At 65.3% G+C, this 226,587-nt stretch carries 211 protein-coding genes, 2 tRNA genes, 1 pseudogene and 1 riboswitch (2 of these 215 running past the window's edge); of the genes and pseudogenes, 92 read left to right on the top strand and 122 right to left on the bottom strand.

The genetic code is table 11. The features are described from left to right. The 9 genes from ACT17R_RS05010 to ACT17R_RS05050 all read right to left on the bottom strand — a co-directional run. On the bottom strand, positions 1-113 hold the start of the coding sequence (locus tag ACT17R_RS05010; protein ID WP_341681523.1) for an AMP-binding protein. Its footprint begins 1,447 nt before the window's first position; only the first 113 of its 1,560 coding nucleotides appear in the window; its start codon is at positions 111-113; the stop codon falls past the left edge of the window. Next, positions 110-1,750, bottom strand: coding sequence for a carboxylesterase/lipase family protein (locus ACT17R_RS05015; protein WP_444809077.1), 1,641 nt, complete (start codon positions 1,748-1,750; stop codon positions 110-112). The genes ACT17R_RS05010 and ACT17R_RS05015 overlap by 4 nt, the downstream gene beginning before the upstream one ends. A gap of 23 nt (positions 1,751-1,773) precedes the next feature. Continuing rightward, a complete protein-coding gene (locus ACT17R_RS05020; RefSeq protein ID WP_444809078.1) occupies positions 1,774-4,074 on the bottom strand; it encodes a TonB-dependent receptor in 2,301 nt (766 codons plus the stop codon). A gap of 829 nt (positions 4,075-4,903) precedes the next feature. Then, positions 4,904-6,175, bottom strand: coding sequence for a hypothetical protein (locus ACT17R_RS05025; RefSeq protein ID WP_444809079.1), 1,272 nt, complete (start codon positions 6,173-6,175; stop codon positions 4,904-4,906). Between the two features lie 395 nt (positions 6,176-6,570). Beyond that, positions 6,571-7,200: a hypothetical protein gene (locus tag ACT17R_RS05030; protein WP_444809080.1), complete on the bottom strand. Its 630-nt coding sequence runs from the start codon at positions 7,198-7,200 to the stop codon at positions 6,571-6,573. A gap of 40 nt (positions 7,201-7,240) precedes the next feature. Beyond that, a complete protein-coding gene (locus tag ACT17R_RS05035) occupies positions 7,241-9,142 on the bottom strand; it encodes a UvrD-helicase domain-containing protein (RefSeq protein ID WP_444809081.1) in 1,902 nt (633 codons plus the stop codon). Continuing rightward, positions 9,139-11,478, bottom strand: coding sequence for an AAA family ATPase (locus tag ACT17R_RS05040; RefSeq protein ID WP_444809082.1), 2,340 nt, complete (start codon positions 11,476-11,478; stop codon positions 9,139-9,141). Before ACT17R_RS05040 ends, ACT17R_RS05035 begins: the two co-directional genes overlap by 4 nt. 584 nt (positions 11,479-12,062) lie before the next feature. Then, positions 12,063-12,473, bottom strand: a complete 411-nt coding sequence (locus ACT17R_RS05045; RefSeq protein WP_444809083.1) for a hypothetical protein — start codon at positions 12,471-12,473, stop codon at positions 12,063-12,065. A 376-nt stretch (positions 12,474-12,849) separates the two neighbouring features. After that, on the bottom strand, positions 12,850-13,080 hold the full coding sequence (locus tag ACT17R_RS05050) for a hypothetical protein (protein WP_444809084.1): 231 nt from the start codon (positions 13,078-13,080) through the stop codon (positions 12,850-12,852). A gap of 98 nt (positions 13,081-13,178) precedes the next feature. On the opposite strand from ACT17R_RS05050, the gene ACT17R_RS05055 reads away from it, so the two are divergent. The 4 genes and pseudogenes from ACT17R_RS05055 to ACT17R_RS05070 all read left to right on the top strand — a co-directional run. Beyond that, positions 13,179-13,733 carry a hypothetical protein gene (locus ACT17R_RS05055; RefSeq protein WP_444809085.1) on the top strand — a complete coding sequence of 185 codons (555 nt, stop codon included), beginning with the start codon at positions 13,179-13,181 and terminating at the stop codon, positions 13,731-13,733. Beyond that, on the top strand, positions 13,726-14,031 hold the full coding sequence (locus ACT17R_RS05060; RefSeq protein WP_444809086.1) for a sigma factor-like helix-turn-helix DNA-binding protein: 306 nt from the start codon (positions 13,726-13,728) through the stop codon (positions 14,029-14,031). Before ACT17R_RS05055 ends, ACT17R_RS05060 begins: the two co-directional genes overlap by 8 nt. A gap of 180 nt (positions 14,032-14,211) precedes the next feature. After that, complete coding sequence (locus tag ACT17R_RS05065) at positions 14,212-14,436, top strand: hypothetical protein (RefSeq protein ID WP_444809087.1); 225 nt, start codon at positions 14,212-14,214, stop codon at positions 14,434-14,436. 21 nt (positions 14,437-14,457) lie between these two features. Beyond that, positions 14,458-15,498 (top strand): annotated as a pseudogene (locus tag ACT17R_RS05070) (recombinase family protein); the annotation flags it as partial. A 195-nt stretch (positions 15,499-15,693) separates the two neighbouring features. Here ACT17R_RS05070 and ACT17R_RS05075 read toward each other — a convergent pair. Together ACT17R_RS05075 and ACT17R_RS05080 are read right to left on the bottom strand one after the other, a co-directional pair. Further along, entirely contained in the window at positions 15,694-16,011 is a 318-nt protein-coding gene (locus tag ACT17R_RS05075) for a hypothetical protein (RefSeq protein ID WP_444809088.1), read from the bottom strand. 60 nt (positions 16,012-16,071) lie between these two features. After that, positions 16,072-16,148: transfer RNA gene (locus ACT17R_RS05080), tRNA-Arg, on the bottom strand. A gap of 72 nt (positions 16,149-16,220) precedes the next feature. Here ACT17R_RS05080 and ACT17R_RS05085 point away from each other — a divergent pair. Together ACT17R_RS05085 and ACT17R_RS05090 are read left to right on the top strand one after the other, a co-directional pair. Continuing rightward, complete coding sequence (locus ACT17R_RS05085) at positions 16,221-16,967, top strand: queuosine precursor transporter (RefSeq protein WP_444809089.1); 747 nt, start codon at positions 16,221-16,223, stop codon at positions 16,965-16,967. 5 nt (positions 16,968-16,972) lie between these two features. Beyond that, entirely contained in the window at positions 16,973-17,362 is a 390-nt protein-coding gene (locus tag ACT17R_RS05090) for a hypothetical protein (protein ID WP_444809090.1), read from the top strand. Here ACT17R_RS05090 and purQ read toward each other — a convergent pair. Both purQ and purS read right to left on the bottom strand, forming a co-directional pair. Further along, the gene (purQ, locus tag ACT17R_RS05095; RefSeq protein WP_062768115.1) at positions 17,324-17,989 is read right to left on the bottom strand and encodes a phosphoribosylformylglycinamidine synthase subunit PurQ; all 666 of its coding nucleotides are present in this window, start codon (positions 17,987-17,989) and stop codon (positions 17,324-17,326) included. The genes ACT17R_RS05090 and purQ overlap by 39 nt on opposite strands. A 22-nt stretch (positions 17,990-18,011) precedes the next feature. Further along, the gene (gene purS / locus ACT17R_RS05100; RefSeq protein ID WP_058812514.1) at positions 18,012-18,242 is read right to left on the bottom strand and encodes a phosphoribosylformylglycinamidine synthase subunit PurS; all 231 of its coding nucleotides are present in this window, start codon (positions 18,240-18,242) and stop codon (positions 18,012-18,014) included. A 197-nt stretch (positions 18,243-18,439) separates the two neighbouring features. Here purS and ACT17R_RS05105 point away from each other — a divergent pair, with 197 nt between their 5' ends. From ACT17R_RS05105 to ACT17R_RS05115, 3 genes are all read left to right on the top strand, one after another. Then, entirely contained in the window at positions 18,440-18,613 is a 174-nt protein-coding gene (locus ACT17R_RS05105; protein ID WP_003049527.1) for a (2Fe-2S)-binding protein, read from the top strand. Between the two features lie 99 nt (positions 18,614-18,712). Further along, positions 18,713-19,195, top strand: a complete 483-nt coding sequence (gene bfr / locus ACT17R_RS05110; RefSeq protein WP_003049525.1) for a bacterioferritin — start codon at positions 18,713-18,715, stop codon at positions 19,193-19,195. A 204-nt stretch (positions 19,196-19,399) separates the two neighbouring features. Then, positions 19,400-19,831, top strand: a complete 432-nt coding sequence (locus tag ACT17R_RS05115) for an addiction module antidote protein (protein WP_444809091.1) — start codon at positions 19,400-19,402, stop codon at positions 19,829-19,831. A 63-nt stretch (positions 19,832-19,894) separates the two neighbouring features. Here ACT17R_RS05115 and ACT17R_RS05120 read toward each other — a convergent pair whose 3' ends face one another. Genes ACT17R_RS05120 through ACT17R_RS05150 form a run of 7 tightly spaced genes read right to left on the bottom strand, consistent with a single transcriptional unit; the run spans position 19,895 to position 25,330 of the window. Next, entirely contained in the window at positions 19,895-20,488 is a 594-nt protein-coding gene (locus ACT17R_RS05120; RefSeq protein ID WP_058812516.1) for a VOC family protein, read from the bottom strand. 19 nt (positions 20,489-20,507) lie between these two features. Then, positions 20,508-21,131, bottom strand: a complete 624-nt coding sequence (locus ACT17R_RS05125; protein WP_444809092.1) for a glutathione S-transferase family protein — start codon at positions 21,129-21,131, stop codon at positions 20,508-20,510. Between the two features lie 42 nt (positions 21,132-21,173). After that, a complete protein-coding gene (locus ACT17R_RS05130) occupies positions 21,174-22,088 on the bottom strand; it encodes an SMP-30/gluconolactonase/LRE family protein (protein ID WP_444809093.1) in 915 nt (304 codons plus the stop codon). Beyond that, the gene (locus ACT17R_RS05135) at positions 22,085-22,732 is read right to left on the bottom strand and encodes a carboxymuconolactone decarboxylase family protein (RefSeq protein ID WP_058812518.1); all 648 of its coding nucleotides are present in this window, start codon (positions 22,730-22,732) and stop codon (positions 22,085-22,087) included. The genes ACT17R_RS05130 and ACT17R_RS05135 overlap by 4 nt, the downstream gene beginning before the upstream one ends. Before the next feature lie 12 nt (positions 22,733-22,744). Then, positions 22,745-23,140 carry a nuclear transport factor 2 family protein gene (locus ACT17R_RS05140; RefSeq protein ID WP_341681547.1) on the bottom strand — a complete coding sequence of 132 codons (396 nt, stop codon included), beginning with the start codon at positions 23,138-23,140 and terminating at the stop codon, positions 22,745-22,747. A gap of 10 nt (positions 23,141-23,150) precedes the next feature. Beyond that, the gene (locus ACT17R_RS05145) at positions 23,151-24,038 is read right to left on the bottom strand and encodes an SDR family NAD(P)-dependent oxidoreductase (RefSeq protein WP_444809094.1); all 888 of its coding nucleotides are present in this window, start codon (positions 24,036-24,038) and stop codon (positions 23,151-23,153) included. Further along, positions 24,035-25,330, bottom strand: coding sequence for a spinster family MFS transporter (locus ACT17R_RS05150; protein WP_444809095.1), 1,296 nt, complete (start codon positions 25,328-25,330; stop codon positions 24,035-24,037). The genes ACT17R_RS05145 and ACT17R_RS05150 overlap by 4 nt, the downstream gene beginning before the upstream one ends. A 104-nt stretch (positions 25,331-25,434) precedes the next feature. Between ACT17R_RS05150 and ACT17R_RS05155 the strand changes: the two genes are divergently transcribed. Next, a complete protein-coding gene (locus ACT17R_RS05155; protein ID WP_062901858.1) occupies positions 25,435-26,202 on the top strand; it encodes an SDR family NAD(P)-dependent oxidoreductase in 768 nt (255 codons plus the stop codon). Between the two features lie 60 nt (positions 26,203-26,262). On the opposite strand, the gene ACT17R_RS05160 is transcribed toward ACT17R_RS05155, so the two are convergent. Genes ACT17R_RS05160 through ACT17R_RS05170 form a run of 3 tightly spaced genes read right to left on the bottom strand, consistent with a single transcriptional unit; the run spans position 26,263 to position 29,740 of the window. Then, entirely contained in the window at positions 26,263-26,973 is a 711-nt protein-coding gene (locus ACT17R_RS05160; protein ID WP_444809096.1) for a glutathione S-transferase N-terminal domain-containing protein, read from the bottom strand. Next, positions 26,970-27,467: a nuclear transport factor 2 family protein gene (locus tag ACT17R_RS05165; RefSeq protein WP_444809097.1), complete on the bottom strand. Its 498-nt coding sequence runs from the start codon at positions 27,465-27,467 to the stop codon at positions 26,970-26,972. Before ACT17R_RS05165 ends, ACT17R_RS05160 begins: the two co-directional genes overlap by 4 nt. 29 nt (positions 27,468-27,496) lie before the next feature. After that, a complete protein-coding gene (locus ACT17R_RS05170) occupies positions 27,497-29,740 on the bottom strand; it encodes a TonB-dependent receptor (protein WP_444809098.1) in 2,244 nt (747 codons plus the stop codon). Between the two features lie 125 nt (positions 29,741-29,865). Between ACT17R_RS05170 and ACT17R_RS05175 the strand changes: the two genes are divergently transcribed. Next, the gene (locus ACT17R_RS05175; RefSeq protein WP_444809099.1) at positions 29,866-30,363 is read left to right on the top strand and encodes a DUF3237 domain-containing protein; all 498 of its coding nucleotides are present in this window, start codon (positions 29,866-29,868) and stop codon (positions 30,361-30,363) included. 21 nt (positions 30,364-30,384) lie between these two features. Here ACT17R_RS05175 and ACT17R_RS05180 read toward each other — a convergent pair whose 3' ends face one another. Then, entirely contained in the window at positions 30,385-31,950 is a 1,566-nt protein-coding gene (locus tag ACT17R_RS05180; protein ID WP_444809100.1) for a long-chain-fatty-acid--CoA ligase, read from the bottom strand. On the opposite strand from ACT17R_RS05180, the gene ACT17R_RS05185 reads away from it, so the two are divergent. Further along, positions 31,931-33,088 (top strand): 5-methyltetrahydropteroyltriglutamate--homocysteine methyltransferase, encoded by a 1,158-nt coding sequence (locus tag ACT17R_RS05185; protein ID WP_444809101.1) that lies wholly within the window; start codon positions 31,931-31,933, stop codon positions 33,086-33,088. The two genes, ACT17R_RS05180 and ACT17R_RS05185, sit on opposite strands and share 20 nt — an antisense overlap. 125 nt (positions 33,089-33,213) lie before the next feature. On the opposite strand, the gene ACT17R_RS05190 is transcribed toward ACT17R_RS05185, so the two are convergent. The 6 genes from ACT17R_RS05190 to ACT17R_RS05215 all read right to left on the bottom strand — a co-directional run bounded on the left by ACT17R_RS05190 (position 33,214) and on the right by ACT17R_RS05215 (position 40,123). Then, positions 33,214-33,906, bottom strand: coding sequence for an alpha/beta fold hydrolase (locus ACT17R_RS05190; RefSeq protein WP_062901852.1), 693 nt, complete (start codon positions 33,904-33,906; stop codon positions 33,214-33,216). A 111-nt stretch (positions 33,907-34,017) separates the two neighbouring features. After that, positions 34,018-34,938: an NAD(P)-dependent oxidoreductase gene (locus tag ACT17R_RS05195; RefSeq protein ID WP_444809102.1), complete on the bottom strand. Its 921-nt coding sequence runs from the start codon at positions 34,936-34,938 to the stop codon at positions 34,018-34,020. Further along, positions 34,935-36,233, bottom strand: a complete 1,299-nt coding sequence (gene eno, locus ACT17R_RS05200; RefSeq protein ID WP_444809103.1) for a phosphopyruvate hydratase — start codon at positions 36,231-36,233, stop codon at positions 34,935-34,937. The genes ACT17R_RS05195 and eno overlap by 4 nt, the downstream gene beginning before the upstream one ends. Then, the gene (locus ACT17R_RS05205) at positions 36,230-37,210 is read right to left on the bottom strand and encodes a phosphotransferase family protein (protein ID WP_444809104.1); all 981 of its coding nucleotides are present in this window, start codon (positions 37,208-37,210) and stop codon (positions 36,230-36,232) included. The genes eno and ACT17R_RS05205 overlap by 4 nt, the downstream gene beginning before the upstream one ends. After that, on the bottom strand, positions 37,211-38,344 hold the full coding sequence (locus ACT17R_RS05210) for an alpha/beta hydrolase (protein ID WP_444809105.1): 1,134 nt from the start codon (positions 38,342-38,344) through the stop codon (positions 37,211-37,213). A gap of 120 nt (positions 38,345-38,464) precedes the next feature. After that, positions 38,465-40,123 carry a long-chain-fatty-acid--CoA ligase gene (locus ACT17R_RS05215; protein ID WP_444809106.1) on the bottom strand — a complete coding sequence of 553 codons (1,659 nt, stop codon included), beginning with the start codon at positions 40,121-40,123 and terminating at the stop codon, positions 38,465-38,467. 127 nt (positions 40,124-40,250) lie between these two features. Between ACT17R_RS05215 and ACT17R_RS05220 the strand changes: the two genes are divergently transcribed. Continuing rightward, positions 40,251-40,688, top strand: coding sequence for a MarR family winged helix-turn-helix transcriptional regulator (locus ACT17R_RS05220; protein ID WP_003049467.1), 438 nt, complete (start codon positions 40,251-40,253; stop codon positions 40,686-40,688). 2 nt (positions 40,689-40,690) lie between these two features. On the opposite strand, the gene ACT17R_RS05225 is transcribed toward ACT17R_RS05220, so the two are convergent. Together ACT17R_RS05225 and ACT17R_RS05230 are read right to left on the bottom strand one after the other, a co-directional pair. After that, the gene (locus ACT17R_RS05225; RefSeq protein ID WP_444809107.1) at positions 40,691-41,266 is read right to left on the bottom strand and encodes an NADPH-dependent FMN reductase; all 576 of its coding nucleotides are present in this window, start codon (positions 41,264-41,266) and stop codon (positions 40,691-40,693) included. Between the two features lie 74 nt (positions 41,267-41,340). Then, positions 41,341-41,847 carry a MarR family winged helix-turn-helix transcriptional regulator gene (locus ACT17R_RS05230; protein ID WP_003049460.1) on the bottom strand — a complete coding sequence of 169 codons (507 nt, stop codon included), beginning with the start codon at positions 41,845-41,847 and terminating at the stop codon, positions 41,341-41,343. Between the two features lie 131 nt (positions 41,848-41,978). Between ACT17R_RS05230 and leuD the strand changes: the two genes are divergently transcribed. Beyond that, complete coding sequence (gene leuD, locus ACT17R_RS05235; RefSeq protein WP_444809108.1) at positions 41,979-42,557, top strand: 3-isopropylmalate dehydratase small subunit; 579 nt, start codon at positions 41,979-41,981, stop codon at positions 42,555-42,557. On the opposite strand, the gene leuC is transcribed toward leuD, so the two are convergent. Then, positions 42,554-43,981, bottom strand: coding sequence for a 3-isopropylmalate dehydratase large subunit (gene leuC, locus ACT17R_RS05240; protein ID WP_444809109.1), 1,428 nt, complete (start codon positions 43,979-43,981; stop codon positions 42,554-42,556). The two genes, leuD and leuC, sit on opposite strands and share 4 nt — an antisense overlap. Positions 43,982-44,388: 407 nt before the next feature. Between leuC and ACT17R_RS05245 the strand changes: the two genes are divergently transcribed. From ACT17R_RS05245 to ACT17R_RS05255, 3 genes are all read left to right on the top strand, one after another. Further along, positions 44,389-46,665, top strand: a complete 2,277-nt coding sequence (locus ACT17R_RS05245; RefSeq protein ID WP_444809110.1) for a TonB-dependent receptor — start codon at positions 44,389-44,391, stop codon at positions 46,663-46,665. 88 nt (positions 46,666-46,753) lie between these two features. Beyond that, complete coding sequence (locus ACT17R_RS05250; RefSeq protein WP_444809111.1) at positions 46,754-48,442, top strand: sulfatase-like hydrolase/transferase; 1,689 nt, start codon at positions 46,754-46,756, stop codon at positions 48,440-48,442. A gap of 12 nt (positions 48,443-48,454) precedes the next feature. After that, complete coding sequence (locus tag ACT17R_RS05255; protein ID WP_341681568.1) at positions 48,455-49,363, top strand: DMT family transporter; 909 nt, start codon at positions 48,455-48,457, stop codon at positions 49,361-49,363. 1 nt (position 49,364) lies between these two features. Here the strand turns inward: ACT17R_RS05255 and ACT17R_RS05260 are convergent, their stop codons facing one another. From ACT17R_RS05260 to ACT17R_RS05270, 3 genes are read right to left on the bottom strand one after another with little or no spacing between them, the layout of a single operon-like run. Further along, the gene (locus tag ACT17R_RS05260; protein ID WP_444809112.1) at positions 49,365-50,453 is read right to left on the bottom strand and encodes an alpha/beta fold hydrolase; all 1,089 of its coding nucleotides are present in this window, start codon (positions 50,451-50,453) and stop codon (positions 49,365-49,367) included. A gap of 12 nt (positions 50,454-50,465) precedes the next feature. Next, entirely contained in the window at positions 50,466-51,170 is a 705-nt protein-coding gene (gene hutC, locus ACT17R_RS05265) for a histidine utilization repressor (protein WP_444809113.1), read from the bottom strand. Next, the gene (locus tag ACT17R_RS05270) at positions 51,167-52,522 is read right to left on the bottom strand and encodes a formimidoylglutamate deiminase (protein ID WP_444809114.1); all 1,356 of its coding nucleotides are present in this window, start codon (positions 52,520-52,522) and stop codon (positions 51,167-51,169) included. The genes hutC and ACT17R_RS05270 overlap by 4 nt, the downstream gene beginning before the upstream one ends. An 85-nt stretch (positions 52,523-52,607) precedes the next feature. Between ACT17R_RS05270 and hutI the strand changes: the two genes are divergently transcribed. From hutI to hutU, 4 genes are read left to right on the top strand one after another with little or no spacing between them, the layout of a single operon-like run. Next, positions 52,608-53,813 (top strand): imidazolonepropionase, encoded by a 1,206-nt coding sequence (gene hutI / locus ACT17R_RS05275; RefSeq protein WP_444809115.1) that lies wholly within the window; start codon positions 52,608-52,610, stop codon positions 53,811-53,813. After that, complete coding sequence (gene hutH / locus ACT17R_RS05280) at positions 53,792-55,339, top strand: histidine ammonia-lyase (RefSeq protein ID WP_444809116.1); 1,548 nt, start codon at positions 53,792-53,794, stop codon at positions 55,337-55,339. The genes hutI and hutH overlap by 22 nt, the downstream gene beginning before the upstream one ends. After that, positions 55,339-56,142 carry an N-formylglutamate deformylase gene (gene hutG / locus ACT17R_RS05285; protein ID WP_444809117.1) on the top strand — a complete coding sequence of 268 codons (804 nt, stop codon included), beginning with the start codon at positions 55,339-55,341 and terminating at the stop codon, positions 56,140-56,142. Before hutH ends, hutG begins: the two co-directional genes overlap by 1 nt. After that, a complete protein-coding gene (gene hutU / locus ACT17R_RS05290) occupies positions 56,139-57,803 on the top strand; it encodes a urocanate hydratase (protein WP_444809118.1) in 1,665 nt (554 codons plus the stop codon). Before hutG ends, hutU begins: the two co-directional genes overlap by 4 nt. Here hutU and ACT17R_RS05295 read toward each other — a convergent pair. The 5 genes from ACT17R_RS05295 to ACT17R_RS05315 form a co-directional block, all read right to left on the bottom strand. Further along, positions 57,800-59,047: an MFS transporter gene (locus ACT17R_RS05295; RefSeq protein WP_444809119.1), complete on the bottom strand. Its 1,248-nt coding sequence runs from the start codon at positions 59,045-59,047 to the stop codon at positions 57,800-57,802. The genes hutU and ACT17R_RS05295 overlap by 4 nt on opposite strands. A 65-nt stretch (positions 59,048-59,112) precedes the next feature. Further along, positions 59,113-61,482, bottom strand: coding sequence for a TonB-dependent siderophore receptor (locus ACT17R_RS05300; protein ID WP_444809120.1), 2,370 nt, complete (start codon positions 61,480-61,482; stop codon positions 59,113-59,115). 14 nt (positions 61,483-61,496) lie between these two features. After that, a complete protein-coding gene (gene pgmB / locus ACT17R_RS05305; protein WP_444809121.1) occupies positions 61,497-64,409 on the bottom strand; it encodes a beta-phosphoglucomutase in 2,913 nt (970 codons plus the stop codon). Between the two features lie 171 nt (positions 64,410-64,580). Further along, positions 64,581-65,585, bottom strand: coding sequence for a LacI family DNA-binding transcriptional regulator (locus ACT17R_RS05310; protein WP_062901832.1), 1,005 nt, complete (start codon positions 65,583-65,585; stop codon positions 64,581-64,583). An 86-nt stretch (positions 65,586-65,671) separates the two neighbouring features. Beyond that, positions 65,672-68,458 (bottom strand): TonB-dependent receptor plug domain-containing protein, encoded by a 2,787-nt coding sequence (locus ACT17R_RS05315; RefSeq protein ID WP_062901831.1) that lies wholly within the window; start codon positions 68,456-68,458, stop codon positions 65,672-65,674. A 184-nt stretch (positions 68,459-68,642) separates the two neighbouring features. Between ACT17R_RS05315 and ACT17R_RS05320 the strand changes: the two genes are divergently transcribed. Together ACT17R_RS05320 and ACT17R_RS05325 are read left to right on the top strand one after the other, a co-directional pair. Further along, positions 68,643-70,574, top strand: a complete 1,932-nt coding sequence (locus ACT17R_RS05320) for an isoaspartyl peptidase/L-asparaginase (protein WP_062903122.1) — start codon at positions 68,643-68,645, stop codon at positions 70,572-70,574. Further along, positions 70,574-71,020 carry an Lrp/AsnC family transcriptional regulator gene (locus tag ACT17R_RS05325; protein WP_040590524.1) on the top strand — a complete coding sequence of 149 codons (447 nt, stop codon included), beginning with the start codon at positions 70,574-70,576 and terminating at the stop codon, positions 71,018-71,020. Before ACT17R_RS05320 ends, ACT17R_RS05325 begins: the two co-directional genes overlap by 1 nt. A 29-nt stretch (positions 71,021-71,049) precedes the next feature. Here the strand turns inward: ACT17R_RS05325 and ACT17R_RS05330 are convergent, their stop codons facing one another. Both ACT17R_RS05330 and ACT17R_RS05335 read right to left on the bottom strand, forming a co-directional pair. Next, complete coding sequence (locus tag ACT17R_RS05330; protein ID WP_062901830.1) at positions 71,050-72,696, bottom strand: sulfatase-like hydrolase/transferase; 1,647 nt, start codon at positions 72,694-72,696, stop codon at positions 71,050-71,052. Between the two features lie 19 nt (positions 72,697-72,715). Next, positions 72,716-73,363, bottom strand: coding sequence for a hypothetical protein (locus tag ACT17R_RS05335; protein ID WP_062901829.1), 648 nt, complete (start codon positions 73,361-73,363; stop codon positions 72,716-72,718). Between the two features lie 122 nt (positions 73,364-73,485). On the opposite strand from ACT17R_RS05335, the gene ACT17R_RS05340 reads away from it, so the two are divergent. Together ACT17R_RS05340 and ACT17R_RS05345 are read left to right on the top strand one after the other, a co-directional pair. Continuing rightward, entirely contained in the window at positions 73,486-74,130 is a 645-nt protein-coding gene (locus ACT17R_RS05340; protein ID WP_062901828.1) for a TetR/AcrR family transcriptional regulator, read from the top strand. Then, positions 74,127-75,065: a formylglycine-generating enzyme family protein gene (locus ACT17R_RS05345; protein ID WP_062901827.1), complete on the top strand. Its 939-nt coding sequence runs from the start codon at positions 74,127-74,129 to the stop codon at positions 75,063-75,065. Before ACT17R_RS05340 ends, ACT17R_RS05345 begins: the two co-directional genes overlap by 4 nt. Here the strand turns inward: ACT17R_RS05345 and ACT17R_RS05350 are convergent. The 3 genes from ACT17R_RS05350 to ACT17R_RS05360 form a co-directional block, all read right to left on the bottom strand. Continuing rightward, entirely contained in the window at positions 74,985-76,817 is a 1,833-nt protein-coding gene (locus ACT17R_RS05350) for an arylsulfatase (protein ID WP_062901826.1), read from the bottom strand. The genes ACT17R_RS05345 and ACT17R_RS05350 overlap by 81 nt on opposite strands. Beyond that, positions 76,814-77,827, bottom strand: a complete 1,014-nt coding sequence (locus ACT17R_RS05355; protein WP_186402934.1) for a glutathione S-transferase N-terminal domain-containing protein — start codon at positions 77,825-77,827, stop codon at positions 76,814-76,816. The genes ACT17R_RS05350 and ACT17R_RS05355 overlap by 4 nt, the downstream gene beginning before the upstream one ends. A gap of 268 nt (positions 77,828-78,095) precedes the next feature. Then, a complete protein-coding gene (locus ACT17R_RS05360; protein WP_062901824.1) occupies positions 78,096-79,028 on the bottom strand; it encodes a LysR family transcriptional regulator in 933 nt (310 codons plus the stop codon). A gap of 112 nt (positions 79,029-79,140) precedes the next feature. Here ACT17R_RS05360 and ACT17R_RS05365 point away from each other — a divergent pair, with 112 nt between their 5' ends. Both ACT17R_RS05365 and ACT17R_RS05370 read left to right on the top strand, forming a co-directional pair. Continuing rightward, positions 79,141-79,692, top strand: a complete 552-nt coding sequence (locus tag ACT17R_RS05365) for a carboxymuconolactone decarboxylase family protein (protein WP_062901823.1) — start codon at positions 79,141-79,143, stop codon at positions 79,690-79,692. A gap of 72 nt (positions 79,693-79,764) precedes the next feature. Beyond that, entirely contained in the window at positions 79,765-80,733 is a 969-nt protein-coding gene (locus tag ACT17R_RS05370; RefSeq protein WP_062901822.1) for an alpha/beta fold hydrolase, read from the top strand. A 72-nt stretch (positions 80,734-80,805) separates the two neighbouring features. On the opposite strand, the gene ACT17R_RS05375 is transcribed toward ACT17R_RS05370, so the two are convergent. After that, a complete protein-coding gene (locus ACT17R_RS05375) occupies positions 80,806-81,363 on the bottom strand; it encodes a pseudouridine synthase (RefSeq protein ID WP_062901821.1) in 558 nt (185 codons plus the stop codon). A 184-nt stretch (positions 81,364-81,547) separates the two neighbouring features. Further along, positions 81,548-83,380 (bottom strand): translational GTPase TypA, encoded by a 1,833-nt coding sequence (gene typA, locus ACT17R_RS05380; RefSeq protein WP_003050854.1) that lies wholly within the window; start codon positions 83,378-83,380, stop codon positions 81,548-81,550. Between the two features lie 136 nt (positions 83,381-83,516). Here typA and ACT17R_RS05385 point away from each other — a divergent pair, with 136 nt between their 5' ends. Next, entirely contained in the window at positions 83,517-85,274 is a 1,758-nt protein-coding gene (locus ACT17R_RS05385) for a M61 family metallopeptidase (protein ID WP_444809122.1), read from the top strand. Here the strand turns inward: ACT17R_RS05385 and ACT17R_RS05390 are convergent. Beyond that, positions 85,264-85,923, bottom strand: coding sequence for a 5'-methylthioadenosine/S-adenosylhomocysteine nucleosidase family protein (locus ACT17R_RS05390; protein ID WP_217372688.1), 660 nt, complete (start codon positions 85,921-85,923; stop codon positions 85,264-85,266). The genes ACT17R_RS05385 and ACT17R_RS05390 overlap by 11 nt on opposite strands. A gap of 27 nt (positions 85,924-85,950) precedes the next feature. Here ACT17R_RS05390 and ACT17R_RS05395 point away from each other — a divergent pair, with 27 nt between their 5' ends. The 3 genes from ACT17R_RS05395 (at position 85,951) to ACT17R_RS05405 (ending at position 89,003) form a co-directional block, all read left to right on the top strand. Further along, complete coding sequence (locus tag ACT17R_RS05395) at positions 85,951-86,985, top strand: bile acid:sodium symporter family protein (RefSeq protein ID WP_444809123.1); 1,035 nt, start codon at positions 85,951-85,953, stop codon at positions 86,983-86,985. 73 nt (positions 86,986-87,058) lie between these two features. Further along, positions 87,059-88,270, top strand: a complete 1,212-nt coding sequence (locus ACT17R_RS05400; RefSeq protein WP_062901818.1) for a toxic anion resistance protein — start codon at positions 87,059-87,061, stop codon at positions 88,268-88,270. A gap of 7 nt (positions 88,271-88,277) precedes the next feature. Next, a complete protein-coding gene (locus ACT17R_RS05405) occupies positions 88,278-89,003 on the top strand; it encodes a hypothetical protein (protein ID WP_234178506.1) in 726 nt (241 codons plus the stop codon). A 6-nt stretch (positions 89,004-89,009) separates the two neighbouring features. On the opposite strand, the gene ACT17R_RS05410 is transcribed toward ACT17R_RS05405, so the two are convergent. The 5 genes from ACT17R_RS05410 to ACT17R_RS05430 form a co-directional block, all read right to left on the bottom strand. Next, positions 89,010-90,692, bottom strand: coding sequence for a diguanylate cyclase domain-containing protein (locus ACT17R_RS05410; RefSeq protein ID WP_444809124.1), 1,683 nt, complete (start codon positions 90,690-90,692; stop codon positions 89,010-89,012). A 352-nt stretch (positions 90,693-91,044) separates the two neighbouring features. Continuing rightward, positions 91,045-92,370: a mannitol dehydrogenase family protein gene (locus tag ACT17R_RS05415; protein WP_263587761.1), complete on the bottom strand. Its 1,326-nt coding sequence runs from the start codon at positions 92,368-92,370 to the stop codon at positions 91,045-91,047. Further along, entirely contained in the window at positions 92,367-93,779 is a 1,413-nt protein-coding gene (gene uxaC, locus ACT17R_RS05420) for a glucuronate isomerase (protein ID WP_062901815.1), read from the bottom strand. The genes ACT17R_RS05415 and uxaC overlap by 4 nt, the downstream gene beginning before the upstream one ends. A gap of 6 nt (positions 93,780-93,785) precedes the next feature. Next, positions 93,786-95,072: an MFS transporter gene (locus tag ACT17R_RS05425; protein ID WP_062901814.1), complete on the bottom strand. Its 1,287-nt coding sequence runs from the start codon at positions 95,070-95,072 to the stop codon at positions 93,786-93,788. A gap of 23 nt (positions 95,073-95,095) precedes the next feature. After that, positions 95,096-95,893, bottom strand: a complete 798-nt coding sequence (locus tag ACT17R_RS05430; RefSeq protein ID WP_313906815.1) for a 2-keto-4-pentenoate hydratase — start codon at positions 95,891-95,893, stop codon at positions 95,096-95,098. Positions 95,894-96,049: 156 nt separating this feature from the next. On the opposite strand from ACT17R_RS05430, the gene ACT17R_RS05435 reads away from it, so the two are divergent. Beyond that, a complete protein-coding gene (locus tag ACT17R_RS05435) occupies positions 96,050-97,108 on the top strand; it encodes a LacI family DNA-binding transcriptional regulator (RefSeq protein ID WP_062903118.1) in 1,059 nt (352 codons plus the stop codon). A gap of 33 nt (positions 97,109-97,141) precedes the next feature. Next, a complete protein-coding gene (locus tag ACT17R_RS05440; RefSeq protein ID WP_062901813.1) occupies positions 97,142-98,632 on the top strand; it encodes a UxaA family hydrolase in 1,491 nt (496 codons plus the stop codon). Positions 98,633-98,634: 2 nt separating this feature from the next. Here ACT17R_RS05440 and ACT17R_RS05445 read toward each other — a convergent pair whose 3' ends face one another. Both ACT17R_RS05445 and ACT17R_RS05450 read right to left on the bottom strand, forming a co-directional pair. Continuing rightward, a complete protein-coding gene (locus tag ACT17R_RS05445; protein ID WP_062903117.1) occupies positions 98,635-100,215 on the bottom strand; it encodes a family 43 glycosylhydrolase in 1,581 nt (526 codons plus the stop codon). A gap of 111 nt (positions 100,216-100,326) precedes the next feature. Beyond that, positions 100,327-103,170 (bottom strand): TonB-dependent receptor, encoded by a 2,844-nt coding sequence (locus ACT17R_RS05450; RefSeq protein ID WP_062901812.1) that lies wholly within the window; start codon positions 103,168-103,170, stop codon positions 100,327-100,329. A gap of 308 nt (positions 103,171-103,478) precedes the next feature. On the opposite strand from ACT17R_RS05450, the gene ACT17R_RS05455 reads away from it, so the two are divergent. From ACT17R_RS05455 to ACT17R_RS05465, 3 genes are read left to right on the top strand one after another with little or no spacing between them, the layout of a single operon-like run. Then, complete coding sequence (locus ACT17R_RS05455; protein WP_238929777.1) at positions 103,479-104,795, top strand: pectate lyase family protein; 1,317 nt, start codon at positions 103,479-103,481, stop codon at positions 104,793-104,795. Further along, positions 104,792-105,202, top strand: coding sequence for a cupin domain-containing protein (locus tag ACT17R_RS05460; protein ID WP_062901810.1), 411 nt, complete (start codon positions 104,792-104,794; stop codon positions 105,200-105,202). The genes ACT17R_RS05455 and ACT17R_RS05460 overlap by 4 nt, the downstream gene beginning before the upstream one ends. After that, on the top strand, positions 105,203-106,174 hold the full coding sequence (locus ACT17R_RS05465) for an alpha/beta hydrolase (protein ID WP_062901809.1): 972 nt from the start codon (positions 105,203-105,205) through the stop codon (positions 106,172-106,174). Positions 106,175-106,196: 22 nt separating this feature from the next. Here the strand turns inward: ACT17R_RS05465 and ACT17R_RS05470 are convergent, their stop codons facing one another. The 5 genes from ACT17R_RS05470 to ACT17R_RS05490 form a co-directional block, all read right to left on the bottom strand. After that, positions 106,197-107,693, bottom strand: a complete 1,497-nt coding sequence (locus ACT17R_RS05470) for a carboxylesterase/lipase family protein (RefSeq protein WP_238929630.1) — start codon at positions 107,691-107,693, stop codon at positions 106,197-106,199. A 4-nt stretch (positions 107,694-107,697) separates the two neighbouring features. Beyond that, on the bottom strand, positions 107,698-108,708 hold the full coding sequence (locus tag ACT17R_RS05475; RefSeq protein ID WP_062901807.1) for a sugar kinase: 1,011 nt from the start codon (positions 108,706-108,708) through the stop codon (positions 107,698-107,700). A gap of 9 nt (positions 108,709-108,717) precedes the next feature. After that, positions 108,718-109,473 (bottom strand): 2-dehydro-3-deoxy-D-gluconate 5-dehydrogenase KduD, encoded by a 756-nt coding sequence (kduD, locus tag ACT17R_RS05480; protein ID WP_062901806.1) that lies wholly within the window; start codon positions 109,471-109,473, stop codon positions 108,718-108,720. Further along, positions 109,473-110,315 (bottom strand): 5-dehydro-4-deoxy-D-glucuronate isomerase, encoded by an 843-nt coding sequence (kduI, locus tag ACT17R_RS05485; protein ID WP_186402928.1) that lies wholly within the window; start codon positions 110,313-110,315, stop codon positions 109,473-109,475. Before kduI ends, kduD begins: the two co-directional genes overlap by 1 nt. A gap of 341 nt (positions 110,316-110,656) precedes the next feature. After that, a tRNA-Gln gene (locus tag ACT17R_RS05490) sits at positions 110,657-110,730 on the bottom strand. A 175-nt stretch (positions 110,731-110,905) separates the two neighbouring features. Here ACT17R_RS05490 and ACT17R_RS05495 point away from each other — a divergent pair. After that, the gene (locus tag ACT17R_RS05495; RefSeq protein ID WP_444809125.1) at positions 110,906-112,198 is read left to right on the top strand and encodes an FAD-dependent oxidoreductase; all 1,293 of its coding nucleotides are present in this window, start codon (positions 110,906-110,908) and stop codon (positions 112,196-112,198) included. After that, positions 112,195-112,587, top strand: a complete 393-nt coding sequence (locus ACT17R_RS05500) for a DoxX family protein (RefSeq protein WP_444809126.1) — start codon at positions 112,195-112,197, stop codon at positions 112,585-112,587. The genes ACT17R_RS05495 and ACT17R_RS05500 overlap by 4 nt, the downstream gene beginning before the upstream one ends. 34 nt (positions 112,588-112,621) lie before the next feature. Here ACT17R_RS05500 and ACT17R_RS05505 read toward each other — a convergent pair whose 3' ends face one another. Beyond that, positions 112,622-113,881 carry a dipeptidase gene (locus ACT17R_RS05505; protein ID WP_186402927.1) on the bottom strand — a complete coding sequence of 420 codons (1,260 nt, stop codon included), beginning with the start codon at positions 113,879-113,881 and terminating at the stop codon, positions 112,622-112,624. Positions 113,882-113,996: 115 nt separating this feature from the next. On the opposite strand from ACT17R_RS05505, the gene ACT17R_RS05510 reads away from it, so the two are divergent. From ACT17R_RS05510 to ACT17R_RS05520, 3 genes are read left to right on the top strand one after another with little or no spacing between them, the layout of a single operon-like run. Further along, on the top strand, positions 113,997-115,169 hold the full coding sequence (locus ACT17R_RS05510) for an acyl-CoA dehydrogenase family protein (protein WP_062901779.1): 1,173 nt from the start codon (positions 113,997-113,999) through the stop codon (positions 115,167-115,169). Further along, complete coding sequence (locus ACT17R_RS05515; RefSeq protein ID WP_444809127.1) at positions 115,166-116,392, top strand: hypothetical protein; 1,227 nt, start codon at positions 115,166-115,168, stop codon at positions 116,390-116,392. Before ACT17R_RS05510 ends, ACT17R_RS05515 begins: the two co-directional genes overlap by 4 nt. 55 nt (positions 116,393-116,447) lie before the next feature. Continuing rightward, positions 116,448-117,668, top strand: a complete 1,221-nt coding sequence (locus ACT17R_RS05520) for a M20 metallopeptidase family protein (protein ID WP_062901777.1) — start codon at positions 116,448-116,450, stop codon at positions 117,666-117,668. 227 nt (positions 117,669-117,895) lie between these two features. On the opposite strand, the gene nadB is transcribed toward ACT17R_RS05520, so the two are convergent. Both nadB and ACT17R_RS05530 read right to left on the bottom strand, forming a co-directional pair. Next, entirely contained in the window at positions 117,896-119,482 is a 1,587-nt protein-coding gene (gene nadB, locus ACT17R_RS05525; protein ID WP_062901776.1) for an L-aspartate oxidase, read from the bottom strand. Then, positions 119,475-120,398, bottom strand: a complete 924-nt coding sequence (locus ACT17R_RS05530; RefSeq protein ID WP_062903114.1) for an ABC transporter ATP-binding protein — start codon at positions 120,396-120,398, stop codon at positions 119,475-119,477. The genes nadB and ACT17R_RS05530 overlap by 8 nt, the downstream gene beginning before the upstream one ends. Before the next feature lie 110 nt (positions 120,399-120,508). Between ACT17R_RS05530 and ACT17R_RS05535 the strand changes: the two genes are divergently transcribed. From ACT17R_RS05535 to ACT17R_RS05545, 3 genes are all read left to right on the top strand, one after another. Continuing rightward, the gene (locus tag ACT17R_RS05535; protein ID WP_234178503.1) at positions 120,509-121,084 is read left to right on the top strand and encodes a DUF4402 domain-containing protein; all 576 of its coding nucleotides are present in this window, start codon (positions 120,509-120,511) and stop codon (positions 121,082-121,084) included. 71 nt (positions 121,085-121,155) lie between these two features. After that, positions 121,156-121,359: a zinc-finger domain-containing protein gene (locus ACT17R_RS05540; protein WP_062901775.1), complete on the top strand. Its 204-nt coding sequence runs from the start codon at positions 121,156-121,158 to the stop codon at positions 121,357-121,359. A gap of 112 nt (positions 121,360-121,471) precedes the next feature. Next, positions 121,472-122,026: a DUF4402 domain-containing protein gene (locus ACT17R_RS05545; RefSeq protein ID WP_202988225.1), complete on the top strand. Its 555-nt coding sequence runs from the start codon at positions 121,472-121,474 to the stop codon at positions 122,024-122,026. A gap of 47 nt (positions 122,027-122,073) precedes the next feature. Here the strand turns inward: ACT17R_RS05545 and ACT17R_RS05550 are convergent, their stop codons facing one another. Next, complete coding sequence (locus ACT17R_RS05550; protein ID WP_062903112.1) at positions 122,074-122,715, bottom strand: S24 family peptidase; 642 nt, start codon at positions 122,713-122,715, stop codon at positions 122,074-122,076. A gap of 143 nt (positions 122,716-122,858) precedes the next feature. Here ACT17R_RS05550 and ACT17R_RS05555 point away from each other — a divergent pair, with 143 nt between their 5' ends. Together ACT17R_RS05555 and ACT17R_RS05560 are read left to right on the top strand one after the other, a co-directional pair. Continuing rightward, positions 122,859-123,116: a hypothetical protein gene (locus tag ACT17R_RS05555; protein WP_186402985.1), complete on the top strand. Its 258-nt coding sequence runs from the start codon at positions 122,859-122,861 to the stop codon at positions 123,114-123,116. Further along, entirely contained in the window at positions 123,113-123,424 is a 312-nt protein-coding gene (locus ACT17R_RS05560) for a hypothetical protein (protein WP_062901772.1), read from the top strand. The genes ACT17R_RS05555 and ACT17R_RS05560 overlap by 4 nt, the downstream gene beginning before the upstream one ends. A 31-nt stretch (positions 123,425-123,455) precedes the next feature. Here ACT17R_RS05560 and ACT17R_RS05565 read toward each other — a convergent pair whose 3' ends face one another. Continuing rightward, positions 123,456-123,788 (bottom strand): hypothetical protein, encoded by a 333-nt coding sequence (locus tag ACT17R_RS05565; protein WP_062901771.1) that lies wholly within the window; start codon positions 123,786-123,788, stop codon positions 123,456-123,458. Positions 123,789-123,837: 49 nt separating this feature from the next. Continuing rightward, positions 123,838-124,479 (bottom strand): GGDEF domain-containing protein, encoded by a 642-nt coding sequence (locus tag ACT17R_RS05570; protein WP_003040940.1) that lies wholly within the window; start codon positions 124,477-124,479, stop codon positions 123,838-123,840. A 186-nt stretch (positions 124,480-124,665) separates the two neighbouring features. On the opposite strand from ACT17R_RS05570, the gene purE reads away from it, so the two are divergent. The 9 genes from purE to ACT17R_RS05615 all read left to right on the top strand — a co-directional run bounded on the left by purE (position 124,666) and on the right by ACT17R_RS05615 (position 134,229). Beyond that, the gene (purE, locus tag ACT17R_RS05575) at positions 124,666-125,175 is read left to right on the top strand and encodes a 5-(carboxyamino)imidazole ribonucleotide mutase (RefSeq protein ID WP_003040942.1); all 510 of its coding nucleotides are present in this window, start codon (positions 124,666-124,668) and stop codon (positions 125,173-125,175) included. A 6-nt stretch (positions 125,176-125,181) separates the two neighbouring features. Further along, positions 125,182-126,255 carry a 5-(carboxyamino)imidazole ribonucleotide synthase gene (locus tag ACT17R_RS05580; RefSeq protein ID WP_444809128.1) on the top strand — a complete coding sequence of 358 codons (1,074 nt, stop codon included), beginning with the start codon at positions 125,182-125,184 and terminating at the stop codon, positions 126,253-126,255. Continuing rightward, positions 126,252-126,749: a dihydrofolate reductase gene (locus tag ACT17R_RS05585; RefSeq protein WP_186402921.1), complete on the top strand. Its 498-nt coding sequence runs from the start codon at positions 126,252-126,254 to the stop codon at positions 126,747-126,749. The genes ACT17R_RS05580 and ACT17R_RS05585 overlap by 4 nt, the downstream gene beginning before the upstream one ends. A gap of 37 nt (positions 126,750-126,786) precedes the next feature. After that, positions 126,787-127,971 carry a dipeptidase gene (locus ACT17R_RS05590; RefSeq protein WP_062901769.1) on the top strand — a complete coding sequence of 395 codons (1,185 nt, stop codon included), beginning with the start codon at positions 126,787-126,789 and terminating at the stop codon, positions 127,969-127,971. Positions 127,972-128,088: 117 nt separating this feature from the next. Further along, complete coding sequence (locus tag ACT17R_RS05595; RefSeq protein WP_444809129.1) at positions 128,089-129,030, top strand: bifunctional riboflavin kinase/FAD synthetase; 942 nt, start codon at positions 128,089-128,091, stop codon at positions 129,028-129,030. Between the two features lie 50 nt (positions 129,031-129,080). Continuing rightward, on the top strand, positions 129,081-130,121 hold the full coding sequence (locus ACT17R_RS05600) for a glycerophosphodiester phosphodiesterase family protein (RefSeq protein ID WP_444809130.1): 1,041 nt from the start codon (positions 129,081-129,083) through the stop codon (positions 130,119-130,121). 125 nt (positions 130,122-130,246) lie between these two features. Beyond that, entirely contained in the window at positions 130,247-133,261 is a 3,015-nt protein-coding gene (ileS, locus tag ACT17R_RS05605; RefSeq protein WP_062901766.1) for an isoleucine--tRNA ligase, read from the top strand. Then, positions 133,258-133,782, top strand: a complete 525-nt coding sequence (gene lspA / locus ACT17R_RS05610; RefSeq protein ID WP_444809131.1) for a signal peptidase II — start codon at positions 133,258-133,260, stop codon at positions 133,780-133,782. Before ileS ends, lspA begins: the two co-directional genes overlap by 4 nt. A 27-nt stretch (positions 133,783-133,809) precedes the next feature. Beyond that, positions 133,810-134,229: a DUF3035 domain-containing protein gene (locus ACT17R_RS05615; protein ID WP_003040968.1), complete on the top strand. Its 420-nt coding sequence runs from the start codon at positions 133,810-133,812 to the stop codon at positions 134,227-134,229. Between the two features lie 50 nt (positions 134,230-134,279). Here the strand turns inward: ACT17R_RS05615 and ACT17R_RS05620 are convergent, their stop codons facing one another. The 5 genes from ACT17R_RS05620 to ACT17R_RS05640 all read right to left on the bottom strand — a co-directional run bounded on the left by ACT17R_RS05620 (position 134,280) and on the right by ACT17R_RS05640 (position 138,689). Further along, entirely contained in the window at positions 134,280-134,954 is a 675-nt protein-coding gene (locus ACT17R_RS05620; RefSeq protein WP_062901764.1) for a hypothetical protein, read from the bottom strand. 21 nt (positions 134,955-134,975) lie between these two features. Beyond that, complete coding sequence (locus tag ACT17R_RS05625) at positions 134,976-135,536, bottom strand: STM3941 family protein (RefSeq protein ID WP_062901763.1); 561 nt, start codon at positions 135,534-135,536, stop codon at positions 134,976-134,978. Continuing rightward, positions 135,533-137,461, bottom strand: a complete 1,929-nt coding sequence (gene dxs, locus ACT17R_RS05630; protein WP_062901762.1) for a 1-deoxy-D-xylulose-5-phosphate synthase — start codon at positions 137,459-137,461, stop codon at positions 135,533-135,535. Before dxs ends, ACT17R_RS05625 begins: the two co-directional genes overlap by 4 nt. A 46-nt stretch (positions 137,462-137,507) precedes the next feature. Beyond that, the gene (locus ACT17R_RS05635; RefSeq protein ID WP_003040979.1) at positions 137,508-137,735 is read right to left on the bottom strand and encodes a hypothetical protein; all 228 of its coding nucleotides are present in this window, start codon (positions 137,733-137,735) and stop codon (positions 137,508-137,510) included. Positions 137,736-137,798: 63 nt separating this feature from the next. Then, entirely contained in the window at positions 137,799-138,689 is an 891-nt protein-coding gene (locus ACT17R_RS05640) for a LysR substrate-binding domain-containing protein (RefSeq protein WP_062901761.1), read from the bottom strand. Between the two features lie 150 nt (positions 138,690-138,839). Between ACT17R_RS05640 and ACT17R_RS05645 the strand changes: the two genes are divergently transcribed. The 5 genes from ACT17R_RS05645 (at position 138,840) to ACT17R_RS05665 (ending at position 142,683) form a co-directional block, all read left to right on the top strand. Further along, entirely contained in the window at positions 138,840-139,463 is a 624-nt protein-coding gene (locus tag ACT17R_RS05645) for a pyridoxamine 5'-phosphate oxidase family protein (protein ID WP_062901760.1), read from the top strand. Continuing rightward, on the top strand, positions 139,460-140,092 hold the full coding sequence (locus ACT17R_RS05650; protein WP_444809132.1) for a glutathione S-transferase family protein: 633 nt from the start codon (positions 139,460-139,462) through the stop codon (positions 140,090-140,092). The genes ACT17R_RS05645 and ACT17R_RS05650 overlap by 4 nt, the downstream gene beginning before the upstream one ends. Next, positions 140,089-140,568, top strand: a complete 480-nt coding sequence (locus ACT17R_RS05655) for a nuclear transport factor 2 family protein (protein WP_444809133.1) — start codon at positions 140,089-140,091, stop codon at positions 140,566-140,568. The genes ACT17R_RS05650 and ACT17R_RS05655 overlap by 4 nt, the downstream gene beginning before the upstream one ends. 31 nt (positions 140,569-140,599) lie before the next feature. Then, positions 140,600-141,055, top strand: a complete 456-nt coding sequence (locus ACT17R_RS05660; protein WP_062768265.1) for a DMT family transporter — start codon at positions 140,600-140,602, stop codon at positions 141,053-141,055. 110 nt (positions 141,056-141,165) lie between these two features. Next, positions 141,166-142,683, top strand: coding sequence for a flavin-containing monooxygenase (locus ACT17R_RS05665; protein ID WP_062901757.1), 1,518 nt, complete (start codon positions 141,166-141,168; stop codon positions 142,681-142,683). A gap of 18 nt (positions 142,684-142,701) precedes the next feature. Here ACT17R_RS05665 and ACT17R_RS05670 read toward each other — a convergent pair whose 3' ends face one another. The 6 genes from ACT17R_RS05670 to ACT17R_RS05695 all read right to left on the bottom strand — a co-directional run bounded on the left by ACT17R_RS05670 (position 142,702) and on the right by ACT17R_RS05695 (position 147,032). Further along, a complete protein-coding gene (locus tag ACT17R_RS05670; protein WP_156000960.1) occupies positions 142,702-142,968 on the bottom strand; it encodes a hypothetical protein in 267 nt (88 codons plus the stop codon). Between the two features lie 10 nt (positions 142,969-142,978). Next, positions 142,979-144,436, bottom strand: a complete 1,458-nt coding sequence (locus ACT17R_RS05675; RefSeq protein ID WP_444809134.1) for a hypothetical protein — start codon at positions 144,434-144,436, stop codon at positions 142,979-142,981. An 87-nt stretch (positions 144,437-144,523) separates the two neighbouring features. Continuing rightward, positions 144,524-144,823, bottom strand: coding sequence for a transcriptional regulator (locus ACT17R_RS05680; RefSeq protein ID WP_062901755.1), 300 nt, complete (start codon positions 144,821-144,823; stop codon positions 144,524-144,526). Between the two features lie 3 nt (positions 144,824-144,826). Beyond that, positions 144,827-145,276, bottom strand: a complete 450-nt coding sequence (locus tag ACT17R_RS05685) for a hypothetical protein (protein WP_062901754.1) — start codon at positions 145,274-145,276, stop codon at positions 144,827-144,829. A gap of 119 nt (positions 145,277-145,395) precedes the next feature. After that, entirely contained in the window at positions 145,396-146,628 is a 1,233-nt protein-coding gene (locus ACT17R_RS05690) for a cytochrome P450 (RefSeq protein WP_062901753.1), read from the bottom strand. A 122-nt stretch (positions 146,629-146,750) separates the two neighbouring features. Beyond that, positions 146,751-147,032, bottom strand: coding sequence for a hypothetical protein (locus ACT17R_RS05695; RefSeq protein ID WP_062901752.1), 282 nt, complete (start codon positions 147,030-147,032; stop codon positions 146,751-146,753). 139 nt (positions 147,033-147,171) lie between these two features. Beyond that, a riboswitch (TPP riboswitch) is annotated at positions 147,172-147,283 on the top strand. 55 nt (positions 147,284-147,338) lie between these two features. Here ACT17R_RS05695 and ACT17R_RS05700 point away from each other — a divergent pair. From ACT17R_RS05700 to ACT17R_RS05710, 3 genes are read left to right on the top strand one after another with little or no spacing between them, the layout of a single operon-like run. After that, a complete protein-coding gene (locus tag ACT17R_RS05700; RefSeq protein WP_062901751.1) occupies positions 147,339-147,776 on the top strand; it encodes a hypothetical protein in 438 nt (145 codons plus the stop codon). Positions 147,777-147,803: 27 nt separating this feature from the next. Further along, entirely contained in the window at positions 147,804-149,690 is a 1,887-nt protein-coding gene (gene thiC / locus ACT17R_RS05705) for a phosphomethylpyrimidine synthase ThiC (RefSeq protein ID WP_062901750.1), read from the top strand. Beyond that, positions 149,687-150,133: a hypothetical protein gene (locus ACT17R_RS05710; RefSeq protein ID WP_062901749.1), complete on the top strand. Its 447-nt coding sequence runs from the start codon at positions 149,687-149,689 to the stop codon at positions 150,131-150,133. Before thiC ends, ACT17R_RS05710 begins: the two co-directional genes overlap by 4 nt. Here the strand turns inward: ACT17R_RS05710 and ACT17R_RS05715 are convergent. Together ACT17R_RS05715 and ACT17R_RS05720 are read right to left on the bottom strand one after the other, a co-directional pair. Further along, positions 150,130-150,855: a GGDEF domain-containing protein gene (locus ACT17R_RS05715; RefSeq protein ID WP_062901748.1), complete on the bottom strand. Its 726-nt coding sequence runs from the start codon at positions 150,853-150,855 to the stop codon at positions 150,130-150,132. The two genes, ACT17R_RS05710 and ACT17R_RS05715, sit on opposite strands and share 4 nt — an antisense overlap. A gap of 470 nt (positions 150,856-151,325) precedes the next feature. Beyond that, the gene (locus ACT17R_RS05720) at positions 151,326-151,502 is read right to left on the bottom strand and encodes a hypothetical protein (protein ID WP_202988224.1); all 177 of its coding nucleotides are present in this window, start codon (positions 151,500-151,502) and stop codon (positions 151,326-151,328) included. Positions 151,503-151,549: 47 nt separating this feature from the next. On the opposite strand from ACT17R_RS05720, the gene arr reads away from it, so the two are divergent. After that, positions 151,550-151,990 carry an NAD(+)--rifampin ADP-ribosyltransferase gene (gene arr, locus ACT17R_RS05725; protein WP_062901746.1) on the top strand — a complete coding sequence of 147 codons (441 nt, stop codon included), beginning with the start codon at positions 151,550-151,552 and terminating at the stop codon, positions 151,988-151,990. Positions 151,991-152,021: 31 nt separating this feature from the next. On the opposite strand, the gene ACT17R_RS05730 is transcribed toward arr, so the two are convergent. Beyond that, positions 152,022-152,888: a TauD/TfdA dioxygenase family protein gene (locus ACT17R_RS05730; RefSeq protein ID WP_062901745.1), complete on the bottom strand. Its 867-nt coding sequence runs from the start codon at positions 152,886-152,888 to the stop codon at positions 152,022-152,024. 185 nt (positions 152,889-153,073) lie between these two features. Between ACT17R_RS05730 and ACT17R_RS05735 the strand changes: the two genes are divergently transcribed. Further along, positions 153,074-153,532: a glycine zipper 2TM domain-containing protein gene (locus ACT17R_RS05735; protein WP_062901744.1), complete on the top strand. Its 459-nt coding sequence runs from the start codon at positions 153,074-153,076 to the stop codon at positions 153,530-153,532. 42 nt (positions 153,533-153,574) lie between these two features. On the opposite strand, the gene ACT17R_RS05740 is transcribed toward ACT17R_RS05735, so the two are convergent. The 5 genes from ACT17R_RS05740 to ung all read right to left on the bottom strand — a co-directional run bounded on the left by ACT17R_RS05740 (position 153,575) and on the right by ung (position 156,377). Further along, the gene (locus tag ACT17R_RS05740; RefSeq protein WP_062901743.1) at positions 153,575-154,003 is read right to left on the bottom strand and encodes an OsmC family protein; all 429 of its coding nucleotides are present in this window, start codon (positions 154,001-154,003) and stop codon (positions 153,575-153,577) included. Positions 154,004-154,066: 63 nt separating this feature from the next. Then, positions 154,067-154,399 (bottom strand): DUF962 domain-containing protein, encoded by a 333-nt coding sequence (locus tag ACT17R_RS05745; protein WP_062901742.1) that lies wholly within the window; start codon positions 154,397-154,399, stop codon positions 154,067-154,069. 48 nt (positions 154,400-154,447) lie between these two features. After that, entirely contained in the window at positions 154,448-154,912 is a 465-nt protein-coding gene (locus ACT17R_RS05750) for a YaiI/YqxD family protein (RefSeq protein WP_444809135.1), read from the bottom strand. Next, a complete protein-coding gene (locus ACT17R_RS05755) occupies positions 154,909-155,667 on the bottom strand; it encodes a sulfite exporter TauE/SafE family protein (RefSeq protein ID WP_062901740.1) in 759 nt (252 codons plus the stop codon). The genes ACT17R_RS05750 and ACT17R_RS05755 overlap by 4 nt, the downstream gene beginning before the upstream one ends. After that, entirely contained in the window at positions 155,664-156,377 is a 714-nt protein-coding gene (gene ung, locus ACT17R_RS05760) for a uracil-DNA glycosylase (RefSeq protein ID WP_062903110.1), read from the bottom strand. Before ung ends, ACT17R_RS05755 begins: the two co-directional genes overlap by 4 nt. A gap of 92 nt (positions 156,378-156,469) precedes the next feature. On the opposite strand from ung, the gene ACT17R_RS05765 reads away from it, so the two are divergent. The 5 genes from ACT17R_RS05765 (at position 156,470) to ACT17R_RS05785 (ending at position 167,165) form a co-directional block, all read left to right on the top strand. Beyond that, positions 156,470-156,814 (top strand): phosphoribosyl-ATP diphosphatase, encoded by a 345-nt coding sequence (locus ACT17R_RS05765; RefSeq protein WP_062901739.1) that lies wholly within the window; start codon positions 156,470-156,472, stop codon positions 156,812-156,814. Positions 156,815-156,850: 36 nt separating this feature from the next. Continuing rightward, positions 156,851-157,228: a histidine triad nucleotide-binding protein gene (locus ACT17R_RS05770; protein ID WP_058812989.1), complete on the top strand. Its 378-nt coding sequence runs from the start codon at positions 156,851-156,853 to the stop codon at positions 157,226-157,228. A 137-nt stretch (positions 157,229-157,365) separates the two neighbouring features. Then, on the top strand, positions 157,366-163,203 hold the full coding sequence (locus tag ACT17R_RS05775) for an alpha-2-macroglobulin family protein (RefSeq protein ID WP_082819895.1): 5,838 nt from the start codon (positions 157,366-157,368) through the stop codon (positions 163,201-163,203). 171 nt (positions 163,204-163,374) lie between these two features. After that, positions 163,375-165,504: a penicillin-binding protein 1C gene (pbpC, locus tag ACT17R_RS05780; protein ID WP_444809136.1), complete on the top strand. Its 2,130-nt coding sequence runs from the start codon at positions 163,375-163,377 to the stop codon at positions 165,502-165,504. A 104-nt stretch (positions 165,505-165,608) separates the two neighbouring features. Continuing rightward, the gene (locus ACT17R_RS05785; RefSeq protein ID WP_062901737.1) at positions 165,609-167,165 is read left to right on the top strand and encodes an amino acid permease; all 1,557 of its coding nucleotides are present in this window, start codon (positions 165,609-165,611) and stop codon (positions 167,163-167,165) included. Positions 167,166-167,222: 57 nt separating this feature from the next. Here the strand turns inward: ACT17R_RS05785 and ACT17R_RS05790 are convergent, their stop codons facing one another. The 4 genes from ACT17R_RS05790 to ACT17R_RS05805 all read right to left on the bottom strand — a co-directional run bounded on the left by ACT17R_RS05790 (position 167,223) and on the right by ACT17R_RS05805 (position 174,099). After that, positions 167,223-168,434 carry a multidrug effflux MFS transporter gene (locus ACT17R_RS05790; protein WP_288990541.1) on the bottom strand — a complete coding sequence of 404 codons (1,212 nt, stop codon included), beginning with the start codon at positions 168,432-168,434 and terminating at the stop codon, positions 167,223-167,225. Positions 168,435-168,637: 203 nt separating this feature from the next. Further along, positions 168,638-168,940: a hypothetical protein gene (locus tag ACT17R_RS05795; RefSeq protein WP_003041076.1), complete on the bottom strand. Its 303-nt coding sequence runs from the start codon at positions 168,938-168,940 to the stop codon at positions 168,638-168,640. A gap of 25 nt (positions 168,941-168,965) precedes the next feature. After that, positions 168,966-171,851: a M16 family metallopeptidase gene (locus ACT17R_RS05800; RefSeq protein WP_186402895.1), complete on the bottom strand. Its 2,886-nt coding sequence runs from the start codon at positions 171,849-171,851 to the stop codon at positions 168,966-168,968. 94 nt (positions 171,852-171,945) lie between these two features. Beyond that, positions 171,946-174,099 (bottom strand): acylase, encoded by a 2,154-nt coding sequence (locus tag ACT17R_RS05805; RefSeq protein WP_444809137.1) that lies wholly within the window; start codon positions 174,097-174,099, stop codon positions 171,946-171,948. A gap of 130 nt (positions 174,100-174,229) precedes the next feature. Between ACT17R_RS05805 and clpB the strand changes: the two genes are divergently transcribed. Then, a complete protein-coding gene (clpB, locus tag ACT17R_RS05810; RefSeq protein ID WP_444809138.1) occupies positions 174,230-176,809 on the top strand; it encodes an ATP-dependent chaperone ClpB in 2,580 nt (859 codons plus the stop codon). Between the two features lie 30 nt (positions 176,810-176,839). Here clpB and ACT17R_RS05815 read toward each other — a convergent pair whose 3' ends face one another. The 4 genes from ACT17R_RS05815 to ACT17R_RS05830 all read right to left on the bottom strand — a co-directional run bounded on the left by ACT17R_RS05815 (position 176,840) and on the right by ACT17R_RS05830 (position 179,190). Then, positions 176,840-177,133 carry a hypothetical protein gene (locus tag ACT17R_RS05815; RefSeq protein ID WP_234178498.1) on the bottom strand — a complete coding sequence of 98 codons (294 nt, stop codon included), beginning with the start codon at positions 177,131-177,133 and terminating at the stop codon, positions 176,840-176,842. Positions 177,134-177,194: 61 nt separating this feature from the next. Beyond that, positions 177,195-177,548: a hypothetical protein gene (locus ACT17R_RS05820; RefSeq protein WP_234178497.1), complete on the bottom strand. Its 354-nt coding sequence runs from the start codon at positions 177,546-177,548 to the stop codon at positions 177,195-177,197. Positions 177,549-177,583: 35 nt separating this feature from the next. Continuing rightward, positions 177,584-177,880, bottom strand: a complete 297-nt coding sequence (locus ACT17R_RS05825; protein ID WP_234178496.1) for a hypothetical protein — start codon at positions 177,878-177,880, stop codon at positions 177,584-177,586. Positions 177,881-178,005: 125 nt separating this feature from the next. After that, positions 178,006-179,190 carry an aspartyl/asparaginyl beta-hydroxylase domain-containing protein gene (locus ACT17R_RS05830; protein ID WP_062901728.1) on the bottom strand — a complete coding sequence of 395 codons (1,185 nt, stop codon included), beginning with the start codon at positions 179,188-179,190 and terminating at the stop codon, positions 178,006-178,008. Positions 179,191-179,234: 44 nt separating this feature from the next. Between ACT17R_RS05830 and ACT17R_RS05835 the strand changes: the two genes are divergently transcribed. Then, positions 179,235-180,251: a hypothetical protein gene (locus ACT17R_RS05835; RefSeq protein WP_260834166.1), complete on the top strand. Its 1,017-nt coding sequence runs from the start codon at positions 179,235-179,237 to the stop codon at positions 180,249-180,251. Positions 180,252-180,463: 212 nt separating this feature from the next. On the opposite strand, the gene ACT17R_RS05840 is transcribed toward ACT17R_RS05835, so the two are convergent. The 4 genes from ACT17R_RS05840 to xseA all read right to left on the bottom strand — a co-directional run bounded on the left by ACT17R_RS05840 (position 180,464) and on the right by xseA (position 186,561). After that, on the bottom strand, positions 180,464-183,652 hold the full coding sequence (locus ACT17R_RS05840) for a TonB-dependent receptor domain-containing protein (RefSeq protein WP_186402891.1): 3,189 nt from the start codon (positions 183,650-183,652) through the stop codon (positions 180,464-180,466). 254 nt (positions 183,653-183,906) lie between these two features. Further along, positions 183,907-184,845, bottom strand: coding sequence for a M23 family metallopeptidase (locus ACT17R_RS05845; protein ID WP_186402890.1), 939 nt, complete (start codon positions 184,843-184,845; stop codon positions 183,907-183,909). Further along, a complete protein-coding gene (locus tag ACT17R_RS05850; RefSeq protein WP_003041102.1) occupies positions 184,842-185,054 on the bottom strand; it encodes a DUF2093 domain-containing protein in 213 nt (70 codons plus the stop codon). Before ACT17R_RS05850 ends, ACT17R_RS05845 begins: the two co-directional genes overlap by 4 nt. Positions 185,055-185,130: 76 nt before the next feature. After that, complete coding sequence (xseA, locus tag ACT17R_RS05855; protein ID WP_186402889.1) at positions 185,131-186,561, bottom strand: exodeoxyribonuclease VII large subunit; 1,431 nt, start codon at positions 186,559-186,561, stop codon at positions 185,131-185,133. Here xseA and purD point away from each other — a divergent pair. Beyond that, on the top strand, positions 186,560-187,837 hold the full coding sequence (gene purD / locus ACT17R_RS05860) for a phosphoribosylamine--glycine ligase (RefSeq protein WP_062901722.1): 1,278 nt from the start codon (positions 186,560-186,562) through the stop codon (positions 187,835-187,837). The genes xseA and purD overlap by 2 nt on opposite strands. 59 nt (positions 187,838-187,896) lie before the next feature. Continuing rightward, complete coding sequence (locus tag ACT17R_RS05865; protein WP_062901721.1) at positions 187,897-188,526, top strand: hypothetical protein; 630 nt, start codon at positions 187,897-187,899, stop codon at positions 188,524-188,526. 21 nt (positions 188,527-188,547) lie between these two features. Here ACT17R_RS05865 and ACT17R_RS05870 read toward each other — a convergent pair whose 3' ends face one another. The 9 genes from ACT17R_RS05870 to mdh form a co-directional block, all read right to left on the bottom strand. Then, on the bottom strand, positions 188,548-189,447 hold the full coding sequence (locus ACT17R_RS05870; protein ID WP_062901720.1) for an alpha/beta fold hydrolase: 900 nt from the start codon (positions 189,445-189,447) through the stop codon (positions 188,548-188,550). Positions 189,448-189,502: 55 nt separating this feature from the next. Further along, a complete protein-coding gene (locus ACT17R_RS05875; RefSeq protein WP_444809139.1) occupies positions 189,503-189,742 on the bottom strand; it encodes a hypothetical protein in 240 nt (79 codons plus the stop codon). A gap of 105 nt (positions 189,743-189,847) precedes the next feature. After that, positions 189,848-190,471, bottom strand: coding sequence for a trimeric intracellular cation channel family protein (locus ACT17R_RS05880; RefSeq protein WP_186402888.1), 624 nt, complete (start codon positions 190,469-190,471; stop codon positions 189,848-189,850). A gap of 139 nt (positions 190,472-190,610) precedes the next feature. Continuing rightward, entirely contained in the window at positions 190,611-192,023 is a 1,413-nt protein-coding gene (gene lpdA, locus ACT17R_RS05885) for a dihydrolipoyl dehydrogenase (RefSeq protein ID WP_062901718.1), read from the bottom strand. Between the two features lie 40 nt (positions 192,024-192,063). Continuing rightward, entirely contained in the window at positions 192,064-193,290 is a 1,227-nt protein-coding gene (gene odhB / locus ACT17R_RS05890; RefSeq protein ID WP_186402887.1) for a 2-oxoglutarate dehydrogenase complex dihydrolipoyllysine-residue succinyltransferase, read from the bottom strand. A gap of 31 nt (positions 193,291-193,321) precedes the next feature. Further along, positions 193,322-196,144 (bottom strand): 2-oxoglutarate dehydrogenase E1 component, encoded by a 2,823-nt coding sequence (locus ACT17R_RS05895; protein WP_186402886.1) that lies wholly within the window; start codon positions 196,142-196,144, stop codon positions 193,322-193,324. Between the two features lie 80 nt (positions 196,145-196,224). Continuing rightward, entirely contained in the window at positions 196,225-197,115 is an 891-nt protein-coding gene (gene sucD / locus ACT17R_RS05900) for a succinate--CoA ligase subunit alpha (RefSeq protein ID WP_062901716.1), read from the bottom strand. Positions 197,116-197,142: 27 nt separating this feature from the next. After that, positions 197,143-197,451, bottom strand: a complete 309-nt coding sequence (locus tag ACT17R_RS05905; protein ID WP_186402885.1) for a hypothetical protein — start codon at positions 197,449-197,451, stop codon at positions 197,143-197,145. Beyond that, positions 197,451-198,413 carry a malate dehydrogenase gene (gene mdh / locus ACT17R_RS05910; protein WP_062901714.1) on the bottom strand — a complete coding sequence of 321 codons (963 nt, stop codon included), beginning with the start codon at positions 198,411-198,413 and terminating at the stop codon, positions 197,451-197,453. The genes ACT17R_RS05905 and mdh overlap by 1 nt, the downstream gene beginning before the upstream one ends. 355 nt (positions 198,414-198,768) lie before the next feature. On the opposite strand from mdh, the gene ACT17R_RS05915 reads away from it, so the two are divergent. Both ACT17R_RS05915 and ACT17R_RS05920 read left to right on the top strand, forming a co-directional pair. Then, the gene (locus ACT17R_RS05915; protein WP_062901713.1) at positions 198,769-199,320 is read left to right on the top strand and encodes a phosphatase PAP2 family protein; all 552 of its coding nucleotides are present in this window, start codon (positions 198,769-198,771) and stop codon (positions 199,318-199,320) included. A gap of 82 nt (positions 199,321-199,402) precedes the next feature. Then, positions 199,403-200,446, top strand: a complete 1,044-nt coding sequence (locus ACT17R_RS05920) for a polysaccharide deacetylase family protein (RefSeq protein ID WP_062901712.1) — start codon at positions 199,403-199,405, stop codon at positions 200,444-200,446. On the opposite strand, the gene zapE is transcribed toward ACT17R_RS05920, so the two are convergent. The 3 genes from zapE to ACT17R_RS05935 are packed head-to-tail and all read right to left on the bottom strand — an operon-like array spanning position 200,417 to position 202,805. Beyond that, positions 200,417-201,538: a cell division protein ZapE gene (gene zapE / locus ACT17R_RS05925; protein WP_062901711.1), complete on the bottom strand. Its 1,122-nt coding sequence runs from the start codon at positions 201,536-201,538 to the stop codon at positions 200,417-200,419. The genes ACT17R_RS05920 and zapE overlap by 30 nt on opposite strands. Then, on the bottom strand, positions 201,535-202,026 hold the full coding sequence (locus tag ACT17R_RS05930; protein WP_003041146.1) for a PaaI family thioesterase: 492 nt from the start codon (positions 202,024-202,026) through the stop codon (positions 201,535-201,537). Before ACT17R_RS05930 ends, zapE begins: the two co-directional genes overlap by 4 nt. Beyond that, the gene (locus ACT17R_RS05935) at positions 202,023-202,805 is read right to left on the bottom strand and encodes a succinate dehydrogenase iron-sulfur subunit (protein ID WP_003041149.1); all 783 of its coding nucleotides are present in this window, start codon (positions 202,803-202,805) and stop codon (positions 202,023-202,025) included. The genes ACT17R_RS05930 and ACT17R_RS05935 overlap by 4 nt, the downstream gene beginning before the upstream one ends. A gap of 126 nt (positions 202,806-202,931) precedes the next feature. On the opposite strand from ACT17R_RS05935, the gene ACT17R_RS05940 reads away from it, so the two are divergent. Further along, positions 202,932-203,624, top strand: a complete 693-nt coding sequence (locus ACT17R_RS05940; RefSeq protein ID WP_238929625.1) for an HAD-IB family hydrolase — start codon at positions 202,932-202,934, stop codon at positions 203,622-203,624. On the opposite strand, the gene ACT17R_RS05945 is transcribed toward ACT17R_RS05940, so the two are convergent. After that, complete coding sequence (locus ACT17R_RS05945) at positions 203,621-204,787, bottom strand: hypothetical protein (protein WP_062901709.1); 1,167 nt, start codon at positions 204,785-204,787, stop codon at positions 203,621-203,623. The genes ACT17R_RS05940 and ACT17R_RS05945 overlap by 4 nt on opposite strands. After that, the gene (locus tag ACT17R_RS05950; RefSeq protein WP_186402883.1) at positions 204,784-206,058 is read right to left on the bottom strand and encodes a lipopolysaccharide biosynthesis protein; all 1,275 of its coding nucleotides are present in this window, start codon (positions 206,056-206,058) and stop codon (positions 204,784-204,786) included. The genes ACT17R_RS05945 and ACT17R_RS05950 overlap by 4 nt, the downstream gene beginning before the upstream one ends. A 276-nt stretch (positions 206,059-206,334) precedes the next feature. Between ACT17R_RS05950 and ACT17R_RS05955 the strand changes: the two genes are divergently transcribed. After that, positions 206,335-207,402 carry a glycosyltransferase family 2 protein gene (locus tag ACT17R_RS05955; protein WP_186402882.1) on the top strand — a complete coding sequence of 356 codons (1,068 nt, stop codon included), beginning with the start codon at positions 206,335-206,337 and terminating at the stop codon, positions 207,400-207,402. After that, a complete protein-coding gene (locus ACT17R_RS05960) occupies positions 207,399-208,418 on the top strand; it encodes a glycosyltransferase family 2 protein (RefSeq protein ID WP_186402881.1) in 1,020 nt (339 codons plus the stop codon). Before ACT17R_RS05955 ends, ACT17R_RS05960 begins: the two co-directional genes overlap by 4 nt. 10 nt (positions 208,419-208,428) lie before the next feature. Here the strand turns inward: ACT17R_RS05960 and ACT17R_RS05965 are convergent, their stop codons facing one another. Then, on the bottom strand, positions 208,429-209,211 hold the full coding sequence (locus ACT17R_RS05965) for a nucleotidyltransferase family protein (protein ID WP_186402880.1): 783 nt from the start codon (positions 209,209-209,211) through the stop codon (positions 208,429-208,431). Beyond that, the gene (locus tag ACT17R_RS05970; RefSeq protein WP_062901704.1) at positions 209,208-210,131 is read right to left on the bottom strand and encodes an alpha/beta hydrolase; all 924 of its coding nucleotides are present in this window, start codon (positions 210,129-210,131) and stop codon (positions 209,208-209,210) included. Before ACT17R_RS05970 ends, ACT17R_RS05965 begins: the two co-directional genes overlap by 4 nt. 137 nt (positions 210,132-210,268) lie before the next feature. Here ACT17R_RS05970 and ACT17R_RS05975 point away from each other — a divergent pair, with 137 nt between their 5' ends. The 4 genes from ACT17R_RS05975 (at position 210,269) to ACT17R_RS05990 (ending at position 214,138) form a co-directional block, all read left to right on the top strand. Next, the gene (locus ACT17R_RS05975; protein ID WP_444809140.1) at positions 210,269-211,099 is read left to right on the top strand and encodes a diacylglycerol/lipid kinase family protein; all 831 of its coding nucleotides are present in this window, start codon (positions 210,269-210,271) and stop codon (positions 211,097-211,099) included. Continuing rightward, entirely contained in the window at positions 211,099-211,944 is an 846-nt protein-coding gene (locus tag ACT17R_RS05980; protein ID WP_444809141.1) for a metallophosphoesterase family protein, read from the top strand. The genes ACT17R_RS05975 and ACT17R_RS05980 overlap by 1 nt, the downstream gene beginning before the upstream one ends. A 62-nt stretch (positions 211,945-212,006) precedes the next feature. Beyond that, positions 212,007-213,098, top strand: coding sequence for a hypothetical protein (locus ACT17R_RS05985; RefSeq protein ID WP_260834164.1), 1,092 nt, complete (start codon positions 212,007-212,009; stop codon positions 213,096-213,098). Continuing rightward, entirely contained in the window at positions 213,095-214,138 is a 1,044-nt protein-coding gene (locus ACT17R_RS05990; protein WP_062901701.1) for a phosphotransferase family protein, read from the top strand. The genes ACT17R_RS05985 and ACT17R_RS05990 overlap by 4 nt, the downstream gene beginning before the upstream one ends. Here the strand turns inward: ACT17R_RS05990 and ACT17R_RS05995 are convergent. The 5 genes from ACT17R_RS05995 to ACT17R_RS06015 all read right to left on the bottom strand — a co-directional run bounded on the left by ACT17R_RS05995 (position 214,135) and on the right by ACT17R_RS06015 (position 217,810). Further along, complete coding sequence (locus ACT17R_RS05995; RefSeq protein WP_062901700.1) at positions 214,135-214,695, bottom strand: type 1 glutamine amidotransferase domain-containing protein; 561 nt, start codon at positions 214,693-214,695, stop codon at positions 214,135-214,137. The two genes, ACT17R_RS05990 and ACT17R_RS05995, sit on opposite strands and share 4 nt — an antisense overlap. Before the next feature lie 141 nt (positions 214,696-214,836). Beyond that, on the bottom strand, positions 214,837-215,334 hold the full coding sequence (gene rpsI / locus ACT17R_RS06000) for a 30S ribosomal protein S9 (protein WP_003041184.1): 498 nt from the start codon (positions 215,332-215,334) through the stop codon (positions 214,837-214,839). After that, a complete protein-coding gene (rplM, locus tag ACT17R_RS06005; protein ID WP_003041188.1) occupies positions 215,334-215,813 on the bottom strand; it encodes a 50S ribosomal protein L13 in 480 nt (159 codons plus the stop codon). The genes rpsI and rplM overlap by 1 nt, the downstream gene beginning before the upstream one ends. Before the next feature lie 177 nt (positions 215,814-215,990). Continuing rightward, positions 215,991-216,770, bottom strand: coding sequence for a hypothetical protein (locus ACT17R_RS06010; RefSeq protein ID WP_186402876.1), 780 nt, complete (start codon positions 216,768-216,770; stop codon positions 215,991-215,993). Then, a complete protein-coding gene (locus ACT17R_RS06015; protein ID WP_186402875.1) occupies positions 216,767-217,810 on the bottom strand; it encodes a COX15/CtaA family protein in 1,044 nt (347 codons plus the stop codon). Before ACT17R_RS06015 ends, ACT17R_RS06010 begins: the two co-directional genes overlap by 4 nt. Positions 217,811-217,909: 99 nt before the next feature. Here ACT17R_RS06015 and ACT17R_RS06020 point away from each other — a divergent pair, with 99 nt between their 5' ends. From ACT17R_RS06020 to galU, 6 genes are all read left to right on the top strand, one after another. Further along, positions 217,910-218,881, top strand: a complete 972-nt coding sequence (locus tag ACT17R_RS06020) for a M48 family metallopeptidase (protein ID WP_062901697.1) — start codon at positions 217,910-217,912, stop codon at positions 218,879-218,881. An 84-nt stretch (positions 218,882-218,965) separates the two neighbouring features. Beyond that, the gene (msrA, locus tag ACT17R_RS06025; RefSeq protein WP_058812172.1) at positions 218,966-219,499 is read left to right on the top strand and encodes a peptide-methionine (S)-S-oxide reductase MsrA; all 534 of its coding nucleotides are present in this window, start codon (positions 218,966-218,968) and stop codon (positions 219,497-219,499) included. Positions 219,500-219,639: 140 nt separating this feature from the next. Beyond that, positions 219,640-220,182: a YfiR family protein gene (locus ACT17R_RS06030; protein WP_238929624.1), complete on the top strand. Its 543-nt coding sequence runs from the start codon at positions 219,640-219,642 to the stop codon at positions 220,180-220,182. Then, a complete protein-coding gene (locus ACT17R_RS06035; RefSeq protein ID WP_062901695.1) occupies positions 220,179-221,387 on the top strand; it encodes a diguanylate cyclase domain-containing protein in 1,209 nt (402 codons plus the stop codon). Before ACT17R_RS06030 ends, ACT17R_RS06035 begins: the two co-directional genes overlap by 4 nt. Positions 221,388-221,407: 20 nt before the next feature. Then, positions 221,408-221,917, top strand: a complete 510-nt coding sequence (locus ACT17R_RS06040) for an OmpA family protein (protein WP_186402874.1) — start codon at positions 221,408-221,410, stop codon at positions 221,915-221,917. A 54-nt stretch (positions 221,918-221,971) separates the two neighbouring features. Further along, a complete protein-coding gene (galU, locus tag ACT17R_RS06045) occupies positions 221,972-222,835 on the top strand; it encodes a UTP--glucose-1-phosphate uridylyltransferase GalU (protein WP_062901693.1) in 864 nt (287 codons plus the stop codon). A gap of 48 nt (positions 222,836-222,883) precedes the next feature. Here the strand turns inward: galU and aqpZ are convergent, their stop codons facing one another. Both aqpZ and ACT17R_RS06055 read right to left on the bottom strand, forming a co-directional pair. Continuing rightward, complete coding sequence (gene aqpZ / locus ACT17R_RS06050) at positions 222,884-223,609, bottom strand: aquaporin Z (RefSeq protein WP_003041215.1); 726 nt, start codon at positions 223,607-223,609, stop codon at positions 222,884-222,886. A 109-nt stretch (positions 223,610-223,718) separates the two neighbouring features. Beyond that, on the bottom strand, positions 223,719-225,002 hold the full coding sequence (locus ACT17R_RS06055; RefSeq protein ID WP_186402873.1) for a methyl-accepting chemotaxis protein: 1,284 nt from the start codon (positions 225,000-225,002) through the stop codon (positions 223,719-223,721). A gap of 173 nt (positions 225,003-225,175) precedes the next feature. Between ACT17R_RS06055 and ACT17R_RS06060 the strand changes: the two genes are divergently transcribed. Further along, positions 225,176-225,481 carry a hypothetical protein gene (locus ACT17R_RS06060; protein ID WP_062901691.1) on the top strand — a complete coding sequence of 102 codons (306 nt, stop codon included), beginning with the start codon at positions 225,176-225,178 and terminating at the stop codon, positions 225,479-225,481. Between the two features lie 59 nt (positions 225,482-225,540). On the opposite strand, the gene soxR is transcribed toward ACT17R_RS06060, so the two are convergent. Beyond that, positions 225,541-226,011, bottom strand: coding sequence for a redox-sensitive transcriptional activator SoxR (soxR, locus tag ACT17R_RS06065; RefSeq protein WP_444809142.1), 471 nt, complete (start codon positions 226,009-226,011; stop codon positions 225,541-225,543). Positions 226,012-226,099: 88 nt separating this feature from the next. Between soxR and ACT17R_RS06070 the strand changes: the two genes are divergently transcribed. Together ACT17R_RS06070 and ACT17R_RS06075 are read left to right on the top strand one after the other, a co-directional pair. Continuing rightward, positions 226,100-226,495, top strand: coding sequence for a VOC family protein (locus ACT17R_RS06070; RefSeq protein WP_062901690.1), 396 nt, complete (start codon positions 226,100-226,102; stop codon positions 226,493-226,495). A gap of 62 nt (positions 226,496-226,557) precedes the next feature. After that, a protein-coding gene (locus ACT17R_RS06075) for a pyridoxamine 5'-phosphate oxidase family protein (RefSeq protein WP_062901689.1) crosses the window boundary here: on the top strand, positions 226,558-226,587 show its 5' end (the start). Its footprint extends 435 nt past the window's final position; only the first 30 of its 465 coding nucleotides appear in the window; it begins with the start codon at positions 226,558-226,560; the stop codon falls past the right edge of the window.

The raw sequence follows: 226,587 nt of genomic DNA on the forward strand, positions 1-226,587 counted from the left end.
ACGCCGCCGTCCAGTCCCGCCGACACCACTTCGGCGCCGGGATGCCATTTCGCGGCATGGGAGAGGAATTTGTCGAGCGTCAGGGCATAGGACTGCATCGAACCGTCGATCATTGGCACCCCTCGGCCTTCGGCGGCAGCGGCGGCGCGATGATGCCGACGTTCCAGTTCCACGCTATATCGCCCGCCGCGCGGCGGCGGCAGACCACCGCCTCGTGCAGCGCCGCGGTGCCGGGGAAGAGATTGTGGCCAGCGCGCGGTGTATCCGCAAAATGCAGAAAGCCGCGATCGTCGGTATAGTCGGGCCAGTCCGGCCAACCCTTGGCCTGGGGCTTGCCGGTCGCGGCGAAGCTCGCCCAATAATCGCCCATCGCTTCGCTGAGCTTGCGTTCGGCCAGCGTGTCGGGAATTTTCGGCCACAGCGGCGGGGTCCGCGACGCGGTGCCGAATACATAGGGCAGTTCGGAGGCGTGAAAGGCGTGGAGATTCCACTCCTGGGTCGCGGGATAGCCATGATCGAAGAGATAGAAATAGGCGCCCTTGCCCGCCGCCGCCTGGTCGGAAACCAGCCGCTCGGCGGTCCAGCCGTACATCGCATCGCGTGTCGCCGCGAGCATGCTTTCGTCGATGTTCTTGGCCGGATAGCGCGCGAGGAACATGTCGGCGAACTCGCCATAGCCAGCGCGAACCGCGGCCTCATAAGCAGCCGCATCGGCCGGCGGCTTCGGCAAGAGAAAGCGCAGCGACCGGATTTCGCCGCTGTTGAAACCCGCCAATATCGGCACCGGCGCCTGTTCGCCGCGATCGAAGCTGTCGACGAGCTGGCGCGGCACGGTCTTGCCGTCGATCGCCGGAAAGGGGAAATAGCCCGTCGTCGGCACCTTGTCGGCGATCGTCTCGGCGGGCAGCGCCCGCAGCGCTGCAAGGTCGGTCGCCCCAAGCTTGGCGGCCAGATCACTCCCCTGCTCTTCGGCCGGAACCATGCCGTTGACCCGGTCGCGCAGTGCGGGTGCCGACACCATATAGGCGCTCTGTGCCACCGCCTTGGCGAACAGGCCGCGCGCAGCGGGTGCGGTCATCAGATACATCACGCTCAACGCACCGGCCGATTCGCCCGCGACGGTGACATTTGCCGCATTGCCCCCGAAGGCGCCGATGTTGCGTTTCACCCATTGCAGCGCCGCAATCTGGTCGAGCAGGCCGTAATTGCCCGACACATGATCGGGCGCCTCTGCGCTGAGCGCCGGGTGCGCGAAATAGCCGAACATGCCGAGCCGATAGTTGATCGTCACCACGACAATCCCGCGCCGCGCCAGCGCGCTGCCGTCATAAAGCGGTTCGGCGCCCGATCCCGACATCAGCGATCCTCCGTGTATCCACACGAACACCGGCGCATTTTTCGCATTTTCGGGCGCCCAGACGTTGAGCGACAGGCAATCCTCGCTCATCGCGGGCAAGCTTCCCGCATAGATATTCCCGGCGCGCGGCTTGGGCTGCATGCACGCGGCACCAAACTGACTCGCGTCGCGTACCCCGTCCCAGTCCGCCGCCGCCGCCGGGGGGCGCCAGCGGCGCTCCCCGACGGGGGCCTGGGCATAGGGAATGCCGCGGAATATGCGGACGTCGCGTTCCACAACGCCGCGCACGCTGCCCGCGGGAGCCGCGACCACCGGATCGGCGTCCGCCGCCGCCGCGATCGGGGCCGGGAGAAGAAGCGAGAGCGCGAGCGCGCAGATCCGCAAGCGGGGCATGATGTCTCTCCTGCTCCGGCCGATCAGAAGCGATAGTCCGCGCGAACGCCGACGGTGCGCGGGCGCATCCGGGCGTAGCGACCGTCGAGGAAGGCTTCGGGATGGACGTAGGTGATCGAACTGTCGTTGAAGAGATTTTCGACATAGGCGGTCAGCCCGAGCGCGCCGAGCTTGACCCCCGCGTAAAGGTTCACGTTGGTCCAGGCCTCGGTATAATCGAAGGTCGGGCTGACCACATTGGGTTTGCCCGGCACGTTCGGGAACTGGTTGGGGAATGACCCCGCATGCGACACGTTCACCGCGCCGAAGCCGCTGTTGCTGCCGGCCATCTGGAAATCATAGCGCAGCGTCGCCGAGCCCTGGAAATGGGGCGAGGCCAGCCGGGTGCCGACTTCGGCGCCCGAAATGGCCGCCTCGACCGCCGTCAGCTTGGTAACCTTCGCCTCGTTGAACGATCCGTTGACCGCGAGGCTGAGGCCCTGGATGGGCCGCGCCATGATCTCGAACTCCAGACCATAGCTTTCGGCGCCGCCGATATTGGTCGCGAACTGGATCGAATCCGACACGCGGTTCGCCTGGACCTGGATATTCTTCCAGTCGATATAATAGGCGGCAAGATTGGCGGTCAGATCGCCGCCCAGCCACCGGCCCTTCAGCCCGGCCTCATAGTTGGTCACGCTGTCCGAACGGGCGCCGCTGGGGATGACGATATCATTGGGGTCGATCGTGCTCACCAGCCCGGCGCGCGCATTGACCACCGGGGTGCGGAAGCCGGTCGACACGGTGACATAGGTCGTCAGATCCTCGCTCGGCTTCCACGACGCGCTCGCCTTCCACGACAGGCGGTCGTCCGAAACCTTCAGCCCCTCGGCATAGGGGATCGAGGTGATCGCGAGCGGCGGCACAAAAAAGCCGCACGCCGCCGGGAAGGACAGGCAATAGGCAATGGTGAGGTAATTGCTGTTGTAGCCGCCGCCGCGGGTGAAGCTTTGCACCTGCGTATTGCCGTAGCGCAGCCCGCCGGTGATCCAGAATTTGTCGCTGAACTTATAGGTCAGCTCGCCGAAGCCCGCGACCTCGCTCTGGTCGGTATAGCTGTTGAAGCGCTGATAATATTCGTCGGGCAGCCCGACGATATTCTTCGCCGCCAGATATTCGGGGCTCGACCGGTAAGCGAAATCGACGCTCCGGCGCTTGTCATAATAGAAGAAGCCCGCAACCCACTGGAACGGCCCGTCGCCGCGCGAGACGAGCCGCGTTTCCTGAACGAACAGATCGTCATAACCATAGGCGTCGAGCGCGAAGGGGAAGGCCTGCGCATAGGTGCCGGCCAGGTCGACATAGAAGGACGCATCATAGGTCGACAGCGTCGTCGAACTGATCAGCTCGGCGAAATCAAACTCGTAATTGACCGTGAGATTATAGTTGGTGAGCTTGCCCTGAAACAGGTCGGGCCGGTCCGAATTGCGCACGAACTTGCCAAGCGTCGGGTTGATCAGGCCCGAATCGGCGGGCTTGCTGTTCTCATAGGAAATGAGCAGCTTCACCTTCATCCGGTCGCTCGGCCGCATCAGCAGGATCGCGCGGCCGCCATAGGCTTCCAGGCTGTTCGAATCCTTGATCCCGGTGCCGATATTGTCGACCCAGCCGTCCTCGTTGCGATAATAGCCGGTGATGCGAAGACCCATTTCGTCCTGCATGATCGGCACATTGACCATCGCATTATAGCGCTGGCGCAGCGCGCTCGATCCCGTCAGCCCCAGATCGACGCTCGCCGAGGCGGCAAACGCATTGAGGTCGGGGCTCTTGGTGATGATCCGCATCGCACCCGCCAGCGAGTTCGATCCGAACAGCGTCCCCTGCGGCCCGCGCAGAAACTCGACGCGCTCGACGTCGTAGAGGTTGGGATCGAGGATGGTCGAATTGCCGTTCGCCGAGATCGGCAGTTCATCGACATAAATGGCAACCGCACTCTGCAGCCCCGCCGAATAGCCGTTGGTGTTGATGCCGCGGGCGGTGAAATTGTTGAAATTCTGCGTCGGACGGTTGACGACGATGCCGGGCGTATTCTGCGCGATACCTTCATAACCGACGATGCCCAAATCGTCGAGCTCGCGCTGGCCGAACGCCGTGACGCTGAGCGGCACGTCTTGCAGACGTTCGCTACGGCGCGTCGCGGTGACGATGATATCTTCGCTGGGCCGCGCGCCGTCCCGTGCCGCCTCGTCGGCGGGCGGCGGCGCGTCGGACGACTGGGCCTGGGCAGCAACGGGTAGCGCGAACAGGGCGACCGCCGAAGCGGACACGAGCAACGGTGCCTTCATGAAACCTCTCCCTCCTGGACGGCCTTATCGAAGCCGTCTCTGCCGCGGATTTATGACCGCGGCCCGCTTCGATGTCAACACTCACTCACATGTGCGTGAACAAATGAAATGCCGCACGGGTGAAGCGGGCGAGCGCCGTTGCGATGCCTCGATATCTCGAACGGGGTAGGAAGCGAACGTTGCCACTTTCCCCAACCGCTCACCCTGAGCTTGTCGAAGGGTGGCCTGTGAACACCCTTCGACAAGCTCAGGGTGAGCGGAAAGGTGGCGCCGCATAGCCGTCGTTTCTCGTCATGCTGAACTTGGTTCAGCATCCATGGACGGAGCTTTCGTCCGGCGCAGCGCAAAAGGAAATGGCGGACCATGGATGCTGAAACAAGTTCAGGATGACGATGCTGTGAATGTCGCGCTTCGGTCGTTTCCGGTCGGAGCGAAAATGTCGTAGCCGACCGCCAGCGGCAATGTCGCACCATAAAGAGCAACGAAAATGGCGCGCCACGACCGGCGAAGATGAGCAATACAGCTTCGCTATAGCACTCCCTTGCGCGGCGCCGAGGAGCAATGCGTAGAGCGAACCTGATTCGTAGTTGACTGTCGGCTTCGCGGCACCACCTCCCAAAAATTGACGTTCGCTAGCACCGGATTCAGCCCCGTCTCACGAGACGGGACGAGACATTAATTTCTCCCAACAGATCGAGCGCAAGGAGATCGAGATGAAACTATAATTTCGGCGCAGGATTGGGCCTGCCTTCGAGGCAGGGTCTCAATGTCAGTGACAAGGCTGGTCGGCCCTTGCGGCGGATACAGCCTCTGACCTAGCGGTTAGAAATTAGCCCTCTTCGACCTCTTCATCCATTTCAATATCGGCAGGCTTAGTAGGTCTAGGAGTTATGGGAGCGCCCGCAGGAACACCCTCCGACTTTTCGGCCTTTTTCCCACCAAACTTCAAAGCTTCGTGCCATGGACTTCCATGAGTTTCATGCTCAACAAATCGCAACGGCGCCTCTTCGAGACGGTCCAGCGCAGACGAGAACAAGCGCTGCGCGAATGAAGGGTCTATGCTTGCTGCTTCCCGGCGATAACCTTCGTAGGCTTTCGCAACTGAAGCTTTGAAGGCGTAATCTTCGGCAAGGCGAAAACGTTGCCCTATTTGCTTCGTCGCAATCCACGCGAACCAGACAGGAGCGGCGATTGATAGGAAGCTGAGGAATGTGTTTAACCAAATAGCTGTCGCGCTCGCATTAGACTTGATCAGGTCCTCAACCAGCGAGATACGAAACCAGCCGATGACGCTGCCGGCGATCAGCGCAACCAGAAGTCCACCGACCCATACCCACATTGACCAAGCAAGCGACCTAGCCCGCGTTTCGAATGCTGCTCCCAGCCCCATTGTTGTTGCTGCGCTGTATGCATCCTCTGTGCGCTTGACGAGCTGAACAGCCTCCTCTTTCTTCTGCTGAAGGTCTGCCATAACCTGTTTAACGACATCGGCATTAGCGGCGACAGTGCTGGCGTCTCGCTCGGCGTCTTTCGACATAGCAGCTACTGCTTCCCGAGCCTCATTGAGGGTTTCTAGATCAGTAGGGAGCGAGAGAGCTGCGTCGTGGGCGGCGTTTATAGCCTTGACCTGATCATCCAAGGTCGAAACGCTGGCCGTGACCGTCTTTATGCGCGCGGCAAGCGCACGTGTCTTCTTCGCCAGATCGCCTGGCATTTTTTCGTCTTTCGCGAGGCTTTCCCAGTCGGTGCGAATGACGAACAAATTTGCGAACGTAGCCTCAAGCCAATCCAATAAAGCTGTGTACGCCCGAAACGCCTCGGCGCCATTGCCATTCCAAAAATACTGGGGAAGATTGGCCGTCTCTTCGTCGATCCGTGTAGCGTAGGCGTCCACATTGAACTTGGAATCGACCATCGCCGGATCAATTCGCGCTATTCTATCGCGCAACGAATAGGCCAATTTCGCAATGTTCGCTGCGGTGAGGTTTGGAAAATTCCAACCATTATTCTGACGCAGGGTCGTATTCGAAGTATTGGATGCTTTCACAGCATCGCCCAGACGAGTCAGCGCCTCAGTAATTGGTGTCAATTTTTTTGTCATAAGCCCCTCTTACAGACCGTATATCGCACGTGACAGGGTGTGACAAATATGTTGCCGTGGGGAAATTGCCTGAATGATCGATCCATCGAAGGCACACTAGGGTCAAGAATCGATCCAAAAGTTGGCACATCACCGCTTAAAGGGCCAAGCCGACTTATCGGTCTCACTATGGCCGAATGCGGTTCGGCAACTTCCAGACGCAAGTATAAGAAAGCGGACAATCGTCGAGCGCTAGCGTAGAAGACGTAAAGCGATCGATACCCATTGCATCGCGTTCGGTTATACGGACTCATGGCTTTGCGACCTTCACAGTATCGAGGAGCGCTTTCTCCGGCCCAAGCGGCAGTAGGTATCGCTTTGGCCGGGGCGAATGCCAGTCGGCTAAGCCAACGTCGTCAAAAAGGGAGCATCTTGGGATCGACCCAACCGTCAAACTTCTCTGCGCCGATTGCCCAGAGGTTTCCGCGCTTGGCTGCGATGGACACTGATGGCCGACCGGTCACGATCCAAGTCGGAAACCTCATTAGTTCGGTTTGCTCGGCCAGATGCGCCAAGCAGCGGTCGACGAAGACTCTACCGCGCATAGAAACGACTGACTGGCCATCCATTTCCTGACCTTCCGGTATGACAGCCAGCTTCTTGTAACGGAGATAGCGAGGCAGCTCGCTCGACTTGTCCCACGCAACGGCAGGCATTGGGGTGGTGGGCCAAGTCGCGTCTTCCGGCAGAAAGTGTGTGTTCACGTCTATTAGACGATCCGGGGTTTCGACCCAGAAGTGTGAGAAATGTTGGCCATCGCTGGCGAAGCCTTTGATGCTTGGCGTCTTAGCGTCCTTCGAAAGAATAAAGGCCACTGAATCCCCGGCAACGGCCCACGCGCGCTCTCCGGCTTCTCGAAGCAGCGCGAGAGTGCCGAAGGTTGCATAGGAACAGCGCTTATAGAAGTCGTCCGGGAACTCGTCGCGGAGCGCTTGCGCGACGATTGCGAGACGATGTTCTAACTGCCGCAAGTGCAGCTGAGTCACGACTTTGCCAGCGTTGCTGGGAGGAGTTTATTTCGCCAGCTCATGTCGGCAAACCCACAAGCACCTCGTCCTCAAGGAAAAGGCCTGACTGGATCACATGTGCTTTCATTGCGCCCGGATCGGTCGAGTAAGCTACCAGTGCCAAGCTGGATTTGGCTCGGCTACAAGTGACGTAAAAAAGTCGTCGCGTGCGATCGACCGAGGAATCCTTGCCATCTTCCTTATTCTTCAGATCGCTGGCACTCGGCGCCTTGGCTCCAAGCAGCTTGTCGTATCCGAAGAGGAAGCCGCGGGCGTCGCCGTCGTCCATGAGAACCATGACGCGATCAAACTCGAGCCCTTTAACCCCCTGATGGGTGTCAAAAGATGCCTCATGTGCGACGTACGAGGCATAGGGCGCGATCATCGAGAAAGGGCAGTCCAGAAGAGTTAGCAGGGCGGCGACGTTCTCTCCGACCGGATCGGCCTCTTCGTCATCTTCCGAAATAACCGGCTCTGCACGCGATGCAGCTAGGGCAGCTTTGAGGCTATCGGGCACCACGAAAAGGCTGGTGCTCTCGACGTTTTCCAGAACGGCGCCGCAAGTGGGTTCGCCATTCGCCCAGAGCGACATCAGGCTATCGATCGCTGCCTGCGCTGTGCGCAGTTGCTCCAAAGGCTTTTCCGAGCCTTTGAGCATGTCCTTGCTCAACAGCGGCGACGCTTCGCGGACGAGCTTGGTCGCTAAGAACTTGTCGCCTCGTTGGGTGGCCGTAACCAGCGGAAGAACGCTGTGCGTGAAAAATCGGGCCGGCGCGAAGCTGCCGTCGAGAAACGCTGTGCGGAAAGCTTCGACCGGCGCGATTGCCTCGAACAGTTGCTCAAACCCCATCCGCTTCGCAGCCATATGGTGCTCAAGCGTGAGAATCTTGCACTGATCGCGATCACTCCAACCCGCATCGCCGGTGAGGTCGGCCATGTAGGCGCGAACGCCATCTTCCTTTGCAGGCTTATCTGCCGTGTCGACGGGGAATAAGAATAGCCGCGCCCATCCTTCAATTGCGTCGTCGCGAGGTTCCTGCATCTGCTTGTCGGCGTCCGATCGAATGGCATTGATCAGGCGCACGATGCGCTTTGGGCAGCGATGGTTGAGCACCTTCTTGGGCGTTTTCCACCCCGGTGGCAGCGCATTTTCAATGTTCTCTTTGCCGTCCAGATAAATGCGCTGCATCGTGTCGCCGATGAGCCCCAAGCAGAAGCGGCTTGCGTGCGCCTGTTGAACCGTCAGGAGGGCATCCACCAGCGTCTTGTTCGTGTCCTGACTCTCGTCGATCAGCACGAACGGATATTTCTCAACGAACATCCGCTGCATCAACGACTTCTCAAGCAGGAAAGTCGAAAAAATCTTAATGACTTCACTGTGATTGAGGGCGTTGCGCTCGCGGTTATCGCTGTTAGGATTGTAGGTGAAAGCCTTGATCTCATCGAGCCGAGCAAGGCGGCGTTGCTTTGATTCAATCGATGCCAACCGCACGGCCGACGCTTTCGTACCGGCGCGCCCCTTGGCCTCTTCGGCCATCAAATCGTCGATCTCAGTTTGAAGATTGGCGCGTAGCCATTCCCTTATGTCGGAGTTGAATCCCTGAATTTGCGACCACGCAAAACTATGGATGGTTTTGACCACGAAGAGCGGGTCATATTCCAACCGACGCGTGATCTCGTCACAGGCAGCGTTGGTATAAGTGATGACCGCGACGTGCCTCGCCCGTAGGCGAAGTGTATCCCGATATTTTGATGCGATGTGCCGAAGCGCGTTGACGAGTGAACGCGTTTTCCCGGAGCCAGCTCCGGCGAACAAGAAGAAACTCGCAGGATTTTCCAAGTCGAGATACGATGCGATCTCGTCCTCGACCGGGTCGTCGAGCGTGACATTCGATTCGACTGGAGCGTACTCAACGGTCACGCGGCGACCTCATTGCCAGCGCCGGCATCGGCACCAGCCTCAGGTTCTATAGGCTCTATCGCGACCAGCCCCAGCTCGGTCTGCTTTTGCTCAAGCTGCGCTGCCAGCCACAGCAAACCTTCGCGGATGTATTTGGGCGGTTTCAAATCGCTGGGATTGTCGATTTCAAGAAGATCGAGTGCGAACTCGGCTTTACTACCGCCCTTTAATGCGTCCTTCATGGCCGCGCTGAGTGCCGCAAAATCCGCGCTCTCGGCGATGGCGGTTCGGAATTTGGCGATGAGGCCGTTGCCGGGAAGCGTGGCGAACAAATCGATGTTGCCGACCACGATCGCGTCTTCCAACGTGTAAGCCAACGCTTCGGTCACGGCACCCTTGAACTCGATCTCGATCGGACACTGATACGCGACGCGCAGCGTGAATTGTTCGGCGTCATAGTCTTTGGACTTTTCAGCCTCGGGCTTATCCAGCAGCGCGTCCAATTCCGCGATTGCAGGCCACCACGTTTTGAGCGTGTGGTTACGCGTCGTATAGTTCGCCCCGCGCACAGGCGCCGCACTGGAGCCCGCTGCGTCCTGCGAATCGATGTCGGTAACGACCAGCGTTGTTAGTCCGATCTTCTCGATGAGGCTGCGCAGCTTGTGGGCATGGCTGCCTCCGATTTCGAGCCAGGTGATGTAGCTCTCAGCGAGCTTATCAAACTCGCCATGCGAGTTCACGAAATGGGGAACGAGAATACGCTCAGCCGGTCCTTCGATCAGTACGGCTGCATCGGCGAAAAAGAGGTCGCAGTGGGTGACTTTCAGGTAGCGGGTCACGAAGCGCTTGGTTTCTTGCTCATCGCCAAAAGCCTCGCCGACGTTCACCACGCACGAAGTGGGGATCGCGTGTTCGCTGGCCGGGAGCCGTCGGAAGTAGCGCAGAGAATCGAAGTGACATTCGTGAGCAATGTGGCTGGAATGGGTGCTCACCACCATCTGCGTCACGAAGTTAGAACCAGTTCCTAACTGATCGTGATTGCGAAGGATTTTGTGAGCCTGCCGGATAAAAACCTGTTGCACCTGCGTGTGCAAATGCACTTCGGGCTCCTCAATCAGAACAAGATGTAGCGGTGGGATGATCGCGTCATCGGACGCTTTGCTTTGTGCCTTTCCAACTCTCATCCAGCTGTCGCGAAATGCCATCAGGCGGAACACCATGGAAATGAGGTTCTGATAGCCAAGACCGTTTGAATCTTCGGGCAGATGCAAATTGATTGAAGCGCCGCCGGCTTGCATCGGCACAACAAATTGCACCGCGGCATCGTGGTTGAGCCCCTCGACGGGCCGCAATCGAGTTGAGATATTGAGTTTGGGATCTGTTACGCCGGGATAGCCCAGCGTGTGCATTTCCTTGAGCGGGCTCTCAAAGCCATCGCTTAGACGAACGTTGAATGCCTCTTGGGCCTCCTCGATCGCCTTGAGCGCGAGAAGGTCTCTCGCGTCTGGGCTCTCATACGGATCAAGATGGCTTTTGTAGTATTGCCGAAGCTGTGATGAAAGTTTGCGAGACGTCGATCCCGATCCTGACGTTTCACCTTCGTCGATGTTGCTTTCGCCGGCTTGGCCAAAGCCGCGCTGTGCGCTGATCTCGTCAATCCGGATGAGGCCCTTGAACGGATCACCGTCGATAGGCTCGCTACCGTTCAGTGCCTGAGGCTGAGCCCGACCATGCAGCGGATCGACGCATGCGGTCGGATCGAGCACATAAGTTTGTATCGTGAAGTAGCGCGTGACGCGGCGTTGAAGAAATTCGACCAACGTTTGCGGCCAGATTGCGACTTGAAACTTTGCGGCATCTTGCCCTTGTTGCTGGGCAAGCGCGGCACCCGCCGTTTGCAGATCGCGGGCGTCGGCACGCGCCGTCAGGTAATCTTTCTGGAGCTGGTCGCGATCCTTCGGTTCATACCTGACGCGAACGCCTAGGCGGCCACCCGCCCAATCCAAGGTCGGCAAAATTCCCTGAACGTAGTGCACTTCGTTCTCTTCGACCTGCATCCAGACGTCCAGAAAGGGAAGGAACGGCTCCCATTCTGGTTCCGGTAACGGTTGCTGTGCGACGTGCGCTGCCTCCCAAGCAGCCCCCATTGCGTCGATGCTCGGCCAACGGGACAGCGTAAAATCATTGAAGCAAAAGCTATTGCGTTCCCGATCAACGAGAAAATAGCGCAACGCGGTGATAGCAGAAGTCTTCCCGCTGTTATTTGCCCCAACGAATACGGTCTTGTCGTTAGACAGGCCGATTCTCGTTGAGATCAGCTTCCTGAAATTAGCAATCTCGACAAATTCGATCCGCATAGCCCCTCCGGCGTCCGTGTATATCCCAATCAATGCGGTCCGCAACCGAAGGAAATTCAGTCATAATGGATGTTTTTAGATCGTTTAGGTGCGAAAACTGCCTCTGACCGCTCGCAATGTGAATGGCGGCATTCGGGGCGGTGGTTTTATCGCAGGAACGACTGACCTCGGGCGCTAAGCCGACGGTGCTAAGTTGCGCGAGGTACGTGAAATCCTAAGGACGCAGTTCCCCGGCCCATATGGCGTCGCTGACACAGATGATGTCGATGCCAGACCGTACATAACTCAAATATAAGGAGAAAATCTAGGAGCGTACGGCAAGCCAAAATTGGTGCCATACGCGCAAGCTACTGAAATACCGTTCGATACGCATCCCAAGCTGGCAGCGCTTTTATCTCGCCCTCCCAAAATTCGCCCTCCCCTGCGCTTTTTGGACACTAAGTGGAGCCCGATTAAACACTGCCGGGTGCAACGCGGATGCGTGAACGGACGGAAACAACGGATCGCGACGTGACGCTTTCCAAGGGGACTGGAGCGGCAACTGAGATTAGCATTCGGGAGTGGTCGCTCTCACGCGAAACAATCTACGGCGACTTTGGCTTAGAAAGTGCCTTCGCCATTTTGTCATAACCAACCGACGTCAAATCGCCCAGATGGTTGTATGTGACAAAAGGCTTTTGTGGCGTTGGCGCCGCCCGATGGGCCGTAGCGCCGATCGCCTGCATGGCGGCGGTTTGATCACTCGTTGTCCTGAAAATGAAGTGATAGATAGTCCCGGCGATAGTCTTGCCACCGAGTTTGGCTTTTGACGGCGAAGTCATAAACGACCAATCGTCCGACACGGCTGCCCCAACGGTTTTCAAAAGAACTGAGCGCACCGGGGCGGGCTTTTTTCCGTCCGCATCAAGAGGCTTCAACTTGAGCAGCGAGCGGATGCCGACACCATGACCCGCTTTGTGCGCATCAACGAAATCGTTCCAGTCCATTTTCGCCATAGCTTAACTCCTCTTCCCGGCTATCCGCCTTTGCAGGCAGCCGAGCTAAAATCTACAACCGTGTCCCATGCCATTCCGAAAGCTGGTCAGCACCAATCTGAAACGCTGCCTTTACCGCGATGTTGTCGGGTCGCGATGCTTCGCATCGGACCCACAATTTATAGTCACACACCCTACGCACGGGTGCATAACGCTTTTCTGCCACTTTTTGAGAGGCTAATCCGATTACACTGTTGCCTCTCCGACAGAAATCGGCGGTTTTCTTGTACATTTCGAGGCTGCGCATCGCAACCTCATCAACGCGAACATTGCTGACGGAGGTGGGTGAGCTACCTGCCCTTCCCTTTGCCCCTGACGACCGGCGCCACGGTCGGGCTTAGAGCTTTTGCTCTTCTTCTCGCCGCCGAAGCTCACGCTCGACCGCCTCACGGATGAACTTCGCCAACTGACGATTACCGACCTGGGCTTCGATCCGGCGGATCGTGTCTACCGATAGCCGGATAGTCGTGGCTTTCATTCCAAGCGGCGGGCGTCCCATGCCATCGTCGCTATCGGCCTCGCGCTCAATCTCAAAGAGAATCGCGTTAATGACATCGTTTATTTGCATATACGCTACCGTTTATGATATAAACGATAGCGTAAACAAGGTTTGTTTCACCCGCGGACGATGAGCTGACGCCGAATCACGCTAGCGATGGAGGAGGTATGATCCACGAAGCCACGAGAACCCGATCTAAGGGCGCCGGGATGATGCCTCCAGCGCCGCCCTTTGCTCCAACCCCATCGCGGGGCCAGCTCCCTCTTGCCCCCGTTCTCGAACGATCGTGCGCCCGACGCGCGCTAAGTAAAACTCGCTATAGCAACGCCGAGAGCTTCTTTGTAGCGATTGAGGAGCGGCTTTTCTCTGACACGAGCGATCTTCTCTACCAGACTGGAATCGTGGCGCAGCTGGCATTGACCTCGCATCTACTGGACGTCGGTTTTGATGACAGATGGTGCGCCCGACATATCGGCCTGCATATCGGCAAGGCACTGGCATATTCAAACGCCACCGGCCTCAACTATCAGTCCGCCGCGCTCGAACGGCTGGCTCCGGTGCTGTCGCCCTACAATGTCTGGCGCAATCCGGACTTCGACGGATCGCGGCCCCCGGTTCCTACGTCGCTGCCAGAGATTCCGCCCTTGCTCCGAGAACTGCTCGATCATGTGGGAGGAGTGACGGGGCATCCTCGCCCGCGGCGGAGGAAGGCTCATGGCTGACGAAAACATCGTCGCGCGCTTCGCGCGCACAATCCGAAACCTGCTCATCCCGCCGCCCTTCGTACCTGATTTCGACGAACATCCTGATCCGCTGATTGCGCGACTGGAGTGGGCCATTGCGTGTCTGCCTGAGCAGACCCGCGAGGTGTTCCTGATGCATCGGTTCGACGATCTGCCATACGACCGCATCGCGCATCGCCTCGGCATAAGTGAAAAGGCGGTTGAGGGGGAAATCGCTAGGACGTTGTGCGCTATCCGCAAGGCGAGGGACGATTATGACCGCGAGCAAGGCGAGTAGCCATCGGGTATCCGGGGCAGGGATTTCGATTCGCTTTGGGGGACGAGACCGGAGCGCGGAACGAAGAGCCGCGCCTGCGCTACGCCTCGAAAGTAAGTATTTCTTCGCCAGCGCCCTACTCTCGGCCCCGCACGGCGGATTTATGTTCCGTTGGGCAATGAACCGCGCAACCATCGCGGCATGGCCCTCCCCTCCCCCGAGCGAGCGTCCAGCGCATCGGAGCAGCTTGAAGCCCTGCTCTGCAAGCCGTGGCCCTTTCCGGGTCGCCCTCCCAAGCATGACCTCTCGACATGGCGCGTCACCGATGATTGGCCCGATCCCGTTCCGGTCACGCTGGCGGAAGTCGAAGTGTTCGAACGCTGGTTCGGCGACCTGTTCGACGAACTGTTTTCCTCCCCCATTTGAGCAGACCTATTGGAGAGTGCCATGACCGCGCCGCAGACCATCACGGGGGCGCGTGCGGCGCTCTATCTTCGCGTCTCGACGGCGCGGCAAGCCGAACATGACGTGTCGATCCCCGACCAGCAGCGGCAGGGCGAAGGCTGGTGCGCAGCGCGCGGTCTCAAGGTCGTCGATACCTATGTCGAGTCCGGCGCCTCCGCGACGAATGATCGCCGCCCGGAGTTCCAGAGACTGATCGAGGCCGGGACGTCGAAACCTGCGCCGTTTGACCTCGTGGTGGTCCACAGCTTCTCGCGCTTCTTCCGCGATCATTTCGAGCTGGAGTTTTATATCCGCAAGCTCGCCAAGAACGGCGTGAAGCTGGTCTCCATCACGCAAGAAATGGGCGACGATCCCATGCACGTCATGATGCGGCAGATTATGGCGCTGTTCGACGAGTATCAGTCGAAAGAAACCGCCAAGCACGTCCTGCGCGCCATGCGCGAGAATGCCCGCCAAGGCTTCTGGAACGGATCGCTGCCGCCGATTGGCTACCGCGTGGTTGCTGCCGAGCAACGCGGCGCCAAAGTCAAAAAGCGGTTGGAGATAGACCCCTTCCATGCCGAGACCGTGCGGACCATTTTCCGGCTCGCCTTAGAGGGCGATGGCGTGGCAGGTTCGATGGGAGTCAAGGCCATCGCGGCTTGGCTCAACGAGAGGTCCATTCGCACCCGCGACGGCGGGCGCTGGGGCCTCGGCGCTGTCCACCAGATTCTGACCCGCTCAACCTATGCCGGACGCCACGAGTTCAATCGGCGAGGCAAGGACAGGAAACTCAAGCCGAAGTCTGAGGCCGTCGTGGTCGATGTGCCGCCGATCATCGATCAGGAGACGTTTGACGGGGTGCAGGCGCACTTGCAGGCCCGCAACCCCAAGAAGGTGCCGCCTCGCGTTGGAAGCGGTCCTACGCTCCTTACAGGCCTCATTCATTGCGCGAAGTGCGGCGGCGCGATGACCATCCGCACCGGCAAGGGCGGGCAGTATCGCTATTACGCCTGCTCGACCAAGGCGCGGCAGGGACCGACCGCTTGCACCGGGATGAGTGTCCCAATGGAGCGGCTGGATGATCTGGTAGCCAAGCATTTGGAGGACAGGCTTCTCCAGCCCGACCGGCTGGAAGTCATTTTGTCCGCCGTGCTGGATCGGCGGCAGGAACAGGCGACGCGCAAGCGCGCCCATGTGGCCGATCTCAACAAGCGAGCCACCGAGACCGACCTACGGCTAAAGCGACTCTTTGACGCAATCGAGAACGGCATTGCCGATGTGGACGATCCTGACCTCAAGGAGCGCATCGCAACGCTCAAGGCGACGCGCGATCAGGCGAAGGCCGATGCGGAGCGCGTGACGGCCTCGCTCAGCGCTGCGGGCCAGAAGGCGGTCGCGCCTGAATTGCTGGCGAAGTTCGCCGCCGCCGCGCGCCAGAGAATGCGAATTGAGGGAGGCGGCTATCGCCGCGAGCATGTCCGCGCGCTGGCACAGCGGGTGGAGGTCGATGTCGGGGAGGTTCGGATTCTCGGCTCGAAAAGCAATCTGCTGCAAGCGCTGATCGCGGGAGCCGCCGAAACAAAGCCGGGCGCCGTGCCCAGCTTTGTTCCGAAGTGGTGCGCCCGGCAGGATTCGAACCTGCGACCACCCGCTTAGAAGGCGGGTGCTCTATCCAGCTGAGCTACGGGCGCGTGCACCAAGGCTGTGGATCGCGCGAATAGCGTGGTTTGCGAGGGCTGCAAAGCCGGTTAAGCAATGCGGCGATGACCGAGTCTCCGCCGCCCGCCCATCCCGTGCACGTCCGCGCCGCCAGCGTGCACCAGTTCCGCTATTATGATCTGGTGATGGCGGCCTTTGTCGCGATCCTGCTGCTCAGCAACATCATCGGGGCATCGAAGCCGAGCTATGTCACCCTGCCCGGGGGCACCGAATGGGCCTTTGGCGCGGGCGTGCTCTTCTTTCCGATCAGCTATATCATCGGCGACGTCCTGACCGAGGTTTATGGCTATGCGCGGGCGCGCCGGGTGATCTGGACCGGGTTCGCCGCGCTCGTCTTCATGGCGTTCATGGCGTGGGTCGTCGTCGCGCTGCCGCCGGCGCGCGACTGGCCGGGGCAAGCGGCCTATGAGTTCGTGTTCGGCAACAGCTGGCGCATCGTCATCGCCTCGATGACCGCCTTCTGGGTCGGCGAATTCGCCAACAGCTATGTCCTCGCGCGCATGAAGCTGTGGACCGAGGGCCGGCATCTGTGGATGCGCACCATCGGGTCGACGATCGTCGGCCAGGGGCTCGACAGCCTGATCTTCTACCCGCTCGCCTTTTACGGACTCGCCGGCTGGCCTCCCGAGCAGCTTTATCAGGTCGTGCTGTCGCAATGGTTCATCAAGACCGCCTGGGAGGCGGCGCTGACCCCCGTCACCTATCTGGTGGTCGGCACGCTCAAGCGCCGCGAGGGCGTCGACGTGTTTGACGAGGGAACCGATTTTACCCCCTTCCGCGCCAAGGTCTGATCCGCGTGACGCTGACCCTGCTCGCCGCGCTGTTCGAGGAGCACAAGCTGTCGATCGTCGCCTCGGTCGGGCTCGGCAAGGACGCGCTGCATATCTATTTCGGGCTGGCGCTGTTTCTGGCGGTGCGGCTGATCTGGCGGCGGCGCGGTGTCGGACTGATCGCCTGGGTTGCGGTACTTGTCATGGCGTGCGGCGGCGAATGGCTCGACCTTCAGGCCGAGATCAGCCGCTCGGCGATCCAGCCCGACGCCGCGCACTGGCACGATATCTGGAACACGATGTTCTGGCCGACGGTGCTGTTGATCGTCGGACGCTGGCTGGGGCCGCGCGCCGATGCGCCAGCGCCGGCGGCTATATCAGGCGAGAACGCCGAGCGCAGCTTCGAACAGGCGTAGCCCATCGGTGCCACCATGCGCGCGGTCGATCGCGCGTTCGGGATGCGGCATCATGCCGAGGACATTGCCCGCATCGTTGAGCACGCCTGCGATGGCGCGTGCCGAGCCGTTGACGCTGTCGGCATAGCGAAAGGCCACGCGCCCCTCGCCCTCGATACGGTCGAGCGTGTCGGCGTCGGCGAAATAATTGCCGTCATGATGGGCGACCGGAATATGGATTGTCTCGTCCGCGCGATAGGCGGCGGTGAACAGCGACTGGCTGTTGGCGACGGTCAGCGGCACCGTGCGGCAGACGAAATTGAGGCCCGCGTTGCGCATCAGCGCGCCGGGCAGCAACTGCGCCTCGGTCAGCACCTGAAAGCCGTTGCATACGCCCAGCACCGGCACGCCGCGCGCCGCGGCGTCGGCAACGGCGCGCAGGATCGGCGACCGCGCCGCCATCGCGCCCGAGCGCAGATAATCGCCATAGGAAAAGCCGCCGGGCAGCGCGATGAAATCGGTGCCGTCCGGAAGCGCCGTCTCGCGGTGCCAAACCATCGCGGGCTTGACGCCGGTCACGGTTTCGAGCGCGACGGCCATGTCGCGATCGCAGTTGGAGCCGGGAAAGACGATGACGGCGGTCTTCATGAGCAAGGCTCCTTCGCGGCGGTCAGGCGCGTTCGATGCGGTAGTTTTCGATCACCGTGTTGGCGAGCAGCTTTGCGCACATCGCGTCGAGATCGGCATCGCTGGTGCCGTCGGCCACGTCGAGTTCGATGAAGCGTCCGGCGCGCACATCGGCCACGCCGCCGAAGCCCAGCCCTTCGAGCGCATGATGGATCGCCTTGCCCTGCGGGTCGAGCACCCCGGGCTTGAGCGTCACATAGACATTCACTTTCATGGGCGCGTCCCTTCATGTTTCGGCCGGGCGGGTTCGGGCCGGGGAGGATGGGCGCGCCTATGCCCGCGAATCGCCGCGCGGGCAAGGGGCCAGCGCGGCAAATCGGCCGCACCCGGAAAATGCGAACCGCTCGCAACTTTCCTGTTGCGAATCCCTCGCACTATCCCTAGATCAGCCTTGTTGAGAAGGATTCGCACATGGTCGTCTGTGTCTGCAACGCAATAAGGGAACGCGATTTGCGCGACGTCGCAAAGGACGGCCAGTTGCGCTGCGCCAAGGCCGCCTATGCGCAACTGGGTCGCAAACCCAAATGCGGTCAATGCCTGCCTTTCGCTCGCAATATCATCAGCGACATCACAGCGACCGCCTGAATTTTTCCGAGATTTCCGCCACTTTTCAGCTTGGCCTGAACGGGTCGGGGCGCCTATAATCCTGTCTTCTCACCCCACCCGACAAGGACAGGACGGACAATGAAGGGCGACCCCAAGGTCATCGATTTTCTCAACGAAGCGCTCAAGAACGAGCTGACGGCGATCAACCAATATTGGCTGCACTATCGCATGCTCGACAATTGGGGCGTCGCGCGTCTTGCGCATTTCGAGCGCGAGGAATCGATCGACGAGATGAAGCACGCCGACAAGCTGGCCGACCGCATCCTCTTTCTGGGCGGCCTGCCCAATTTCCAGCTGCTCGGACGGCTGCGCGTCGGCGAAACAGTCGAAGAGATCCTCAAGGCCGACCTCGCGCTCGAGGAAGAGGCGATCCCGCTGCTCAAGGACGCGATCGCGCATAGCGAAAGCGTGCGCGACTATGTCAGCCGCGATCTGTTCGCCGACATTCTGGAAAGCGAAGAGCATCATGTCGACGAGCTGGAGAAGCAGTTCGAGATGATCGAGCGCATGGGAATGGAAAATTACGTCCAGCTCCAGTCGAAGCCCGCCGGCGACGACTGACGCCGGAACGACAAAAATCCATGGATTTTTTGGGGGCGCCTGCGGGCGCCTCATTTTTTGCTTGTTTTTGCTAATGACTATCAATAGCTCTGTTTACGCAGTCCCCTCCTGCCGGCTGCTGCGGCCCTGCGGCAGCCGGCATCTTTTTCGGAGGGACCGGGCTGCATGCCGATGCGCCGCGGATTTGGGCCATCGATGGGAGGAATGATGGAAACCAGCACGCTTGTCCGCCGCCTGACCGAACAGCCGTTCGTACGCGACCTGCCGGTCGGCGCGGCGCAGGCGGTTCTCGCGCTGCGCTATTGCGTGCTGTGCCATCGCAGCGAGCGCGACCCGATGCCCGAACTCGAACGGCGCTGGGGCAACATCCTCGCGGCGCGCCGCTACCGTCTCGTCGTGGAGGCGATCGGTCATTGCTGGCCCGACCCCTTCGCGGTCGCCCCGCCCTGCTGCCCGCGCGCCAGCTTCGACGAAGCGTTGCTCGCGGCGCTGGTCGGTGCCGCCGGTCGCGACGACCGCGCGGCGTTCGACTGGCTCAGCGCCGAAATGCTGGGCGGCGACGCGCGCGAAATGCTGTTCGTCGCGCTCGGCAATTTCCTCCGCGCCAAGGCGCCGCGCCGCGGGCCGAATGCCTAAGATTCGCCAACAAAAAGAGCCCGGCACAGCGGCCGGGCCCGAGGAGTGTTTCGCTGTTTCGGCCTATTCGGCGGGAACCGGCTTGCGCGCGGTGATCATGCCTTCGACCTTCGTTCCGTCCGCACGGACCGGGTCATGCGCGACGTCGCTGTCGTCGAATACCTTGGTCCAGGCCGCAAATTCGAGGCACACGCCGTCGGGGTCGAAGAAATAGACCGAACGGACGAACACATCATCGTTCATCTCGTCCGACGATTGCGTCGGCGAATTGTCGTGGTTCAGGATCTTGGTGACCTTGACGCCCTTTTCGACGAGGCGGTCGTAATATTCATCGAAGCGCTCGGCGGGCACATTGATCGCGATATGGTTCATCGATCCGTGCGCCGACATGAAATTGCCCTGCGTCGGCAGCGCTTCGGGCGCCGAGATTCCCGGCACCGCTTCGGGCGCACCGTCGAACCAGAAAAAGGCCAGGCTGTCGCCATTGCCGATATCGAAGAAGAAATGCTGGCCGCGATTGCCGGGAAGGTCGATCGTCTTGGTCAGCGGCATGCCCAGAATGTCGCGGTAGAATTCCACCGTCCTGGCCATGTCCTTGCACACGAGCGCGAGGTGGTTGACCCCGCAAAATTCGAATTCCTTGTTCGCTTCTGCCATCGTCCGTCTCCTTTGCGTCTCAGTTCGGATTGGCGCCGGGGCGGGCCTTCATGCCCTGGTACCAGCGCAGGATATTCCTGTTGTCGGGGTCGAGCGGTTGACCGACGCTCGCGCCGAAATCGAGGAAAGCGAAGAGCATGATGTCGGCGAGCGTCAGGCGGTCGCCGGCGATGAACGCGCGACCGGCGATCAGCGGATCGAGCCATTTGAGACCATCCTGTGCCATCGCCTTCAGCCCCGCCGCGGCTTCGGGCAGACAGCGCATGCGCGGTTCGAACAGCGGCAGTCCCTCCGCAAAGCGAAAGCCGTTGGTCAGTGGTTCGCAAATCTTGAGGTCGACGCGCCGCGTCCACATCCGCGTCGCCGCGCGCTCCTCGGCCGTCGTGCCGATCAGCGCTGGATCGGGGAAGCGCTCCTCCAGATATTCGCAGATCGCGGTAATCTCGGTCAGTACCGTCCCGTCGTCGAGCTCGAGCGCCGGGGTCTGCCCCGCCGGGTTCACGCTGCTGTTATAGGGAGGGCGCCGGTTTTCACCGCCGCGCAGGTCAATCTCGACCTCGGGCAGGCTGATCCCCTTTTCCGCCATGAACAGTTTCACGACACGGGGATTGGGGCCGACGCTATTATAGAATTTCATGGCCATCCTCTCAGTATCCTTCTAGCAGCTTCCGGCATAACCGTCAACTTAATTGACGGTTATGCCGGAGCGCGGCCAGCGGACGCGGTAGAGCGTCCCGGTGGTCGACGCGGTGATATAGGCGTCGCGCCGATCGGCGCCGCCAAACGCAATGTTGGTCACGCCGATATCGGGGAGCGGCAGAAACTCCGACCCGCCGCCATCAGGATCGAAGATGGTGATGCCGCCTTCGACCATCGTGCCGACACAGATACGGCCGCCTTCCTCGATCGCAAGGCTGTCGAGCAGGCGGAAGGCGGGCGGCGTACCGACGAACCGCCCCGGCGCCCACGGCGGCGGCGGCGCGAGCTGGCCCGGTGCCACCACCTCCATCGCCCAGACGCGCGCGGTCATGGTCTCGCTGACGTAGAGCGTCCCGCCGTCGGGGGAGAGGCCGATGCCGTTCGGACCGATCATCTCGGCGCGCTGGCGCGTGATCGAGGAGCCGTCGGTGCTGGCATAGTAGATGGCGCCATGATCGCGGCCGCTGCCGCGCACCTGACCATGGTCGGTGAACCAGAAGCCACCATCGCGGTCGAAGACGATGTCGTTCGGCCCCTTCAGCCGCTCGCCCTCGAAACTGTCGTAGAGCGTCGTCACCGCCCCGCTGGCGAGGTCGACCCGCTGGATCGAGCCGCAGGCGGCGTCGTGCGCGGCATGACCCGGAAAGAGCAGCGGCCCCGCCCGGGTCCACTGGAACCCGCCATTGTTGCAGACATAGGCAGCACCATCGGGGCCGATCGCCACGCCATTGGGCCCGCCGCCCAGCTCGGCCACGATCGACAGGCTTCCGTCCGGGGCGACGCGGGTCAGCGTGCCGCGGGCAATCTCGACGAGCAGCACCGCCCCGTCGGGCATCGGCACCGGCCCTTCGGGAAAGCGCAGGCCGGTGGCGACGACCTCGGGCGCGCCGAAGTCGCTCATTCGGGTTTCGACCGCGGCGCGCTCAGGAAGTCGGCGGCATCGAAGCCTTCGGGGGCCGCGACCTCGACGATCGGATCTTCGCGCGCGTCGAACTCCATGCGCAGCGCGCGGGTGATGACCGCGTGCATGTCATAGAGGCAGGTGATGTATGTGAACTCGAAAATCTGCTCGTCGTTCCAGAAGGTCTTGAGCTTGTCGAACACCGCCGTCGGGACGCGGCCGTTCGCCTGGCTGAGGCAATCGGCATAGGCGAGGACGGCGCGTTCCTGATCGTTATAGCAGTCGGCGACCTGCCAATGGGCGATCGATGCGATCTTCTCTTCGCTGACCCCCAGACCGCGCAGTGACTTGCAATGCTGCGAAAAGACGAACTGGCTGCCCTTCACCCAGCCTGCGCGCGTCTGCCCAAGCTCGCGCAGCACCGGGTCGATCGAACGCGCCGGATTGCGATAGACCGCGAAACCGTCGACCGCATGTTTGAAGATGTCGGGCGACAGCGCATAGACGGTCCACCAATCGCCCGGCGTGCCGGTCGCGGTACCGGGTTCGGCCACCGGGTCGCGGTCGCCGAACAGGCGCTGATAATAAGCGAGAACGATCTCGTCGGTCACTTCGGACCGCGGAACCTGGCGCAAGACGGGCATGAAAGGGACTCCTCAGGCGTTGGCAAATTTGCGGAATTCGGCGACGTGCGCGCTGTCGAAATATTCGTCGAGGCGCGTGATCCGGCCGTTTTCTACCTCGCAGATGATGGCGCACGGCAGGCGCACCGGGCCGTCGTCGTGAACGCGGCGCCCCTTCAGCACATGCTGCTGGACAAAGCCCCCCGGAAAGGTGGTCAGGCGGCGGTCGGCATATTCGCGGTCCTTGATGCGCGCGACCATCCCGGTCAGCGTCTGCGCCGTCTGCGCCGGGGTCACGATCAGTTCGTCGGTATTGTGCCATATCTCGGCATCGGGCGTGAAACTGTTCTGCATCGTTTCGATGTCGCCTTGCTCGATCGCGTCGAAAAAGCGCGTCGCCATGGCGCGAATGTCGTCCTGTTCGCTCACCAGTCTCTCCTCAAATCCGCGCGCCGAACATGCGGCCGCCATTGGCCGCGATCAGCCCGTCGATATCGTCGCCCTTGTAATCCGGATCGGCGGATTCGCCGAAGGCTGTCAGCATGTCGCGCGTCACCAGTTCGGCCATCGCCTTCCATTCGGGGTGGGTGAAAATCCAATAGTCGCCATTCTCGATCGCCTGGACGACGCGCGCGCCGATCTTTGCCGGGTCCATCCCGCCCGCAAGCACGCCCTGCATGGCCTGGCTGGTCGCCGCCGCGCGGCCCACCTCGACCTGCGCCGGGCGCAGATCGCGCGTCGTTTCGACAATGCGCGTCGCCGACATCCCCGGCATCAGGACCGAAATATCGACGCAGGTGCCCGCAAGCTCGTTGCGCAGCGCCATCGCGATGCCGAGCGTTGCATATTTCGAACTGATATAGGCGACCGAGATCGGCGGCGGCACGATCGCAACCATCGACGATGTGATAACGAGGTGGCTCGCCTCGCCCGATGCCTTCATCGCACCGAGGAAGGTGCGGCAGGCATAAAGATGCGCATGGGCGTTGACGGCATAGTTCCAGCGCCAGACGTCGGTGTCATAATCCTCGAACGGCCCCGAACCGCCGCCCACACCGGCATTGCTGAACAGGATGCGTACCGGGCCGAAAGCCTGCGCGGCGGCACCGGCATCGGCCCAGCTTGCCTCGTCGGTCACGTCGAGCTGCAACCCGATCGCCTCGGCCCCCGCGGCGCGCAGGCTTTCCGCCGCCGCTTCCGCCCCCGCTCCGTCGATATCGGAGAGGACCAGCCGCGCGCCCCTGTCCGCCAGCGCCCGCGCCGTCGCGAGGCCAAGCCCGCTGGCGCCGCCGGTGACGAACGCCGTCTTGCCTGCAACATCGGTCATTCGGCGAAATCCTGGTCGAGGTGGCGCGTCATCGCGAACTGGGCCAGCCCTGCGGCGACGGCAAAGGGAAGGATGGCAAGCAAGGCCCAGCGCAAGCTTTCATCACCATAGGCCGGTTTGAGGTAATCGCTCACCACGCCGATGAACAGCGGACCGAGGCCGAGGCCGACGATGTTGAACATCAGCATCAGCACCGCCGCGGCCGTCGCGCGGCTGCGCGGCGGGGTGAGATTCTGCACCAGCGCCAGCGCCGGGGCGACATAGGCGGTGCAGGCCGCCATCGGGATCAGCAACAGCGCAAGCGACACTTGCCAGCTATCGACGAAGAGCGCCGCGGCGAAGCTCGGGATCAGGACGGCGGTGGCCAAAGCGGGAATCGATCCATAGGCGCGCGGCGATCGCTTCGCGACGTGGCTGACCAGCCAGCCGCCGCCGAGGATGCCGATCCCGAAGGTAATGCCGGCGGCGGGCGCGAACCAGGTCGCCATCGCATCGAGCGGCATGCCCTGGGTGCGCATCAGGAAGGCCGGGATCCAGTTGAGCATGCCATAGCTGACGAAGGCGGCAAGGCCGCTGCCGACCATCACCATGCGCAGCGACCGGCGGCGCACGAACATCGCAAGGCTCTGCCGAAAGGGCAGCGCTTCGTCGGCCGTCTGCTGCTTGTCCATGGCGCCGCGCGCGGGTTCGCGGACCAGCCAGATCAAGAGCGGCGCAACAAGGATACCGACGACGCCGATGACCAGGAAGGCATTGCGCCAGCCTATGTTGGCCGCCGCCCAGGCGCCGAAGGCGGCGCCGACGAACACGCCGAACGGACCGTTCAGCGTGAACAGGCCGATCGCCAGCGGCCGGCGATCGGGCGGGTAATAATCGGCGATCACCGACAGCGACGGGGCGGTGCCCCCCGCCTCGCCCGCGCCGACGCCGAAGCGCATCAGCGCCAGTTGCCAGAAGTTCGACACCATGCCGCACGCGGCGGTGAAGCCGCTCCACACCACGCAGGCGATACCGATCAGCTTCACCCGGTTCCACCGGTCGGCGATCATCGCGACCGGGACGCCCATCGCCGCATAGAAGAGCGCGAAGGCAAGGCCGGTGAGCAAGCCGAACTGCGTATCGCTGAACTGCATATCGGCGCGGATCGGTTCGACGAGCACCGACAGCAGTTGACGGTCGACGAAGTTGATCGTGCCAACCAGGAACAGCATCGCGAGCGCAAAATTGCGGCGGACGGCGATCGAACGGTCGGCCGGCGCGGCGCCCGCATCAAGGGCGGTGGCTTGCGTCATAGCTCTCCCCAAACATGTGATTCTTGTCGGGTCAAAATACTTAGGTATTTAAGTTTATCTGTCAATGTGCTTTACGGTAAGGCGACATCGAACGGGAGAGAGCAATGGATATCAAGGGTAAAACCGCCATCGTTACCGGGGCCGCGAGCGGCATCGGCCGCGCCACCGCCGTTGCGCTTGCCGAGCGCGGCGCCGCCGCGATCGCACTTGTCGACGTCAACGAAATCGACCTGCGCGAAACGGCGGGTCGCGTCGAGGCGGCGGGCGCGCGAGCGACGGTCCACCGCCTCGACCTGTCCGACATCGCCGCGACCGAAGCCTGGTTCGCGGCGCATGGCGACGTCGACATTCTCCACAACAATGCCGGGGTCGTATCGGGACTGCCGCAATTTCCCGACGTCGACGCGGCGCGCATCCGCTGGATCATCGACGTCAATGTGACCTCGCTGATCGCCGCGACGCAGATCGCCGTGCAGGCGATGCGCCGCCGCGGCGGCGGGGTGATCGTCAACACCGTGTCGACCGTCGCGCTCGGCACCGGATTTTACGATACGATGTATGCGACGACCAAAGCGGCGGTGATGATGTTCACCCGCTGCTGCGCGCCGCTGAAGGCCGAATGCAACGTCCGCGTCGCGGGGATGCTGCCGGGCCTTGTCGATACACCGATCCTCGACACCACGGGCGCGGGCGGCAAATCGGAGTGGATGGAGCAAGTGCTTGCCAATAATGAAGCCTGCGAACCCAGGGATATCGCCGGCGGCGTCATCGCGCTGATCGAGGATGACGGTTTGGCCGGGGGCGACTGGCTCGCGGTGCGGCGGCTCGCCGGAAAGATCGAATATCAGTGGGGTCATGCCGATACGGTCTGATCCACGCTCGTCATTGCGGGCGAAGCCGCGTCGCTTCGCTCTTCGCAATGGCGCAGGAGGTCAGCGCGTCGGCGCGGCGAGCATATTCTTGCCGAACAGGTTCGACCATTGCTCCTCGGTCAGCACGGGCCGCGCGCTCGCAAGGTTGGCGGCATTCTTGACGTCGGTTCCGGCAATCACCGCCGGCCGCTCGCCCACGCGCGCGAACCAGTCGGCAACGGCAGGATAATCGTCGAGCGTCAGCCCGATCAGCTGCACCGCGCGCGCCCAGGGCCAGGCCGCCATGTCGGCGATGCTATATTCCTCGGCCAGATAGTCTGCCTCGGACAGGCGTCCGTTCAGAACGTGCAGCAGGCGAACCGTCTCGTTCCGGTAGCGCTCGGTCGGGTAGGTCTGGCCTTCGGGTGCGTAGCGGATGAAATGATGCGCCTGCCCCTGCATCGGCCCGAAGCTGGCCATCTGCCACATCAGCCATTGCTGCGCCTGGCTGCGACGGCGCGGATTTTCGGGCAGGAACTTGCCGCTCTTTTCGGCAAGATAAAGCAGGATCGCGCCGCTTTCGAAGACAGGCAGCGGCGCCCCACCGCCGATCGGTTCATGGTCGACGATCGCGGGCAGGCGTCCGTTGGGGTTGATGCGCCGAAAGTCGGGGGTGAGATGATCGCCCGCGAGCACATCCATCTTGAGCAGGCTGTGCGGCAAGCCCGTCTCTTCAAGCATGATCGAAACCTTGTGCCCGTTGGGCGTGGGGGTGAAATAAACCTCGATCATGCAATTCCTCTTTCGGCAAAACGGGCGCGGGCGGCGGCAAATGCGGCGTCGAAGGCAGGCTTCCCCGCCGGGTAGCCCGCAACGGTGAGCGTGACACCCGCGATCCGCCATCGCCCGTCGCGGATCAGATGGTGGGTGTAATGACCGACAACGTCGCCCATCAGCGCGGCGCCATCGACGGTAATGAAGTGCGCCGCATCGACGATTCCCGTCACCACGGCGCGATCGCCCTCGATCTCGGCGCGTACATTGTGCAGCCGGTGCGCGGTCGCGTCGAAACCCTCGAGCGCGCGGCAGCGGCGCGTCCATTCATCGGCATCGATCGTCGCGACGATCGACCCGATCGCGCCATAGTCGATCGCGATCCGGTCGGCGAACAGCGCTCGATACGCGCCCCAGTCGCGCGTATCGAGCGCGGTGGCATAAGCGGTCACGACCGCCACCGCCGCTTCCCGGTCAAAGAATGCGTCGATAGCGGCCGCGTCCGTCGGCATTCTAGTGGGACTGCCAGCTAGCGGGACTGCTAGAATTTGAAGCCGGCTTCGATCGACAGGTTGCGCGGCGGCTCGAGATAGAGAATCGCGCGCGGAACCGCGGTGATCGGCGCCGGCAGGTTGAACGCGCTGCCCGTCGTCAGCTCGTTGGTCAGATTCTTGCCGACGAAGGCCAGGAACCAGCGCTCGTCCGCATCCGAAAGCTGCACGCGCAGGTCGAGCTTCACATAGCCTTTCTGGATGCCGAAAATCGGGCTCTGATTGTCCGAGTCGAAATATTTCGAGCGGCCCGCCGCGACGCCCGTGATGTCGAGCTTCAGATCATCGCCCAGCGGCACGCGGCCATGCGCCGAGACATTGCCGGTCCATTTTGACGTGTAGGCGAGACGATAGCCGGCAAGATTGTTGGTCGCCGGCGTGCAGGTGCTCGGCTGCGACGCAAGGCAGGCAGCCCCCGGATAATCATCATATTTTATGTCCTGATAGGCACCCGATGCGGTGATATCGAGGTTGGGCGACAGATAGAGCGCCAACGATCCTTCGATGCCCTTCGACGTCGCGCTCGCGGCGTTGCCGGTCAGATAGCTGGAGGTTGCCGGCTGATAGACCGAAACCTGCAGATTCTTGAACTGGGTGTCATAGACCGAGACGTTGGCGACGACCTTGCCGTCGAACAGCGTCGATTTGACGCCCGCTTCATAGTTGGTCGAACGCTCGGGCTTGAACGCGAAGGTCGCGTTCGTCGTGCCGAGGGTATTCGACACGAAGCCGCCCGACTTCGACCCGCGGCCATAGGTCGCGTAGAGCATGATGCGCGGTGCGACGTCGAACTGCACCGTCACCGACGGATCGACATTGCCTTCGCTGAGCGAACCGACCGCGCTGGAGATCGGACGGATCGCAAACGGGCCATAGACCAGCCGCGAGGCGAAATCGGCGTCCTTGCTCGTGTGGCTGTAACGCAGGCTGCCGATCACGCGGAAGGTGTCGGCCAGGTTCAGCGTACCCTGTCCGAAGAGCGACCAGCTGTCCGACGTCTGGTTGAAGCGGCTGTCGATGCGGCCGAAATAGGGCGAACCGAACAGGTTGGCGATATTGAAGCCCTGCAGCTGGTCGAGCCGGTATTTGCCATGGTCGTAATAAGCGCCGACGATGAAATCGAAGGTGCGGCCGGTCGGCGACAACAGGCGAATTTCCTGGGAGAATTGCTCGAAGCGTTCGGGGAAGCTGTTGTATACCGAATTGTTGGTAAACGCGCCGCCGCCGCCCGGAATCGTCTGATCGAAGCCGTTGACGATATTGGCGTTGAACCAGCTGTAACCGGTCACCGACGTCAGCGTATAGTCGCCTATCGCGATGTTGCCGGTGCCCGATATCATGACCGATTTGGTCTTGGTCCCTTCATCGCCGAGCGCCGACTTGTCGAGATATCGGGTAAGGTGCGGATCCTGCGCGCTGGTCAGCGGGCTCGACACGGTAATGCCGCCCACGACATCGCGGTTCGCATATTCGACCTTCGCGGTGTAATCGAAATTGGCCGACGGTTCCCATTTCATCGTCAGGCGGAGAAGCTGCTGCTTGATCTCCGGATCGTCATGGTCGGTCGCGAGGTTGCGGATATAGCCCTGCTGGTTGAGCACCTTCATCGCGAGGCGCGCGCTCAGCGTGTCGGTCAGCGGCCCCGACAGATAGCCCGAAAAGTCGGTGCCCTTGAAATCGAAGTTATAATTGGCGGTCAGCTTGCCTTCGAACTGGTCGGTCGGCCCCGCCGACACGACGCTGACCGCGCCGGCCGCGGTGTTCTTGCCGAACAGGGCGCCCTGCGGACCGCGCAGCACCTCGACGCGCGCGAGGTCGAAGAAGGGTGCCTGCGCCTGACGCGACCGGCCGGCGTAGACGCCGTCGACATAGAGCGAGACCGACTGGTCGAAGGCGAAGTTCGCCGGCGGCGAGCCGAAGCCGCGAATGTAGATCACGTCGTTGCCCGCGGTCGACTGGACGAAGACGTTCGGCGTGTAATTCATCACCGCCTTGATGTCGTTCGAGTTGAAATCGTCGAGCCGCTGGCCGCTGACGACCTCCATCGAGATCGGAACATCCTGGATGTTCTGGGCGCGCTTTTGCGCCGTCACGATGATTTCATTGCCGCTGCCGCTTGCTTCCGCGGACGTATCGGCGCCATCGTCGGCAGTCTGCGCCATCGCCGGCGCGGCGGTAGCCAGCATCGCAAGCGTCGCGACGCCAGCGAGCAGATTCGAATGTCGAGCCTTCATCTTCACCCTCCCATAGAGCCTAGTGCAACGGTACCGGTTTCTCCGTCCGATCCGTCAATCTGATTGACCCTTAGTATACTAATGGTTTTATGCTTGTCCAGAGTTTCAAGAGAGGATTCCCGATTATGACCAACGAAAATCGCCAGAGCGCGCTTGCGAGCCGCCCCTTGTGCACCGTGGAGTTCGAGGTGGGGGGCGGCCTGATCGGGATCGGCGCCTCGCCTTTCGGCGACCAGCGGCTCGGCTATATCACGGGCGGACGATTTTTCGGACCGCGAATCAAGGGTATCGTTCTGCCGGGTGGCGGCAATTGGTCGCGCAGCGGGCGGCTGGGCGAGGCGGCGTCGGTCGGCACCTTCGACGCGCGCGCGGTGTGGCAGACCGACGACGGCGCGCTCATCTACCTCAGCTATACGGGGCGCAGCCTGATCCCCGATGACGTCCGCGCTGCCTTCGCCGACCCTGCCGCGCCCTATGTCGATCCCGCGCTTTATTATCTGCGAATCGCGCCCGTGTTCGAGACCGCGAGTCCCCGATACGACTGGCTCAACGGCCTGCTCGCCGTCGGCGTGGGCGAACGCACCGACTTCGGCGTGCGCCATGTGATCCACGAAATATTGTAGGGCGCCCCTAGAGTCGGGGCCCTAGCCCACAGCGCGGTCGCGGCCTTCCCAATAAGGCGCGCGCAGTTCGCGACGCAGCACCTTGCCCGACGGGTTGCGCGGCAACGCGTCGATCGTCTCGACGCTCTTCGGCGCCTTGTAGGCAGCGATGCGCTCGCGCGCCCATGCGATGACATCGGCGGGCTCGACCGTGGCGCCGGGCGCGGGGACGACCAGCGCCTTTACCGCCTCGCCCCATTTGTCGTCGGGCACGCCGATGACCGCAACATCGGCGACGCCGGGGCAGCCCATGATCGCGCTTTCGACCTCGGCCGGATAGACATTCTCGCCGCCCGACACGATCATGTCCTTGATCCGGTCGTGGACGAAGTAAAAGCCGTCGGCGTCGCGATAGCCGACGTCGCCGGTGTGCAGCCAGCCGCCGATCACGGTTTCGGCGGTCGCCTCGGCGCGGTTCCAATATTCCTTCATCACAATGTCGCCGCGGATCGCGATCTCGCCGATCTCACCGTCGCCGAGCGGCCGCCCCTCGCCATCAAGGATCGCCATCTCGGTCTGCGGCCAGGGCTGACCGCACGAGGTAAGCTTGCCGGGCAGGTCGTGCGCGGCGGGCGAGAGGTAGGAGCCGCCGCCCGAGCTTTCGGTCATGCCATAGAATTGCACGAAATCGCAGCCAAAGGTCGTGCGCGCGCGGCGCAGCACATCCTCCGCGATTGGCGAGGCGCCATAGGCGATCGACCGCAACGCCGAATAGTCGCCTGTCGCTGCGGCGGGCTGTTGCAGCATCATCTGGATCATCGCGGGCGCGAGGAAGGCGTGCGCAACGCGTTCCTCCGTCAGCATCCGCACCGCATCGTCCGCGGCGAAATCCTTGACCAGCACCAGCCGCCCGCCCTGCGCCAGCCCCGAAAAGCTGACATTGGTGCCGGCGACGTGGAACAGCGGCATCACGATCATCACCGTTTCGTCCTCGCCATAGGCGAAGCCATCGACCTCGGTCGCCATTTCGAGGAAGCGGCGGTAGTTCTTGTTGGCGAGCACGACGCCCTTGGGCCGCCCGGTGGTGCCGCTCGTATAGAGCTGCAACACATCGTCGGCGAGTTGCGGCGCGTCGGTGGGCGGGGTCGCGGCCGCATCGCCGAGCCAGGCGTCGAAGCTTTCGAAGTCGGGGTGCGCGCCATAAAGCACCACCAACCGCGGCTTTTCGGCAAGCCCGGCGACCGCGGCCAGCGCGGTGTCGAAGAAATCCTCGCCCACGAAGAGCAGCTTCGGCGCCGCGTCGCCCAAAATGAAACCGATCTCGCCCGCGGCGAGGCGGCAGTTGATCGGCGCCAGGCAGGCGCGCGCACGCGCGGTGCCGAAGAAGAGCGGATACCAGGCGTCGTGGTTCTTGGTCAGCACCGACACCCGGTCGCCAGGCCCCACCCCCGACGCCAGCAGCGCGTTCGCGACCCGGTTCGACTGCGCATCAAGCGCGGCAAAACTCGTTTCGCGATCTCCATATTTGACCGCGACCGCCTGCCCACGCGCGCGCGCCTGCGCCGCCGGAATATCGGCCAGCGTCCGAATGGCCTCCAGATCGATCATTTCGCTCTCCCATCGTCACTTTGATCTTGAATTAGATAGAATACTAAGCAAATACTTGGCCAGCAAAAAAGCGAGAGGATCCGCCTTGTTCGATCACCCCATCCTGCCGACAACGATCGTCGGAAGCTACCCCCAACCCGATTGGCTGATCGACCGCGAACGATTGAAGGCCAGCCTGCCGCCGCGCGTGCGTGCCGAGACTTTGTGGCGCATCCCCGAACCCTGGCTGGCGGATGCACAGGAGGCCGCGACCTTGATGGCGATCCGCGATCAGGAAGAGCTGGGCATCGACATCGTCGGCGACGGCGAGATGCGCCGCGAAAGCTATTCGAACCGGCTCGCGACCGCGCTGTCGGGGATCGACACCGAACAGCATGGCACCGCGATCGACCGCACCGGCAACGCCAATCCGGTACCGCTCGTCTCGGGCCCGATCCGCCGCGTGGCGCCGATCGAGGCGCAGGACGCCGCCTTTCTGCGCCGCCATTCAACCAAGCCGGTCAAGCTGACCCTGCCCGGCCCCTTCACCATGACCCAGCAGGCCGAGAACGCCTATTATCCCGACCTCAGATCGCTCGCGATGGATTATGCCGATGCGGTCAATGCCGAGGTGAAGGATCTGTTCGCCGCCGGCGTCGATGTCGTCCAACTCGACGAACCCTATCTGCAGGCGCGCGCCGCCGAGGCGAACGCCTATGCGATCGAGGCGATCAACCGCGCGCTCGACGGCGTCGGCGGCACGACCGCGCTGCATATCTGCTTCGGCTATGCGATGGTGCACCACAGCGCGGGCGCGACGGGGCCGAAGCCGAAGGCCTATGATTTCCTCGCCGAACTCGAAGCGTCGGCGATCGACGTGATTTCGATCGAGGCGGCGCAGCCGGGGCTCGACCCCGCGATCCTCGCCGAACTGCCGACCAAGACGATCATGTACGGGGTGCTCGACCTGTCGATGCCCGAGGTGGAGACGCCCGAAATCGTCGCGGGCCGCATCCGCGAGGCGCTGCGCTATGTCGACGCCGAACGGCTGTGGATCGCGCCCGATTGCGGGATGAAATATCACAGCCGCGACCATAGCCAGGCGAAGCTGAAGGCGATGGTCGACGGGGCGGCGCTGGTGCGGGCGGAGCTGAAGTAACCACTCTCCCCTCCCTCTTGCGGGAGGGGTCGGGGGTGGGCAGCGACGCCGCCCTGGCCCACCCCGCTGCGAGTAGCGAGCAAGCTCACAACTCTCGCTGCCCCTCCCGCTTGCGGGAGGGGAGGTCAGGCGTCGATGAAATCCGTCAACAACGGCACCACCAACTCCGGCGCCTCGACCATCGGCAGATGCCCTGCCCCCGCGATTACCTCCAGCCGCGCGCCCGGAATCGCGTCCAGTATCTCGTCATGGTGCGCGCGGCTGGTGATACCATCCTTGTCGCCCCAGATCAGCAGGGTCGGCACCGCAATCTCGCCCAGGCGCGGGCGGCTGTCGATGCGCGCCATGATCGCGCGCTGCTGCGCAAGGAAGGTATCGGCGCCGGTATCCGCCGCCATCTGCCGCGCGATGCCGAGCAGGCGCGCGTCGCCGCGCTTTTCTTCGGGAAACAGGATCGGGATGCGCTCCTCGACCACCTGATCGAACCGGCCGCTTGTCACGAGGTCGATATAGCCCTGCCGCCGCGCGGTCTGCCCTGGACCATCGGCCGAGGCGAGCGTCGAGATCAGCACCAGCTTCGCAACCCGCTCGGGCGCCCGGCGCATCACCTCGAAGGCGATGAAGCCGCCCATGGCGTGCGCGACCAGCGCGAATTTCGGCGGCGCATTGTCGAGCAGGCGCTGCGCGAAACCCGCGATCGTATCGTCGCAGCGGTTATCTGCGACGATGACCTCGCGGTCGGTCCACGCGTCAAGGAGCGGCTGCCATACCGCGTCGGTCAATAGCTGGCCGGTGATGAGGACGATCGGAAGCGTCATGGGGTCAATCCTAAAGCGTCGTCATTGCGAGGAGCCCAAGGCGACGCGGCAATCCAGAGCAGGCGTAAACCGCACTGGATTGTTTCGCTCCGCTCGCAATGACGAAATGTTTCATACCACCTGATGCAGCAGCGCTTCGCCCGCCCCCAGCCGACGGCAATTCTCATGCGCCACCGTCAGGCTGCGCACGAGCGTCTCGGGCGTAAGCCATGCGATATGCGGCGCGAGCACCGCATTGGGCAGGCCGAGCAGCGGATTCCCGCGCGGCAACGGCTCCTCCGCAAACACGTCGAGCCCCGCGCCGCGCAGATGGCCCGCGGTCAGGGCCGCGACCAGCCGCTCCTCGTCGACCAGTTCGCCGCGCGCGGTGTTCACCAGTATCGCGCCCTGCTTCATCGCGAACGGGTCGATGCTGGCGCGCGTCTCTTCGGTCAGCGGGATGTGCAGCGAGACGATATCGCTCTCCGCGAGCAACTGGCCAAGCGGCAGAAATTCATAAGGCCCGTCGCGCTCGCTCCGCGCCGTAAAGACCACCCGCGCCCCCAGCGCGGCGAGCACCGGCGCGAGCAGTTGCGCCGAATTGCCGAACCCGACAAGCCCCACGGTGCGCCCGCCGACCTCCCCCACCGAATCGAGTTCGGACGGATCGGCGGTCCAGCCTTCGCCGGCGCGGGTCCGTGCGTCGAAGAAGCAGGTGCGGCGCAGCACCGCCATCATCAGCGACAGCGCCATTTCGGCGACCGCCTGGCTGTTGGTGCCCGGCATGTTGCACACCGCGACGCCATGCTCGCGCGCCGCGTCGAGCGCGATCGTGTTCACGCCGACGCCGAGCTTCTGGATCAGCTTGAGCCTGGGCGCCGAAGCGATGAAGTCGGCCGTAACCGGGGTCAGCACATGGAGCAGCGCGGTGATCTCGCCAGCCACCGCGTCGAGCGGTGCGGCTTCGTCGACATGCGTCACGACGCCCGCGCCAAAGACGGCATCGACCGCCGCGCGGAAACCGGGGCTTGGGCGGGCGTGGAGAACGATCATGCCGCGACCCGCCCGATCGACCCCGCAAAGGCCGAAAAGCCGGCAAATTCGGCATCGGCGCCCATCGCTTCCTCGATCCGCAGCATCTCGTTCCACTTCGCCATCCGTTCGGAGCGGGTAAAGCTGCCGACCTTCAATTGCCCCGCGTCCCAGCCGGTGGCGAGATGCGCGATCGTGACATCCTCGCTCTCGCCCGAGCGCGCCGAGACGATCGCGCCCCAGCTGCGCGCGACCGCGGCGTCGAGCGCGGCCTTCGCTTCGGTGACGGTACCGACCTGGTTCACCTTGATCAGCGCCGCATTGCACACCGCCGCATCGCCCGCGCGCTCGACGCGCGCCGCATTGGTGACGAGCACATCGTCGCCGATGATCTGCACCCGGTCGCCGATGGCCGCGGTGACCGCCGCCATCGCGGTCCAGTCATCCTGCCCCGCCGGGTCTTCGATCGACAGGATCGGATAGCGCCCCGCCCATTCGACGATGCGCGCCGCCATGTCCTCGCTCGTCAACCGCCCCTCGTCGAGCGCGAGGCTGTAGCCTGACGCATCGCCGAGTTCGTTCGCCGCAATGTCGAGTGAGATGAAGACGTCTTCGCCCGCGCGGTGCCCGCTGGCCTCGATCGCCTTTGTCAGCGTGCCCAGCGCATCCTCGTTCGAGGCGAAATTCGGCCACCAGCCGCCTTCGTCGGCGACCCCCGACAGCGGCCCCTTGGCTTCCATCAGCTTGCCCGCGGCGCGATACACATCATCGGTGATTTCGAGCGCGCGACGAAAGCTGCCCGCCGCGGGGCACATGATCATGAAATCCTGCACGTCGGTACGCCGCCCGGCATGCGCCCCGCCGCCGAAAATCTGGATCTCGGGCAGCGGGATGCGGACTTTGCGGTCCCCGGCGAGGTAGCGCCACAGCGGCAACCGCGCGTCGGCGGCGGCCGCGTGCAGCACCGCCATCGACACCGCAACGACCGCATTCGCCCCCAGCCGCGCCTTGTTCGGGGTGCCGTCGAGATCGCACAGCGCCTTGTCGACCGCCGTCTGATCGCCCGCATCCATGCCGATCAGCGCGGGCGCGATCTCGGCCCCGATCCCGGCGACCGCGCCATTGACGCCATAGCCGCCGAAGGCCGGGCCGCCGTCGCGCAGGTCGATCGCCTCATGCGCGCCGCGCGAGGCACCGGCGGGCGCAATGGCGCGGCCAACCGCGCCCGATTCGAGTATAACTTCGGCCTCGACCGTGGGGCGGCCACGTGAATCCCAAAGCTGGCGGCCGGTAACCGAAGCGATAGGCGACGTCATTCCTTGGTCCTTTTCCAGTTTGCGACGAGCGCATCGATGGGCGCTGGCGCGAGCAGCAACGTACGCGCCTGATCGCGCACGATTTGTTTGTGATGGCTGTCGGTCAGATAGGGCGCGGGCGATTTGCCCTCGACCCGCGCGAGCAGCAACGCGGCGGTCAGTTTGCCGGCGCGCAGCGCCAGCGCGTCGGCGTCTTCCCAATCGATGCCGGCGCGATAGGCCTCGACCAGTGCCGCCGCGGCCTCGCCGAGCCGTTCGTTCCCCAGCCACACCGCCTTCAGCAGCAGATGCGTGGTGCAAAAGGCTAGGTCGAACGCCGGGTCGCCATAGACTGCACATTCGGCGTCAAGGAACACCGGCCCGTCTGCACCGACGAGAATATTCTTGGGGCTGACGTCGCCGTGAACGAGCGCCACCTTGCGCGACGAGAGGTCGTCGGCGAGCGCGTAGAGCGCCGGCGCAAGCTCGGCATCCTTTTGCGCAACGAACAGCAGAAAGGGATCGACGCGCAGCGCGCGGAACATCGCATCGGTCGGAAAGGCGTCGCGGTCGGCGGCGCTGTTCGCGGTCGCGGCGTGGACCGCCACGATGCCGCGACCGACAGCCGCCGCGAACGCCGGATCGACACGGCCCGCGATCAATTCATCCTTCCACACCGGACAATCCGGCAGGAAGCGCATCGCGAAGCCGTGGCCGGGCAATTCGGCCAGCACCTCGGGCACCAGATGCGGATCGACGCCGCGCGCCCGGCGCAGCCAGCGCACTTCGCTCGCGCCGCGTTCGACCGGTGCGTGCCATTCGGCGGCGACACGCAATTGCTCGAGCGGCCGCTTGACGACGATCGGCCCCGCCGGGCCGTCGACCCGCCACACGTCGCAGGACACGCCGCCGGTCAATGGCTCGAGGACGACCTCGCCCTCGCCCGCCAGCCCGGCCGCGCGCAATCCCGCAATGATGTCGGCGGTCGCCGTTTCCACTTACAGCTTCTCCCGGATCCAGCCGCTGACCAGATCGGCGGCATTTTGCCGTTCTTCGATCGAATCCTCGAAATAATGCGCGCCGGGGATCAGTTCGAGCCCTTTGTCCGCGGTACCGAGAAAGTCGAAGATCTTGCGCGCATCGCTGGGGAAGACGCCGGTGTCGGCGAGCCCCTGTACCACCAGCGCGGGCGTGTCATGCTTGGCGAGGTGCGGCTGCCCCTGGCACGGCGAGGTTTCGAGGCTCCACATGTTGAGCCAGGTCTTGATCGTATTGGCGCGGCCGATGCTGGGGGTGCGGTTGGCGATTGCCGGGTCGCCGCGATAACACCAGTTGGGCTTGCGGTCCGACGGATCGATCGCCGGATCGACGCAGCGGATGTCGCCCCAGCAGCGGAACATCGGAAAGATGCGGTCGGGGATTCCGGCCGCATTGAGCCGCGCGAGTTCGGCCTTTGCCCAATCGGTGATGCGCTGGTTGCGCGCGCGCTGGCCCGCGCGGTATTTTTCGATGAAGGCGTCCGAATAGGGCGGGCCATTGTCGGGATTGAACGGGTCGAGCTCGGGATCGGTCAGCGTCGGATCATTTTCGTCGATCACCGACGCGTCCATCCAGTCGGTCAGCACCTCGGGACGTCCCTGGTGGGCGTTGAAGCTGATATAGAGATCGCCCCTGATGAGCTGCGCCAGCGCATCCTGACCGATTGACGGCAGCCGGTCGGTCAAGGTCGGCGCGATCGCTTCGGCCTGATAGGCGCCCATCAGCGAGCCGCCGCCCGAATTGCCGAGGATCACGATCTGTTCGACCCCGGCCTCTTGTTTCAGCCACTTCATTCCGACCCCGATGTCGAGGATGGCATGTTCGAGCAGGAACTGGTCCTCGAACCCGCGATAGCGCGTATTCCAGCCGAGAAAGCCGAAACCGGCGCGGGCGAAATAGGGTGCGATATAATGTTCGGAAAAATCGACATTATAGTGGGTGGCGATGATCGCGACCTTGGGCCGCTTGCCCGCCTCGGTCCAATATATGCCCTGACAGGGATGGCCGCCCGCCTGAATCCGCGGCGCGGTCGGCGACGTGCGGCCGATGAATTGTGCGTCCAGTCCTGCAATCCCGTTCGGGTCCACCATCATCGTCTCTCCTGCCTGTTATATCTCATAATCGTCATCCCGGACTTGATCCGGGATCCATTCTCTCGACGCTGGTTAAATGGATCCCGGATCAAGTCCGGGATGACGAGCGTGGGAAACATACTAGCGGCTCACCTCGAAGGGCAGTTCATACCCCTCCAGCCCGGCGCGGATCGCCTTCTTGTCGATCTTGCCCGTGGGGCCGAGCGGGATGGCGTCGACGAACACTATGTCGTCGGGCATCCACCATCTTGCGATCTTGCCGTCCAGATAGGCGCGGATATCGTCGGCCCCCGCGTGCACGCCCGGCTTGAGCTCGCATAGCAGGATCGGCCGTTCGTCCCATTTGGGATGCGCGATGCCGACGACCGCGGCGATGGCTACCGCTGGATGGCCGGTCGCGATATTCTCTATCTCGATCGAACTGATCCACTCGCCGCCCGATTTGACGACATCCTTGGCGCGGTCGGTAATCTGCATATAGCCTTCGCCGTCGATCGTGCTGACATCGCCGGTATCGAAAAAGCCCTCATCATCGAGCACATCGCCGCCTTCCCCGCCAAAATAGCCGCGCGCGATCGTCGGCCCCTTGATCATCAGCCGCCCCGGCGTCTTGCCATCGTGCGGCAGCCGGTGGCCGGCATCATCGACCAGCTTCATCTCCAGCCCGCACAGCAACCGCCCCTGCTTGAGCTTGTACGCCATCTGCGCGTCGTCCCCCTTCGCCGCGACCGAGGCATTGGGGACCGACACGGTGCCGAGCGGCGACGTTTCGGTCATCCCCCACCCCTGGATGACATCGACGCCATAATCGTCGCGGAAGGCGCGGATCAGCGATTCGGGGCACGCCGACCCGCCGATCGTGACGCGTTCCAGCGTGGTGAAGCGCTTGCCATTTTCCTGCATATATTGGAGCAGCATCTGCCACACCGTCGGCACCGCGGCCGAATAGGTCACGCCCTCCTCCTCGATCAGATTATAGATGGATTCGCCGTCCATCCGCTGTCCGGGCAGCACCAGCTTCGCGCCGACCGCGGGCGCCGAATAGACGACGCCCCACGCATTGGCATGATACATCGGCACGACGAGCAGCACGGTGTCGCGCGCCGACAAGGCCAGCGCATCGCGCTGCAGCGTCATCAGCATGTGGATATAGTTGGAGCGGTGCGAATAGAGCACGCCCTTGGGATTGCCCGTCGTCCCGCTGGTGTAGCACAGGCCGCAGGCGCTGTTTTCGTCGAACCCGCCCCAGTCATGTTCGGCGGGATAGCCCGCGATCCAGTCGTCGAACGCCAGCGCGGGATAGGGTGTTTGCGGCAGCGCAGCGCGATCGCAGAAAAAGATCACCTGCTCGATCGACGGCACCTGCGCCAGCAATTCGCCGACCAGATCGGCCACCGCCGGATCGGCGATCAGCAACCGGTCGGCGGCATGATTGGCGATATAGGCGATCTGCTCCATGAACAGCCGCGGATTGAGCGTGTGAAGCACCGCCCCGATCCCCGCCGCGCCATACCAGGTGGCGAGGTGCCGCGCGCCATTCCACCCCATCGTGGCAACGCGGTCGCCCGGCTTGATCCCGGCGGCCACCAGCGCGTTCGATACCCGCTTCGCATCGGCGTGGATTGCGGCATAGGTCGACCGGGTGACGCGCCCTTCGGCGTCGCGCGACACGACTTCGCGCGCGCCGTGCCAGGCCGCCGCATGGTCGAAAATCCGGTCGACCGTCAGCGGGACATTCTGCATCAATCCGTCCATCGGCGGCGCCTCTTCCTCGCTCATCCCAAAAACATAGCATACTAAGTATTTTGTCTTTACACGCTCAGCCGCGCCTTGCCTAGCCCCCGCGCTTCTTCTAGCGTGCGCACCATCGGCGTGCCGCCGAAAACGGGGAATATCGCGTCACTCCATGCGCACCAACCAGCTTATCATCGCTCTTTTCCAACGCTTCTGCTGGCTCGACGAAGGGCTGCAGGCGCGGCTGCACGACCGCGGCTGGCCCGATATCAGCCGCCCGCAATCGATGGTGATGACGAATATCGTCAGCGGCATCGTGCGCCCGTCGGACATCGCGCGCAATCTGGGCGTCTCGCGGCAGGCGATTCACAGCACGATCAACCAGATGGTCAAGCTGGGCATGGTCGAACTGGCGCCCGATCCCGACGACCGGCGACACATGATCGTCTCGCTCACCGAAACGGGCGCCCGGATGCGTCAGGACGCGCAGCGCGCGATGGATCAGCTCGCCGACCAGCTGGCCGATCGGCTTGGCCATGACCGCTTCGATGCCTTGCTCGCGACGCTCGAGGCCGACTGGGGCGACAACAAGGAACGCCGCCCGGCCTAGGGTCAGGCGGCGAGCGCGGCCGCCACCTTGGCGAGCCGCATCGCCGTCATGTCGACCAGCGATGCGGGCAGCGCGTCCTTCAACGCGCCGCTCTCGTCGAAAGCGGCATGCGCGTTGGGGATCAGCACCTGTTCGGGAATCACGAGCGTCTGCACCGTCGACAGGATCTGGCGCAGATGGATCAGGCCGCGCAACCCGCCGAACGGGCTGACCGAGGCCGACATGATCGCCGCCGCCTTGCCGCGATAGGCGACGAGCGCGACAAGCCCCTCGTCGCCCGTCGGCCGCGACGCCCAGTCGATCGCGTTTTTGAGCAGCGGCGACACCGAGCCATTATATTCGGGCGAGACGAACAACAGCCCGTCCTGCGCCGCAAAGACACGCTTCAACCGCTCGGCATCGGCGGGAAAGGCGCCGGATTCGATCGCGGCCGAATAGAGCGGCAGGTCGTAGCCGGCGAGATCGACCTCGGTGACCTCAGCCCCTTGCGCCTCGAGCGCGCGAATGGCGAGCCTGCCCAGCGCCCGGTTGAACGATCCTTCGCGCGTGCTTCCGACGACAACGGCAATTTTCGGCAATTTACCCTCCCCGCGATAATGATTAGAATACTAACCTATTATCGCGGACGTCCGCAAGCCCGTTGCGAAAGGGGTCAGGCCTTGATGTCGGACAGCGTCGACAGCTTGGCGGTTTCGTCGGCCAGATTCTCGATCACGCGGCGCATGAGCGCCTGCAGCGTTTCGACCTCTTCATCGGTCATGCCGCGGGTCGCGATTTCATGGACCTCGGCATTCATCGGCGCGAGGATCAGCTCGAGCTTGCGCGCGTGCGGGGTCAGATGGATGAAGGTCTTGCGCCGGTCGTCCGACGTCTTCTTGCGCGTGATGAAGCCCGCCTTCTCAAGCCCCTTGAGCGCGACCACCGTCGTCGGTTCGCGCATGCCGACACGCTCGCTCAATTCGCGCTGGGTGATGCCGTCCTCGCGCCACAGCTGGCGCAGGAACCGCCATTGCCCAGCCGACACATCATAGGTCAGCGTCCCGCGCTCGAGCAGCCGCGAAAAGGAGCGGAAGACGATGCGCGCCAGATAGCCGATGCTGTTTTCGGGATTGGTGTAATATTCGGCCGGATGCCGAAACGTCTGGGTCTTCTTCGCCAATTCTCTTCCCCTTTTCCCGAACCTTAGGGGCCTATGATTTGCCCGGCAATATGCTTCGATATACCAATATCATTGGACAGGGAGGGGCAACCCATATACTTAGCTTTCTAAGTTATGGAAAGGATAATCGGATGTTCACCCGGCTGACCGCCGTGGCGGCGCCGCTGCCGATCGCCAACGTCGATACCGACATGGTCATTCCGGCGCGCTTCATGAAAGCCTTGTCGCGAACTGGACTGGGGCGGCATCTGTTCCAGGAATTGCGCTACACGCCCGATGGCTTGGAGCGTGAGGATTTCGTCCTGAACCGCGGCGCAACCCGCGGCGCGCAGATATTGATCGCCGACCGCAATTTCGGCTGCGGCTCGTCGCGCGAACATGCGGTATGGGCGCTCCGCGACTTCGGTATCCGCTGCGTGATCGCGCCGAGCTTCGGCGATATTTTTTCGAACAATGCGCGCAAAAACGGCCTGCTGCTGATCCGGCTGCCCGCCGCAATCTGCGACCGGCTGCGCGATGAGGTCGCGCTCGCGCAATTCGCGCCGATGACCGTCGACCTTGCCGAACAGCGCCTCACGCTGGCGTCGGGTGAAGGCATCGATTTTGCCATCGACCCCGACGATCGCCGCACGCTGCTGGACGGACGCGACGACATTGCCCGCACCTTGCGGCACGAGGCCGCGATCACCCGTTTCGAAACGGCGGCCTAGCCCGATCCTTCATCGGTCAGGATCGCCGGATCGGCGATGCAACCGGCAATCGCGCTCGCCGCCGCGAGCGCGGGGCTCATCAGATGGGTGCGGCCGCCGCGCCCCTGCCTATTCTCGAAATTGCGGTTCGACGTCGCGGCGCAGCGTTCGCCGGGCAAAAGGCGGTCCGCGTTCATCCCGACGCACATCGAACAGCCGGGCTCGCGCCAGTCGAAGCCCGCTGCGAGCAGGATGCGGTCGATCCCTTCCGCCTCGGCCTGTCGCTTGACCAGCCCCGACCCTGGCACGACCATGGCGCGCACATGGTCCGCGACCCGGCGCCCCTCGACCACCGCCGCGACGACGCGCAGATCTTCGATGCGGCTGTTGGTACAGCTTCCGATGAAAACGCGATCGATCGGCGTCCCGGCGATCGGGCGGCCCGGCGTCAGGCCCATATAGGCGAGCGCGCGCTCGGCAACCGCGCGCGCGTCGCGATCGGCCAGGCAAGCGGGATCGGGGACGACGCCGTCGATCGCGATCACCTGCGACGGATTTGTGCCCCAGCTGACCATCGGTGCGACCGCGTCGGCATCGATCCGCAATTCGCGGTCGAAGACGGCCCCGGCATCGGTCGGCAAGGCGCGCCAGCGCGCCAGTGCCGCGGTCCAGGCATCGCCCTTCGGCACCGCCGGCCGATCCGCGAGATAGGCGAAGGTCGTGTCGTCGGGCGCGATCAGTCCGGCCCGCGCGCCCATTTCGATGCTGAGATTGCACAGCGTCATCCGCGCTTCCATAGACAGCGCCCCGATCGCGCTGCCCGCATATTCGATGACATGCCCCGTCGCCCCGTCGACGCCAATCGCCGCGAGCAGATGCAGCGCCAGATCCTTTGCCTGGACATGCGGACGCAGCACGCCGTCGACGGTGATCCGCATGTTGCGCGAACGGCGCTGCCGGATCGTCTGCGTCGCCAGCACATGTTCGACTTCAGAGGTGCCGATGCCGAAAGCGAGCGCGCCGAACGCGCCATGTGTCGACGTGTGGCTGTCGCCGCACACGATCGTCATGCCGGGCTGCGAGCGTCCCTGTTCGGGGCCAACGACATGGACGATGCCGCCGCGCGGGTCGCCCATGGCGAAATTCTCGATACCGTGCCGCGCCGTGTTACTGACCAGCGCCTCGAGCTGCGCGCGCGCCTCGACATCGGCAACCCCGGTCGGTCCGGCGGCCTGCCGTTCGGTGGGGACATTATGATCCGACAGCGCGAGCGCCCGCTCGGGCCGGCGGACCCCCCGCCCCGCCTCCTCGAGCGCGGCGAAGGCCTGCGGCGACGTCACTTCGTGCAGCAGGTGCAGATCGACATAGAGCAGGGTTTCGCCATCATCCTCGGCAACGGCGTGGGCGTCCCATATCTTGTCGTAAAGCGTGCGCGGGCCGGTCATCGATTCGCCGCCCGCACCGCGCCCGGATTTTCGAAAGACGTCACCCTGTCCTTGCTCCCCGCCGGGTAGATCCTCACTACCGCGATTTACTTAGAATTCTAACTTATATGGCAAGCAAGCACGTCGAATCAAGCGGTTTTGCGAGGTATCAGCATGTCACAAAATCATAATACTTAGTAGTTGAAGTATTTTTCAATCCTGCTAATCATGCGATGGGAACGGAGGATAGAGTCGCTCCACCGGCACGATATTCGGGCACAAGACGATGCCCGGCGCCGGCGGCAAAATGGGCAGTCTGCCACAGCATCACCCCGTTTCATGGACTGACAAGGCCGGATGCGAACCCGCATTTCCGCCGCGCTGGCGCGCGCGGGAACGGGATCGGTGCGGCCACCATGTGGGAGGATATGATGACGACGCGCTTGTTCCTGCTTTCGACCGCCATGGTCGCGCTTGGCACCACACCGACGGCGGCGCATGCCCAGACCGGCGAAACCGCCGCGGCGGAAGAAGTCGCCACCGGCGCCGAAAACAATAGCTATGGCGACATCGTCGTCACCGCACAGCGCCGCAGCGAAAGCGTGCAGAATGTCCCGATCGCGATTTCGGCCTTCAATGCAGAGATGGTCGAGGCGAGCGGCAGCACCAATATCACCAGCCTCAACGGCCTCGCGCCCAATGTGGTGCTGCAGACGCAGGGCCTCGTCGCCAATGTGCCGATGATCTCGATCCGCGGCATGAGCACCGCCGATCCCGATCCCAACGCCGACCCCAAGGTCAGCACGATCATCGACGGCGTCTATATTCCCTTCGTATCGAGCACGATGCTCGACCTGTTCGACGTCGAACGGATCGAGGTGCTGAAGGGGCCGCAGGGCGTGCTGTTCGGCAAGAACAACCTTGCCGGCACGATCAACGTCATCACCGCGCGCCCGACCGACGATTTCGGCGGCGAAGCGCGCGTCAGCCTGGGATCCTACGGGCTCAAGCAGTTCCGCGGCAAGCTCAACAGCGGCCGCTTCGCCGATGGCGCGCTGGCCGCCAAAATCTCAGTCAATTTCCGCGACTATGACGGCTACAGCCGCAACGTCATCACCGGCAACCGTCTTAACGGCGCCAATGTGAAGGCGGTGCGCGGCGCGCTCAATTATGATCATGGCGGGCCGTTCGATTCGACGCTGATCGTCGACTGGCTGAAGCAAAAGACGACCGGTCCGGCGCCGCACGTCCTCGACAATGGCGATCCCAATTGGGATCTGCTGCCCGACGCGGTGAAGACCGACGTGCGCAAGGCGGCGGTGCTGTTCGATCCCTATGCCAACACCGAGAGCTATGGCGGATCCTGGTCGTCGAACCTCGACGTGGGCTGGGGCACGATCAGTTCGGTTCTCGGCTATCGTCACCTCACCTATATCACCCGCGGCGACTTCGACGGGCTGATCAATCCCGCCCCGCAGCTCGACGTGACCCGCGACTTTTCGGGCGAATCGAAAAGCGCAGAGCTGCGCTACGTGTCGCCGGCCGGCGAGCCCGTCGATTTCGTCGTCGGCCTCTATTATCAGGCCGACAAATGGCGTCAGTTCAACACGGTGCTCGCCACCCCGACCACGACGACGCTCGCGCAGCTTCATCAGGACACGCAGAGCTATGCGATGTTCGCGCTCGTCAACGCGCATCCGGTCGAGGGGCTGACGCTGTCGCTCGGCGGGCGCTACAGCCACGATCGCAAGAAATATGACATCGCCTCGCAGGTGTTCGTCAACGGCAACCAGGCCTCGTCCTTCACGAGCAGCCTGAAGGCGTCATGGGCCGAATTCACGCCGCGCCTGACCGCCGAATATCGCTTCTCGCCCGCCGCCATGGTCTACGCCAACTATTCGCAGGGGTATAAATCGGGCGGATTCAACTCGCGCGGGACGATCCCCGAGAATATCGGTCCCTATAACCCCGAACGCGTCAACGCGTTCGAAATCGGCGCCAAGACCGACTTGTTCGACCGGTTGCTGCGCTTCAACGTGTCGGGCTTCATCAACAAGTATCGCGATCTGCAAAGCTCGGTAACGAAGATGGGTGCGGTACGGGCGGAGAATATCACGACCAACATCGCGGCCGCCAAAATATCGGGCTTCGAAGTCGAAACGCTGCTGCGCCCCGCCGCCAATTTCACCATCGGCGCGAACCTGGCCTATCTGCATGCGCGCTATACCGATTTCTGCGCGGACACGAACGGGGTCTTCACCAACGGCGCACCCGAACCCGGCCAGTGCGGGCCGGCGGTGCCGATCCTGATCAACGGGGTGCCGAACGGAACCTTCGCCGTCCCGACCGATTCGAGCGGCCTCGACCTCGCCAATGCACCCAAATGGAGCGGCAGCCTGTCGGTCGATTATGCCATTCCGATGTCGTTCGGCGAGATCAAGCTGCACAGCGACGCGCGCTATTCGTCGCGCTTCAACACCTGGGGCCGCAGCAACCTTCCCGGCTATTACCGGGACGAGGTGGTGCTGCTCAACGCCAGCATCGCGGTCGCGGGGCAGGACGACAAATGGAAGGTGACGCTCTACGGCACCAACCTGACCGATCAGGAGGTGATATCGGGCGCCACCAACGCTGGCGCGACCCCGATCTCGCAATTCTATCAGCCGCCGCGCGAATTCGGGGTGGACCTGTCGTTCAAATTCTGACGCAATCCGTCCGCGGCGCTTCCTTGCCGAAGCGCCGCGGATCGCATTTCGGGACTGCTGGCCAAGGGAGATTGAGATGGCTTGGGATGTGAACCGCCGCACGTTCGTCGGGGGAATGGGGGCGCTCGCCGCCGCGGGTCTCGCGATGCCGACCTATGCGAAGAACGGCAAGAAGCTCAACGTCCTGATGATCGTCACCGATCAGGAACAGAGCGTCGCCAGCTATCCCGAGGGCCTGCTCGAAAAGCTCCCCGCGCACCGCGAACTGATGGAACGCGGGATGCTCGTCGAAAATTATCATGTGCACACGACCCCCTGCACCCCGTCGCGCTCGACGATCTTTCAGGCGCACCATACGCAGCAGACGGGCCTGTTCCTCAACAGCGACAACGCCCCCTATCCGGTGGCGGCGGAAACCATGCCGACGCTCGGCCACATGATGCAGGCAGCGGGCTATTACACCAGCTACAAGGGCAAATGGCACCTCAGCCGCATCAATTACGAACGCAACTGGACGCGGATTCCGGGCGGCATCTATCCGACCACCGAAAATGCCATGGAGAAATACGGCTTCCACGATTACGGCTTCGACGGCGAGGAAGTCGGGCTGACATGGGACGGCTACAAGGCCGACATGTATGTCGCGGGCGACGCGGCGCGCGCGATCTTCGACTATGCGCGCAACGACAAGGCTGGCGGCAAGCCGTGGTTCCAGGTCGTCGGTCTGGTCAATCCGCACGACATCATGTTCTATGACGCGACGGGCAAGCAGGCCGAAAGCCGCCCCGATCCGAACATATTGGGGCCGCTGCGCCGCGAACCCGGCGATCCGATCTACGAGGTCGACAACAAGATCGACCTGCCCGAAAGCTTCAGCAAGGACGATCTGTCGACGAAGCCCGAGGCGCATCGCGCGATCGTACGGCTGAACGACGTCTTCTACGGCAAGATGGCGCACGACGATCTCGCCTCGTGGCACCGCTTCAACAATTATTACTATAACTGCCTGCGCGACGTCGATCGTCGGCTCGGCCAGTTGCTCTGGGCGCTCAAGGAAAGCGGCCAGATCGACAATACGATCATCATCTATACCAGCGACCATGGCGAGCGCGCCGCCGCGCACGGGATGCGCCAGAAGGGCGCGACGATGTACCGCGAAGAAACCAATATCCCGATGATCATCGCCCACCCCGATTTCCCCGGCGGGCGGTCGACCAAGGGGCTGATGGGCGCGATCGATATCGCCCCGACGCTGATGACGCTCGCCGGCCTGTCCGCCGACGAACAGCAGAACCGTTTCCCCGGCCTGCCCGGCGTCGACGTGTCGGCGCTGCTCGGATCGCCGACGCTGCCGACGCAGCGCGACAGGACGGGCCACCTCTTCAACTATGCGGTCGTCCATTATTGGGAGCCGACCAAGGACCGCGCGGCCAAGCTGCCGAGCGGCGAGCCCGATTACAGCAAGCAATATGACCTGTCGAAGCGCCGCCTGCACCGCGGCGTCCACGATGGCCGCTACAAATTCGCCCGCTATTTCGCGCCGGCGCATCATCATACGCCGACCGACTGGAAGACGCTGGCCGCGATGAACGATCTCGAGCTATACGACACCCACGCCGACCCGGGCGAGATCGTCAATCTGGCGTACGATCCCAAGCAGAAGGCGAATGTGCTGCGGCTCAACAAGATGGTCAACGCGCTGGTCGCGCGCGAGGTGGGCGAAGATGACGGCCGCGAATATCCGGGACCGACGGAGATCTATAATCAGCCTGCCTGACGCCGCCGCCGCATGAACCCCATCTGGCTTCCCGCCTCGCTGTTCGGCGGGCTCTTTCAGGCGTGGCGTACCGCGCTGCAGCAGCGGCTGCGCGCCGAACTGAGCGTCAGCGGCGCGGGGCTGGTGCGCTATCTCTACGGCCTGCCCTTCGCGCTCGCCTTTGCAGTCGCCTGGCTCGGCGCGCGCCATGCGGCGCTGCCACCGCTCGGCCTCGCCTTCGCCGGTCTGTCGGCGGTCGGCGCGGTGACCCAGATGGCGGGGACGATCCTGCTCATCACCGCCTTCGGCCACCGCGGCTTCGTCGTCGGCACCGCCTTCTCCAAGACCGAAGCGGTGCAGGCGGCGCTCGTCACCGCGCTGTTCCTGGGCGAACAGCTGCCGCTGCTTGCCTGGGCGGGCATCGTTGCAGGGGTCGCCGGGGTACTGATCCTCGCGCTTGCGGGACGCGGGCTGACGCTGCGCGAAATTGCGGGCTCACTCGGTCAGCCGGCGGCGTTATTCGGGCTCGGCGCGGGGTCGATGTTCGCCTGCGCCGCGGTCGCGATCAAGCTTGCCACCGCCGAGCTGCACGGCGTCGATACGGTCGGCTCGGCGCTCGTCACCCTCGTCGTGGTGATGGCGATGCAAAGCGCGCTGCATCTTGCGTGGATCATCGCGCGCGACCGCGACACGCTCGCCGCGGTCGGCCGGACGTGGCGCTCCTCGGCGCAGGTCGGGCTGCTATCGGCGCTCGGATCGGCGTGCTGGTACACCGGTTTCGCTGCCGCCCCCGCGGCACTGGTCCGCGTCGTCGGGCAAGTCGAGGTGGTGTTCACCATCGCCTTTGCGCATTTCTATCTGCGCGAGCCCGTCCGCTGGCATGAGACGCTGGGGCTGCTGCTGGTTGTCGGCGGCGTCATCCTCGCGCTGCTGTCGACATAATTCAGCGCAGCGGCGGCAATCCGTCCATGATCGCGGTCAGCGCGAGCGCATTTTCGCGCTCCATCGCACTGTGCCCCGCATTGGTGACGACGTAAGTGGCGGGCTCGCCACCCGCGGCGCGCAGCGCCGCGACCAGCCGTGACGCCTGCGTCAGCGGACACACCTCATCGAAGCGGCCGTGGACGATATGCACGGGGATGGACGCGAGCGTAGACGCGCCGCCGATCAGATGACCGGGCTCCAGAAACAGGTCGTTTGCAAAGAAATGCGCCTCGATCTGCGCAAAGCATAGCGCGAAGTCGGCATCGCCGAACTTGCCGGTCGCACCATGTTCGGGAATCAGGTTGGAAATCGTCCCTTCCCACAGCGACCAGACGAGCGCGGCATGCAGCTGCCGCTCGCGTTCGGCGTCGGTCTGCGGCACCATGTCGAAGATCGCCTTGTACGACGCCATCACATCGCGCCGTTCGGCGACCGACAGCACGCCGAGCAGTTCGGCCCATTCGTCGGGATAGTTGATGTAGGCGCCGGGCGCGGTCAGCGCATAAGGCGCCTCGTGCCATGTCGCGGCATTGCCCTGATACAGATAGTCAAGATCCTCGGCCGATCCCAGAAAGATGCCGCGCAGGATCAGGCTGGCGCAATGCTGCGGAAAGGCGATGGCATAGGCCATGGCGAGCGTGCTGCCCCAGCTGCCTCCGAACACATGCATCGGCCCTGCGATGTCCAGCGCATCGCGCAGCCGGTTGATGTCGGCGATCAGGTGCGGCGTATCATTGTGGCGCAGCGCCGCGGCGGGACCGGCGGCCGCGACATTGGGCTCGCTCTTGCCGCAGCCGCGCTGGTCGAACAGGATGATGCGATAGCGCGCCGGATCGAAAAAGCGCGCCATCTCGGGCGAGCAGGCGCCGCCCGGCCCGCCGTGAAGGACCATCACCGGCTCGCCGCCCGCGGCGCCATATTCCTCCCAATAGATGCGGTGCCCCGCCTCGGCATCGACGTCCAGCCAGCCGCTGCGCCGCGGCTCCGCCGCCGGATAACGCCAGCCGTCGCCGATCTTGCTGCTGGTTTCGAGACGCGAAAAATCCATGACCATTCCTCTTCAGGGCCGAAAATGCGCGACAAGCGCGTAGCGGTCGCCCGGATAGACTTGCCGCGCATAGGTGATGCGCTCGGCGCCGCGCCACGTCCAGCGCTCGAGCGCCATGCAGGCGGCCCCCGCCGATATGCCGAGCGCGACCAGTTCCTTCGCCCCGGCGTTGACCGCGGTAATGCGATGCTCGGCCTCGGTCCAGGGGACATGCGCGAGCAGCCACGATCCCGGCGGCTCCACCGCGAAATCGACCTCGGCCGCGCCGGGCACCGCCGCCAGATTGATAAGGCGTCTCTCGAGCGCATAGGGCCGCCCGCCGGCATGGTGGCGGCACTCGATCGCGAGCACGGAGCCGCCGTCGATCTGGAGCAGGCGCCGATCCTCCTCGTTCGCGGGGCGGATCTCCCGGCGGTCGAGGTCGAGCCGATAATCCGCGCCCTGCTGTGCCACTTCGTCGCGGATGTCGGGGATTTCGAGCGCGGCGCGGTGAATGCGCGGATGCGAAACGAAGGTGCCGGCGCGCTTGCGGCTTTCAATCAACCCCGCCTCGACCAAGGCGCGCAGCGCCCGGTTCACGGTCATCCGCGAACAGCCATAGGTCGCCATCAATTGATGTTCATAGGGGATGCGGTCGCCGGGCTTCCATTCGCCCGACATGATCCGCGCTTCGATATCGCGGCGGATCTGCGCATGGAGAGCGCCGCTCTGCTTCATGCGAGAAGCGCCTGCATCGCGGCCCGATAGCGCGCGTCGATCGCCGCGCGCGCGACATGGCGGCCGCCGGCAACGCATTGGACGCCGCGGCGCCAGACGCAGTCGACCAGCCGCGCCCCACGCCCGAATATCCAGCTATCGAGGATCGCATCGCCGCGCCGCGCGGCGAGCGCGGGGTCGGCCGCAGTCAGGCTGACAAGATCGGCCGCCGCGCCCGTCGCAATGCCGTGCCCCGCCTGGCCGAGCGCCTGTGCCCCGCCCGCCTGCGCCGCCTGGTGGAGCGCGGCGCCGGTCGAACGCCCCGCACCGCCCGCGAGCAGATTGCGGCCGCGATGCGCCAGCCGCTGACCATATTCGAGCAGGCGCAGTTCGGCCGCCGCGTCGATCTCGACATTGGAATCCGAGCCGACCCCGAAGCGGCCACCGTCCGCCAGAAATTCGCGTGCCGGGAACAGACCGTCGCCAAGATTGGCCTCGGTGATCGGGCACAGCCCGGCGACCGCCCCGCTCTGCGCGATCGCGCGCCATTCGGCTTCGGTGACATGCGTCGCGTGAACGAGGCACCAGTCGGCGCCGACCTCGGCGTTCGCCATCAGCCATTCGACCGGCCGCGCGCCGCTCCATGCGCGGCATGCCTCGACCTCGGCGATCTGTTCGGCAATATGGATATGCAGCGGCGCACCGGCGGCCATCGCGGCAACCGCGGTCAGTTCGGCGGCGGTCACCGCGCGCAGGCTGTGCGGCGCGACGCCGACGATGGCATCGCCCAGCCCCGCAACCGCGGCACCCGAAGCCTCGATCAATGCGGCATAGCTGTCGAGGTCGTTGACGAAGCGCCGCTGCGCCGCAGTCGGCGCCGCGCCGCCGAACCCCGAATGGGCATAGAAGACGGGAAGCAGGGTCAGCCCGATCCCCGTTTCATCGGCCGCCGCCGCAATCGCCTGTGCCATCGCCGCGACATCGCCGTAGGGCCGGCCATCAGGCGAGTGATGCAGATAATGAAATTCGCCGACGCGGGTAAAGCCGCTCTCCAGCATTTCGGCATAAGCGAGCGCCGCGATCGCGCGCATACCGTCGGGATCGAGGCGATCGACGAAGCCATACATGACCTCGCGCCAGGTCCAGAAACTGTCGTCGCCTTCGCCCGCGCGCTCGGCAAGGCCCGCCATGCCGCGCTGAAAGGCGTGGCTGTGCAGATTGGGCAGACCGGGGATCAGAATGGCGTGCCGGTCGTCGCCCGGCAGCGGCGGCGCCGCCATCTCGATCGCACCGACATGGCCATCGGCGATCGTCAGCCGGACATTCTCCGCCCAACCCTCCGCCAACCATGCCTGTTCGCACCAAAGCGCCATCGCCTCATCCCGTCTGGACAATCTTCCGCGTTCGGATTTATGTATATACATTATTGAGTCGATGCCACAAGCCGGAGGAGAGGGCATGCGCTGCGATCGCCTGTGGACCAACGCCCGTCTCGCCACGATGCGCCGCGACCTGCCCGGTCTCGGTGTCGTCGAGGGCGGCGCGATCGGCATGCGCGACGGCCGGATCGCCTTTGCCGGCCCCGCAGCCGACGCCCCGGATGCCGCCGATGTCATCGACTGCGAGGGTCGCTGGATCACCCCCGGGCTGATCGACGCGCACACCCATCTGGTCTTCGCGGGCGACCGCATCGCCGAGTTCGAACTGCGCCAGAAGGGCGCGTCCTATGAAGAGATTGCGCGCGCGGGCGGCGGCATCGCCTCGACGGTGGCGGCGACGCGCGCGGTGAGCGAGGCGGCGCTGGTCCGCAGCGCGCTGCCGCGCCTCGACGCACTGATCGCAGAGGGCGTCACGACGATCGAGATCAAGTCGGGATATGGCCTGACCCTGGCCGACGAAGCGAAGATGCTGCGCGCCGCGCGGGCGCTGGGCGAAGCACGACCGGTCGCGGTGCGGACGACCTTTCTTGGCGCTCACGCGCTGCCGGGCGAATTTGTGGGCGACGCCGATGGCTATATCGACTTGCTATGCGAGCAAGTGTTGCCCGCCATCGCGGCCGAAGGGCTCGCCGATGCCGTCGATGCCTTTTGCGAAAATATCGGCTTCACGCCCGCGCAGACCGAACGCATGTTCGCCGCCGCCGCCGCGCAGGGCCTGCCGGTCAAGCTGCACGCCGAGCAACTTTCCAACCAGCATGGCGCGGCGCTCGCCGCGCGGCATGGCGCGCTGTCGGCCGATCATCTCGAATATCTCGACGAACCGGGAATTGCCGCGATGCGCGATGCCGGGACGGTCGCGATGCTGCTGCCCGGCGCCTTTTACTTCCTTCGCGAAACGAAGCTGCCGCCCGTGGCGGCGCTGCGCGCGGCGGGCGTACCGATCGCCCTCGCAACCGATTGCAATCCCGGCACCTCGCCGCTCACCTCGCTGCTGCTGACGATGAACATGGGCGCGGTGCTGTTCGGCCTCACCACCGACGAATGCCTGCTCGGCGTCACGCGCCATGCGGCGCAGGCGCTTGGCCTGTCGGACAGCATCGGCACGATCGAGTCGGACAAGCGCTGCGACCTTGCGATCTGGGATATCGAACGGCCGTCCGATCTGGTCGGCCGCATGGGCCTCAACCCGCTGCACCAGCGGATATGGATGGGACAGACGACGTGACGCAGATTGTCATCACGCCGGGCGGCATGACGCTGGCCGACTGGCGGGCCATTTACGAAGGCGCGGCGGCGCGGCTTGCCGCGCCGGCCTGGGACGCGATCGACGCCAGCGCCGCGGCGGTCGCGCGCATCGTCGCGCGCGGCGCCCCGGTCTATGGCATCAACACCGGCTTCGGAAAGCTGGCGAGCGTCCGCATCGCCGACGACGAGCTGTCGATCCTGCAGCGCAACATCGTGCTCAGCCACGCCGCCGGCACCGGCCTCGCTTCACCCACGCCCGTCATCCGCCTGATGATGGCGCTCAAGCTCGCCAGCTTCGGCGTCGGCGCCTCGGGGGTACGGCGCGAAACGGTCGGACTGCTCGAAGCGATGCTGGCCAAGGGCCTCACCCCCGTCGTCCCGTCGCAGGGTTCGGTCGGCGCAAGCGGCGACCTCGCCCCGCTGTCGCATATGGCGGCCGCGATGATCGGCGTCGGCGCGATCGAGGTCGGCGGCAAGATATTGCCCGCGGCCGAGGCCCTTGCCGCCGCCGATCTGGCACCGCTCGAGCTCGGCCCCAAAGAGGGCCTGGCGCTGCTCAACGGCACGCAATTTTCGACCGCGAACGCCCTCGCCGGGCTGTTCCGCGCCGAAACGCTGTTCCAGTCGGCGCTGATCACCGGCGCGCTCTCGACCGAAGCCGCAAAAGGCTCCGACGCGCCGTTCGACGCGCGCATCCACGCGCTGCGCGGTCATGCGGGGCAGCGCGAGGTCGGCGATGCGCTGCGCGGCCTGATGGCGGGTTCGGCGATCCGCGCCTCGCACGCCGAAGACGATCCGCGCGTGCAGGACCCCTATTGCCTCCGCTGTCAGCCGCAGGTGATGGGTGCGGCGCTCGATCTGCTGCGGCAGGCGGGCACGACGCTGCACGTCGAGGCCAATGGCGTTTCGGACAATCCGCTGATCTTCGCCGATAGCGACGAGGCGCTGTCCGGCGGCAATTTCCACGCCGAGCCCGTCGCCTTCGCCGCCGACATGATCGCGCTGGCGCTGTGCGAGATCGGGTCGATCGCCGAACGGCGCATCGCGATGCTCGTCGATCCCGCGCTGTCGGGCCTGCCCGCCTTCCTCACCCCGCGGCCCGGCCTAAATTCGGGCTTCATGATCCCGCAGGTCACCGCCGCCGCGCTGGTCAGCGAGAACAAGCAGCGCGCCTATCCCGCCAGCGTCGATTCGATCCCGACCTCTGCCAATCAGGAGGATCATGTCTCGATGGCGGCGCATGGCGCGCGGCGCCTGCTCGACATGGCCGATAATGTCAGCGCGGTGATCGGCATCGAATTGCTCGCGGCCTGTCAGGGCATCGACTTCCACGCCCCGCTGACATCGAGCGCCGCGCTCGAGGCGGCGCGCGGGCATCTGCGCGCGGTCGTCCCCACGCTCGGCGACGACCGGCATTTCCATCCCGATATGGAAGCCGCGACCGCGCTGATCCGCACCGGCAGCCTTGCAACCGCGGTGGCCGCGGAGCTTCCGGGGATCGGCTGATGGACTGGCTGCGCATCCACCGCGGCGACGCCCCGCTGATCGTCGCCTTCCCGCACGGCGGCACCGATCTTGCGGGCCTCGATGATCAGTTCGTCTCGCCATGGCGCGCGCAGCTCGATACCGACTGGTGGATCGCCGATCTTTACGCCTTCGCGCTCGATCTGGGCGCGACGACGATCGCGACCGCGATCTCGCGCAGCGTGATCGACATGAACCGCGATCCGTCGGGCGCCTCGCTCTATCCGGGGCAGGCGACGACCGAGCTCTGCCCGACGACGACCTTCGACGGCGACCCGCTCTATCGCTTCGGCGCGCCCGACGAGACCGAAGTCGTCCGCCGGCTGGGCCTCTATCACCGCCCCTATCACGATGCGATCGCGGCAGAGATCGAGCGACTGAAGGCGCAGCATCGAAAGGTCATTCTTTCCGACGCCCATTCGATCCGCAGCCATGTGCCACGCCTGTTCGACGGCGAATTGCCGCAATTCAACATCGGCACCAACGGCGGCGCGACCTGTGCGCCCGAACTGGAAACCGTGGTTGCAAGCATCTGCGCCGCGAGCGGCCACAGCCATGTCCTCAACGGCCGCTTCAAGGGCGGCTGGACAACGCGCCATTACGGCCGCCCCGACGCGGGCATCCACGCGATCCAGATGGAGCTCGCCCAGCGCGGCTATATGGTCGAACCGGCGTCTTTCGACCCTGGTAACTGGCCAAGCCCGCTCGACTCCGATCCCGCGATCCTGCCGACGCTGCAGCAAGTGATCGCCGCGACCCTCGATTTTGCGAAAGGATATCCATGACCCGCCTCGACAACAGCCGCGTCATCAAGGCGCCGACCGGCGACCGGCTCAACGCCAGGAGCTGGCTGACCGAAGCGCCGCTGCGCATGCTGATGAACAATCTTCATCCCGACGTTGCCGAGCGCCCCGAGGAACTGGTCGTCTATGGCGGCATCGGCCGCGCCGCGCGCGACTGGGAAAGCTATGACCGCATCGTCGAGACGCTGAAGCGCCTCGAAAGCGACGAGACGCTGCTTGTCCAGTCGGGCAAGCCGGTCGGGGTCTTTCGCACCCACCCCGACGCGCCGCGCGTGCTGATCGCGAACAGCAACCTCGTCCCGCATTGGGCGAATTGGGAGCATTTCGGCGAACTCGATAAGCGCGGGCTCGCCATGTACGGGCAGATGACCGCGGGATCGTGGATCTATATCGGCACACAGGGCATCGTGCAGGGGACGTACGAAACCTTCGTCGAAATGGGGCGCCAGCATTATGGCGGCGACCTCGCGGGCAAATGGCTGCTCACCGCCGGGCTTGGCGGCATGGGCGGGGCACAGCCGCTCGCGGCGGTGATGGCGGGCGCATCGTGCCTCGCGATCGAATGCCAGCCGAGCCGGATCGAAATGCGACTGCGCACCGGCTATCTGGACGTCGCGGCGCAGACGATCGAGGAAGCGATGGCGGTCATCGAAAAGAGCTGCGCCGACAAAAAGCCGGTGTCGGTCGGCCTGCTCGGCAACGCCGCCGAAATCCTGCCCGACCTGTTCGCCCGCGGCATCCGTCCCGATCTTCTGACCGACCAGACGAGCGCGCACGACCCGGTGAACGGCTATCTCCCCATTGGCTGGAGCGTCGCCGAATGGATGGAGAAGCGCGAAAGCGACCCGCAGGCTGTCGCGAAGGCGGCCAAGGCCTCGATGGCGGTGCATGTCCGCGCGATGCTCGATTTTCAGGCCGCGGGCGTGCCGACGACCGATTATGGCAACAATATCCGGCAGGTCGCGAAGGACGAGGGCGTCGAAAATGCCTTTGATTTCCCCGGCTTCGTTCCCGCCTATATCCGCCCGCTCTTCTGCCGCGGCATCGGTCCGTTCCGCTGGGCGGCGCTGTCGGGCGATCCCGAGGACATCTACAAGACCGATGCCAAGGTGAAGGAACTGCTGCCCGACGACGCGCATCTGCACAACTGGCTCGACATGGCGCGTGAGAGGATTCACTTCCAGGGCCTGCCCGCGCGCATCTGCTGGGTCGGGCTCGGTGATCGTCACCGGCTTGGGCTCGCGTTCAACGAGATGGTCGCGTCGGGCGAACTCAAGGCACCCGTGGTCATCGGCCGCGACCATCTCGACTCGGGATCGGTCGCCTCGCCCAATCGCGAAACCGAAGCGATGCGCGACGGGTCGGACGCGGTGAGCGACTGGCCGCTGCTCAACGCTCTCCTCAACACCGCGAGCGGCGCGACCTGGGTGTCGCTGCACCACGGCGGCGGCGTCGGCATGGGCTTTTCGCAGCACAGCGGCATGGTGATCGTCGCCGACGGCACCCCCGGTGCGGCCAGGCGGCTCGAACGCGTGCTGTGGAACGACCCCGGCACCGGCGTCATGCGCCACGCCGACGCGGGTTATGACATCGCGATCGATTGCGCGCGCGAAAAGGGACTCGACCTGCCCTCGCTCGGTTAGGCGGGCTGCGCTGTTGCCGTTTCGCCGGCACGGATGCGGCGGCGGAGCAGGAACAGGCCGGCGGCGAGCAGGGCCGTCGGCACCAGCATCAGCGTGAAGGCGGTGCGCCCGTCGAGATGCGCGAACAGCGCGCCGGTAATCAGCGACCCCGTCGTGCCGCCGAGCGCCGAGAAGACGACGACCAGCCCCATCAGCGACGGGTGGTGCCGGTTCGGCATCGCGCTCAGCATCACCGAAATGATCGTCGGATAAATGGGCGCGAGCGCGAAGCCGATCATCGGGAAGAGGAAGGCCGCGATCGGCGCGTCGCGCCAGGTTTCGATCGGCACCGCACGCAGGCCGTCGGCGAGCGGCAGCACGAGGATGATCAGCGCCGCGAGCACGGCCAGGCAGACATTCAGGACCGGATACCAGTCGAAGCGCGCCATCACCGCGCCGGCGCCGAAACGGCCGAGCGCGATGCACGCCGCGAACAGGCTCGCGGCCTGGACGCTCATCTGCGCCGGCAGGTGCAGCACCTCGTTGTTGAAGGTCGGCAGCCAGGTGCCGATCCCCTGCTCGATCAGGACAAAGACAAAGGCGCAGACGATGAACACGAGCACCAGCGGCAGCGCCGCGAGCCGCAGCATCGCGACGAGCGGCGGCCCCTGTTCGTCGGCGGCCTCCTCCCCCGCATGGGTGCGGCGCTCGTCGAGCGATGCAGACAGGATGAAGGCCAGCGCCAGCGCCGGGATCACCGCCAGCACCCAATAGGCGTTGAGCCAGCGCAGACCCATCGGGTCGATGAAGGCGCTGAACACCCAATAGGACGACAGCACGCCGACCATGAACATGCCTTCGATCAGGCTGGTCAGGCTGGCGTGGTGCCGCGCGTCGTCGGTGACGAGGCCGATCATCGAATAGACGACGACTTTGGCGACCGCGAAGGCCGCGCCGACCATCGCGAAATGCAATTGCGCTGCGCCGAAGCTTCCCGCGAGCGGCATGACCGTACACGCCGCGATCGCGAGCAGCAGCGCCCCGATCAGCGCGTTACGCAGGCCGATGCGCGGCAGATAGCTCGCGGTCAGGAAAGAGACGATCGCAATCGTGATATCCTTGAAACCTTCGAGCGTGCTCGCCTCGGGCTTCGTGACATGAAAGCTGGAAATCGACTGCAGGATCACCGTCCCGACGCTGTTGAGCAGCATCGCGAAGGCGACATAGGTCAGAATCATTGCGGCAATCAAACGCGTGCGGGCCATGCCAAGTCCTTTGCCGCAAAGAGGGGTGGTCGCGAAGAGGCCGCGACCACCCAGGGAGGGATGACCTAGAATTTATAGGCGGCGCTGAAGCGGAACGACCGGCCGAGGATCGGACGGGCGTTCAGCACTTCAGCCGTATTCTGGCCCAGCGTGCGCGGATCGCCTTCGGTCAGACCGATCTCGTTGGTCAGATTGTCGGCGGTGACCGCAAAGCTGAGCGCACGGTTGACGTCGACCGTCACGCCGGCATCGATCTTGAAATAATGCGGCAGCGACTGGGTGTTGCCGGTATCCGAGAAGCGATCGCCGATATAGGTGAAGGTCGAATAGACGCCGACCTTGCCGTCGTTGCCGAACGGCAGTTCATAGGCCGGGGTCACGCGCCATTGCCACTTCGGCTGCCGCTGGACGCGGTTGCCGCTGAGGTCGGTCGCACCGTTGTTGGTGAAGAAGTCGCGATATTTGGCGTTGAGCCACGTGCCCGAGAAGGCGAGCGTGAAATTGTCGACCGGCCGAAGCTGTCCTTCCAGCTCGACACCCGTGCTGCGCGCGCCGCCGATCGACGCCTGCGGTGCGCCATTCTGGATGACGGTGGTGACAAGGCCTTCGAACTTCGTGTGGAACAAGGTGGCATAGAGCGACAGCATGTCGGTCCGCACCTTCACCCCGCCTTCGAAATTGTCGACGCGCGGCGAGACGCGGATGCCGTCGCGCAGATTGTCGAAGAAGGGATTGGTGTTGCCGCGGTTGTAACGGACATAGGCGCCGACCGACGACGAGAAGTCGTAGTTCAGGCCCGCCGTCCACGACCAGGCGCCCTTGCTGTACGAAATATTGCGGAAGGTGCCGTCGAGCACCGCGACATTCTGGTCGTAAAGCGTGTTCGGGTCGCCGTCGGCGTCGAGCACGGTCGCGTTGTTTTCCAGCGTGCCGGTTGCCTTGTAATGCTGATAGCGCAAGCCCGCGTCGAAGCGCAGTTCGGGCGTGATCTGGAACTCGTCGACCGCATAAAAGGCATATTCGCGGCCGTCATAGGCGGCGTTGACGTTGAAGAAGCTGCCTTGCGTAAAGCCCCGATCGGTCACGACCCGGCCATCGGCGAGCGTCAGGTTGAGCAGCCGCGCATTGTTTTCGGCAGTCAGCAGCTGGATGTTGCCGAGGTTCCACTGGTCCTTCGACGAAAAGTCGGAGAAATAGGCGCCCAGCGTGAACTTGTTGTTGCCGCTGTCCCATTCGACGTTGAGGTCGTTGGTGAAATCCTCGATCTGCTTGCGCACGATCCAGGTGCCGGCGCGGATCACCTGCTGGCTGCCCGCATTGGCGACCGCATCGCCGCCATTGACATAGGTCAGGCTGCCGATCGTGCTGCCGAGGCTCGCCGCATAGTCGGCGGCCGACATCGCGGTGCTCGCGGGAACCAGTCCGGTCGTATCGGCATCGCCCTTCAGATAGCTCGCGCGATACCGCAGCTGGAGCCCGTCGCCGATCTCGTAATCGAAATTGGTGCCAAGGTTGATCAGCTTGGCGCCGCGACCGTCGCCAAGGTCGGCGCGCGTGCCGTCGGGAAGCACCGACAGGCGCGTTTCGGGGCCGGCGATCACGCCGGTGCCGGGGTCGATATTGCCGAACTGGCGCACCTTGTCGCCGTCGCGGATCACCGGGATCGGCAGCAGCCACTGGCCATGATCGTTGAGATAGCGCGCGAAGACGAGGATCGAACCCTTGTCGAGGTCATGGCGGATATTGGCGGTGATCTGCCCGCCCTTTTCGGCGGTGAAGCCCGGATTGCGGATGCCGTGGCCGCTCGAATAATAGCCGCCGACCATGAAGGTCGTGTTGTCGCCGAGCGGACCCGACAGGCGCAGGTCGCCGCGCATGTCGCCGAAATCGGTGACGCTGGCCTTCACAAGCCCTTCGAATTCGGGGCCGCCCTCTTTCTGGACGAAGTTGACGGTCAGGCCGGGTTGGCCGTTGGCGAACAGCGCGCCGGTGCCGCCGCGCACCGCCTCGACCCGCGCGATCGTTTCGTCGACGCGGATAAGCTGCGTGTTTTCGAGAAACGACAGCGTCGGCGGCGAGAAGAAGGGCACGCCCTGCGTCGTCAGCGTGACGAATTCGGCGTCGCCACCCGACGGATAGCCGCGCACGAAGATGTTGGCGCCATTCTGGCCGCCCGAGCTTTCGGCCATGACGCCCGGCACGACCTTCAGCAGGTCGGCGGTGCTGTTCGGCGCGGCCTGTTCGATGGCATCGGCCGAAATGCTGGTGATCGCAAAGGCCGCGGCTTGGCGGCTGACCCCGCCGCCGGCGGTGCCGGTGACGACGATTTCATTGCCTGCCGCATCGTCGGCGGGCTGAGGCGCTTCCTGGGCATGGGCCACCGCCGGCAGCGCGATGAGCGCGATCGACGAGAGCAGATAGGTCCGTTTCAACATGGCTGTTCCTCCACTTATCCTGTTTTCTTTGAAAGGTTGCCCGCGCTCGCCGCTTCCCGTTCTGCTGACAGGATCTGGTCGACCGAAAGCGCCCCGATGGCGGGGACGTGCACGTCGGCATCGGGCAGCGCCTCTTCAGACCCGATGCCAATCGCCACCATGCCCGCCGCATGGATGGCTGAAATTCCGGCCTGCGCATCTTCGATACCGATGCAGCGTTCCGGGGGGAGGCCCATGCCGTCGGCACAGGCCAGGAATATGTCGGGCGCCGGCTTGTTCGCCGCGATCGCGCCCGCGTCGGCGATGAAATCGAACTGGTCGGCGATGCCGAGCAACCGAACGACGTCGCCGGCATTGCGGCTCGCCGAGGCGAGGCCGATCTTGATGCCCGCGCTGCGCAGCGCGGCAAAAAGCGCGCGCACGCCGTCGAACAGATTGGCGGGCGAATAAGCGGCCAGCCGCGCGCGGTAGAGCGCATTCTTCTCTGCAAGCATCGCCTCGAAGCGCGCGTCGTCGACCGACGCGCCCGCGCCGTCCAGGATAAGGCGCAGCGATCCCGCGCGATCGACGCCCTTCAGCCGGTCGTTGGCGGCGCGGTCGAAGGCATAGCCATATTGGTCGGCCAGCGCTTGCCACGCATGGTAATGATCCTCGGCCGTGTCGGTCAGCACGCCGTCGAGGTCGAAGATCACGCCCTGCACCGCCGGGCGCGCCATCCGGACCGCCACGTCGGCAAGACGAACCGGGCGGCCGTGATCGACAATATCGACCGGCGCGCCCGACAGGCGGCGATAGGTCGCCCCTTCGGCATCGACCGCAACCTCGATCACGCTGCCGCGCCACATCAGGCGGAAATGATAGCGCGCCCAGCCGGCGGGGATGCGCGGCGCGAAGGCGGGGCAATCGCCGCCGAGCCACAGACCGCCCCAGCCGTGCGCAAGCACGAGCCAGCTTCCCGCAAGCGCCGCCATGTGCAGGCCGTGCGAGGTGTTGCCGTGGCGATTTTCCAGATCGACGAAGGCGGCCTCGCGATGGAAATCGAGCGCCTCCCCATCCTCGCCGAGCCGCGCCGCCACAATTGCGAAGGCCACCGACGACAGCGTCGAATCATGCGCGGTGACGCGGCTGTAATAGTCGAAATTGCGCCGCTGCAGCGCGAGCGGCAACGACACGAGATCCATCGCCATCGCCTGCAGCACATTGCCCTGCTTGGCGATCTGGTGCCGGAACAGGATCATCGGGTGATAGCGCATCAGCAGCGGCCCGCGCTCGTCGAGCGGTGCCAGATCAGCCAGCTTCGGCCTTCCCAGAAAGGCGTCGTCCTGCGGGCTTACCCCGGCCTCTGCATCGACCGGCAACCACATCGCCTCGGCGGCGCGGCGCCACATCGCGACTTCTTCGGCGTCGAGGCCGATGGCCTGCGCCAGCGCCGCGAAGGCCGCGGGATCGGTGTGCGCCAGCCAGTCGGCGGTGTCGGCAGCATAGGCAAGGTGCCGCGCCGCGATCGCGTTGGTGTAATAATCATTATCGACGAGCGCCGAATATTCGTCGGGCCCGGTCACGCCATAGATGCAGAAGGCCCCGCCGCGGCGCGGGTCGAAGGCGCCGATCTCGGGCCAGATGCGCGCGGTTTCGAACAGCATTTCGGCCGCAGCGCGGCGGACGTCGCTATCGCCCGTCGCCGCGACATACAGCGCAACGCCATGCGCGATGTCGCCGTTGATATGATATTGCGCCGACCCCGTCGGATAATGTGACGAACATTCGGCCCCGCCGATGGTCCGCCACGGATAGAGCGCGCCGCGCGCATGGCCAATGCCGCGCGCATGCGCCCGCGCCGCCGCAAGCTTGCCGATGCGATACTGCAGCAGGGTGCGCGCCCGGTCGGGCATCTGGAGCGCCAGCACCGGGAGCATGAAGGATTCGGCGTCCCAGAAATAATGGCCCTCATAGCCTTCGCCCGACAGCCCCTTGGCCGCGATACTGTGGTCCGGGTCGCGGCTGGCCGACTGGTGGAGCTGGAACAGGTCGAAACGCAGCGCCTGCGTCAGCGCGTCGTCGCCCGCGATCGCAAAATCGGCATGCGCCCACAATTGGTCGACCGCGCGCTGCTGCGCCGCCGCAATGGCGTCGAACGGCTGCGGTTCGAGCAGCGCAGCGATGTCGACCGGGTGGCCGCGGGTGCAGGCCATGGCGACCACCCGGTCGACGCTCAGCGTGCCGCCGGCGACCAACGCGCCGCGCACCATATGGCCGCCGTCGATGCGCACCACCGGCGCATCGAGGCTGGCGACCCGCTGGCGATAGGCGAGTTCGACGGCACCCTGGGCAAACCGGACCACGGAAGGGGTGTCGCCCGGTTCGGAAGGCTGAACGGTCCAGACCGGCCGCAGCCGCCCGGAAATACGCGGATCGTCGGCCGCATCGGCGTTGCCGCCATCGGCATCGGTGCCGAAGATCAGATCGATCTCGATCGTCGCGGCGAAATCCACCGGCGAGACCGACAGACGCGTTGCGACGCAGGCATCGCCGTCCAGCGGAACGATGCGAACGGCCGCAATCTCGATCGTCCGGCCATCGGCGAGACGCCAGCGGGTGCGGCGGCGAAGCTGTCCCCAGGCAAGATCGAGCAGGCTCTCGGCTTCGAGGCGCTCGGCAGCCGCAAAATCGACCGGCGCGCCGTCGATCCGCAGGCGCAGGGCCACCGGGCTCGGGCATTTGATCCGCGTGTCAGTCGCGGTCGCGTAGCCGGGAAAGCTTTCATGATAATCGATCGGGCGGCTGACATAGGCGCCGGGGAGATAGGCGCAGGGCGCAGCGGCGCATTCGTCGGCGACGCCCTCAACGCCGACCAGGCCGTTGGCGAGCGCGAACAGCGCGGCCGCCTGATCGCCGACGGCGTCGCCGCCGTGTCGGACAAGCCGCATCGTATCAGAAGCTGCGCTGGAAATTGCCACTGTCATCCTCACCCGCGGCGCACGCTCGGCCGGCGCGCGCTCCATCGAAGCCATCTTGTGGTGCAAAAATGGTATCGATGTCAAGTTATCGATACCATTGCGGGAAAGGACGTGCGAACTACGGCGCGTTCGCGCAGTGATTCAGCTTTCGCGTGCGACCAGTTCCACGCTCATGGCGCGCGAATCGGCGCCCTTGCCCGCGACGAGATCGAGCACCTTCTTGGCGAGCAATTCGCCGCCGACCGCCCAGTCCTGCCGGATGGTGGTGAGTTTGGGCGATACGATCGCTGCGCCGGGGGAATCGTCGAAGCCGACGACCGATACGTCGCCGGGTACGGACAGGCCGCGCGCCTGCAACGCTTCGATCGCGCCCATCGCAATGGCATCGCTCGCCGCGAAGACGCCGTCGAAGGCAGTGCCCTTGGCCAGAAGCCGATCGATCGCCTCGCGCCCGGCGGCGGCGGTGAAGGCGCAGGCGATCCGCTCAATCACCGCGGCGTCGCTGCCCTTCAGCGCGTCGGCAAAGCCCTGGAGCCGATCCTCGACCTCGCCATGCTGGGTTTCACCAAGGAACAGCAGCGCGCGGCGCCCGCGCGCGCGCAGATAGTCGGCGGCGAGCCGGCCGCCCGCGCGATTGTCGCTGCCGACGACGACGCGTCCGGGCGGGCCGTGCGCCGCGCCCCAGACCACATACGGCAGCCCGGTCGCCTCGATCGCCGCGGCGGCATCGTCATGCACGCCCTGCCCCAGCAGGATGACCCCGTCGGCCGACGGCGGGTGCTGTGCGAACAACTCGATCGTCGTCAGCACCATATTCTGTCCGGCTGCAGTCAGTTCCTGCATGATCCCGCCGAGCAGCGAGAGCGGATAAGGTTCGCTCATCAGGCGGTCGTGCGAGGGGGCCATTTCGATGACTACGGCGATGGTCCGGGTGCGTTGCTGCCGCAGATTGCGCGCCGAAATATTGAGCCGGTAGCCCATGCGTTCGGCGGTGTCGCGGATCAGCCGGCGCGTGCTTTCCTTGACCGTCGGGCTGTCCGAAAGCGCGCGCGAAACGGTGATCTTCGCGACGCCCAGCTCGCGCGCGATGTCGGCCATCGTCGGGCGCGCATTGCCGCCGCCAAGGGGACCGGTGCCATTAGCCATGGCTCCCCTTAACGCGCGTCCGCCTTGTTTCACAAGCGCCTAAGAGGAGGGCGGCGGGGACGGAAGCCCGCCCCCGCCGCGACCGGTCAGAGCGCCGATCCTCCCAATTTGTAGGTGAGCTGCAGGAACACGCTGCGTCCGATGCTGTCGAACCAGCTGGTGTTGTAATAGGGATAGCTCGACCAGGTCGGGTCCTTGACGGGGTTCGTGTCGAACAGGTTGCGCACCGTCAGCGAGCCGCGCAGATGATCGGTGAAATCATATTGCATGGTCGCATTGAAGAGGTAGCTCGCCTTGATGAACGCATCCTCGTCATAATTGGGCAGCTTGCCGAGCCGGGTGCCCGAAAAGGTCAGCTGAAAGCCCTCATTTTCGTATGAGATGCTGCCGTTCGACTTGTCGCGCGGCAGGTAATAGCCGCTATCGACGGCGAGCTTGTCGACGAACGGATCGCCCGGATATTGCTGGAAACTGTGCTTGAACACATGGCTGTGCGCGAGCGACAGGGTGAAGTTGCCGATACCGGTTGGCAGGCTGCCGCGGAAGGCGATATCGATCCCGCTCGTCCTTTCGCGCGCAATGTTGATCGGATTGACGCGGATCGACGAGATCTGCCCGGCATTGCCGCCGCTGGCAAAGCGCGTGATGCGCGCGAAGGCATCCTGACAGGTCGGCGAATTGGGATCGAGCTTGGGCGTGCCGCCCGCGGTCAGCACGCTGCAGTCCGCCTCGGTCCGGGCCAGCGTGTCGATGCTGAGATCGTCGACCTGATTGTCGAGCGTCACGCGGAAATAATCGACCGAAACATGGAGGCGGCTCGACGGCGAAAAGACGATGCCTCCCGTCAGCGTTCGTCCGGTTTCGGCGTCGAGGTTGCGGTTGCCGGTCCGGTTCACGACGACGCCGGTCCCCGAATAGCTGCAATCGCCGATATCCTCGTCGGGCTCTTCGACCGCGCACAGATAATAGTCATCGACGCTGCTCTGCACATTGCCCGGCCCCGTAAAGACATAGTGGAGGTCGGGCGCGCGGAAGGCAGTGCCATAGGCGGCGCGCAGCAGCAGGCTGCTCGTCGGTCGGACTTCGACCCCGCCATTATAGGTGAACTTGCCGACATCGCGGCCGGCAAAGCCGAAGGTGTCATAGCGGCCGGCACCCGTCAGCGTCACGAAATCGAGCACCGGCACGCGCACTTCGCCGCCGATCGCGGCATGGCTGCGCTTGCCCGCACCGTCGCTGTCTTTCCAGCTGTAATAATAGTCGGTGAGCGCCAGCGGATCGGGACGCAGATTATAGCCCTGCTTGCCATATTCGGCGACCACCGCGACCCCGACCGGGCCGGCCGGAAGCTGGAACAGCTCGCCATTGGTCAGCGTCGCCTGCAAATTGCTGGTCCAGCTATACGGACGATAGACCGTATCGGCCGAAATGCTGTCATATTCGGCAGGCGTCAGCGCGGTGTAGAGCCGCGCGGGATCGGCGTTGAAAATCGGATAGCCGCTGTCCTCGTCGACCCCCAGCTGTTCGCCCAGAAAGAAGGCGATCGCCTTGGAATTGACGATCTGGGGCCAGCGCACGACCGACTGGTAGCGGCTGTAATTGAAAGATGCCTCGTAATTCCAGGCATTGCCAAAATTGCCGCGGATACCGGGCGTGATGCTGTAGGTCGTCTGCTTGCTGCGCTGCATTTCCAGCCCGCCGGTTTCTTCCGGGGCAAACTGGCGCGACCAGTCGTCGATCGTATCGTCGAACGCGTTGTAAAAACTGTTGTCCGAACTCGACGACGAGCTTTCGAACGCCCAGCTCGTGACGTCGTACATCAGCCGGACCTTACTGATTCCGAACTGAAAGTCGGCGAACAATTTGGCATTGTCCGACAGCTCGTACGACATCGTGCCGAAGCTGTTGAAGCCCTTGCGACCCGAAACGATCGTGCCGTAGCCGATCGACGTCTTGCTGCCGCAGTAATAGCCGGGGCCGTAATCGTCGATCGCCGGATCATAATCGCCGTAGCGCGGACGCGACGTATAGATGGTCGAACCGCCGTTGAGGTTCGCAACCCCGGCGCAGGCCGCCGGACCCGGATCGATATAGCTGTCGTTTTCGATGCTGTAGCGCAGGAAGGTGCGGCGCGCGATCGTGCTGCCGGGACTGTCGTCGGTGCTGTCCTGGATCGAACGATCATAAGCCCACAGCGGACGCTGGTCGAGATATTCGATACCGGCCGCGATGCTGAAACGGTCGGTCGACCAGCCGCCGGTCGCGGTGAAGCGATGCGACATGCCGCCACCATGCTGGGTGCGGCCGTGGCGATAGTCGAGCGTCAGGCCGTCCAGATTTTCCTTCATCTTGAAGTTGATGACGCCCGCAATCGCGTCCGAACCATAAATGGCCGAGGCTGCACCCGACAATATCTCGACCTTGTCGATCAGCCCCACCGGGATATTCGAAATGTCGGTGAAGTTGCTGCGGCCGATATAGGGCAGCGGGAAATCGGCGATGCGGCGCCCGTTGACGAGCACGAGCGTGTGGTTGGGGCCAAGCCCGCGCAGGTCGACCTGCTGCGCGCCGGGGGTGAAGTCGGCGCTGCTGCCCGACTGCGGGCTTTGCGTCTCGCCGCTGTTCTGGGTCATCGCCGCGAGCAGTTCGGGGACGCTGGTATAGCCGTTGGCGCGGATCGCATCGGAATCGATGGTCGTGACCGCCGACGGCCCCTGATCCTTTATCGTGGGAATGCGCGAACCGGTGACGATGATCTCCTGCACCGCGCCCTCGTCCGACGCGTCCTGCGCCAGCGCCGGCGTGGCGAGCGCGGGAAGGCAGACGCCCAGCCCTAGAATGATGCGAAGCGACCGTCGGCCGAGATGTTCCATCGAAAAGCCCCTATCCTGTTTGCGGCGCGAATCGGCGCCCCCAATGCCCTGTCACGAGACGCGCCCTATCAGCCAGAACGGACCGAAAATTTCAATCATTATGACTAAAACAGGAATCATATTGTCATTTTGCGTGTCGATTATGTAACGTCCATCGATCAGAGTTGCCGAAGGAGATATGCTGATGCCGCCGATCAGACTGTTCAAATGGATCACCGCACTGCTGTACGCGCTCCTTCTCGCCGCGCCGCCAGCGGCGGCGAAAGACCAGCCCTACGAACATTATGTCTATGGCGCGCTGAACACGCCGACGCCGGGTCCGGTATCGGGCGGACTGCTGCTGATGGGCGGAGGCGACCGGAATATCGACGCGATGAAATGGTTCTTCGGCAAGGCCGGAAAGGGCCACATCGTCGTCCTCAGCGCTTCTTACGGCAAGGAAATCGGCGAGGAATTCTATCGCGACATCGGCGGCATCCAGTCGGTCGAAATCTTCGTTTTCCACGCGCGTTCGCAAGCGACCGACAAGAAGATTCTCGACCGGCTGCGCAAGGCCGACGGCATCTTCATCGCCGGCGGCGACCAGTCGCGATATGTGCGCTTCTGGCGCGGCACGCCGGTCAACGAGATCATCGACGCGCATGTCGCGGCGGGCAAGCCGCTCGCCGGGACCAGCGCCGGCCTCGCGATGCAGGGCGAAAAACTCTATGGCGCGATGGACGACGGCAGCATCAAGAGTCCTGAGGCGCTCGCCGATCCGCTCGGCCCCGCTAACACCATCGAAGGCGAATTCCTGCACCTGGCGCTGCTCAAGGGCATCGTCACCGATACGCATTTCAAGGAACGCGACCGGCTCGGCCGCCTTTTCGCCTTCGTCGCCAAGGCGCAGGTCGGACGCGCTGCCGACGCGCCCGCGATGATCGGGCTCGGCGTCGATGAAAGCGCCGCGCTCGCGGTCGAACCCGACGGGTCGGGGCGCATCTATGCGACCGCACCCGACGGCTATGCCTGGGTCGTGGACGGATCGGAACTGCGCAACGTCAGCGACCGCAGGCCGCTCGATGTGCCGCGGGTGAAGGTGACGGGGGTCGGGCCGGGCTCGGTCGTTCACCTGCCCTCGGGCCGCGTCGATGCGCCGGTGTTCGTGCGCAACTATGCCGCGCGCGCGGGCGAACTGGTCGAGGTGCCGCGCTGGTCGCTCGCGATCCATGGCGGCGCCGGGGTCATCAAGCCCGGCTCGCTCACCCCCGACAAGGAAGCCGCCTATCGCGCCGGCCTCGACGCCGCGCTGCGCGCCGGATCGGCGGTGCTCGACAAGGGCGGCCCGGCGCTCGACGCGGTCGCGGCGGCGGTGCGCGTGCTCGAGGACAATCCGCTTTTCAATGCCGGTCGCGGCGCCGTGTTCACCGCCGAGGGGACCAACGAACTCGATTCCGCGATCATGGACGGCGCCACGCTCAAGGCCGGTGCCGTCGCGGGTGTCACGCGCACCCGTCACCCGATCGACCTTGCCCGCGCGGTGATGGACAAGAGCCCGCACGTTCTCTTGGCGCGCGACGGCGCCGACCGCTTCTCGGTCGAACAGGGGCTCGAACAGGTCGACCCCGCCTGGTTCCGGACGGATCAGCGGTGGCAGCAGTTGCTCGCCTGGCGCAAGAAGCATCAGGCCGCGCTCGACCCGACGCATCTGTTCGGCACCGTCGGCGCGGTTGCGATCGATGCCAACGGCAATCTCGCCGCCGCAACCTCGACCGGCGGCATGACCGGCAAGCGCTGGGGCCGCATCGGCGATTCGCCGATCATCGGCGCGGGCACCTATGCCAGCAACGGCCGATGCGCGGTTTCGGCGACGGGATCGGGCGAATATTTCATCCGCGAAAGCGCGGCGCGGCAGGTCTGCGACCGCGTCGCGTGGAAAGGCGAAAGCCTGAACGACGCGGCGCAGGCGACCATCGCGGCGGTCGGTGCGATCGGCGGCGACGGCGGCCTGATCGCGATGGGCCCCGACGGCCGCCCGGTCTTTGCACTCAACGACCTTGGCATGTATCGTGGCCGGATGACGGCCGGGGCGGAACCACAGACGGCGATCTTCGCTGACGAGGCATGGGCGGACTGATGGCGCCGATGACCGTCAGTCTCGACGAGATCGACGATCGCCTGCTCACCCTGCTGCGCGACGATGCGCGCCAGACCATCGCACAGCTTGCGAAGGAACTCGGCATCTCGCGCGGCCAGGTCTATTCGCGGCTCGCGCGGCTGGAAGAGGATAATATCGTCGCGGGCTATACGGTGCGGCTGGGACAAGCCTTTGCCGCCGGCCGCGTCCGCGCCCATATGATGATCAAGACGTTGCCGCGCTATCACCGCGAGGTCGAGGCCGCCCTCGCCGGCTTTACCCAGGTTCAGGCGATCCACGCGATCAGCGGCGAATATGACATCATCGCGATGCTGGAAGCGGAGGACAGCGCCCTGCTCAACGAGCTGATCGACGAGATCGGCCTGCTCGACGGGGTCGAACGCACGACGACGTCGGTCATATTGGTGACCAAGATCGAACGCTGACCCCTTCCCTCCGGCGACGACCGAACCGGTCAGTTGGTCCAGTAGATATAATCCTGCCCGTCCTTCCACGGCGCGTTGAGCGGCACGTCGATCCGCACCGGCCCCTCGATCAGCCCCGGCCAGATCGGCTTGGCCATCCCCTTGTTCTGCGCCTCGATCATCGCACGAAGCTGTGCGACGCGCTGCGGCTCCTGCGCCGACACATCATGCTGTTCGGTCGGATCGATAGCGACATTATAGAGGCGAACCTTTTCGGGCCGCTTCGTTACCTGCAATTTCCAGTCGCCCGCGCGCACGACGCGATAGTCGCCCGAACGCCAGTACATCGCCTGGCGATGCGCCGGCCCGGCAAGGATATTCTGGCTGTCGACGATGCGATCGGTCGGCACCTTCGCCCCCGCCGCGGCGGCGATCGTCGAATATATGTCGATATGCCCGGTCACGTCGGCGCGGGTAGAACCCGGCGCGATATGGCCCGGCCAGCGCATGAAGAAGGGCGTGCGGATGCCGCCCTCGAAGAAGGTCGCCTTCCATCCCCGATAGGGCGCGTTGAGGTGCGGGATGCCGGTGTACCAGGCCCCGCCATTGTCGCTGGTGAAGATGACAAGCGTATTGTCGTCGATCCCCGCCTGCTTGAGCTTCGCCATGACATCGCCGATGCGGCGGTCGAGCTGCGCGATCATCGCTCCGTAAACGCGCGTCTTGTGATCCTTGATCTGCGGCAGCCGGTCATATTCCTCGCGCGTTGCCTGCAACGGCGTGTGCGGCGCATTGAACGCCAGATACATGAAGAAGGGCCGGTTCTTGTTCGCCTCGATCGCCTTTTCGGCTTCGGCGGCGAAATAGTCGGTCATATGCCCCTGGGGATGAAAGCGCTTGCCGCCGTTGAAGGTGACGGCGTGGCGCAGATTGGCCCAGATGAAACGGTCGATCGGATCCCACGGCAGCTTGGCGTTGACCGTATCGGGATCGTCGTCGGGCAGGAATTTCGCGCCCCCCGCCAGAATCGCGAGGCTTTCGTCGAAACCCTGCGCATTGGGCTGCAAGCGCGGCGCTTCGCCCAGATGCCATTTGCCGATGTGGATGGTGTGATATCCCGCCGCCTTCACCGCTTCGGCAATGGTAATTTCGCTCGGCGGGACGCCCATGTCGGGATAGTCGGGAATATCGTCGGTGATCAGTTCCTTGTGGAATACCGCCTTCAGCGGGCCAAGGCCGCCGCCATGCGCCAGATTCTCGGCAAAGGCGGTCGGCACCGCGGTGAACTCGAAACCGAAGCGAGTCGGATAGCGGCCGGTCATCATCGCCGCGCGCGACGGCGAACAGGTGGCGTTCGCGGCATAGGCGGTGGTGAAGTTCAGCCCCTGACGTGCCAGCGCGTCGATGTTGGGCGTCTTGACGATCCCGCCCGCAACGCCGCCGCCGTTCAGGCTGATGTCGTTCCAGCCCAGATCGTCGGCGACGATCAGGATGATGTTGGGCGGGCGCTTGGTCCCCGGCGCGGTGACGGGGGCCGCACCCGGCCCCTGCTGCCAGACCACCGCGTGGTTCGGCTGCACCGGGTCGCGCCAATCCTGGATCATCCCGGGCAGACGATATTTATTCTCCTGAAAACCCCAATAGCCACCCGCGCCGATCAGCGCGACGACGCCCAATGCAATCCAGCGTTTCTTCATCGGTCCCCTCCGGCCCCCTCTAAGCCCATGTCAAAAGCGCGATATGCGCAAGCGCCGCAGCGAGCGCGAGCCCCAGCCCCACCGTGACCCGCGGGCTGGCATAAAAGGCGATCTGTCGCTGCGTCGGGAAAGAGAAGGTCGTCTCGATCCCCAGTGTCTTGTTCGGATGCACGGCGCGAAAGGCCGGATCGGCCGCCATGCGGATCAGATCGCGGCGGCTGCGGTATCGCATCGTGCCGACCAGCGACCAGCCGGGGTCGGCGGGTGTGTTCCACGCGTCGATATAGCCGCCGACCTTGGCGCCGACATAGAGCGGATGCCCGCCGCGCGCGATCAGCCCGCGCACGAAGGGGTCCGAATAGCGGCGCAGCCATTCGCTGCCCGCGCGCGTCTCGCCGCTGGCGGGATCGGTGACTTGGCCCGGCCGCGTGCGGACAAGATTGACCATGACGAATTCGCGTCCGTCGTCGTCCTCCAGAAAAGCGCGCAGGCGGGCGCTGTCGTTGCCCGTTTCCTCCATGCGATCGCCGAGCGTGCCCAGAAAGGCGTCGATCTCGGCGCGCGTCAGCGGGCGGCGGAACCCATCGTAGAACAGCAGGAAGGCGAGCCAGAGCAGCAACGCGCCCGCCCAAATCGCGCCGACAAGAAAAGCCTGCTCCCCCATCATTCCCCCGACTCTTCGGTTGCCCCGAAACTATTGGCACTATATGTGTCATTATATCGGGCGCGGCGCAAGATGCTTCGAAGCGGGCATTGACCACGGCGCCAAGCTGCGCCAGCGGGGAGGACATGACGACAACGGCGAAAGCGGAGGGCGAGGCAAAGGCGAATCCGGCGAGCGAGACGCCCCGGATCGATGGTCGGCGCGAACGCAGCCGGTCGAGCCACAAACGCATCGTCAAGGCGATGATGGAGCTGATCGCTGGCGGCGACCTGATGCCCAGCGCGGCGCGCGTCGCCGACGAAGCCGGGATCGGCATTCGCACCGTTTTCCGCCATTTCGACGATATGGATTCGCTCTATAGCGAGATTTCGGCGACGATCGCCGAACGGGTGATGCCGATCGTCACCGCCCCCTATCTCGACAACGACTGGCGTGCGAACATGCGCGATCTCGCCCGCCGCCGCGTCCGCGTGTTCGAAACGATGCTGCCGTTCCGGCTCGCGGCCAATATCAAGCGCTATCAGTCGCCCTTTCTGATGGCCGAATATGGCCGCGTCATCACGGTCGAGCGCGAACTGGTAATGCGCCTGCTGCCCGCGCCTGTCCTTGCGAACAAGGTGGCGGCGGAGGCGCTATGTGCCACCCTCTCCTTCCAGAACTGGCGCGCGTTGCGGCACGACCAGGGCCTGCCGGCCGAAGAAGCGGGGACCGTCACCGCGCATATGGTCGAAGCGCTGCTTGCCGCGCTTCCGCAAGGCGGCGATCGGTGAAGCGCAGCGCAGCGCTGATCGCTTTCGCCGCGCTGGGCGCCCTGGCCGCATGCGGCGCCAAAAAGACCGAACAGCATGCCGAAGCGCAGACACCGACCTGCCCGCCGATGCCGGCGCGCGACTATGTCTGGATACCCGGCGCGACCTTCACCATGGGCGCCGACGCGACGCTGCCCGAAGAGGCACCGGCGCGCGAGGTTTCGGTCAAGGGTTTCTGGATGGCAACGCATGAGGTGACGAACGCCGAATTCGCCGAATTCGTGAAGGCGACCGGCTACAAGACGCTTGCCGAGAAAGACCCGCCGAAACTGCCCGGTGCGCCGCCCGACATGCTGATCCCCGGATCGGCGGTGTTTACAGCGCCGACTGACGGCAATCCCAACTGGTGGCGCTGGGTCGTCGGGGCCGAATGGCGGCATCCCGAAGGACCGAAGACCGGCATCGCCGGCCGCGATCGCGACCCGGTGGTCCAGGTCGGCTACGAGGACGCGCTCGCCTACGCGCACTGGAAGGGCAAGGCGCTGCCCGACGAGGCGCAATGGGAACTTGCCGCTGCAACCGGCGGCGCGCGGCGCGATGTTCCCGTCGATGCAAACGGCAAGCCGACCGCCAACTATTATCAGGGCGTGTTCCCGGTCCGCGACCTCGGCACCGACGGCTTCAAGAGCCGCGCGCCCGTCGCCTGCTTCCCCGCCGACAAGCACGGCGTCCACGACCTGATCGGCAATGTCTGGGAATGGACGGCAAGCGCGATCGACCCCGACCGCAATGTCATCAAGGGCGGCAGCTTTCTGTGCGCGGCGAATTATTGCGCGCGCTATCGCCCCGCCGCGCGCCAGTTTCAAGAACGCTCGCTAGGTACCGATCATGTTGGCATTCGCCTGATCGACACCGCGCGCCCGCCGCCGCCGGACGAAAAGCCACAAGAGGGCTGACAGCGCGACGATCGCCCCGCCGAGCACCAGTCCGGCCTGGATCGCCCGCTTGCGGCCCTGTTGCCGCCACGCATAAAGGTTGATCTGTTCGTCGGCGGTGTAACCCGCCGGCATTTCGAGCACCTGGTTGGTCTTGGCGAACGCCGCATAATCGGCCTTCATCGCCGCAAAGCGATCGGGCATCGCGGCGGCCAGATCGCGCGTCTCGCCGGGGTCGCTGGCGATGTCGAACAGTCGCCATTGACCGTCGCCCGTCGGCGGCAGATTGCGCACCAACTTGTAATCCCCCCGGAACAGCGCGGCATTGCCCGACAGTTCATAACCAATCGGCGCGTCGCCATGAACGCTGCCCGCGCCGCCTGCCAGCATCGGCACCAGACTGCGCCCCGCGATCGGCTCGACCGTCCGCCCGCTCCAGCTGCCGCCGTGACCCGGCACGCCGGCGAGGTCGGTCAGCGTCGGGACGATGTCGGTGACATGCGCGAGCCCCTTCGAGATCGCGCCCGCGCGCACCTGCGGATGGCCGGGCCAGGCGATTATCAGCGGTACGCGCAGCCCGCCCTCGGTCGCGCTGAACTTGTACCCCGATAGCGGCGCCGCAGCCGCGCTGGCCCAGCCCGGACCGATGGCGCTGAAGCTGTGGCGGCGGCCGATGTTGCCGATCGACGTGTTATATTGCATCCCCAGGAACAGCCGGTTGCGCAGCCGGTTATAGGGGTTGGTCGGTTCGGGGCCGTTGTCCGACAGAAAGACGAAGATCGTATTGTCGTAATCGCCCGTCGCCTTCAGATGCGCGACAAGGCGCCCGATCTCGCGGTCGGCGGCGGTCGCCATCCCGGCATAGGCCTGCATGACGCGGACCGCCGCCTTGCGTTCGTCGCTGTCCAGCTTTTGCCAGTCGGGGGTGGTCGCCATCGTCACCATCGGCGCGCCCGCGGGCATGATGCCGAGCGCCGCGGCGCGCTTGGCCCGTGCGGCGCGCAGCGCGGTCCAGCCTTCGCGATACATCGCCTGATAGCGCGCGATATCGCTGTCGGGCGCCTGCACCGGAATATGGTTTGCTAGGAAATTGACCGACGCGAAAAACGGCTTTCCGCTCGCGCGGTCGGAGTCGATATAATCGATCATCTTCTGGACGACGAAGCGCGACGAATAATAATCCTTGGGCAGCACCCCCGGCTTGCCATTGTCGGTCCAGTTCGCCTTGTCGTAGAGGCCCTTTATCGGCTCCTGATCGAAATTGTCGGCGCCCGCATCGGCCAGGCTGAAGGCGCGATCATAGCCGCGCGCTTCGGGAAGCCGCGTCGGATCGCTGCCCAGATGCCATTTGCCGGTCAGATAGGTGCGATAGCCCGCCGCCTTCAGCATTTCCGCGATCGTGACGACGCTGTGGTTCATCACCGTCTCGTACCCCGGCTTGCCGCGGTGCGCGTCGGGGATCGTCTCGGGCATATTGCCCAACCCGGCGCGGTGGTTCATCACCCCCGTCTGCAGCATCGCGCGCGTCGGTGAGCAGGAACCCGACACATGGAAATTGGAAAAGCGCATCCCGGCATGCGCCAGCGCGTCGATGTTCGGGGTCGCGAATTCGGCCCCGAAAGCGCCGACATCCGAAAAACCCCAGTCATCGGCCAGCAGGATGACGATATTGGGATGGCGCGGCGCTGCGGGCGCGGTCGGCACCGCGGTCTGCGCGGCCAGCGGCGCCGCGACCAGCGCAGCGGCGATCCCGGCGGCGAACGCGCGCCTCATGCCGACACCAGCGCGGGCAGGCAGCCAGTCCGCTCGAGCAGCGGATCGACCGCGGCGCGCGCCGCGTCGTTCAGCGCCGCGTAGCGCATGCGCAGGTCGGCAAGGCATTTCGCCTGATATTTGAACACCCCCTGGTCATAGCCATGCCCCATCGCCTCGAACCGTATCATCGCCTCCCCCTTTTCCAGTGCCGCCGCATTCGCCCGCAAGAAGGGCAGATAGACCGCGCCCGCCACCGCCAGCAGCGCATCGACCACGGGCGGCAGCCGCGCATCGGCCGCGTCCCATTCGCCGTCGATCCCCGACATGTCATCGATGTGCGAAAGCCAGCGATAGGCAAAGGGATAGTCGGTGCGCATCATCGCCTGCGCGGTCGGATCGACGCCGAACTGCGACAATTGGCCAAAGAGGCCGAATTCGGCGAGCGATGGCCGCGTGCCGAACAGGCAGTGCCGGTCCTGGACATGCGTCTCCAGCGCCGCGAGCACCGCGCGGGTCGACGCTTCGATCAGCGGGAAATTCGCCGGCGTGCAGCCGACGATCGCCAGGCGCCCCACCTGCCGCTCGCGAAAGCTCGCCGCAAAGCGCTCGCGCTGCTCCGCACCGCCGCCCTTGAACGCGTCGAAGGCCAGCCAGCGACTCATCTGAAGCTGGTCGACCTCGGCCAGCCAGCGATAGCCGAACATCGCCTTGGTCAGCCATTCGTCAGCGAAATCCTCGATCAGATGCGCCAGAAAGGCGCGCGCGGGATCGGGCGGCACCACCGAACGGCTGCCCGGATGGCGATCCTCGAGCAGATAGAGGAGCGGGGTCGAATCATTGTGCCAGCTATCGTCGGGAAAGCGCACCACCGGGATCACCGGCGCGCGGACATGCGCCAGCGCCCCGCCCTGCGTCGCGGCGCCATGCACCCAGATATGGGGCAAACGGCGATAGCGCATCGCCGCGCGAATCTTCATCGAATAGGGCGAACCCAGCGCACCATGGACTTCATAAGGCCGTTCGTTCACCCGTCCCTCCCCATGTTTTGACATATGCTATGCCAATATATCGGCGAGCGCAATGGGCGGCGTCCCGGACAGCCACACGGACAAATCAGGGGAGCGTGTGGGACGCGGCCCTGCATGGCGCCGGAAAGGGTGACGAGGGCCGCATATTCAGCGCGCACTCGAATTTCCTGCGTCAAAGGCATGAACTACCCTCAGTTGAGCGGTCCCTCGCATTCGCATAGCGGCGCTTTGCAGAAGAGAGCGTGAGGTACGCTGCCGCTCCCTCGGCTCAATCAGATTTGCCCGGCGGGTCAAGAACCCGGTCTATGCGCGCGAGCGCGCGTTCGAGGCGCGGAATGACGAAATCCATGAATGCGCGCAGCTTCAGCGGTTGCAGCGTCTGGGCGGCATGGACGAGATGGACGGGGATCGGCGGCGGGCTGAAGGTTTGGAGCACCGGCACCAAGGCGCCGTCACCGACGGCTTGCGACGCCTGATAGGACATGATTCGGGCAATCCCCAGTCCGTTGATGGCCCCGTCAATGACCGCGTCGGCGGTGTTGACCGAAAAACGCGGCCGGATCGTCACCGACAATGGATGCGTCCCGGCAAGGAATGGCCATTGGCGATAGGTCTGGAAACCTTCGAAAGCGATGCAGTCGTGGCGGACCAAATCCCCCGGCGCGCTCGGCGCCGGGTTATAGGAAAGATAGTGGGGGCTGGCGCAGATCAACCATCGCACCGTGCCCACCCGCCGCGCAATCAGGCTGCTGTCGGGCAGCTTTCCTATCCGCACCGCCACATCGACGTGATTTTCGACCAGGTCGACCAGCGTATCGGCCAGCACGAGTCGCACAGTGACCTCGGGATAGGCGGACAGGAAGTCATGGACGATCGGCGCGACGTGCAATTTGCCGAACATGATCGGTGCCGTGACCAGCAACTCCCCGCGCGGGGCCCGATATTCGCCCGAGGCAACGCGCTCCGCCTCGCCCAGATCTTCCAGAACGCGCCGCGCCGCCACGAGGAAAGCGGCGCCCTCCTCGGTCGGTATCAGTTTGCGGCTCGTGCGAACGACCAGGCGGGTGCCGAGCCGCGCCTCCAAATCCGATACCCGCCGGCTCACGGTCGCGAGCGGGATGCCGAGCGCACGCGAGGCCGCCGACAGGCTGCCCCCGTCGATGGCAGCGACAAGCGTCCGCATAGCCTCGAAACGATCCATTTTCCTTCCATATTACGGAAGGATGGTTTGCGCAATTGACCCATACTCTCGAAAATCAGGAGGACCTACTTCGCGGCCAGGCCAAATCCGGCCCAGACGAAAGGTCCACCTAATGTCCCTGATTCCCACCCCCGCCACTGTCGAAGCCGCCCCGGTCGCATCGCAGGCGATGCTCCAGGCCGTGCAGGCCCAACTCGGCAGTGTACCCAACCTGTTCCGGTTGGTGTCGACCAGCCCTGAGACGCTCGAAGGCTATGTCGGCCTGATGGGCGCGCTCGGCAAGGGAAGCCTGCCCGCCGCAACGCGCGAGCGTATCGCGCTGGCCATCGCAGAGATCAACGGCTGCAGCTATTGCCTGTCGGCGCACAGCTATCTCGGTCGCAATCTCGCCAAGCTCGACGATGCCGAAATGACCGCAAACCGGAGCGGGGCTTCGAATGATCCGGTTGCCGATGCCGCCGTTCGCTTCGCTGCAGCGCTCGCGCACAACCGCGGCCATGTCACCGAGGCCGAAGTCTTGGCGCTTCGCGAGGCCGGTTACACCAACGCGCAGGCGCTGGAAATCGTCCTGCACGTCGCGCTCAACAGCTTCACCAACTACGTCAACGAAGCCTTCGGCACCGAAATCGACTTCCCCGTGGTGCGCGCCCGAACCTCGGCCTGATCTTCAGGTAACGGGCTCCGCAACCCGGTATCCGGTCCGTGCCCTCCCTACATTCCATCAACAGGAATTCTCATGACCCAATCTTCCAAACTGATCCACGCGGCCGCGGTCGCGCTTTCTGCCGCAGCCCCGCTGGCCGCCGAGGCGGCACCAGCTGCTCCGGCCGCGACAGCCGCGTCCGCGCATCCCACCAGCTATCATTTTGCGACGGTCAACGGCCGCAAAATATTCTACCGCGAAGCCGGCGACCCGGCCGCGCCCACGATCCTGCTGCTTCACGGCTTTCCCAGCAGCAGCCAGATGTATCGCGACCTGATCCCGCAGCTGGCCGACAAATTTCACATCATCGCCCCCGACTATGTGGGCTTCGGCCAGTCCGACGCCCCATCCGCCGCAGAGTTCGATTATAATTTCGACAATCTCACCTCGCATGTCGCCGGTCTGATCGATCAGCTCGGGCTCCAATCCTATGTTCTCTATATGCAGGATTATGGCGGGCCGGTCGGCTTTCGCCTCTTCGCGCAGCGGCCAACGCATGTGAAAGGGTTCGTGATCCAGAACGCCAATGCCTATCTCGACGGCGTCGGCGACCCGGTGAAGCAGGCGCTGCTCCCCATCGGCCAACAGCGTGACGCTGCATCGGAAGCCGCGGCGCGCACGCTTCTCACGCTCGACACCACCAAGTTCCAGTATAGCTATGGCGCGAAAAACCCGGCGGCGATCAATCCCGACAATTGGGTGATCGACCAGGCGCTGCTCGACCGGCCGGGCAATGATGCCATCCAGCTCGACCTGTTCGAGGATTATCGGTCCAATGTCGCGTCCTATGACAAATGGCACGCGCTGTTCCGCCAATATCAGCCGAAGACGCTTATCCTGTGGGGCAAAAGCGATCCGATCTTCATCGCACCGGGGGCAGAGGCCTACAAGCGCGACTTGCCCGGCGCGCGCCTCGTCTGGCTCGACGCTGGCCATTTCGTGATCGACGAAAATGCGGCAACCATCGGCCGCGAAATCAAGGCGAGCTTCGCCGGCCGCTGAGCGGCAAGGCAGGCAAAGGGTTGATGTCGGGTGGGCGGCGCGCAGCCGTCCGCCCGGCATCTTCGGGCGCGATCAGGCGATCTCGCGCCACGTTCCGGGCGCCAAATCCCCAATCTCCCACCCCCCGATCCGCCACCGCACCAGCCGCAGCGTCGGATAGGCGACCGCGGCGGTCATGCGGCGGACCTGGCGGTTGCGCCCCTCTGTGATCGTCAGTTCGATCCAGCTATCGGGCACGCTTTTGCGATATCGCACCGGCGGATCGCGGTCCCATAGCTGGGGCGGGTCGATGCGGCGGACGGTCGCGGGGCGCGTCGGGCCGTCGTTCAGCGTGACGCCGCGGGCGAGCGCCGCCAGCGCGGCGTCGTCGGGCTCGCCCTCGACCTGCGCCAGATAGGTTTTGGGCATCTTGTGCTGCGGCGACGAAATCCGCGCCTGCAGCGCGCCGTCGTCGGTCAGGATCAACAAGCCCTCGCTGTCGCGGTCGAGCCGGCCGGCGGGGTAGACGCCGGGTACGTCGATATAGTCTGACAGCGTCGCGCGCGGGCCGTCGGCAGGCGCGGTCGTGCCCTTGTCGGTAAATTGCGACAACACGCCATACGGCTTGTTGAACAGGATCAGGCGGTTCACCGCGTCTTTCCTCGCATGGCCTCCCGCCTCCCTCTTCCTTCGTCACGCCGGACTTGATCCGGGGTCCATGACTTCAGCGCTGCGATGGATCCCGGGTCAAGCCCGGGATGACGAAGGCGAGGAAAAGACTGGGACAAGCCGTCAAAAAGAAAGAGGGCGACCATCGCTGGCCGCCCCCTTGATCTTACGCCGCTTCCTTCTTGCGGCTCGCCTTCTTCCGCTCATGCGGATCGAGGATCGCCTTGCGGATGCGGATGTTCGCGGGGGTCACTTCGACCATTTCGTCGTCGTCGATATAGGCGATCGCCTGTTCCAGCGTCATGCGGCGCGGCGGAGTCAGGCGGATCGCATCGTCCTTGCCCGTCGAACGGAAGTTCGTGAGCTGCTTCGACTTCATCGGGTTGACCTCAAGGTCGTCGGGCTTCGCATTCTCCCCGATTATCATCCCTTCATAGAGCGCCTCGCCGGGCGAGACGAACAGGATGCCGCGTTCTTCCAAGGGGCCGAGCGCATAGGCGACGGCTTCCCCCGCGCCATTCGAGATGAGGACGCCGTTCTTGCGGCCCTCGATCGCGCCTTTGTAGGGGCCATATTTTTCGAAGAGGCGGTTCATGATCCCGGTTCCGCGCGTGTCGGACAGGAATTCGCCGTGATAGCCGATCAGGCCGCGCGACGGGCCGCTGAAGCTGATGCGAGTCTTGCCGCCGCCTGACGGGCGCATGTCGGTCAGCTCGGCCTTGCGGATCTGCATCTTCTCGACAACCGTGCCGCTATGCTCGTCGTCGACGTCGATGACGACGGTTTCATAGGGCTCGGTGCGCTGGCCGTTCTCGTCGGTCTGGTACAGCACCTTGGGGCGGCTGATGCCGAGTTCGAAGCCTTCCCGGCGCATTGTTTCGATGAGCACGCCGAGCTGAAGCTCGCCGCGGCCCGCGACTTCGAAGCTGTCCTTGTCGGCGCTTTCGGTGATGCGGATCGCGACATTGGTTTCGGCTTCGCGGTACAGGCGGTCGCGGATCATGCGGCTCGTCACCTTGCTGCCTTCGCGGCCAGCCATCGGACTGTCGTTGACGGCGAAGCGCATCGACAGCGTCGGCGGGTCGATCGGCTGCGCGGCGATCGGCTCGCTGACGCTCGTGTCGGCGATCGTGTTCGCGACCGTCGCGTTGGTCAGGCCCGCGATCGCGACGATGTCGCCTGCGCGCGCTTCCTCGACCGGAACGCGGTCGAGCCCGCGGAACGCCAGCAGCTTCGACGCGCGGCCGGTTTCGATGACCTTGCCGTCCATGTCGAGCGCGTGGATCGGCTGGTTGACCTTGACCGTGCCCGACTGGACGCGGCCGGTCAGGATGCGGCCGATGAAATTGTCGCGGTCGAGCAGCGTCGCGAGGAAGGTGAAGGGCGCCTCTTCGTCGAGGCCGGGCGTCGGAACATGCGACACGATCGTCTTGAACAGCGGCTCGAGCGTGCCTTCGCGCGCGTCAGGGCTTTCCGAGGCATAGCCGCCGCGACCCGAGGCATAAAGGATCGGGAAATCAAGCTGTTCGTCATTGGCGTCGAGCGTCAGGAACAGTTCGAATACTTCGTCGAGCACTTCGGCTGCGCGCGCGTCGCTGCGGTCGATCTTGTTGACGACGACGATCGGCTTGAGGCCGAGCGCCAGCGCCTTGCCGGTGACGAACTTGGTCTGCGGCATCGGGCCTTCGGCGGCATCGACGAGCAGGATGACGCCATCGACCATGCTCAGGATCCGCTCGACCTCGCCGCCGAAGTCGGCGTGGCCCGGCGTGTCGACGATGTTGATGCGCGTCGCATCGGCGCCTTCGCCCCACTCGACCGAAGTACATTTGGCGAGAATCGTGATCCCGCGTTCCTTTTCCAGGTCGTTCGAATCCATCGCTCGTTCTTCGACACGCTGGTTGTCCCGAAATGTGCCCGACTGGCGGAAAAGCTGATCGACGAGGGTCGTCTTGCCATGGTCGACGTGTGCGATAATCGCAATATTGCGCAAAGACATGCGGTAGGAGCCTTGATGGAAGGGGGCAGCGCCTGGAGCGCCGCTAAACGCCGCGCCCCTAACAGAAGCGGTGCTGCGGCGCAACAAGAGAGGCGCGGGCGTCCGATTTGACACTGTGTTGCTCGAGCGATACACCATGGGCGTTCAGCTCAAGGAAATATCGATGCGCCTCTCCCTCGCTCGCGGTATCGTCGCCGCCGCCCTTTCCGCTGCCCTAGCTGCCACCCTCGCCGCCGTCACGCCTTCGAGCGCGGCCGAGCCCGATGCGGGCCTCGCGCTCACCTATCAGCCGGTCGTCGCAGCCGACGGCCGTTTCCGCGCGATCGAAGTGACGCTGCGCTTTCGCGGCGCCGCGAGCGGCGTCACCATCGTCGATCTGCCGGACGAATGGGGGGGCTTTGACAAGCTTTATAATTATCTGGGCGACATCCGCGCCGAGGGCGCGACGCTGGCCCCATCGTCCGACCCCGCCAAGATCGCGTTGCGGCACGCTCCCGGCGCCCCGATCGTCCTGCGCTACCTTGTGTGCGGTGCCAACCGGGCCGAGCAATTGCAGGACGGCGAAGTCGTCAATGACTATCGCCCGCTCATCCAGCCGACATGGTTCCACCTGATCGGCGACGCGGTGGTGGCGCGGCCAGAACATCTGGATGGCGATACCCCGGCAAGCTTTTCGGTCCGCGGGATGCCGGCGGGGACGCGCTTTGCGTCCGACCTCGAACATCCCGGGCTGACCGTCGATGGCCTGATCGAAAGCATCGCCGTCGGCGGCGATTTCCGCCTGATCGATGCAGGACATGTCGCACGGCTCGCAGTGCGCGGTAGCTTTGCAACACGCGACGATGCCGGCTGGACGCAAAGCTTCCGCCGCGTCGCCGCAGCCATGTCAGAATATTGGGGCAACGACGCCGGGCGCTACCTCGTCACCATCATTCCCTTCGCGCCGCCGGGACCCGGCGCAACCTCGATCGGCGGCACCGGACGCGGCGATGCGTTCGCCTTTTTTGCGACGACCAACGCGCTGCCCGAGATGCTCGACCGGCTGATGACGCATGAAATGGCGCATAGCTGGGTCAATGCCCGGATCGGCGGCTTTTCCGACACAGTGCCCGAAGCCGAGCAATTCTGGCTGTCGGAGGGCTTCACCGATTTCACCTCGTGGCGGGCGCTGGTCCGCGCCGGAGTGTGGACGCCCGAACAATATTTTGCGCAGTTCAACGACGCGCTGCGCGAATATGATGCCTCGCCGCTTCGCGCCGCGCCCAACAAGGAGGCGGCGCGGCTGTTCTGGACCGACGAGAAGGCGCAGCGGCTCGCCTATTTGCGCGGGATGCTTTTCGCGCATTGGGCTGACGACCGGCTGCGGCGCGCGCCAGGCGGATCGTCGATGCGCAACCTGCTGCTGGCGATGCAGGCAGCTGCTCCGGCAGCCCGCAGCGATGCTGTTACCCTGTTCAGTGCCGAGGCGCAGCGCCGCGACGCGGCGATCGGCGAAGGCATCGCCCGCTTCATCGATCGCGGCGAACCGATTGCGCTGCCCGCCGACATGCTCGCCGCGTGCGGCACGTTGCGCCAATTCGAACGACTGGTGTTCGATCGCGGCTTCGATGTCGACGCGACGCTCGCGAACGACCGCATTATCGCTGGCGTCGCCCAGGACGGCCCGGCATGGCAGGCCGGGATGCGCGACGGCATGACGCTGATCGGCCGCAGCGGCGGGGAGATCGGCAACAGCCAGAGCGAAATCGCCTATGATGTCGACGATGGCGGCACGAAGCGCACGCTGCGCTATATGCCGCAGGGGCGAGCCCGCGAAACGGTGCGCGAATTCGCGCTCCACGATCTTTCGCCTCCCGCCGCGCGGCAGGCCTGCATCGGTGCGCTCAGCCGCTGACCCGCGCGACCAGACGCTCGATCGCCGCTCCCGCGATGCGCGCCGCGCGCACGAGATTGGCATGGAAGTCGCCCGCGCTGTCGCCGTTGGCGTCGTCGGTCACCGCCTTGATTGCGGCCCAGGGCTTGCCGAGCCGCATCGCCGCCTGCGCCACTGCGCCGACCTCCATATCGACCAGCGCGGCGCCCAGATCGCGCACCAGTCCGGCCGCGGCGTCGGGGCAGGCGACGAAGCTGTCGCCGCTTGCGATGCGCGCATGTGGCAGGTTCAGGCCGGGGTCGGGCATCGCGGCGAAATGCGCCTCGCCCGCTTCGCCGATCGGCCATTCGCCGGCCCGATAGCGGCGGAACAAACCGGGCTGGGCCGCGCCATAATCGTGCTGCACCGCCTCGGCGATCCAATAGGCGCCAGGTCCGGGGCCGAGCGAGCCGCAGGTGCCGCTCATCACCAGCAGATCGGCCGCGCCGCCGAGCATCCCGGCGCATAGCGCCGCGTTGACCTTTCCGAGACCGCAGGTGGCAATCGTTACGCCATGCTCATGCACTGACAGCGAACGAAGCGCAAAAGCGGCCGCTTCGGCGGCGCCTTGGCCGGGAAAGACGGCATCGGCCTCTTCGGGCAGCGCGGCGAGGATTAGGATGCGGGCCATCCGCGCGCCATAATCCTCTTTCGCGCCATGTCGAGTGTTGTCGCCGCCGCGACCGACGCGCGGACTTGCCAAGGCGCCGCCTTCCGGCCATCGCTCCGCCCCATGCTCGCGCGCCTGTTCCCCGACCGCTTTGTTCCCGTCCTCCTCGCCACCATCGTCGTCGCGAGCCTGCTGCCGGTGCGCGGAAGCGCGGTGCCGGTCGCGCAAGGGATTTCGACCGCGGCAATCGTGCTGCTCTTCTTCCTCAACGGCGTCCGCCTGCCGCGTCAAGAGGTACTGCACGGCATCCGCAATTGGAAATTGCAGGGCGGCACCTTCGCCTTCTGTTTCGGCGCGATGGCACTATTCGGGCTCGGCGCGCAGGCGTTGACGGCGCCGCTCCTGCCGCCGACACTGGCACTCGGCTTCCTCTTTCTCGGCATATTGCCTTCGACCGTCCAGTCGGCGACCGCCGCCAGTTCGATGGCGGGCGGCAATGTCGCCGCAAGTATTGTCGCGGCGGCGCTGCTCAATCTGGCCGGCGTGTTTCTGTCACCGCTCCTCTTTGCCGCACTCGCGGGCAAGGCGGGGGCGATCCACGGTGCCGCGGCGCTGCGCATCGTCGCAATCCTGCTGCTTCCTTTTCTGGCCGGACAAACGGCGCAGCCCTGGCTTCGCCCGCTGGTGCTACGGCACCGCGGCCTCGCGACGCTGATGGATCGCACCGCGATTGCGACAGCGGTTTATGTCGCCTTTTCCGCGGCCGTGGTTGGCGGCATCTGGACGCAGCTTGACGGGCGCGAGATCGCGATCGTGCTCGGCGTCGATGCGCTGCTGCTCGGTAGCGCCTTCGGCGGTGCCTGGCTGCTCGGCTGGCTGCTCGCGCTCCGCCGATCCGACCGGATCACCCTGCTGTTCTCGGGCGCGCAAAAGAGCCTCGCCGTCGGCGCGCCGCTCGCCGCGACGCTCTTTCCCTCGGCGATCGCCGGCATGGTGCTGCTGCCGATCCTCGTCTATCATATGGCGCAACTGATCCTCTCGGCATGGATCGCGCCGGCGCTGGCGCGCCACCAAGAGGTGTAGTGCTTGAATAACACAGGCCCGCATGTCATATAGGCAGGCGGCCCACTATCGACCTGGGGCTGGAAGGATTGTTATGAGCGAAGAGACCGCGACGGCGACCGCAACCGACGAACTGAAACTGACGCCGCCCGAACCCGTCCCCGCCGTCGCGCCCGAAAAGGCCGCCGGCCTTGTTCCGCTCTCGACCGAGCAGAAATCTAAGCTCGAGGAACGCGTCGACAGCTTCATCGACGATCTGGTGGCACAGGACGAAAATTCGCCCGAGTTCGGCAAGCGCATCGACCAGATCACCAATATGGGGCGCAAGGAAATGCTGGAGGCGGCGAATCATTCGAACCGCTTCCTCGACCGCCCGATCAAGGCGATGGATCGCGATACCGACATCGGCCAGAATCTGATCGAACTGCGTACCACGGTCGAACGTCTCGATCCCTCGGCGAACGGCAAGCTGCTGACCAAACGCGGCTTTCTGGACAAGATCCTGGGCAGCAAGATCAACAATTATTTCGCGCAATACCGCAGCGCCCAGACCCACATCGGCGGCATCCTGACCGCGCTTGCCAACGGCAAGGACGAGCTGCTGATGGACAATGCCGCCATCGACGTCGAGCGCCGCAAGATGTGGGAATCGATGGGCAAGCTCGAACAGATGATCCACATCGCGGGCACGCTCGATCAGCGGCTAGAGGCGAAAGCGGCCGAACTCGACGGCAGCGATCCCGCCAAGGCAAAGGTCATCCGCGAAAATGCCCTGTTCTATGCGCGGCAACGCACGCAGGATCTGCTGACCCAGATGGCGGTGACGGTACAGGGATATCTCGCCCTCGATCTCGTCAAAAAGAATAATGTCGAGCTGGTGAAGGGCGTCGATCGCGCCTCGACCACCACCGTCGGCGCGCTCAAGACCGCGATCACCGTCGCACAGGCGATGACGAACCAGAAGCTCGTGCTCGAACAGATTACCGCGCTCAACACGACCACCGCCAACATCATCGATGGCACTTCGAAGATGCTGAAGGACAATACGGCGCGCATCCACGAACAGGCGGCGTCGAGCACGATCCCGATGGAGACGCTCAGCCGCGCTTTCCAGAATATCTACGACACGATGGACGCGATCGATACCTTCAAGCTCAAGGCGCTCGATACGATGAAGACGACCGTGACCTCGCTCGAGGGCGAGGTCGCCAAGTCAAAGGGCTATATCGCGCGCGCCGAAGGCGCGAGCCAGGCGCAGGCAAGCGTCGGCGGCGCCGAGAGCCCGCTGGCGGCGATCGAGGGCTAGGATGAGCATGAGCGAGGTCGACAAGATCAGCGCGCTCGGCAACGCCGCGATCGAACGCTCGCGCGAACGGCGGCGACCGATCGGCACCAAGAGCGTCGCGCTGCGCCGCCAGCATCTCTACAAGAAGCTCGGTCGCGTCCTTGTTGCAGGCGGGATCGTGCTGATCGGCGCGGCGCTGTTCGGCGCGCTCATCAAGCCGCTCGGCTTCACGGGCCTGCTCGCGCTCACGGTGCTGTTGATCGGTGTCGCTGTGCTGTTCGGCAAATGGCCGCCCTTTCCCGAACCGCGCCAGACCGATCTGCCCAAGGCCGACCTTAAGCAGCTCGCCGGCCGCACCGAAATCTGGCTCGAGGCGCAGCGTCCGGCGCTTCCCGCCCCGGCACGCCAGCTCGTCGACGGGATCGGCGTCCAGCTCGACCTGCTCGCCCCGCAGCTCCAGACGCTCGACGCCGCGACGCCGGCGGCAGCTAATATCCGTAAGCTGGTCGGCGAGGATCTGCCCGAACTCGTCGCGGGCTATCAGCGTATCCCCGCGGGGCTGCGCGGCGAAGCGCATGCGGGACGTACGCCCGACGAAACACTGCTTGGCGGGCTCAAGATGCTCGAACGCGAGATCGGCGACGCGGCGCGCAGCCTGGCGGCTGGCGAGATCGACAAGCTGGCGACGCGCGAACGCTATCTCCAGCTCAAATATCAGGGTCTCGAAGCCGACGACACGCCGGGCGCGGCCTGATCCGCCTCAGGCGGGATAGGCTACTCCGCGATCGTCGGCGCCGGGTTCCCCGTCGCCGCGCGGCGGCACACGCTGGACATTGATCCGGTTCCGGCCGGCGCGTTTCGCATCGTAGAGCGCCTCGTCGGCGATCCGGTAGAGATACTGAAAATCGGGGGCCGGCCGCACTTCGGCGACGCCGACGCTGGCGGTCACCGGCCGGTCGCCCATCGTGTCGCTGTGATCGCACAGCGCGATTTCGCGGCGGATGCTCTCGGCAAAGCGATCGAGCATGATGCCCTCCATCCCGATGGTCAGCAGCCCGAACTCCTCGCCGCCCAGGCGCGCGACGCTGCACATCGTCCCTTCCCACCGCGCGATGCGTTCGGCGATGCGGCAGAGGACGGCATCGCCCGCTTCATGGCCGTAAATATCGTTGATCGACTTGAAGCGGTCTACATCGACAAGCAGCAGCGCCGCGGGCAGCGCCCCCTCGCGCGCCTGATCGAGCAGCGGGGTAACGGCATCGACGAAGCCCCGCCGGTTGAGCAATCCGGTGAGCGGATCGCGGCGCGCAAGCTCGTTCGCCTGCGCCTCGGCTGCCAGCGCATCGTCGCGCTCGACACGCAGATGCGCGAGCCGGCGCGTCGACGCGGCCGACAGCCACAGCGCCTGCCATGTTGCGGCGACCAGCACCGCCAGCTTCGACCCGCCGCCCCAGAAGCCGTCCTCGACATCGACCAGATGGATGATCGCGAGCGTCGCCATCGGCAGACACCAGGCGAGCGCGAAATCGCGCGCCTCGACCGATCCCCTGCGCCAGCCCCAGCCGATGCACAGCGCGACCGCGATCAGGTCGAGGATGACCGCGATGCCCAGCAGATTTCCGAGCATCTGCAGATTGCCGGTGCGGATCAACGCCAGCGGTACGCCGACGATGGCGATCGCCAGCCCCAGTGCAAGGGTTCCGCGGCGCAAAGCGCGCGGCAGATGCCGGGCGTCGATCGCGGTCACCGCGCTGGCGGTCGCGACGCCGATGGCAAGGCAGGCAAGCAAGGTCGATGCCTGCGCCGACACCGTCCCCGCCATGGCGGGAAAGATCACCAGATGAATCTGCGACCAGAAGGCGCCCCAGACGATCATCACGCCCGACCATGCCGCCTGCCACAGCAGATATTGGCGGCGCACCGCGACCGCGAGCGACAGGCTGTAGATGCCGCTGACGAGCAGCAGGGTGAGCGAGGCGCCGACGAGCGCCGCCATCCCCGCCGCCTGCAGGCTCGCATTTTCCTTGGGGATGAGGCGCGCGCGCAGCAGGCTGTGGTCGGCGAGGCGGTCGAAGCGCATGGTCACCGCGGTCAGCGGCGCGACGCGGGCCGGGGTCTCGAACAATATCTGGCCGCCGACGCGCCAGTGCGCGCCATAATCGCCGCGGCGCACCCTCTGCCAGCGCGTCTGGCCGTCGGCATAGGTGAACCCCACCGCAAGCCGGTCGAAGCGCGAGAAATGCACCATCAGTGCGGCGCCGTTGCGATCCTCGGAACGATTGCCGACATCGGCCCGCAACCACAGGCTGCCGTCGCGATACCCCGTCGGCTCGCCGCTGCAGGAAAAGCGCAGCGCGGACAGCGCGTCGTCGGGTGCGGCCAGCGGTCCGACCGAGTGGCAGAGCGGCGCATTGATGTGCAGCGGCGTCGCCGCAGCGGGCACGGCCCAAAGCGCGGCAGCAAGCCACAGCAAAACAAGCGTCCAAGACGCCCGTCTCCGTCCGCGATTTTCCTCCGCCCCGATCATGCGATTCCCTTTAGACCCCAATATCTTGGGAAAGCGTAACCGCCCAGCCCCGATCACGCTGTGGCCGCAATCACTGGCGCGGCCGGTTGGCGGCAAGGGAGGCGCCCAGCCTCGGCTTCTCGCGCTCGGGTTCTTCAGGCGTTCGCTCCCTCAATCCACGGGGAGATTGCCGCAATGCGAGGCGTCCTCGAGATCGTGCGACGGCTAGGCTATCAATATCCTATGGGTGATGAAGCCCGGGCGCGTCAGAACAAGGAAACGGGCAGGCCTAGCCGCGCCGGGCCAGACCATATTGCATCAGGCCTTCGGGTCCGAACAAGCGGTTGCGCGCGTCGGGCTGCGCCGCCGCTGCGCGCAGCGCGTCCGCCCTCGGATCGTCGATCGGCCAGCGACCATCGTTCAGAAACGCGATCCACGCATCGATGGCGTATTCGATCGACGGGCAGGTGCCGCCGCGCCTTTGATGCCAGGCCCGCGTTTCGAGCCAGCGCTGCGGGATCTTCTGGCTGCCGTCCATTGCGATCTGGATCAGGCGATGATCGAGCGCCGGGTTGGCGAAGCGATCGAGCAGCGCATCGGCATAAGCATTAAGGTCTTGCCCCGGCGCGGCGTCGATGGTCGGTGCGGCCTCCTCGCGCATCAGCCGTTCGACGAGCGGCCGGATAGCGGGATCGGCGACCGCCCGATGGACATGCTCATGCCCCGCCAGCAGTCCAATATAGGCCAGCGCCGAATGCGCGCCGTTGAGCATGCGCAGCTTCGCGGTCTCATAGGGCGCGACGTCGGCAACGAATTCCGCCCCGACCGTATCCCATCGCGGACGCGGGCCAGCGAAATCATCCTCGATCACCCACTGGCTGAATGCTTCGGTGACCACCGCACCTTCATCGCGCACGCCCAGCACCGCCTCGACAGCCGCACGGTCGGCATCGGTCGTCGCGGGCACGATGCGATCGATCATCGTCGCGGGGCATCGGCACGTCGCATCGAACCATAGGGCGACGTCTGGATGGTCGGTGGCGAGATATTGGCGCATCAGCGCGCGCAGCACTGCGCCATTATTCGCCAGATTGTCGCAGCTGAGCAACGTCAGGCCGGGCAATCCCGCCGCCTTGCGCGCCGCCAGCGCCGCCCCGACGAAGCGATAGAAGCTCGATGGCCCCTTTGCCGCGTCAAGATTGAGCTGGCCATCGGCGGTGCGCAGATAGCCCTTCTCGGTCACGGTGAAGCTGACGATATGCGTTGTCGGAGCAGCGAGGACGTCGATGACGGCCTGCGGTTCCTGCGCCGCGACGAGCACGCGCTGAACCGCCCCGATCAATCGAATTTCAGGTCCGGCAGCGGTCCGGCTGCTCACCGTATAAAGCCCGTCCTGCGGGCCAAGCTGTGCCGCGACATCGCCCGAACGCAGCGACACGCCAACGATGCCCCAGTCGCGATCGCCCGCGCCCATCGCATCGTCGGTATAAACCGCCTGATGCGCGCGGTGAAAGGCACCGATACCGAAATGGACGATCCCTGCCGCTTGCCGGCGACGGTCGTAAGCGGGCGCGCGCACGGCTGCCGGCAGCGCGGTTTGCGCCGACAGCCTCACAGCCGGTACGCGGCCTTGGCGAGATTGTAGCTGAGGTCGACCGCCAGCTCGGCCGCCTCCCATTCCTCCATGCGATGCTCGGCAACCAGCGCAGCGAGGAAGCCGCAATCGATGCGCCGCGCGACATCGTGGCGCGCCGGGATCGAGAGAAAGGCGCGGGTGTCGTCGTTGAAACCGACGCCGTTGTAAAAGCCCGCCGTCTCGGTGGTCTGGGCGCGAAAGCGGCGCATGCCCTCGGGGCTGTCGTGAAACCACCAGGCGGGGCCAAGCTTCAGCGCCGGATAATGGCCCGCCAGCGGCGCAAGCTCGCGCGCATAACTGCTTTCGTCGAGCGTGAAGAGGATGATCGTCAGCCCCGCTTCATTGCCATAACGGGCGAGCAGCGGCCGCAGCGCCCGGACATAGTCGGTGCGCGTCGGAATATCGGCGCCCTTGTCGCGGCCATAATGCGTGAACAGCCACGAATTGTGGTTGCGCAGCGCGCCGGGATGGATCTGCATGACAAGGCCGTCGTCGCGGCTCATCCCCGCCATCACCGTCAACATATGCGCTCGGAACAGCTCGGCGTCGGTGGCGCTGACGTCGGCGCGGGTAACGCGCACGAACAGCGCCTCGGCCTCCGCGTCCGACAGATCGGCGGTTGCCGCGGTCGGATGCCCATGGTCGGTCGAGGTCGCGCCCATGCCCGCGAAGAAGGCCCGGCGGTTGCGATGCGCGGCAAGATACCCGGCATAGCTGAAAGCGTCTTCGCCCGATATATCAGAGAAGCGCGCGAGATTGTCGCGGAACCCTTCATATTCGGGATCGACGACCGGATCGGGGCGATAGGCGGTGATGACGCGCCCGCCCCACTCGCCGCGCACATTGGCGTCCTTGATGACCCGATGATGATCGAGCGTGTCGAGCGGACTTTCGGTCGTCGCGATCACTTCGATTCGGTAGCGATCGAAAAGCGCGCGCGGCCGGAACGCATCGGTCGCAAGCGCCTCGGTGATCCGGTCATAATATAGGTCCGACGTTTCGGACGAGAATTGCACGTCGAAGCCGAAGGCTTCGGCGAAAACCCAGTCCATCCACATCCGCGAGGGGGTGCCGCGAAAGAGATGGTAATTTTGCGCGAACAGCCGCCAGCTTTCGCGCGGATCGGCGTCCGGATTGCCGATACCGAGCGCATCGAGCGCGATGCCCTGCGAATAGAGCATCCGGAACACATAATGATCGGGATGCAGCAGAAGTTCGGCGGCATTGCCGAACGGCGCATTGCCGGCGAACCATGACGGATCGGTATGCCCGTGCGGGCTGATGATCGGCAGGTCGGCGACCTCGGCATAAAGGCGGCGCGCGATGGCGCGCGGAACCGGGTCCGACGGAAAGAGCCGGTCGGGATGGAGGGAGAGCGGCCGCGTCATCGGCGTCTAGACCTCGACGCGATCGAGCCGCGGCGACAGCAGATGCACCGCGAGTAGCGCAATGAAATAGGCGCTGGCGCAGATGCCGAACAATATCTGATAATTATTGTTCGTCGTCTCGAGGATGTAGCCGGTGAACAACGCCATGCTCATCCCCCCGATCGCGCCGACCGTGCCGCCGATCCCGACCACCGACCCCACTGCGCCGCGCGGAAATATGTCCGACGGCAACGTATAGAGATTGGCGGAAAAGGCCTGATGCGCGGCTGTCGCGAGACCGATGATCAGGACCGCGGTCCACACGCTGTCGATATCTTGGGCGAAATAGACGGGCACGACGCAGCAGGCACACACGAACATCGTGAACTTGCGCGCGAAATTGGGGGTGCGCCCCGCCTTGATCAGCCGCGAGGACATCCAGCCGCCCGCGATGCTGCCGAAGTCGGAGATGAGATAGATGGCGGCGAGCGGCAGACCGAAGGTCTTGAGGTCCATGTCGTAGCGTTCGAACAGATAGCCCGGCAGCCAGAAAAGAAAGAACCACCAGATCGGGTCGATGAAGAATTTGCCGAGCGCATAGGACCATGTCTCGCGAATACCGAGCAGGCGGCCCCAACCGATCGGCGTCACCGGGTCGGCCGGGTCTTGCTGAATCCAGGCGCGCTCGCCTTCCGACAGCTTCGGATGCTCGTCGGGATGGCGATAGATCAGCCACCACGCGATCAGCCACAGCACCCCGAACAGGCCGGTGACATAAAAGGCCACGCGCCAGTCGAACATCAGGACGAGGAAGGGAACGAGCAGCGGCGTAACGATGGCGCCGACATTGGCCCCGGCGTTGAACAGCCCGATCGCAAAGGCGCGTTCCTTTTGCGGGAACCAGTCGGTGACGGCCCGGATACCCGCCGGAAAGTTCCCCGATTCGCCGATGCCCAGCCCGAACCGCGCGAGCGCGAATTGCGTCACGCTCGACGCCAGACCATGCGCCATATGGCTGATCGTCCAGATGATGATCGCGACGGTGTAGCCGATGCGGGCGCCAACCATGTCGACGATGCGGCCGAAGCCGATGTAGCCGACGGCATAGGCGACCTGAAACCAGAAGACGATGTTCGCGAAGTCGCCTTCGGTCCATCCCATTTCCTGTTGCAGCGTCGGCTTGAGAACACCGATCATCTGCCGATCGACATAGTTGATGGCAGTGGCAAGAAACAGCAGGCCGACGATCACCCAACGATAGCGTCCGACATTGGGCTGCGGCGGCGCGCCTCCCTCTGCGATTGCCTGTGCCATTTCTCTCTCCCTTTTCCTGCCTTCTAGAGGCTTTCGATGCGGCAGCCGACGCGGATTTTTCCGTCGAACAGTGCTTCGGCGGTCTGACCCGCCCGGATTTCATGGACGCCGGTGATGGCGCCTGCCGACACCCATGTTCCCGGCGCAATGGGGATGCCGCGGGCGCGCAAGGTGCGGGCGAGGAATGCCGCCGACCCGAAAGGCCCGTCGAGCATCGTTTCCATCGTCGCCGCGCCGACCTGCGCGCCGTCGATGAACATCGCGACGGGCATGCGGATCAGATCGGCGTCGCGCCAGTCGGCGATCGGCGGACCGAGTACGAGCCCCTTGTTGTTGCCGTAATCGGACGCGGTAACTGCGGGGCCGTGCAGGTTGATTTCGGCGAAAGGAGAACTCGCGATCTCGATTCCGGTGCGCACCTCGTCGATGCAGTCGCGAATCGTATCGGCGTCATAATCACCGTCGCCGACGGCGCCGAAGCGCAAAAGGATTTCGGCCTCGGCTGCGGCGAATCCCGGCACGAAGACCGGCATAACGGGCCGGTCGCCCGCCGATCCGTCGCGGATTTCGTCGCTGAATATCGGCCCGGTCAGACGATTGCCGCCATAGCGGCCAACGAGCTCGGCCGCGATCCGCCCCACCTTCCAGCCACCGATTTGCCGCCCGTCGAGCCGGATCGCATGATCCTGGATCGCATAGGCGTCGGCTAGGCTGTCCGGCATGACGCCGGGATAGGAGGTAAGCGGTGTCTTTTTGGCGCGCGCGGCGAGAAGCGCCTGGGCCACATTTTCCGCTTCGCTGTTCGCGCTCATCTTTGTCATTTCCCTCTTCCGGCTTTCGCTCTAAAAGACACCGGTGTCAAAAGCAAGCGAATAGCCGCCGACCCGGTTGATTTCGGCGCCATGAACGCTCACTAGGTGGGAAATGGTGCCGATCTGCGGAACATCCGGCGGGGCAGCGAGCGGAGTGCAGACAATATGCCAGCGACGAAGGGCGGACAGGGTACGAAGCAGCCGACGATCAACGACGTCGCGGCGCTTGCCGGCGTGTCGAAAAAGACCGTCAGCCGCGTCATCAACCGGTCCGAATTCATCGCCGAAAAGACACGCAAGGCGGTTCAGGAAGCGATCGAAACCCTGGGCTTCGTGCCCAATCCGCAGGCGCGCGCCCTCGCCTTTCGGCGCAATTTCCTGATCGCGCTTCTGCACGACAATCCCAATGCCCAGACGGTGCTGAATTTTCAGCAGGGCGTGCTCGACGCGATCAAGGACAGCGACCTGGCGCTGCTCGTCCGCCCGGTCGATCGCGGGTCCGACCGGATGCTCGAGGATGTCCGCGTCTTCCTGGAAAAGCAGCGCCCGATCGGCGCGATGCTGCTCCCGCCCATTTCCGAGAATGATGCGCTCGCCGCTCTGTGTAGCGAATTGGGGGTGCGCTATGTTCGCGTCGGCTCGGCGCCGCTCGACGATGCCGCGCATTGCGTCTCGTCGAACGACCGCGAAGTCGTGGCCGAAGCGGTGCGCAAGCTGATCAGCCTCGGCCATCGCCGCATCGGCTTCGTGCGCGGCCCTGTCGGGTTCCGGTCGGCCGCCGAGCGCGAGGAGGGTTTTCACGCGGCCCTTCGCGAAGCCGGCCTGACGTTGCCGCCCGATTATTTCGCGCCGGGTAATTATCGCTATGCGGCGGGGGTCGAGGCGGGCGAAAAGCTGCTGTCGCTCGCCGAACCGCCAACTGCGCTCTTCTGCTCGAATGACGAGATGGCGGCCGGGGTTATGAGCGTGGCGCACGGCAAGGGCATCGCGGTGCCGGGCGACCTGTCGATCATCGGGTTCGACGATTCGCCGACTGCCACGCATATCTGGCCTGCGCTGAGCACCGTCCGCTGGCCGATCCGCGAAATGGGCGCGCGCGCCGCGCGAACGCTGGTCCCCGATTTTCTCGACGGGGCAGCGCGCACCGCAGCGGCCGACGAAAGCCCGGTGCTCGCGTCCACCTTTGTCGAGCGCCAGTCGGTCGCTCCTCCCACCACAGCCTGAGCCTTCCGGCGGATGGCAGAGAGAAACGCGCATATGACACCGGTAACCGCTATCAGGATCGCGCCCGAGGACAATGTGGCCACGCTGTTGGCCGACGCCGCGGCGGGCGACAGCGTCGCCGTCGATGGCGGGCGAATCGTCGCGGCGAACGCCATTCCGCGCGGGCATAAAATCGCTACCGCGGCTGTAGCGCGGGGCGACGCGGTGACCAAATACGGCTTTCCGATCGGGCGCGCCTCGGTCGCGATCGAAGCCGGCGACCATGTTCACAGCCATAATCTGGCGACCGCGCTCACCGCCGACACCGCCCCCCTTCCCATGTTCGCGCAGACCGATTCCAGGTCCGTCCGCGGCGCGGACCGCGCCTTCCGCGGCCATCGGCGCGCCGATGGCCGGGTTGGGACACGCAATGAGATCTGGATCATCCCGACCGTCGGCTGCGTCGGCAATCTCGCCGAACGGGTCGCGCGGATTGCGGCGACAAAACACGCCGGAAGCGTCGATGGCATCCACGCTTTCAAACATCCTTTCGGCTGTTCGCAACTTGGCGACGACCTTTCGCACACGCGTGCGCTGCTGGCCGGGCTGGCGCAGCATCCCAATGCCGGGGGTGTCCTGATCGTCGGCTTGGGATGCGAGAATAATCAGCTCGGGGCGTTGATCGAATCCATTCCCGCAGCGAGGCGGACGCATATTCGCAGTCTGGCCGCCCAGTCGGTCGAGGATGACGAGGCGGCCTGCCTGTCGCTGATCGAGGAACTGGTCGGCATCGCGGGGCAGGCCGAACGGAGCGAAGCGCCGCTTTCCGAGCTCGTCCTCGGGGTCAAATGCGGCGGGTCGGACGGCATGTCCGGATTGACCGCCAATCCGCTGGTCGGCCGTACGGGCGACAGCATTGCGGCATCGGGCGGGCGGGTGATCCTGACCGAAATTCCCGAAATCTTCGGTGCCGAGCCCATGCTGCTGAGCCGCGCGGCATCGCGCGACGTCTTCGATCGCGCGGTGGCACTGATCGACGACTTCAAGGCCTATTTCGTACGCCATGGCGAACCGGTGAGCGAAAATCCCTCGCCGGGGAATGTCGCGGGCGGCATCACGACGCTTGAGGAAAAGTCGCTTGGCGCGGTTCAGAAGGGCGGCAAGGTTCCGCTGACCGATGTGCAGCGCTATGGCGGTCGGGCGACGCGCCCCGGCCTGACCCTGCTCGAAGCGCCCGGCAACGATGCCGTGTCGTCGACAGCATTGACCGCGGCCGGTGCGACGCTGATCCTGTTCACAACGGGCCGCGGAACGCCGCTCGGCTTTCCCGCCCCGACGCTCAAGATCGCATCCAACACCGCCCTCGCCGACCGCAAGAGCGGCTGGATCGACTTCGATGCCGGCCGGGTGCTCGACGAAGGCTTCGGTGGCGCCGCCGACGCGCTGCTCGATCTGGTGATCGAGACGGCATCGGGACGCCCAACGCGGTCGGAAGCCAATGGCGAACGCGATATCGCGATCTGGAAATCTGGCGTTACGCTCTAGGGTCAGCTCAGCGCCGAGAAGCGGAAATTCCGGAAACGCGCCTGCCCCGACCCCGCTGCGTACAGCCCCGGGCGCAGCATCAGAAAGCCGCCGCGGACATTGTGGTGATAACCTGACACCTCCATCCCGCGATCGAAGCGGGTCCAGCTTTCGCCACCATCGCCGCTGGTGTCGAAGGTGACGATATGCGCATCGTTGGTAACCCGTAGGCGCATCCGGCAGCCATGCGGATTGACGGGCTGAGCCCGTTCGATCCCATATTGATGCGTCACGAAGCGGTCGGCATCGAAACCCAGTCCGCAATAGAGACGCTCGTCGTAAAAGAGGATCAGGCCCGCCGTCACGCCAGAGTCGATATCGATATCGCATTCGAAGCGGTAGGACCGGTCGCCCGCGATTAGGAGCAGCGGCGATGAATCGGACGGCGCCCGCCCGCGCGCCGCAAGGTGCAGCGCGCCGTCCGCAACGGCGGCACGCGCGCGCTCGTCGCGTGCGGGCTTGAAGAAATTCCATTTTGCGCCGAGCGCCAGCGACGTGAAATCGTCCGACAGCGCCATGCCATGCAGACCGGCAACGCCGCCAAGCGGCTTCGCGAGCGGCCGCGACAGGTCGCCCCCTGTCATCCGCGGCCAGCCGTCGGTGGTCCATTCGACAGGATCGAGCAGCGTCTGGCGCCCCAGCGTCCAGAAGTCCTTCTCATAGCCGTGATAGACGCTCCACCAATCGCCCGACGGACCTTCCACAAGCGTCGCATGGCCGCGCGACCACCAAGCCTCGTCGCGCGAAACGGTGCGGACGATCGGATTGGCAGGGCAGTTTTCCCATGGCCCGTGGATCGAGAGGGCGCGCGCCGCGATGACCATATGGCCGGTGGGCGGTCCCGCGGTGCCGCCCACCGCGGTGATCAGATAGAAATAGCCCTCGCGGCGCACGATCTTTGGCCCCTCGGGCGAAAATCCTTCGACGACCCAGTCGGCGGGGTAGCGCCAGGGATCATAGACATGCTCGGGTTCGCCTATCCGCGACAAGCCATCGTCCGACAGCCGCACGCGGTCGCCGCCCGACAGGAACAGCCAGCGCGAACCATCCTCGCCGACGGCATGCCCGGGGTCGATATGATCGGGCAGGTCGAGGTCGACGGGATCGCTCCACGGACCCTCGATGTGGTCGGCCCAGATCACCCAGCTCGTGTTCGGTCCCTTGGTCGGAATGTAGAGAAAATAACGGCCGTCATGCTTGCACAGCTCGGGCGCCCAGACCGATCCGATATTGCGGGTGAGCGCCGGGGCGACGGAGCGCCAGTTCACCAGATCGCGCGAATGCCAGATGACCAGGCCGGGATAGGAATCGAAGGTTGAAAAGGTCATGTAATAGTCGTCGCCGTCCTTGAGGATCGACGGATCGGGATGATCACCGGCCATGATCGGGTTGAGGAAGCGGCCGTCGCCGCAATCGGCGCGGCGCTGCCCATCGGCACCCCGCCCCCATTGCGGCTCCGATGCCGGGTCCGCGGGAGCCGACATGGCCCGCGCCTTGCCCGGCGCCGGACCGAGCCCGGCCGCCAGCAGGCCGGCGCCAGCCATTTTGAACAGGTCGCGGCGATCGGTCACAGGCGTCCTCCTCTTGCGCCAAAGAAAAAGGCCCGGCCCTCGCGCGCGAAGACCGGGCCTATTTCCGGGACTAATTCTGATGGATCACATCTTGAAGCGCGCCCCGAACAGGATGGTGCGGCCAAAATGATTATTCTCGTAATTCCGGTCAGCATCGAAATCGGTGTAGCGATAGCGATAGGTGTCGAGCAGATTATTGCCCTCGACCGACAGTTCGACCCAATCGGTCAACTTGTACCGGATCGAGGCGTCCATGTTCCACGTCGCGCCATAGCCTTCGAAGACGTTGCCGGTGCCGCTGTTCGCATCGATGTAGCGGCTGCGATAGCTGGCCGACACGCGCGCGCTGAAGGCGCCGTCGTCGTAATAGAGCGTGCCGTTGTAGGCGCGCTTCGACACGCCAAAGAGCGTCGCCGAGCGCACCGCATTGACCAGCGCCCCACCCGGGACCACCGCCGGCCCCTGAACATTATAATCTGCGTCCGAACTGATGAAGGTCGCGTTCGCAAGCACCCCGAAGTGGCTGATGAAACCACCGCTGGTGAAGGCGCTGAACGGAACCTGCGCAGCGAGTTCGACGCCTTTCAGCGTGGCCCCGGCCCCGTTAACGTTGGCAGTGATCGTATAGATCTGATTGGGATCGAAATTGAGGAAAGCCGGCGAACTCGGCGGGATCGCGTCCTTCGGCAGGCCGGTGGATGCAAAGCTGGCGCTGAAGGCCTGGCTGATCGGGAAGCTTTCAACCTTCTTCACGAAACCGGCGATCGACAGAACCGCCTGCGGCGCGAAATACCATTCGACACCAAGGTCGAAATTGGTCGCCCGATAGGGATCGAGCTGCGGGTTGCCATAGCTGATCTTGTAGTTGAAGCCGTCGATCGAGCCGCCTGGCGTCAGATTGCCGAGGGTCGGACGCGTGATGACCTTGGCGATCGCACCGCGGATAATCACGTCGCGGCTCGGGTAGAGCGCCACGTTGAACGACGGCAGCCAGTCGTCATAGGTGCGATCGACCGTGACGGTGGTTCCCGACAGGACGCCGGTCGACGATTGCGCCGTATGCGCATAGCGGATGCCGGCATTGCCCGCATATTCGAGCCCGAACAATTCGCCCTTGGCATCGAACTCGATATAGCCGCCCGATACGGTTTCCTGGACCGCACGCGTATTGCCCGTGTCCGGATTGGCGGTGCGGCTGTAAAGCTGGGTGAAGTCCGTGGCCGCAGGGAAGGACGGGATAAGCCACTGGGTCGTCGTTCCCGCCGGCTGACCCGCCTTGCCGAGCGTGAACAGTTCGGCAAGCTGCGAGGTGACCGGAAAGCCGTAGACGGCAGTCGGCCCAAAGACTCCCGACGCCGAGCAGGTCAACGTACCCAGAACGCGGTCGACCCCGCCGTTGCCGCAAACCGCCGTGTCGCGGGTGAAGGCGACCGCATCGAAGTTGAAGCGGCGCCACATCGCGCCGGCCTTGACCTGAAAACCGTCGGTCACGTCCCATTCGGTACGGAGCTGGGCGGTCTTGAAGCGGTTGGTGACGTTCGAGGGACGATCGCGAATTTCGGCGAGCTGGAAATTCGCCGGATCGGTTACGCTGGTGCCGAAGGTGAGCACCGGGTGCTTCATGTCGCTGTAGTCGTAGGAATAGCCCTGCGCATCGCGGTCGTCGAACACGACGGTCGTTTCGACGGGAATGTCGGCGTCAGACTTCGACAGGCCGCCCAGAACGGTGAAGCGGAAACGGTCCGAAACATCCTGGTCCCAGCTTCCGCCGAACTGATAGAAGCTCGTCTTCGACTGGCGCAGATAATGTTCGGTGCGCACCCACGCATCGTTGAGCGTCGCCGAGATCATGTTGCCGTTCGAGTCATAGACGGGATCGACGACGTTGATCGACCGCTCATTCGAACGCAGCAGCACTTCACCCCATTTTTCCTCGCGATCTTCGCGGAAGCGCGAATAGAGGGCGTCGAGCGAAATCCGGGTGCTTTCGGTCGGTTCGAACTGGATCGAACCGGTCAGGCCGAGGCGTTCGCGGCGGTGTTCGATCTCGCCATAGCGCGGGATGCGCGGATGAAATGCGAGAGCCGCCGCGTCGCACGCTGCACCAGAGACATAGGTGCCGCCGCTGTTCGGGGCCGTCCAGCAATTGGTACCATCGACCGAGTCAAAACGCGCCTGCGCCCAACGCACGCTATTGTTGCCGAGTTCAAGCGTATTGCCCTTCGAATAGGCTGCGGAAACCGAGGCGCCAAAGGTGCCCGCATCGTTGCGCCAGCTGAGCAGCCCGGCGACACGCGGCCCCAGATCCTTCGACAGGTCGTTGTAGGAACCGACGACCGACAGCGCGCCGTGCAGCCCGGCCTTGCCGCCGAGCGGATTGCCGGTGTTGAGATCAACCACCGCGCCGAGCGAGCCTTCGTCGAGCGAGGCTTCGGCGGTCTTGTGGACGACGATGCTGCTGAAAAGCTCCGATGCGAAGACATTGAAGTCGAAGGCGCGATCGCGATTGGCCGAGGCGCCGTCGGTCGAGGTTGCGACGGTTTCCAGGCCGTTCAGCCGAACGCGGGTGAATTGGGCGCCCAGACCGCGCACGGTGATTGCGCGCCCTTCGCCGCCGTCGCGCTGGATCGAGATGCCGGGAATGCGCTGAAGCGATTCTGCAAGATTCTGATCGGGAAATTTGGCGATGTCTTCGGCCACGATCGCGTCGACCGCCGCCACCGAGTCGCGCTTGACGTTGAGCGCGGCCTGCAGCGACTGGCGAAAACCGGTCACGACAATCTCGTTGCTTGCCGCATCGTCGGCAGCGCCCGCATCTGCTGCGTCCTGCGCCCAGGCCGGCGTCGCGACCAGCACCGCAAGCGAAACCCCCGAAGCCAGCCTGACCAGAGTGCGGCCACCCCGCGCGTTATGAAAAGCCATCGTCATCCTCCCTTTTCGCAGCGCATTCCTGCCTTTGGCAAGGAATGACACCGGTTACTTTCGTCGAAGTGCAAAATCGGATCGACTGCACGTCCCCTGCGATAGAGAGTTGCGGATTGGCCGCCGTCATTGCGGTCGGCCCAAGCGCCCTCTCCCCAAAATATGTTCTTGACCGGTTTAGGTAACCGGTGTCAAAAATGATTGAAGCAAGCAGCGGTCTATGTCAAGACCCAATGCGAAGGAGAGATGCCATGTCGAAAAAACTGTGGATTGCCGCGCTGTTTCTGGCTGCGGCCGTACCCGGAGGCGCCGCGATGGCGGCTCAGGCGCAGGCAATCGCCTTCCCCGGCGCGGTCGGACCGGCCGCCGCGACTCCGGGAGGACGCAGCGGAAAAATCCTTCGCGTCACGACGCTCGCCCCCGACGGTCCGGGGTCGCTGAAGGCCGCGATCGAAACGCCGGGTCCGCGAATCGTCGTGTTCGAGGTCGGCGGCGTGATCGACCTCGGCCGCAGTACCCTGACCATCGACCAGCCCTATCTGACGATTGCCGGCCAGACGGCCCCCGGACCCGGCATCACGATCATTCGCGGCGGCATCGACGTGAAAGCGCATGATGTCGTGCTGCGCCACCTGCGCATCTATACCGGCGTTGACGGGCAGCCGAAGCGCAGCGGCTGGGAAGCCGATGCCTTCTCGACGGTCGCCGCGCACGATGTCGTGGTCGATCATTGCACCTTTTTGTGGGCGCTCGACGAAAATATGTCGGCATCAGGTCCGCGCTTCAAGGGCGCGACGGTCGCCGAATGGCGCGACGGGACCAGCCGCAATGTGACCTTTTCGAACAATCTGGCGGCCGAGGGGCTGGCCGACGCCAGCCACCCCAAGGGCGAGCATAGCAAGGGGTCGCTGATCCATGACAACACCACGGGCATCGTCTTCTATCGCAATGTCTGGGCGCACAATGTCGAACGCAATCCGCTGATCAAGGGCGGCGCGCAGGCGCTGATGATCAACAATCTGATCTACGATCCGGGCCACCGCGCGGTGCACTATAATCTGATGAATCTCGAATGGGTCGGCCACGACTATGTGACGGGCGAGATCACCGCGATCGGCAATGTCATGCGCGGCGGCAATCATACCGACGAGGGGCTGCCCTTTCTGATGCTCGGCGGCGATGGCGACCTGCGCTTCTATGGCCGCGACAATATTGCGGTCGACCGGCACGGCAACGCGCTGCCCGAATTCGGCCGCTATGGCGAAACCCGCGCGCAGCTTATCCGCTCGGAGGCCCCGCTTGCGCCCACCGATGGGTACAAAATCCTGCCGGTCCACGATGTCGAAACGTCGGTTCTGGCGACCGCAGGCGCGCGGCCCTGGGCGCGCGATGCCGAAGAGATCCGCATCCTGTTCTTCGTCGCCGAAGGACGCGGCGACATCATCGACGACGAAAAGCAGGTCAGCGCCTATCCGAAGGTGACCGAACCCGTACGCGCGCCCTTCGTAGAGAAGGATTGGGATCTGGCGACGATGGAACCCAAATCGGGCACTTATCCGGGCCAGACCACCCCCATGCCGCAAGAACATCTGTCGGCGCGCGACCTCGATTCGCGCGGCGGCGTCAAATGACGCCGCTGCTCGCGCTGCTGCTCGCCGGAAGCGCGGCACCGGCGATGGTGGTCATCGACGAGGCCGCGACGATTCGGGAAGAGCCGCCGCCGCACGGCGCCATCGGCCAGTCGACCGCGTGGCGGATCAGCGACGCCGTCCCCGCCCCGCGCAGTTTCGAATTTCGCAAGCGCGCGCTGCACGCGGGTGCGGCGATCGGCATCCACCCGATCGACCATGACGAAATCTATTATGTCGTCTCGGGGACCGGCATCGTCCATTCGGACGGCGAGGAACAGGCGCTGAAGCCGGGGATGGCGGCGTGGCTCTATCGGGGCGCCCGCGTCGGCATCCGCCAGACCGGCGACGAGGCCTTGGTGCTCATCATCGCTTATCCAGACGCCGATCCGAAACCGGAGGCACCGTAGATGGTGCTCGGTCGCCGCGAACTGATGGCCGCCAGCCTTGCGCTGCCCTTTGCGGGCGCCGCAGCCGGAGAAGTATGGACGCGGCCCGCCGGCCTTGTCCCCGACGCCAGCATCCCGCTGTGGCCGGGCGGGCATATCAAGCCGCCGCCGGGCCTTTCCGAAGAGATTGTCCAGCGCAGCGACGATCCCGACGCCAGTGACCGGATGCTTCAGCACATTACGCGGCCGCGGCTCGACATTTTCCGGCCCGACAAACCCAATGGCGCCGCGGTCATCCTCGCGCCCGGCGGCGGCTATCGCTACGTCGTGATCGACAAGGAAGGCTATGAGCTGGCGCGCTGGCTGAAGGCGCGCGGCGTGACGGTCTATGTGCTCTTCTATCGCCTGCCCGGCGACGGCTGGACGAACGGGTCCGACGTTCCGCTCGCCGATGCGCAGCGGGCGATGCGGGTCGTGCGCCGCCGCGCTGCGCTCGACGGCATCGATCCGGCACGCGTCGCTTTCGGCGGGTTTTCCGCGGGCGGGCAGGTCGCAACAAGTCTGCTGACGCGCTTCGATGCGCAGGTCTATGCACCGCTCGATGGGGCCGATACGCTGTCAGCGCGCCCCGACGCGCTCGCCGCCATTTATCCGGTCGTGTCGATGGACCCGGCAATCGCGCATGCGGTCAGCCGCGAAAAGCTGATCGGCGCGCATCCCGACGCGGCGCGCGAGGCGCTTTATTCGCCCGAGCGCAACACACGCGCCGACATGCCGCCGCTGTGGCTGCTCCACGCCGAGGACGACAGCGTCGTGAAGATCGACAACAGCCTGCGTCTGCAGGCGGCAACGCGGCGCGTCGGCGTGTCGTGCGAGGCACATTATTTCGCCGAGGGCGAGCATGGCTTCGGCCTGCTGAAAACGGCGGGCCTGCCCGTCGCCATCTGGCCCGAATTGCTGTGGGGCTGGTTGAAGGGGCGACAGATCGTCTGATCCATCGACGCTGCAGGCCGAATCAGGTTCCGGGCTGAATATAGGGGACACGCGCGAACAGCTCGCGCTCCCATCGCCGGGGATCGTTTTCGACGCGGCTCACGGTGTCGAAGATCATCGTCTCACGCTGCGCCAGTGTATAGGCGGACCAGCCCGGGTTGCCGGTGCGCGCAAAGCGCACGAAGGCGCCCATCACCACGTCGCTCATCGCCCGCTGTGCCGGCGTGGGATCGGATATGGTGCCGAAGCTGAGCCCGATGTCATCGGTATGCTTCGCCTGCTCGAAATCGAGCTGATAGACGAAGGCCGGCGCGCCGGCGCGGGCGCGCGCCTCGGCCTCCTCGACCTGCCCGCGCCAGCTCCGCGCTGCGGTGACGATGCGGTGGAACAATTCGGTCACCTCCGCCTGCGGATAACGGGCACGAAATTCGCTCACGACCCATTCGGGCAAGATGTCGATCCGCATCTGCGGCGCGATCCGGGCGGCCAGATTGTCCATCGTCAGCCCCGCAAGTGGCGGCTTGTCGGGCGCATAAAAGGCGCGTGTTTCCATCACGACATTGCCGAGCATCATCGGAATATCCAGCGACTGCGCCGGCGCGTCGGGCCAGAAGGGGTGGCGCATCAGATGCGTCATGTCGAGCACCGGCCCCATATAGAGGCCGCCGCCAAGGACCGGATCGGTCGCCGACAGCGCGGCGATCAACTGTTCGACCGGCGCGGTCGCGGGATCGACGCCGGGGCCGAGCCTGGCGAGAAAGGCTTCGGCGCGCTTTGTCGCGTTGAGCGGCCCCGACGCAGTGACCTGCTGCCCGCTCATCGTGATCGCTTTGTGGAACAGCCCCTTCGCTTCGGGCATCGCCATCAGCGTCGCGATCTTCGCGCCGCCGCCCGACTGGCCAAAGACGGTGACATTGCCCGGATCGCCACCGAAGGCCGCAATATTGCGCCGGATCCATTGCAGCGCGACGATCAGGTCGAGCTGCCCGGCATTGCCGCTGTCGGGAAAGCGCGGGTCGAGTCGCGCGAGATAGAGATAGCCGAGCGCGTTCAGCCGGTGGTTGACGGTAACGACGACGACATCGCCGCGCGCCGCCAGATTTGCGCCGTCGTTGATCGGGTCGGTGACGCTGCCGGTCGAATAGGCACCGCCGTGGAAATAGACCAGGACGGGGCGCTTGCGCTTCTCGTCGAGCGCGGGTGTCCAGACATTCAGGAAAAGGCAGTCTTCAGATTGCGGCTGGTAACGATCGCCGGTCTGGGGACAGGCAGGGCCGAAGCCGCTATCCTGCTGTTCGGCGTGGAGGACGGGAACGGGCGCACGAAAGCGCGCCGCGCGGGCATAACGGATCCCGGGATAGGCTAGGATTGGGGCAACCTCGTCTTCTCCCCAGCCCAGACTGCGATATTCCCCGTCGGGGGCGTCGATGACAGCATGCACGGGCGTAGCGCGGGCCGTTGGCGATGCGGCCACGACCAGCAGCCCCGCCGCGCCGCCCAGCAACGCGCGACGACTCATCCTCTCAGCGCCGGACATCGAGTCCGCCGCCGTGGAAGGCATCGATATCGGTTTCACCAAACCGGCTGGCATCGCCCGGCAGCGAATGTTTGAGGCAGGTGAGCGCAAGGCCGGTTTCGGCCATCGCCTTGACGTCGGCGCCCTTCAGGTGCGCGTGCAATACGCCAGCGGCAAAAGCATCGCCCGCCCCGATCCGGTCGACGATGCCGGTCACATCGACCTCGGCGGTCTGATGCGCGCCCCCGCGCAAATCGACGCGCGCGGCGATGCGGTGGTGATCGGCGGTCACAATGTGGCGCGCGGTCGAGGCGATGAGTTTGAGCGCGGGGAAAGCGGCAAAGCCAGCCTCGGCCGCTTCGCGCCGACGATCCTCGCCCTCCCCCGAAAATTCGCGCCCCAGCACGAGCGAGAGGTCGCGGTGATTGCCGAACAATATGTCGGCGCTGCCGATCAGTTCGGACAGGATCGCACGCGGATCGCTATCCCACGCGTCCCACAGCATCGCGCGGTAATTGCCGTCGAAACTGACGGGAACGCCGAGCCGCCTTGCGGCGCGTGCCGCCGCAAGCGCCGCCGCGGCCGAACGCGGCCCGAGCGCCGGGGTAATTCCCGACAGGTGGAGCAGCCGGGCGCCCGTCAGCAGCCGGTCGAAGTCATAATCCTCCGCCCCGCTTTCCGCGAAACTCGATCGCGCGCGGTCATAGACGATTTCGGAGGCGCGCAGCCCGGCGCCGACGCTCAGGAAATAGAGCCCCATGCGCCCCGGATGAAGCGTGACGGCGGTGCAATCGACGCCTGCGCCGCGCACCGCCGCCACTGCACCGCGACCCAGTGCATTCGAAGGAATTTTGCCAACCATCGCGCAATCGTGACCAAGATGCGCGAGGCCGATCGCGACATTCGCCTCGGCTCCCCCGACTTGGAGCGCAAGCGAGGGCGATTGCATCAGCAGCTCGTTGCCCGGCGCGGTCAGGCGGATCAGCAGTTCGCCGAAAAAGACAAGACGGCTACCCATCGCGCGAGTCTAGCGCGCGAGCCAGCCGCCGTCGACGGCGAGGATATGGCCCTGCACATAGTCCGACGCGCTCGACGCCAGAAACACGGCCGCGCCGCCGATATCGCTCGGGTCGCCCCAGCGGCCCGCCGGAATGCGTTCCATGATCTGGCGGTTGCGCGTCTCGTCGCCCTGTAACGCGGCGGTGTTGTTCGTCGCGATATAGCCGGGCGCGATCGCATTGACCTGTACACCCTTCGCCGCCCATTCGTTCGCAAGCAGCTTGGTCAGCCCGCCGACCCCCGATTTCGAGGCGGTATAGCTCGGGACGCGAATGCCGCCCTGAAAGGTGAGCATCGAGGCGATGTTGATGATCTTGCCCGAGCCGCGCGCGATCATGTGGCGCCCGACGCTCTGGCAGAGGAAGAAGAGCGTCTTGAGATTGGTGTCCATCACCGCGTCCCAGTCGGCCTCGGTGAAATCGACCGCATCGGCGCGGCGGATGATCCCCGCATTGTTGACGAGAATGTCGATGCGCCCGAACTCGGCGAGCACCGCGTCGACGAGCGGCTGCACCGCGCCGACGCTCGACAGGTCGGCGGCGAAATTCTCGCCCCTCCGCCCCAGCCCGCGCACCTTGCCGACAGTCTCGTCCGCGGGCGAGCGGCCCGCGGCCGCGATGTCCGCCCCCGCCTCGGCGAGCGCGAGCGCGAGCCCCTGCCCGATGCCCGTGTTGGCACCGGTGACGAGCGCCACCTTGCCCGACAGGTCAAAGAGGCCCGCCATTACGACAGCTGACAGATGTCGAGGACGTTCATGTCGGTATAATCCTGATTCTCGCCCGCCATCGCCCAGATGAAGGCGTAGGATTTCGTGCCCGCGCCCATGTGGATCGACCAGGGCGGCGAGATCACCGCTTCCTCATTCTGCATCACGATGTGGCGCGTCGCCTCGCCCTCGCCCATGAAATGCATCACGCGGTCGGTATCGACATTGTCGAGCTCGAAATAGAAATAGATCTCGCTGCGGCGCTCGTGGATATGCGGCGGCATCGTGTTCCAGACGCTGCCTTCCTTGAGCACGGTCAGCCCCATGACGAGCTGCGCGCTGTCGCACACGCCCGGAATGACGAGCTGATAAATCGTGCGCTCATTCGATTCGGCGAGGCTGCCGCGGTCGAGCGCATTGGCGTCGGCGATGCCGAGCTTGCGCGTCGTGAACGCCTTGTGCGCAGGGCACGACGCCAGATAATAACGCGCGCCTTCGCCCGCGAACTCGACGTCCTTCGCACCCATCGTCACATAGAGGCAATCCTTGTTGCCGAGCGTGAAGCTCTCGCCGTCAACGGTGACCGTGCCTTCGACCGACGAGACGTTGACGATCGCGAGTTCGCGGCGTTCGAGGAACGGGTGCCCCGCGACCGACGGCGGCTCGGTCTGCGTCGGCAGCTTGACCGGCGCGCTGCCCACGGCGACGCCGCCGATCACGAAGCGGTCGGCGTGGGTGTAGTTGAGGACGCATTCGCCCTCGCGGAAGAGGCCCTGGATCAGATAGCGATCGCGAAGTTCCGCGTTCGACACCTCCTCCATCATGGAGGGATGAGTAGCATAATAGGTGCGATCGAACATGGCGGCATCCTCAGGTCTGATTGATCTGAAGCTGGGTTAGTTGATAAGGTAACCGGTGTCAATCGATGACAAAAAGGCGCCCCGGCCATCATCATATCCGGAGAAAGACTACCACCCTCGGCGTTCGAGCGCGCCGACGCGCAATACGCAAGCAGCACCATCCTCTCGGCTTCCTCCAACGCGAGGAGAAAGTCTCAAAGATCGGCATCCTATGCAGGAGTCCGCTCGCACCATAGCTCGACTCGCATCGAGCGTGTACGGTTTACAATCACGAAAGACCTGCGCGCGCGATTTTACCCGGCTACTGCGGCATCGCGTTCCAGCGTCTTAAAGCGGGAAAATGGATGCCCCGTGAGGATTCGAACCTCAATAGACGGAATCAGAATCCGTAGTCTTACCATTAGACGACGGGGCAATGAGGGGCGCGCAATATGATTGCGTGGGCCGTCTGTCAAGGCCGGTGCGACCGCCCGGTCGGGTTCGCGCAACAGGCGGCTTGCCCTTATCCAATTCGCCGCTAGCATCGCGCGCAGAACAGAAGAACAGAGGGGCCGCGCCCCGGCGCAGGTCCTGCACTTGGAGGTGGGCTGATGCGTCATGTCGCGATCGTCGGGTCGGGTCCGGCCGGATATTATACCGCCGAAACCTTGCAGAAGGCGGAGGATATCGCCGTCGACGTGATCGATCGCCTGCCCGTTCCCTATGGGCTGATCCGCACCGGCGTCGCCCCCGATCACCAGTCGATCAAGGCGGTGTCGCGCCGGTACGAGGGCGTCGCCCTGGCGGACAATGTGCGCTTCGTCGGCCATGTGTCGGTCGGCACCGACGTCGGGATCGACGAACTGACGCAGCTCTACGACGCTGTCGTGCTCGCGACCGGGGCGCCCAATGACCGGCCGCTGGGGATTCCCGGCGCCGATCTGCCCGGCGTCATCGGCAGCGCCGCCTTCGTCGGCTGGTACAATGGCCACCCCGATTTCGCCGATCTCGACCCGCCGCTCGACAGCCCCGGCGTCGCGGTGATCGGCAACGGCAATGTCGCGCTCGACGTCGCGCGAATCCTTGCCAAGACCCCCGCCGAATTCGCCGGTAGCGACATCGTCGCCCATGCGCGCGACCTGCTCGCGACGAGCAATATCCGGCACATCCACATTCTCGGCCGCCGCGGCCCGCACCAGATCGCGATGACGCCGAAGGAACTGGGCGAGCTGGGCCACCTCGAACGCGCCAGCCCGCGCGTCGATCCGGCCGATCTGCCCGACGAGGGCGACGATGCGCTGCTCGAACCCGGCATGCGCAAGTCGGTGACGCATCTACGGCAGTTCGCGGCGAATCCGGTTGCCAAGCCGGTGACGATCGACTTCGACTTCTTTGCCATGCCCGTCGCGATAGAAGGTGACGCGCGCGCCCAGCGCGTCGTCGTCGAACGGACGCAGCTCGATGCCGATTTGCGCAGCCATGGCACCGGCGAAACCTATGCGATCGAGGCGGGCCTGGTCGTCAGCTGCATCGGTTACCAGACGCCGCCGATCCCGGGTGTCCCCTATGAACATGGTCGCGGCCGCTTCGCCAATGACGAGGGGCGGATCCTGCCCGGCCTCTATTGCGTTGGCTGGGCGCGGCGCGGGCCGTCGGGGACGATCGGCACCAACAAGCCCGACGGCGCGCGCATCGCCGAAATGGTGCTGGAGGATATCGGCCGCGGTGGCGGCAAGGCGGGCCGTCCCGGCCTCGATGCGCTGCTCGCGGGGCGCGGTATCGCACCCGTCACCTTTCGCGACTGGCGCAAGATCGAGGCGGCGGAGGTCGCCGCCGCGCTCGAAGGCAACCCGCGCGAGAAATTCGTCCGCGTCGAGGCGATGATCGAAGCCATCGGGCGGTGACGGTCCGCACGGCACTGCGCTGGCTGCTCGCGCTCGCTTATGGCTATGCGGGCTACCGTCACCTTGCCACCCCCGCGCCTTTCGTCGCGATCACCCCGCCCTGGGTGCCGCAGCCGGCGCTGGTCGTCGCCGCGACGGGCATTGCCGAACTGGCGGGCGCGCTCGGGCTGCTGATCCCGGCGACGCGCAAGGCGGCGGGCGGGGCCCTTGCCCTCTATGCGCTGTGCGTGTGGCCGGCGAATTTCCATCACGCCTTCGCGCATGTCGCGATCGGCGGACAGACGCTTGGCTGGTGGTACCACGGCCCGCGCCTCGCCGCGCAGCCGCTCATCATCTGGTGGGCGCTGTGGGCGAGCGGCGCGATCGACTGGCCGTTCAAAAGGAAATAGCCGCCACCTCCGTCGTCGCGGGGGCGACGCGCAATCATTTGGCCACTGGCGTCTCGATCGGCGGCTGGCCCTTCTGGCTCGCCGCATAGGCCTCGACCGCCTTCAGCACGCGCAGCATGTTGCCGCTCGCAATCTTTTCGAGGTCGGCCTGCGAATAGCCGCGCTTCGCCAGTTCGACGAACAACGCGGGATAGCCCGACACATCCTCCATCCCGACCGGCGCCGAATCCATTCCGTCATAATCGCCGCCGAGCCCGATATGGTCGATCCCGGCGAGCTTGCGGATATGATCGATATGGTCGGCGACCTTCGCGACGTCGGTCGTCGGCGTCGGGTTCGCCTTGTCCCAGTCGGCGAGCGCCTTGTCGGCGGCGGCGGGGTCGCCCGGATACATCGCCTTCAACCGCGCCTGTTCGGCGGTGCGCGACAGGCCATAGGCGCGCACCTGGGGATCGAGGAAGGTCGGCAACAGCACCACCATCACGATCCCCCCGTTCACCTTGACCAGCGGCAGCACGCTGTCGGGGACATTGCGCGGATGGTCGTTGACGCCGCGCGCGCCCGAGTGGCTGAACATCACCGGCGCCTTCGCCACGGCGAGCGCGTCCTTCATCGTCGCTTCGCTCGTGTGGCTCAGATCGACGATCATGCCGATGCGGTTCATCTCGCGCACCACCTGTTCGCCGAACGGGGTCAGCCCGTCGTGCGCGGGCGCATCGGTCGCGCTGTCGCCCCACGGGGTGTTCCGGCTGTGGGTCAGCGTCATGTACCGCGCGCCAAGATCATACATGTCGCGCAGCACCGCCAGGCTCGATCCGATCGAATGGCCGCCTTCCATGCCGAGCATGCCGGCGATCTTGCCCGCCTTCATCGCCTTTTCGAGCTCGGCCGAATTGGTCGCGAGCATCAGGTCGTTCGGATAGCGCTGGACGAGCCGTTTCATCACGTCGATCTGTTCCAGCGTCTGCTGCACCGCTTGCGCCTCGTTGCTGTTCGACGGGACATAGACCGACCAGAATTGCGCGCCGACATGGCCCTTGCGCAATCGGATCAGGTCCGTGTGCATCGCGATGCGATCGGTCGTCGCGGTATGGCTGGTGTCGTTGAAATCGAAACCGTTGATCATATTGTCGGCGCGCTCGCGCAGCGCCCAGGGCACGTCATTATGCCCGTCGAAGACCGGCGCCTTCTTGAGCGCGGCCTCGGCCACCGCCTCGGGCGAGGACTGCGCGGCGGCGGGAGTGGAGACAAGGGCGAGCGCGGCGAGGCCGGCGAGCAGGATAGATTTCGTCATAGATGGCGACCTTAAGGTGCATGGCGAGGAAATCGAGCCGAAATTTATCGTCTGTACGCCACCGCAAGGTCGCGCTTCCCTTGACGTTTACGTCAACCGGGCGCAGCATCGGGGTATGACTGCTTTCGACGATTGGTGCGCCCGTTCCCCCTATTATGACGAAACCCACGAGGCGCTGGCGCAAAGCGTCCGCCGCTTCGTCGAACGCGAGATCGCACCGCACATCGACCGCTGGGAGGCCGAGGGCGAGTTGCCGCGCGCGCTGCACAAGAAGGCGGCGGAAGCGGGTATACTTGGCCTGCGCTACCCCGAGCAATATGGCGGCCATTCCGAAGGCTTCGACAATTTCCACGGCCTCGTTCTGACCGAGGAGCTCGCCGCGGTCGGCGCGGGCGGACTCGGTGCCTCGCTGATGACGCACGGCATCGGCCTGCCGCCGATCCTCGCGCTGGGCTCGGACGAATTGAAACAGCGGGTCGCGCCGCCCGTGCTCGCTGGGGACAAGATCATCGCGCTCGGCATTACCGAAGCGGGCGGCGGCAGCGACGTCGCCAACCTCAAGACGACGGCGGTGCGCGACGGCGACGATTATGTTGTCAATGGCGGCAAGATGTTCATCACCAGCGGCATGCGCGCCGATTGGTTGACCTGCGCGGTGCGCACCGGCGGTCCGGGCGCGGGCGGCATCTCGCTGCTGCTCATCGACATGGACGCACCCGGCGTCGAACGCACGCGGCTCGACAAGATGGGCTGGCGCTGCAGCGACACCGCGGCGATCCATTTCGCGGACGTCCGCGTCCCCGCTGCAAACCTGATCGGGCCCGAGAACGGCGGCTTCATCGGCATCATGCGCAACTTCAATTCGGAACGGCTCGGCATGGCGATGGGCTGCTGCGCCTATGCCCGCGTCGCGCTCGCCGAGGCCGTAGAATGGGCGCAGAACCGCGAGACGTTCGGCAAGCCGCTCGTCGGCCACCAGTCGATCCGCATCAAGCTCGCCGATATGGAACGCCAGATCGAAGCGACGCAGGCGTGGGTCGACCTCTGCGCTTGGCAGGTGAAGACCGGCAAGGACCGCCCCGCCGATTTCGCGATGCTCAAGGTACAGGCGACCCGGATGCTCGAGGCGGTCGCGCGCGAGGCGGCGCAGGTGCTGGGCGGCGCGAGCTACATCACTGGCAGCAAGGTCGAACGCATCTACCGCGAGGTTCGCGTCAACGCGATCGGCGGCGGCAGCGAGGAAATCATGCTCGATCTGGCGGGGCGGCAGCTCTTCGGCGGTCGGTGAGTTCGACCAACCTCGTTCTGCTCGTCGTCGCCGTCGCGACCGCGGCGGTGATGCTGTCGCCGCCGCTGCTGCGCTCGCGCGACTGGCGCGCGACCGTCACGCCACTCGCGTCGATCATCGGGTCAGGCTTCCTCGTCGCGGGGCCGATCCTTGGCCATGTCGCGGGCCATTATGCGGTCGCGGCGATGGCGGCGCTCTGCGCCATTTCCTATCTTTTCGGCCTTGCGGTGCGCGACAATATCAGTCGCCTCGAACCGATGCTCGCGGCCGAATCGCCGCCGCCGGTGCTGCTCTGGCTCGACCGCGCCGCCGATCTTGCGCTGATCCTCGCCTATTTCGTCTCGGTCGCTTATTATCTCGACCTGCTCGCCGATTTCGCGCTCAAGGCGTTCGGCGTCGTCGATCCGGTGGTTGCGCACGGGATGACGACCGCGATCCTCGCGCTGCTCGGCACCCTCGGCTATTTCGGCGGTCTGCGCTGGCTCGAGCATGTCGAGCTGGGCTCGGTCGGGCTTAAGCTGGCGATGATCGTCGCGCTCATCGCCGCGCTCGCCTGGGCGCTGGGGTCGGAAGTCGCGGCGGGAACGGTCGCGGTCCGTCCGCTCGCCGACCAGGCGGAGGGTTTCGACGCGGTCCGCATCCTGCTCGGCCTCATCATCCTCGTCCAGGGGTTCGAGACGTCTCGCTACCTCGGCGACAGCTACGACCGCGCGACGCGAGTGCGCACGATGCGCCATGCGCAGTGGATCGCCTTCGTCGTCTACATGCTCTTCATCGGCCTCCTGACGCCGTGGCTCGACGGGCGCCTGCCGCCCGAGGGCGGCGACACCCATGTCATCGAACTGCTGCGCCCCGTCGGCACCCTCGTTGCGCCGGCGATCATCGTCGCCGCCCTTCTGTCGCAGCTTTCGGCGGCGGTGGCCGATCTCAACGGCGCCAGCGGCCTCGTCGCCGGCGCCTCGCGCCAGCGAATCCCCGTCGCTATCGGCTATGTCATCGCAGCATCAGCCTCGATCGCGGTGGTGTGGGCGGGCGACATCTTCACCGTCATCGCCTGGGCGTCCAAAGCCTTCGTTCTCTATTATGGCATCCAGTCGGCGACCGCACTCGTCGTCGAATGGATCGACCCCGCCCCGACCCGCTGGGGCCGCATCGTCCTGCACGGCAGCGCCATCGCCATCGCGCTCGCCGTGCTGACCCTCGGCCGCGCCGCGGCAGGCTGACAAGCCGGCGGCGACGTTCTAGGATCGCGTGACGCCCCCAGTCGAGGATCGAGAGATGACGCTGACCGAAACAAGCCGCTGGCCCGCCGAGGCCGAAACCCTCCTTGATGATCTCGTCGATCTGCGCCGCGCTATCCACCGCGAGCCGGAACTCGGCCTTCAGAATCCCAAGACGCTCGCCAAGATCAAGGACGCTCTCGCCGGCCTGCCGCTCGAATTTCGCGAAGGGCCGTCGACCACGGGGCTGGTCGCGATCCTGCGCGGGGGTTTGGCGGGGAATGGCGGGAACGCGCGCACTGTGCTGCTGCGCGGCGACATGGACGCGCTGCCGCTGGTCGAGGATACGGGCCTCGCATTCACCTCGGAAACCAGCGGCGCGATGCATGCCTGCGGCCATGATACACATGTCGCGATGCTTGTCGGCGCGGCGAAGCTGCTCTGTGCGGCGCGCGACCGCCTGCCCGGCACGGTGATGTTCATGTTCCAGCCCGGCGAGGAAGGGCATCACGGCGCGCGGTTTATGCTCGACGACGGGCTGATCGATCCGCTGCCCGACGCGGCCTTCGCGCTCCACATCATGCCCAACGCGCCGCACGGCATCTTCGCGGGGCGCGCCGGGCCGCTGCTCGCTTCGTCCGACGTCCTCTCGATCACCGTCAAGGGCGCCGGCGGCCACGCCTCCATGCCGCAGGATGCGATCGACCCCATCCCCGTCGCCTGCGCGATCGTCACCGCGATCCAGACAATGGTGACGCGCCGCATCTCGGTCTTCGATCCCGCCGTCATCACCATCGCCAAAATCGCCGCGGGCACGACAAACAACATCATCCCCGAAACCGCGGACATGCAGGGCACGATCCGCACCTTGTCGCCGCATCGCCGCGCGATGGTCGCCGCCGAACTGCGGCGCCTCGTCCCCGCGATCGCCGAAGCGCATGGCTGCACCGCCGAGGTCGTAATCGAGGAGGGCTTCCCCGTCACCGTGTGCGACAGCCGCGCCGCCGCCTTCGGTCAGAGCGTCGTCGAAGAGGCATTCGGCGAGGCGGCCTGGCTGACGATGGACAATCCGGTGATGGGGGCTGAAGATTTCGCCTATGTGCTCGAAAAAGTGCCCGGCGCGATGTTCTGGCTCGGCGCCAGCGAGGCGGGCAGCGACTGGCGCCAGTGCTGCGGCCTCCACTCGAACCGCATGATACTCGACGAAAAGGTCATGGCCCGCGGCGCCGCCCTCCACGCCGCCCTCGCCGAACGCTTTTTGAACGAGGGTTTTGCCTGACGCACCGGCGCTTTTTTGACTTCGGTCAATGCGCAGCAGGAATTGGCGCCGCATGGTGGGGGCGTTCCGGTCGACCGCTGCGATCCCTTCATCGCCGGCGGCCCTTCCGGGCCGCTCTGGCCGCTCCCGGAGGTGGGGCCTTCGGCCCCGCGCCGCATCGCGGGGTCATGGGGAGGCAGGGCGTAAGCCGGCGCGCCGTGGTGCAATATCCGCGGCGCGCTGTGCGTTTAAGGAACCAGCACCGTGTCGCGTGCCTCAGGAAGCAGACGCGGGTAATCGAGCGTATAGTGCAGCCCGCGGCTTTCCTTGCGATGCAGGGCGCTGCGCACGATCAGGTCGGCGCACTGGAGCAGGTTGCGCAGCTCGATCAGATCGGTCGTCACGCGGAAATGTCCGTAATAATCCTCGACCTCGTGCGTCATCATGTTGATACGGTGCTGCGCGCGCTCCAGCCGCTTCGTCGTGCGCACGATGCCGACATAGTTCCACATGAAGCGGCGGATCTCGGTCCAGTTCTGCTTGATGACGACTTCCTCGTCCGAATCGGTGACGCGGCTTTCATCCCACGCGCGGATCGGCGGCGGCGTTTCGAGCTGGTTCCAGCGGGCGATGATATCCTTCGCCGCCGCCTCGCCGAAGACGAAACATTCGAGCAGCGAGTTGGACGCCAGGCGGTTGGCTCCGTGCAGCCCGCTTTCGGTGCATTCTCCCGCCGCATAGAGCCCCGGCAGGTCGGTGCGGCCGTCAAGGTCGATCAGGATGCCGCCGCAGGTATAATGCTGCGCCGGCACCACCGGGATCGGCTGCTTCGTCATGTCGATACCCAGCGTCAGCAGCTTTTCGTGGATGTTCGGGAAATGCCCCGCGACGAAATCGGGGTCCTTTTGGCTGATGTCGAGGTGGACATAGTCGAGGCCGAAGCGCTTGATCTGATCGTCGTTCGCGCGCGCCACGATATCACGCGGCGCCAGTTCGGCGCGCGGGTCGTAATCGGGCATATAGCGATGGCCGGTGACGGGATGCTTCAATATCCCGCCCTCGCCGCGCACCGCCTCGGTAATCAGGAAATTCTTGACCTCCAGATTGTAAAGGCAGGTCGGGTGGAACTGCATCATTTCCATGTTGGAAACGCGCGCGCCCGCGCGCCACGCCATCGCGATGCCGTCACCCGTCGCGCCGCGCGGCGCGGTCGAAAATTGATAGACGCGCCCCGCCCCGCCGCTCGCCAATATGGTCGCGCGGCCGACATGCGCGTGGACCTTCCCCGTCTTTTCGTCGAGCGCATAGACGCCCCAGACATGGCCCGACCCCGAATAGCGTAGCTCATGACGTCCACTGATCAGGTCGATGCACGCCTGTCCCGGCAGCAGCGTGATATTCGGATGCGCCTCGGCGGTCTTGAGCAGCGCCGCCTGCACCGCCCAGCCGGTCGCATCGTCGACGTGGACGATGCGGCGGTGCGAATGGCCACCCTCGCGCGTCAGGTGCAGCGCCTCGGCCTCCTTGTTGAAGGGCACGCCCATTTCGATCAGCCGCTCGATCGCGTGGGGCGCATTTTCGACGACGAACTCGACCGTCTCGCGCCGGTTGAGCCCGGCCCCCGCGATCATCGTATCGTTGATATGATTTTCGAACGTGTCGCCCGCGTCGAGTACCGCCGCGATCCCGCCCTGTGCCCAGGCGGTCGACCCGCCGGTCAGCTCGCCCTTTGCAAGCACGAGAACACGGCAATGCTCCGCCAGCGCGATCGCCGCTGTCAGCCCCGCCGCGCCGGAACCGACGATGATGACGTCGTGGGTCGCGGCCTCAGCCATTCGCCGCGCGCGTCAAATTCAGGAACACATCCTCAAGGTCGGCCTCGCGCGTCGACACGTCGACGATGCCATGCCCCATCGCATTCACCGCCGCGAGCACCTCGCCCGCGTTGGTGCGATCCTTGTTGTAGCTGATCGCCAGCCCCCGTTCGCCCTCGCGCTCGACCTTGTCGAAGGCAGAGTGCGACGGCAGCACGCTGACATCGGCATCCAGCGTCACGACGACGATCTTCTCGCGCGCCATGTCGACCAGCTCGCGCGTCGGCTTGTTGGCGATCAGCTTGCCGTGGTTAATGATCGCGATACGGTCGCACAGCTCCTCGGCTTCTTCCAGATAATGCGTCGTCAGCACCACCGTTACGCCGCGGTCGTTGAGGCTTTGCACATATTCCCAAAGCTGCTGCCTCAGTTCGATATCGACCCCCGCGGTGGGTTCGTCGAGCACGATGATCGGCGGCGAATGGACCATCGCCTTGGCGACGAGCAGGCGGCGCTTCATGCCGCCTGACAGCGTGCGCGCATAGGCATCGCGCTTGTCGCTAAGGTGCACCGCCGCCAGCAATTCGTCCGAAATGCGCTTGCCCTTCGGCACGGCATACAGGCCCGCCTGGTTCTCCAGCGTCTCGAACGGCGTGAAAAATGGATCGAAGACGATTTCCTGCGGCACGATACCGATCGAATATTTGGCGTTGCGCGGGTCGGCGTCGATGTCGAAGCCCCAGATGCTCGCATGGCCGCTGGTCTTGTTGACCAGCCCCGCGAGGATGTTGATCAGCGTCGACTTGCCCGCGCCGTTCGGGCCGAGCAGTCCGAATATCTGACCTCGCGGCACATCGAAACTGACATTGTCGAGCGCTTGCTTGCCCCCGGCATAGATTTTGGAAACGGCGTCGATGCGGATGGCGGCTTCACTCATGGCGCCTTCCATAGCCGCGCCGGTGCGGGTGCGAAAGGGCCTCGGCGGCAAGCTTTTCTTTACCATAAGCTGTAAGCATATTTTGCGACCTCACCGCTAAGGGGGGATGCGTGAGGACCAGACACATCATCGACCCGCGCGCCATACTGCGCGGCTTCGCAGCGTGCGCTCTGCTGACGGCTCCGGCGATCGGACCGGCGGCGCATGCCCAGACCACATCGCCGCAATCGACGACGCAGGCACAGGCCGAAGCGATCGTGCTGCGGCCGCTGTCCTTCTTCAAGGTCAACGACCTCGATTTCGGCGACATCATCGCCTCGGGCAGCGCCGGCACCGTGCGGCTTGCCCCCGACGGCACGCGCAGCCGCACCGGCGGCGCGACGCTCGCGGGCAGTTCGGGCGAACCGGCGCGCTTCGCCGGGCTCGGCAGCTACAATCGCCAGGTCAATATCTCGCTCGGTTCGAACAGCATCTGGATCACCGGCCCCGGCCAGCGGATGCGCGTGCGCGATTTCGAGATCGGCAGCACCCCGACCGCGATCCTCTCGACCTCGCCGACGCGCTTCCGCATCACCTCGGCGCTGGGCAATTATAATTTTCCAGTCGGCGCGACGCTGGAGGTCAATGCCAATCAGGCGCCCGGCGACTACAGCGGCACCTTCACGATCACGCTGAACTATCTGTAAGCGTCGCCCGTTGCGGGCGGAGCGATCGAGACCGATTGCCCCGCCCGCACCTGCTTGCTAAAGGCGCGTCGATGACCCAGCCTGCACCCGCTCCCGAAACGATCCGCACGTCCAAGACCCGCATCGCATGCGACGGCACGGGCGACGGGCTCGCCAACGCCGCGCTCGGCCACCCGCGCGTCTGGCTGGAGATCGATCCCGACGATGGGTACGTCGATTGCGGCTATTGCGATCGGCGTTTCGTGCTGATCGGCGGGGTCGCTGACAAGGCATAGAGTCGGGGGCCTGACGCACCGCCTCCGCGCAAAGGTAAAGACCCGCTTTACCATGCCTGCGCATCCTCCCTTCATGCCCTGCTGGCATAGTGTGCCGGACAGGAGCAGAATCGTGGGGATTCAAGGGACCAACTTCCGACCGATGGCCTTATGCCTCGCCGCCGCTGCCACGGCAGCGGCGCTGATGGGGCCGTCCGCATCGGCGGCCGAGACGACCGGCACCGCGAATGCCGCGGTGGTGCGGCCGAACACGCTCATCAAGACCGACGACCTCGATTTCGGCACGATCGTCAGCGGCGCGACCGGGGGCACGGTGACGGTCAATCCGGCGACCAATGCGCGCGGCTCGGCGGGCGGCGTCACGCTCGCCGGCAGCGGCGCGCAGCGCGGGGTATTCCAGGGTACCGGCGGCCTGCTGCTGATCACTGTCAGCGGCAGCAATTCGGCGACACTGACCCGCGCAGGCGGCGGCGCGCCCGCAATGACCGCCACGCTGACCCGCGCGATGACGACAAGCGGCGGCGGCATTATCCTGCTCGGGTCGAGCGCGACGCTGCTGCCCAGCGGGGTGCAAACCTATTATGTCGGCGGCACGCTCAGCGTCCCGGCGAACCAGCCCGAGGGCGATTACAGCGGCACCTTCACGCTGACGGTCAATTATCTCTAGCCGGTTCGACCCTGGGCCGATCACCAATCAGAAGATAGCGAGCGGTCCTAGCGCACCCTGCGCCCCGTCCAGATGACCCGGCCGACGAGCCGGATCGCCGACAGCGGCAGATCGTCCCAGCTACGATAGTGCGGATTGTCGCTGATGACCGACACGCGCCCCGGCCCCGGCGCGCGCGCGATGCGTTTGACCATCAGCACATCGTCCATCCGCAGCACATAGATGCCGTCGCGCAGCCGGGCGGCCGCGTCGCCGCCATCGACCAATATATCGTCGCCATCGCCCAGCGTCGGCGCCATCGAATCGCCTTCGACGCGAATGATGCTCAGCGCGCGCGGGTCGGCGCCCAGATCGCGCAGCCAGCGCGGATCGAAGGCGACCTCACTTTCCACAGCTTCGCCATCGACGCTCGCGCCCGGCCCCGCGGAAGCGCCGATCGCCAGCTTTGGCACCAGCACGAGGTCGCGGCCGCGCGCGCGCGGCGTAGGCGCGGCGACGCGTAGCGCCGGGCCGCCCAGCAGCGCCTCCGACACGCCCAGATAGGCGGCGATGCGCGCCCGGTCCTGTTCACCCAACCGCCGCGGCGATCCGCGCTTGATATATTGCTGGATATAGGCGGGGTTGCGCCCGATGCGCGCCGAAAGCTGGGCATAATCCACCCCCTTTTCGGTCAGCAGCCGGTCGAGCATCCGGCGCGGGTCGTCGTCGATATCGGTCAAGGACTAGTCCTTCCTATTTCATCTCTAGCAATAGGATTTTTCCTAGACAAGTAGGAAAATGCCAATCAAATAGGAATTATCCTATTGATCGAATCGCGGGCAGGGAGATGACGATGCAGGGCATTTTGCTGGAACGGATCGAGGCCTTTCTGAAGGAGGCCGATATGCCGCCGAGCGTGTTCGGCCGCGCCGCCGTCCACGACCCGCGGCTGGTGAGCGACCTTCGCGGCGGGCGGATCTGTGGCCGCGCGGTGATCTGCCGTGCGGAACATTTCATGAACAAATGGCGTGCCGACTTCCGGGCCGGCCGCGTGACGCCGATCGGCGACCGCCGCGTCGGCAGCCGCGCCAACAAGAGCCGCCGCGCATGATCCGCTGGTCGCACACCGCCCCCATGCGGCCCACCTGCCCGCACCGCCGCATCGCGCGCCTGCTGACGCGCTTGCTGCCGCCGGGATCGCAGCTCGGCGCATCGACGATGCGACCTTGGGCCAGCGCCAATTTCATCGGAGCGCGCCACCGGTTTGCGCTGACGCTGCCCGCCGGAACCGCCCTCACTGATCTTTCGGCGCGGCTCGCCGCCTTCGACTGGCGGCTGGCCGGCCACATCGTCGCCGATGTCGCGGTCGAAGCGCAGCCAGGCGGCCTATGGGTCGAATTATTGAGCGTGGAGGATTAAGCGCTAGCTCGCGGTGTGCGAATAGCCGGGTTTAATGGCCGAGGCGCATCGCGACCGACGCGAGCCAGGCTTCCTGCGCGGCCGCGGGCATCGGGCCGCGCGGTGCGCGCACCGCATCGTTCATCGCGTCGAGATAGGTCAGGACGGCGGCGCGATAGCCGCCCCCGGCCACCGCCGATTCGAGCTGGCTCGCCAGCGTTTCGACGATCGCGAAGCCATGATCGCGCGCAAGGCAACGAATGTCGTCGACCCCCTGCACGATCTGGGTCAACGCACAATGCGGGAGCGCTTCGGCAAGCGCGCCAATCTGCCCGGAAATCTGGTTTTCGATATCGGTGAAAAAATCGGCCTGGGTACGCATCATCCACCCCCTGTCCATAAAGGGAGGATGCGCGCCTTTGGTTAACGCCGGGTTAGCGGTGGGTGCGGGCGACTTCGCGCTGTTTGCAGCGATACATGTCGCGGTCGGCGGCGGCGAGCACGTCCGATTCGCTCATCCCGGTCTGCAGCATCGCGACGCCGAAGCAGGCCGACAGGCGAACCTCCTGCCCGTCATAGTTGGCGGGCTCGGCGCTCAGCACCTCGGCCAGCCGTTCGATCTGCGCGCGGGCGCCCTTTTCGCTCGACTGATCGAGGATCAGCCCGAATTCGTCACCGCCGATCCGCGCTGCGACATCGGTCGACCGGATCGAGGCCGACAGGCGGCCCGCAATCTGCATGAGCGCGAAGTCGCCGGCGGCATGCCCCAGCGTGTCGTTGATCTGCTTGAGCTGATTGACGTCGATGAACACGACCGCCGCGCTTTCGGCATGGCGTTCGAAGCGCGCGAGGCGCTGGTGAATCGCGGTCAGGAAGTAGCGGCGATTGAACAGCGGGGTCAGCGTATCGCGTTCGGACACGCGTTCGAGCTCCGCGACCGCGATCTTCAGGATGCGGTTCTCACGGCGCAACGCATCGCGTTCGCGGCGCATTTCGCGCAACTGGTCCTCGATGGAGTCGACGGATACGAAACCGGCCCTTTCGACCGCGATCCGCGCCCCCCCTACGCTATCCATTCCCTATCCCCGATGCGCATCCGGTGGGTCGCCGGCAGGACGCCGGCAGGATGGGCATGGCAGGCAGGTTAGCCACGACTTGATACCAAGACGTAAACGCGGTGCCATTTTGGTGACATTGCCCGCGCGCGGTCGAGTCGCTAGGGGGAGGCAGCGGCGATTCATCGCCCGGGCAGGAGGGACGGAATGGGCGACGGCGCAGCCAGCGCGAAAGCCAGCATCGGCGTAATCATGGGCAGCCAGTCGGACTGGCCGACGATGGCGCATGCGGTCCAGATCCTCGAAGAATTCGGCATCGCGCACGAGGTGCATATCGTCTCCGCGCACCGCACCCCCGACCGGCTCGTCGCCTATGCCAAGGGCGCCGCCGACCGCGGGCTCCAGGCGATCATCGCGGGCGCCGGCGGCGCCGCGCATCTGCCCGGCATGGTCGCGGCGATGACGCGCGTTCCCGTGCTCGGCGTGCCGGTCCAGTCGGCGGCGCTCAGCGGCGTCGACAGCCTCTATTCGATCGTCCAGATGCCCGGCGGCGTCCCCGTCGCGACCTTTGCGATCGGCAAGGCGGGCGCGACCAACGCGGGGCTGTTCGCCGCCGCGTTGCTCGCCAACACCGATGCGGACCTCGCCGCGCGGCTCGACGCGTGGCGCGCGAAACAGACCGACAGCGTCGCGCCGACGCCCGTGCGCGAAGGCTGACCCGCTTTGCTTTCTCCCGGATCGACGATCGGCATCCTGGGCGGCGGCCAGCTTGGCCGGATGCTCGCGGTCGCCGCCGCGCAGCTCGGCTACAAAGTTCATGTCTATGCCCCCGACGCCGAAAGCGTCGCGGCCGAAGTCACCGCCCACCACACGCAGGCGGCGTGGGACGATGAACCGCGCCTCGCGGGCTTCGCGGCCGCGTGCGACATCGTGACCTTCGAATTCGAAAATGTCCCGGTCGACACGGTGCGTTGCCTGTCGGGCCATGTCGCGGTCCATCCGGGCGGCAAGCCGCTCGAAATCGCGCAGGACCGGCTCACCGAAAAATCCTTCGTCGCCGATCTCGGCGGCCGCACCGCGCCTTTTGCCGCGGTGCCGACGCGCGCGGCACTCGATAGCGCGCTCACCGCCATCGGCACCCCCGCGATCCTCAAGACCGTGCGCATGGGCTATGACGGCAAGGGACAAGCGCGAATCGCCGCGCCCGCCGATGCCGATGCGGCGTGGGAGGCGATCGGCGGGCAGCCCGCGATCCTCGAAGGCTTCGTCGCCTTCGACCATGAATTTTCGGTTATCATGGTGCGCGGCATCGACGGCGAAACGCGCTTTTGGGACAGTTCGGCGAATGTCCACGAAGGCGGCATTCTCGCCGTCTCCAGCCTGCCGCCGCCGTCCATCGTCCTCGACCAGCAACCCGCGGCGCGCGCGATGATGGCGGCGATCGGCGATGCGCTCGACTATGTCGGCGTGCTCACCGGCGAATTTTTCGCCACCGACGCGGGGCCGGTGTTCAACGAGATGGCGCCGCGCGTCCACAACAGCGGCCACTGGACGATCGAGGGCGCGGTGACGAGCCAGTTCGAAAACCATATCCGCGCCGTCGCGGGCCTGCCGCTCGGCGATACGGCGGTGCCGCTACTGCCGGTGACGATGCACAATCTGATCGGCGCGCAGATCGAAAAGATTCCGGCGCTGCTTGCCGACGGCGCCGCGCACGTGCATCACTACGGCAAGACCGAGGTGCGCGACGGGCGCAAGCTCGGCCACGTCACTTGGGTTGGAGCCTCTCCCCGATGAACCGCCCGGATATCACGCTGGTCCTTGCACGCGCCGCCAATGGCGTGATCGGTGCGGGGGGCAAGATTCCCTGGCACCTGCCCGCCGACCTGCGTCGCTTCAAACAGCTCACCATGGGCCGCCCGATGATCATGGGCCGCAAGACCTTCGACAGCCTGCCCACGGTGCTGGAGGGGCGGCGCCACATTGTCCTCACCCGCGACGCGGGCTGGCAGGACGAAGGCGCCGAGCCCGTCGCCAGCGTCGAGGAAGCGCTGCGCCTCGCCAATGCGCCGCAGGCGATGGTGATCGGCGGCGCCGAAATCTACGATCTGTTCCTGCCGCTCGCGACGCGGATCGAATTGACCGAGGTTGCGATCGAACCCGCGGGAGATGCGACCATCGCCTATCCCGATTCCGCCGACTGGCAGGTCGTGGCGCGCGAGGATCATCCGGCCGACGACGGGGGGCGCCCGGCCTACAGCTTCGTCACCTTCACGCGCAAAGCGGGATGATGGCACGCGCAAAGCGGGACAATGGGGGAGAATTGACATGCGCCGCTGGCTGATCGGCATCTTAGCACTGCTCGTCGTAGGGGCGGCCGCCTTCTTCCTCCTCGCCCCCGGCATGATCGAGCGCGGGCTCAACAAGGTCGACGGCAAGCCGCTGCCAACGGTCAGCGCGCGCGCCGCCGCGCTGCACAAGACGCTGACGATCGTCGATCTGCACAGCGACAGCCTGCTGTGGGGGCGCAATTTCCTGAACCGCGCGACCCGCGGCCATATGGACCTGCCGCGGCTCGAAGAGGGCAATGTCGCGCTCCAGATCCTCTCCAGCACCACCAAATCGCCAAAGGGCCAGAATTACGACGCCAATGGCGACGACAGCGACAATATCACCCCGCTGGTGATCGCGCAGCTGCAGCCAGTGCGGACGTGGAACTCGCTGCTCGAACGCTCGCTCTGGCACGCGACGAAGCTGCACCGCGCCGCCGCGGCGTCGGACGGCAAGCTGATGGCGGTCGCGAGCCCCGCCGAACTCGACACGCTGCTCGCCGCGCGGCGCACTAAAACCCCGCCGCCCGTCGGCGCGATGCTCAGTGTCGAGGGGCTCCACGATCTCGACGGCAATATCGACAATCTGGACAAGCTCTACGGCGCCGGCGTCCGCATGGCGGGGATCACCCACTTCTTCGACAATATCTTCGCCGGATCGATGCACGGGCTGAAAAAGGGCGGCCTCACCCCGCTCGGCCGCGACCTGATCGGCCGGATGGAAGCGAAGGGCATGATCGTCGACATCGCGCATTGCAGCCACGCCTGCGTCGTCGACATCCTCAAGATGGCGCGCCGTCCCGTCGTCTCCAGCCACGGCGGGGTGCAGGCGACGTGCAAGGTCAACCGCAACCTCACCGACGACGAAATCCGTGGGTTGGCCGCGACCGGCGGCGTCATCGGCATCGGCTATTGGGACGCGGCGGTGTGCGACACCTCGCCCGCCAGCGTCGCCAGGGCGATGAAGCATGTCCGCGACCTCGTCGGCATCCAATATGTCGCGCTCGGCAGCGATTATGACGGCGCGACCACGGTCCGCTTCGACACGTCGAAGCTGGTTCAGGTGACGCAGGCGCTGCTCGACGCGGGCTTCAGCGACGATGAAATCCGCGCCGCGATGGGCGGCAACGCGCTCCGCGTCATCCGCGCGGGGATCGTGCCGCTGACGCCGCCGGCCCGATGACTCGATTTCCAAATCCGTCGGCCCTGAGCGTGTCGAAGGGCCGCCCTTCCTTCTGGCGAGGTTGAAAGAAAGAACAGTGCTTCGACAAGCTCAGCACGAACGGAAGACAGGGTGGCCATGATCCGCCTCGACGGCCACGAACGTATTGAGGGTGCGCTGCGTGGCGGCGTCATCGCGCTTGGAAATTTCGACGGCTTTCACGCCGGACACCAGGCGGTGGTCGGCCGCGCGGTGCATCATGCCAAGGACGACGGGCGCCCCGCGATCGTCGCGACCTTCGATCCGCATCCGGTGCGCGTCTTCAAACCCGACGCGCCGCCCTTCCGCCTGACCACGCTCGACCAGCGGCAGCAATTGTTCGGCGCGGCGGGCGCCGACGCAATGCTCGTCCTGCCCTTCGACGCCGCGCTCGCCGCAACGACGGCGGAGGATTTCATCACCGAATTGCTGCTCGAACGCTATGGCGCGGCGGGGGTCGTCACCGGTGCCGATTTCGTCTTCGGCAAGGGCCGCGGCGGCGATGTCGTGACCCTCGCCGATCATGCCCGCCGCCTCGGCTTCTTTACCGAGATGGTCGCGCCGGTCGACGACAGCGCCGAGGTGATCTCGTCGAGCCGCATCCGCGACGCGCTGCGCGCGGGCGACTGCGCGACCGCGGCGCGCCTGCTCACCCGCCCCTTCACGGTGCGCGGAACCGTCCAGCATGGCGACAAGAACGGCCGCCTGCTCGGCTTTCCGACCGCGAACATCGACATGGGCACCTATTTGCGCCCGCGCTACGGGATCTACGCCGTCACCGGCCGCCTGCTAAGCGAGGGGCCGGGGGGCCGCATCCTGAAAGGCGCCGCGAACCTCGGCATCCGGCCGAGCTTCGATCCGCCCAAGGAATTGCTCGAACCGCATTTCTTCGATTTCGACGGCGATCTCTACGGTCAGGAAATCGACGTCGAATTCCGCGCCTTCATCCGGCCCGAGGCGAAATATGACGGGATGGACGCGCTGATGGCGCAGATTGCGGCGGATTGTGACGAGGCGAAGCGGCTGCTCGCCGACGTCTGACATGCCCGCCATGAACCGGGGTCCGGGTCCAACTTGACGACGGGGGAAAGATGACCGACAGCGACGACTGGGCCGCCGGCCTCTCCGGCCCGCCCAAAAAGCCGATGAAGCGCGGCACCAAAATCTTCCTCTGGCTCTTCGCCGCGCTCGTCGCCTGGCTCACCCTGTCGAACGCGACCTGGCTCGCGCCCGATCCCGTCGGCAAGCGCGTCCTGATCGCGCACCGCGGCGTTTCGCAGCTTTTCGACCATCGCGGCGTCACCGACGACAGTTGCACCGCGACGCGCATCTATCCGCCCGAACATGCCTATATCGAAAACAGCCTGCCTTCGATGAAGGTCGCGATCGGCCGCGATGCCGGGGCGGTGAAGTTCGACGTCGCGGCGACGAAGGACGGCCGGCTTGCGGTGTTCCACGACTGGACGCTCGACTGCCGCACCGAGGGCAAGGGCAATATTCGCGACCGCACGATGGCCGAACTCAAACGGCTCGACATCGGCTACGGCTATACCGCCGACGGCGGAAAAACCTTCCCCCTGCGCGGCAAGGGGGTGGGATTGATGCCCAGCCTCGACGATGTGCTGCGCGACCTCGGCCATGCGTCGCTGATCGTCAACTTCAAGTCGCGCGACCCGCGCGAAGGCGCGCTGGCGCTCGCCGCCTTTGCCCGCGCGGGGATCGATCCGAACCAGCCGCGATTCGGCTTTTTCGGCAATGCGCGCGTGCTCCAGCCGATCCGCGCCCGCGCGCCGCGCGCCTGGACGCTCGACCCCGAAGGTGCCAAGCGCTGCACCGGCGATTACATCAAGTTCGGCTGGTCGGGCTGGTATCCGCCGAGCTGCGTCGGCGGCACGATCATGGTGCCGCTCGACTATCAATGGGCCTATTGGGGCTGGCCCGACCGCCTGCAGGCGCGCGCGGCGGCGCACGGCACCCGCGTCCTGATGACCGGCGCCCGCGGCGACAAACAGGGCGGCATGGGCCTGTGGCGCGTCGACCAGCTTACGCGCATCCCGGCCAGCTTTACCGGCTATGTGTGGATCGACGACATCTACAATCTCGGCCCGGCGCTCCGCCCGCGCCAGAAATAGCTACGTTTCGGGCCTAGTGAACCCCGGCGCAAGCCGGGCCCCAGACGCCCTTCGAATCGCCCCGGACACGGCGCGATCAACTTAAACGTGACTAGCGCGCCTCACTTGCGCTAAGCGCCGCGACCATGACCGACAGCACCTCCGCCCCCGATCAGCGCGATTACCGCGACACCGTCTTCCTGCCCAAGACCGACTTTCCGATGAAGGCCGGCCTGCCGCAGAAGGAGCCGCTGATTCTGGCGAAATGGCTCGAGAGCAATCTGGAGGCGCAGATTCGCGAAGCGCGCCGCGGCCGCGACCAGTTCATCCTCCACGACGGCCCGCCCTACGCCAATGGCGACATGCACATCGGCCATGCGCTCAACCATATCCTGAAGGACATGGTTGTCCGCACCCAGACGCTGAAGGGCAAAGACGCGCCCTATGTTCCAGGCTGGGATTGCCACGGCCTGCCGATCGAGTGGAAGGTCGAGGAACAATATCGCAAGAAAAAGCTCAACAAGGACGAGGTTCCGGTCGAGGAGTTCCGCGCCGAATGTCGCGCCTATGCGCAGCATTGGGTCGACACCCAGCGCGAGCAGCTCAAGCGTCTCGGCATCGGCGGCGACTGGGACCATCCGTATCTGACGATGGATTATGAGGCCGAGGCGACCATCGTGCGCGAACTCTTAAAATTCGCCGCCAATGACATGCTCTATCGCGGCGCCAAGCCGGTGATGTGGTCGCCGGTCGAAAAGACCGCGCTCGCCGAGGCCGAAGTCGAATATGAGGATATCGTCTCGACCCAGATCGACGTGGCGTTCGAGATCGTTGAAAGCCCGATCGCGGAGCTGGTCGGCGCGCATGCGGTGATCTGGACAACGACGCCTTGGACGATCCCGGTGAACCAGGCTTTGGCCTATGGGCCGGAGGTTGAATATGTGCTGGTAGCTACCGCGCGTGGCCAAGCCAAAATGCTCAACCCCGGCGATCCAATGCCCTTAGTTGAAGATCTCAAATATCTAGTCGCTGCACCGTTGCTGGACGAGTTCCACAAGCGCATCAAACATTCAGTGCACGGGTTCGCACCGGGCACCGTCGTAAAAACGATCAAAGGCAGCGACCTCGCCGGCACCATCGCCCGCCACCCGATGCACGCACTCGGCGGCTTCTTTGCGCGTCCGCGCCCCTTCCTCGCGGGCGATTTCGTCACCACCGACAGCGGCACGGGCCTCGTCCATATGTCGCCCGATCACGGCGAAGACGACTTCGACCTCTGCAAGGCGAATGGGCTCGACCCCGTCTTCGCGGTCGAGGGCGACGGCAAATATCGCGAGGACTGGGGCTGGCTCGGCGGTCAGGGATCGGTGATCAACCCCAAGTTCAACGCCCCCGACGGCCCGATCTGCTCAGACCTTCGCGAAGCCGGTGCGCTACTGGCCGCCAGCGCCGACTATAAGCACAGCTATCCGCACAGTTGGCGCTCGAAGGCCAAGATCATCTTCCGCTGCACCCCGCAATGGTTCGTGCCGATGGACAAGGTGATGACGCATATCGAGCCCAAGACGCGCAGCGAACGGCGCTGGGAAGGCGAAGGCGGCGCGATCAACCCCGCCGAAGAGGGCCTGTGCGACGCCCCGACCTTGCGGCAGGCGGCGATGCAGGCGATCGACGACACGCGCTTCGTCCCCGCCAAGGGCCGCAACCGCATCGGGTCGATGGTCGAAGGACGCCCCGACTGGGTGCTCAGCCGCCAGCGCGCATGGGGCGTGCCGATCACGCTGTTCGTCGACCGCAAGACCGGGCAATATCTCAACGACCCGCTTGTCAACGACCGCATCGTCGCGGCGGTGAAGGAAGCCGGCGTCGATGCGTGGAGCGACGCGCGCGCGCAGGAATATCTCGGCGATAGCTACAATGCCGCCGATTACGAGCGCATCACCGACATTCTCGACGTCTGGTTCGATTCGGGCTGCACCCACGCCTTCGTCCTCGAAAGCGGTCGCTGGCCCGCGCTCATCCGCCACGACGGCGGCACCCACAGCGCCGACCTCTATCTCGAAGGCAGCGACCAGCATCGCGGCTGGTTCCAGTCGTCGCTGCTCGAAAGCTGCGGCACGCGCGGGCAGGCGCCGTACAAGGCCGTCCTCACCCACGGCTTCACGATGGACGCCAAGGGCTTCAAAATGTCGAAGTCGCTGGGCAACACGATCAGCCCGATCGACCTGATGCGCGACTATGGCGCCGACATCCTGCGCCTGTGGGCGCTCAGCGTCGATTTCACCGAGGATCACCGCATCGGCAAGGAAATCCTCGCCGGGGTCGCCGACCAGTATCGCAAACTGCGCAATACCTTCCGCTACCTGCTCGGCGCGCTCGACGGGTTTACGGAGGAAGAACGCATCACCGACGTCGCGGCGATGCCCGAACTCGAACGCTATATGCTCTCGCTGCTCGCCGATCTCGACGCGAAGCTGCGCCAAGCGGTCGATGATTTCGACTATAACGCCTACACGCGCCTCCTCGCCGATTTCTGCAACGAGGATCTGTCGGCCTTTTATTTCGATATCCGCAAGGACGTCCTCTACTGCGACCTCGGCCCCGCCGCGCCGCTCGGCACCGACACCCGCCGCGCCTATCGCAGCGTGCTCGACGTGCTGTTCCACGCCCTCGTCCGCTACGCCGCGCCGGTGCTCGTGTTCACCAGCGAAGAAGTATGGGGCACGCGCTATCCCGACGCGGGCAGCGTCCACCTGCTGGAGTGGCCGGATTTCGCCGCCCTCCTCCGTCACCCCTGCGAAGGCGGGGGTCCAGCTTCCAACGACGGTGAAAAGCTGGATTCCCGCCTTCGCGGGAATGACGAGTTGATTGAGAAGTGGGCGCAAATCCGCGGCACCCGCGCTCTCGTCACCGAACGCATCGAGCCGCTGCGCCGCGAAAAGACCATCCGCTCCAGCCTCGAAGCCGAAGTATGGCTCCCGAGCGAAGCCGGCGACGTCGATTATGAGGAAATCTTCATCACCTCGACCGTCCATCAAGGCGACTGGGACGTGAAGCGCACCGAAAACCACAAATGCGGCCGCTGCTGGCGCCATCTGCCCGAAGTGACCGCCGACGGCGCCTTGTGCAATCGCTGCGAGACGGTATTGGACGCGCAATGAGCACGCGTTCTCCCCACCTGCGCTTCGGCCTGATCGTCGCCGCGGTCGCCTTTTGCCTCGATCAGCTCGTCAAATGGGTGGTGGTCGTGCCGCTGTCGCTCGAAACCCAGCCCTATGGGCAGATCGAGCTGCTACCGGTCTTCAACCTGACCTGGGCAGAAAATTGCGGCATTTCGCTGTCAATGTTCGCCAAGTGCAACGATACGACGCGCTGGACGCTCGTCGCGGTGACCGCCATCGTCGCGGCGGCGGTCGCGCTGTGGATGACGCGCGAAAAGGCGCGCGGCGACGTCATCGCGCTCGCGATGATCCTCGGCGGCGCGCTCGGCAATATCATCGATCGCCTGCGTTTCGGCTATGTCGTCGATTTCGCCGATCTGCATTTCGGGGCCTTCCGCCCCTTCATGATCTTCAACGTCGCCGACGCCTGCATCACGCTCGGCGTGCTTTTGCTGGTTGCGCGCGCGCTGCTCTTCGGCGAAAAGACCCCCACGGCCGCCGACCAGGCGGCGAAAGAGTAAACGGGGCGCATAGGGAGTCTATTTGAAGTGAACCGGACCAAAGCCATCCTTGCCGCCTCGATCGTCGCGATGACGCTGTCGGCCTGCGGATCGAACAGCCTGTTCAGCCGCCAGCGCCCCGACGAAATGGCGGTGTCGCGGCAGGCGCCGCTCGTCGTTCCGCCCGATTTCTCGCTGACCCCGCCCGCCCCCGGCGCGGCGCGGCCCGGCAACGAAACCACCGCCGAACAGACGCTGCGCGCGCTCTTCGGCGGCGAATCGCCGCGCAGCCCGGCCGAAGACGCGATCATCGGCAGCGCCGACGGCGCGCGCGCCGACCCCGGCATCCGCAGCCAGGTCGGCAGCCCCGACACGCAGGTCGTCGACAAGGGCCTCGTCACCCGCGACATCATCGCCGCGCCGCAGGGCGACGGCCGCGAAGCCAGCGCGTCGATCCCCGGCGCCTGATTCTGCGCGCAGGCAATTGATCGAAACGGCCCGGCACCCCCGGGCCGTTTTCATATCCCCACGAAAATCAGCGAAATCGCGACGAAAGCGATCAGCGCCTCGACCATTGCGCGCGAGGCATGGAGCGCGGCCCGCAGCCGGCCGATCCGCAGATGCTGTGCGAACCATAATATCTGCAAACTGCCGAACCATAGCAGCGCGGCGATGAGCAGCGCCAAGCCCCAGAGGGGACTGTCACCAGGCTTGAGCTGCATCAGAATTCCGCTCGTCGACACCATCAGCGCAAAGGGCGCGGTCACATAGCATTGGCTGTAGAAGGGCGCCTTGAGCGGCACCCGGTCGAGCTTGACGTTGCGCGCGCGTACCAGCCGCGCCGCCATGATCAACGGAAAGAGGCTGAAAAAGGCGACCCGCAGCAGGATGTAGGTCGAATCGTCATTGACCAGTCCGCCCAGTCCGGTCCGGCGCAAGATCACCGCATTCTGCCCCACGATAGACAGTTCGATCGCGTGGCAGATTACCAGCGTCAGCAGCAGGAACAGCGGCGGCGACAGCGTGTCGGTATATTGCCGCTCGGCCGGATCGCCCAGTTCGGCCTCCGAATAATCCATCATCTTGAGCGGCTGTGCGAGCGCCCGCCACAGCGTGACCGGATAGAAGATCAGCCACGACATGACCTCGTAGAGCAGTTCGTCGAGCGACTGGATCAGTTTCAGAAAATCCATCGACGCTCCCTTTCCTGCGGATCAGCTCGACGCGCGCGCTTTAGCCACCCGACGCTCAACCTCTTCTTCGAATGCCGTGCGTGGCCGCATCCGGTCGAGCGCGTCAAAAATCGCCTCCGCGCGGCGGTCATACTGATATTTCACGATATAGATATCGCCCGCCGATCGTTGCAATTCGCCCCCGACGCGCAGCAGAAAGCGCCGCATCGGATTGGTCGTCGGATATTTTTCGGGCTTGTGCAGGAAGAGCCCCACGAACTGTCCCATGTCGCTCGCGCGCCGGATCGAACGATGCGCGATCACCTGATCCGACCATTCGCGCACCATGATTCCCTTGGCATCGATGCGAAGCTGGACGCGCCGGTCGAACAGGCGGCGGACGATAATCGCGGCGACAAAGCCGAAAAAAGCGATGCCGGCGATCGCCGCCCCCGCGACCAGCCATGAACCCGACACGAACCCGGTGTTTGCCATCAACAGCGCCGCCGCAACAAAGGCCAAAGCGCCGGCCAGCGCCAGCAGCAGCCGCGGAATCGAATAATATGCTTCGAAGACCTCGCCAGAGGCCGCCGCGCCGCTCAAGCCCGTGCGCCCGCTTCCTCGACCCCCGCGCTATTGTGACGCAGCGCTTTCAGCACCGTGTCGACGATCTGCGGCGCATTCAGCCCCGCGGCGTCATATTGCGCCTGCGGCGAATCCTGGTCCTGGAACATGTCGGGCAGCCGCATCGTGCGCAGCTTCAGCCCTGCGTCGATCAGCCCCGCGTCGCTCGCCAGCGTCAGCACATGCGCGCCCAGCCCGCCGATCGCGCCCTCCTCGATCGTCACGCACACCTCGTGGCTCGCCAGCGTCTTGCGGATCAGCTCCTCGTCGAGCGGCTTGGCGAAGCGCAGGTCGATCACGCTCGTCGACAGACCGCGCGCTTCCAATGTGTCGGCGGCCTTCAGCGCCTCGGCAAGCCGGGTGCCGAGCGAGAAGATCGCGACCGTTTTGCCGGCACGCACGACGCGGCCTTTGCCGATCTCCAGCTTCTCGGGCGTGTCGGGCAGCGGTACGCCGGTGCCATTGCCGCGCGGATAGCGAAAGGCGATCGGGCCGTCGTCATATTCGGCCGCGGTATAGGTCATGTGGACCAGCTCGGCCTCGTCGGCAGCCGCCATCACCACCATATTGGGCAGCGTTGCGAGATAGGTGACGTCGAACGATCCCGCATGGGTCGATCCGTCGGCACCGACCAGCCCGGCGCGGTCGATCGCAAAACGCACCGGCAGATTCTGGATCGCAACATCATGCACGACCTGGTCATAGGCGCGCTGGAGGAAGGTCGAATAGATCGCCGCGAACGGCCGCATCCCCTGCGCCGCGAGCCCCGCCGCGAACGTCACCGCATGCTGTTCGGCGATGCCGACGTCGAAGCTCCGGTCGGGATGCGCCTTCGCAAATTTGTCGACCCCGGTGCCCGATGGCATCGCGGCGGTGATCGCGACGATGCGCGGGTCGCTGTCGGCGAGCTTGGCCAGCGTTTCGCCGAACACATTCTGATACGCGGGCGGCCCCGGCGGCGCCTTCGCCTGCTCGCCGGTGATGACATCGAATTTCTGGACGCCATGATATTTGTCGGCGGCGGCCTCGGCGGGGGCATAGCCCTTGCCCTTCATCGTCACCGCATGGATCAGCACCGGGCCATGGTCGCTGTCGCGGACATTCTCGAGCACCGGGATCAGATGGTCGAGATTATGGCCGTCGATCGGGCCGACATAATAAAAGCCCAGTTCCTCGAACAGCGTTCCGCCCATCGCCATGCCGCGCGCAAACTCGTCGGTCTTCCTCGCCGCCTTGTGCAGCGGCTGCGGCAGCTTGCGGGCGAAGCGCCGCGCGATTTCGCGCAGCTCGACGAAGGGCCGCGACGACACCAGCCGCGCCAGATAGGCCGACAGGCCCCCGACCGGCGGCGCAATCGACATGTCATTGTCGTTCAGGATGACGATCAGGCGATTGCCCGCCTGCTTGGCATTGTTCATCGCCTCATAGGCCATGCCCGCCGACATCGACCCGTCGCCGATCACCGCGATCGCGCGGCCGGGTTCGTTCTTCAGCTTGTTCGCGACCGCAAAGCCCAGCGCGGCGCTGATCGAGGTCGACGAATGGGCGGCGCCGAACGGGTCATATTCGCTCTCGCTGCGCTTGGTGAAGCCCGACAGCCCGCCGCCCTGGCGCAGCGTGCGGATCCGGTCGCGGCGGCCGGTGATGATCTTGTGCGGATAGCATTGGTGGCCGACGTCCCACACAATCTTGTCGCGGGGCGTGTCGAAGACATAATGCAGCGCGGTGGTAAGTTCGACGACGCCCAGCCCCGACCCCAGATGGCCGCCCGTGGTTCCCACGGCGGAAATGGTTTCAGCGCGCAGTTCGTCGGCGAACTGGCGAAGCTGTTCGGGCTTGAGCTTGCGGAGGTCGGCGGGGACATCCACCGTGTCGAGCAGCGGCGTATGCGGACGGTCGGTCATCGGCCCATCATAATGATAAGCGCCGATAGTGTCGAACGAAAAGGCGCTACTCGCCCTCGTCCTCGGCTCGCTTGGCCGCACCGATCTGTGCATAAAGCCCGCGCACCATCAGGTCGGTGAACACCAGCATCACGCCAATCATCCCGATCAGCAGTGCCACCGCCGCGACCGGAAACGGCCCCAGGCTCTCGATCAGCCCGCGCCGCATCGCAAGCGCCAGCAGCACCGCCGCCGCCATCAGCGCATAGCCGGCAAGGCGCGGAGCGCGGCTCATCGGCGCGCGGTCGGAAAGAGACGATCGGTCATCACCATGCCGTAGCGGAGCGCGGTGCCCGCGTCACCCCAGCCCCGCCGATCGCATCCGGCGCCGCATCGCCTCGATCAAAAGGCGGACCGCGGGCAGGCCGGCGCGCGACTGTTCGAAGACCAGATGGACAGGCAAGGGCGGCGGCTGCTTGGCGTTGAGCAGCGCGATCAGGCGCCCGCCATCGACGCCGTCCATCACCTGATAACTCAGCAGATTGGCGATTCCGATCCCCGCTTCGGCCGCCGCCATCGCCGCATCGACGGTGTTCACCACCAGCCGCGGGCGCGGCTCGACCCGCCAGCGACGCTCGGCAAAACTCCATTCGCCCGCCGCGCGCGGCCCGGTCGAGATGATCAGATCATGGTCGGCGAGCGCGTCGATCGTCGCGGGGGCGCCCCGCCGCGCCAGATAGCCGGGGCTCGCGACCAACATCTGCCGCACCGCGCCGATGCGGACCGCCTTCAGGCTCGAATCGGCAAGCGGTCCGATACGCAGCGCGATGTCGATGCCCTCCTCGACAATGCGGACATTGCGGTCGATCAGCATCATCCGCACCGCCAGCGCATCATGCCGGGCGAGCAGGTCGCCGACCACGGGCAGGACATGCAGCCGCCCGAACATCACCGGCGCGGTCAGGTAGAGTTGGCCGCGCGGTTCGGCCTCGCCACCGCGCAGCGCCCGCTCGGCCCCCGCAAGATCGGCCAGGATACGCCGCGCCTGCCCCAGAAAGACCGCGCCCTCGTCGGTCAGCGCGACCGCGCGGGTCGAGCGGTGGAAAAGGCTCGTGCCGAGCCGCTCCTCGAGCGCAGCAATGCCCCGCGTCACCGCGGGCGGCGAACTGCCGATCTTGCGCGCGGCGGCAGCGAATCCGCCTTCGCCCGCCACCGCCACGAACATCTCAAGAGTCAGCAGCCGGTCCATCGATTATTCCGCATATTGAAATAGAGATATCCATCAATCGCTGATTATCGCGCATACAGCAACACGATAGATAGGGTTTGCGAGCGAGGGAGGCCCCCAACCCCCGATCGCGGCGCCCCGCTCGCGCCCTCTTGTCGGAAGGCCCCCCGCATGGCGCAACATTATCTCCGCACTTTGTTCACCGACGCGGCGCGGCGCCTGCAGGCGCGGCACGGATCGCGCGCCAGCTACGCACGGATGGAGGCCGACAGCGACGGCAGCGACACGCTGACCGCCCGCGAACTCGACTTCATTGCCGCCCGCGACAGCTTCTATCTGGGCAGCATAACCGCCGACGGCTGGCCCTATATCCAGCACCGCGGTGGCCCGCCCGGCTTCCTGCGCCCGCTCGGCGGCAACCGCCTCGGCTTCGCCGACTTTACGGGCAACCGCCAATTTATCAGCACCGCCAATCTCGCTGAAAATCCGCGCGTCTCGCTGTTCCTGATGGACTATCCCAACCGCCGGCGGCTCAAACTGATCGGCGAGGGGCGGATCGTCGAGATCGCCGAAGATCCCGCGCTCGTGACCTCGCTGATGCCCGAAGGCTACCGCGCAACCCCCGAGCGCGGCTTCGTGATCGACGTCGCGGGTTTCGACTGGAACTGCCCCCAGCACATAACGCCGCGCTTCACCGAAGCCGAAATCTCCGCCGCCGTCCGTCCGATGGCTGCCGAGCTCAACCAGCTGCGCGCGCAGGTCGACGCATTGCGCGCGGCCCAGAAGGGAGAATGACAATGATCTGCCTCTATGGTTCGCCTCTGTCGGGCAATGCACACAAGGTGCGCATGGCGCTCGCCTTCCTCGGACTCGCCTATGAAGAAGAGACGGTCGACGCCGAGCGGCGGCAGGGCGATGCCTTTCGCGCGCTCAATCCGATGGCGCAGATACCCGTCTATGCCGAAGGCGATTTCGTCCTGCGCGACAGCCAGGCGATCCTTGCCTATCTCGCCGCCCGCCACCGGCCCGGGGACTGGGACGGCCACACGGCGGAAGAGCGCGGCGCGATTTCCGTCTGGCTGTCGCACGCCGCCAATGAAATCTTCAACGGCCCCGCGCTGCTGCGCGCCGAAAAGCTGTTCGGCTGGACGGTCGACCGGTCGCGCGCGCACGCCGTGGCGATGCGTATCCTCCCGGTCGTCGATGCGCATCTGGCCGCGCGCACCTGGCTTGTCGGCGACCGGCTGACGATCGCCGACATCGCCGCAAGCCCCTATCTGGCGCTCGCGCCCGACGGTGGCATCGACCTCGACGACTGGCCCCATATCCGCGACTGGACGCGCCGCATCGCTGCGCTGCCGTGCTTTCCCGCCATGCCCGGATGGCCCGCCACGAACGAATGGGTGCGAGAGGCAGCACAATGACCGGCACCCGCGCGCCGCTGCCGCCATTCGACGCTGCAAGCGCAGCGCACAAGGTCCGGCTGGCCGAGGATGGATGGAACAGCCGCGACCCCGCGCGCGTCGCGCTCGCCTATACGCCGGACAGCGTCTGGCGGAACCGCGACATCTTTCTTGCCGGGCGCGGCGCCATCATCGACTTCCTCGCCGCCAAATGGCAGCGCGAGCAGGATTACCGCCTGATCAAGACGCTGTGGGCCTTCACCGACAACCGGATCGCGGTGCGCTTCGCCTATGAATGGCACGACCATGACGGCCAATGGTGGCGGTCCTACGGCAATGAAAATTGGGAATTTGCAGCGGACGGCCAGATGGCGCGGCGCATCGCGAGCATCAACGACCTCGCCATTGCCGAGTCGGCGCGCTTGCTCCATTGGGATCGCGGCGACACGGGCCGCCGCCCTGACAATCACCCCGGCCTCGACGAACTGGGGCTCTAGCCTCCGCCCCCCGCAATCAAGGACAGACCGCATGAGCGCAAACCCCGCCCCAACCTTTGCCTCGATCATGTTCCTCACCGGGGTCGGCATCCCGATCCTCGCCGCGCTCAACGGCGGGCTCGGCGGACGGCTTGGCAGCCCGATGGCGGCATCGGTCATCCTCTTCGGGCTTGCACTGCTCGTTGCGCTTACCGGGGCTGTCGCGACCGGCGCGCTCGGCGACATCCGCTTTTCCGCCGACATTCCCTTTCATTTCTATTTCGGCGGGCTGTTCGTTGCTTTCTACGTGATCTCCGTGACCTTCATCGCGCCGCGCTTCGGGGTCGGCAATGCGATCTTCTTCGTGCTGGTGGGACAGCTGACGAGCGCCGCGATCATCGATCATTTCGGCCTGTTCGGCGCCCAGCGCTTTCCGGTCGACACCGCGCGGCTCGCCGGAATTGCGCTGATGGTCGCAGGGGTCTGGCTGGCACGCCGCACCGGCTGACCGCGCGTCGGCACGGGCGCTTTTGATCCACATCAAAGCGGACTGGCGCGACTCATGCTCGATAGTATAGGGTAATCACCCTAACTAGAGAAAATGGGAGCGGACAAGCCATGACGACCACGACGGCGCGCGCCGCGGCGCGCGAAGCCACCACTGCCAAGGATGCCAATCATGTCGACGTGCTGATCGTCGGCGCGGGGATTTCGGGCATCGGTTCGGCCTATCATCTCCAGCATCAGTGCCCCGGCAAAAGCTATGCGATCCTCGAGATGAAGGACACGTTCGGCGGCACTTGGGAAACGCACAAATATCCCGGCGTCCGCTCCGATTCGGATCTCTACACCTTCGGCTATCGCTTCAAGCCCTGGGTCGGCGCGCCGATCGCCAGCGCCGATGAAATCCTGAAATATATGGGCGAGGTGATCGACGAAAACGGCATCGGCGACCATATTCATTACGGCCACCGCATCACCGCCTGCCGCTGGTCGAGCGAGCAGAACTGCTGGACGGTAGAGGCGGTGCGCAAGGCCGATGGCGCCGCCGTCGTCTTCACCGCCAATTTCCTGTGGATGTGCCAGGGCTATTACGACCATGAGAAGCCCTACATCCCCGACTGGCCGGGCCTTTCGGACTATAAGGGCCAGTTCGTCCACGCCCAGCTCTGGGATCCCGCGACCGACTATGCGGGCAAGCGCATCCTCGTCATCGGATCGGGCGCGACCGCCGCGACGATCGTCCCCGCCTTTGCCGAGAAGGCGGCGCATGTAACGATGCTCCAGCGCTCGCCGACCTATTTTTTCTGCTCCGAAAACAAGAACGAACTTGCCGACCGGCTGCGCGAGGTCGGGATCGACGAACCTACGGTCCACCGCGTCGTGCGCGCGCAGATCATGCACGATCAGGATCTGATGACGCGCCGCTGCCAGACCGAACCCGATCAGGTGTTCGAAGAGCTGAAAGAGCTGATCCGCGCCTTTTCGGGCGATCCGGATTTTTCGTTCGAACCGCATTTCACCCCGAAATACCGCCCCTGGCAGCAGCGGCTCGCCTTCTGCCCCGAAGGCGACATCTTCCGTGCCGCGACGGCGGGCAAGCTGACCGTCGTCACCGACACGATCGACAGCTTCACCGAAACGGGCGTCCGCACCGCGGACGGAACCGAGATCGAGGCCGATATCATCGTCGCCGCAACGGGCTTCAACCTCTCGGTCATGGGCGGTATCCCGTTCGAGGTCGACGGCAAGCCCGTCGATTGGGCCGACACCGTCACCTACCGCGGCATGATGATGACCGGCGTTCCCAACATGGCGTGGGTGATGGGCTATTTCCGCGCGAGCTGGACGCTGCGCGTCGACATGATGGGCGATTTCGTCTGCAATCTGCTCAACCACATGGACGATATCGGCGCAAAGAAGGTCGAGGTCGTGCTGCGCCCGCAGGACGAGGGGATGGCGATCATGCCGTGGATCGAGGCGGACAATTTCAATCCCGGCTATCTGATGCGCGGGCTCGATGCGATGCCGCGGCGCGGCGACAAGCCCGAATGGCGGCACAATCAGGATTACTGGGCCGAAAAGGATGCGTTCCCGCTCATCGACCTGCGCAGCGACGAATTCCGCTACGCCTGATCGCGATCCGGCGGATGGCTATTCAGCCATCCGCCGCTTGTGGTGGCGGGTGCGCCGCACGATCACGACGACGAACAGCGTCCAGCTGAGCAGCAGCGCCGCCCAGCCCCAATATTGCGTCGGCAGCGGGCCGAGCATCCACGGACCGCCCATCCGCGGCCCCATCAGCAGCGCGAGCGCGAGCAGGCTTGCGGCAAAGCCGACGCGCCGCATCCCGCGCCCGACGCCGAGCAGTTCACGGCGATAGGCGGCGCGCGCCTCGGGATCGTCCAGATCGGGTCGCATCGGCATCCTCCTACATCCCGCGATCGGCAAGATAGCGATTTATTTCTGCCCGTGAGGTCGCGGCGCTGCAACCGCCCTTCCGCTCGTACAGGCATTGACTGCCGTCGGCAGAACAGATCGTCGCGCGAAAATCGGGGGTCAGGGCGTCCGCATGTCCTTTCCAGACCAGCGCGGCGTTGAACTGGGCGGGGTCGACGTGCGGATCGCCCGGCGCCTGAACGAAGATCGGCACCCGCCGCTGCAGCCGCGCGTAGCCATAGACGCGGAAAAAGCGATTGCCGACCACCGCCATGCCGCACAGTCCCGGATCTGCGCGCAGCCCGTCGGAGGCCGCGGCGCTGAAGGGCGTTACGACCCGCGCGCCCCATTTATGCAGCGCGGGCGCAACATGGGCCGCGGCGGCAATCCAGCCCGCGCCCAGCACCAGCGCCACCCGCCACCCCTGTCGCCCCCGCTGCGCGCGCAGTGCAGCGATCGCATCGCCGGTACCGACGCCCGCGAGCAATATGATCGCCGTCACCGACAGGATGATAAACCGATATTCCTTGTGGCCGATCGCCGAGTGGACCAGGATATTGGCGATCGCAACCACCGCGAGCAGCGGATAGCGCCGCGCACCGAGCGCCGCCAGCACGAGGATTGGAGCGGTCCACAGGCCCCACAGCGCCAGAAGATCGACCGCATATTGGAATGGTCCCGACACGCCGTAACGCGCCGACACATTATCGACGATGTTGCGATCGACATTGTGCACCAACCATTCGAACGGCCAATGCCCCCCCGCAACATCGCTGACCGCGCCGATCGCCAGCCCGACCAAACCCCCGGCGACAAGCGGCCAGAGACTGCGCGGCCCGGCCCGCCAGACGTGCACGAGCAGCCCCAGCGCCAGCGCGGGCGCGACATGCGGCCGAAACACGACCGCCAGGCCCACGGCAGCGCCGATGATCATCAGCTGTCGTGCGCTGCGCCCTGGTAGCCAAAGCAGCGCGATCGCTGGTGCCGCGAGCAGGGCCGCCATCTGCTCGGTCAGCGGATGCGGCGCAAAGGCAACAAGGTCAGGCCAGCATGCGGCGATCAGTCCCGCGGTCCAGAAATGCAGCCGCGACACCCGCGCCCCGATCGCCCCGGCTGCGGCGACGATCGACAGCGACAATATCGCCATCATCATTCGCGGCAACCAGATGGTCAGGCTGCCGTCGGGCGCGATCCATTCGCCGAGCCGCATCGGCAGCGCGAGCAAGGCGGGATAAAGATCGCCGCGCATCCCGTCGCGATACTCCCAGGTCACGACCGAATAGCCGTGGAGCAGGCGGAACGCGCCTTCGAGATATTGGAAGACCTCGTCTGGGTGCAGCACGCTTTCCTGCCACGCCGCGACCAGCCGCAACACGAGCGCCAGCGCCAGCAACGCCGTCCAGTCACGCCGCGACACCGTCCCCGCGGCGATGCCGCTATCGGGCACCATATCTGCTTTCATGCTCAGATCATCCGGCGAGGCAATGGGCAAAGCCGGCCCCCGCACCCCGACCGGAAAGCCGCGACGCCCCTAGCCTTATTCGGCCGCGACGGGAAGATGGGCGACGATGGCGCGCAGCGCGGCGACATGCGCCTCGAGCGCGCGGTGCCCGGCGCGGGTCAGCGAAGCCCATGTCCGCTGGCGTCCCCCGAGCGGCGCCTTGCGCAAATCGACATAGCCTTCGTCGACCAGCGCGGCGAGATGCTTGGACAGCACCGAATCGCTGACCTGAACCAGCTCGCGCAGCTTGGCGAACTCCATCTCGCTGACCTTGGCGAGTAGCGCGGCGATCTGCAGCCGCGCCGGCGCATGCAGCACCATGTCGATCCCGTCCATGGCTCAGGCGGTGCCCTTCAGCAGCTCACGGCGATAGATGCGGCTCCAGGCGACGCTCGCGGCGACGGCGACGCCAAAGGCGATGGCGGCGATGCCTATCTTCGTGCCCAGCGTCAGTCCGGCTTCGCGGGCGTGGATTTCGCCGAACATCGCCGCCAGCATCGCGCCGAGCAGCGCCAGCGTAACCGGCAGGGTCCGGCCCCTGCGATAACCGTTGACAAACAGGCCATAACGCCTCCGGTCGTCGGCGACGAGCAGCACCACCGCCAGCATCGCGACCGCGAACAGCGGCGCCATGATCGCGATGCCGAAACCCTGTCCCAGCACTAGCAGCGCCATGACCGCGCCGAACGCCGCGTGGCGCCACGGCGGGCAATAGGTCGCCTTCAGTGCCAGGTCGCGCTGGACGTCGTCGATGCTGTCGAGCGCGGCGCGGGCTTCGATCGGGTTCATGTCTCTTGCTCCTCGGGTCTGATGCGGAAACGAAGGGTGCCCCCGCATCACTTTCCATTTCGGAAAGCAATACGTCCGACTTTCCGATTCGGCAAGTGACAATTTTCCAGTCTGGAAAGTCAGTCGGCGACGATCCGCACCGGCATATGGACGAACCCGTGGAGGAAGGGGCTCGCCAGCCGCTCGGGCGCGCCTTGCGGTTCGATCCGGATGCCGCGCGCCACGATTTCCTCGATCAGCGTACAAAGCTGGATTTCGGCCAGCCGCGCCCCGACGCAGCGGTGGATGCCGTGACCGAAGGCGACATGGCGCCGCGCATTGTCGCGGCCCACGTCGAAAAGGTCGGCTCGCGGAAACACACTCTCGTCGCGGTTCGCCGAAATATACCAGAGGATCACCTTTTCACCCCGGCGGATCGTCTGTCCGCCCAGTTCGGTGTCGGCCATGCAGGTCCGCCGCATGTGCGTGACCGGCGATTGCCAGCGGATGATCTCCTGCGCCGCATTGGGGATCAGCGCGGGGTCGGCGCGCAGCCGATCGAGCTCGCCGGGAAAACGGTGCAGCGCCTCGACCAGCCCGCTCATCGAATTGCGCGTCGTGTCATTGCCCCCGACGATCAGTAGCGCGATGTTGGCGAGCCGCTCCATCGGGTTGAGGCTGCCCATCGCCTCGCTGTGGACCATGCGCGACAACAAGTCGTCGCTCGGCGGCAGCGCCTTGCGCGCTTCGAGCTCGCGGTCGAAGCGCGCCAGCATCGCGCCCATTTCGGCCATCCATTGCGCGCGATATTCCTCGCTTGCCGTCTCGGGTGAAACATTGCCGCCATAGTCGGACCAGCGTTTGAGGTCGTGGCGTTCTTCCCACGGAAAATCGAACAGGATGCACAGCATCCCGATTGTCAGCGGCACCGACACGTTTTCGACCCAGTCGAACGTCTCGCCGACCGGCAGCGCGTCGAACAGCTCGCGCGTCCGCCGCTTCACCGTCTTTTCGCGCTCCGCCATCTGGCTCGGATTGAAGGCGGGGGCGATCACCTTGCGCTGCGCGGTGTGGACCGGCGGATCGGCGGCGATGAAATTGGGCAGGTTCGATTCGGGGGGCGGATCGGCGATGACGATATTGCCATTTTTCCACGATGAGGAAAATGTCGCCGGATCAAGCTCGACTGCCTGAACCAGCGCATGCGTCGCGACCGACCAATAGCCGCCATAGGGGCTTTCGGGACACCAGCTCACCGGCATCTCGGCGCGCAGCCGCGCGAAAGGCTCGCGCCACCGATCCTCGACATAGAGCGCGATGTCGCTGACATCGACCGGCGTGACCGCCCGCGCTTCGTCCATCACCGACGCCATATCGCTCTCCCGCCATCGTCGCTTCGACGGCGAGTGTAGCGGGGCCACGCCGCGCCGCAAGCCGCGACGTGCGGGGTAAATGGCCGTGCGCCGCGCGGCCCGCGGCGACGCACGGCGCGGCTTCACTTCTTGGGCGCGGGTGCCGGTACAGTCTTCGCGGCCATCCTGCGATGCGCCGCCTTGCGATGCGCCGCAGCGTGGCGCCGGGCGGCGGCGTGCTTGCGCGCTGCCTGATGCTTGCGCGCCGCGTGATGCCTGGCCGCGACTGCATGGCCTTCGCGCTGCATGCAATTGTCGGTCACCGTCTTCGAGCAATAGGGGGTCGCGTCCTGCGCGACTGCCGCCGTTCCCGACAGCGCCAGCAACGCGGCGGCGCCAAGCGTGGCAAGTTTGATCCTCAACATGACAGGCCTTCCTTTCATCCCGATGGGAAGGCGAAGATGACACGCCCATCATGGCGCCCCTGCGTCCGCAACATTACAAAGGCGCAATCCGGCGCCCGCACCGCACCGCTGGACACGCCACCGCGACAGGCCTAGAAGCATCACGTCCCCGGGGAGCCTGCCGCGCAATCGCAGGTTGAGAGCGGAATAGACCGCGACCCGTCGAACCTGATCCCGGTAATACGGGCGGAGGGAGGGCGCGCGCTGGATCGTCACCGGACCGCTTGCACCCCCTTCCCGTCCGTCAGGAAGGAAGGAGAGCGTGCCATGCCCGATGCTGCCATCCCCGCCGTTCCTTATGCCGCGCAGGCGCCCGCCTGGTCGGCGCTGATCCTCGGCCTGTTCCTGCTCGCGGCCGCGATCGACGAGCTGCGCCGTCCCGGCCAGTGGCACCGGATGATCGAGGAGATCGAAGGCTCGCCCGCGCTCCAGATGCTCACCGGGCTGTTCGAGATCATCTTCGGCACCCTGCTCTATCTCGCCAATCGCGGCCCCGAAGGCTGGCCCGCGGGCGATCCGCTCGCGCTTGTCCTCACCATCCTCGGCGGCCTCGCGGTGATCGAGGCGCTGGCGGTCACCGCCTTTGCCGATCTCTACGTCCGTTTCTGGATGCGCAAGCTGGGGACGCGGACGCGCCCGCTCGCCGTCCTCGCGCTCCTTCTCGGCCTCGGCTTCACCGCCGCGGGCCTCTTCCGTCTTGTCTGAACCCCACCCCAAGGAAAGCTGAACCCCATGGCCGACATCGATTCCCGCATTGAAGCCGCCGACCGCATCGGCGTCACCACCGGACCTATTCGGGGCAGCCGCAAGGTTCACATCGCGAGCCCGACGGGCAGCGGCATCCGCGTGGCGATGCGCGAGATCGACCTCGACCCCCATTCGGGCGAGCCCAGCGTCCGCGTCTACGACACGTCGGGTCCCTATACCGACCCGAACGCGAGCATCGACATCGCGCAGGGCCTCCCCGAACTGCGCGCCGCGTGGATCCGCGCCCGCGGCGATGTCGAGGAAGTGACCCAGCGCGAGGTGCGGCCCGAGGATAACGGCCAGCTCGGCCCCGACCGGTCGGGCGGCGTCCCCGCCTTCCCCAACGTCCGCAAGACGGTGCTGCGCGCCAAACCCGGCCATAACGTCAGCCAGATGCACTACGCCCGCCGCGGCATCATCACGCCCGAGATGGAATATGTCGCGACCCGCGAAAATCTCGGCCGCGAACGCCTGAGCGAGTACATCCGCGACGGGCAGGACTGGGGCGCCAGCATCCCCGATTATGTCACCCCCGAATTCGTCCGCGAAGAGGTCGCGCGCGGCCGCGCGATCATCCCCAACAACATCAACCACCCCGAAAGCGAGCCGATGGCGATCGGCCGCAACTTCCTCGTCAAGATCAACGCCAATATCGGCAACAGCGCGGTCGCATCCGACGTCGCGAGCGAGGTCGACAAGATGGTCTGGTCGATCCGCTGGGGCGCCGACACCGTCATGGACCTGTCGACCGGGCGCAACATCCACGACACGCGCGAATGGATCATCCGCAACTCGCCCGTCCCGATCGGCACCGTCCCCATCTATCAGGCGCTGGAGAAAGTCGGCGGCATCGCGGAGGAGCTGACGTGGGAAATTTTCCGCGACACGCTGATCGAACAGGCCGAGCAGGGGGTCGACTATTTCACCATCCACGCCGGCGTCCGCCTGCCCTACGTCCCCCTCGCCGCCAAGCGCGTCACCGGCATCGTCAGCCGCGGCGGCAGCATCATGGCGAAATGGTGCCTCGCGCATCACAGGGAAAGCTTCCTCTACGAACGCTTCGACGAGATTACCGAGATCATGAAAGCCTATGACATCGCCTACAGTCTCGGCGACGGCCTCCGCCCCGGCAGCATCGCCGACGCGAACGACGAGGCGCAGTTCGCCGAGCTCTACACGCTCGGTGAGCTCACCAAGCGCGCGTGGGATCAGGATGTTCAGGTGATGATCGAGGGGCCGGGGCACGTCCCGATGCACAAGATCAAGGAGAATATGGACAAGCAGCTCGAGGCGTGCGGCGAGGCGCCCTTCTACACATTAGGGCCGCTCACCACCGACATCGCGCCGGGCTACGACCATATCACCAGCGGCATCGGCGCCGCGATGATCGGCTGGTACGGCACCGCGATGCTTTGCTACGTCACGCCCAAGGAGCATCTCGGCCTCCCCGACCGCGACGATGTGAAGGTCGGCGTCGTCACCTACAAGCTCGCCGCCCACGCCGCCGACCTCGCCAAGGGCCACCCCGCCGCCAAGGTCCGCGACGACGCGCTATCGAAAGCGCGCTTCGAATTCCGCTGGCGCGACCAGTTCAACCTGAGCCTCGACCCCGACACGGCGGAGCAGTACCACGACCAGACGCTCCCCGCCGAAGGCGCCAAGACCGCGCATTTCTGCAGCATGTGCGGCCCCAAATTCTGCTCGATGAAGATCAGCCAGGAAGTCCGCGAGTTCGCCAAGCTGCAAAATCAGGACAGCGCCGGCTTCATCGCGGCGGAGGAAGCCGAGAAGGGGATGGCGGAAATGAGCCAGGTCTATGAGGACACCGGCCGCGAACTGTATATGGGGGCTGGTAGCCGGGAGCATGATTGATACGCAGCTGTGCGCACCAATTAGCCTTCTCGCTACAGCTTGGCGTCGTTAAGGGCGGGCTGCCCGCGACCATCGCCGCGCCGGACAGCTTCGCCGCGGCGCGCTTTCCGCTCGCCTTCGGCCGGATCGAGAACCGCAAGGCGGCGATGCTGCGCACGCGCGCGCCGCAGGCCGAGGCGCCGGCGTTCCAGAAGGCGCTAGGGAACCATCTGCTACGCGAAAAGGCGCCGAACATGGACGGGATCACCCTCGCACCGCATATCAAGGTCACTTATCGCGGCGACCTGCGGGATTCGCAGAGTTTAAGCGTGCTGGAATTGCCCCCGATCGGCTGGACGGTCGACGAGATCATCCTGACCGAAAGCATCGTCGGCAAGACCACCCATGTCGAACACGGCCGCTCCGCGCCGGCGCCTGAATCCGGGTGCCTGCGCCACTGCTAACTCGCCAATGCCATCCGGTTGCGGCCGCCGTCCTTCGCCGCATAGAGCGCGGCGTCGGCGCGCGAGAGCAGGCCGTCGAGCCCTTCGCCCGCCTGCGCCACTGCGACGCCGAAGCTGCACGTCATGCGTTGCAGCTCGGCCGCGGCGGGGACGGGCATGTGCGCCAGATCGTCGGCGATGCGCGCGACCAGCGCCGCCGCGTCGGTTTCCGCGGGAACCAGCAGCGCGAATTCTTCGCCGCCGATCCGCGCCACTAGCCCGGCCTCGGGCGCGGCGCGCGCCAGAACGGCGGCGGCGTGGGTCAGGGCCAGGTCGCCTGCGGCATGGCCCATGCTGTCGTTGATCCGCTTGAAATGGTCGATATCGGCAACAATCAACTGCATCGGCTCCCCCGCCGCCAGCCGCTCGCGCGCTGCCTCGACAAAGGCGCGGCGGTTCGCCAGCCCGGTCATCGCATCGCAGCGCGCCAGCTTATCCAGCGCCGCATTCGCCCGGTGCAATCGCCAGCTCAGCCACGCGATCCAGCCATAGGCGGGGGGCGCGACCAGCAACGGCACGATCGCCGATGCCCACATCGCATCGGCATAGTTCAGATCGCCGAACTGCGTATAACTTAGGTGGGTGAACAGCATCGACGCCGTGACCGAAAAGCCAACGACCAACACCCCGCCTAGGATCAGGCGCAGGGCGGGGTTGAAACGGCAGGCAGTACGATGCGGCATGGCCCGGTTGTAACGGCGCACGGCAAAAACATCTTAAGCAAAATGCCGCGCTGCCGCATGGCCCGGCCTTGCAAGGCCCGGAGCCGCAAAGTCGGATCGCCGCGCTGTCTGCCTTTACCCCGCAGCTTCAGCGCCGGCGCATCAACGCCTGCACCCCGACCGCCAGCGCAAGTTTATCGAGCCGCTCGCCGCAACGGCCTGCGTGACCGATGTAGCGTCGGGCTGTCGGCGACGTCGGCCTATAACCTCCGCCGCCGCCCCGATGCCCATGCGTTCCGCCATACGTGGGATGCCGCGACCGATTGCGGGATGCGGCGGCTGGTCGACGCCGCGCTAGCTCGCGCGGTCCACAGCGTGCCCGTTCGCATATTTTACAAGGGCGAACAGGTGGGCGCGCGGCGCGAATATCTCGAACGGGTCGCGATGTTCCTGATGCGCACGCGCGCCCCCATCGCTTTGGCGCCGCAGGGTCAGGCGACGCAGGCCGCGGCGCCGCGATTGCCGATGGTGACCCTGCCGAAGCCCGGCTGGCCGAGGCGCTCGCGCGGATCGGCGTGCCCGCCGACCCGCCGCCCGCCGACCCGATGCGCCTGCCCGGCCCGGCCGCCGACGACCGCGATGGCGCGGAACCAAGTGACTGATTTCAAAGGCCCGGAGGTGACAAGTTTGACAAGTTAAGGCAAAGCGGGCCCGAATGAATGACACCGCTCCCACCGTCCCCGAACCCGGCGGCCCCGAAAAGGGCGCAACCTTCTATCACGGCACCCGCGCCGATCTGGCCGTCGGCGACCTGCTCGCCGCGGGTTGGACCAGCAATTACGGCACGGAAAAGCCGCTATCGTGGATCTATTTCTCCGCCGCGCTGGAATCCGCGATCTGGGGCTGCGAACTCGCCGCGGGTGACGGCCGCGAGCGCATCTACATCGTCGCACCGACCGGCGACTGGTTCGACGATCCCAATCTCACCGACAAGAAATTTCCCGGCAACCCGACGCGCAGCTATCGCAGCCGCGCACCGCTGCGCATCGTCGGCGAAGTCGAAAGCTGGACCCCGCACCCGCCCGACGTTCTCGCCGCGATGAAGGACGGCCTCGCCCAGCTGAAGGCCGAGGGGAAGGATGTGATCATCGACTGACCGGGCGGGCGGGGCCGCGGCGCCGCCGGGATCAGCTGCTCGGGCGCTCGTCCTTGTAGAAGGGCCGGTCGCCGGCGATCGTCACCCGCTCCATCCGGCGCACCGCGGGGAAATAGTCGGATGCCGCATAATGCTGGCCGGCGCGATTGTCCCAAAAGGCGACCGACCCCGCCTCCCAGCGAAAGCGGCACTGATATTCGGGTATGGCCGCCTGCGCGTAGAGATGCGTCAGCAGCCAATCGCTCTCCTTCTCGCTCAGCCCCTCGATATGGCTGGTAAAGGCGGTGTTGACGTATAGCGCCTGCTCGCCGGTTTCGGGGTGGGTGCGTACCACCGGGTGGCGCTGCGGCGGATATTGGTCGTGCAGTTCCTCGGGCCGCTTGCCCAGCCGGCGGGCAAAGACGCGGGCGATGTCGTGAACGGCGGTCAGGCCGCGGCACCAGTCCTGCATCGCCGGCGACAGGCCGCGAAAGGCGGCGCCCATGTCGGCGAACAGCGTGTCGCCGCCGACGGGCGGTACCTCGACCGCGCGCAGGATCGACCCCAGCGACGGTTCGGCGCGCCAGGTGACGTCCGAATGCCACGCATTCTCCTGCCCCTTCGAATCGGGGCCATAGGCGATGTGCAGCACTTCGGGATCGGGCTGGTCCTTGGGCGTCGCGGGGTGAATCTCCAACGTCCCGAAGCGGCGGGCAAAGGCGATATGCTGCCGCGCGGTGATGAACTGGTTGCGAAAGAAGATCACCTTATGTGCCAGCAGCGCGGCGCGGATTTCGGCGATCGTCTCGTCATCCTGCTCGGCCGACAGGTCGATTCCATCGATCTCGGCGCCAATCGACGGGGTCATCGGCGTGACTTTCAGGCGGGCAAAACTGCGCGGCGACGCGGCGACGTTCATGGCATCTCTCTCCAACCGTTCCTGTTTTCAGCAGCGAATAGGCGCCCTCGCCGCCGCCGAGTCAAGGCGGCCGCTCCGGCCCGCGACGGAACCACGGGAGGCATTCGCGGGTCTTCTATGACGGAAGACCTGCGCTCCACCCGGCCGTCCCCCGGCCTTCCCCCCGACAGGTCAGGAGAGACGATATGAAAAAAGCAACGATGCTCACCCTCGCCCCCCTCGCCGCGGCGACCGCGCTGGCGGGCTGCGCCTCGACCGGCAGCTATGGCTATGACGATGGCGGCTATGGCTATTACGACAACAGCTATCACGACCGCTACGGCCGCTACGACTGGAACAATCCCGATCCGCGCTACGGCGGCTATTATGCCGACAATTATTACCGGAACGACCGGCGCTACCGCGAACGCCGGATGTCTGATGGCGACCGCATCTATCGCGGCCGCGACGGCAAATATTATTGCCGTCGCTCCGACGGCACCACCGGGCTGATCGTCGGCGGCATCGCGGGCGGCGTCCTCGGCAACGTCATCGCGCCGGGCGATTCGAAGACGCTGGGCACGGTGATTGGCGCCATCGGCGGGGCGGTCGCGGGCAATGCGATCGACCGCGGCAGCAAGAAGGACGACGTGCGCTGTCGCTAAGCGTCTCCGCCGGGCCGGCCTGTGCCGGCCCGGCGCACCGCCTCAATTCTCGAGCGTGTGTTCAAGCGTGATTTCGCAGTTCAAAAGCTTCGAGATGGGGCAATTGGCCTTCGCATCGGCAGCGATGGCCGCAAAACGGTCCGCCTCGATCCCCGGCACCCGCGCCGTCAGCGTGAGTGCCGATTTGGTCACTGCAAAGCCGTCGCCATCCTTGTCGAGCGTCACATCGGCCTTGGTATCGATCTGCCCGTCGCTGAACCCTGCCCGTGCCAGTGCGAAGGACAGCGCCATCGTGAAGCAGGACGCATGCGCCGCCGCGATCAGCTCTTCGGGATTGGTGCCGGGCCCGTCCTCGAAGCGCGAAGCAAAGCCATAGGGCTGCGCATCGAGCGCGCCGCGCGCCGTCCAGATATGCCCCTTGCCGTCCTTGCCGAACCCTTCGTACCGCGCCGAACCGCTGTTGACCGTCATCGCTTTACTCCTTCTGATGGCTTTCTCTTTGCAGGAAGCCCGCAGCGCTGCGATGGTTCCGGATCAGCGCGCAACACCGGCCTCGTCGAGCTCGCGGCCCAACCGGCCGGTCAGCCACAGCGCCCACATGCGAAAATCGGCGGCGAGGCTCCACAAGGGATAGGTAAAGGTCGCCGGGCGATTCTTCTCGACCCCGAAATGCGCCGCCCAGGCAAAGGCATAGCCCGCGACAGGAAGCGCAGCGAACAACCACCAGCGCCCGGTCGCAAGCGCGGCTACCGCCAGCAGCACGACGAGCGATGTCCCCACATAGTGCAGCGCCCGCGTGCGCGGCTTGCTATGCTCGCGCAGGTAGAAGGGCCAGAATTCGGCAAAACTGCTGTAAGTGCGTGCCATGACGGCAAGATGCGCAGGGTCGCGGTGCGGGTCAAGCCCGGCAACGCACTACCCCGCGCGGCTCATCCGGACGAGTGCAGCGTCGAGCGCTTGCAGGAATTGCGACCGGTCGGCCTTTGAAAAGGGTGGCGGCCCGCCGATCCCGGCTCCCATGCCGGCACGCAGATCGGCCATGATCGCGCGCGTCGCGATGGCCGGTCCGATCGAGGCTGTAGTGAACGGCTTGCCATTCGGCGCCAACACGGCCGCCCCCGCCTTGAGCGCGCGGTCGGCGAGCAGGATATCGGCCGTGACGACGATGCTGAGCGCATCGGCCTCCGCCGCGATCCAGTCGTCGGCAGCATCGAAACCGCCGGACACGGTTATCCGCTCGATCAGCGGGTGGTCGGGGACGCGCAGACGGCTGTTGCTGACGACCTTCACCGGGACTTCGTGGCGCCAGGCGACGCGGTAGATTTCGTCCTTCACCGGGCAGGCGTCGGCGTCGACCAGGATCGTCGGCGCCCCACTCATCCGGCGATCCCGTCCCATAACAGCTTCGCACCCAGCAGGACCATCAGGCCGTAGACGATCACATAGAAGCGCGCGCCGTCGATCCGCTTCAGCCAGCGCACCGTCAGCAGCGTCGCGACGATCGCCAGCGGCATCAGGAGCAGGGCCGCGACGATCACCTCGTGCGGGAAAGCGCCGAGCGCCAGATAGGCGGGAACCTTCATCCAGTTGACGATCGCGAAAAGGATGGCGCTGGTCCCGATAAAGCTGAGGTGCGGCAGCTTTCGCGGCGTCACCCACATCTGGAACGGCGGGCCGCCGGCATGCGCGATCTGGCTCGTGAACCCCATCAGCCCGCCGAACAGCGTCCCCACCCAGCCCGGCGAGCGCGACGCCGCGACGATGCGTCCGCCGCGTTCGACCCACAGGCGATAGAGGCCGAAGGCGAGCGTGATCGCACCGAGCGCCGCCATCAACTGCGCCTCATCGACGCGGTCGGCATAATAATATCCCGCCGCAACGCCCACCGCCGCGCCGGGGAGCATCCAGCCGATGACCCAGCCGTCCCACGTCTTGCGAAACGACCACACGCTGATGACGTCCTGCACGATCAGGATCGGCAGCAACAAAGCCGCCGCGGTGGCCGGCGGCAGCACCAGCGCCGCCAGCGGCGTTGCGAGCGCGCCGACCCCGGCCAGCCCGCCCTTCGCCATGCCGAGCAGGATGACCGCGACGATCAGCACCGCGAGCGTCAGCGGATCGGCAAGGATGCTCATACGACCGGCGGGTCGACCGCGTCGGGCAGCCGCCAGTCGATCGCGCCCCGGCCGTGCGCCTCCAGAAAGGCATTCGCTTGGCTGAACGGCCGCGACCCGAAAAAGCCGTTATGCGCCGACAAGGGCGACGGATGCGGTGCGCGCAGGATCAGGTGCGGGCCGTCGGCGCCCAGTCCCGGCACGTTCGCCGCCTTGCGCTGCGCATGGCTGCCCCACAGGATGAAGACCTTGGGCGCGGGGTCGGCAGCGACCGCTGCGACCGCAGCGTCGGTGAACTTCTCCCACCCCTTGCCCTGATGCGACGCCGCCTGCCCGCTTTCGACCGTCAGCACATTGTTGAGCAGCAACACGCCTTGTTCGGCCCAATGCTTCAGATATCCGTGCCGCGCGGGCGGGATGCCGAGGTCGCTCGCCATTTCCTTGTAGATGTTGACGAGGCTGGGCGGCGTGCGCACGCCCGGCTGGACCGAAAAGCACAGCCCGTGCGCCTGTCCGAGCCCATGATAGGGATCCTGTCCCAGGATGACGACGCGGACGTCCTGCGGCGGCGTCGCATCAAGCGCGGCGAACCAGTCGCGGGGGCGGGGAAAGATTGTCTTCCCCTTCGCCCGCTGTTCGCCCAGAAAGGCCCTGAGCTGCGCCATATAGGGCTGGTCGAACTCGCCGCCGATGCGCGCGAGCCAGTCGGGATGCAATTTGACATCGGCCATGCCGGCGCTTGACCAGAGCCGCGCCGCCTTGTCCAGCGTCCATTCCCTCGCTAGGCGGTCTGCAACGGCCATGGCACCGGAGGAGTGGGCGAATGACGCAGGAACGGGATGGCGCGATCGGCGATGCCTTGACGCTGCTTGAGGCCGTGGTGCGCGCGCGCCTCGCCGCGGGCGACGCCGGCGCCTCCTACGTCGCCAGCCTCGCCGCCAAGGGGCGCGGAAAGATCGCGCAAAAACTGGGCGAAGAAGCGACCGAAACGGTGATCGCAGCGCTGACCGAGGACGATGCGGCGCTGACCGGCGAGGCCGCCGACCTCGTCTTTCACCTGACCGTCCTGCTGGCCGAACGCGGCATCGGCTGGGATGCCGTCGCCGCCGAACTCGCCCGCCGCCACGGCATTTCGGGCCACGCCGAAAAGGCCGCGCGCGCGCCATAGCTGTGAGCCACAACCGGCACGAACCCAGGAGTCCCCATGCCCATCGACGCCACCCTGCCCTATGACGAGAATAATATCTTCGCGCGCATCCTGCGTGGCGATCTGCCGTCGAAACCCGTCTATGAAGACGAATTCGCTTTCGCCTTTCACGACATCAATCCGCAGGCGCCGCTCCACATCCTCGTGATTCCCAAGGGCGCCTATGTCAGCTGGGACGATTTTTCGGCACGCGCCAGCGATGCCGAAATCGCGGGTTTCATCCGCGCCGTCGGCAAGGTGGCCCGCGACCAGCAGCTCGTCGAACCCGGCTACCGCCTGCTCGCCAACATCGGCGGCCATGGCGGGCAGGAAGTGCCGCATCTCCACGTCCATATTTTCGGCGGCCAGTGGCTCGGACCGATGCTCGCGCGCTGAGCTTTCCCATGCTGCTGTGACCCGTGTCACAGCGGCGCCCCGCCCTCCGGCTAGGCGGGACCGGTACGCGGGGCATGCTGGACAGTTGCACCTGTTTCCAGCAGGATAATGACGGGTCCAGACGGGGAGACGACTCGATGATGACGGGATGGCGTGGGCTGGCGAACCGGCTGGCCGGCAAGATGCGATTCGCGCTCATCGTGCCCGTCGCGGTTGCGCTTGCGGCCGCTGGCGGCGACACCGTCCCGCAGGTCACGCTCGCCACGCCGAGCAGCGCCGGAAACGGCGACGGCACGATCAGCCGTTTCACCCTGCGCTTTTCCGAAGACATGGTGCCGCTCGGCGATCCGCGCGCCAAGGCACCCGCGACGAACGACTGCAAAGTGCCGTCGACCGGACGCTGGGTCGATACGCGCACATGGGTTCTGGAATTTGCCAAATCGCTCCCCGGCGGTGTCAGCTGCCATGTCGAACTGCGCGCCGACCTGCGCACGGCGCGCGGCGTCAGCGTCGTCGGCAACGACCGGTTCGAGATCGACACCGGCGGTCCGTCGGCGCGCGCCGTCCTGTCGGGCGACCGCTATGACGGGATCGAGGAAGACCAGATATTCCTCGTCGCCACCAACGTCGCGGCCGATCGCGCCTCGGTGGGCCGCTATGGCTATTGCGCCGTCGATGGCATCGGAGAGAAGATTCCGCTCGACGTGCTGCCGCGCGAAACGACCACCGAAATCCTGACCGGCGTCGGCGACGGCGACTGGCGGCGACAGCAGTTCAGCTACGATGCCGGCCTGCCGCTGCGGCTGCCCGCAGCAGGCGCCGATCGCGAGGCGATGCTCGACCGGATCGTCCCGGTCAAATGCCGCCGTCCGCTGCCCCCCGGCCGCGAAATGGCGCTCGTCTGGGATGCCCGCATCGCCCAGCTTGGTGCGCCGAGCCGTACCGCCGGCCGCGATCAGCGCTTCGACTATGATGTGCGCCCCGTTTTCACCGCCAAGATGGCGTGCAGCCGCGTCAATCCGCAGGCGGGCTGCAACCCGATCAAGGATGTCGTGCTGAGCTTCGCTGCTCCGGTCGCGCGCGCGGCCGCGCTCGCCGCGACGCTGAAGACCTCTGACGGCAAACAGCTGACGCCCAAAGCGAGCGACGACGACAAGAACGATGCCTGGCTGACGCAGGTGCGCTTTGCGGGGCCGCTGCCGCAGAATGTCGACGCGACGATCGTGCTGCCCGCCGACATTCGCGATCAGAGCGGCCGTGCGCTGCAGAATCAGTCGAACTTTCCGCTGAAATTCCACATCGACCGCGCCCCGCCGCTGGTCAAGTTCGCGGCCGACTTCGGCATATTGGAGGCAAGCGAGGGCGGCGTCCTGCCGGTTACCGTGCGCGGCGTGGAAGCCTCGCTGGTCCAGCGCGGGCTCAAGATGCCCGCCGCGACCCTGCGCGTCGGCGATGACGATGCCGCGGTCGCGCGCTGGCTGAAGCGCGTCGAGGATGCCGGCAAGACCGACTTTCGCGATGAGAAGAACGCGAAGGGCGAGGATATCAGCGTCAATTACACCGGCACGACGTCGGTATTCGATGGCGCCCCCGCAGGCGGCGAGCGGCGCGACCTGCAACTGACCCCGCCGGGTGGCGGCAAGGAGTTCGAGGTCGTCGGCATCCCGCTCGCCGAAAAGGGCTTTCACGTCGTCGAAATCGCCAGCCCCGAACTCGGCGCCGCACTGCTGGGGCGCAAGGCGACCCGCTATGTCGCAACCGCTGCGCTCGTCACCAACATGGCGGTGCATTTCAAATGGGGCCGCGAATCCTCGCTCGCCTGGGTGACCGCGCTCGACACCGGCTTGCCCGTGGGCGGCGCCGATGTCCGGATCACCGACAGTTGCACCGGGCGCCTGCTCGCGCGCGGTACCGCCGACAAGGCCGGCCGGCTCGCCTTCCCAACCGGCCTCCCCGAGCCCGAAACCTATTCGAGCTGCGAAGAGGATGCCGACCCCGCGAACAGCGAAGGCCATGCGCTGATGGTGTCGGCGAGATCGGGTGACGATTACAGCTTCACGCTGACCGATTGGGGTGACGGCATCCGTCCCTATGATTTCGACCTGCCCTATGGCTGGTCCGAACGCGACGATCTGTTGCACACCCTGTTCGACCGCTCGCTGGTCAAGGCCGGCGAAACGGTCAACATGAAGCATGTTCTGCGCCGACAGGTCGGCCAAGGATTTGCGATACCCGAGGCGATGACGGGCAAGCTGCGCCTCGTCCATCGCGGTTCGGACACCGAATTCGACATGCCCTTCGCGATCGACGCCAACGGCAGCGGCGAAAATGTCTGGAATGTGCCTGCATCGGCGCCGATGGGCGATTACGACCTTGTCTTCGTCACCAAGGACAAGAAGGGCGAGGAAAAGACGATCTGGTCGTCCGAATCGATCCGCGTCGACGAATATCGCCTGCCGACGATGAAGGCAGCGATCACCGGCCCCAAGACGGCGTCAGTGCGGCCGACGCAGGTGCCGTTGTCGCTGTTCGTCGGCTATTTGTCGGGCGGCCCGGCGGCCAATCTGCCGATCGAGATCCGCACCGATTTCACCCCGCGCTGGTCACCGCCCGAAGACTATCGCGACTGGGATTTCGACGGCAAGCCGGTGAAGGAGGGCATCGTCCAGCTCGACGACAGCGGCGACGAGCCCGAACCCGACATGCCACTCGCGCGCTCGACGCCGCTCGTCCTTGACGCCAACGGCAGCGCGCAGACGAGCATCACCGTCGATCAGCCGATCGTCGAACCGACGCAGATGGCGGTCGAGATGGACTATGAGGATGCCAATGGCGAAACGCTGACCAGCCGCCGCGGCATCATGCTCTACCCCTCGGCGGTGCGCCTCGGGCTCAAGACCGACGGATGGCTGATGCGCGACAACGACCTGCGGCTCAAATTCATTGCGCTCGATCTCGACGGCAAGCCGATCGCGGGGCAGCGCATCCAGGTTGCGCTCTACAATCGCGAGATACTGACCGCGCGGCGGCGCCTGATCGGCGGCTTCTATGCCTATGACAACCAGATGCGCACGACCCGGCTCGGCACCAGTTGCACCGCAACGACCGACAAGCTCGGCCGGGCGAGCTGCGCGATGGCGCCCGGCGTGTCGGGCGAGGTGACGGTGGTCGCAACCACGGTCGATGCCGATGGCAACGAAGCGCGCGCGGTCCGTTCGGTCTGGCTTGCGGGCGATGACGATTGGTGGTTCGGCGGTGACAATGGCGACCGCATGGACGTGATCGCCGAAAAGCCGCGCTATGCCGCCGGCGACACGGCGGTCTTCCAGGTCCGCATGCCCTTCCGCGAGGCCACCGGCCTCGTCACCGTCGAACGCGAAGGCGTGCTGTCGAGCTTCGTCGTCCCGCTGAAGGGCACCGACCCGATTGTGAAGGTCAAGCTACCAGCGACCTATGCACCCGACGTCTATGTTTCGGTGATGGCGGTGCGCGGCCGCGTAACCGGCGGCGAGAGCTGGTTTCGCAAGATGAAGCGCGCCGTCGGCTTCAAGATCGAGAATAGCGAAGGCGCGCCGCCGACCGCGCTCGTCGATCTTGCCAAGCCGAGCTATCGCCTCGGCATCGCGCGCATCAAGGTGGGTTGGGAAGGGCATCAGCTCGACGTCAAGGTCAAGGCGGACAAGGCGAAATATGCGATCCGCGACAATGCCAAGGTCGCGATCGAGGTGCGCACCCCGAACGGCAAACCCGCGGCGGGCGCCGACGTCGCCTTTGCGGCGGTCGATGAAGCGCTGCTCCAGCTTTCGCCGAACAAGAGCTGGGAACTCCTCGATGCGATGATGGGCGAACGCCCGCTCGACGTGCTCACCTCGACCGCGCAGATGCAGGTCGTCGGCAAGCGTCACTATGGCCGCAAGGCGCTGGCGCCCGGCGGCGGCGGGGGCGGCGACCTCAGCGGCCTGACGCGCGAGGATTTTCGTCCCGTGCTGCTGTGGAAGGGCCATGTCGCGCTCGACAGCAAAGGCCGCGCCGTCGTCGACGTGCCGCTTTCCGACAATCTTTCAGCCTTCCGCCTCGTCGCGATCGCGACCGACGGCGCCCAATATTTCGGCACTGGCGAAACGAGCGTCCGCACCGTTCAGGATCTGGGCGTCTTTGCCGGCCTGCCCGACCTTGTCCGCACCGGCGACACCTATGATGCGCGGTTCACGCTGCGCAACGGCACCGATCAACCGATGGAGGTGGTCGCCAACGCCACGCTGTCGCCCGCAATTGCGACCGCGCCGCCGCTCACCGTCACGATCCCGGCGGGCGGTGCGGTGCCAATCAGCTGGTCGATGACCGCGCCCGCCCAGCCCGGCCCGCTGCAATGGACGGTCGAAGCGGTGTCGAAAAATGGCAAGCAGCGCGACCGGCTCGTCTTCGACCAGCAGGTCGAACCGGCGGTGCCGATCGAAACCTGGGCCGCCAGCCTTGTTCGCGTCGGCTCGACCAGCAGCCTGCCGATCGGCGTGCCCGCGGGCGCCTTGCCCGGCGGCTATGTCGATGTCACCCTCGCGGGAACGCTCGCACCGCCGCTCGCCGGAGTGCGCGATTATATGGCGATCTATCCCTATAATTGCTTCGAACAATCGACCTCGCGTGCGATCGCGCTCGGCGACCTCGGTCGCTGGCAGGCGCAGGCAGGCGCCCTGCCCACCTATCTCGATAAGGATGGGCTGCTGCGCTATTGGCCGAACGACCGGCTCGACGGTTCGGCCGAGCTTACCGCCTATGTCATGGCGGTGACCGCAGCGAATGGCTTTGCGATCCCCGAAGAGCCCAAGGCACGGATGATCAAGGCGCTGCAGGCGGTCGTCGAAGGACGGCTGACGCGCCGCGGCTACGGCCCCTATGATCTGCGCCCGGTCCGCATCGCCGCGCTCGCCGCGCTGGCCCGCAACAATGCCTCGAGCGCACAGCTCGTCGCCGCGATCGACGTCAAGCCCGTCGATATGGCGACCGGCACGCTTGCCGACTGGCTCGTCGCGATCGAACGGACGCCGGGGGTCCGCGGCGCCGCAGCGCTGCGCACCGCGGCCGAAGCCGAACTGCGCAAGCGGCTTGTCTATGAAGGCACGCGGCTCGACCTCGTCGACGACGCGAAGGCGCCCTGGTGGATGATGACCAGCGGCGACGAAATGGCGATCAAGGCGCTCGAAGCCGTGCTCGGCCGCAAGGGCTGGGAAGAGGACACCGGCAAGATGATGGTCGGCGTCGCGCAGCGCCAGCGTCGCGGCCATTGGGATACGACGCCTGCTAATGCCTGGGGCGCCATTGCGGTCCGCCGCTTCGCCGAGCTCAATCCGGCAAGCGCGATCACCGGCGTGACCCGTATCGCGCTCGGCGGCGGCAGTGCGGCGCAGACCTGGTCGCTTCCCGCCGACGCCGCGCCGCTCAGCTTGCCGCTGGTCAGCGGGACGATGAGCCTGAAGCAGGAAGGCACCGGCAATCCGTGGGCGACGGTCAGCGTACGCGCGGCCGTCCCGCTCAAGGAACCGCTCGACGCCGGCTACCGGATCAAGCGGTCGGTCAGCATCGTTAAGGCGGCGAACAAGGACCGGCTGACCCGCGGCGACGTGATCAAGGTACGGATCGAAATCGTCGCAAGTGCGGGCCGCACCTGGGTCGTCGTCAACGATCCTGTCCCGCCCGGCGCGACGATCGTCGGCAATCTGGGCGGACAGTCCGAGATGCTCGGTGCCCAGGCGACCGTATCGAACTGGCAGCCGAGCTATGTCGAGCGGGGCCGCGACAGCTGGCGCGGCTATTATGGCTGGATGCCCGCCGGCACCCATGCGGTGGAATATGTCCTGCGCCTCAACGGCTCGGGCCGCTTCACCCTGCCCCCTACGCGGGTCGAGGCGATGTATTCGCCCGCAATCCGCGGCCAGTGGCCGAACGGTGCGATGACGGTCGCGGCCGCGGCGCAGTGATGGATCTGCGGCCCAACATGTTCCTCCCTGTCGCGCAGCGATGGGGCGGTGGCAGCGCGCAGCGCTGACGGAGGGGCTTTTGACGCACCCTTGCGGCCCCTCCACCATCCTTCGGATGGTCCCCCTTCCCATGCCCTTGGCACGGGGAGGATTTGTCAGGCGTTTCGATCGATGACGACAACCCCGAGCCGCCGCTGGTTCGATATGCTGGCGTGGGTGGCGCTCGCCGCGCTGGTCCTCGCCACCGCCGCGCACCTGGTTACGCGCCCGCCGGCGATGCCCGACTATGATGCGGTGCGCGCTGCATGGAAGCCGAGCGAAGCATGGCTTTACGACCGCGAGGGGCGATTGCTCGACAGCGAACGCGTCAATTTCGAGCGCCGCCGCCTTGCCTGGGTGCCGCTGAACGACATCAACCCGGCGGTGCGCGACACGGTGGTCGCGGCGGAGGACAAGCGCTTCTGGTCGCATGGCGGGGTCGACTGGCTGGCGATAGCGAGTGCCGTACGCGCCCGCTGGACCGGCGGACGCTCGCGTGGGGCCTCGACGTTGCCGATGCAGCTTGCCGCCTTTCTGGCGCCCGAACTCGCACAGCCCGGCCAGCGCGGCTGGCTCGCCAAGCTGCGCCAGATGCGCGCGGGACAGGAACTCGCGGCGCATTGGACGCACGACCAGATGCTCGAAGCTTATCTGAACCTCGTCCCGCTGCGCGGCGAAATTCAGGGAATCGGCGCGGGCGCCGAAAATCTGTTCGGCAAGCGTCCGGCCGACATGAGCGGCACCGACGCCGCGTTGCTCGCGGGTCTGCTGCCCAATCCGGCGGCAAGCCCCGACGCGCTCGGTGCACGCGCCTGCCGCATCGCGCATGCCGCCGATTGCGGCGCGATCCGCGCCGCGGCAGGCGTGCTGACCTCGGGCGAGCGCGCCGCGCGCTACGACCCGGCGCTCGCACCGCACCTCGCGGTACGTCTGCTCGACAAAGCGGGCAAGCGCGTGACCTCGACCATCGACCGCGACGTCCAGGCCGCCGCGACTGTCGCGATGCGCCGCCAGCTCGCCGGGCTCGGCCCCGATCGCGTCCGCGACGGCGCGGTCGTCGTCCTCGACAATGCCACCGGCGAGGTGCTCGCCTATGTCGGCGGCGTCGGCCTTAAGTCCACCGCGGCGCAGGTCGACGGCGCCAATGCGCGGCGGCAGGCGGGTTCGACCCTGAAGCCGCATCTCTATGCGCAGGTGATCGAGCATGGCTGGCTGACCGCCGCTTCGATACTCGACGACAGTCCGGTTCAGCTCGACACCGCCTCTGGTCTCTATGTTCCCAAAAATTACGACCACAGCTTCAAGGGGCCGGTCAGTGTGCGCAGCGCGCTCGCCTCGTCGCTCAATGTCCCCGCCGTGCGCACGCTGGTCATCGACGATGTGCAGGAATTTCGCGATCGGCTCTGGGCTCTTGGCTATCACGGGCTAGTCGAGGACGGCGAATATTATGGCTTCAGCCTCGCCCTCGGCTCGGCGGAGGTCAGCCTTGTCGAACAGGCGAATGCCTTTCGCACCCTTGCCAATCTCGGCCGCTGGTCGCCCGTCCACTTCATCATGGGAGAACCGCGCGGCGAGGAACGCCAGATCGTCAATCCGGGGGCCGCCTTCATCGTCGGCGACATATTGGCGGACGCGTCGGCGCGCACCGATGCCTTCGGCGCCGACAGCGCGCTGCGCCTTCCCTTCTGGGCCGCGGCGAAGACCGGCACGTCGAAGGGGATGCGCGACAATTGGTGTATCGGTTTTTCGGATCGCTACACAGTGGCCGTCTGGGTCGGCAATCTCGAGGGCGATTCGATGCGCGCAGTGTCGGGCACATCGGGCGCGGCGCCGGTCTGGCGCGACGTGATGCTCGCGCTCCACGCGGGCCGGCCAGGCAAACCGCCGGCGATGCCGGACAATGTCGAAACGCGGCGGATCAGCCTTCCCGGCACGCGCGAACCGCCGCGACGCGAATATTTCCTGCGCGGCACCGCGCAAAGCGAAATGGCGGCCGCCCCGGCCGCCGCGCGCCGCCCGCGCATCACCAGCCCGGTCAGCGGCAGCGTCTATGCGCTCGATCCCGATGTTCCGATCGACCGGCAGCGCTTGGCGGTGATCGTCAGCGGCGACGTCGCCGGTTACCGCCTGCTGCTCGACAAGGCGGTGCTCGGCGACGCCGACGCGGGCCAACAGCTTTTGCCGCGCCCCGGAAGCCATATCCTGACCCTCGTCGACCCCGGTGGACGGATGATCGACCGCGTCCGATTCACGGTGCGGTAAAGCGGACTGTCACACCTCTGAAATTAAGTTGCGCTGCCGCGAGGAGCGGTTAGTCTGCCCCGCCAGGAGACGGGCCCGTTCGGGGCCTCAAAGGGGATATTTGCATGATATTTGGTCGCGTCAAACCGCTCGACGCCATCTTGGCCACGGCCGAGAAAAAGTCGCTGCACCGAACGCTCGGTGCCTTTCAGCTCACGATGCTCGGCATCGGCGCCATCATCGGGACGGGGATATTCGTCTTGACCGCAGAGGCGGCGCAGAAGGCCGGCCCCGGCATGATGTGGAGCTTCGTGATCGCGGGGCTGGTCTGCGTTGTGGCGGCGCTCTGCTATTCCGAACTCGCATCAATGGTGCCGGTTTCGGGTAGTGCCTACACCTACACTTATGCTGTCATGGGCGAATTGCTTGCCTGGACTGTCGGCTGGGCGCTGATCCTCGAATATGCGGTAGCCGCATCAGCCGTGTCGGTCGGTTGGTCGGGCTATTTCGTGGGGCTCTTATCCAATGCCGGCATAGAATTGCCCATGTCGCTGACCGTCGGCCCCTATGCCGGCGGGATCGTCAACCTCCCGGCGCTGGTTATCGCACTGCTCGTGACTTGGCTGCTGATGATCGGCACGACCGAAAGCGCGCGCGTTAACGCCGTCCTTGTCATCATCAAGGTAACGGCCCTCACGATGTTCATCATTCTCACTCTGCCGATGATGCAGGGGAAGAACTTCGAACCCTTCCTGCCCAATGGCTGGTTCGGTCAGGCTTCCGGGCTTGGCGCCGTCGGCGCAGCCGCTTCGATCTTCTTTGCCTATGTGGGCTTCGACGCCGTTTCGACCGCAGCCGAAGAAACAAAGAACCCGCAGCGCAATGTACCGATCGGCCTGATCGCTTCGCTTGCTATCTGTACGGTGTTCTATCTCGCGGTGGCAGCGGGCGCGATCGGCACCGTCGGCGCTCAGCCGGTTTCAGGCCTCGGAGGCGAAATTCTCGCTCCTGGGTCGAGCGAACTTGCCGCGCGCTGCGCATCGCTCGCCGCTGCCGGCTCCGAACCGCTTGTCTGCTCGCGCGAAGCTCTGGCTCATGTTCTGCGTGAGATCGGCCACCCGGCGCTGGGCAATGCCATCGGTCTTGCCGCTTTCCTTGCGCTGCCATCGGTCATTCTGATCATGCTGTTCGGGCAGACGCGGATCTTCTTCGTGATGGCACGCGACGGCCTTCTGCCTGAAAAGCTCGCCACTATTCACCCCAAGTGGAAAACCCCGCACGTCGTCACGATGATCACGGGGGTCGCGGTCGCCTTCTTCGCCGCCTTCCTGCCCGTCGGCAAGCTCGCCGATATTTCGAACTCCGGCACGTTGTTCGCCTTTTTCATGGTCGCCATCGCGGTCCTGATTCTGCGCATAAAGGAACCCAACCGGCATCGGCCGTTCCGCACGCCTCTCGTGTGGGTCGTATCGCCGCTCGCCATTTTCGGCACGCTCGGTCTCTACATGAACCTGCCGTTCGACGCGAAAATGGTGCTCCCGGTCTGGGGTGGCGTCGGCTTGGTACTCTATTTTCTCTATGGCTATCGTCGCAGCCACGTCGGCCGCGGGATCGTCGAGGTGCATGAGGACGACGCCGATGCGCCGCCGCCGCCAGTGCCCCCGGCGCCGTCGTTCGACTGATGCGGCATCGTCGCGCGAATGGGAAAGGGGGCTTCGGCCCCCTTTCTTTTGCTCAACTTAATAGGGACTTTTCGGCGCGGTCCCCGGACGCGTGAACAGCTTGCCGCGCTCGGCCCAGAAGACCAGCGCCAGCCCGGCAATGCCCGACACCAGAAAGGCATAGGCAAGCGGCAGCGTCGTACCGTTGTAAAGCTGCCCGATCAGCGCGCCCATCACCGCGGCCAACAGCGTCTTGCAGAAGCTCTGATAGGAGGAGGCGACCCCGGCCATATGGCCGAAATCCTCCATCGCGATCGACCCGAAATTGCTGCCGATGAAGCCGATCAGCCCGACGTTGACCATCATCAGCGCGGTGAACATCCACAACGTCTCGGTGCCGCTCAGCGCGACGACGATCTGTACCGTCGCGGTCGCCATGAAGGCAAAGACCGCGCTCTGCGACACGCGCCGCGCACCGAAGCGCTCGACGATCGCGGCATTCGAAAAATTGGCGATCGCGATACCCGCGGCAACACAGGCAAAGACAAGCGGAAACCAGCTTTGCGCGCCGAACACTTCGGCGATGATCTGTTCACTGCTGTTGAGATAGCCATAAAGCGCGCCTTGCATCATCGCCGACGCGATCATATAGCCCGCCGCCCGGCGGTGCCGCGTCACCGTCGCCCAGCCTGCAATCATCGTGCGCGCATCGAGCGGCCGGATGTCGTCCGGATCGAGGGTTTCGGGCAAACGGCGCAGCCACAGCAGCATGACGACGCCCATCACCGCCAGCACGATGAAGATCGCACGCCAGTTCGCGACCGCCGTGATCCCCGCACCCATCGTCGGCGCGATCGCGGGAACGATCATGAACACCAGAAAGATCATCGACAGCCGCTTCGCCATAGCGTCGCCCGAAAAAAGGTCGCGAATGACCGCGACGACGATCACGCCGAGCGCTGCGCTGATCATGCCGTGCCCGAAGCGCAGCGCGAGCAGCAGCGGGAAGCTGTTCGCCAGCCCGCAGCCGATCGAAAAGGCGACATAGGCGAACAGGGCCGGCACGAGCACGCCCTTGCGGCCGAAGCGATCGGACAGCGGTCCGTAGAATAGCGAACCGATGCCGATGCCCAGCAAATAGGTCGAAATCACATATTGCCGGTCGTTCGCGACGGCGACCCCCAGCCCCTCGCCGATCGCGGGGAGCGCGGGCAGCATCGAATCGATGGCGAGCGCATTGAGTGCCATGACCATCGCCATCATGAACACCATTTCGCGGTCGCCGGGCATGCGGGACCGCGGGGCGGATTCGGTCATTTTGTGCATTGCGAAAGGCCTATGCGCCTCCGGCACGGTTTTGGATAGTCCCGCGCCGCCGAAAAGCTATGCAATGCAGCAACATCGGCGAGGTAGGCGTCTATGCCGCCCCATCTGCCCACAAAAAAAGGGCCGCTCCAACAGAGCGGCCCCTCTCATTTCCGATATCCGGACGATCAGGCCTGACGGGTGCCCGTCATCGCCATCGAACCGAACGGGCCGGCCTTGATCGTGCCGGTCAGCGTGTCGCCGTCGATCGTCGCTTCGCATTCGAGCGTCATCGGCATCGGCACCTTCATGTTCATCGTCCACGTCAGCTTGTTGCCGTCGACCTTGCCATTCTCGACATCGAGCGAGCCCATCGCGCCGGCATTCTGGCCGGTGAAGCTGTCGCCGTTGCTGTTCACGGTGAAAACCGACTTCTGGTCGCCCATCGGCGACTTGGTAACGCAGTCATAATTGCCATCGACCTGAGACATCGAAACTCTCCTACTGAAACTAATGTTAGTTAGCGGGCTTCGCTGTTTCCACGGGCAGACCCAATCCGTCAAGCTGCGGTTTTACCACAGCGGCATCCCCGACGACGACATAGACGAGGTCGCCGGTACTCAGCTCCTTGCGCGCCGCAGCATCGAGTTCCTCGGCCGTCATCGCCTCATATTTCGCCGGCAGCGTTTCATAATAATTGTCGGGCCGGTGATATTTGACGATCGCACGCAAGCCGCCGAGCACGTCGCCCGATGTCTCGAAGCTGCCCGGCAGTTCGCGCACGCTGCCGTTCGTCGTGCGTTCCAGCTCTTCGGCGTTTACGCCCTTGTCGCCGATGAACGCGGTCAATTCCTTCTGGAATTCGCGGATCGAATCGCCGGTCCGGTCGGCCTGCACCGGCGCCACCGCCACCCAGGTCACGCGGTCGGCTTCGCCCGAAACGCGCGAGCGCACGCCATAGGACCAGCCCTTGGTCTCGCGCAGGTTCATGTTGAAGCGCGAAAGGAAGCTGCCGCCGAAAATATCGTTCGCCTGGCGCAGTACTTCCAGATCGTCGCCGCCCTTCACGTCGAGTACCTTGCCCGCGATGATGATCGACTGCGGCGACTTGGGCCGATCAACGAGCAGGATGCGCGGCTGCGGCTTCGGAATCGCAATCTCGAAATGCTTTTCGGGTTTCGCGGTCTTCGGCGCCTTCCAGTCGCCGAAAGCGGCGTCGAGCTGCTTCGTGACGTCTTTCAGTGTCGTGTCGCCGACGACGAAGATGCGGGCATTGTCGGGGCGAATCCACGTCTGGTGGAATGCCGCGAGCTGGTCGCGCGTCGCGGCTTTGACCGCCGCTTCGTTGCCGAGGCCCGACGGCGGGATGCCATAGGGATGATCGGCGCCGTAAAGCACCGGCATCAGCACGCGGCTGGCGATCGCATTGGGATTGTTGAGTTCAGCGTTCAGGCGGTTGAGCTGCTGCGCGCGCACCCGCTCCAGTTCCTTGCCGTCAAAGGCCGGGTTACGGATATAATCGGCGAGCAGGCCCAGCGACGCGCTGAGGTTCGGCTTGAGCGCGAACAGGCTGAACACCGTTTCGTCGGCGTTCGCCGAACCGTCGATCTGGGCGCCGAGGCGTTCCTTCGCTTCGGCGAAGGCGATCGAATCCTTGCTCGTCGTGCCTTCGTCCATCAGGCTGAGCATCAACGACTGGGTGCCGAGCGCATTGTGCGGATCGGCGGCATAGCCGGCATCGAAGCTCACCGCGACCTGCACCGTCGGTACCGCGGTCCGGCGCGCGAAGACGACTTCCATTCCGTTCTTTAGCTTGGCGCGTTCGATCGCCGGAAATTCGAGCGCTTTGAGGTCCATCACCGCTGGAAGCTGCGAACGATCGGCGATCGAGGTCGCCGTGCCGACACCCGTGTCAGGCCCGACGTCGCCGAGCGCCGCATTCCAGTAACGGTCGGGCGATACCGCCGCCACCGGCTTGCCTTCGGTGAAGGCCCCGCCACGATTTTCACCGCCTTCGGTACGCTCGCCGGGCGAGTAGGTCAGCGAGAAAGCCGGACGCGACATCCATTTGTCGGCCACCGCCTTCGCCTGCTCGGGGGTCACCTTCGCCAGCCGGTCGAGCTCGGTCTTGTAATAGGCGGGATCGTTCGAATAGAGCGCGCCCTCCGCGAGCGTCACCGCCTTGCCGCCAAAGCCGCCGACCGATTCCAGCCCCGAAATCGTACCGCCGAGATAGCTGGCCGCGGCACGCTGCAATTCGTCCGCGGTCGGGCCGGTCGCCAGGAAATCGGCGATCTGCGCGTCAAGCTTTTCGCCGACGACCTTGGGGTCGACGCCCGGCTTCACGTCGGCCTGCACGATCAGAAAGCCTGCATCCTCCAGCGTTTGCGCGAACGCCGCGACGCTGACCGCGACCGGGTCCTTGCGGACGAGCGCATTGTCGAGCCGCGACGACGACAGGCCGCCAAGCACCGCAGTCGCCATTTGCAGCGGCACCGATTCGGGATCGTTGAGGCCGGGAATCGCCCACATGCGGTAGATGCGGGTGGTCGGAATGAGATCCTTGACCTCCTTGGCGAGCGGTGCGGGAAGTGTCGGAACAGAGGTTTGCGGCGCCTTCACTTCGGGGCCGCGCGGAATGTCGCCGAACCATTCGGCGACCTTGGTCTTTGCGGTGGCAAGGTCGATGTCGCCCGCCAGCACGAGCACGGCATTGTTGGGGCCGTAATTGTCGCTGAACCACTTCTTCACATCGGCAAGGCTCGCCGTGTTGAGGTCGGTCATGGAACCGATGGTGCTGTGATGATAGGGATGCCCCTTGGGGAACAGATTTTCGAAGATTTCGTACCGCAGCAGACCGTAGGGATTATTGTCGCCCTGGCGTTTTTCGTTCTGGACGACGCCGCGCTGGTTATCGAGCTTTTCCTGCGTCACTGCGCCGAGCAGATGGCCCATGCGGTCGCTTTCGAGAAACAGCGCGCGGTCGAGCGCGCCGGTCGGCACCGTTTCGAAATAGTTGGTGCGGTCGGTATTGGTCGTGCCGTTGAAATCGGTCGCGCCGACCTGTTGCAGCGGTTCAAAGAAGTCGCCCGGCGAATTTTCCGAACCGTTGAACATCAGATGTTCGAACAGATGCGCAAAACCCGTCTTGCCCGCGGGTTCGTGCTTCGATCCGACGCGATACCAGACCGACACCGCGACGACCGGCGCCTTGTGATCTTCGTGCACGATCACGCGCAGTCCGTTGTCGAGCGTGAAGCTCTGGTACGGAATATCGACCGCCTTCACCAGTTCGGAAATCGGCGCGGGCTGCGCCTCCTTGGCTTTGGCAAGGGCGGGGCCGGCCGCGACGAGCGACGTCGATACGGCCAGGGCGACGGCAAAGCGATGGAAGCGGGTCATGGATATCCTCTTGAAACCGGGGGCACGAAACGCGCCGGTGACGAGCATGCCGGACGGCACTGTATCAACGGTTTAGGACAGCTCTGCTGCGCTTTCAAGGCCGATAGAATCGCGCTCCGCTCGCGCGAAGCGCCGCCGGATCGAAAAGCACCGGCTTCAACCGATGCGCGACGAACAGAGGGGCCTGGTCGTTGTAATGCGGACTTTCCGGTCGCGTCGTCGCGGCACCGAAGGGCTGCACCGATTCCGAATGGACGCGTCCCGCCTTGTCCCACGTCACGAACATGATGAAGCTGTCGCCGTGCCGCACCTTCAGCCGGCCGTCGGGTTCAACGTCCCACAGGGTCGAAGCCCGCACCGTATCGTTGCCGCCATCGAGCGGCAGGTCGACCCGGTGGGCACCTTCGCCATGGCGCAGCCGCAGCACGGTCCCCAGCGCGGGGTCGAGCGTCCCGAAATATGTCTGAAGATGCACAGCGCTGTCGCGCAGCACCGTCATCGGATCGGGGTCGGCCTTGCGCTGATAGTGACTGCCATTCGCCGGGCGCAGCACAAGCAGCGCCAGCGCATCGCCCTGCCCTTTGCCGTCCAGGTTCCAGTCCCACGCGCGCAGCAAATCTTGCGCCGCCGCGATCTGCGCATCGCCCTTGGCATCGAGCGCGAGCAGCCGGTCGATCCAGACCTTGGCATAGCCGCTCTTCGCATAGGCGGTGTCATATTTGATCGTCTTCAGCCGCGCGGCATCGATCGGTCCTGGCGCCCCGAACAGGTCGATCAGGCGCACCGCGCGATTGGTCATGTCGTCCTCGATCCCCATCAGCGGCGAAAAGGCCGCCGGATCGAGTTCGCTGCCCGGCCCCGCCGCGACCCACGGCGTATTGTTGGCGTTCATCACGAAACCCGAGCGCGGATTGACCAGCGCCGGCACCCGCTCGAACGGCAGCGACTTCGTCCAGACGTCGGCAGATGTGTCGCCGGGCAGTACGCCGCGCCAGTTGAAACCCGCCGGGCGGTCGGGGAACATCGCGTTGTAGAACAGGCCGATATTGCCTTGGGCATCGGCATAGATGAAGTTGGTCGCCGGAACCCCCTGCCCCGCCATCGCCGCGCGCCATTCGGCGAAATTCTTCGCCTTGTTCAGCCGATAATATTGGGTGACCATCGCCGACTGGTCCATGCCGGCATAGCGAATGGCAAAGGCACCCTTGGCATTCTTGATCACCGGGCCCTGGACCGATCGCCACACGGTCTGCGGCACCGGCAGCACGAAGGGACCATATTTGACCCGCAGCCACACGCGCCGCTTTTCCAGCGGCAGCCATTTGCCGTCGAAGCGATATTTTTCGCCGCTGTCGTCGAGCACCAGCTTGTACACGTCGATCAGGTCTGGCCGGTTCACCGTGTTGGTCCAGCCCAGATATTTATTGTGGCCAAGGAAGGGGTAAGGCGAACCGGGAAAGTTGGCGCCCGCAAAATCCCACCCTTCGCCCGAATGGACGACCAGTTCGTACCAGGCGACCCCGCCGGTCCACGGCTGATGCGAATTGGAGACGAGCCGCGTCGCGCCATCAGGAGCCCGACCCGGCGCCACCGCCATGCCATTCGACCCATTATGGTCGGGGTCGCGGCCGACCGGGGTCAGCTCGCGCGGAACCAGCTTGCCGGCGGCATCGAGCGCCGGACCGCCTTCGCGGAACAATGGCTTGCCTTCGGTCAGGCGCCCCAGCACCGAATCGAGCCCGAAGAAGAAGGGCGAGCGCAGCACGAAACCGGCAACGACATCCTCGCCGGTCACCGGGAACAGCCCCGACAGGCGCACCTCGTCCGGATGCTTGTCGGCATAATGGTTGAGCCCCGCAGCATAGGCGGTGAACAGCGCGCGCACGTCGGCGGGCAGGCGCGGCCAGTCGCGTGCCGCGGTCTTGCGGATATCGAGGAGCTGCGCGACATAATCGATCTTGGCGCCATCGGCACCAAGCAGCGCGCCGGTGCGCCCGCGCGTCATCGCGATCACCTCTTGCAGCGTCGCGAAATCATCCTCCGAATGAGCGTAGGCAACGCCATAGGCGACATCGGCATCGGTCTTGCCGAAGATATGCGGCACCCCGAACTTGTCGCGCGCGATCTGCACATCGGTTGGCCGGAACGCCGGCGCGGGCGAAGCCTCGGCAGTCAGGGGATCCCACGCCGCAAGGCCAATCGCCACCGCAACGAGCAGGAGGACGAGGCCAAGGAAAAATTTACGCATCCGCTTTCCCGCTCCATATACTATGGCGACTGGGCGACCTCATGGCGGAAAATTTGCGGCGCGAATAGCCATGCTCTTGTGTTGCAAATGGGCAACACTATCTCTGGTGTCGAGAAAGGGGCTTATCCACATGAACCTCGAAAAATTTACCGATCGCGCCAAGGGCTTTCTGCAGGCGGCGCAGACGATCGCGATCCGCATGAACCATCAGCGGATCAGTCCCGAGCATATCGCCAAGGCGCTGCTCGAAGACAATGAAGGCATGGCCGCGGGCCTGATCCAGCGGGCGGGCGGGGACATGCCGCGCGCGGTCGCCGGCATTGACGCGCTGCTCGCCAAGGTACCCGCCGTGTCGGGGTCGGGCGCACAGGCGACGCCGGGGCTCGACAATGACGCGGTGCGCCTGCTCGATCAGGCCGAACAGATCGCGACCAAGGCGGGCGATGGCTATGTCACCGTCGAGCGGCTGCTGCTCGCGATGGTGCTCGCCTCCTCGACCCCGGTCGGCAAGGCATTCGCCGACGCGGGCGTGAAGGCCGACGCGCTCAACACTGTCATCAACCAACTGCGCCGCGGCCGCACCGCCGACAGCGCGGGCGCCGAAGACAGTTTCGAAGCGCTCAAGAAATATGCGCGCGACCTCACCGAAGTCGCGCGGTCGGGCAAGCTTGACCCCGTGATCGGCCGCGACGAGGAAATTCGCCGCACCGTGCAGATCCTCGCGCGCCGCACCAAGAACAACCCCGTGCTGATCGGCGAACCGGGCGTCGGCAAGACCGCCATCGCGGAAGGGTTGGCGCTGCGCATCGCCAATGGCGACGTACCCGACAGCCTGAAGGACCGCCGCCTCCTTGCGCTCGACATGGGCGCACTGATCGCGGGCGCCAAATATCGCGGCGAGTTTGAAGAACGGCTCAAGGGCGTGCTCGACGAGGTGAAGTCCGCCGAGGGCGAGATCATCCTGTTCATCGACGAGATGCACACGCTCGTCGGCGCGGGCAAGGGCGACGGCGCGATGGACGCGTCGAACCTCTTGAAGCCGGCGCTCGCGCGCGGCGAACTTCACTGCATCGGCGCGACGACGCTCGACGAATATCGCAAATATGTCGAGAAAGACCCCGCGCTTCAGCGGCGCTTCCAGCCGGTGTTCGTCGGCGAACCGACGGTCGAGGATTCGATCTCGATCCTGCGCGGGCTCAAGGAAAAATACGAACTGCACCACGGCGTGCGCATCACCGACGGCGCGATCGTCGCTGCGGCGACGCTGTCGAACCGCTATATCTCTGACCGCTTCCTGCCCGACAAGGCGATCGACCTGATGGACGAAGCCGCGAGCCGCATCCGCATGGAGGTCGAATCGAAGCCCGAGGAGATCGAAAATCTCGACCGCCGCATCATCCAGATGAAGATCGAGGAAGCGGCGCTGACCAAGGAGACCGATGCGGCATCGAAAGACCGGCTCACCGCGCTGCAGGCCGAGCTTGCCAATCTTGAACAGCAGTCGGCCGAACTGACGCAGAAATGGCAGGCCGAAAAGGACAAGATCCACGCCGAGGCGAAGATCAAGGAAGAACTCGACGCTGCACGCTCGGCGCTCGAACAGGCGCAGCGTGCGGGCGACCTCGGCCGTGCGGGCGAGCTCAGCTACGGCACGATCCCCGCGCTCGAAAAGCGGCTCGAGGAGGCAGAGGCCGCCGCGGGCAATGCGATGCTGCGCGAGGAAGTCACCGCCGACGACATCGCCGCGGTGGTCAGCCGCTGGACCGGCATCCCGGTCGACCGGATGATGGAGGGCGAGCGCGAAAAGCTGCTCGGCATGGAGGAGACGCTCGGCAAGCGCGTCATCGGTCAGGACGAAGCCGTGCGCGCCGTCTCGACCGCCGTCCGCCGTGCCCGCGCGGGGCTACAGGATCCGAACCGGCCCTTGGGCTCGTTCCTCTTCCTCGGCCCAACGGGCGTCGGCAAGACCGAGCTCACCAAGGCGCTCGCGCGGTTCCTGTTCGACGACGACAATGCGATGGTCCGCATCGACATGTCCGAATTCATGGAAAAGCACGCCGTGTCGCGGCTGATCGGCGCGCCTCCGGGCTATGTCGGCTATGAGGAAGGCGGGGTTCTGACCGAAGCCGTCCGCCGCCGTCCCTATCAGGTCGTCCTATTCGACGAGGTCGAAAAGGCGCATGGCGACGTGTTCAACATCCTTTTGCAGGTGCTCGACGACGGGCGGCTGACCGATGGGCAGGGGCGCACGGTCGACTTCACCAACACGCTGATCATCCTGACCTCGAACCTTGGCAGCCAGGCGATCGCGGCGCTGCCCGACGACGCGCCGGTCGAACAGGCCGAACCCGCGGTGATGGAGGTGGTGCGCGCGCATTTCCGGCCCGAGTTCCTGAACCGGCTCGACGAGATCGTGCTGTTCCACCGTCTCGCGCAGCAGCATATGGGCGGCATTGTCGACATTCAGGTCGCGCGCGTCCAGAAGCTGCTCGACGATCGCAAGGTGACGCTCGACCTCACCGACGCCGCGCGCGCGTGGCTCGGCCGGGTAGGCTACGATCCCGTCTACGGCGCGCGGCCGCTGAAGCGCGCGGTGCAAAAATATCTGCAAGACCCGCTCGCCGACCTGATCCTGAAAGGTGAAGTCAAGGACGGATCGACGATCAAAGTGGACGAAGGCGACGGCGGCCTTGTCCTCACGCCGGCATAAGTCGGGTCGACCCGGCGACCTGCGAAGCGGTCAATTGCTGTGGTTGACGGGCGCGCGCGTCATCGCTTCGGCGGTGTCGCGCGCGTCCTGATTACCCTGCGCCCACAATTGCTTCCATTCCTCATTGGTGTGGCAAACCCGCGCCTTTTTCACCCAAGATCCGATTTCCTCAATCTTGCGGCACTTAATGTAATAGGGATGGGTCGATGCCATACCCTGGTTGAACGCCTTGATTTCGGCGTTGGTCATCGTCGAAGCCGGGCGATCGGGAGGTTTGCGGTCGGTGTACGCATCCGCCGCCGCCGGCGCGGATGCGACTGCCATGATTATCGCAACGGTGGTCGTGAAATTCGGCATTGTACCAACCCCTGTCCGGCGCAGCGCGCTATTTTGGCTTGATCTCGGTCATCAGGCTGTCCTTCGGCTCGACCGAATTGCTCCAACCTCGGGCGAGCATTTCCATCGAATCGCGTGCATCCTGATTGCCCCGATCGGTAATCACCCGCCACTGCGCATTTGTATTGCAGATGCGGCTCTTTTTCACCAGCGATCCGGGTTCAGCGATGCGTCTACATCGGATATACTCCGGATCATTTGCTGAGCGGCCCTCGTTATATGCGTCAATCTCGGCACCGCTCATGTCGGAAGGCGCTCGCGCTAGATTGGTCGGTTCGCTGGCGCTGACCGCACTTGCCGCACTCAATGCGGCAACCAAAGTAATCCATCCTCGCATCGCCATTTCTCCCACAATAACGGCTCGTATGGGCACCAGCGTCAGTTGGAGGTGCTCCCCTTGCTCGTCATGGCTTCGGCCGTATCGCGCGCATCCTGGTTGCCGCGCGCAATCACGTCCTTCCATTCGGCATTGGTGTGGCAAACGCGGGTCTTCTTGACCAGCGAGCCGATCTCCAACGTCTTGCGGCACTTGATGTAATAAGGATGGGTTTGTGCCAAGCCCTTGTTATAGGCTTCGATTTCTGTCGGAGTCATCAACGACGGCTTCTTCGGGGGCGGCGCCCGGTCGGCCAATTCCTCGGCCGCAGCTGGCGCCGCGAGCAGGCTTGCCGCCACTGCCCAAGTCATGATCCTAAACATTCAAAAATCTCCTCAGCCCTTCAAATTTGGGCATTTATCCCCAGACCATATGATGCACGTCTCTCGTTCCCAAGCGAAATATGCTTCTCCACCGCTACAGCTTATCTCGGTACGGCGTAGCCTGACGAATCGGCCGATGCGAAATATCGCACCAGCAAGTCGCGCTCGGCCAGACTGAGATGCGGGTTCCATACGTCGAAGATCAGCACAGCGCGCAGTTGGTCACTATCGTTCCAGGCCTCGTGCTCGATGGTGTCGTCAAAGGCGAAAGCGCGGCCTTCCTCCCAACTGCGCGTCTCACCCCCCACCCGAAAGCCGCATCCGGGCGGCACGATCAGCGGCAGATGGACAATTGCACGTGTGTTGGTGACGCCTGTGTGGGGCGGGATGCGCGTGCGCGGCTTGAGCATCGAGAAAAAGGCGCTCGGCGCTCGGCCCGGGATACGAGCGCCGGGAACGGCTGCTAGCGCGGCAGCGGTTGCCGGACAGCGGTCGAGCACTACTTGGTTCGCGGCGCCATATTCCCACAAGAAGCAGGCGCCCCAATCAAGTCGATTGTCGAGGGGGGTCCAGATCGAATCGGGGGTTCCGGCATCCATTCGCACGTAAGGACGCAACGCATCTCCCGGGTCGTCGAGCAGCGCGAGTAGTTCGCTCCGAATGGCGTCGGTATGTGCCTCAATTTCAGTGAACCAAGGGAAATGCCGCCGGTCAAAAAATTCGTCGGCGGGCAAAAATGGGTAATAGATGCCCGCACATTCATTTCGATAGATCCTGCGCCGGCCAAGCGTGCTTTCGACGAATGCTTTTCCACGCCGCGTGTCGGTTTCATCGAGTATATCGCCCATTGAAGCGATCGCGCCGGAGGCCGCGGCAAACATAGTATCGGTCGCCTGCGCGACGAAGGCTTGTCCGTGCGCCAGGAGCGGCACGAGCGGATCGGGCACAGGATCGAGTTGCGCCGCAAGCGCGAGCGCCGCGCTCCACGCCTCCAGCGCCGCACCGCGCTCCGCTCGTGATTCATGCCGTTCGGCCTTGCGGATCCAGGCGACCAGATCGCGGCGGTCAATCGCTAGAGCCGCTGCAAGTGCGTCAAGTTCACGCTCTTCCTCTCCCAGCGCCCGCCATGCCGACGCGAGATTTCTCTGGAGCGCACCGGACCGAGGATCGGACGCAATCGCCCGGCCGAAGTGCGCCGCCGCCGCCGCCGGATCGTTGGCCTGCAAAGCCGCAATACCAAGACGATTGGCTTCCACGGCGGGCGCGGGCGGTTGTATACTGGCCATGTCCGATGCTTGCCATCGACTGCAGCAATCGGCAAGGTCGAACGATGTTGCATCCCGCTTCTGCCGCCGCCTTACGTGATCCCGAATGGCTCGCGCATCGGTACGATTCCAATCACGACGCGTTTCATTTCCGCCGCGTGCCGCGCGACATCCGCCGGGAGATCCCCTTTCTTACAGACATGCATTTGGGCGAGGAAGCAGCACCGCTCGTCCTGTCCCGCACCGCGTCTCGTCAGAACGTAGAGCCGGCGCCAGTTCATTTCCTATTCCATTCGGCCTATTGTGCCTCCACCATGCTGGTCCAGGCGATTGATCAGCCGGGCATTGCATCCGGATTGTCCGAACCCGTGCTGCTCAATGACATGGTCGGATGGCGGCGGCGCGGCGCGGCGCCGCGCGATCACGCGCGGGTTATGGATGATGCGCTCGCGATGCTCGCACGGCCCTTGACCGCTGGTGAAGCCGTAATCATCAAGCCTTCCAACATTTTCAATCCGCTCGCGCGCGGTGCGCTAACCCTGCGTCCGGGGGCGCACGCCATTCTGCTATATGCGCCGCTGCGCGCCTTTCTTCTGTCGGTCGCGCGGAAGGGTCTATGGTGCCGGCTGTGGTGCAGGGAATTGTTTGAAGGCTATCTGGCAGACGACTTCCTGCAATTCGGTTTCGATGCGCGCGACTATTTCCGCCAGTCCGACCTACAAATCGCCGCCATGGGGTGGCTTGCCCAGCAGCGGGCTTTCGCGACCCTCATAGCTTGGGCGCCCGACCGGATCGCTTCACTCGACAGCGAGGCACTGACCCGCGACCCCGTTCGGGCCGTCGCCGGGGCAATGGACCATTATGGCCTTACCGCCGACCGAGAGGCTCTGGCCGAGCATCCAGCGCTGGCACGCAATAGCAAGTCGGGGGCGCCGTTTGCAGCCGGCGAGCGTCAGCGTGATCTCGCTGCCGCCGACGCGGCGTACGGAGACGAAATCAATCAGGTCCTCGGATGGGCAGAAGCTGTCGCCGATCAGGCCGGTATCCCGCTAGCTCTCCCAGGGGCGCTACCTATGCCCTGATGCGCTATTGCGATCGGGCACCAGTGGTCGGGTTAGCTATGCCGTCATAGGCACAGCTTGCGGAGAAGGTTGGGCGCCAAGCCCGAGGCACGGTCTTGGCGGCCGCCCTAAACAAGGTCGTCGGAAGCTGCCGCTCCTCATGGTTCTGACTGCCAAAGAAAAAGGGGCGAGCATTGCTGCCCGCCCCAATTTCCTTCCAAGCAGAGAGTTCTTTAGAACTTCAGCTTGGCCGAGATCGCATAGCGGCGACCCAGCGCGTCGTAAGTCGACGGGAAGGTGTTGCCGCTGTTGTAAGTCGTCGAACCGATGGTGTTGCCAACGATCGGCGGCTTCTTGTCGAGCAGATTCTGGACCGTCATGGTGATGACCAGATTGTCGCTCACGTTGAAGCGGGTGGCGAGATCGAAATAATGTGCCGCCTTGATGTGACGGAACTTCGGATCGACCACGCAGCCACCATCGTCGCTCGTCGTCGGGTTCGGACAGTCGTCCGGAGCCGCCTGCGCTGCAGCGATGTCCGCCGCGAGCTGCGCCGGCTCGAAGTCGACCGAGTCCATCCAGCGCCACAGCAGCGAGACGTCGACCTTGTCGAAGCCCAGCGTAAAGCGCTGCGAGAACTGGAATTCCGGCTGAATCGAACCCGTGAACGAGCAGTTCACGCTGTAGTAACCGACGCATTCGCGGTTGAGCGAAGTCGGATCGGCTACGTTGGCGTTATACTTCGAGCTGTGCGTCCAGTTGCCGACGAACGACCAGCTGAGGTTCGCGAAGCCGACATCGGTGTTGTAGTTCATCAACAGGTCGACACCGTCGGTGAACAGACGGCCGAGGTTGTTGGTCAGACCGAACAGGCCGGGGGTCGTCGACGGGTCACCGTCAAGGCCGCCGGTGATCGGGTTACGACGGATCGAGGTACAAGCCGGATCGGTTGCGCTCGAAGCCGACAAACCATCGAAGCAAGCGTTGATGATATCGCCCGGCAGCGGCGTGCCAAGCACGTCGTTGACCTTGATGTTGTAATAGTCGACCGACATGTTGAAGCGCGGCAGGAAGTCCGGCTGCCAGACAAGGCCCAGCGTCCAGGTATCTGCCTTTTCAGGCTTCAGGTTCAGGTTACCGCCCACCGTAATGTTGGCCTGCGCCGCCGTCGGGTTGGTGATCGAACCGATCGTACCGGCAGGAGCACCCTGCGCGATACAGACCGCGCGCAGATTGGCGTCGGCCACCGGAGCGCCACCGGCGCAGGGGTCGATACCGAGGTTGGTCAAACCAACCGTCTGCGGCGTGAACAGTTCGCCGATGTTCGGAGCGCGAACCGCGCGGCTGTAATTACCGCGAAGTTTCAGACCCGCACCCGGTTCCCAGCTGCCGCCAGCCTTCCACGTGGTGGCATTGTAGCCACCAGCGCCGCGGATGCTGTAATCCGAGTAACGGATGCCCGCTTCGAGGGTCAGGCTCTCGAAGAAAGGCTTGTCCTCGATCAGCGGGGCCACGATTTCGGCATAGGCTTCATAGACATCGTAAGCGCCGTCGATGTCGGGAGCCGCGCCGCCGGCGCCACCGAGTTCACCCGGCGTCTTGGCGAGGAGATCCGAAGACTGCTGCGCGGTGTATTTGCGATATTCGCCACCGATCGCGAAGCCGATCGGCTGGACCGCACCCGGCGACGAGAAGCCGAGATCACCCGAAATGATGCCGCGGACCTGCGCAAGCGAAGTGCGGTTGGTCGAGGTGCTCTTTTCCGAGAGATACCGCGCGGCTTCCGGCGTGATCGATCCTTCAGGACCGAACAGGTTGACCGGAACGCAATCAGCGTTGCCGCTCTGACAGGTCACGCCATCATCGGACAGCGACGCTTCGCGGAAACGCGACTGCAGCGTGTAGCCGTTGATGCTCTGGATATTTTCCGACTCGCCATAGGCGCCCTCGAGGCTCCAATCGAGCGTATCGGTGATGCCGCCGCGCGCACCGACGCGATAATCGAAGAAGGTCGTCTGATAGTTGCTGATACGCGGGCCGACTTCGGGCGTACGACGGTTCAGCGTGACGGTGACTTCGCGGTAGTTGGGATCGCTCCGGCCAGTAGCCGTAGCTGCCGCTGCGCACTCAGCCGGCGTGAAGCGCGCCGTATATTCAGCCTGGCCCGAAATCGGATCCCCGTTGGCATCGACGCCATTGACCACCGGAGCGACGTTGAACGCGCAGAACTGGTCACGCAGCGCCGCAGGCAGATTCGGGTTGTTCAGATTGATCGCAACCGAGCCACCGAACGAACCCGACGGTGCGATGATCGTTGACACGGTGTTCTTCGAGAACATGCCCCGGGTGTACACTTCCACCGCATCGGACACTTCATAATTGGCCTGGCCATAGATGTTGAAGCGCTCGAACGGCGTCTGGAAGATGTTGAACGGGTTGAAGTTGTAGGTTTGGAACGTGCCGACCGCCTGGCCAGCACTATTGACCTGACGAACGCCGCCGTTGGCAGCACCGCCGGGCGTCAGAGCGAGAACCGGCAGAGTCGCCGGGTTCGTTGCGCTGACGGGCTGGGTCGGGTCAAAGTTCGGGTTCGGCACGGTGCCGGTCTGCGTATACTGCGCGAGGACGTTCGGTACGCCGCCGGTAAGCGGACGCGTGCCCGAGAAGCGCGAGGGGACCGACGTACCCGAACCGATGAACGTGTCCGAATAGCTGTCGAGCGTGTTGTCCGAGAAACCGCGCGCACCCTGATAGACAGGGTCGGCCTGCTGATAGCCGATGCTCAGCACCGCATTACCGCGGCCATCGTCGAAGTTCGCACCGATCGTCGCGTCAACACGGAAGATGTTGCCGTCGCCCTTTTCAGTGATCTGTTCCGACGCGGTCATTTCAAAGCCGGCAAAATCGCGCTTGGTGACGAAGTTGACGACGCCGGTGATGGCATCTGCGCCATAGGTGGTCACCGCCGCACCGGTCAGCGCGTCGACGCGTTCGATCAGGGCAAGCGGAATGTTGTTGAGGTCGACACGGCCGTTCACGTCCGACGGCGCAACGCGGTTGCCGTTGAGCAGGACGATGTTACGGGTCGAGCCGAGACCGCGAAGATCGACGTAGGACGCACCGCCGTTGCCGTTGTTCACCGCCGAACCGATATTCGGAACGACGCCGGGCAATTCGCGAAGAACTTCCTCAGCGACGTTCGACTGCTTCAGTTCGATCGCGTCCGAAGTGGTGACGTTGACGGGCGTCGACTGTTCGAGGTTGGGGTTGCGGATCAGGGTGCCGGTAACGACGATCTCCGAACCCGGCGCAGCGGCGCCTTCTTCGGCGTCTTGCGCGAAGGCAGGAACCGAAGCAAGGGCAACGCCGATAACGATCGGCGCAGCGCCAAGCTTCAGCTTGGAATAGTGGGTTTTCTTCACAGTGCAGTCCCTTGCTACTGGTGGTGGTTATACCCGGGCCCCTATTTTCGCAGCGCAAAGCCGCCGAACAGACACCCCGATAGCGTGCGGGATGATCGCTCATTCATGGTGAGTAAAGGGAATTCCCCCCGAGGGACGCGGTTTCACGAGCGATTGTGACGAATTTGCAACAACACAAATGAGCGCTCACACACTTCGAATAATCAACGACCCTAGTACGTAATTAAATTACGCCTCCAATCGAAACGCCTCGATTATCGCGCCATCGGTCCCGCGAGCGTGCCCGGGTCGAGCCGCGCGTCGCGCCATTTGAGCCCCCAATGCATATGCGGCCCTGTTGCCCGTCCCGTCGCGCCCACCGTACCGAGCTGTTGCCCTTGCGTCACACGGTCGCCGACCTTCACATCGAGGCGCTGGCAGTGCAGAAAAGCGCTGGTCAGCCCCATGCCGTGGTCGACGATCAGCAAATTTCCTTCGAGCGTGAAGGGCGCATCGGCCGCGAGCACCACGACCCCGTCGGCAGGCGCGAAAAAGGGCGTGCCCGCGGGCACGGCGATATCGGTGCCGCTATGATAGCTGCCCGGCTTGCCCTGATAGACGCGCTGCGAACCGAAGAAGCCTGAAAGCCGCCCCGTAGCGGGCCAGCGAAATTGCTGCCGCCAGCCGTCCGATTCGACATGGCTCGCGCGCGCCGCGGCGATCTGCGCCAGTTCGGCGGGGCGGCGGCGTTCGAACTCGGCGTCGCTCGATGCGCTGCCGCGATAGGGCGCGTTGATATTTTCGATCCGCCAATTCCCCGCCGCAATGCTCAGCGTCCGCGTAACCGTGCGCCCGTCGGAAAGGGTCGCTACCAGTTGCTGGCTCGCGGGCGCATCGCGATCGAAGGCGATCAGGAAAGCGCCATCGCCTGCGACCGGAACGGGTGCGCCATCGAGCGTCAACATGCGCGTTCCGCCCGGCACTTGGCCGATCAGCGTTCCGCCCTGGATCATGCTGCCGCGAAAGGCGAAATCGGCGGGACCGGGAAGCGGCTTCGGGACCGGGGGTGTGGTCGGTACGGAAGGCGCGGCGGCAGCGGGCGCTGCCACCTTGGGCGCCGGGGGACTGTCGGCCACGGCGGGTACACAGCCTGCCGCCGCAATGGCCAGGGTCAGCGAAGCAATCGCTCGGGGCGCTGCCCCGCGCGCGGTCATGCGCCGCGCGCCGCGTCCAGTGCGGCCTGCACCGAAATCGCCGCGGTCGCATAGGGCTCCTGCCGCGCAACCGACCAATAGCGCAGCTCGTCGAGCCCGATCGGCACCCCGCTCACCGCGCACAGCACATGGTCGCCCGGCGACAGGATACGAAATCCGTTCGGGCCATATTGCAGGCGGGCAAGGCGGTTGCGGCTGGCGATCAACATGGCGGGGTCCATCAAATTGTCCAAGATATCGGGGCCAATATAGCGACCTGCGCGATTTCGGCCACCCCTGCGGCGCTCAGAACAGCTCGCCCTGTCCCCGCCCCGGCGCGGCGGGGGGCTTGCGCGCGGGCTTTGGCGCCGGCGCAGCGGAGGGCGCAGGGGGTGGCGGCGCATCGCCCTCCACCACCGTCACCGGCACCTCGCCATCGGCGAAGGCAAGTCGCAGATGGCCTGCCCCACGGGCGCGCGCCGCGCTCGGCACGATCGCCCCGTCGGCATCGCGCACCATCGCATAGCCACGGGCAAGCAACGCGCGCGGGTCGAGCGAGGTCAGCAGCCGCGCAAGCCCCGCCAGCTTGGCGCGATCGCGGTCCCAGGCACGCGCCAGCAGCGCCGGGCGCAGCGCCGCGCTGCGCGTCACCAGCCGTTCGCCGGCGAGCGCGAGCCGGTGGCGCTGGCTGCGATCGAGCCGTTCGGCGGCGTCGTCGAGCCGCTGGCGCTGGGGGGCGTAGAGCGCCTCGCGCTTCGGCAGGTGCCGCGCGAGCGCAGTCAATCGCTCGCCGGCGAGCGCGCGTTGGCGCGTCGCCGCGCCCGTCATACGGCTGCGCCACGTCGCAAGCTGCGCGATGAGCTCGGCGCGCACCGGCACCGCCATTTCGGCGGCGGCGGTTGGCGTCGGCGCGCGCACGTCGGCGGCATAATCGGCCAGCGTCACATCGGTTTCATGGCCGACCGCGCTGATCGTCGGAATGCGGCAATCGGCGATCGCACGCACCACCATCTCTTCGTTGAACGCCCATAAATCCTCGATCGAACCGCCGCCGCGCGCGACGATGACAAGGTCGGGGCGCGGCACCGGTCCGCCGGGCGCGAGCGCATCGAAACCGCGCACCGCATTCGCAACCTGCGCCGCCGCCCCTTCGCCCTGCACCAGCACCGGCCACACGATCACGCGCGTCGGGCAGCGATCGGCGAGGCGATGAAGAATGTCGCGAATCACTGCCCCGGTCGGCGAGGTAACGACGCCGATGACGCGCGGCAGATAGGGCAACGGCTGCTTGCGTTCTCGGTCGAACAGCCCTTCGGCGCCAAGCCGCGCCTTCAGCTTTTCGAACAACAGCATCAACGCGCCTTCGCCCGCGACCTCCAGGCTTTCGACGACCAGCTGATATTTGGAGCGGCCGGGATAGGTGGTGAGCTTGCCCGTCGCGATCACCTCGATGCCATCTTCGGGCCGGAAGGCGAGGCGCGCCGCCTGCCCCTTCCACATCACCATGTCGATCAGCGCGTTGTCGTCCTTGAGCGCGGCGTAGAAATGCCCTGATGCCGCACGCTTCGCCCCCGACAGCTCACCGCGCACGCGGACCCGCGCAAAGCCGTCCTCGACCGTCCGCTTGATCGCCGCCGACAATTGCGTGACCGACAGCGCGGGTGCATTGTCGCCCGCCGTCGCCTCGGCTAACAGCCGCGCTTCGGTGCCATCGTCGGACGGAAAAGGGACGCTCATGAATATCCTGCTGGTCGGATCTGGGGGGCGCGAACATGCGCTGAGCTGGCAACTGGCACAATCGCCGAGTTGCGCCAAGCTCTATGCAGCACCCGGAAACCCCGGGATCGAAGTCTATGCCGAATGTGTGCCGATCGCAGCCGACGATGTTGACGGGCTCGTCGCCTTCGTGCGCACCCATGCGATCGATTTCGTCGTCGTCGGCCCCGAAGGGCCGCTCGTCGCCGGCCTCGGTGACCGGTTGCGCGCGATCGACATTCCGGTCTTCGGCCCGTCCGCCGCCGCCGCGCAGCTCGAAGGATCGAAGGGCTTTACCAAGGATCTGTGTGCGCGCGCCGCGATTCCGACCGCCGGCTATGTGCGCTGCACCAGCGCCGACGCCGCGCTGGCCGCGCTCGCCGATTTCGCGATTCCGGTCGTGATCAAGGCCGACGGGCTCGCCGCGGGCAAGGGCGTGATCATCGCCGAGACTCGCGCCGAGGCCGAAGCCGCGATCGCCGACATGTTCGCGGGCGCCTTTGGCGGCGCGGGTGCCGAGGTGGTGATCGAGGAATTCATGACCGGCGAGGAGGCAAGCTTCTTCGCGCTGTCCGACGGCACCAATGTCATCGCCTTCGGCAGCGCCCAGGATCACAAGCGCGTCGGCGACGGCGACACCGGGCCCAACACCGGCGGCATGGGCGCCTACAGCCCGGCGCCTGTGCTGACCAAGGAGCTCGAAGCCGAGGTGATGGATCGGATCATCCGTCCCACCGTCGCCGCACTCGCCGCCGAAGGCACGCCCTATGTCGGGGTGCTGTTCGCCGGGCTGATGCTGACCAGCGAAGGCCCCAAGCTGATCGAATATAATTGCCGTTTCGGTGATCCCGAATGTCAGGTGCTGATGATGCGCCTGACCGGAGATTTTGCCGCGCTGCTTCATGCCGCCGCGACCGGGCGGCTCGCCGACGTGCCCGCGCCGACCTTTACCGGCGGCTATGCGCTGACCGTCGTGATGGCGGCGAACGGCTATCCGGGCACCCCCGAAAAGGGTGGCGCGATCCGCAACATCGCCGCGGCCGAAGCGGGAGGCGTGCGCGTCTTCCATGCCGGGACCGCGCGCGCCGACGGCGCGATCGTCGCCGCGGGGGGACGCGTTCTCAACGTCACCGCGACGGGCAAGAGTGTCACCGAAGCGCAGGCGCGCACCTATGCCGCGGTCGACAAGCTCGATTTCCCGAGCGGCTTCTGCCGCCGCGACATCGGCTGGCGCGAGGTCAACCGAGAGGCGCGCTGAGCGGTGCTGGACGCGCCACCCCCGTCGGCTTAGGCTGACAGTGAAACAGGGAGATCATCATGACGTGGCTTCAGGAAAATTGGATCATCGCGGTCGTCGGACTGGTCGTCGCGGTCGTCCTGCTGTGGTGGCTGTTCGGCCGCAAGCGGCCCGACGAAGCAGCGCCGCCCGCAGCGATGCCGGCCGAGCCGAAAAAACCGCTGGAAGTGGCGAAGCCCGACATCGTCAAAGCCGAACCAGCGCGCTTCAAGCCAAAGGAACCCGCGCCCGCGTCGCCGCCTCCGGTGCCGGCTGCACCGCCCACAGCCTCCGATATTCCGGCGGAACCCACCGTCCCGCCCGCACCCGTCGCGCATGCGCCCGAGCCCGAACCGGCCGCGCCTCCACCGGTCGCCCCTGCCCCGCCGGCAGAAGCCGCTCCCGCCCCTGCCGCCGCCAAAGCCGATAATCTGCAATTGCTGAAGGGCGTCGGGCCGAAAATGGCGACGCTGCTCGGCGGCCTTGGCGTCACCAGCTTTGCGCAGATCGCCGCCTGGACCGACGCCGATATCGCCGCGATCGATCCACAGCTCGGCGCGTTTCAGGGCCGCATCGTCCGCGACAATATCGTCGACCAGGCCGGCTATCTGGCGAAGGGCGACAAGGCGGGGTTCGAGGCGAAATATGGTGCCCTCGGCGGCGAGCTATAAGGCAAAAAGCCGCCCTATAGCTCAGGCCCGGGCAACCGCCCCGGCGTGACCGGCGATCGCATCGGCCAGCGTATCGACCAATCCCAGCGGCAAATCATGCCCCATGCCGGGGATGGTGAGCAGTCGGGCGCCCGGAATATTGTCGGCGGTATCGCGTCCGCCCGCCAGCGGCACCAGCGGATCGCCCTCGCCATGGATCACCAGCGTCGGCGCGTCGATCGACTTCAGCATCGGCCGCCGGTCGCCATCGGCGACGATCGCCGCCATCTGGCGCGCGACGCCCTGCGGATACCAGCCACGTTCGAAATCGCTGCGCACGCGCCGCTGCAACCGCTCCTCGTCGGGCGGGTAGCCGGGGCTGCCGATCACCTTGGCAGCGCGCACCGAATAGGCGATCAGATCTTCGGGATCGCCGCTCATCGGGCGGCTGGTCAGCACCTGCATCGCTTCCTTCTGCGCGCGCGGCAGGCGGGGATTGCCGGTCGTCGACATCACCGACGTCAGCGACAGCACGCGGTCCGGATAGCGCGCGGCGATATGCTGCGAAATCATCCCGCCCATCGACACGCCGACGATATGCGCCCGCGCGATGCCCAGATGGTCAAGCAAGGCCACGCCGTCGGCCGCCATGTCGGCGAGCGTGTAAGCGCTCCGCACCGGGAGGCGCAGCAGCGACTTCACGAACATCCATTTGAGATTGGGGACACCGGCCGCGTCGAAGCGCGTAGACAGGCCGACGTCGCGGTTGTCGTACCGGATGGTCCGAAAGCCGCGCGCATTCAGCGCATCGACAAATTCGTCGGGCCACAGTGTCAACTGCCCGCCCAGCCCCATCACCAGCAGGATCACCGGCGCATCGCGCGGCCCCTTGTCTTCGAAGGTGATGCTGATCCCGTTTACCGCTGCCTGCTCTGTCGCCATGCCGTCGCCGCTCCCCGATCGTCAAACCGCCACTGTGCCGCTGCGCGCGGCGCGGTCAAGAGGGCGCCCGTCTGCGAAAGCGAAACCGGGCCGGCTTCGTCGGAACCGCGCCACCCCGGATGCGCCGGCCGGCGCGCGCGCGCGACAGAAGGACGCGTCGCGCCGCATGCGCGCAAAACGGCAGCGCAAAGATCACCAGCGACAGGCCGATGATCCATCGCCCGGTGTGCGCCGTGTCGTGACAAGCATCCACGCAGTCGGACGCCGCCACCCCGGCGCCGAAATGAATCAGCAATGTCTTCAAGGTCGAAACTGGTCCCCACGACGCGCCTCTCCGCGCGTCACCGGATCCTCTACAGGATCAGCGTTAAGCGAGCGTTGCGGCTCCCACTGCCGCTATTCACCGCGATTCGGGGCGCCCCCTATACGTCGGAAGCGCCAAAGACCAGCGAATTGCTGCGCCGCGCAGGACGAAACCCGACGCGGCGCCCGCGACAGCGGCGACCGAGGTTGCGACGCCGAGCCAGGTCAGGATCAGAAACAGCCCGGAGGCTAGCGCTGCCGCGGTGACATAGATTTCGGGCCGCATGATGATCGACGGCACCCCGGCCAGTATATCGCGGATCGTCCCGCCGACACAGCCGGTGATGACGCCCATCATCAGCGCGGGAACCGGCGCCACGCCCCAGGCAAGGGCCTTGGCCGTCCCGAACACGGCATAGGCGGCGAGCCCGACCGCATCGGCCCATTCCAGAAGCTGCCCCTGCCACCAGCGTTCGGGGGTCACCCACACGACCAGCGCAATCGCGATGCACACCGCGCCGATCGCGCCGTCCTGAACCCAGAAGACCGGCGCGCCAATCAGCAGGTCGCGCACGCTACCCCCGCCGACCCCGGTGACGAGCGCAAAGAAGCTCGCCGTCACCAGCGTCTGGCGCAGCCGCACCGCCATCAACGCGCCCGACAGCGCGAAGACCGCGATGCCGGTCAGATCGAGAAGGCGAACGAGCGTCTGGGTGTCCATGGATCAGCGATGCTTCTTCGTCCCGCAGGCCGGTACCGGTGCCGGCAACCGCTTCGTCATGCGATCATCGGCGGCGCGGCGCAACGGAAATGGGGCGACGTCGCCGCCGCCCCATGCCCTACCCCAGTGGACGGGTAACTCAGATGTGGATCGGCTTTCCGGTCACTGCCATCGCGGCTTCCTTGATCGCCTCGCTGTGCGTCGGGTGTGCGTGACAGGTGTAGGCGATGTCTTCGGACGTCGCGCCAAATTCCATTGCCTGAGCTGCCTGCGCGATCATCGTGCCCGCCGGCACGGCGATGATCCAGACGCCCAGGACGCGGTCGCTCTTGGCATCGGCGATCACCTTCACAAAGCCGTCGGGTTCGTGGTTGGTCTTCGCACGGCTGTTCGCGAGCATCGGGAATTTGCCGACCTTGACCTTGTCCTTTTCCCCACCAGCCTTCTCAACAGCCTGCTCTTCGGTCAGGCCGACGCCGGCGATTTCGGGCCAGGTGTAGACCACCGACGGGATGACGTCGTGGTTCACGATGCCGGTCAGCCCCGCGATATTTTCAGCGCAGGCAATGCCTTCATCCTCGGCCTTGTGCGCGAGCATCGGGCCGGGAACGACGTCGCCGATCGCCCAGATGCCGTCGACGGCGGTGCGGAAATCATGATCGGTCTCGATCTGACCGCGCTGGTTCGTGGTCAGCCCCGCCTTGTCGAGCGCGAGGCCATCGGTGTTCGGACGGCGGCCGATCGAAACGAGGACGACATCGGCTTCGAGCGTTTCGGCGTCGCCTCCCGCGGCGGGCTCGAGCGTCAGCACGGCCTTCTTGCCTTTCACTTCGGCCCCGGTGACCTTGGTCTTCAGCTTGAAGTCCATGCCCTGCTTCTTGAAGATCTTGTTCGCTTCCTTGCGAACGTCGCCGTCCATCCCGGGCAGGATCTGGTCAAGAAATTCGACCACGGTGACTTTTGCGCCAAGCCGGCGCCAGACGCTGCCGAGTTCAAGCCCGATCACGCCGCCGCCGATCACGACCATATGGCCAGGCACCTTCGCAAGTTCGAGCGCGCCGGTCGAATCGACGATCACGCCCTTGTCATTGTCGACCGCGACGCCCGGAAGGGGGGTCACCGACGATCCGGTGGCGACGATGATGTTCTTGGCGCGATAGGCCTTGCCCGCAACCTCGACGCTGTCCTTGCCGGTGAACTGCGCATAGCCCTTCAGCCAGTCGATCTTGTTCTTCTTGAACAGGAACTCGATGCCGCCGGTCAGGCCCTTGACCGCATCCTTGCGCTGGCCGTGCATCGCGCCAAGGTCGAGTTCGGGCGTCACCTTGATGCCCATCGCCGCCATCGCGCCGCCCGCCGCCGCCTCGAAATATTCCGACGCGTGCAGCATCGCCTTCGACGGGATGCAGCCGACGTTGAGGCAGGTGCCGCCCAGCGTTTCGCGCCCTTCGGCGCACGCGGTCTTGAGCCCGAGCTGCGCCGCGCGGATCGCCGCGACATAACCGCCGGGACCGGCACCGATGACAAGGACGTCGTAGTCGTAATCAGCCATTTGTTGTTCCTTTACCCCTCGGGGGATGGGGAGAAATCTCTTAGAGGTCGATCAGCAGCCGCGTCGGATCCTCGATCGCTTCCTTGATCGTTTTCAGGAAGGTCACCGCCTCGCGGCCGTCGACCAGCCGGTGGTCATAGCTCAATGCCAGATACATCATCGGACGGATCACAACCTGACCGTTGATCGCGACCGGGCGGTCCTCGATGCGATGGAGGCCCAGCACGGCCGATTGCGGCGGATTGATGATCGGGGTCGACATCAGCGAGCCGAAAACGCCGCCGTTCGAGATGGTGAAGGTGCCCCCGGTCATGTCGTCCATCGTCAGCGTGCCTTCCTTGGCGCGCTTGCCGAAATCGCCGATCGTCTTTTCGATGCCGGCGAAGGACAGGCTTTCGGCGTTGCGGATCACCGGCACGACAAGCCCGCTCGGACCGCTGACCGCGACCGAGATATCCATATAATTATTATAGACGATCTCGTCGCCATCGATACGGCCGTTGACCGCCGGTATGTCCTTGAGCGCAAGACAGGCGGCCTTGGTAAAGAAGCCCATGAAGCCCAGGCGCACGCCATGCTTCTTTTCAAACAGATCCTTGTAGCGGCCGCGCGCCTCGATCACCGCCGTCATGTCGACGTCGTTGAACGTGGTGAGCATCGCCGCCGTATCCTGCGCCGATTTCAGGCGCCGGGCGATCGTCTGGCGCAGGCGGGTCATCTTGACCCGCTCTTCCTGACGGCCCGGCGCACCCGTTGCAGCGGGCGCGGCGGCAGGTGCCGGGGCGGCCGCGGGCGCGGGCGCCGCATCGGGGGCGGCTTCGGCGGCCGCCAGCACATCTTCCTTGGTCAGGCGGCCGTCCTTGCCGGTGCCCTTGATCTTGCTCGGATCAAGGCCGTGCTCGAGGACGAGGCGGCGCACCGCGGGCGACAGGGTGACGACCGCATCCTCGCCGCCGGTCGCTGCGGGAGCGGGCGCCGCCGCTTCGGCCTTCGCCGCGGGCGCAGGAGCGGGGGCGGCGGCCTTGCCGTCGCCGGCCTCGATCGTCGCAATCACCGCGCCGACATTGACGGTATCGCCGACGGCGACGACCTGTTGCCCCATCACGCCGGCGACGGGCGACGGCACTTCGACCGCGACCTTGTCGGTTTCGAGGCTGGCAATCGGCTCGTCGAGCGCGACGGCTTCGCCGGGCTGCTTCAGCCACTCGCCGATCGTCGCTTCGGTCACGCTTTCACCCAGCGTCGGGACTTTGACTTCGGTGCTCATTGATGCAGTTCCTTAGGGCTTAAGCTCTGGCTCAGGCTTTATTCTTGTTGCGACGGATTTCGGCGCGGACATTGAGGCCCAGCGCGTCGGCGACGAGCGCCGCCTGTTCGGTCTGGTGGCGGCTCATCAGGCCGGTGGCGGGCGACGCCGCAGCGGCCCGGCCGGCATAACGGGCGCGCATGCCCTTGTGGCCGGCGTCGATCAGCGATTCCTCGATCAGCGGCTCGACGAAGAACCAGGCGCCGTTGTTGCGCGGCTCTTCCTGCGCCCAAACGACCTCTTCGAGATTCTTCATCTTCTTCAGGCGGATGGCCAGCGCCTCGCCCGGGAAAGGATAAATCTGTTCGATCCGTATCACCGTCGTGTCGCCAAGCCCGGCGGCGTCGCGCGCCTCCATCAGGTCATAGCCGACCTTGCCCGAACACAGGACGACACGCTTGACCTTCGCATCTTCCGGCGGGGTGCGGTCCGACATGATGCGGCGGAAATGCGCTTCGCCGATGAAGTCCGAGCGCTGCGACACGGCCAGCTTGTGGCGGAGCAACGACTTGGGCGTCATGATGATCAGCGGCTTGCGGAATGGGCGCAGCATCTGGCGGCGCAGGACGTGGAAATAGTTCGACGGGGTCGAAATATTGCACACCTGGATGTTGTCCCCGGCGCAAAGCTGAAGGAAGCGTTCGAGACGCGCCGAGCTATGCTCAGGCCCCTGCCCTTCATAGCCGTGCGGCAGCAGCAGCACGAGGCCGTTGGCGCGCAGCCATTTGGCTTCGCCCGCCGCGATGAACTGGTCGATCATGATCTGCGCGCCGTTGGCGAAGTCGCCGAACTGCGCCTCCCACAGCACGAGGCTCTTCGGATCGGCCATCGCATAGCCATATTCGAAGCCGAGCACGCCATATTCGGAGAGAGGGCTGTCGAGCACCTCGAACCGGCCGTGTGGCACGGTGGTCAGCGGGATATATTTATGCTCGTCCTTCTGGTCGACCCAGACGGCGTGACGCTGGCTGAACGTCCCGCGGCCCGAATCCTGGCCCGACAGGCGCACCTGATAGCCTTCGCTGAGCAAAGTGCCGAACGCGAGCTGTTCGGCGGTCGCCCAGTCGAACACCTCGGCATCGTCCCTGTTCGCGAACATCGCGGCCCGGGCGTCGATCACGCGGCGCAGCGTCTTGTGCACCTCCAGATCGTCGGGGATCGTCGTCATCGTGCGGCCGATGGCGTCGAACAGCTTTTCCGATACGCCGGTCGAAATATTACGCCGGGCATTTTCGGGATCGGCAGGCGCGTGCAAGCCCGACCAGCGACCGGCGAACCAGTCGGCCTTGTTCGACTTGTAAGTCTTCGATGCTTCGAATTCGTCTTCGAGCCGCGCGACGAACTCGGCCCGGTGCGCTTCGGCATCGCCAGCCGAAACGACGCCCTCTGCCTCGAGCCGCGTGGCGTAGAGGTCCGATACCGGCGGATGTTTGCGGATGATCGCGTACATCAGCGGCTGGGTAAAGCTCGGCTCGTCGCCTTCATTGTGACCGAAGCGGCGATAGCACCACATGTCGATGACGATGTCGCGCTTGAACTGCTGACGGAAGTCGATCGCCAGCTTGCACGCGAAGGTCACGGCTTCGGGATCGTCGCCGTTGACGTGCAGGATCGGCGCCATCACGCCCTTTGCCACGTCGGACGGATAGGGCGACGAGCGCGCGAACTGCGGGCTGGTCGTGAAGCCGATCTGGTTGTTGACGATAAAGTGGATGCAGCCGCCGGTATTGTAACCGCGAATGCCCGAAAAGCCGAGGCATTCCCACACGATCCCCTGCCCCGCAAAGGCGGCGTCGCCGTGGATCAGCACGGGCAGCACCTGGCTATGTTCGGCCAGATCGTCGCGCATCACCTGCTGCGCGCGCACCTTGCCCAGCACGACGGGATCGACCGCTTCGAGGTGCGACGGGTTGGGGACCAGCGACATATGGACCGACACGCCGTCGAACTCGCGGTCGGTCGAGGTGCCGAGGTGATATTTGACGTCGCCCGAACCGCCGACATCCTCGGGGTTCGCGGTGCCGCCCTGAAATTCGTGGAAGATGACCTTGTACGGCTTGGCCAGCACATTGGCGAGGACGTTCAGGCGGCCGCGATGGGCCATGCCGTAGACGATTTCTTTCACGCCATATTGGCCGCCATATTTGATGATCGCCTCGAGCGCAGGGATCATCGATTCGCCGCCGTCGAGCCCGAAACGCTTCGTGCCGACATATTTGCGCGCGAGGAATTTCTCCCATTCCTCGGCCTCGATCACCTTGTTGAGGATCGCCTTCTTGCCGTTGGCGGTGAAGTCGATCGACTTGTCGGCGCCTTCCATCCGCTCCTGGAGGAAGCGGCGCTCCTCGACATCGGCGATGTGCATATATTCAAGGCCGACGTGCCCGCAGTAATTGGCCTGCAGGATCGACACCACCTCGCGAATCGTCGCCTTCTCGAGCCCCAGCGTGCCGCCGAGGAAAATCGGACGGTCCTGGTCGGCCCCGACGAAGCCGTGATATTCGGGCGTCAGATCGGCCGGCAGTTCGCGGTGGGTCAGGCCCAGCGGATCGAGCGTCGCCGCAAGGTGCCCGCGCACGCGATAGGTGCGGATCAGCATCATCGCGCGGATCGAATCGTCGGCAGCGCGCTCGACTTCGGCATTCGAGAGCGGCGCCCCCGCCTTCGCCGCGGCCGCCTTGACCGCGACCTGCATCTGCTGAGGGTCGAGCGCGGCGGTCAGATCATCGCTGTCGATCAGGGGCCAGTTCTTCGGCGCCCAGCTGGGCCCGGCCTGGACTTCATCGACGTCGAAGCTTTGTCGTTCGAGGTTCATCTGCGATTCCACGGGGAGGAAGGGATGGGATATTCGGGGAAAGGTAGCCCGCCGGCATCAGGCGCCGGCGGGCCATCCGATCAGACGCGTTCCTTCAGCACTTCGGCAAGCGTCGTGCCGAGTTCCGACGGGCTGGCCGACACGGTGATGCCGGCGGCTTCCATCGCCGCAATCTTGCTTTCGGCATCGCCCTTGCCGCCCGACACGATGGCGCCGGCGTGGCCCATGCGGCGGCCCGGAGGCGCGGTGCGGCCCGCGATGAAACCAACCATCGGCTTCTTGCGGCCGCGCTTGGCTTCGTCGATCAGGAACTGCGCCGCCTGCTCCTCGGCGTCGCCGCCGATTTCGCCGATCATGATGATCGACTTGGTCGCTTCATCCGCGAGGAAGAGTTCGAGGACGTCGATAAAGTTGGTGCCGTTGACGGGGTCGCCGCCGATGCCGACCGCGGTGGTCTGGCCGAGCCCGGCGTTGGTGGTCTGGAACACCGCCTCATAGGTCAGCGTGCCCGAACGCGAGACGACGCCGACGCTGCCCTTTTTGAAGATGCTGCCCGGCATGATGCCGATCTTGCATTCGTCGGGGGTCAGCACGCCAGGGCAGTTGGGGCCGATCAGCCGCGACTTCGAACCCGACAGCGCGCGCTTCACCTTGACCATGTCGAGCACCGGAATGCCTTCGGTGATCGCGACGATGAGCTCGATCTCGGCGTCGATCGCCTCGAGGATCGAATCGGCCGCGAACGGCGGCGGCACATAGATGACCGACGCGGTCGCGCCGGTCGTCGCCTTCGCTTCGGCGACGGTGTCGAACATCGGCAGGCCGATATGCGTCGTGCCGCCCTTGCCCGGCGTCACGCCGCCGACCATCTGCGTACCATAGGCAAGCGCCTGTTCGGTGTGGAAGGTGCCAGTCGCACCCGTCATCCCTTGCGTGATGACCTTGGTATTCTTGTCGATGAGGATGCTCATTTATCTATTCCTATCATTGTTCCGGCATCAGCCGCGCGCCGGCGCCTCTAGCAAACTGAAAAAGCGACGCCCCAACGGCCAGAGCAAAATCGCGAGACATTCGAGAAGTAGAACTCCCGTAATTCCGTCTGCGATTCCCGCGTAGGCGGCCCGGTTTCCATAAACCGGCGGAGCGCCGTAAGCGGACACCCATACGAACGCACAATAAGACGCCGCAACGACATAAACCGCTCTAAGCGTCGCGGCACCCGCAAGCTTGAAAATCAGAAACTGGATGCCGCCGACCACAATGATCGGCGCCCCAATCAGGATTACAAGAAGCAGGCCCACGTCCATCAGGCGAGGCTGGGATCCAGATTCTTGCACGCGTCGAGCAGTTCCTTCACCGCGTCGACCGACACCTGCAGGCCCGCCTTGTCGGCATCGTCGAGTTCGATTTCGACGATCTTCTCGACGCCGCCCGCACCGATCATCACCGGCACGCCGACATAGAGGCCATCGACGCCATACTGGCCATCGACATAGGCGGCGCAGGGCAGGATGCGCTTCTGGTCGCCGAGGTAAGCTTCGGCCATCGCGATGCCCGAGGCGGCCGGGGCATAGAAGGCCGAGCCGGTGCCGAGCAGCGCGACGATTTCGCCGCCGCCGCCGCGGGTGCGCTTGACGATCGCGTCGATCTTGTCCTGGCTTGACAGGCCCATCTTCACGAGATCAGGAACGGGGATGCCGTTAACGGTCGAGTAGCGGACGACCGGAACCATCGTGTCGCCGTGGCCGCCGAGGACGAAGGTGTTCACATCCTTCACCGACACGTCGAATTCGTCGGCGATGAAGTGACTGAAGCGCGCCGAGTCGAGCACGCCAGCCATGCCAACCACCTTGTTGTGCGGCAGACCCGAGAATTCTCGGAGAGCCCAGACCATGGCGTCGAGCGGGTTGGTGATGCAGATGACGAAAGCGTCAGGGGCATTCGCCTTGATGCCTTCGCCCACCGCCTTCATGACCTTCAAATTGATGCCGAGCAGGTCGTCGCGGCTCATGCCCGGCTTGCGGGCGACGCCGGCGGTGACGATGATGACGTCGGCGCCCGCAATGTCGGCATAATCATTGGAGCCGGTGATCTTCGCGTCGAAGCCGGCGATCGGCCCGACCTGGGACAGGTCGAGCGCCTTGCCCTGCGGCACGCCTTCGACCACGTCGAACAGGACAACGTCGCCCAGTTCCTTCTGCGCGGCGAGCAGCGCCAGCGTCCCGCCGATATTCCCGGCTCCGATCAAAGCGATCTTCTTGCGTCCCATGGCGCGCGGCACTCCCTTCCTGGCAAAGCCCGGCAGTGATTTCCAGATCGGCGGGGCCACGGGCCAAAGCCGCCTGCCGATCCCAAAGACTCGCGACGCCCTACGCCGATTCCGTTAACGAAACAACCGCGAAAAGGACGAAAAACCGCGTTTTTATGCAAATAGTTCGCAATAGCGTTATTGCAAGATCGGGTACGATTCAGACCCAGAACACTGACGATCCTAAGCGATCGATACCGGCCGCGTGAACATCGCTTGCGCCGGTCGGCCACAAGCGTAAGACAGGCGGTGGCGATCTTGGGGCGTCGCCAGGCGGGGCCGTGCGCCCTGCGCCTGCAAAAGGATCGACGCCACCATGACCAAGAGAGCTTTTATCCCCGCGCTGTCCTGCGCCATCTTCCTGACCGCCGCCACAACGCCGCCCGCCCATGCCGGCGAAAAGACATGGAATGACGCGGGATCGATCACGCGCGACGCCCTGGTGATCGCCGCGTTCGGGGTTCCGCTTGCCCAGAGCGATTGGGACGGCACGCTGCAAGCCGGCGGCAGCCTCGTCGCTGCCGCCGGCGTAACCGCCGGTCTGAAGCAGGCCTTTCCGGAGCGACGCCCCGACGGAAGCGACAACAAGGGCTTCCCCTCGGGCCATACGTCGGTTTCCTTTGCGGCGGCCGCGACGCTGCAGAACCGTTACGGCTGGAAAGTGGGGCTTCCCGCGCAGGCGCTTGCCACCTTCGTCGGATTGAGCCGCGTCGAAGCCAGAAAGCATCATGTCCATGACGTGCTGGTCGGCGCCGCGATCGGCGAGGCATCGGGCTTTCTGATCACGCGCCGCGCAAGCGACCGGGTTCAGGTCTTTCCGTGGGCAGATGCCGGAGGCGGCGGCGTCGCGATGACGATGCGCTTCTAGAAGGTCGGCCTGAACGATCGCTGCGGGGCGGTCGCAGCGGCAGCTTAACGCTTCGTTACACCGCTGCTGATAGCGCGAGCGGGTGACGCGCGCGATCATCAGCTTCGATACCGAATTGTCCGCCGGGCTCCATCGCCGCGGCGCATGCGCGCGCACCAATTTCGAAAGCTCGATCCTCGGGCGCTGCCGCGACGGCGATTTCGGCATCCATTTCCAGATGGACATGCTCGACCGCTTCGGTCTGAAAGGCGTCTATTTCGTCGACCCCATGCCCGCGCTTGTCCACGGCCCCGGGATTGTCGATGCGATCGTCGGCCCGATCCTGGCGCGCGGCCATGAAGTGCAGCTCCATCTCCACACCGAATGGCTGGAGTTTGCGCGGTTCAATCCGGTCGGCAAGCTGCGCGGCCGCAATATCGGCGATTTCCCCTTCGCAGCGCAAAAGAGGCTGATCGCGCTCGCCCGCGACATATTGACGAGTGCCGGGGCGCCCCGACCGACCGCCTTCCGCGCCGGCAATTTCGGCGCCAACGACGATACACTGCGCGCCCTCGCCGCGCTGGGCTTCCGCTTCGACAGCAGCTTCAACGCCGCCTGGCAGGGGCTCGGGTGCGACATCACGCTCGATCCTGCCAATCTGGGCATGCGCGTCCATCATGGCATCTGCGAAGTGCCGGTCAGCGGCCTGCGCGACCGCGCGAACAGCTTCCGTCCCGCGCAGCTGTGCGCCATGTCCGAAGAGGAAATGCGCGACGCGCTCGATCATGCGGCGGCGAGCGGCGCGATCCAGTTTTCGGCTTTCAGCCACAGCTTCGAATTGCTGAGCCGCGACCGTCAGGTTCGGAACGGGCTCGCAATCGCTCGGATGGAGGCGCTGTGCCGGGCAGTCGCCGACGATCCGCGAGTCCGCAGCGGGGGCTTCGCGACCCTTCCCGCGCCGCCGACCCGCCCCGGCCGCATCCCGGCGGCGGCGCCCAAGCCGCTCCGCACGCTGCGGCGCGTCGCCGAGCAGACGGTCGGACATATCGCGCACGAAATCCGCTATGTTCGCGATGTCGTCGCCATGACCATCAACTCGTCGCGGTGGGGCAAGGTACTATGCGGTGTCATCCTGGCCGTGGCCTAGCGCCAGATATTCGTCGGACTGCATTTCGGCGAGACGGCTCGCTGTGCGCTCGAACTCGAAGGCGCCATCGCCGGCCACATAGAGCGCATCGGGCTCGGCCGCGGCGCTCGCGAGCAGTTTGACCTTATATTCGTAGAGCGCGTCAATCAGCGTCACGAAGCGCGCGGCCTCGTTGCGGTTCTCGGGGCCCATGCGCGGGATGCCGACAATGATCACCGCGTGAAAATGCCGCGCGACGGCCAGATAATCCGATGCGCCGCGCGCCTCCGCACAAAGGCGCTTGAATGAAAAGACCGCCACGCCCTTCAGCGCCTTGGGCACATGCAGCGTCCGCCCGCCGCCGACGTCGAGATCGAGCGAGGGTACGTGCGCGCGGTCCTCGGGCGGATAATCGGTCAGGCGAAAGAAGGCCGCTGACAGCGCCTCGGTCGCCGCCGCGTCGGCTGGCACGAACCAGCGCTTGCCGTCGCCAAGCCGGTGGCGCCGGTAATCGGTGGGGCCATTAAGGCCCATCACGTCGAGCCGTTCCTCGATCAGTGCGATGAAGGGCAGGAAATGCTCGCGGTTGAGACCGTCCTTGTAGAGATCGGCGGGCGGGCGGTTCGACGTCGCGACCACCGTCACCCCGTGCGCGATCAACGCGGTGAACAGGCGCGAGAGGATCATTGCATCGGCGCTATTGTTCACCACCATTTCGTCGAAGGCGAGGCAGCGGACATTTTCGACCAGCGAGGCCGCAACCTGCGGGATCGGATCGCCGCTCTCGCTTTTGCGCACCTCGCGCATCCGCGCGTGGACGTCGAGCATGAAGGCGTGGAAATGGACGCGCCTTTTGCGCTGGATGGCCAGATGGTCGTAAAAAAGGTCCATCAGCATCGACTTGCCGCGGCCGACGGCGCCCCAAAGATAGACACCGCGCGGCGCGTCGGGTTTGCGCCCGGCGATCCGCCACAGGATGCTGCCGCGCGGCGGCGCCGCCTGCAGATCGGATTGCAGCGCGGCAAGGCGTTCTGCCGCCGCCCGCTGTTCGGCGTCAGGCTTCAGCTCGCCCGCGGCGACCAGCGCGTCATAGGCGGCAAGCAATCCTGTCACTTGCGGCTTGCCTTGCGGATCGTCCCCGCAAAGCTCAGCACGATATGCTCGTCACCCGGTCCCTGAACGACCAGCCCGCGCAGGAAGATCAGCCGCCCCGTCTCGCGCACCTGCTCGACCACCGCATCGAGCGGTTCGTCGAGGCGGCCGCCGCCGACGAACTGCGTCGACAAATCGAGCGTCACCGAATGGCCGGCCTCGAGCGATCCGAACTGGTGCGAGGCGGCGAAGAGGGCAATGTCGACCAGCGCCAGCGTTACCGCGCCATGGACATTGTCGCCCAGATTGCTGTGTTTGCGCGTCGGCAGCATCCGCACGCGGGCGCGCGGCCGGCCATCCTCGGTCGGGCTTTCGAGGCGCACCGACAGCGGTTCGATAAAGGCGTTGAACCGGCTCGCGTCCTTGAGGTTCCAGCTGATCCAGCCGCCCTCCAGCGCCTCGGCACTGAAATGATCCGCGCGCTTGGGGTCCTCTATTCCGTCGTTCACACCTGCCGCTCGGCCTCGAGCTTCTTGATCTCGGCGATCGCGCGTGCGGGGCTCAGTCCCTTGGGGCACGCGTTGGCGCAATTCATGATCGTGTGGCAGCGATAGAGGCGGAACGGATCTTCGAGATCGTCGAGCCGTTCGCCAGTATATTCGTCGCGGCTGTCGGCGAGCCAGCGATAGGCCTGAAGCAGGATCGCGGGCCCAAGGAACTTGTCACTGTTCCACCAATAGCTGGGGCAGCTCGTCGAACAGCAGGCGCACAGGATGCACTCGTAAAGGCCGTCGAGCTTCTCGCGTTCCTCGGGCGACTGGAGCCGCTCCTTGCCGCTGGGCGTCGTCGACTTGGTCTTCAGCCACGGCTCGATAGAGGCATATTGCGCATAGAAATGGGTGAAATCGGGGACGAGGTCCTTGATGACCTCCATATGCGGCAGCGGCGTGATCTGGATGTCGCCCTTCAGATCCTCGATCGCGGTGGTGCAGGCGAGACCGTTCTTGCCGTTCATGTTCATCGAACAGCTGCCGCAAATGCCTTCGCGGCACGAACGGCGGAAGGTCAGCGTCGAATCCTGCTCGCTCTTCATCTTGATGAGGGCATCGAGCACCATCGGGCCGCATTTGTCGGTGTCGATCTCGAACGTGTCGAAATGCGGATTCTGGCCGCTGTCGGGATTGTAGCGATAGACCTTGAATTTTTTGACGTTGCTCGCGCCCTCGGCCTTGTGGACCGTGCCGCCCTTCTGGACGCGGCTGTTCTTGGGCAGACGAAATTCGGCCATATCGCGGGCTCCCTATGCAATCGCGGGCTGCGTAGCCCCATTGAACCGCCGCGACAAGAGGGTGTGCGGCGGCGCACGCGCGAAAGCGGTGGCGGCACGCAAAGCGAGCGGCTAGGCCCGGCGGCGATGAGCGACGCCGCAGCCCCCTTTCGCATTGCCGTCTATGATCTCGATCGCACCGTGCTGCGAATGCCGACGTTCACGCTCTTCCTTCTGTGGGCGGCCGCGCGCAGCGCGCCATGGCGCCTTCTGCTGGCGCCCGTTTTCCTCGGGCTGCTCGCGGGCCATGCGCTCGGCCTCTACAGCCGCGATGCGTTGAAGCCCGCGGCGATCGCCTTGATGCTCGGGCGGCGACTGCCGGCGGAGCGAATGGCGCGCCTGGCTGCGGACTTTGCCGCCTGGCGCGTTCCCGCCGACGTTCAACCGGGGGCCCGAGCGGCCATCGCCCGCGACCGCGCCGCCGGTTACCATCTGCTGCTGGCAACCGCGGCCCCCGAATTTTACGCAGCCGCCTTGGCCGAGGCGCTGGGCTTCGATGCCTGCATCGCCACCCGGCATCGGCGCGCCGCGGACGGAGGCTGGCTCGCGGCGCTCGACGGTACCAATTGCTATGGGCCGGAAAAGGCGCGCCGCGTCGCCGAATGGCTTGCCGCCGACCCGCAACGCGCCGCGCATCATATGCGCGCCTATTCGGACCATGCGAGCGACGCACCGCTGTTCGCGCTAGCCGACGAGGCCTTTGCGATCGGGCGTCGCGGCCGCATTGCCAAAGCGGCACGCGACAACGGCTGGACGCTGATGGATTTCGGGACGGGCTAGCGCCCCTCGACGAAAGCCTCCAGCGCCGCGGCGCCCCGCGCAACCGACGCCTCGCCCGCCCGGTGGTCCATTGTGTAGGCGAACAGCCGATCCTGCTCGGCGCGGTGCAGCGCCGCACTTTCGCGCCAGTGCGGAATCCGCTCGGCAAGCTCAGCGGGGCCATACAAGACCTCTCCGTTGCGCCAGAATTCATAGCGTTCGGCCACGCCGTCGGCGGGCTTGCCGTTCGGATCGAGAAAATAGCAGGCGCCGCGGTGCAGCAGAAACTCGTAAACCTGGCTGCTAACATCGCCGATGTAGACGTCGGCTGCCATCGTGTAGCTCATGTCGAAGAGATTGGGGCCGTCGACGTCGATCAGGATATTGTCGGCCGCGCGGAAGCGGTCGGCGATGTCCGGCCGGAGCTTGGCGGTCCGATATTCGAGCGAATAATGCAGCCGCTTGCGGAACAGCATCACATGCGGCGCGACGATCAGATTATAGTCGCGATGCGCGAGGAAAAAATCCATCACCGCCTCGCCCATGCCGTACCAGGACGACAGGTGCGGATCGAAGTGCGGATTATAGAGAAAGACCGGGCGATCATTGTCGAAGAAGCGCTTGCGCACCGCCGGATCGATCGTATCGAACTTGGGATAACCGATGACCCGGCACTTGTCGGCGGTCGTTATGCCGTGGCGCACCATTTCGTCGACTAGCTTCGGTCCGCTGAGCAGCATGAGGTCGAACTGCGCGAGTTCGGGGTGATAGGCGACACTCCGATCGCCCGATCCGTGCGGCACATAGGCAAAGCGCGGCCCCGCCGCCCCCAATCGGCGCCGGACGCGCAGGCAGGTGCGTTCGGTCGATACCACCAGGTCGACACTGCGAAACAGATCGAGATGCCGGTAAAGACGCGCGACACGCAGCACCGGCGCCACCTTGTTGATCGGCGCCAGCAGCCGCTGCTCCGCCGTCGGCAGGTCGAGCATCCGCCATTCGATACGGTCGTGCGCCGCCGCCGGAATGATCTCTGCCACCTTGTGCCGGATCGCCTCGACGCCGCATGCGACGACGACCTGAACCGTCGGCGCGTGCAGCGCGAGTTCGCCCGCTATGCCTGCGATATGCGCCGCCTGATGCGCCGCATCATGGTTGAACAGGAACAAGATACGCTTCGTCATGACGGCATCCGGCTTTCGCGAAGGACGAGGAAGCTGGCGCCGAACAGCAGCAGCAAGGTCACGGTTTCGGCCAGCACCTTGGACCAGGCGGCGCCGATCGCGCCCATCTCCGGCAGCATCAGATAAATGGCGGCGATCAGCGTGGCCGTGCCCGCCAGCCTGATACCGATGATGAGGCGCGATCGTCCGGCCGCCATCAGCATCGGTTCGCAGCTGACTGTCGCCATTTGAAGGCAGGCTGCGAGGCCGAGCACAAGTAGGAACGGATAGGCGCCCAGAAACGCCGGACCCGACATGAGCAGCAACAGCGGCTTGCCGAGCAGCACGATTGCCGGTGCGAGCAAAAGAAACAGGCCGAGCGCGATCAGCGTCAACCGGACATAGAGCGACGCCACGCCGCGCAGCCCCTGTTTGACGTAGATATTCGTCATCTCGGTGTAACTGGCGAGGCCGATGAACCCGGCCATGATCGTGATCGACTGGGTCAATTGATGCGCAAGGCGATAGATGCCAGCTTCGGTGGCGCCCGCGAACGAGCCGACCAGCAAGACCGGCAGTTGCTGCGCCACCGTATAGGCCATGGTTCCGAAATTGGATGCGACCATCAATTCGGGAAGCCCCTTGTTGTCGCGCCACACGCGCCACCAATGCCGGCCGTCGGGTCGGCCATAAGCGCGGCGACACGACCGGTTGGCGAGCCACCAGAAGACGAGCGTGCTCGCCATCTCCGAACCCGCCCACACGATCAGGAAAATCTCGAGCGACGGGTGCGTCAAAAAGGCGACAACGGCACCCAGCGTCTTCAGCGTGGGCACCACCGCTTCGGCGAGGAAGGTTTGCGAAAATTCGGAGTGAAGCCGCAATATCCCGCGCGGCACGTTGCGGATCGAAAGCATGAACAGCACGACATAGGCGAACGCCGTCCAGACGAGCTCGGCCGGCATGCCCAGCAACCCCCGCCCCAGCCAGAGGATCAGCGCCGCCGCGCCAATGCCGAGCAGCGCCATCGCCAGATCGACCGCGGTGCAAAAGCGGATGAGGCGCGCCAGGGCCGGATGATCGCCGCTGTGGATATGTTCCTGGCCATATTTGACCAGCACCTGCCAGATGTTGAAATTGAGGATCGCCTGCAGGACCAGCGTCGAACTGAGGATCAGGGCAAAGGAACCATAAGCGGCCGGCCCCAGGCCGCGCGTGACGATCGCAAGGTAGAAGAGGCTGAGGATTGCGCCATAACCCTTGCCGCCGAGAATCCAGCTCAGGTGGGTCATGATGCGCCGGAAAGGTCCCTGGTCGCCCGTGTCTGCAGCGGGCGCGCCGAGGCGCCGTACCGCCGCAATACCCTTATCGATCCAGGTCCGATAGAAGAGTGGCCGGCGGTCGGCCGGGGGCGGAGCGGGTTCCATGCGCGCGGCCTATATCGCCTTTGGCGTCGTTTTCCATCCATTTGCACAGCCAAATCGACGGAAAACGACTTCCCTTTCACTCTGCTGATCTAGTAACGCGGGACGGGGCAGAGGCGTTCGGGAATGGAAACGGGAATGCGCGTGGGTCTGTCCGCACATATCGAAGGGGGAACCGCAGGCGGTGCGCCACGCAGCGAGCGCCGGTGGCTGAGCATCCTGATCCCCGTCTATAATGTCGAGCCTTATCTGCGTGATTGCCTGGCGTCGCTGTTGCCCCAGCTCCCGCCGGAGGGGGTGGAGGTGATCCTGCTCGACGACGCTTCGACCGATGGCTCACTGGGGCTGTGTAGCGAAATCTGCCCGCAGTCCCACCCGCAAGTCCGGCTGATGCGCCATGTCAGCAACGCGGGATTGAGCGCGGCGCGCAATACGATGCTCGACGCGGCGCGGGGCGATTATATCTGGTTCATCGATTCGGACGATGAAGTCATGCCGGGCTCGATCGCCAGGCTCCGGGCTATTATCGACCGCTATGCGCCTGATCTTGTCCTTTGCGATTACGCGCGCGGCGGCCGGCATCTGAGCAGCTTCGCCGGCCCGTCCGGTCGGCCCAGCGATGATCGGGAGACGTTGCTGCAAGGCGTTTTTGCGCAGCGGCGGCTGCACAGCTGGAGCAAGATCGCGCGCCGGTCGCTCTGGGGTGACGACCTGCGTTTCCCCGCCGGACGATGCTTCGAAGATATAGCGACGACACCGTGGCTGCTGCTCCGGGCCCGAACCCATTATCACGCAGCCGAGGCCTGGGTGCGCTATCGCGACCGTCCCGACAGCATCATGGGGTCGCTGCGCCGGTCGCGGGGACGCTTCGACGATTGCCGGAACGACGATCTGGCAATGAGTCTCGCCGGCTTCGACGCGGCGACGCGCGAGGCGCTGCCCGCCATGAGCGACGTCACCCGGCACCACATCGCGCATTTCTGGGCGAAGGAGTTCACCAAAATCTGCTGGCGGCTCCTGTCGAGCAGCGCCTTTCACGTGCCCTGGCGCGACCTGCGTCGCAAGCTTGCCCGCTACCGCGGCATGATGGACGCCGAATCGCCGATCGCTTTTGCGACGCTCGCGCGCCTTTACAGAAGCCGCGGGCACTTGCCGCGCGCGGTGGTACTATCCGCCTGCCTGTGGCTGGGACAAGCGGACGATGCCAGGTGAACGACGATGCGGCGGACGGCAACAGGCCATGGCTCAGCATTCTCATGCCAGTCTTCAACGTCGCGCCCTGTCTGGCCGAAACGCTTGCCTCGATCGCCGCGCAGCTTCCGGCGGCGGGAGTGGAACTGCTGCTTCTGGACGATCGGTCGAACGACGGATCGGACGCGATCGGCGCGCGGATCTGTGCTGAGATCGGACCGGCGGCAAGCTTGCATCGGCAGGCGGAAAACGGCGGGGTCGCCGCAGCGCGCAATCGCCTGCTCAACTTGGCGAGGGGCGATTATGTCTGGTTCATCGATGCCGACGACGTGCTGCTTCCTGGCGCGATCGCCGCGCTACACGCGATCGTCATGCGCGATGCACCCGATCTGGTCCTCTGCGATTATCGCAAACGGGGCCGCGACGAGGCGGCTTTCACGGGAACTGCGCGCCGCATCGTGACTGACCGCGAAGCGTTGCTTTATGGCCTGTTCGCTCGCCGCCGGATGCATTTATGGACCAAGATCGCGCGCCGCAACCTATGGCATGATCTGCGCTTTCCGCCCCTCGCCTGCTTTGAGGATATGGCAGTCGTCCCGCATCTGTTCTTGACGGTGCGCAGTCATTATTACGAGCCCGCGCCGTGGATCGACTACCGTGTGCGGGAGGGCAGCCTGACCGGGCTCGCGACCCGTACGGCAGGACATTTCGACACGGCTGGCAATGACGCGCTGACAGCGGTTCTGGCGGACATCATGGCGGCGGTGACGGCCGGTCTGCCCGCCATGCACGATGACATGCGCTACTGCCTCGCCCAATTTTGCGCGAAGGAATATACGAAAATCGGCTGGCGTCTCGTCAGCACGCGCGCCGGCCGGCTTCCGTGGCAGGCGCTGCGCCGCGAGCTGCGACGCTACCGCGATCTCACCGAGGCGGCCTCGCCGATGCCTTTCGCTGCGCTGCTCCGCACGCACCGACAGCACCACAAATTCGGGCGCTGGTTCGTTCTGGCCCTGTTTGTGCGTCTGGCCGCATAGGGCCCTGACCCTAGCCGCGCTGGGCCAGAATGCGTTCAATCAGCGTCACGTCCGACGGCTTGTCGGCGTCGATACAGGCTTCGGCGTCGGACATCGGCACCACGCGCGCGGTGAGGCCGAAGCGGCGCCCGGCGCGGGCGACGCCGCCCTGGATCGTGAACAGCCGCAGCAAAGCCCCCGCGAGCAGCCACGGTCCGAAGGCGGCAACGATCTTCAGCCCCTTCTTGCGGTCGCGTTCGATCCGTCCCCAAAAGTCGAGCAGCGGCAGCACGCGCTGCCCGCGCAGGCGAAAGAGATTGGCGCCCGACCACCAGCCGCGACGAAATTTGAGCCAGGTCCGCCGCGATTCGGGGTAGCGCGCGAGCAGCGCGCGCCGCTCGACCATCGCAACTGCGACATCGCTGCCCGCTGCGCCGGCGAGGAATTCGGCGATAATCGCGGGCGTCAGCAGCACATTGTCGGCCGTCGTCACCAGCACCGGCGCGTCGCCTTCGGGCAGCGCAGCAGCGAGCGAAGCGCTGATCCCCTGTCCCGAATCGGCAAAGTGCAGGTCGGGCACGGCCGCCAACATGGGCTCGCGCGCCAGTTCGGCGCTGTTCTGCGCGAGCACCCGGATCGCGCCCACCTCGGGCGCGGCACGCAGCGCGGCGATGACATGGGCAAGCATCGGCCGTCCGCCGACCGGCAGCAGCGCCTTGGTCGATACGCCGCTGCCGGTCAGCAGCGGGTCGGCACCGGGGCGGCTTCCGGCGAGGACGATGGCAGAAATCGGACCGGGCGTCGGAGCTGTCATTGCGCCGCCGCCGCAGGCGCGACCCGGCGCGCCGTCACGCCGCGCAGAAAGTCGGTGGCCTCGTCGAGCACCGGCCCTTTCGCGCGAAAGGGGGCCGCAAGCGCCATGACGATGCCGGTGTGCCCCATGCCCGGATAGACGCGCAGCGTCGCCGATCCGCCCAGCCGTTCGATCGCGGCGGAAAGGTTCCGGCTGTTGCGCGGACGCACCGTTTCGTCCTCGTCACCGCTTGCCAGCCATAGCGGGGGCGCATCGCCGCGCGCATAGTGGATCGGCTGCGTCTTTTCGGGCGGGCGCACCTTGCCCATCGCGCGGTCGGCCATGCCGCCCTTTTCGAACGGCAGGAAATCATAGGGGCCCGCGAGGCCCGCAACGCCGCGGATCACCGACGCGTCGCACTTGGCCGCGCGCATCCATACCGGATCGAGCGCGAGCATCACCGCATTATAGGCACCCGCCGAATGGCCCATCAGTGCGATGCGACCGGGATCGCCGCCCAGTTCGCCGATGTGGCGGTGGGTCCACGCGACCGCCGCCGCGGCGTCCTCCAGAAAGTCGGGCCAATGCGCCCTGGGGACCAGCCGGTAATCGGGGATCACGACGACGAAGCCCTGGTTGGCCAGCGCCCGGCCGGCGAAGCCATAGCTTTGCCGTTCACCGCTGCCCCAGCCGCCGCCATAGAAGAAGACCACGACCGGCAGCCGGTCGCCCGCCTGCGCCTGTTCGGGCACCCAGATATCGAGCGACTGCCGCACCCCGCGGCCATAGGGCTGGTCCGCAAGGAGCAGGCGCGCGCCCTTGCCGCTGCCGAGCAGCTTGTCGGCAAGGTCGAGCGACTTGGCACCGCCCGCAACGATCGCCCTGGCTCCGCCGCCGAACAGCAGCAGGAGCAAGCCGATGAGAAGAAGGAATTTGATCAACCGCCGTTGTTCCCTGACCGTCCGATCCGCCATTGCTTCACCCCGCGACCCGGCCCGTCTCCGCGCCCTACAGATGTCGGCGAGCGCGAACAAGCGCCGTGCGCGTTACCTTTTCGCGCGTCGTGCGTTGGGCGGGCATGACCAGCCCCTTTTCGCGCCCCGCCCTGATCTGCAACGACCGGAGCGGCAGCTATGACGAGAGCATCCACCGCCAATTGATTGACGCGTGCGCAGCCGCAGGCGCGCGCGTCGCGGCAAGCTTCGTCCTGCCGAAGGACGATCTGCCCGACGCGGCGGCGCTGCGCGCAAGCGACATCGACCTGCTGATCGTGTGGACCGGCGACGGGACGATCAATGCCGCCGCGACCGGTTGCGAAGGCTGGCACGGCCCGCTGCTGCCGCTGCCCGGCGGGACGCTGAACCTCCTGTCGAAACAATTGCATGGCGACCATCCGGCTCCCACGATTCTGGAGCGCGCGCTAGCGAGCGGCGGGCGACGCGCGCCGGTCCCGACCATCCGATCGGCGGCGCGAGAAGCGTTCATCACCGTCGTTGCGGGGCCGGCAACACGCTGGGCCGAGGTCCGCGAAACGATGCGCAGCCAAGGGCTGATCGAGGCGAGCCGCGAAGCGCCCGATGCGCTCGAGGAAATGCTCAACGCCCCCGGGGTGCAGGTGGCGGGATCGGGCGCCGTCTATCCAGCGATCACCCTGACCCCGACCCGTGACGGCATTACCGCCGACGGCATAGTGGCGGACGCCACGGGCGATGTGCTGCGCCACGGGCTCGCATGGCTCGGCGGCGATTTTCGCGATGGTCCGCACGAGCGCGTTGCGACCGCGGAAACGATCATCCTCCAAAGCGATCGCATCATCGCGCTCGAATATGACGGCGAACTGGCCGAAATCCCCTCGCCGGCCCGCTTCTCGATCGGGCAGAGCGCGATCGACTTCATCGCGACCGCCTGATGCGCCTCTTCCATATCAGCGACCTGCACTTCGGTCTTGAAGATCGCGACGCGCTCGCCTGGTTCCGCGAATGCGTCCGCCGCGAACAACCCGACGCGGTGTTGATAACCGGTGATCTGACGATGCGGGCGCGGAGTCGCGAGTTCGCCGCCGCCTGCGACTGGATCATGTCACTCGACCTCCCCGTGACGGTCGAAGTCGGCAACCACGACCTGCCTTATTTCAACCCCGTCGCGCGATTCCTGCACCCCTATCGCCGGATTCGGCGGATCGAGGCGCTGGTCGAACGCGAGCTCGACTTTCGCAATCTGGCCGTCGTTCCGCTGAAAACCACGGCGCGGGCGCAATGGCGGCTCGATTGGTCGAAAGGCTGGGTGACGCGCAAGGCGCTTGCCCGCACACTCGCCGCGATCGATGCGCTGCCGCGCGGAACGCAGATACTGGTAACGGCACACCACCCGCTCACCGAAGCGGGGACCAAGGGGCGCGCGCTGACCCGCGGCGGCGCGGCGGCTCTTGCCGCCCTTGCCGATCGCGGCGTCGCCGCCGTACTGACCGGCCATGTCCATGACGCCTTCGATCTGATCGCCGACACCCCCGCAGGCCCCATCCGCATGATCGGCGCCGGCACCCTGTCGCGCCGGATCCGGTCGACGCCGCCGAGCTTCAACGAATTGCGTATCAGCGGCGGCGAAATTTCGGTCCGCGTCCGCAATCTGGCGCGGGTGCCGACTCCCGACATGCTGATCGACGCCATACCGCCCGACGCACGGCCGCCACGCGAACCCGGCGAGCCCATTGCACCCGTCGGCGCGGTGCCGCCGACCGATCCGCCCGTCCATTGACGCATCGGGATTGACGCAGTGCCGCGTCCCGTTAGGTTGCACAAAAAAACGGGATGAGGATCATGCTGACAAAAGGCGACGATTATCCGCTGCACCAGACCAGCGAGCCGATTGCGTTCGCCGGGACGGACCGCAACTTCTACGACCGCTATTTCTTCAACGGCTACAGCGCCGACGGCAGCGTCTTTTTCGCCGCCGCGATGGGGTTTTATCCCCAGCTCGGCATCGTCGATGCCAGCTTTTGCGTGATCGCCGACGGGGTGCAGCATAATCTGCGCGCCAGCCGTCGTTCGGGCGGCGAACGGCTCGACCTGTCGGTCGGCCCCATCGCCATAGCGATTGACGAACCGCTGCAAAAAGTGACGCTGCGGATCGCCGCCGACGATGGACCGCTGGCCGCCGAACTGACGTTCACCGGACGGCATTTTCCGATCGAGGAACCGCGCTTCATCCGCCGCAACGGCACGCGGCTGTTCATGGACTATACGCGGATGACGCAGAACGGCCGCTGGTCGGGATGGCTTTCGGTCGAGGGCGCGCGCACCGATCTCGGCGCGGGTTGGACGGGTACGCGCGACCGGAGCTGGGGGGTGCGTCCGGTCGGCGCCGCCGAACCGCAACCGCCGCCGGAGGGCAATTTCAACCAGTTCTTCTGGCTGTGGACGCCGTGCAATTTCGAGGCTCTATCGCTCTTCTTCCACAGCAACGATGATGGTGTCGGCGCGCCATGGAACCGGCGCGGCGTGATCAGCGGCGACGACGGAACCGAACGCCATTTCGATGCGCCCGGCTTTGCCATCGACTGGCAGAGCGGGACGCGCCGGGTCGCGCGAATGACCGCCGATCTCGGCGGCGGCCGCGCCCTGACCTTGACCCCGGCGGGTCCGGTGTTCGCGATGAGCGGGCTCGGCTACACGCATCCCGTCTGGGGTCACGGGCTCGACCATGGCGCCGAGCTTGCCGTCGCACATGACCGGCTGAACGAGGCCGAGCGCGGCTGGGGCAATCCGCTGGCAATGCACATCCAGGCTTTCGTGACCGCAGACTTGGTCGACGGCGGGCGGACGCACCGCGGCGTCGGGGTGCTCGAACAATTGTTCGTCGGACCGCACAGCCCGACCGGATTGACTGGCCTGATGGATCCCGCTGCATGAGATTTCCGACCGCGCCGGAGGCAATGACGGCCGACTGGATCGCCGACAAGCTGGGTCAGCCCCAGGGCGCGCTCATAGGCTTTAGCGCTGCCGCCATCGGCACCGGGCAGATGTGCGACAGCTTTCGTCTGACGCTCGATTGGTCGGACGGCACCGGGCTGCCACCAACGATCGTCGCCAAATGCCCGAGCCATGACGAGGCAAGCCGCAATATCGCGGCGCTCACCGCCACCTATGTCAAGGAAGTGAGCTGGTATCGTGAACTGGCAGCGGGCAGCGGCGTCGCGGCGCCGCACTGCTACCATGCCGATATTGCGGACAATGACGTCGACTTCATCCTGCTCCTCTCCGACCTCGCGCCGGCGCGGCAGGGCGACCAGCTCGCCGGCCTCGGTCTTGCCGGGCTCGCGCCGTGCATCGACGCCGCGGCGGGGCTGCATGCGCTGTTATGGAACGACGTCCGCGCGGACGCGCTGCCATGGCTGAACCGCGACACGAGCCAAATCGTCCGCGCGCTGTTTCCCGGACTCTATGAGGGGTTTCGCGAGCGCTACGCGGGTCGGCTCGACCGCGACGCGCTCGATCTCGGCGCCGGGATCGTCGATCGTCTCGACGCCTATCTGACCCGCACGCCGGCCGCGCGCACGATCGTTCACGGCGACCTGCGCATCGACAATATCCTCTTCGCCCCCGACGGAGCGCGTTGCTGGCTGGTCGACTGGCAGACATTGGGCCGTGGCAGCGGCGCGACCGACATCGCCTATCTGGTGGGGACGAGCATCGCCGATCCCGCCGAACGCGCGGCCGCCGATCGCGCCGCCTTCGACGCCTGGATCTCTGCGCTGCGCGCGCGCGGCGTGGAACCCGACGAGGCGGAATTGTGGGACGATTACCGCGTCGGCGCGCTCAGCGGATATTTCATGGCGGTGTTCGCGTCGATGAACGTCGAACGCACCGAACGCGGCGACGAAATGTTCGCGGTGATGGCCGAGCGCCCCGCGCGGCAGGCGATTGCGCTGGGCAGCCTCGACCTCCTTTAGGTGGCGACGCGGCTGTCGGCGACTGCTTCGACGATCGCAGCGCAAAAGGCGTCGAGGTCGTCGGGGCAGCGGCTGGTGATGATCCCGCGATCGACAACCACGGCTTCGTCGAGCAGCCTTGCACCGGCATTGCCTATGTCGGTGCGGATCGATTTGTAACCGGTCATCCGACGACCTTCGGCCAGTCCGGCCTCGATCAGAAGCCATGGCGCATGGCAGATGGCGGCAATCGGCTTACCCGCCTTGGCGAAGGCGCGGATGAGGTCGATCGCCGCGTCCTCTACGCGCAGCAGATCGGGATTGATCTGCCCGCCGGGGAGCACCAGCGCGTCATAATCCTCCACCTCGACGTCCTTGATCAGACAATCGACCGCGACCTTGTCGCCCCAGTCGTCGCCGTCCCAGCCACGAATATCGTCCGTCCCCAGCGAGGCGATGCTTAGGTCGGCGCCTGCCTCCTCAAGCTGCTTCAACGGCACTTCGAGTTCGGATTGTTCGAAACCATCGGTCGCCATGATCAATATCTGGCGGCCGCTGAGCGCTGCGGCGTTCGGCATGGGCTTTCTCCTTCGATGTTGTTGCCAAACCAACGCGCCGCCATCGCCCGATGTTGCAGTCGGCGCCTAGAAAGCACCACGCAAAAAGGGCGGCCCGTCGCCGGACCGCCCTCCTTTTCTCCACCCGTCGGCGGAAGAAACTTAGCGCTTCGAGAACTGGAAGCTGCGGCGGGCCTTCGCCTTGCCGTACTTCTTACGCTCGACCGCGCGGCTGTCGCGAGTCAGGAAGCCGGCCGCCTTGACCGTGCCGCGAAGCGCCGGTTCGAAGCGGGTCAGCGCCTGCGCGATGCCGTGCAGAACGGCGCCTGCCTGACCCGAGAGGCCGCCGCCCTTGACGGTCGCGACGACGTCATACTGGCCGGCGCGTTCGGTCAGACCGAAGGGCTGGTTGATGACGAGGCGCAGCGTCGGGCGCGCGAAATAGACTTCCTGGTCGCGGCCGTTGACGGTGATCTTGCCCGTGCCGGGCTTGACCCACACGCGGGCGACGGCGTCCTTGCGGCGGCCGGTCGCATAAGCGCGGCCCTGCTTGTCGACCTGCTTTTCGCGGAGCGGAGCCGTCGGAGCGGCCGGAGCGACGGTGCCTTCGACGGCGCCGGCGAGATCCTTGAGATCGGTCATGGTCTGTTCGTCAGCCATTATGCACCCACCTTGTTCTTGCGGTTCATCGACGCGACGTCGATCACTTCGGGGCTCTGCCCTTCGTGCGGATGTTCGCTGCCGGCGAAAATGCGCAGGTTGCGCATCTGCTGGCGGCCGAGCGGGCCGCGCGGGATCATGCGTTCGATCGCCTTTTCGAGCACGCGCTCGGGGAAGCGGCCTTCCAGAACCTTCTGGGCGGTGACTTCCTTGATGCCGCCGGCATAGCCGGTGTGCTTGTAATAGACCTTGTCGGACAGCTTCTTGCCGGTGAACTTCACCTTTTCGGCGTTAATGACGATGACATTGTCACCGCAATCGACGTGGGGGGTAAAGCTCGGCTTGTGCTTGCCGCGCAGGATATTGGCGATGATCGAAGCGACGCGGCCAACAACCAGGCCGTCGGCGTCGATCAGCACCCATTTCTTCTCGACCGTACCGGCGTTCGCCGACTGGGTCGTCTTGGTCAGCGCCTTCATGGCACGCTCCTTGACAGAGATGGACGGGAGTGACCGGCCGGAAGGCCCGCCAACCCGAAAACAAACCGCGCCGCCCGACCCCAGGGGGACTCAGCGGCGCTTCGACGCGGGCCAATGGCGCTAGACAGACCGAAAGTCAAGCTGAGAGCGGCTTTGCTGACGGGTATTATGATACCATCAGCTGGGATCACCCGGTTCGAGTGCCCTGATCCGCTCCTCGACCAGCTTGCGATCGGTGGCGTTTCCGCTCGTCAGGAAGCTCTGGCGGCGCTCCTCGGCGAGCAGCCCGGTCCCCAGATCGATCGTCCAGCGCGTATCGACCTTAATCGGCTGCGCCGGGCCGGCAGCGGGCGGCTCGCTCGCCGATATGGTGCGCCGACCGGCAACCGTCACGGTCATGATCGGGCCGTCGGCGCCGTTCGGGATCGCGCCGTTTGCGGGCACGACGAGGGCACGGATGTCGGCACTCGCCAGCTTGTCGCGCTCGGCTGGCGGCAAGGTGGCGATGATCTGCGCGGCCCGCTTCGCCTCGGGGCGGCCGGACGCATCCGCAAGCGCCTGCGCCCGGTCGACGACGCGGCGCCACAGTCCTTCGGGGTCGACCATATCGACCGAGCTGCCGTCGGCGGGGACGAAGTAGGTCAGCGTCTCGCCAATCAGCGGGTCGATCAGCAGCCGCAGCGTGCGCACGACTTCGGGATGCGCGTCCGACTCGACGCGGTCGAACCGCGCCAACAACTGATAACCGCGCCCGACGCGCCGCCACCGCAAATCATAAATGAGCGCAAAGCTGGTGAAGCCGCCGTCGCGGCTCGACCGCCGCGTTGCGACGCGGTAGGTGAGCGGACGATCGAGCGGCGGTGCGAACGCGAGTGCGGCAACCTGCTGCGTTTCCGAAGGGACCGGAGGCTCCGGCGCCTGCGCCGCAAGCAGCAACAGGGCGCCGAGGACGATCATGCCGCTGCGCGACCGAGCCGGTGGAGCGCGGCGGCAGTCGTCGCGACGAGAATGGCGCCCGTCACCTGGTGCAACACCGCAATCCACATCGATACGCCGGTCACGACCGTCAGAATGCCGAGCGTCATCTGCGCCGCGACGACCAGCAGCAGCAGACCGGCCTCGCGCCGAGACCCTTGCCGGGCGAGCGAGCGCGCCAGCAACAGCAACGCGCCCGCCGCGACCCACGACCACCAGCGATGGAGGAAATGGATGAGCAAGGGATCGTTGGTGACGGCGAGCCAGGTCCCACCCGACCAGTCGATACCTTCGGGAACAAAATGATCATTCATCAGCGGCCAGGTGCTCGCGACATAGCCCGCATTGAGCCCGGCAACCCACGCGCCGAGCAGGAGCTGGACGATCAGAATCGCAATGACTGCAATCGCCGCGCCCGTCAGGCGCGCCGGGCGCGCACCGGGATCGCGCGCCAGCAGCGCAAGGTCGCGCGCCGTCCAAACGAGCCCCGCAAGCAGGAACAACGCGGTCAGGAGGTGCGTCGCGAGCCGGAAATGGCTGACATCGGTGCGATATTCGAGTCCCGACGCGACCATCCACCAACCGATCGCGCCCTGCAGGCCGACAAGCGCGGCGAGCGCGAACAGCCGCCAGCCATAGCCGGCCGGAATCGCGCGGCGCCACGCGTACCAGGCAAGCGGCACCAGCAAAGCCATGCCGACCAGACGGCCAAGGATCCGGTGCAGCCACTCCCAGAAGAAAATCCCCTTGAAGGCCGCGAGCGACATGCCGAGGTTGATCTCCTTATATTCGGGGATCTGCTTGTATTTTTCGAACTCGGCCTGCCATCCGGCCTCGGTCAGCGGCGGCAGCACCCCCGATACGGGCTTCCATTCGGTGATCGACAGCCCCGATTCGGTCAGCCGGGTGATGCCGCCGACGGCGACAACCATGATGACGAGGATGGCGACGGCCCACAGCCAGCGCGCGAGCGCGGCGGGGCGGGGATGGAGCGGCCGGGCCGATGACGAAGCGTTCAACATCGCCCCGCCCTATCGGCGCTTGCCGGGCGATAGGCAAGAGGCGGCGGCGCCGCTCGAAATTCATGGCTCCGACAGAAAGGCGCTGATAAGTCGGCCCCCATGCTGCGCCTGTCCGCCGCCCTTCTGCTTGCCATCGCCGCCCCCGCCGCCGCGATGGCCGAGCCCTCTCCCTATCCGGCGCTCGCGGCGCTCGAGGCGCGCGTCGCGACCATCGGCTACCGCCTGACGACGGGCAATGCCCCATGGTGCGCGAGGGTCCAGCCGCAGTTCGGCTGGCTATGGGGCGATCCGCGGCTTTATTCCGACGCGCAGCGCCCGGATGCCGAGGCCGCCTATGACGCCGCGGACACCGACACGCCGTTCCTCGCCGCGGTCGCCGCGGGCTCGCCCGCTGCCGCCGCCGGGCTGCATGCGGGGAGCCTGGTGCAAGGCCTGGCCGGTTCCCTGCCGCCGCAAGGCGAGGGCAGCGACGCCTATGCCCGCATCGCCGCCCTCGAAAGGCTTTTTGCAGGCCTGCCGAGCGACCGGCCCGCCATGCTCGACACCGGCAAGGCTCCGGTACGGATCGTACCGGTGGTCGGCTGCGCGACCGATTTCCGCGTCGACGCCCGCGACCGCCCCGACGGGGCCGCCGACGGCCGGCTCGTCGTCATTTCCGCAGGGCTGGCGCAATTCGCAAAGGACGACGCCGAGCTGGCGGCCGCCGTCGCGCACGAACTCGCGCATAATATTCTTAGGCACCGCGCCCGGCTCGACGCCGCGGGGGTCGATCGCGGACTGTTGCAGCAGTTCGGCCGCAATGCGCGGCTGTTCAAGCAGACAGAGATCGAAGCCGATCGCCTCTCGCCCTGGCTGATGGCGAATGCCGGCTATGATCCGCGCGCCGCAGTCCGCTTCTGGACCGCTTTCGGCCAACGTGCCGGCCGTCCGTTGCTTCAGGCGGGAACCCACCCTCGTTGGGAGGACCGCGCCGCCTCGATCGAAAAGGAGGTTCGGGCGATCGACGCGCTGCGCGCGGCGGGGCAGCCGCTCGCGCCGCCACTCATCGGCGCACCGCCGCCCTTGGAATAAGGAGCGCCCGATCCTATCTGGACGTCTCCCACCCTATCCAAGGCCCACTCCATCAAAGGCCCACCCCATCAAAGGATCGACGCGATGACAGAGACCGCCATTTTTGCCGGAGGCTGCTTCTGGTGCACCGAAGCGGTATTCAAATCGCTGGCGGGGGTCGAAAGCGTCGAAAGCGGCTATATCGGCGGGTCGGTCGCCAATCCGACCTACAAGCAGGTGTGCAGCGGTGATACCGGCCATGCCGAGGCGATCCGCATCGGATATGATCCGGCGGCCATTTCCTATGCCGACCTGCTCGACGTGTTCTTCGCGACGCACGATCCGACGCAACTCAATCGCCAGGGCAACGACATCGGCACCCAGTATCGCAGCGCCATCTTCCCGCTCGACGAAACGCAGGCCGCCGCCGCCGAGGCCGCAATCGCGCGCGCGCAGCCCGACTGGCCCGCGCCGATCGTGACCCGCATCGAACCGGCTTCGACCTGGTATCCGGCCGAGGATTATCATCAGGATTATTGGGACGGCGAAGGCCAGCGCAACCCCTATTGCATGGCGGTAATCCCGCCGAAGCTCGCGAAGCTGCGCAAGGGCTTTTCGGAGCGGCTGCGCGAGGCCTGAGCCCGTCGGTCATCGTCCGGCCGACTGTTGCAATATGGCCGCATGGCGTCACTTTTCCTTGACTTAGCGGCGCTTTTCTCTAGCGGACGCCGCCTCGCGGGGGCAGGATCACCCCCATCCGAGGTGGGGACCGCTACAGCGTGCTGATACCATTGCTTCTGATCGGCTCGTCGATGACGGCGCCGCAGCTCGCCATGCAGGCGGCGGCGCAAACTGTCGTGGATGACAGTCCAGGCGGCATGGCGCTGGCGGTCAACCGCATGCTCGGCGGCATCGTGACCTATGCGACATGGCCGAACGAGGCGTCGGGCGCGCCGCGCACCATGTGCATCATCGGCACGCCGCGCCTGACCGAACGTCCGGCGCCCGACCTGCCCGGCCGCGGATCGGTGAGCGTCCGGCGCATCAGCGCCGCAGCGGCAATCGGCGGGGCGGGCTGTCATATGCTCTATCTCGGGCAGATGCCCGTGGCGGACCGGCAACGCCTGATCGGCTGGGTGCACGGAAAGGCGATCCTGACCGTCACTGACGATGACAACAACTGCAACCTCGGCGCGATGTTCTGCCTGAGCGCGCAGGGCCAGCGGCTCAGCTTTTCGGTCAATCTCGATTCGATCGGCCGCGGATCGGTGCGCGTCGATCCGCGCGTGCTCAAGATCGGCAGCGACGGGGGGCCGCGATGACGCCGGCTCCTGCCCCCGAACGCAGCGGCGCGCACACCACCCTGCAAAAGCTGCTGTCGCGCTTTCATTTCGGGGTGACGCTGCTTGCGGTCGCCCTATCGGGGATCACCATCCTGCTCGCCGGGATCACGACGCTGCGCGGCTATGCAGATCGCAACATGGAGCTGGCGGCGCAGGTCGCGGCCTATGGCGTCGAACCCGCGCTCGTCTTCAACGATCCCCAAGCGGCGCGCGAGGGGTTGCAACCGCTCACCCGAATTCCCGGCATCGCGCGCCTGCGCGTGCTTGACGACAAGGGACGGCTGCTCACCGAATGGGTGTCGCCGCACGGCGATGCAATGCCGATGCTGACGGGCTTTTTCTTTCCGCGGCCCTTTGCGACCACCGTCCAGCGCAACGGATCGGTCATCGGGACGATCGAGGTGTGGGGCGACAGTTCGACGCTGACCCATTATGTACGGCTCGGCCTGCTCGCCGGTCTCGCCTGTCTGCTCATTACCGCGATCGGCACGGTCATCCTCGCCCGGCGCTTCGAATATGAGCTGGTCAAGCCGCTCGGCGAGATTGCTACCGTCGCGCACGATGTCCGGCTGCACCGCCGCTTCGACAAGCGGGTGCAGGGGCTCGGCATTGCCGAGCTTGACCGGCTCGGCGGCGACATCAATGCCCTGCTTGACGAGCTGCAGGGCTGGCAGGGGCATATGGAAAGCGAAAAGGCGCTGCTCGCCCACCGCGCCTCGCACGATCCGCTCACCGCGCTGCCCAACCGCGCGGCGTTCGACGAAGCGCTGGCGGCGAGGCTGGCTGCGGGTGCCGCCCGCTTTGCGCTGCTGTTCATCGATGCCGACAATTTCAAGGCGGTGAATGACGGCTTTGGTCACGCCGCCGGCGACGCGGTGCTCGTCGCGCTGTCGCAGCGGATCAAGGCGCTGCTTCACCCGGGCGATTTCGCCGCGCGCATCGGCGGCGACGAATTCGTGATGATCGTCGATCCGGCCGGACATGACGCACAACCCGACTCGCTCGCCGAGCGCCTTCGCGCGGCCATCGCCGATCCGATCACGCTGCCCGGCGGCGACAGCTACCGCCTGTCGGTGAGCATCGGCGTTGCCGTGCATCCTGCCGACGGCACCGATCCCACCGCGATGCTGACCGCGGCCGACGCCGCCATGTATGCCGACAAGCTCGGCAAGCTTTCGAAATGACGACCCCCCGGAGACCTGCAATGACCCATGCCGCCCCCCGCCACCTTCGCACCCTGTTCGCGCTGGCCGTCGCCGCATTGCTCGCAGCGTGCCAGAGCATGCCGGCGCCAAAGGGCTTCAATGCCGCACAGATCGCGGTGCTGAAGGAAGAAGGCTTCATCCCCGCCCCCGCGGCCGCCGACGACAGCTGGCAGCTCACGATGGCCGATCGCCTGCTGTTCGCGACCAACGAAAGCGCAATCCAGCCCGAACAGACCGAACGCCTCGGCACGCTTGCCCGGCGCCTGATCGCGGTCGGCATCCCCAGCGCGCGTGTCGAAGGTCACACCGATTCAACGGGCGCTCCCGACTATAACCAGAAGCTCTCCGAAGCCCGGGCCCAGGCCGTTGCCGCGCCGCTGATCGCGGGCGGAATGCAATTCGCCCCCGGCCAGATTATCGGACGCGGCGAAACCATGCCGCTGTCTTCGAACGACACGCCCGAAGGCCGGCAGGACAATCGCCGCGTCGTCATCATCGTGACGCCCTGAAGCGCCGTCGGCCCTGCCTTTCCACACTGCCCGATCCGCGCTAAGAGCCCGGCCATGAAACCGATCCGCAAAGCCGTCTTTCCCGTCGCCGGCCTCGGCACGCGCTTCCTGCCCGCGACCAAGGCGATCCCCAAGGAAATGCTGCCTGTCGTCGACCGGCCGCTGATCCAATATGCGGTCGACGAGGCGCGCGAGGCGGGGATCGAGCAGATGATCTTCGTCACCGGCCGCGGCAAGAGCGCGATCGAGGATCATTTCGACATCGCCTTCGAACTCGAACGCACGATGTCCGAACGCGGCAAGGATTTGTCGGTCCTGGAACCCACGCGGCTCGGTCCCGGCAATTGCGCCTACGTCCGCCAGCAGGAGCCGATGGGGCTGGGCCATGCGATCTGGTGCGCGCGCGACATCGTCGGCGACGAACCCTTCGCGATCTTCCTGCCCGACGAATTCATGCACGGCAGCCCCGGCTGCATGAAGCAGATGGTCGATGCCTATCACAAGGTCGGCGGCAACCTGATCTCGGTGCTCGAAGTGCCGCACGAACAGGTGTCGAGCTATGGCGTGATCGCGCCGGGCCGCGCCGACGGCGCCCTGACCGAAGTCCGCGGCCTTGTCGAAAAGCCCGCGATCGACGATGCCCCGTCGAACCTTATCATCTCGGGCCGCTATATCCTTCAGCCCGACGTGATGCGCGTGCTCGAAAGCCAGGAAAAGGGCACAGGCGGCGAAATCCAGCTCACCGACGCCATGGCGACGATGATCGGCCGGCAGCCCTTTCACGCGGTCACCTTCGACGGCGCCCGTTACGACTGCGGATCAAAGGCCGGCTATATCCAGGCCAATCTGGCGATCGCGCTCGAACGCCCCGACATGGCCGCCGACGTGCGCGCCTTCGCGCTCGATCTGCTCAAATAGGAAGTGCAGGGCGGAAACCGGCGGGGACGCGCCCCGCCGGTCCGTCCGTCATTCGCCCTCGATATCGGGCTTGGGAAAGCGATCGGCGCCCAGCGTCTTGTAGAGCCAGCCGCCGGCAAGCCCGCCGGCGAGAGGTGCGAGCCAGAACAGCCAGAGCTGCTGAAGCGCCAGCCCGCCGACAACGAGCGCCGGGCCGGTGCTGCGCGCCGGATTGACCGAGGTGTTGGTCACCGGGATCGAGATGAGGTGGATGAGCGTGAGCGCGAGGCCGATGGCCAGCGGCGCGAAACCCGCGGGTGCGCGGCCGTCGGTCGAACCCATGATGACCCACAGGAAGCCGGCGGTCAGCACGACCTCGATAATCAGCGCCGACCAGATGTCGTAATGGCCGGGCGAGCCGTCGCCGAAACCGTTGGCAGCGAGGCCCTTGGTCGCAAGATCGAAATCGGGATTTCCGCTCGCGATATAATAGAGGAGAAAAGCGGCGACGATCGCGCCCAGCACCTGCGCGACGACATAGAGTGGAATGTCGCGCGACTGAAAGCGGCCGCCGGCCCAAAGGCCGACCGTGACCGCGGGGTTGAGATGGCAGCCCGAGATATGGCCGATGGCATAGGCCATGGTGACGACCGTCAGGCCGAAGGCGAGCGCGACGCCGAGCAATCCGATGCCGACATCGGGAAAGGCCGCCGCTAGAACCGCGCTGCCGCAACCGCCGAAGACAAGCCAGAATGTGCCGATAAACTCGGCCAGACCCTTTTGCATATTGGTCATATGGACCCTCCCTCCCGCCCGGGGCCGGAAGCGCCGCGGGCGCGGGAGCAACCTATCACAGCCCATGCCCCCGGCAAGTCTTTGTAAACCATATGTCCCGCGGCGGGATTCAGGCCGCAGCGACGGTCTCGACGAATTGGCTCGCGCGCTGATGCAACGATCGCGCCGCGCGGGTCAGCCCCGACGACAATTCGCCGAGCGCAATCGCCTCCTGTCCGACCGCCGCGGCGCCGCGGCCGATCTGATGGACGCGCGTGTCGATCTCCTTCCCCGCGGCAACCGCCTGCTCGACATAGCTTGCGATCAGCAGGGTCGTCGCGCTCTGGCCGTCGACCGCCGTATCGACGGCATCCGAAAAGGCGTTGTTCGCCTCGATCGCGCGTTCGACCTCGGCAAAGCCTTCGGCAACCTGCCCGACGATTTCGCGAATATGGTCGATGAAGGGCGAAATGTCGCTTGCCGCGGCACGGGTCTGCGCCGCGAGATTCTTCACTTCCTGGGCAACGACAGCGAAGCCGCGCCCCGCCTCCCCCGCGCGCGCCGCCTCGATCCCGGCGTTGAGCGCCAGCATGTTGGTGCGGCTGGCCATGTCGATGATCAGGCGCAGCATATGCTCGATCGACTGGCTCGCCTCGCGCAGCGCGGTCGCCCGCTCGCTCGCCGACCGGACGCGCGCATGGGCGTGACGCCGCACGTCGCGCGCCCGGGTGCCGTCGGCGACGATGCGCGCCATGCTGGCGGCGAGCCCCCGCCCCCGATCCCCAAGCTCCTGAAGCCCCGCGAGCGTCTGGGCGGTTGCGCCCGCGACCGACACCGCGTCGCGCCCCGTCTCGTCGGCACGCGTCCCCAGCCCCTGCGCCACCGCCTCTGCCTCACGCGCCATCTCGGCGAGCGTCGCGGTCAGCGCGCTGATATCCTGTTCGAAGCGGCGCCCGCTTGCTTCGACCGTCGCGGCGCGCGCGCTGCGTTCCTGCGCCACCTCGATCTCGCGCAGCATGGCCAATTTCGACAGTTGCGCCGAGTCGAGCGTTTCGACGAAGCGGCCGCGATCGACAAGCACGAGTTCCTGCGCCGCCGACTGCGCGGCGATCCTCAGCAGCGCGGCGGTGCTCTCGCCGACATCGGCGATCTGGCACGGATCGATGAGCGAGGCGATCGATCCCCCGATCGACGGGTTTTGCATCAGCGAAAACCAATAGGGACAAAAGAGCAATTCGCGCACGCGCTGTTCGCGGATGATTCCGACCGGATGGCCCGCGGCGTCGACGATCGTCAGGACGCGCAACTGCGGCTGCGCCCGGAAAATGTCGATCACCGCCGACAGATGCGCATCGTGAGCGATCGCCATCGAATGTCCGGTCGCGGGGGCCAATAGCGGATCGGGGGGCGTCATCTGTCTCTCTTGACTGCAAAGCGATGCAGGGCGACCTAGGCCAAGAGGGTTAATGCGAATTTAACTATTTGTTTCAGTGATATGACAGAAGCGCCGAAAGGCTGCACTTTTGGCCGCAAGCCGCTGGCCATTGCTGCGGCAATGTGCAACGCCGGACGCCGAGGAGAAGGACGATGCGGATATGGTTCGGGGCGATGCTGGCGCTGCCCCTGCTTGCGGGCTGTGTAAGCACCGTGAAATCGGTCGTCACCGCGCCGGTGAAGGCCGCAGGACAGGTCGTCGACTGGTCGACCACCAGCCAGGACGAGGCCGACCGCAACCGCGGCCGGGCGATGCGCGAACGCGAGGAGAGGCTGGGCAAGCTTTCGCGCCAGCGCGACAAGGCGGCTGAAAAATGCGAGCGCGGCGACCACGATCAATGCCGCCGCGCCGAAGTGCTGAACCATGAAATCGAAGCGGTGATGGCCGAACCGATGTAAGCCCGGCGCGACCTGGCCGCCTCCGTGGCAACAGCGAATAATCCCTACTTCCTTGCGCCCTATCGCGCATCGGCAATGTCGCCCGATCGGTCGCCCAGCAGATAGCGCGGGCCGGCGCCGCGCTGCGCCGCCTTGTCCCGGGCGTTATAAAGCCCGCATTTCTTCAGGCTCAGGCAACCGCAACCGATGCAGCCGTCCAGCAGGTCGCGCGTCCGTTCCAGCGCCGCGATCTGTGCGTCGATCCGCGCGCGCAGGCCGGTGCTGATCCGGCGCCAGTCGGCGGCATTGGGGGTACGTTCCGAAGGGAGGCGCGCCAGTTCCGCCGCGATCTCGTCGAGGCTGAGCCCCATCTGCTGCGCGATAAGGATAAACGACAGGCGCCGCGTGTCGGCGCGCAGAAAGCGTCTTTGTCCGCCCGCCGTGCGCAGCGACGCGATCAGTCCCTTCGCTTCGTAGAAACGGATCGCCGACACCGCAACGCCGGTTCGTGCGGCAAGCTCGCCGATGGGCAGAAGGTCGGTACGGTGCACGAAAGCCCCTTCGCGAAATATGCTTGATCTAAAGCTTAGTTGAACTTTCATATCTGTCTGCGTCAACCCGAATCAGGAGTTTCAGCCCGTGACGCATCCCTTTATCGAACATGTGAATCTGACCGTCAGCGACCCCGAACGCAGCGCCGCGCTGATGGCGCGGATCTTCGGCTGGCACGAACGCTGGCGCGGGCCGGCGCGCGACGGCGGCATGTCGATCCACGTCGGATCGGATGAGGCCTATGTCGCATTCTACACCGGTCCCGACGGCCTTCATGCGAACGCGCATTTCGCGAAAGGCGAACCGCTCAACCATGTTGGCATCCAGGTCGACGATCTCGATGCGATCGAGGCGAAAGTGGTCGATGCCGGTTTGCGCCCTTTTAATCACGGCGTTTACGAACCCGGGCGCCGCTTCTATTTCTTCGACCTGGACGGCATCGAATATGAGGTGGTGAGCTACGCCGCGCGGCCCGCGCGCTAAAGCGCGCAACATCGGGGCGGCTCCGCGCGTTAGCATGACACAAGCAGAAAGGAGCCTCCCCGATGAGCAAGGACATCAAACAGCGTTTCTGG

The organism is Sphingopyxis sp. Q841, from assembly GCF_052384365.1.
Taxonomy (GTDB): Bacteria; Pseudomonadota; Alphaproteobacteria; order Sphingomonadales; family Sphingomonadaceae; genus Sphingopyxis; species Sphingopyxis terrae_A.

Bases quoted from the DNA above. Each gene is read 5' to 3' on its own strand.
- ACT17R_RS05180 (WP_444809100.1), bottom strand. From the start codon at position 31,950: ATGATCGATCTGGAGGCCATTCGGACGCTGGCCGATATTCCGGCGGCG.
- typA (WP_003050854.1), bottom strand. From the start codon at position 83,380: ATGTCTTTGCGCAATATTGCGATTATCGCACACGTCGACCATGGCAAG.
- ACT17R_RS05395 (WP_444809123.1), top strand. From the start codon at position 85,951: ATGTCGAGTGTTGTCGCCGCCGCGACCGACGCGCGGACTTGCCAAGGC.
- ACT17R_RS05945 (WP_062901709.1), bottom strand. From the start codon at position 204,787: ATGACGAAGCGTATCTTGTTCCTGTTCAACCATGATGCGGCGCATCAG.
- ileS (WP_062901766.1), top strand. From the start codon at position 130,247: ATGACCGACAGCACCTCCGCCCCCGATCAGCGCGATTACCGCGACACC.
- ACT17R_RS06035 (WP_062901695.1), top strand. From the start codon at position 220,179: ATGACGCCGGCTCCTGCCCCCGAACGCAGCGGCGCGCACACCACCCTG.
- galU (WP_062901693.1), top strand. From the start codon at position 221,972: ATGAAACCGATCCGCAAAGCCGTCTTTCCCGTCGCCGGCCTCGGCACG.
- ACT17R_RS05065 (WP_444809087.1), top strand. From the start codon at position 14,212: ATGGCCCTCCCCTCCCCCGAGCGAGCGTCCAGCGCATCGGAGCAGCTT.
- bfr (WP_003049525.1), top strand. From the start codon at position 18,713: ATGAAGGGCGACCCCAAGGTCATCGATTTTCTCAACGAAGCGCTCAAG.
- ACT17R_RS05635 (WP_003040979.1), bottom strand. From the start codon at position 137,735: ATGAGCCGCGCTCCGCGCCTTGCCGGCTATGCGCTGATGGCGGCGGCG.
- leuC (WP_444809109.1), bottom strand. From the start codon at position 43,981: ATGACCGGCCCGCGCACGCTTTACGACAAGATATGGGACGCCCACGCC.
- kduD (WP_062901806.1), bottom strand. From the start codon at position 109,473: ATGGCGGGCCTCTTTGACCTGTCGGGCAAGGTGGCGCTCGTCACCGGT.
- ACT17R_RS05365 (WP_062901823.1), top strand. From the start codon at position 79,141: ATGTCCCTGATTCCCACCCCCGCCACTGTCGAAGCCGCCCCGGTCGCA.
- odhB (WP_186402887.1), bottom strand. From the start codon at position 193,290: ATGAGCACCGAAGTCAAAGTCCCGACGCTGGGTGAAAGCGTGACCGAA.
- ACT17R_RS05130 (WP_444809093.1), bottom strand. From the start codon at position 22,088: ATGAGCGACTTCGGCGCGCCCGAGGTCGTCGCCACCGGCCTGCGCTTT.
- ACT17R_RS05465 (WP_062901809.1), top strand. From the start codon at position 105,203: ATGGTGCTCGGTCGCCGCGAACTGATGGCCGCCAGCCTTGCGCTGCCC.
- ACT17R_RS05620 (WP_062901764.1), bottom strand. From the start codon at position 134,954: ATGGATTTTCTGAAACTGATCCAGTCGCTCGACGAACTGCTCTACGAG.
- ACT17R_RS05980 (WP_444809141.1), top strand. From the start codon at position 211,099: ATGCGCCTCTTCCATATCAGCGACCTGCACTTCGGTCTTGAAGATCGC.
- ACT17R_RS05695 (WP_062901752.1), bottom strand. From the start codon at position 147,032: ATGTTGAGGATCAAACTTGCCACGCTTGGCGCCGCCGCGTTGCTGGCG.
- ACT17R_RS05210 (WP_444809105.1), bottom strand. From the start codon at position 38,344: ATGATGGTGGACCCGAACGGGATTGCAGGACTGGACGCACAATTCATC.
- purD (WP_062901722.1), top strand. From the start codon at position 186,560: ATGAATATCCTGCTGGTCGGATCTGGGGGGCGCGAACATGCGCTGAGC.
- ACT17R_RS05665 (WP_062901757.1), top strand. From the start codon at position 141,166: ATGACGACCACGACGGCGCGCGCCGCGGCGCGCGAAGCCACCACTGCC.
- ACT17R_RS05315 (WP_062901831.1), bottom strand. From the start codon at position 68,458: ATGGAACATCTCGGCCGACGGTCGCTTCGCATCATTCTAGGGCTGGGC.
- ACT17R_RS05990 (WP_062901701.1), top strand. From the start codon at position 213,095: ATGAGATTTCCGACCGCGCCGGAGGCAATGACGGCCGACTGGATCGCC.
- ACT17R_RS05435 (WP_062903118.1), top strand. From the start codon at position 96,050: ATGCCAGCGACGAAGGGCGGACAGGGTACGAAGCAGCCGACGATCAAC.
- ACT17R_RS05870 (WP_062901720.1), bottom strand. From the start codon at position 189,447: ATGGCGACAGAGCAGGCAGCGGTAAACGGGATCAGCATCACCTTCGAA.
- ACT17R_RS05755 (WP_062901740.1), bottom strand. From the start codon at position 155,667: ATGAGCATCCTTGCCGATCCGCTGACGCTCGCGGTGCTGATCGTCGCG.
- ACT17R_RS05115 (WP_444809091.1), top strand. From the start codon at position 19,400: ATGATGGAAACCAGCACGCTTGTCCGCCGCCTGACCGAACAGCCGTTC.
- ACT17R_RS05795 (WP_003041076.1), bottom strand. From the start codon at position 168,940: ATGTCTCAGGTCGATGGCAATTATGACTGCGTTACCAAGTCGCCGATG.
- ACT17R_RS05015 (WP_444809077.1), bottom strand. From the start codon at position 1,750: ATGCCCCGCTTGCGGATCTGCGCGCTCGCGCTCTCGCTTCTTCTCCCG.
- ACT17R_RS05430 (WP_313906815.1), bottom strand. From the start codon at position 95,893: ATGACAAAGATGAGCGCGAACAGCGAAGCGGAAAATGTGGCCCAGGCG.
- ACT17R_RS05660 (WP_062768265.1), top strand. From the start codon at position 140,600: ATGAGCGCAAACCCCGCCCCAACCTTTGCCTCGATCATGTTCCTCACC.
- ACT17R_RS05055 (WP_444809085.1), top strand. From the start codon at position 13,179: ATGATCCACGAAGCCACGAGAACCCGATCTAAGGGCGCCGGGATGATG.
- ACT17R_RS05965 (WP_186402880.1), bottom strand. From the start codon at position 209,211: ATGACAGCTCCGACGCCCGGTCCGATTTCTGCCATCGTCCTCGCCGGA.
- ACT17R_RS06055 (WP_186402873.1), bottom strand. From the start codon at position 225,002: ATGACGCCCCCCGATCCGCTATTGGCCCCCGCGACCGGACATTCGATG.
- purS (WP_058812514.1), bottom strand. From the start codon at position 18,242: ATGAAAGTGAATGTCTATGTGACGCTCAAGCCCGGGGTGCTCGACCCG.
- ACT17R_RS05895 (WP_186402886.1), bottom strand. From the start codon at position 196,144: ATGAACCTCGAACGACAAAGCTTCGACGTCGATGAAGTCCAGGCCGGG.
- ACT17R_RS05655 (WP_444809133.1), top strand. From the start codon at position 140,089: ATGACCGGCACCCGCGCGCCGCTGCCGCCATTCGACGCTGCAAGCGCA.
- ACT17R_RS05775 (WP_082819895.1), top strand. From the start codon at position 157,366: ATGATGACGGGATGGCGTGGGCTGGCGAACCGGCTGGCCGGCAAGATG.
- ACT17R_RS05550 (WP_062903112.1), bottom strand. From the start codon at position 122,715: ATGCTCGACCGGCTGCTGACCGAAAAGGGGGTGGATTATGCCCAGCTT.
- ACT17R_RS05155 (WP_062901858.1), top strand. From the start codon at position 25,435: ATGGATATCAAGGGTAAAACCGCCATCGTTACCGGGGCCGCGAGCGGC.
- hutC (WP_444809113.1), bottom strand. From the start codon at position 51,170: ATGAAGCAGAGCGGCGCTCTCCATGCGCAGATCCGCCGCGATATCGAA.
- ACT17R_RS05260 (WP_444809112.1), bottom strand. From the start codon at position 50,453: ATGGATTTTTCGCGTCTCGAAACCAGCAGCAAGATCGGCGACGGCTGG.
- ACT17R_RS05385 (WP_444809122.1), top strand. From the start codon at position 83,517: ATGGGCGTTCAGCTCAAGGAAATATCGATGCGCCTCTCCCTCGCTCGC.
- ACT17R_RS05340 (WP_062901828.1), top strand. From the start codon at position 73,486: ATGACGACAACGGCGAAAGCGGAGGGCGAGGCAAAGGCGAATCCGGCG.
- hutH (WP_444809116.1), top strand. From the start codon at position 53,792: ATGGATGGGACAGACGACGTGACGCAGATTGTCATCACGCCGGGCGGC.
- ACT17R_RS05175 (WP_444809099.1), top strand. From the start codon at position 29,866: ATGACCAACGAAAATCGCCAGAGCGCGCTTGCGAGCCGCCCCTTGTGC.
- ACT17R_RS05170 (WP_444809098.1), bottom strand. From the start codon at position 29,740: ATGAAGGCTCGACATTCGAATCTGCTCGCTGGCGTCGCGACGCTTGCG.
- ACT17R_RS05050 (WP_444809084.1), bottom strand. From the start codon at position 13,080: ATGCAAATAAACGATGTCATTAACGCGATTCTCTTTGAGATTGAGCGC.
- ACT17R_RS05690 (WP_062901753.1), bottom strand. From the start codon at position 146,628: ATGGCGTCGGTGATGGACGAAGCGCGGGCGGTCACGCCGGTCGATGTC.
- ACT17R_RS05830 (WP_062901728.1), bottom strand. From the start codon at position 179,190: ATGGCCAGTATACAACCGCCCGCGCCCGCCGTGGAAGCCAATCGTCTT.
- ACT17R_RS05530 (WP_062903114.1), bottom strand. From the start codon at position 120,398: ATGAGTGAAGCCGCCATCCGCATCGACGCCGTTTCCAAAATCTATGCC.
- ACT17R_RS05440 (WP_062901813.1), top strand. From the start codon at position 97,142: ATGACACCGGTAACCGCTATCAGGATCGCGCCCGAGGACAATGTGGCC.
- ACT17R_RS06010 (WP_186402876.1), bottom strand. From the start codon at position 216,770: ATGATCGTCCTCGGCGCCCTGTTGCTGCTTGCGGCGCAGGCGCCGGAG.
- ACT17R_RS05405 (WP_234178506.1), top strand. From the start codon at position 88,278: ATGAGCGAGGTCGACAAGATCAGCGCGCTCGGCAACGCCGCGATCGAA.
- ACT17R_RS05150 (WP_444809095.1), bottom strand. From the start codon at position 25,330: ATGACGCAAGCCACCGCCCTTGATGCGGGCGCCGCGCCGGCCGACCGT.
- ACT17R_RS05060 (WP_444809086.1), top strand. From the start codon at position 13,726: ATGGCTGACGAAAACATCGTCGCGCGCTTCGCGCGCACAATCCGAAAC.
- ACT17R_RS05915 (WP_062901713.1), top strand. From the start codon at position 198,769: ATGACCAAGAGAGCTTTTATCCCCGCGCTGTCCTGCGCCATCTTCCTG.
- ACT17R_RS05190 (WP_062901852.1), bottom strand. From the start codon at position 33,906: ATGACGCTTCCGATCGTCCTCATCACCGGCCAGCTATTGACCGACGCG.
- ACT17R_RS05650 (WP_444809132.1), top strand. From the start codon at position 139,460: ATGACAATGATCTGCCTCTATGGTTCGCCTCTGTCGGGCAATGCACAC.
- ACT17R_RS05105 (WP_003049527.1), top strand. From the start codon at position 18,440: ATGGTCGTCTGTGTCTGCAACGCAATAAGGGAACGCGATTTGCGCGAC.
- uxaC (WP_062901815.1), bottom strand. From the start codon at position 93,779: ATGACGCGGCCGCTCTCCCTCCATCCCGACCGGCTCTTTCCGTCGGAC.
- ACT17R_RS05195 (WP_444809102.1), bottom strand. From the start codon at position 34,938: ATGATCGTTCTCCACGCCCGCCCAAGCCCCGGTTTCCGCGCGGCGGTC.
- ACT17R_RS05790 (WP_288990541.1), bottom strand. From the start codon at position 168,434: ATGCCCGGCGACCGCGAAATGGTGTTCATGATGGCGATGGTCATGGCA.
- ACT17R_RS05460 (WP_062901810.1), top strand. From the start codon at position 104,792: ATGACGCCGCTGCTCGCGCTGCTGCTCGCCGGAAGCGCGGCACCGGCG.
- ACT17R_RS05850 (WP_003041102.1), bottom strand. From the start codon at position 185,054: ATGTTGATCGCCAGCCGCAACCGCCTTGCCCGCCTGCAATATGGCCCG.
- ACT17R_RS05215 (WP_444809106.1), bottom strand. From the start codon at position 40,123: ATGAGCGAGGAAGAGGCGCCGCCGATGGACGGATTGATGCAGAATGTC.
- ACT17R_RS05335 (WP_062901829.1), bottom strand. From the start codon at position 73,363: ATGATGGGGGAGCAGGCTTTTCTTGTCGGCGCGATTTGGGCGGGCGCG.
- ACT17R_RS05370 (WP_062901822.1), top strand. From the start codon at position 79,765: ATGACCCAATCTTCCAAACTGATCCACGCGGCCGCGGTCGCGCTTTCT.
- ACT17R_RS05985 (WP_260834164.1), top strand. From the start codon at position 212,007: ATGCTGACAAAAGGCGACGATTATCCGCTGCACCAGACCAGCGAGCCG.
- hutI (WP_444809115.1), top strand. From the start codon at position 52,608: ATGCGCTGCGATCGCCTGTGGACCAACGCCCGTCTCGCCACGATGCGC.
- ACT17R_RS05675 (WP_444809134.1), bottom strand. From the start codon at position 144,436: ATGGTGCCCGATAGCGGCATCGCCGCGGGGACGGTGTCGCGGCGTGAC.
- ACT17R_RS05940 (WP_238929625.1), top strand. From the start codon at position 202,932: ATGAGCGACGCCGCAGCCCCCTTTCGCATTGCCGTCTATGATCTCGAT.
- xseA (WP_186402889.1), bottom strand. From the start codon at position 186,561: ATGAGCGTCCCTTTTCCGTCCGACGATGGCACCGAAGCGCGGCTGTTA.
- ACT17R_RS05470 (WP_238929630.1), bottom strand. From the start codon at position 107,693: ATGAGTCGTCGCGCGTTGCTGGGCGGCGCGGCGGGGCTGCTGGTCGTG.
- ACT17R_RS05715 (WP_062901748.1), bottom strand. From the start codon at position 150,855: ATGCCGCATCGTACTGCCTGCCGTTTCAACCCCGCCCTGCGCCTGATC.
- ACT17R_RS05510 (WP_062901779.1), top strand. From the start codon at position 113,997: ATGACTGCTTTCGACGATTGGTGCGCCCGTTCCCCCTATTATGACGAA.
- ACT17R_RS05445 (WP_062903117.1), bottom strand. From the start codon at position 100,215: ATGGCTGGCGCCGGCCTGCTGGCGGCCGGGCTCGGTCCGGCGCCGGGC.
- ACT17R_RS05270 (WP_444809114.1), bottom strand. From the start codon at position 52,522: ATGGCGCTTTGGTGCGAACAGGCATGGTTGGCGGAGGGTTGGGCGGAG.
- ACT17R_RS06015 (WP_186402875.1), bottom strand. From the start codon at position 217,810: ATGTTGAACGCTTCGTCATCGGCCCGGCCGCTCCATCCCCGCCCCGCC.
- ACT17R_RS05045 (WP_444809083.1), bottom strand. From the start codon at position 12,473: ATGGCGAAAATGGACTGGAACGATTTCGTTGATGCGCACAAAGCGGGT.
- ACT17R_RS06020 (WP_062901697.1), top strand. From the start codon at position 217,910: ATGCTGCGCCTGTCCGCCGCCCTTCTGCTTGCCATCGCCGCCCCCGCC.
- purE (WP_003040942.1), top strand. From the start codon at position 124,666: ATGGGCGACGGCGCAGCCAGCGCGAAAGCCAGCATCGGCGTAATCATG.
- ACT17R_RS05770 (WP_058812989.1), top strand. From the start codon at position 156,851: ATGCCCATCGACGCCACCCTGCCCTATGACGAGAATAATATCTTCGCG.
- eno (WP_444809103.1), bottom strand. From the start codon at position 36,233: ATGACGTCGCCTATCGCTTCGGTTACCGGCCGCCAGCTTTGGGATTCA.
- ACT17R_RS05905 (WP_186402885.1), bottom strand. From the start codon at position 197,451: ATGGACGTGGGCCTGCTTCTTGTAATCCTGATTGGGGCGCCGATCATT.
- lspA (WP_444809131.1), top strand. From the start codon at position 133,258: ATGAGCACGCGTTCTCCCCACCTGCGCTTCGGCCTGATCGTCGCCGCG.
- ACT17R_RS05560 (WP_062901772.1), top strand. From the start codon at position 123,113: ATGATCCGCTGGTCGCACACCGCCCCCATGCGGCCCACCTGCCCGCAC.
- clpB (WP_444809138.1), top strand. From the start codon at position 174,230: ATGAACCTCGAAAAATTTACCGATCGCGCCAAGGGCTTTCTGCAGGCG.
- ung (WP_062903110.1), bottom strand. From the start codon at position 156,377: ATGGCCGATGTCAAATTGCATCCCGACTGGCTCGCGCGCATCGGCGGC.
- ACT17R_RS05740 (WP_062901743.1), bottom strand. From the start codon at position 154,003: ATGACGGTCAACAGCGGTTCGGCGCGGTACGAAGGGTTCGGCAAGGAC.
- pbpC (WP_444809136.1), top strand. From the start codon at position 163,375: ATGACGACAACCCCGAGCCGCCGCTGGTTCGATATGCTGGCGTGGGTG.
- ACT17R_RS05125 (WP_444809092.1), bottom strand. From the start codon at position 21,131: ATGGCCATGAAATTCTATAATAGCGTCGGCCCCAATCCCCGTGTCGTG.
- ACT17R_RS05565 (WP_062901771.1), bottom strand. From the start codon at position 123,788: ATGATGCGTACCCAGGCCGATTTTTTCACCGATATCGAAAACCAGATT.
- ACT17R_RS05880 (WP_186402888.1), bottom strand. From the start codon at position 190,471: ATGGACACCCAGACGCTCGTTCGCCTTCTCGATCTGACCGGCATCGCG.
- ACT17R_RS05995 (WP_062901700.1), bottom strand. From the start codon at position 214,695: ATGCCGAACGCCGCAGCGCTCAGCGGCCGCCAGATATTGATCATGGCG.
- ACT17R_RS05805 (WP_444809137.1), bottom strand. From the start codon at position 174,099: ATGCGTAAATTTTTCCTTGGCCTCGTCCTCCTGCTCGTTGCGGTGGCG.
- ACT17R_RS05300 (WP_444809120.1), bottom strand. From the start codon at position 61,482: ATGTTGAAACGGACCTATCTGCTCTCGTCGATCGCGCTCATCGCGCTG.
- ACT17R_RS05765 (WP_062901739.1), top strand. From the start codon at position 156,470: ATGACGCAGGAACGGGATGGCGCGATCGGCGATGCCTTGACGCTGCTT.
- ACT17R_RS05800 (WP_186402895.1), bottom strand. From the start codon at position 171,851: ATGACCCGCTTCCATCGCTTTGCCGTCGCCCTGGCCGTATCGACGTCG.
- ACT17R_RS05735 (WP_062901744.1), top strand. From the start codon at position 153,074: ATGAAAAAAGCAACGATGCTCACCCTCGCCCCCCTCGCCGCGGCGACC.
- ACT17R_RS05040 (WP_444809082.1), bottom strand. From the start codon at position 11,478: ATGCGGATCGAATTTGTCGAGATTGCTAATTTCAGGAAGCTGATCTCA.
- ACT17R_RS05390 (WP_217372688.1), bottom strand. From the start codon at position 85,923: ATGGCCCGCATCCTAATCCTCGCCGCGCTGCCCGAAGAGGCCGATGCC.
- ACT17R_RS05475 (WP_062901807.1), bottom strand. From the start codon at position 108,708: ATGGGTAGCCGTCTTGTCTTTTTCGGCGAACTGCTGATCCGCCTGACC.
- ACT17R_RS05320 (WP_062903122.1), top strand. From the start codon at position 68,643: ATGCCGCCGATCAGACTGTTCAAATGGATCACCGCACTGCTGTACGCG.
- ACT17R_RS05700 (WP_062901751.1), top strand. From the start codon at position 147,339: ATGCCCGATGCTGCCATCCCCGCCGTTCCTTATGCCGCGCAGGCGCCC.
- hutG (WP_444809117.1), top strand. From the start codon at position 55,339: ATGGACTGGCTGCGCATCCACCGCGGCGACGCCCCGCTGATCGTCGCC.
- ACT17R_RS05540 (WP_062901775.1), top strand. From the start codon at position 121,156: ATGACCCAGCCTGCACCCGCTCCCGAAACGATCCGCACGTCCAAGACC.
- ACT17R_RS05520 (WP_062901777.1), top strand. From the start codon at position 116,448: ATGACGCTGACCGAAACAAGCCGCTGGCCCGCCGAGGCCGAAACCCTC.
- ACT17R_RS05145 (WP_444809094.1), bottom strand. From the start codon at position 24,038: ATGACCGATGTTGCAGGCAAGACGGCGTTCGTCACCGGCGGCGCCAGC.
- ACT17R_RS05600 (WP_444809130.1), top strand. From the start codon at position 129,081: ATGACCGACAGCGACGACTGGGCCGCCGGCCTCTCCGGCCCGCCCAAA.
- ACT17R_RS05745 (WP_062901742.1), bottom strand. From the start codon at position 154,399: ATGGCACGCACTTACAGCAGTTTTGCCGAATTCTGGCCCTTCTACCTG.
- ACT17R_RS05845 (WP_186402890.1), bottom strand. From the start codon at position 184,845: ATGACCGCGCGCGGGGCAGCGCCCCGAGCGATTGCTTCGCTGACCCTG.
- ACT17R_RS06060 (WP_062901691.1), top strand. From the start codon at position 225,176: ATGCGGATATGGTTCGGGGCGATGCTGGCGCTGCCCCTGCTTGCGGGC.
- ACT17R_RS05730 (WP_062901745.1), bottom strand. From the start codon at position 152,888: ATGAACGTCGCCGCGTCGCCGCGCAGTTTTGCCCGCCTGAAAGTCACG.
- ACT17R_RS05020 (WP_444809078.1), bottom strand. From the start codon at position 4,074: ATGAAGGCACCGTTGCTCGTGTCCGCTTCGGCGGTCGCCCTGTTCGCG.
- pgmB (WP_444809121.1), bottom strand. From the start codon at position 64,409: ATGCGGCTTGTCCGACACGGCGGCGACGCCGTCGGCGATCAGGCGGCC.
- lpdA (WP_062901718.1), bottom strand. From the start codon at position 192,023: ATGGCTGATTACGACTACGACGTCCTTGTCATCGGTGCCGGTCCCGGC.
- ACT17R_RS05835 (WP_260834166.1), top strand. From the start codon at position 179,235: ATGTTGCATCCCGCTTCTGCCGCCGCCTTACGTGATCCCGAATGGCTC.
- ACT17R_RS05310 (WP_062901832.1), bottom strand. From the start codon at position 65,585: ATGGCTAATGGCACCGGTCCCCTTGGCGGCGGCAATGCGCGCCCGACG.
- ACT17R_RS05570 (WP_003040940.1), bottom strand. From the start codon at position 124,479: ATGGATAGCGTAGGGGGGGCGCGGATCGCGGTCGAAAGGGCCGGTTTC.
- ACT17R_RS05220 (WP_003049467.1), top strand. From the start codon at position 40,251: ATGCGCACCAACCAGCTTATCATCGCTCTTTTCCAACGCTTCTGCTGG.
- ACT17R_RS06040 (WP_186402874.1), top strand. From the start codon at position 221,408: ATGACCCATGCCGCCCCCCGCCACCTTCGCACCCTGTTCGCGCTGGCC.
- purQ (WP_062768115.1), bottom strand. From the start codon at position 17,989: ATGAAGACCGCCGTCATCGTCTTTCCCGGCTCCAACTGCGATCGCGAC.
- ACT17R_RS05640 (WP_062901761.1), bottom strand. From the start codon at position 138,689: ATGGACCGGCTGCTGACTCTTGAGATGTTCGTGGCGGTGGCGGGCGAA.
- ACT17R_RS05450 (WP_062901812.1), bottom strand. From the start codon at position 103,170: ATGACGATGGCTTTTCATAACGCGCGGGGTGGCCGCACTCTGGTCAGG.
- ACT17R_RS05645 (WP_062901760.1), top strand. From the start codon at position 138,840: ATGGCGCAACATTATCTCCGCACTTTGTTCACCGACGCGGCGCGGCGC.
- ACT17R_RS05935 (WP_003041149.1), bottom strand. From the start codon at position 202,805: ATGGCCGAATTTCGTCTGCCCAAGAACAGCCGCGTCCAGAAGGGCGGC.
- thiC (WP_062901750.1), top strand. From the start codon at position 147,804: ATGGCCGACATCGATTCCCGCATTGAAGCCGCCGACCGCATCGGCGTC.
- ACT17R_RS05670 (WP_156000960.1), bottom strand. From the start codon at position 142,968: ATGCGACCCGATCTGGACGATCCCGAGGCGCGCGCCGCCTATCGCCGT.
- ACT17R_RS05330 (WP_062901830.1), bottom strand. From the start codon at position 72,696: ATGAAGAAACGCTGGATTGCATTGGGCGTCGTCGCGCTGATCGGCGCG.
- ACT17R_RS05590 (WP_062901769.1), top strand. From the start codon at position 126,787: ATGCGCCGCTGGCTGATCGGCATCTTAGCACTGCTCGTCGTAGGGGCG.
- ACT17R_RS05975 (WP_444809140.1), top strand. From the start codon at position 210,269: ATGACCAGCCCCTTTTCGCGCCCCGCCCTGATCTGCAACGACCGGAGC.
- ACT17R_RS05360 (WP_062901824.1), bottom strand. From the start codon at position 79,028: ATGGATCGTTTCGAGGCTATGCGGACGCTTGTCGCTGCCATCGACGGG.
- ACT17R_RS05165 (WP_444809097.1), bottom strand. From the start codon at position 27,467: ATGCCGACGGACGCGGCCGCTATCGACGCATTCTTTGACCGGGAAGCG.
- arr (WP_062901746.1), top strand. From the start codon at position 151,550: ATGAATGACACCGCTCCCACCGTCCCCGAACCCGGCGGCCCCGAAAAG.
- ACT17R_RS05120 (WP_058812516.1), bottom strand. From the start codon at position 20,488: ATGGCAGAAGCGAACAAGGAATTCGAATTTTGCGGGGTCAACCACCTC.
- ACT17R_RS05750 (WP_444809135.1), bottom strand. From the start codon at position 154,912: ATGAGTGGGGCGCCGACGATCCTGGTCGACGCCGACGCCTGCCCGGTG.
- ACT17R_RS05350 (WP_062901826.1), bottom strand. From the start codon at position 76,817: ATGAGGCGCGCGTTCGCCGCCGGGATCGCCGCTGCGCTGGTCGCGGCG.
- ACT17R_RS05555 (WP_186402985.1), top strand. From the start codon at position 122,859: ATGCAGGGCATTTTGCTGGAACGGATCGAGGCCTTTCTGAAGGAGGCC.
- ACT17R_RS05495 (WP_444809125.1), top strand. From the start codon at position 110,906: ATGCGTCATGTCGCGATCGTCGGGTCGGGTCCGGCCGGATATTATACC.
- ACT17R_RS05400 (WP_062901818.1), top strand. From the start codon at position 87,059: ATGAGCGAAGAGACCGCGACGGCGACCGCAACCGACGAACTGAAACTG.
- ACT17R_RS05865 (WP_062901721.1), top strand. From the start codon at position 187,897: ATGACGTGGCTTCAGGAAAATTGGATCATCGCGGTCGTCGGACTGGTC.
- kduI (WP_186402928.1), bottom strand. From the start codon at position 110,315: ATGTTCGATCGCACCTATTATGCTACTCATCCCTCCATGATGGAGGAG.
- ACT17R_RS05680 (WP_062901755.1), bottom strand. From the start codon at position 144,823: ATGGACGGGATCGACATGGTGCTGCATGCGCCGGCGCGGCTGCAGATC.
- ACT17R_RS05950 (WP_186402883.1), bottom strand. From the start codon at position 206,058: ATGACCCACCTGAGCTGGATTCTCGGCGGCAAGGGTTATGGCGCAATC.
- hutU (WP_444809118.1), top strand. From the start codon at position 56,139: ATGACCCGCCTCGACAACAGCCGCGTCATCAAGGCGCCGACCGGCGAC.
- ACT17R_RS05185 (WP_444809101.1), top strand. From the start codon at position 31,931: ATGGCCTCCAGATCGATCATTTCGCTCTCCCATCGTCACTTTGATCTT.
- ACT17R_RS05160 (WP_444809096.1), bottom strand. From the start codon at position 26,973: ATGATCGAGGTTTATTTCACCCCCACGCCCAACGGGCACAAGGTTTCG.
- leuD (WP_444809108.1), top strand. From the start codon at position 41,979: ATGTTCACCCGGCTGACCGCCGTGGCGGCGCCGCTGCCGATCGCCAAC.
- aqpZ (WP_003041215.1), bottom strand. From the start codon at position 223,609: ATGACCAATATGCAAAAGGGTCTGGCCGAGTTTATCGGCACATTCTGG.
- ACT17R_RS05245 (WP_444809110.1), top strand. From the start codon at position 44,389: ATGATGACGACGCGCTTGTTCCTGCTTTCGACCGCCATGGTCGCGCTT.
- ACT17R_RS05425 (WP_062901814.1), bottom strand. From the start codon at position 95,072: ATGGCACAGGCAATCGCAGAGGGAGGCGCGCCGCCGCAGCCCAATGTC.
- ACT17R_RS05820 (WP_234178497.1), bottom strand. From the start codon at position 177,548: ATGGCGATGCGAGGATGGATTACTTTGGTTGCCGCATTGAGTGCGGCA.
- ACT17R_RS05295 (WP_444809119.1), bottom strand. From the start codon at position 59,047: ATGGCCCGCACGCGTTTGATTGCCGCAATGATTCTGACCTATGTCGCC.
- ACT17R_RS05585 (WP_186402921.1), top strand. From the start codon at position 126,252: ATGAACCGCCCGGATATCACGCTGGTCCTTGCACGCGCCGCCAATGGC.
- sucD (WP_062901716.1), bottom strand. From the start codon at position 197,115: ATGAGCATCCTCATCGACAAGAATACCAAGGTCATCACGCAAGGGATG.
- ACT17R_RS05685 (WP_062901754.1), bottom strand. From the start codon at position 145,276: ATGAACCCGATCGAAGCCCGCGCCGCGCTCGACAGCATCGACGACGTC.
- rplM (WP_003041188.1), bottom strand. From the start codon at position 215,813: ATGAAGGCGCTGACCAAGACGACCCAGTCGGCGAACGCCGGTACGGTC.
- ACT17R_RS05325 (WP_040590524.1), top strand. From the start codon at position 70,574: ATGGCGCCGATGACCGTCAGTCTCGACGAGATCGACGATCGCCTGCTC.
- ACT17R_RS05085 (WP_444809089.1), top strand. From the start codon at position 16,221: ATGACCGAGTCTCCGCCGCCCGCCCATCCCGTGCACGTCCGCGCCGCC.
- ACT17R_RS05135 (WP_058812518.1), bottom strand. From the start codon at position 22,732: ATGCCCGTCTTGCGCCAGGTTCCGCGGTCCGAAGTGACCGACGAGATC.
- ACT17R_RS05785 (WP_062901737.1), top strand. From the start codon at position 165,609: ATGATATTTGGTCGCGTCAAACCGCTCGACGCCATCTTGGCCACGGCC.
- ACT17R_RS05025 (WP_444809079.1), bottom strand. From the start codon at position 6,175: ATGACAAAAAAATTGACACCAATTACTGAGGCGCTGACTCGTCTGGGC.
- ACT17R_RS05455 (WP_238929777.1), top strand. From the start codon at position 103,479: ATGGCGGCTCAGGCGCAGGCAATCGCCTTCCCCGGCGCGGTCGGACCG.
- ACT17R_RS05815 (WP_234178498.1), bottom strand. From the start codon at position 177,133: ATGGCAGTCGCATCCGCGCCGGCGGCGGCGGATGCGTACACCGACCGC.
- ACT17R_RS05255 (WP_341681568.1), top strand. From the start codon at position 48,455: ATGAACCCCATCTGGCTTCCCGCCTCGCTGTTCGGCGGGCTCTTTCAG.
- mdh (WP_062901714.1), bottom strand. From the start codon at position 198,413: ATGGGACGCAAGAAGATCGCTTTGATCGGAGCCGGGAATATCGGCGGG.
- ACT17R_RS05505 (WP_186402927.1), bottom strand. From the start codon at position 113,881: ATGACGAAATCTATCCTGCTCGCCGGCCTCGCCGCGCTCGCCCTTGTC.
- msrA (WP_058812172.1), top strand. From the start codon at position 218,966: ATGACAGAGACCGCCATTTTTGCCGGAGGCTGCTTCTGGTGCACCGAA.
- nadB (WP_062901776.1), bottom strand. From the start codon at position 119,482: ATGGCTGAGGCCGCGACCCACGACGTCATCATCGTCGGTTCCGGCGCG.
- dxs (WP_062901762.1), bottom strand. From the start codon at position 137,461: ATGACCGACCGTCCGCATACGCCGCTGCTCGACACGGTGGATGTCCCC.
- ACT17R_RS05595 (WP_444809129.1), top strand. From the start codon at position 128,089: ATGATCCGCCTCGACGGCCACGAACGTATTGAGGGTGCGCTGCGTGGC.
- rpsI (WP_003041184.1), bottom strand. From the start codon at position 215,334: ATGGCTGACGAACAGACCATGACCGATCTCAAGGATCTCGCCGGCGCC.